This window comes from Streptomyces sp. YS415 (genome assembly GCF_023544665.1).
Taxonomy (GTDB): Bacteria; Actinomycetota; Actinomycetes; order Streptomycetales; family Streptomycetaceae; genus Streptomyces.
Genome location: NZ_JAMJFL010000008.1, coordinates 111348 through 281771 on the forward strand (window position 1 = coordinate 111348; position 170424 = coordinate 281771).

The following is a 170424-nucleotide window of genomic DNA, read 5'->3' on the forward strand; positions in this document are numbered from 1 at the left end:
CTCCCCCTTCACCGCTTTGGCGTCCAGGGGAATGCGATGGCGGCCGGCCTCCAGGACGCCGTCGAAGACCTCGTGGGCGTGGGTGCGGTAGAGGCGGTCCAGACGGTACGCGGTCAGCCGGACCCGGCACGGGGAGGTGACCTCCACGCCGGCCTCGCCGTCCACCGCGACCAGGCGGGTCAGCCGGCGCTGCTGCACCGGGCTGCGGTCCAGGGCGTGCTCTATCTGGGCGACCAGCAGCGGGACGATGGGGGCCAGGCCGTGGACGTAGGCCACCTCGACCCCGGCGCGGTCGAAGACCCGTCGTACGGCGGCACGTTCCTGCTCGGTGACCGCGCGGCCGAAGGCGACGGCGCCGTAGCCGCGCAGTTCGTCGGCGGGCACGCCGTCGGCGTCGCGGGTGATGTCGGCGCCGATGCCGATGGTGCGCAGGGCGGCGGCGAGCTTGGCCAGCACCGCGACCCGGGCGCCGATCAGCAGGACGCGGCGGCGGGAGCCCCCGGGGGCCGCCTCCAGGAGGGAGGCCAGGGCGGTCCGGTACTCGGCGCCCCGGAAGCGGAAGGGCCCTATGCCGTGGTAGCCGTTGCGCTCCAGGTCGGCGCGCTCGTCGGTCTGCCAGGCGAAGTCCCGCCAGACGAAGTCGTCGCCGGCCCGGTCGATGGCGGCGGTGACCGCGCCGCACCCCAGGCTCTCGCACTCGGGGCAGCCGTAGATGACGTACCGGCCGTCCGGCAGCGGTGGGTCCGCCTCCAGCAGCAGGCCCCGGACCTGTGCGGTGAAGATCGCGGGCGGTACGTCGGAGGCGAGCGGGGAGACGGCGTCGAGGTCGGATAGCTGGAACAGCAGCGGCCGGCCCTCGACGATGAAGTCCACGAAGTCCCGGTGGACTTGGTAGTCACCGTTGGCGAGGACTCCACCGGCACGCATCGCCGGTGCCAGGCCGAAGGTCGCGTACTCGGCAGACATGCTGTGAGTATCCCCAGCGCGGAGGTGATGTGAGCACGGCATGGCACATTCCGCTACCGTCCCCGGGTGGAGAAGCGGCGGAGCGACGAAGTCATCGTGGTCGGTGGCGGGGTCATCGGCCTGACCACGGCCGTGGTCCTGGCCGGGGGCGGGCGCCGGGTACGGCTGTGGACGCGGGACCCCGTCGAGCGGACCACCTCGGCGGTCGCGGGCGCGCTGTGGTGGCCGTACAGGATCGAACCGCTGGCCCTGGCGCGGCAGTGGGCGCTGCGCTCCTTCGACGTGTACGAGGAGCTGGCCCGGCGCCCCGGGGCCACCGGCGTACGCATGGTCGAAGGGGTACTGGGCGAAGGGGAGCTGGACGGGGCGGACGCCTGGGCGGCCCGGCGGGTGCCGGGGCTGCGGGCCGCTCCGGACGGGGCGGGGCTGTCGGCCCGGTTGCCGCTCATCGACATGTCGACCCATCTGCCGTGGCTGCGGGAACGGTTCCTCGGCGCGGGCGGGGAGATCGAGGCGCGGGAGGTGTCCGCGCTCGCGGAGGCGCCGGCGCCGGTCGTGGTCAACTGCACGGGGCTCGGCGCGCGGGAGTTGGTGCCGGATCCGTCCGTGCGCCCGGTGCGCGGGCAGCTGGTGGTCGTGGAGAACCCCGGCATCGACACCTGGCGCACCTCCACCGACGCCTCCGGCAACATGGCGTACTTCTTTCCGCAGCCCGGACGGCTGCTGCTGGGCGGTACGGCGGAGGAGGGCGCCTGGTCGCTGGAGCCGGACCCGAAGGTGGCCGAGGCGATCGTGGCGCGGTGTGCCGCACTCAGGCCGGAGATCGCCGGGGCACGGGTCCTGAACCACCGGGTGGGACTGCGGCCGGTGCGGGACGCGGTCCGGCTGGAGCGCGAACTCCTGCCGGACGGACGGCTCCTGGTGCACAACTACGGCCATGGCGGCGCCGGAGTGACGGTGGCCTGGGGCTGCGCGGAGGAGGCGGCCGCCCTCGCCTCCCGCTGAGCGCGCTCAGGCGTGGTCGTGGCCCAGCGGGTCGCCCCCCGTCTCGGTGCCGGGGCCCGGGCCGACCTTGATCTCGAAGTCGCCGTCGTACCTGCGGTGTCCGGCGATCACGGCCAGTTCGACGGCCTCGCTGCCCATCTCGCCGCGCACGATGACGGGGTCCCGGCGCAGATCGCGCAGCAGGGCGACGCACATGCCGATCATCACCAGGACGAAGGGCGCGGCGGCCAGGATGGTGAGGTTCTGCAGGCCGGTGAGCGCGTCGCCCTGACTGCTGCCGACGAGCAGCATGATGGCGGCGACGGCCCCGGTCACCACGCCCCAGAACACCACGACGAGACGGCCGGGTTCGAGCGCGCCCTTCTGGGAGAGCGTGCCCATCACGATGGACGCGGCGTCGGCGCCCGAGACGAAGAAGATGCCGACCAGGATCATCACCAGCAGGCTGGTGGCCGTGGCGATGGGGAACTCCTGGAGTACACCGAAGAGTTGGCCCTCGGGGGTCTCCTCGCCGCCGAGCGCGCCGCCCTCCTTCAGTTTCATCGCCGTACCGCCGAAGACCGCGAACCAGACGAGGCTGACGGTGCTGGGCACCAGGATGACCCCGCCGACGAACTGCCGGATGGTGCGGCCCCGGCTGATCCGGGCGATGAACATGCCGACGAAGGGCGTCCAGGAGATCCACCAGGCCCAGTAGAAGACGGTCCAGCTGCCGAGCCAGTCCGCGACGCCCTCGCCGCCGCTGGCCTCGGTGCGCCCGGCGAGCTGGGGCAGGTCGCCGAGGTAGGCGAAGATCGAGGTGGGCAGCAGGTCGAGCACGATGATCGTGGGGCCGGCGAAGAAGACGAACAGCGAGAGGATCAGGGCGAGCACCATGTTGGTGTTGGACAGCCACTGGATGCCCCGCTCGACACCGGAGACGGCCGAGGCGACGAAGGCCAGGGTCAGTACGGCGATGATGGCGACGAGCAGGCCGTCGCTGACCTCGTCCAGCCAGTCCAGCTCCTGGAAGCCGGAGCCGATCTGGAGCGCGCCGAGGCCCAGGGAGGCCGCGGAGCCGAAGACGGTGGCGATGATCGCGAGGATGTCGATGACCCGGCCGGCGGTGCCGTTCGCGTGCCGCTGCCCGATGAGCGGGGTGAAGACGGCGCTGATGGTCTGGCGGCGGCGCTTGCGGAAGGTGCTGTAGGCGATGGCGAGGCCGACCACCGCGTAGATCGCCCAGGGGTGCAGCGTCCAGTGGAAGAGGGTGGTGGCCATCGCCGTCTCCATGCGTTCGCCGGAGTTGGCGGGGTCCGTGCCCGGGGGTGGCGTCGTGTAGTGCGAGAGCGGCTCGCTCACGCCGTAGAACATCAGGCCGATGCCCATGCCCGCGCTGAACATCATCGCGACCCAGGACACGGTCCGGAACTCGGGTGCCTCGCCCTCGGCGCCGAGGTGGATGCGGCCGTAGCGGCTGATCGCGAGCCACAGGGCGAAGACGACGAAGCAGGAGGCGGCGAGCATGAAGGCCCAGCCGCCGTTGTGGATCAGGCCGTTGAGCATCTTCGTGGAGACGCTCTGCAGCGAGTCGGTGGCCGTCGAGCCCCAGATCACGAAGGCCACGGTGATGACGGCGGTGACCCCGAACACCACGCGGTCGGTGTGGTGGGGGCCGGGAGGCTCCGAAGGGCCTTCCCGGCCACCCCTTTTCTTCAGGTCTTCCGTCATCTGCGGCACCTTTCAATGGAAACCGTGGGTATGCCCTATGTGCGCATCTCCTACGGCCTACCACAGGTGCCGTCCGTCAGGACCGTTTCAGCAGTCGGTGTCGGGCTCCGCCACCGTGAGGCGATACGGGGCGCGGGCGTCCAGGAGCAGCGGGACCAGGGCGCGCAGGGACTGGCGGAGCGGGACGTAGGTGCCGTGGGTGCGCACCCCGTGCAGCGCCAGTTCGTCCTTCAGCTGCGCGTACTGATTGTCCGTCAGCCGGTAGCCGCAGGGCGGGTCCTGGATGATCTCGGCGGGCTCGGCGGGATCGTTGTCCGCGCCGCCGACGTAGACCGGTCCGGTGTCGCGCCATCCGGCGAGGCGGGCGGCGGTGGTCGCCGCGTCGACCTGGCGGCCCCGCTCCCCCGCGAAGGAGAACAGGCCCTCCAGCGCGGAGAGTTGCGAGTCGACCCGGCGCAGGTTGTTCACCGGCTCCGGCACCTCGGTGAGGGGTTCCACCCGGCTCTCGATGAGCAGGCCGACGGTGTGCTTGATTCCGGACATGTTGCGCAGGATGCGCTCCTGGCCGTCCCCGGCGACCTGCCGGACGGGTTCACCGGTGACGGGGTCGGTCCATATGCCGTAGGTACCGGTCGTGTAGCCGTCGGCCCGGGCCGCGGGCCGTACGTGGTCCAGCGACAGGTTCTGCGCCTCCTCGTGCACGGCGTCGGCGGTGTTGAGGTTGCGGGGCCACAGGTCGAACAGGTCCTTGTCGTAGTACGGGGGTGTGCCGCCGTACTCGTGCAGGTCGTAGACCACGTCCGGCCTGCGGTCCCGGATCACCGCGGCCAGGGCCCGGCCCTCGGCGGTCCCCAGGGCGATGTGGTCGCGGTTGATGTCGACGCCGTCGCTGTTGCCGCGGGTGTTCGCGGCCCGGCCGTCGGGGTTGGCGGTGGGCATGACGAGCACGGTGGTGCTCCGCAGCAGGCGCCGGGTGCGCTCGTCGTCGCCGTACGCCAGGTCGCGGACGGTGGTCAGGCACGCCTCGCGGCCCGAGGGCTCGTCGCCGTGCTGGCTGCACACCAGCAGGACGGTGCGGGTGGTCGGGCGGGTGCCGATGCGCACGAGCTGGAGCGGGCGGTCCTGCTTCGTGGTGCCGATCCGGCTGATCGACACCCGCGCGCTCGCCTCGTCCACGGCGGCGAGGAATGCCTGCTCCTCGGGCTGGCTGGTCCAGCGGGCGCCGCCCGACTCCTCGAAGCCGGTACGGGGAGGGGTGTCCGCCGCGCGCGCCGGGATCGACAGCAGGGGTGCGGCGAGGACGGCCGCGATCACCGCGGCTATACGGGACTTCACGAGGCCTCCGGGATGCGCTGGGCGGTGCGCGGCTCGCGTACGCCGTCGAGGACGGCCCCGCTCGGGGCGGCGGTCGCGCCGGAGACGGCCTTGCGGAAGGCGCCGGCTCCGCCGACCAACGGCACCCGGGCCGAGGTGCGGGACAGGTCGAGCGTCAGCGTCGGTGTCGTGGACGGCGGTTCGATGAGGTCCCGGTCGGTGCCCGCGACGATCAGGGCGAGCCGGTGGCCGGCCGGGACGACATGGTCGGTGGCCGCCAGATCGAGGGTCACGGTGTACGGCGTGCCGAGTTTCAGGGGCGCTCCCCCGTACGAGGCGAGGTCGGCCCAGCCGCGGCTGAGGATCGTGTAGTCGACGTCCACCGCCTTGGTCGCGGTCTCCTTGAAGCAGGCGCTGTCACCGGTGCTGCTCGCGCCCCAGCAGGTCCGCTCGGTGAGGGGGGTGATGCCCTCGCCCGCGCCGGCGTAGTCGCGGATGGTGTCGGGGCCGAGGTCCACGAGGACGGCCGACAGATGGGCCGTGGAGGTGGTCGGGGTCGCGGTGACGGTGACCTTGGAGGAGCCGGACAGCCGCAGGTCGCGGGTGAGCGGTCCGGTGACGAAGCCCGCCTTGTCGGGGGTGGGCCGGTCGATGTGCGCGGCCCAGTCGGTCTCGTCGCGCTCCGGGTCGTCGGTGAAGGTCTCGGTGCCGGTGCCGCGGGTCAGGCCGAGGGTGCCGACGCCTTCCTGGGCTCCTTCGGCGGGCCGCAGGGTGGTCTTCTCGGTGCCGCGGGGGGGCCAGACGGCCGAGGTGACCCACTGGTCGGGCCGGCGTTCGATGTCGGCCATCGGTTCGTCGTCGATGCCGTTGTCGTAGCCGAGGAGTTCGTGGTCGAACCAGCGGTGCAGGGTGTCCACCCACTCGGCGCGGCGGAAGTCGAACGGGTCGACGTGTCCGACCTGCGAGAGCCAGATCTTGCGCTCGACGCCGTTCCTGGCGAGCGCGTCCCACCACTGGCCGAAGTGCTTGGCGCGGACGTTGAGGTCCTGCATGCCGTGGATGACGAAGACGCTGGCCTCGACCCGGTCGGCGTCCGGCACGTAGTTCCGCTCGCTCCACAGCGGGGTCCACTCGCCGGTACGCGGGGCGCCGGCGACGATCCTCTGCTGCACGGCGGCACAGCGGGCGCGGGCTTCGGGGCTCTCGACGTAGTTCGACAGCCAGTCGGGGCCCGAGCCGAACAGGGGGGCGCCCTGGGCGAAGTAGTAGTCGTACCAGGAGGAGATGGCACCGATGGGCACGATCGTCTCCAGGCCCTCGACGCCCGTCGCGGCGACACCGTTGGCGATGGTGCCGTCGTAACTCTTGCCGATCATGCCGGTCTTGCCGTTGGTCCAGCTCGTGGCCTTGGCGCGGGTGCTGCCGGTGCGGGTGGTGTACGCCTTGGCGCGGCCGTTCAGCCAGTCGACGACGGCCTTGGCGGACTGGACGTCGGAGCGGCCGCCGACGTCGACGCAGCCGTCGGAGCGGTTGGTGCCGGCGAGGTCGACGCCGACGAAGGCGTAGCCGCGGGGCACGAAGTAGTTGTCGTAGAACAGCGGCATCTGGACGACGTCGCCGTCCGCGTCGTACGTCTTGCGCTGGCTCTCGTTGCCCCGTCCGCAGCAGGAGTAGTAAGGGCTGGCGTCCATGATGACGGGGATCTTGCGGCCCTGCCGGGCGGGTTCGCTGGGGCGGACGATGTCGACGGCGACGCGGTCGGTGCGTCCGTCGGCGTCGCCGTCGAGTCCGGTGTCCACCCAGACGGCCTCGCGGATGGCGTTGTCGTAGGAGTGGACGGGTTCGCTCGTGCGCGGGGCTGCCCCGGCCGTCGCGGGTGAGAGGAGGGTGGCCATCAGGGCGGCCGTGGCCGCCGTCGCGAGCGGTCTCCAGATCGTGAAGCGCGTGCGTATCGGCATGCGCCGGACGGTACCCCGGTCAACTCCCGCGCAGAAGAGGGCAACCGGACGCCCGGAGGGACCCCGGGGGCCGGGGGCCTGTGTCGGCCGAATGGCGATCGTGTGACAGCCGGGCCGGTGGACACGGGCGGGGCACAGGTGGTGAATAGGGTTCGAACAGCCTTCGGTCCCCAACGACTTGGAGCTTTTCGTGCACCGCAGATTCTTCGCCCCGGGCGCACTCGCGGCGGCCTCCGTACTGCTGGCGATCCCGGCATCGGCCGCGAGTTCCGCCCCCGGCGCCCCGGGCATCGGCGACCCCTACTACCCGGCCTACGGCAACGGCGGATACGACGTCTCGCACTACGACCTGCGCCTGAAGTACGAGCCCGCGACCGACCGCCTGGAGGGCACCGCGACCCTGCTGGCCCGCACCACGCAGGACCTGTCGCGGTTCAACCTGGACTTCCTGCTGGACGTCGGCGAGGTGCGGGTCAATGGCGCGAAGGCGTCGTTCACCACCTCCGGCGAGCACGAGCTGGAGATCACCCCGAAGAACCCGCTGGCCAAGGGCTCCGCGCTCACCGTCGTGGTCCGCTACAGCGGGGTGCCGTCCGGCGAGCAGGCGTACGGCTTCACCAGCTGGCACCGCACCGCGGACGGCGGGGTCGCCGCCAACGAGCCCGAGGCTGCCTGGTGGTGGTTCCCGAGCAACGACCATCCGCTCGACAAGGCCACCTACGACGTCTCGGTGCAGGTCCCGGACGGTACCCAGGCCATCTCCAACGGCACGCTCCAGTCGACGAGTTCCCGCCTCGGCTGGACCCGCTGGAACTGGCGTTCCAACAAGCCGCAGGCGACCTACCTCGCCACGCTCGCGGTCGGCAGGTTCGACCTCACCACCGGGACGACCGAGAGCGGAATCCCGGTCGTCAACGCCTACAGCAAGGACCTGGGCGACAACTACAACGCGGCGCGCGCGAGCATCGAGCGGTCCGGGGAGATCGCCGACTGGCTGAGCGAGTACTTCGGGCCGTATCCCTACAACGCGCTCGGCGGGTACGTGCCCAACACCACCACCCGGTACGCGCTGGAGACGCAGACCCGGCCCTTCTACAGCCCGTCCCGGTTCGCGAACGGGACCAACACCTACCTGGTCGTGCACGAGCTCGCGCACCAGTGGTACGGCAACTCCGTGTCGGTGGCCGGGTGGAAGGACATCTGGATCAACGAGGGCTTCGCGCGCTACTCCGAGTGGCTGTGGTCCGAGCACGAGGGCGAGGGCACGGCGCAGGAGATCGCCGACTACGTGTACGCCACGCGCGCGGCCGACGATCCGTTCTGGACCGTGCGGCCGGGCGACCCGGGCCCGGACAACCAGTTCCACATCGCCGTCTACGACCGGGGCGCGCTGACGCTCCAGGCGTTGCGCAACGAGATCGGGGACGACGACTTCTTCGCGATCCTGAAGGGCTGGACGGCGAAGTACGCCCACGGGAACGCGTCCGTGGCCGATTTCCGGGCGTACGCCGAGCAGGTGTCCGGGCAGCCGCTGGCGGAGTTCTTCGACACCTGGCTCTTCCAGCCGTCGAAGCCGGCCGCGCCCGCGGCGCGTGAGGCGTCCATCGCGCGGGAGACGTCCGCGCCGGCGCAGCCGAAGTCCTGGAAGAAGATCGCGGCGACGGGCGACGTGCACGAGCACTAGCCCGGCGCCGGGCCGCTCGGGCGCCGTTCAGCCCTCGACGCCGGTCGAGGTGTGGGCGGCGCCCACCGGCTTGGACTCCGGGGAGCCGCGTTCGCGCAGGTAGGTGGCGAGGATCGCCATGGACGCCACCGCCAGCAGCTCGGACTGCCAGTTCTGCAGGGTGCGGCTCCAGAAGTCCGCCGAGCCGATGTAGTCGCCCCAGCCGACGGGAGCCTGCAGCTGGCGCAGTCGCTGTTCGTCGTAGGCGGCCACACCGGCGAAGGACTGGGCGAGCCAGGAGAGGGCGAAGAGCGTGCCCATCACCAGGCCCAGGGAGTGGGAGTAGAGGAAGCGGCGGAAACCGCCCACGGCCGCCCACCGCGGTGAGTCGGCGCGCGCGTGCTGTCCCACCCTCTGGGCCCTGTCCGACTCGACGCCCGCCTTGTGCATCTCCTTCGACTCGGGCGAGCCCCGTTGCAGCAGCCAGACGGTCGCCGTGATGTAGAGGAAGAACTGGAGGTATTCCGACTGCCAGTTCTCCGTCACGTCCACGGCGAAGTCGGAGGAGAGCAGGTACTCGCCGAAGCTCATCCTCGGCAGTCCGTCGGTGACGAGTTGGTTGTTGAACTCCGCGTGCCCGGCGACGGCCTGTCCGGCGAGGGCCAGCAGGAATCCGAGGCCGAACGCCAGACTCAGGCCGTTGTCCCGCAGGAATCGGCGCGCCCGTGCGGTCATCGGTGCGTGCCCTGTGGTCATCGGTGCATCAACCCCACTGCGCTGAAGTAGACGAGGCCGCTCACCACCACGACCAGGCAGAGGATGAACATGGTCCGCATCCGCCGTCAGCCTCCCTCGACCACGCAGTCGTAGGGCCGCTCCGGCCGGGGTGTGCAGCCGGCGGCCACGACCTTCCAGCCGTCGGGGAACCGCGACAGGAACAGCGTGTCGCCCTCCAGCACGACCCGGGCCTGCCGGCCGTAGACCTCCGCGGAGCGCACGTCGCCGCCCTCGGGGAGGTCCTGGGCCGTGATCGCCTCCGCGCACTCCTTCTGCTCGGACTGCTCCACTTCGCTGCGCGTTTCCGGCGCGAGGGCGGCGCACAGCCCGGTTCCGTCCTCGGACCTCAGCAGCTCTTCGAACGCGGTGGCCGCGGCGGACGCGCCTGCGGCGCGCTCTCCCTCACCCAGGCAGCCGGTGAGGGCCAGTCCGAGGGCGCACAGCACGGTCAACGGGGTGATGCGGCGCATGGTCTCTCACGCAGCCTCCCTGTGTGGGCGGGGGGACCCGGCCCGTCGTGCGCCGCCGAGTACCCCACTTCTCCCGCGCGTATCCGGGCCCACCGCTCAGCGTCGGCCGTCCCCGTGGTCGTAGACGGTGACGGGTATCCCCCGGCGCACCAGCCGCTCGGTGATCAGGGGTTCGACGCGGGACCACTCGCCGCCGGCGAGACCGCACCCGATGCGGGGCATGTGCACGGACGCGCCGGCGCCCAGTCCTCTTTCGTTCGCTGCGTTCGCGGTTCCGGGTGCTGTACGTCAGCGGCCCCCTTTCCCGCACCGTCGGGACGGGGGCGTCACCCCGGACATACGTGATCTCCGACATGACGCCACCGTGGGTATGTACCGCCGGGCTACTTCGTGAGCTCGGACAGTTCCTGTTCCTGGGTCTTCGCGACGCGGCGCCGGACGCCGTACCAGCCGGCCACCAGCATCGCGGCGATCACCGGGACGAGCAGCAGGGTCTTGCGGCCGACCTCGGGGTCGTTCCACATCAGGCCGAGCACGGCGAGCAGGAAGGCGATCGTGACGATCTCCGTGACCGGGCTGCCGGGCAGCCGGAAGGAGGGGCGGGCGAGCAGGCCGGCCTTGGCGCGGCGGACGAACACCAGGTGGCAGATCATGATGATCACCCAGGTGCTGATGATGCCGAGGGAGGCGACGTTCAGCACGATCTCGAAGGCCTGGCTCGGCATGAGGAAGTTCAGGCCGACACCGAGCACACACACCGCGCAGGTCAGCAGGATGCCGCCGTAGGGCACCTGGCTGCGGTTCATGCGGGCGGTGAACTGCGGCGCGGAGCCCGCCATGGCCATGGAGCGCAGGATGCGGCCGGTGGAGTACAGGCCGGAGTTGAGCGAGGACATCGCGGCGGTGAGGACCACCAGGTTCATCACGTCTCCGGCGCCCTCGACGCCGATCTTCGACAGCACGGTGACGAAGGGGCTCTCGTCGGCGGAGTACACCGAGCCGGGGAGCAGCAGGGCGAGCAGGACGACCGAGCCGACGTAGAACAGGCCCACCCGCCACATGATCGAGTTCACCGCGCGCGGGACGATCTTCTCCGGCTCGGCGGTCTCGCCGGCGGCGACGCCGACCAGCTCCAGGGCGGCGTAGGCGAAGATCACGCCCTGCATGACCAGGACGACCGGCATCAGGCCGTGCGGGAGGACGCCGCCGTGGTCGGTGATCACGCTCAGGCCGGGGGTGGTGCCGCCCACTTCGTGCTGAGTGGCCAGCAGGAAGATGCCGACGAACATGAAGGCCACCAGCGTGGCGACCTTGATGATCGCGAACCAGAACTCCATCTCGCCGAAGATCTTCACCGAGATCAGGTTCACCGCCAGCACCACCGCGAGGGCGATCAGGGCGAGCACCCACTGCGGGATGTCGGTGAAGGCGCTCCAGTAGTGCGTGTAGAGAGCGATGGCGGTGATGTCGGCGATCCCGGTCGTGGACCAGTTCAGGAAGTACATCCAGCCCGCGACGTAGGCGCCCTTCTCGCCGAGGAACTCGCGCGCGTACGACACGAAGGATCCGGAGGAGGGCCGGTACAGGACCAGCTCACCGAGGGCCCGTACGACGAAGAAGGCGAAGATCCCGCAGACCAGGTAGGCGATGGCCAGCGCCGGTCCGGCGTTGTGGAGGCGTCCTCCGGCGCCCAGGAAGAGTCCGGTGCCGATCGCTCCGCCGATGGCGATCATGTTGACGTGGCGGGCCTTGAGGTCCTTGCTGTAACCGGCGTCGCCCGCGTCCGCGGGCGTCTGGGCCGCCAGGGTGGGGGGTGCGGCCTGTGCCGTGTCCACGGCGTCCTTGCTCACGGGGGTACCACTCTCTGGTGCGCCCGAGCGGATCGCGCTCGGGTGTGCCGGACGTACGTATGGTCCGTGCCCCGGTAGGAGCACAGACCAAGGCGCCACCTTCCCCCATGGGCGGCGGCTCACGCGGTGGTGGAGTTCACAGAGCGGAACATCTCACATGATCCGCACCTGACGTCCGGAGGAACTCCTCGTGATCGGCTCCGGGCGCCCGGGGAGGTGTCACAGCAGTGGTGAGACAGCGATACTGCTGCACATGAAGACCGACGCCGAGGACCCCACCCTCACCATCGACGAGCTGGCCGCGCGGGCGGGCGTCACGGTGCGTACCGTGCGGTTCTACGGCACCAAGGGGCTGCTTCCGCCGCCGGTGATCGGTCCGCGCCGGGTGGGGCACTACGGTCCGGATCATGTGGCGCGGCTGGCCCTGATCGAGGAGTTGCAGCAGCAGGGGATGACGCTGGCGGCGATCGAGCGGTACATGCAGCGTCTGCCGCCCGGGCTGAGCCCCGGCGATCTCGCCATCCACCGGGCCGTGGTGGCCTCCTGGGCCCCGGATGCCGTGGAGACGGTGACGCGCGCGGAGCTGGAGCGGCGGGCGGGGCGGGAGCTGGCCGACGAGGACGTGCGGCGGCTGGCAGCGATGGGCGTGGTCGGGGCCGACGGCGAGGGGTTCCGGGTGGACGTCGGGCTGCTGCGGCTCGGGGTGCGGCTGCTCGACATGCCGCTGTCGCAGGACGCGATCCTGGCCGCGCGGAGGGTGCTGATCGACCACTCGCGGGCCGCCGCGCACGAGTTGTCGCAACTGTTCCGCGGCGAGGTCTCCGAGCGTGCGGCCCAGGACGTGAAGTCGCTCTCGTCCGACATGCAACCGCTGGTCGTGCAGGCGCTGCTGACGTCGTTCCAGCGGTCGCTGAAGGAGGAGCTGCGGGAGTGGGTCAAGGCGGCGGACCCGTCCGAGGTGGACGGATCCGCCTGAGACGCGGGGCGCGTCACGCGTCCGTGAACCGCTCCCCCTTCTCCGCCTTCTCCACCAGCAGCGCCGGCGGCAGGAAACGGTCGCCGTAGCGGTCCGCCAGCTCACGCGCGCGTGCCACGAAGCCGGGCAGGCCGCCCTCGTAGCCGTTGATGTACTGCAGCACGCCGCCCGTCCAGCCGGGGAAGCCGATGCCGAAGATCGAGCCGATGTTGGCGTCCGCCACCGACGTCAGGACGCCCTCCTCCAGCAGCCGGACGGTGTCCAGGGCCTCCGAGAAGAGCATGCGTTCCTGCATGTCCTTGAAGGGGATCTGTGCGCCCTCGCGGGTGAAGTGCTCGCGCAGGCCCGGCCAGAGGCCCACCCGCCTGCCGCTCTCGTCGTAGTCGTAGAAGCCCGCTCCGCCGCTGCGGCCCGGCCGTGCGAACTCGTCGACCATCCGGTCGATCACGGCCTCCGCGGGGTGCGTCGGCCAGGTGCCGCCCGCATCCTCGACGGCCCGCCTGGACTCGTTGCGGATCTTGCGCGGGAGCGTGAGCGTCAGTTCGTCCATCAGGGAGAGGACCTTGGCCGGGTAGCCCGCCTGGGCCGCCGCCTGTTCGACTGAGGCCGGCTCGATGCCCTCGCCCACCATGGCCACGCCCTCGTTGATGAAGTGGCCGATCACCCGGGAGGTGAAGAAGCCGCGCGAGTCGTTGACCACGATCGGGGTCTTCTTGATCTGGCGCACCAGGTCGAAGGCCCTGGCCAGCGCCTCCTCGCCGGTCCGCTCACCCTTGATGATCTCGACCAGCGGCATCTTGTCGACCGGCGAGAAGAAGTGCAGGCCGATGAAGTCCGACTGCCGCTCCACACCTTCGGCGAGGGCGGTGATGGGGAGCGTGGAGGTGTTGGAGCACAGCAGCGCGTCCGGCTCGACGAGGTGCTGGATCTCCTGGAAGACCTTGTGCTTCAGCTCCGGGTTCTCGAAGACCGCCTCGATCACCGCGTCGCAGCCCGCCACGTCCTGCGGGTCGGCCGTCGGCGTGATGCGGGCCAGCAGCGCGTCCGCCTTCTCCTGGGTCGTACGGCCCCTGCTCACGGCCTTCGCGCAGAGCTGCTCGGAGTAGCCCTTGCCCTTGACCGCGGCTTCCAGGGCGACGTCCTTCAGGACGACGTCGATGCCCGCGCGGGCGCAGGAGTACGCGATGCCCGCGCCCATCATCCCGGCACCGAGAACGGCGACCTTGCGGACCTGGCGCGCCTCGACGCCCTTGGGGCGGTTCGCGCCGGAGTTGACGGCCTGGAGGTCGAAGAAGAACGCCTGGATCATGTTCTTCGAGGTCTGTCCCGCGGCCAGCTCGACGAAGTAGCGCGCCTCGATGACCTGCGCGGTCTCGAAGTCGACCTGGGCGCCCTCCACCGCCGCAGCGAGGATGTTGCGCGGGGCAGGGTAGGGGGCGCCGCCCGTCTGCTTGCGCAGACTGGCCGGGAAGGCGGGCAGGTTGGCGGCGAACTTGGGGTTGGCGGGCGTGCCGCCGGGGATGCGGTAGCCGGGCCGGTCCCAGGGCTGCCGGGACTCGGGGTTGGCCTCGATGAACGCGCGGGCCCTGGCGAGCATGTCCTCGTGGGTGGTGGCCACGTCGTCGACCAGGCCGTTCTCGAGGGCGCGCCGCGGGTCGTACTGCGTGCCCTGGAGGAGGACCTTCAGCAGGGCGTCGGCGATGCCCATCAGGCGGACGGTGCGGACCACGCCGCCGCCGCCCGGGAGCAGGCCGAGGGTGACCTCGGGGCAGCCGATCTTCGAGCCGGGCGCGTCAAGGGCGATGCGGTGGTGACAGGCCAGGGCGATCTCGTAACCGCCGCCGAGAGCGGCGCCGTTGAGGGCGGCGACGACCGGCTTGCCGAGGGTCTCGATGCGGCGCAGGTTCCGCTTGATCGCCATGCCGCCCTCGAACAGCTCCTGGGCCGTCTCGGGGGTGACCCGGATCAGGTCGCGCAGGTCGCCGCCGGCGAAGAACGTCTTCTTGGCTGAGGTGATGATGACGCCGCGGACGGTGTCCTGCTCCGCCTCCAGCCGGTCGGTGACCTGGGCGAGGGAGTCGCGGAAGGCGCGGTTCATGGTGTTGGCGGACTGGTCGGGGTCGTCGATGACGAGGGTGACGACCCCGGTGCGGTCCTGTTCCCAGCGGATGGTGGTGGTCATGAGGGGGTCTCCGTAGAAGTCTCGTGGGGCCGCTGGGGAGTTCAGATGCGTTCGACGATGGTGGCGATGCCCATGCCGCCGCCGACGCAGAGGGTGGCGAGTCCGTAGCGCTTGTCCTGGCGCTCCAGTTCGTCGACGAGCGTGCCGAGGATCATCGCGCCGGTGGCGCCGAGCGGGTGGCCGAGGGCGATGGCGCCGCCGTTGACGTTGACCTTGTCCAGGGACAGGCCCATGTCCTTGACGAAGCGCAGGACGACCGCCGCGAACGCCTCGTTGATCTCGACGAGGTCGATGTCGTCGATGGTCAGTCCGGCCTTGGCCAGGGCCTTGCGGGTGGCCGGGGCCGGGCCGGTGAGCATGATCGTGGGCTCGGAGCCGGAGACGGCCGCGGAGACGATCCGCGCGCGGGGAGTGAGTCCGTGGCGCTCGCCGACCTCCCGGGAGCCGATGGCGACGAGGGCGGCGCCGTCGACGATGCCGGAGGAGTTGCCCGCGTGGTGGACGTGGTCGATCCTCTCGACCCAGTGGTACTTCTGCAGCGCCACGGCGTCGAAGCCGCCCAGCTCGCCGATGTCCGCGAAGGACGGCTTCAGCTTGGCCAGGGAGTCGGCGGTGGTGCCGGGGCGCAGGTGCTCGTCGTGGTCGAGGACGACCAGCCCGCTGCGGTCCTTCACCGGGACGACGGACCGCTCGAAGCGGGACTCCTTCCAGGCGGTGGCCGCCCGCTCCTGGGAGAGGGCCGCGTACTCGTCGACGTCCCGCCGGGAGAATCCCTCGATGGTGGCGATCAGGTCGGCGCCGATGCCCTGCGGCACGAAGTTGACGGCCAGGTTGGTCATCGGGTCGTTGAACCAGGCGCCGCCGTCGGAGGCCATCGGCACCCGGGACATGGACTCCACGCCGCCCGCGAGGACCAGGTCCTCCCAGCCCGAGCGGACCTTCATGGCGGCCATGTTGACCGCCTCCAGGCCCGACGCACAGAAGCGGTTCTCCTGGACGCCGGCCACCGTGTCCGGCAGGCCCGCGGCGACGGCGGCGATCCGGGCGATGTCGGAGCCCTGGTCGCCGACCGGGCCGACCACGCCCAGCACGATGTCGTCGATCGCGGCCGGGTCCAGGCCGGGGAAGCGGTCGCGGATCTCGTGGATGAGTCCGACGACCAGGTCGATGGGCTTGGTGCCGTGCAGGGCGCCGTTCGCCTTGCCGCGGCCGCGCGGGGTGCGGATCGCGTCGTACACGTACGCTTCGGTGCTCACGAGGAAGCCTTTCGGTGAGGGTCGGCCGGGAGACTGTGCGTCAGCCGAGCAGGGAACGGCCGATGATCTCCTTCATGATCTCGGTCGTCCCGCCGTAGATGGTCTGGATGCGTCCGTCGGTGAAGGCCCGGGCCACGGGGTATTCGCTCATGTAGCCGTATCCGCCGTGCAGTTGCAGGCAGCGGTCGGCGACGCGCTTTTGCAGTTCGGTGGCCCACCACTTGGCCATGGAGGCGTCGACGGCGCTCAGTCCGCCGTCCGTGTGCTCCTCCACGCAGCGGTCGAGGAAGGCGCGGGTGACGGCGCACTCGGTGGCCATCTCCGCGATCTCGAACCGGATGTGCTGCTTGGTGGCCAGCGGCCGGCCGAAGGCCTCGCGCTCCTTGACGTACCGGGTGGTGATCTCCAGCAGGTGCTCCGCGCCCGCGATGGCCGCGACCGCGATGCTCAGCCGCTCCTGGGCGAGGTTGGTCATCAGATGGACGAAGGCGCCGTGGAGCTCGCCGAGGAGGTTCTCCTTGGGCACGCGCACGTCGTGGAAGAACAACTCGGCCGTGTCCTGCGCCTTCTGGCCGATCTTGTCGAGGTTGCGGCCGCGCTCGAAGCCCTCCGTGCCGCGTTCGACGACCAGCAGGGACAGCCCGTGCGCGCCGCCCTCGGGGGTGGTCCTCGCCACCACGATCACCAGGTCGGCGAGGATGCCGTTGGAGATGAACGTCTTGGAGCCGTTGAGCAGCCAGTGGTCGCCACGGTCCTCGGCGTGCGTCCGGATGCCCTGGAGGTCGGAGCCCGCGCCCGGCTCGGTCATGGCGATGGCCGTGATCAGCGAGCCGTCGCAGAAGCCGGGCAGCCAGCGGCGCTTCTGCTCCTCGGTGGCGAGCCCCGTCAGATACGGACCGATGATGTCGTTGTGCAGCCCGAGCGCGAGCCCGGGAGTGCCCGCGCGGGTGAACTCCTCGGCCATGACGGCGCTGTAGCGGAAGTCGGCGGTGCCGCCGCCCCCGTACTCCTCGGGCACGGCGAGGCCGAGCAGGCCCTGCTTCCCGGCCGCGCGCCAGGCGTCGCGGGAGGCGATGCCGTCCTTCTCCCACTGGTCGTAGAACGGCAGCACTTCCTTGGCGAGGAAGCTGCGCACGGTCTCGCGGAACGCGTCGTGCTCGTCGGAGAAGATCCGCCGCTTCATTCCAGGCCCTTCATCAGGTCGGGTACGTCCCAGTCGCGCGCCACGTCCGCGGTGTCGGCGCCCGGCCGCGCGGGCCCGGTGCGCACGGCGGTGGGGGTCGCCGAGAAGCGGGGCGCGGGCGCGGGCTGGGTGATGCCGCCGTGGTCGGTGAAGGTGCCGCGGGCGGCCAGATGCGGGTCGTGCGGGGCCTCGGTCAGCGACAGGACGGGCGCCACGCAGGCGTCCGAGCCGGCGAAGACGGCCGTCCACTCGGCCCGGGTCCGGGTCCTGAAGCGGGCGGTGACCGCCGCGCGCAGGTCGCCCCAGCGGGTCCAGTCCCGGCGGGCGTCCGCGTATCCCTCCAGGCCGAGCAGGTCCAGGAAGGCGTCGTAGAACTGCGGCTCCAGGGCGCCGACCGCCATGTACCCGCCGTCGGCCGTCTCGTAGGTGCCGTAGTACGGGCAGCCGCCGTCGAGGAGGTTGGCGGCGCGGCGGTCCTGCCAGCCGCCGGCGGCGAGCATGCCGTGGATCATCGCGGAGAGGTGGGCGGTGCCGTCCACGATCGCGGCGTCCACGACCTGGCCGGCGCCGGTCGCGCGGGCGTGGTGCAGGGCGGCGAGGACGCCGACGACGAGGTACAGGGAGCCGCCCGCGTAGTCGCCGAGGAGGTTGGCCGGAGCGGGCGGGGGCTCGTCGGGGGCGCCGATCATGCCGAGGGTGCCGGTGAGGGCGATGTAGGCGATGTCGTGCCCGGCGCGCTGGGCGAGGGGGCCGTCCTGGCCCCAGCCGGTCATCCGGCCGTAGACGAGCCGTGGATTGCGGGACCGGCAGGTGTCGGGGCCGACGCCGAGCCGTTCGGCGACTCCGGGCCGGTAACCCTCGATGAGGATGTCCGCGCGGGCGGCGAGATCGAGCACGCGCGCGGGGCCGTCGGGGGCCTTCAGGTCGACGATCACCGAGCGCTTGTTGCGGTTGGTGACGTCGTACGCGGGATCGATCGCGAGTCCGGGGCCGCCGGGCCGGTCCACGCGCACGACGTCGGCGCCCAGGTCGGCGAGGAGCATCGCGGCGAACGGGCCCGGCCCGATACCGGCCAGCTCCACGACGCGTACGCCGGTGAGCGGGCCGTGTCCTGGCGTCTTTGCCATCCGGTCCCCAGGGTAGGTGTGACACTAATGATGTAACACCAAGGATGTTAGGAACTCGCCGCAGTGAGCACAAGAGGTGGGCGAGCAAGCGCTTAGTGAAAAGTATCCGGTGGCGGCGGCGGTGTCGTCACCGCCCGTCGAGCTCCGCCGTGAGCCGCTTCGGCGCGATGGTGCGGTAGCTCTCCTCCACCCAGTCGCACAGCAGCTCGGCGGCCGGCGCGCCCTTGGGTTCCAGCGGGATGCTCACCCAGCCCGATTTCCCGAGGCCGTAACCTGCGGGCTCGGCGCCGGGGCAGGTCAGCGCGTGGGCGTGGGCCGCCTCGTCCGTGAGCTTCACGGTCACGCCCAGGGGATGGCTGCCGTCGTCGGAGCCGAGGAAGACGAACACCTTCTTGTTGACCTTGGCGACGGTCTCGCCCCAGGGGAACTCCTCGGCGGCGCCGGGCATGCCGAGGGCGAACTGACGCACTTTCTCCCACTTCTTCAGGGCGTTCCGGTCCACGGCCATCCGCTGCCTCCCGGGCTCCTCGTCGGGCTCCGCACACCTCACGCTAGCCTCGGCCACCGACAACGGCGCGTGATGAGGGACCGAGAGGTGTCATGAGCAGGCTGAATGAGGCGGACCGTCCCTACGACATCGTGCTCTTCGGGGCGACCGGCTTCGCCGGAGCGCTCACCGCGGAGTACCTGGCGGCGCACGCGCCCGAGGGGCTGCGCTGGGCGGTGGCGGGCCGCGATGCGACGAAGCTGGAGCGACTGCGGGAACGGCTGCCCGGCGGCGAGCGCGTCGGCGTCCTGCGCGCGGACGTGGCGGATCCCGGGTCGGTGCGTGAACTCGCCCGGCACGCGCGTGTGGTGGCCACGACGGTGGGCCCCTATGTGCGCTACGGCGAGGAGCTCGTCGCCGCCTGCGCGGACAGCGGCACGGACTACCTCGACCTGTGCGGGGAGCCGGAGTTCGTGGACCTGATGTACGTGCGTCACGACGCACGCGCGCGGGAGACGGGCGCCCGGCTCGTGCACGCGGCCGGGTTCGACTCCGTGCCGCACGATCTGGGCGCCTGGTTCACGGTCCGGCAGCTGCCGGAGGGTGTGCCGCTGACGGTGGACGGGTTCGTCACCGCGGACGCCATGTTCTCGGGCGGGACGTTCGCCTCGGCGCTGGGCCAGTTCGCGCGCGGGCGCCAGATGATCGCCGCCGCGCGGGACCGGCACCGGCACGAGCCGCGCCTGGTGGGCCGCCGGGTCGACGCCCCCACGGGCGTGCCCCGGTTCGCCGGGGAGGTGGGCGCCTGGGCGGTGCCGCTGCCGACCATCGACCCGCAGATCGTGCGCCGCTCCGCGAAGGCCCTGGACCGCTACGGCCCCGACTTCCGCTACCGGCACTACGCGGCGGTACGGCATCTGCCCGTTGCCGTGGCCGGTCTGGTGGGCGTGGGCGGACTGGCCGCCGCCGCCCAGCTGCCGCCCGCGCGCCGGTGGCTGTCGGACCGGCTGAAGCCGGGGGACGGGCCGAGCGCGGAGAAGCGGGCGAAGAGCTGGTTCTCGGTGCGGTTCGTCGGCCAGGGCGGTGGCCGCCGGGTCTTCACCGAGGTCTCGGGCGGGGACCCCGGCTACGACGAGACGGCGAAGATGCTCGCCGAGTCGGCCCTCTGCCTCGCCTTCGACGACCTCCCTCCGACGGCCGGCCAGGTCACCACGGCCACGGCCATGGGTGACGCCCTGACCGAACGGCTCCAGCGCGCGGGGATCGTCTTCCGGGTGGCCGCGAGCCGCTAGCCCCCTACAAGGGCCACTGGGCCACGGTGTAGACCATCCCGCAGATCCACCCGAGCCCCGCCAACACGGCGACCACGAGCGCGGCCGTGACGACCCGCTCGACGGGCCGCTCCGGGTCGGCGAGGGGCTTCGGCGAACGCTGGTTCGCCATGCGCCGGGAGGTCATGCGGTGGGAAGCCACGCGGTGCGAAGTCATGCGCCCAGCCTGCCGAACGGGCGGGGCGCGGACATCCGTACGAGTACTCAGGCGACGTACTCAGTCGACGTACTCAGCGGCCGGGTGCCCGGACGACGTCCTCCGACGGGAGCCGGTCCCCCAGCGCGGCTTCCAGGCGGGCCCGGAGAGCGGGGTCGGGGGACGCCGTCGCGATCCGGCAGGCGAGCGGGCCGATGTCCCAGCCCGCGTGATGGTCGAAGTACGGCGGAGAACCTGCCGTGTTGTGGGCGACCTTGGCCACCAGCTCCGCGATCCGGAAGACCGACTGGTCCTCCGCCCCGACCCCGGCTGCCCGCACCCGGTCGAAGAGTTCGCGGCCCCGGGTCCACTCGTCCCGGTCGGCCGCCATGGCCAGAACGGCAGCGAGTTCCGGTCCCCGGTCCGCCTCCGGGACGGCCGCTGCGAGCACCCGGGCCGCCCAGGCCACCGGGTTGCGCTGGGACTCGAAGAGGGTGCGCCCCCAGGAACGGTGCTTGTCCGCACGCGCGCGTGCGGCGAGTTCTTCGTTCGGTGCCGTCGCCTCGTGCAAGGTGTGGCGGCACAGGGCGTCCGCCTTGCGGGTTGTTTCCGGGAGGCGGTAGGCCGGAGTGAGGGCGAGGGTGTGGGCGCAGGCCGTGGTGAGGGTGACGCGGTGGCCGGTGGAGACGAAGACCGGTTTGACGGAGTCCCGGGTGCGCAGGGCCCGGCCGACCTCGTCCGTGCCCGCGAGCAGGGGGGACGAGGAGCCTCGGGCCGCCTCCGGCTCGTCGTAGGAGAAGGTGAAGGGGTTCTTGGCGACGCCGATGGTGGGCAGGCCGGTGAGGACGCCGAGGTGGCTGGCGAGGCCGAAGCGGCGGGGGTGGGCGAGGCCGTAGCCGTCGCAGACCACCAGGCCGGGGTCGCAGGACAGCGCGTCGAGGGCGGCCAGGACCGTGGGGATCTCCCGGAAGGCCAGCAGGCCGGGCACGTACGGGAAGGAGATCCGGCCGACGGCCGTCGCCTCCGCGACGACCTCCAGGGTCGCCGCGTCCAGCACGACGGCCGCCGCCGCCACGACGTCCCGCTCGTCGTCGTAGGCCACGTCGACGCCGGTGACGTGCCCGGCGCCGGGCGGCGGACCCGGCTCGTCCAGCACCACGCGTGCGCGCAGCTCGTCCTGGACGGCACGGGCCTCTTCCTCGGTGGCGGGCCAGCCCGCCGGGATGCGTACGGTCGTCATGATGCCGACGAGCCTACGGCCCCCTCGGCCGACTCCGGTCGCCCAGGGCGCGCTCGGGCCGGCTCTGGTTCATGCCCCGAAGGGCCTTGCACGTCACGGCGCTTGGCCTCCGCGTGCCCACCTGCCGGATCACCTCTCCAGACGGGCCGCTCGCCCCTTCTCGCCCGCCGCCCAGCAGCCGAAGTCGGGCGTGCAGTCCACGGTGTCGTACGAGCCGCTGTCGACGGTCCGCCAGGTGCGGCCCCCGTCCGTGGTCAGGTCGGTGCCCGTGGGGCCGACCGCGAGGGCCGCGGTGCGGCTGTGCGGGAGCCAGGCGACGCCCGAGCGGTAGGCGCTCACCGGGGCCGCGGCGGGCCGCCAGGTGGTGCCGCCGTCCCGGGTGCGGGCCGCCGCGCTCGGGGAGTCCTGGTCGGGGCGGTAGTCGCCGCCGACGGCCAGACCGTGGGCGCGGTCGCGGAAGGCGAGGGCGAAGACGCCCCGCGCGGGATCCCCGGCCGGGATCGGCGTGTCGGCGGCCGTCCAGGTCCGTCCGCGGTCGGCGGAGTGCAGCACACGCGCGCGTGCGCCGCCGCCGGTGGCCAGCCAGACGTCCTTGGACCCGGCCGTCACCAGGCACTGCCCACTGGCCGCGAACCCTGCCTCGCCGGCCAGCGCGTCGGGCATCCCGTCCTGGGGCAGGACCGTCCAGGACCGGCCGCCGTCGGCCGTGGACAGGATGCGGAACCTGCCGTCCACGGGGTCGCTCATCGCGAGGCCGTGGCGGCGGTCGAAGAAGGCCATGCAGTCGTAGAAGGCGCGCGGGTCGGTGTTGCGGAACGCCTCGGCCCAGGTCGCGCCGCCGTCCTCGGTGCGGTACACCCGGGACGCCTCGCCCTCGCCGATGGCGAGCACCACGGCCCGGCGCGCGTCGAACGCCTCGACGTCCCGGAACTGCAGCTCCCCGGCCCCCGGCGGCGAGACGTTCCGCCAGCTCGCCCCGCCGTCCGTGGTGCGCAGGACCGTGCCGGCGCTCCCGGCCAGCCAGGCGGTGTCCCGGTCGACGGCCGCCAGCCCACGGAAGCGCACGGCAGGGCTGCCGGTGTCCTTCAGCTCCCAGTGCGCGGAACGCTGCGGCTCAGGCTCCTGCGCCTGCGCCGGTACGGCCGTCACCGCGGCCAGCGCTCCCGCGCACACCACCCCCGCGGCCGTCGTGCGAACCATGCCTGCCCAGCGTCGCGTGTTCCCCAAGGCCCTCATGGCGGGCGAAGCTAGCCCACACCCACGGCGCCGTCCAGACCGCCTCAGCAGCCTCACACGGCCTTTACGGAACCAGCAGACGAATCACGTCACTCCTGTGCATGAAAGGCGGTGACCGAGGTCACTCGACGGCGGTGTGCACGGATTCATCGATTCCGACGTCTTCTAGAGTGCCCGGCCTCATCCGCCCGGAGCCCGTCCAGCCGTCGCAAGGGAGCAAGGCGTTGTCCTACGTCATCGAGCAGCTCGTAGAGGCCCGTCTCGTCGCCGCCGCGCCGCGGGTGTCCAGCATCCCCGCCACGCTGCACTACGACCGGCGCGACCCGTTCGCCGTCCGCATGACCTTCCCGGCCCCCGCCACCCTGGAGGGCGTCGAGGTCTGCTGGACCTTCAGCCGGGAGCTCCTGACCGACGGGATGCGGGAGAGCGTGGGCCACGGCGACGTCCGCGTCCGACCCTACGGCTACGACCGCACGGTGCTGGAGTTCCACGCCCCCGAGGGCACGGCCGTCGTCCACGTCCGCAGCGGTGAGATCCGCCGGTTCCTGGACGCCACCGGCGAGCTGGTCCCGGTCGGCCTGGAGCACCTCCAGCTCGACCTGGACCACGACCTGGCCGAACTGATGCGGGACGCCTGCTAGCGGGCGCCGCCCAGCAGGGAGTTGAGCTCCCCGTAGTCGGCCCCGTCCGCGAGCGTCCCGTACGTCCCCGCACCGAGCAGCTCCCGCGCGGCGCGCCGGACGAGGGCGTGGGCGGCCTGGGCGATTGCGGAGCCGACGCTGACGCGCGCCACGCCGAGCGAGGCCAGCTCGGACACGGTCGGCGCGCCGGGGCCCGCCATCACGTTCACGGGCGCGTCGATCCCGTCGACGAGCAGCTTCACGGTTCCCGGGTCGACGGCCCCGGGAACGAAGATCCCGTCGGCGCCCGCGGCGAGGAAGGCGGCGGCCCGCTCCAGCGTGGCCTCCACTCCCCCGGCGCCCCGCAGAAACGTGTCGATGCGCGCGTTGACGAACAGCGGCACCTCCGCGGCATCGGCGGCCGCCCGGGCGGCGGCGATCCTCTCCGCCTGCTCGGGAACGGGGCGCAGCGGCCCCGCGCCGGGCTCGTACAGGGCGTCCTCGATGTTCACACCCACCGCGCCGAGCGCGAGCACCGCCCGGATCGTCTCGGCCACGCCCGCCGGATCATCGGCGTAGCCGCTCTCGATGTCCGCGCTCACGGGCACCGCCACGGCGGCCACGATGCGAGCGACGGCCGCCAGGGCTCGGTCGCGGTCCAGCCGGCCGCCGTCAGCGGCACCGAGGTCCCAGGCGAGCCCGGCGCTCGTGGTGGCCAGCGCGGGGGCACCGGCGTCCTCGACGACGCGGGCACTGGAGGTGTCCCAGGCGTTCGGCAGCACCAGCGGGGTGCCCGGGACGTGCAGGGAGCGGAAGTCGAGTGCGCGCTCGCGGAGGGCGGAGTCCTTCGTCATGCGTCGACTCAACCAGCTTGTCCGGGCTGGGTCTGGCAGGAATCCGACAGGAACGTACGGCCACGGATCAGGGACGTACGACCTCGTGTGCGGGCCCTGAGGGTTTCACATTCGCGCGCCCTGCGTTTCGGGCGGGACCTCACGGATCAGGCTCGTCAAAGGGCCGCGGGTGCGCCAGCCCAGGGAGGCGTACAGCGCGCGCCCTTCGGCCGTCGCGGCCAGCACGGCGCCCGAGGAGCCCGCGGCAACGGCGGCGTTCCCCAGCGTCCGCATGACCAGACTGCCGAGTCCCCTGCGGCGGTGGGCCGCGGAGGTCTCGACCTGGTCGACCACGGCCGCGCGCCCGGGGCCGGGCACGGCGACCTGGCCGCGGGCCGCGAACGCGCCGTCCCGCGTCAGGACGAGAACGCGTGTGACGCCGTCCCTGGTCCAGGCACGCGTCCGGTATCCCGCGGGCACCTCGGCAGCGGCGGGATGCAGCCGGGCGGACATCAGGAAGCCGTCGTCCCCGAAGCGCCAGCCGGGCGCCACCCAGGGGGCGACCGTCTGCCGCGGCAGGAAGACCTTGAGCCAGATGCCCGGTGCCGTGGCCGTCTCCGTCAGTTTGCCGACCAGCGCCTCGTCGGCATCGGTCAGGACGTGCCGGGTGACATGGCCGGCCAGCCCCACGTCGACGGTGAGGCCCCATGGCTCGGCGACCGGCGGCGCGGCTCCGCGGGAGACGACCCAGCCCTCCACCCACGCGCGTACGAGTTCGGCGTCCACACCGACCCTTTCGTAATAGGCAAAGAAGGTGTGCACATATTACGCGGCGGGCTTCCGCCACCCCCGGGGCGGCCCTCGTAATTCCGTTGACAGCCCTCCCGCCCCCTCCTACGGTGTGGAGCGGTCCTGTTGCCGTCGATTGGAGAAGGACGTTGCTCGTCTGAGGTCCTGAGACACCCGCCGTCACACCCCTGAGGTGTGGCTGCCGTGTGCGACCTCGGCGTCCGAGCCGTCCTCCGGAACAGGGCTTTTCCGCTGCCCGCCCCGAGGCCTCCCCGCGGGTCGCAGGTGTCTCGATACGCGTTTGCCCTTGTCGCATCGAGCAACCGCGGAGGCCCGCATGTCACCTTCCATCACCTGCACGTCCCTCGCCTTCACCTGGCCCGACGGCACCCCCGTCTTCGAGTGCCTCGACACCGCCTTCGGCCCCGGCCGCACCGGGCTCGTCGGAGTGAACGGCTCGGGGAAATCAACCCTGTTGAAGCTCATCGCCGGCGAGCTCACGCCCGCCGACGGCACCGTCCGCGTCGCCGGCGAGGTCGGCTACCTTCCGCAGAACATCACCCTCGACACCGGCCTCAGGGTCGACGAGGTCCTCGGCATCGCCGACCGGCGCGCCGCCCTGCACGCCATCGAGGCGGGCGACGCGTCCGAGGAGCACTTCGAGACCGTCGGCGACGACTGGGACGTGGAGGAGCGGGCCCTCGCCACCCTCGGCGAACTCGGCCTCGGCCACGTCCGGTTGGACCGCACGGTCGGCGAGGTGTCCGGCGGCGAATCGGTGCTGCTGCGGCTCGCCGCACTGCTGCTGCGCCGCCCGGACGTCCTGCTCCTGGACGAGCCGACCAACAACCTCGACCTGTACGCGCGCCGGAGGCTGTACGCCGCCGTCTCCTCCTGGCCGGGCGTCCTGGTCGTGGTCAGCCACGACCGTGAACTCCTCGACCTCGTCGACCAGATCGCCGATCTGCGCTCCGGGGAGATCAGCTGGTACGGCGGCAACTACTCGGCATACGAGGAGGCGCTCGCGGTGGAACAGGAGGCGGCCGAGCGGATGGTGCGGGTCGCCGAGGCCGATCTGAAGAAGCAGAAGCGCGAACTGACCGACGCCCAGGTCAAACTGGCCCGCCGCAAGCGGTACGGCCAGAAGATGTGGGACCAGAAGCGCGAGCCGAAGATCGTCATGGGGGCGCGCAAGCGGGCGGCACAGGAGTCCGCGGGCAAGCACCGGATCATGCACGAGGAGAAGCTCGCCGAGGCGAAGGAACGGCTCGACGAGGCGGTGGAGGCCGTACGGGACGACGACGAGATCCGCATCGACCTGCCGTACACGGCCGTACCGCCGGGCCGTGAGGTCCTCCTGCTCCAGGATCTGGAACTGGCTTACGGCGCGCGCGTGGCCGGCGGTTTCGACCTGCGCGGCCCTGAGCGGATCGCGCTGATCGGACGCAACGGCGCGGGCAAGACCACGCTGCTGCGCACGATCGCCGGGGAGCTGCAGCCGGTGTCGGGCGAGGCGCGGACCCATGTGCCGATGCGGTTCCTGCCGCAGCGGCTCGACGTCCTGGACGGCGAGCGGACCGTCGCCGAGAACGTGGCCCGGTTCGCGCCGGCCGCCACCAACAACCGGATCCGGGCGCGGCTCGCCCGCTTCCTGTTCCGGGGCGCCCGCGCCGACCAGAAGGCGGCGACGCTCTCCGGCGGCGAACGCTTCCGGGCGGCACTGGCGGCGCTGATGCTGGCCGAGCCCGCACCGCAGCTGCTGATGCTGGACGAGCCGACGAACAACCTGGACATGGCGAGCGTGAAGCAGCTCACCACGGCCCTGGAGTCGTACGAGGGAGCGCTGATCGTGGCCAGCCACGACCTGCCGTTCCTGGAGTCCATCGGCATCACCCGCTGGCTGCTGCTCGACGGAGAACTGAAGGAAATCACGCCAGAAGCTGTCGGGTATCCCGCCTAGCGTCGAGGGCATGAGCGATTTCATCACCATCACCGGAGCCAGGGAGAACAACCTCAAGGACGTCACGCTCCGCATCCCGAAGGGCCGGCTGACCGTGTTCACCGGCGTTTCGGGATCGGGAAAGTCCTCGGTCGTCTTCGACACGATCGCGGTGGAGTCGCAGCGCCAGCTGAACGAGACGTTCACCTGGTTCGTGCGCAACCGGCTGCCCAAGTACGAGCGGCCGCACGCGGAGACGCTGGAGGACCTCTCCCCCGCCATCGTCGTCGACCAGCGCCCGATCGGCGGCCACTCGCGCTCCACGGTCGGCACCATGACGGACGTCTACTCGGTCATCCGGGTGCTGTTCTCCCGGCACGGCACGCCCAGCGCCGGTCCCGCCACCGCGTACTCCTTCAACGACCCCTCGGGCATGTGCCCGCAGTGCGACGGTCTCGGGCGAGCCGTGGGGCCGGACTGGGACCGCATCCTGGACGAGGAGCGCTCCCTCGCCGACGGCGCGGTCCGCTTCCCGCCGTTCACCGCGGGCACCTGGCAGGGACAGACGTACACGAACTCCGACGAGCTGGACCCGCACAAGCCGGTGCGGCGGTTCACCGCCGCGGAGCGGGAGTTCCTGCTGCGCGGCCGGCCGGGCAGCAAGGTCACCATCAGCGGCTCGGGCGGCACCTGGATCACCGACTACGAAGGGCTCGCCGACCGTTTCGAACGGCTGTACCTGAAGCGGGACCTGTCGTCGATGAGCCAGAAGACCCGTGATCTGATCGGGCAGTTCATGGTGGACGGCGTCTGCCCGGCCTGCCGCGGCGCCCGGCTCAACGCGGCGGCGCTCGCCACCCGGATCAACGGCCGGACCATCGCCGACTGCACCCGGATGCAGGTCAGCGACCTCATCACCGTACTGAAGGAGATCGACGACCCGGTCGCGCGGCCGATCGCCGGGGCCGCGGTGGCCGCGCTGGAACGCATCGACGCGATCGGGCTCGGCTACCTCAGCCTGGACCGGGAGACCGCCACGCTCTCCGGCGGCGAGGGGCAGCGGCTCAAGACGGTGCGGCACCTCGGGTCCAGCCTGACCGGGATGACGTACATCTTCGACGAGCCGAGCGTCGGGCTGCACCCGCGGGACGTGGGGCGGCTGGGGGATCTGCTGCTGCGGCTGCGCGACAAGGGCAACACCGTCCTCGTCGTCGAGCACGACCGGGACGTCATCGCCCTCGCGGACCATGTGGTCGACATGGGTCCGCGGGCCGGCGCCGACGGCGGGCGGGTGGTGTTCGAGGGCACGCCGGACTCTCTGGCCGCCTCCGGGACGCTGACCGGGCGGTGCCTGGGCCGTCGTACCGCCGTGAAGGAGACCGTGCGGGAGGCGACCGGCGGGCTGTGGGTGAAGGGCGCGGACCGGCACAACCTGCGGGACGTGACGGTGGAGTTCCCGACCGGGGTGCTGACCGTGGTGACGGGGGTGGCCGGGTCGGGCAAGAGCACCCTGGCCGCCGAGCTGACCCGGGCGCACCCGGAGGCGGTGGTCGTGGACCAGTCGTCGATCGGCATCTCCGGACGGTCGACCCCGGCCACCTATGTCGGGATCATGGACACGGTCCGCAAGATCTTCGCCCGGGAGACCGGCGCCGAGGCGGGCCTGTTCAGCTTCAACTCCTCCGGCGCCTGCCCCACCTGCGAGGGCCGCGGGATCATCTCCACCGACCTCGCCTTCATGGACCCGGTGACGATGACCTGCCACGACTGCGAGGGGCGGCGCTTCAAGGACGAGGTGCTGCACCTGACCGTCGACGGCCGCTCCATCGCGGACGTCCTGGAGATGACGGCGGGGCAGGCGCTCGACTTCTTCGACGACACCGGCGTACGGCGCCGGCTGCGCGCCCTGCGTGACGTCGGCCTCACCTACCTCACCCTCGGCCAGCCGCTGTCCACGCTCTCCGGCGGGGAGCGCCAGCGCATCAAGCTGGCGACCCGGCTGCATCTGACCGAGGTCCTGTACGTCCTGGACGAGCCGACGACCGGCCTGCACCTGTCCGACGTGGACGCGCTGCTCGCCCTGCTGGACCGGCTGGTCGACGCGGGTAACACCGTCGTGGTGGTCGAGCACCACCTGGACGTGGTGGCCCACGCCGACTGGGTCGTCGACCTCGGTCCGGACGGCGGGCGCGACGGCGGGGAGGTGATCTTCACCGGTACCCCGCGCCGGCTCCTCGACGTCCCCGGATCCTTCACCGCGGAGCATCTCAGGAGGGCCACAGCCTGGTGAGACGGGTTTTGCCCGGGCGGAGCGGCCCTGCATGATGGCGGACCGGCGCCGGATGACGGGCGCCGGAACCTGTCGCCGATTCGGAGAAACTCGTGCCCAGCAAGAAGGCCCTCGTCCGCCGCCCCGGCCCGCGCCTCGCCGAGGGGCTGGTGACGCACATCGAGCGGGAGCAGGTCGACGTCGGCCGTGCGACGGAGCAGTGGGAGGCGTACACGGAGGCGCTGCGCGCCCACGGCTGGGAGACCGTCGAGGTGGATCCGGCCGACGACTGCCCGGACGCGGTGTTCGTCGAGGACACGGTCGTCATGTACAGGAACGTCGCGCTGATCACCCGCCCCGGCGCCGAGGCGCGGCGCGCGGAGACCGTCGGCGTCGAGGAGGCCGTCGCCTCCCTCGGCTGCTCGGTGAACTGGATCTGGGAGCCCGGCACCCTGGACGGCGGCGATGTGCTGAAGGTCGGCGACACGATCTACGTCGGCCGCGGCGGGCGCACCAACGCGGCCGGGGTGCAGCAGGTGCGGGCCGCCTTCGAGCCGCTCGGGGCGCGGGTCGTCGCCGTACCGGTGAGCAAGGTGCTGCACCTGAAGTCCGCGGTCACGGCGCTGCCCGACGGGACGGTGATCGGGCACATCCCCCAGGTCGACCGGCCGGCGCTCTTCCCGCGCTTCCTGTCGGTGCCCGAGGAGGCCGGGGGCCATGTCGTGCTGCTCGGCGGCCACAAGCTGCTGATCTCCGCGAGCGCGCCGAAGACGGCCGAGCTGCTCGCCGACCTCGGTCACGAGCCGGTCGTGGTGGACATCAGCGAGTTCGAGAAGCTCGAAGGCTGTGTGACATGTCTCTCGGTACGGATGCGGGAGCTGTACGCCTGACCTGGTGACACCTCATCCTCTCAGCCCCGGGACCTGCCGATTCCCGGGGCCCTTCGGCATGCCCGCCGCATCCCTGGGAACCCGGCTGATCAGCGGTCTTTACAGCACTCTTAACCTACGGCTTCGTAACCTACGGTCTCGTAGCCTACGATTGCGTAGGTTCCACCGACCGCACGCCGGTCCGCTTCCGCTCGTGTTACGTCCCCCTGGAGATCCCGTGACGATCACTTCCCCGCATCTCGGCAGCCCGTCCTCGGCCTGGACCGACGCCAGGCTGCTCTACGCGCTCGAGGAAGTGGTCGAAACAGAACTGAACCGCCATCTCTCCGTCGCCAAGGACTGGATGCCGCACGAATACGTGCCCTGGTCCGACGGCCGCAACTTCCCCGGCTTCTTCGAGGACGGCGAGGCCTGGGACAAGGAGCAGTCCAAGGTCACCGAGATCGGCCGGATCGCGCTGGTCGTGAACCTGCTGACCGAGGACAACCTGCCCAGCTACCACCACGAGATCGCCTCGCTCTTCGGCCGGGACGGCGCCTGGGGCACCTGGGTGCACCGCTGGACCGCCGAGGAGGGCCGGCACGGCATCGTGATGCGCGACTACCTGCTCGCCTCGCGCGCCGTCGACCCGGACAAGCTGGAAGCCTTCCGCATGGCCCACATGAGCGAGGGCTTCGAGTCGGACAACCGGCACTCGATGCTGCACTCGGTGGCCTACGTCGCCTTCCAGGAGCTCGCGACGCGCATCTCGCACCGCAACACCGGCCACCAGTCCGGCGACCCGGTCTGCGACCGCATGCTCGCGCGCATCGCGACCGACGAGAACCTGCACATGGTCTTCTACCGGAACCTGCTGAAGGCGGCCTTCGAGCTCGCCCCCGACCTGACCATGCAGGCGGTCCGGGACGTCGTCGTGAACTTCCGGATGCCCGGTCACGGCATGCCCGGCTTCGAGCGGTTCGCCGCGCAGATGGCGATCGGCGAGGTCTACAACATGCGGATCCACCACGACGACGTGCTCCAGCCGGTGCTGCGGCACCTGAAGGTCCTGGAGATCGACGGCCTCGGGCCGGAGGGCCTCAAGGCCCAGGAGGAGCTGGGCCTGTTCATGGGCGGCCTGGACGCCGAGGCCTCGAAGTTCGACGAGAAGCTGGCCGCGCGCAAGGCGCGCATGGCGGCGCGCGCCGCGGGCTGACGCCCTCCCGGTATTTCCCTGGGGCAGATCGCGGGCCTGCGGCATCATGCAGGCCATGCGTGAGAACAGCAGGTCGCAGCAGGCGGTCGGATTCCTGCTCGGCCTGGTCGACGAAGAGACCGCCGCCCGGGTCCGCGCGCGGACCGGTCTGCCCGGACCCGAGGCCCCCGACGCGAGCGTACGGCGCCTCCAGCGCGCGTGGACGTGGTCACGGCTGCTGCCGGCCTCCGTCGCGCTGTGGATCCTGGAGAACGACGACCCGACGCTCAACGCCGTGGTGTGGCGGCACCTGGAGACGGACGCGGGGCTGCGCCGCGCCGTCGTCCGCGGCATCCCGTTCGGTCCCGGCCGCACCGAACCGGTCCGGGTGGACCCCCTGCTCATCGGCCAGGAGCCGGAAGTGCCCGCGCGCTACGTCCGCGAGGGCCTCGTCGGCTGTCTGCGCGCGGTCACCTCGATGAGCGAGGGCCGCGCCGCCGCCTCGATGGTCCTCACGCGCGCCGACTGGGACACGGTCGCCGCGGCGGACGACGAGGCTCCGCTGCCCGGTTACGCCCGCTGGGCGCTGTCCGTACGCCCCGACTGCCCGCCCGCCGTGCGCGCCGGCTTCGGCTCCCACGCCAAGTTCACCCACCGGATCCGCCAGGCGGGCGTGCTGGCGGGGCCGGCCCCGTTCGCGCTGTCCTACGACCCGGCGGTCGGCGTTCTCGAGGTGTTGGCGATGGGCCACGTGCTGTTCCCCCGGCGCATGCCGGAGGCCGAGGACGCGCTGCGCCCGCTGGTGCGGGAGCACCTGGGCGAGAGCGAGGAGGCGTGGGCAGTGCTGGCGCAGCTGATGGAGACGTTCCACGGAACCGCACCCGAGCTGATCGTCACCGCGGGCGCCATCGCCTGAGCGCTGCCGGAAAAAAAAGGGGGGCGGGGCGGCCGGATTCGAACCGGCGTGTTCTGGTTTTGGAGACCGGTGCGCCTGCCTCTGCGCTACGGCCCCGCCCTTGGGGGCGAAGCGTAATGCCTTGGCCGGTTGTCGGTGGGGCCTGGTACCAATGATCCACGGGGGAACATCCGGTACGGGGGGCGGCACATGGCGTACGGGGAGCGGGAGCGGCGCGTCCCGGTGGTCGATCTCGCGGACCGCAGGGCGCTGGAGCGGTACCGCCCGGCGGACACCGGGGTGATCGAGGAGGCGCGGCGGCTGAAGGAGGCCGCGCTGCTGGACTTCGGGCTGACCGAGTCGGCCGTGGCGTCCTGGCTGTACGCGAAGTGCCGGCACCAGATCCCGACCACGGCGGTGGCCACAGCAGCGGTGGTGGCCTGTGGCGACGGCTCCTGCCTGCTGCTGTACAACCCGGACTTCTTCGTCGGACTCGGCCTGGACGGCGTGAAGTTCGTGCTGTTCCACGAGGCCCGGCACCTGGTGCACCGGCATCTGTTCGCCGATCCCTCCCTGCGCGCCGACCCGGTCTTCGAACTGGCCGCCGAGGTGTCCATCAACCATGTGGCGATGGTCCGGCTCGGCCGGCCGGTGCTGCCCCTGCTCGACGGCAGGCCGACGGGGGTGGATCCGCGGGAGGTGCACGAGCTGTACCGCACGGACCTCACGGCACACGGCCTGGAACCGCTGGCGTACGAGCGGTTCACGGAGACCGACATGCGGATCTACGGCGAGCTCAAGCGCATGCGCCACCCTCCGGTGCCCGCACCGCGGTTGTGCGTGCACCTGATGGCGGGCGCGGTCCCGGCCGACCAGGAGACCGTCGACCTGGTCGCCTCCTCCGCGCTGCTCAACTCCCTGCTGGCGGCCCGGCGCGGGCACCCGGGCGCGGAGGCGGAACTGCTGGACCTGATGGGCCGCACCGAGGACGGCAACGCCCGCGCGGCCCGGCTCTGGGGCCGCCTCGGCGCGGGCATCCTGCGCGGGGAGACCACGCGCACGCGCACCGTCGACTGGTGGCAGCGCTGGCTGATCGACGTGCTCGCCTCGAAGCTGCGCGAGGGCGAGCGGCTGGTGTACCCGAAGAAGCGCGGGGCGCTGCTCGCCGCGCTCGGCCAGGATCCCCTCCTCTCGCGCCGCGGCCCGGTCCGGGAGAAGGTCCTCGTCATCGCCTACGACACCTCGGGCTCGATGCCGCACCACGTGATCACCTGGCTCACCGGACTCGTCGGCCGCATCGACGGCGTTCAGGCGCACTGGCTGTCCTTCGACGCCGTGGTGATGCCCTTCGTGCCGGGCGAGAGGGTGTACGGCGGGGGCGGCACCAGCTTTCAGGCGGTCGCGGACCACGTGGAGGGACGCACAGAGGTGAACGGGCGCCGCTTCGAGGAGATTCCCGACGCCGTCGTGGTGCTCACCGACGGATACGCGCCGCCGATCACACCCGCCGAGCCGGAGAAATGGATCTGGCTGATCACCGAGGGCGGCGACGAATGGCCCGACCGGCACACCCCCGCGGTGGACTGCCATCGCGTCACCACAGGATCAGGCAGATGACCACGGAAGTGCAGCAGACGGCCCTGTCCCGCCTGGAGTCCTTCATCGACGCGATGATCGACCTCGGGCAGACGGGGCAGATCTTCGGCGAGCACGGCATCGGCAAGACGGCGACGTTCTTCTCGCACCTCGCCCGGAGCCGTCCCGACACGGCACTGGTGTACGTCCCGGCGGCGAACCTGACGCCGGACGACCTGCTCGTCAACGCCCCGGTGCGCGATCCGCGCACCGGTGAACTCGCGCTGCGCCAGCTGGTGATGAGCCAGCTCAAGCCGGGCCGGCCCTTCGTGCTGCTCATCGACGACTCGCTGCAGGCGGGCGGGACCATCCAGTCGCAGCTGATGCAGATCGCCTGCAACTGGACGCTGGGCGAGCACGATCTGCGCGCGCTCGGCTGCGTGGGCGTCTTCCTCACCGACAACGAGTCGCTGACCGAGACCTCGGCCCGGCGCGGCGATCTCGCGCTGCTGGACCGGATGGTGACGATGCGGATCACCGCGAACGACACCTCCTGGCGGCGGCATCTGGCGGCCAAGTACCGCCCGTGGGACCTGCGTCCGGTGTTCTCGTTGTGGGCCTCGCTGCCACCGGCCGTGCGCGAGCTGCTGTCACCGCGCACGCTCGACCATGTCCTGGCCAACGCCCGCGAGGGCTTCCCGCTGCGCTGGGGCCTGCCCCTGATCGACGGCGAGCGGCTGCGTCTCGCGGAGCCCGGTGCCGACGGCAGACCCGGGCAGAACCGAACGGCCGAGATCCTGGACCGGATCGCCGAGGCGGTGGGCGTATCCAATCCGTCCACGGTCCCGGACCCGGTGCGCCAGGTGGTGCGGGCCGCCCTGCGCAACCGCTGGACGGTCCTGCTCCAGGGGCCGCCGGGCTGCGGGAAGACCGAGTTGGTGCGGCAGACGCTGCGTGAGGGGCTGGGCCGGGAGGCGCTGTACTTCTCGCTGCCGGTGACGAACGTCGAGGACCTGTGCGCGCCGGTCCCGTCCGCCGACGGGACCCTGGACACGCTGCTGGCCGCGAAGTTCACCGGCCCCGAGCCCAAGGCGATCGTGTGGGACGAGTACAACCGGCCCAAGGACAAGTCCGCGTTCGCCAAGCTCATGGAGGTCACCCAGGAGTGGTCGCTGGCGGGCCGCCCGATCGACAACCTGCGCGCACAGATAGCGGTCCAGAACCCGCCGTACCACCTGGGCCGCAAGCTGCTGGTCGCGCGGAACAACATCGCGCAGGCGACCCGGTTCACCGCCTCGCTCCAGGTGGCGCCGGAGGACATCCCGGCCAACGAGTGGCTGCTCGCACGGTACGGCTCCGACGCCGAGACGGTGCTGGAGTGGTGGAAGCACGACATCGACGACGAGGGCCGGGCCTGGATCACCAAGCGCACCCTGGAGCGGTTGATCAAGCTGCACCGGCGGGGGCTGCCGCTGGAGATGGCGACGGTCTACCTCGGCGACGGCGAGTACGCGCCCGTGCCGCTCACCGCCCTGATGGACCGGCTCGGCGGCCGTCAGGTCACCGGCCTGCGCGAACTGGCCCGGGACGCGGACGTGTGGGAGGCGCGGCTGCGGCGGGCGGCGGAGGCCGGCGACGAGGGCGGGGACGACAGCGACGTGGTGCACCAGATCCTGGCCAACGCGGAGTTGTCCCAGCTGAAGAAGCACCAGGCGGTGGTGGTCCGGATGGTCGCCCTGCTGCCGGCGAAGCTGCGGGCGACGTACCTGGTGGGGGCGTCGCGGCAGCAGCAGCGCTTCTGGACGGAGGTGTTCATGGGACTCCGGCGCTGAGACGGACCGGCCGCCGGGCGGTTCCGGCACCGCCCGGTCGTGCCGTCGCTCACCACTGCGCCGCCCGGTAGTCCTTCAGGAACACCCCGGACACCGGATCGCCCGCCTCGCCGCGCACGATCGGGTCGTACACGCGGGCCGCCCCGTCCACGATGTCCAGCGGCGTGCGGAACCCCGCGCCGGCCATGCGGGCCTTCTTGGGCGCCGGGTTCTCGTCGGTGATCCAGCCGGTGTCGACGGCGCACATGTGGACGCCCTGGGCCGCGAGTTCGGCGGCGCTGGTGCGCGTGAGCATGTTGAGGGCGGCCTTGGCCATGTTGGTGTGCGGGTGGCCGGCCGTCTTGTTGCGGACGGCGAACCGGCCTTCCACGGCGGTGACGTTGACGACGTACCGGCGCGGGTGCGGGGAGGCGAGCAGCAGGGGCAGCAGCCGGTCGCACAGCAGTGCCGGGGCGAGGGCGTTGACGAGCTGGGTCTCCAGGACCTCGGCGGGGTCGAGCGCGCCGAGCCGCGCCGACCAGGAGTTCTCCGGGGAGGGGTCGGGCAGCAGCCCCGCCTCGTCGGCCTCGCGCAGCGCGACGGGCAGCGCCGCGGCGCCGCTCTCCAGCCTCCGCATCGGTGTGAAGCCGGGTGCCTGCCGGGCCCCCGCGGGGAGCGCGTCGTACTCCCCGGCGGCCAGCAGCGCGTACGACTCGGGCGGACGCCGTACGGTCTGGGCGGCGTTGTTGACGAGGATGTCCAGGGGCTCGCCCTCGGCCCGCAGTTCCTCGCACAGGCCGAGCACCTGGCGGGGGTCGCGCAGATCCACGGCGAGGACGGTCAGCCGGTCGAGCCACTTGCCGCTGCCCGGCTCGGCCCGGAAGCGGCGCACGGTGTCGTGCGGGAAGCGGCTGGTCACCAGCAGTTCGGCGCCGTCCCGCAGCATCATCAGCGCCAGCTGGAAGCCGATCTTCACCCGGCCGCCGGTGAGCAGCGCCCGGCGCCCGCTCAGATCGGTGCTCAGGGCGCGGCGGGAGCGGTTGTCGGCGGCGCAGCCGGGACAGAGCCGGTGGTAGAAGGCGTCGACCTGTCGATAGGGGGACTTGCAGACATAGCAACTGCGCGGTTTGCGGAAGGCGCCCGGCGCCCCGGGATCGGCCAGCGGCGCGTCCTCGCGCCGGTCCACCGCCCCGGTTGCCGTCGCCGCCATCGCCGCCGCGTCGGCCGCCGACGCCTCGGCCCCGCGAGTCCTGCGCCGCCGCAGCCGCCCGTCCCGGGCGAAGGAGGCCGCGACCTGCTCGGCCTTCAGCCGCACCGGGTCGTCGACGGGCAGGGCCCGCAGCTTGCCGACCGTACGGTGGAAGGCGGCCAGCTCCTCCTCGTCGATGCCCTCGCCCATGTCCCCGCCCCGTGTGTGCCCGTGTGCGTGGTGGCCCCGGCCGGATTCGAACCGGCGTATCCGCCCTGAGAAGGCGGTGAGTCTGCCTCTGCTCTACAGGGCCCCCGGCGCGGACCCGGGAATCGGATTCGAACCGATGTCTTCCGCCTGGGCAAGGCGGGTGCGCCTGCCTCTGCGCTACGCCCGGGTGCGCCCCCGGATCCTAACCGCACCGCGCACGGCCGGTCGCCCCGGTTTCCCGCCGCGCACGGGGGACGGCATCACGTCAGTGGGCGGTGCGCCGCAGCGCCAGGCGTTCCTTCTCCGACAGGCCGCCCCAGACGCCGAAGCGCTCGTCGTTGTCGAGGGCGTACTCCAGGCAGGCGGAGCGGATCGGGCACAGGCCGCAGATCCGCTTGGCTTCCCGTACGGAGCTGCCCGGCTCGGGGAAGAAGAAGTCCGCCCCGGTCTGCGCGCACAACGCCTCCTGCTGCCAGGTGAGATCGGGCGTGGTGACTGTGTCGATGAACATGGACCGTAGCGTGCCCGGCGGCGAAAAACGTTCGATCAACGCCGGATCAACGCCTCGGGGCGCGGCCCCGGGCGACCGCACGATGATGCCCCCGCCGTGCCCGGGAAAGCACGGCGGCGCGCGGCGCCTCCGACGTGATCCGTGTGCCGGTCCGTGTGCCGATCCGTGGCCCGGTCAGCCCTCCTGCGGGGCGGCGCTCTTGATCACCGCGAAGCGTGCGCCGTAGGGGTCCTCCAGCTTGGCCATACGGCCGACACCCTCCACGTCGACGGCGGGCATCCGGACCGTGCCGCCCTGCTCCAGCGCCTTGCTGACGACGACATCGGTGTCCCCGACCTCGAAGTACGGCAGCCAGTACGGCTCCGTCTCGGTACCGGTGGGGTCGTCGGCGACGGTGACCAGGCCGCCGAACATGGCGTCCTCGCCGGCGCCCGCGGGATTGATGCAGGTGTAGACGCCGCCGGGGAACGCCATGGCCGAGGTCTCCCAGCCGAAGACGGTGTCGAAGAAGGCGGCTTCCCGGGCCAGGTCCTGGGTGTACAGCTCCACCCAGCACAGCGAGCCGGGGTCGCCCGCGACCTCGAGGCCTTTGAGGGCGGCGGGCTGCCAGATGCCGAACGGCACACCGGCGTGGTCGGCGAGGATGGCCATGCGGCCCTGGCCCATGACGTCGTCGGGCGGCACGAGCACCTGGCCTCCTGCCCGCTCCACCGCCTTCGCCGTGGCGTCCGCGTCCGGGCTCTGGAAGTAGACCGTCCAGGCGGGTGGGCCCTGATCGGACGTGGTCTGCATGCCACCGGCGGCGGTCCTGCCGCCGAGCTGGAAGAAGCCGTAACCGCCGGACTCGGGGCCCGCCGACCGGAACTCCCAGCCGAACAGGGCGTGGTAGAAGGCGGTGGCGCCGTCGATGTCGGTGGTGCCGACGTCGACCCAGTTGGGAGCGCCGTGGACAAAACGGGTGGTGAGCATGTGCCCTCCTCCGAGGGGTCCCGTTGCGTGCTCTGCCGAGTCTTCCACCGCCCACCGACAATCGCCGTCGGAGCGCGTCCCATCCGTGGTCCACGGCGGAGATCACCGAGGGGCGCGACCGGGCGGCACACCAACGCACCGAGCAGATGTTCGCCTCAACCGGTCACCGGCCCTGCCCGCCTGCTGGTCGCCTTCGGTACGGCGCCGGAGAGCCGCACGACGCGGGCTCGGGGCGGAGGGGTCCCGAGGAGGCCGTGAGCCGCAGGGCCATCCGGGTGACGCCGGACGGCTCACCGCGCAGGACCGACCGCCGCCGCCCCTCGCCGGGACTGCTGCCCCTCACCAGGACTGCTGCAACCTAGCTCCAGCAAGCCCTGGACGCCCCGCACCGCCCGTTCGCCTAGGCCGAGCCCCGCCGCACCAGCGTCGTCGGCAGGACCACGCTCGCCGGCTCCGCGGCTGGGCCCCGCAGCAGCAGCCGGGCCATCAACCGGCCCATCTCCTCAATGTCCTGACGGACCGTCGTGAGCGGTGGATCCGTCTGCTCGGCCACCGGCAGCATGTCGTCGAACCCGATGACGGCCACGTCCTGCGGCACCCGCCGCCCCCGCTCCCGCAGCACTCGGAGGGCGCCCGCCGCCGTCAGGTCGTTCGCGGCGAAGACGGCGTCCACGTCCGGGCACCGATCGAGGAGTGCGCGCATCGCCCACTCCCCGCCGCCCGGCGTGAAGTCGCCCTCGGCGATCCACCGCGGATCCGCGTCCCCCGTGACGTCCCGGTACCCGTCCAGCCGGTCCACCGCCGAGGTCTGGTCCAGCGCCCCGGTGATGTGCGCGACCCGGCTCCGGCCGAGCCCCACGAGATGCCGTACGGCCTCCCGCGCCCCGCCCCGGTTGTCGCTGTCGACGTACACCACGTCGCCGCGGCCCCCGCGCCAGCCGGGCCGCCCTCCGAACACCGTGGGGATCCGGGCCTGCTGGATCAGTCCGGGCAGCGGATCGTCGAGGTGCAGGGAGAACACCAGCGCACCGTCGACATGTCCGCCGGACAGGTAGCGGGCGACCCGGGCATGGTCGTCCCGGCCCTCGGTGAGCAACAGGACGAGCTGGTTGTCGTGGGCAGCCAACTCCTTGCTGATGCCCCGCAGCTGAAGGGCGAAGAAGGGGTCGGCGAAGACCCGGCTCTCCGGTTCCGCGACGACGACGGCCACCGCGTCGTGGCGCCGGGTGACCAGACTGCGGGCCGCCTGATTGGGCACGTATCCGAGCTCCTCCACCGCTCGCCGCACCCGCGCGGCGAGGGGTTCCCGCACCCCGTCCCCGCCGTTGACCACCCGGGACACGGTGGCCCGTGAGACCCCGGCGCGTGCGGCCACGGCCTCCAGCGTGGGACGCGGGGCGGCGCCGGTCACTGCGGGCTCCTCATCGGCCCAGGATAGCTCCGGCCTCCCACGCCGTGAGAGCGCTCCAGTCCTGCCTCAGTGCTCGTGCTCGTGAGGCTCGTGCTCGTGGGGTTCGTACCCCGGGATCGTCCCGTCCGTCTTCTTCACCAGGAACAGCCCCACCATCCCCATGTCGGAGTGGCTCTGCACATGGCAGTGGTACATCCAGGCACCCGCGCCGACCCCCTCTCCCGCGATCACCTGGAAGCCGAACGAGTCCGCCGGACCCACGATCTTGTTGTCGATGACCTGACTGGGATCGTCGGGCCCGGTGAGCATGCCCGTGCGGTTGTCCGCCCAGCGATGACCGTGCATGTGGAAGGTGTGGTAGAACTCGCCGTGCGTGATCATCACGAACTCGACCCGATCACCCACGGTGGCCTCGAAGTTGGGCCCGGAGTGCGCCGGCTTGTTGTTGATCAGCATGTCGTTGAAGACGATCGTGTACGTCATGTCCGGCAGCACATCGCCCGCGCGCCGGACGATCACCGGGCCGTAGAGGCCCTTCCTGATGCCGCCCGTTCCGTGTTCCGTCCCGACCACGTGGTCGTGGTAGTGCCAGTAGCCCGCGCTGCCCGCCCGCCAGGTGCCGTCCTTGCGGCGGCCGGGGGCGTGGGTGCGCCAGGTGTAGGTGCGGGTGCCGCCGGGTTCGACATGGCTCTTGTTCAGCCTGGTGCCGTCGCTGGTGATCTCGTAGTCCAGGCCGTGCACATGAAGGCTCGCCGCCACGTCCATGGTGTTCTCGAACTCGATGTGCACGGTGTCGCCCTCGGTGACCTCGATCAGCGGTCCCGGGACGGTCGCCTTGCCCTTCTCGAAGCCGTAGCCCATCTGACCGTCGGCGAGCTTCTCGGCGTACAGCTTGAGGTGTCTGACCTCGCCTCCGGCGGCGGCCGTACGTGCCGCGCGGTCGGCACCGGTCGCCTTGGGCACCATCGACAACGATGTCGTGAGCGCCGCGCCGCCCAGCAGTACCCGACGGTTGAAGCCGCGTCTGTCCATGCCGAACTCCCCTGTTCCGGTACGGAGTTGGAGACAGTAGCGGGACCGGAGCGGTTTATCCACACTCAGGACAAAGTTCGGCCCATTGTGGTCATAGGTATTGGCGAGTGAAGCAAAGGGGTCTAGCTTCCATGGCGCTGTTGCTGTGACCGAGGAGGTGCCCATGCGCTTACGAGGGTTGAGCAGAACAAGACGCGGCTGGGCGGCGGCCGTTGCGGCCGGGGCCGTCGCCGCAGGACTGCTGTCGGGCCCGGCCGCGAGTGCGCGCCCGGCCCCCGACCCGAGCCTGACAACGATGTCCGTCAAGTCGCCCCCGGGCGGCGCGAACGTACGCGTGCTGATCTTCTACGGCTCCGCCGCCGGCGGCGACGAGTCGCCCCTGGTGAACGCCGGTATCGAGGCGATCGAGAAGATCGGTCTCTCCGGCCCGCTGAACCAGCGCTTCAAGGTCGAGGCGACGGACGACGCCTCGGTGTTCACCGACGAGACCCAGCTGGGCCGCTACAACGCCATCGTGTTCCCGACCGGCGGCGGCGACGTCCTCGACCCCGAGCAGGAAGCGGGACTCGAGGCCTACATGGAGGCGGGCGGCGGCTTCGTCGGCCTGCACGACGCGGCGCGCGCGGAGCCGTACTCGGAGTGGTTCACCGGACTGATCGGTGCCCGGCCGGCGGCCGGCAGCCCGGCCGGCGCGCAGCGGGCGACCGTGGAGGTCGGCGACCGTTCGCATCCGGCGACCAAGGACCTGCCGGTGCAGTGGAAGCGTCCGGACCGCTGGCTGAACTGGACGAAGAACCCCACCGGCAGCGTGCACACCGTCGCCCGGGTGCGCGAGTCGACCTACCAGCCGGGCGCGGGCGCCAACGGCTGGGACCACCCGGTGAGCTGGTGCCGTGACTACGACGGCGGCCGGTCCTTCTACACCGGCATGGGCGGCACGGTCTCCTCCTACGACGAGACGGACTTCCGCGCCCATCTGCGCGGCGCCCTGCTGTGGACGACCCGGCTGGTGCGGGCGGACTGCAAGGCCACCATCACCGGCCACTACACGGCCAAGCGGCTCACCCGGCCCAACCAGCCGGGCCAGAACGACCAGATCGGCGAACCGCACGGCCTGGTCACCGCCCCCGACGGGCGGGTGCTCTACATCGGGCGCGGCGGCGCCGACTCCTCCCAGCCGGTGATCACCGACTGGAACAACCCGGACATCGGCAAGGGCCAGGGCGAGATCCACGTCTACGACCCGAAGACCGAGCAGGTCACCCGGGCGGGCGCGCTCACCGTCTTCGGCAACAAGGGCGGCGGCGACGAACTGGTCAAGGTCGAGGAGGGGTTGCTCGGCATCGAGCTGGACCCGCGGTTCCAGGAGAACGGGTGGGTGTACCTGCACTGGACCCCGCACGCACAGATCAACCGGGACACGCGCATGGCCGAGCGGCGGGTCTCCCGCTTCACGCTCGACCTCGCGACGAACAAGCTCGACCTGAGCAGCGAGAAGGTGCTGCTCAAGTGGCCGGTGCAGATCCACAGTTGCTGCCACGCGGGCGGCGGGATGGCCTGGGACTCCCGGGGCAACCTGTACATCGCGACCGGTGACAACAACTCCAGCCGCTTCAGCGACGGTTACTCGGGCAACAACCCGCAGCCGAACTTCAAGGGCGTCTCCTTCGCCGACGCGCGTCGCACCGCCGGCAACACCAACAACCTCAACGGCAAGATCCTGCGCATCCATCCGGAGCCGGACGGGACGTACACCCTGCCCGAGGGGAACCTGTTCACCGGCCGGGAGACGGACGAGGGCGGCGGCAAGACGCGCGGCGAGATCTATGTGATGGGGGTCAGGAACCCGGCCCGTATCTTCGTCGACAAGTCGACCGACATTCTCTACGCGGGCTGGGTCGGCCCGGACGCCGGCGCACCGTCGCCGACCTGGGGCCCGGCCAAGTACGACACGTTCGCCGTCATCACCAAGGCGGGCAACCGGGGCTGGCCGTACTGCATGGGCAACAAGCAGCCCTACCGGGACCGCAATCTGCCGGATCCCACCAAGCCGCTCGGCTGGTACGACTGCGACCGCCCGAAGAACGAGTCGCCGAACAACGACGGCCTGGTCAATCTGCCGCCGGTGACCGGCAACAACATCTGGTACTCGCCCCAGGGCGGCGCCCCGGACTTCCCGCGTGACGCGAACGGCGTCCCGTCCTACCAGCAGGCGGAGTCGACGTATCTGCTGCCGTGGCTCAAGGGCGGCGGACAGGCCGCGATGAACGGCCCCGTCTACCGCTACGACCCGGCGAGCACCAGCACCACCAAGTGGCCCGCCTACTGGGACGGGAAGTGGTTCGTCGGCGACTTCTACGACGCCGACCAGCCGCGCAACGCGGTCATCACCGACCCGAGGACGCACGGCGAGGGCGGACTGCCGGTGCACTCGGAGTCGCTGAAGAAGATCGTGCCGGTCGGCAATGACGGCATCAAGAACCTCATGGACTGGAGGTTCGGTCCGGACGGCGCGCTCTACGTCCTCGATTACGGCCGCGGCTTCTTCACCTCGGACGCCAAGTCCGCGCTGTGGCGGATCACCTACACCGGGGGCGGCCCGACGCCGGCCGCCGGTCAGCTGGCGAGGGGAGCACAGTGATGCGGCAGCGAAGACTCCTGACGGCCCTGCTGGCCGCCGTACTGGTCCTGCTGGGGCTGCAGGCGGCGCCGTCCACCGCACGGCCCGAACAGGCGGCGGCCGCCGCGCAGGTGCTCACCTGGACGGCGGGCGACGACATCACCAAGTACACCTCGGCCCCCGCCACGGCCGTGGCGGGCCCGACGACGATCGTCTTCGAGAACAGCGCGGCGACCGGCAACACCACCGGCATGCCGCACACGCTGACGTTCGCCACCAGCGACCCCGAGTTCAACAGCGACGTCCAGCTCAACATCCTGGCGACCCCGGGCGACGACATGGGCGGCCGCCACACCGCCGAGGTCACGCTCACCCCGGGCCGCTACTTCTACTCCTGCACGATTCCCGGCCACGGCCAGATGCAGGGCATCCTCGTCGTCACCGAGGGCACGGGCGAGGACTCCACCGCGCCCGCAACCTCGGCGCACGTCACTGGCACGCAGAACTCCCAGGGCCAGTACGTCGGTTCGGCGAGCGTGATGATCCACGCCACCGACGAGGGCGGCTCCGGGGTGGACCGCGTCGAGTACGCGATCGGCGCCACGGGCGCCTGGCAGCCGTACACCACGCCGGTCGTGGTGGACCACGTCGGTGATCACACGGTGCGCTACCGGGCCGTGGACAAGGCGGGGAACGTCTCCGCCGAGAAGAGCGCCGCGTTCACGGTCGTGGCGCCGCCCACGGACGACACGACCCCGCCGGAGACCTCGGCGACGGTGAGCGGTGAGCGCAATCCCGACGGCAGTTACGTCGACATGGCGACGGTGACCGTCTCCGCCTCCGACACCGGTTCGGGCGTCAACACCATCGAGTACGCCGTCGGAACGGGCGCCTGGCAGCCGTACACCATGCCCGTGATGGTGCATCAGGCGGGCACGCACACGGTTCGGTTCCGCGCCACCGACAAGGCGGGGAACGTTTCGGCCGACAAGAGCGTCCAGTTCACGGTGGTGGCGGCGCCGCCGCAGGACACCACTCCGCCGGTGACGGGCGTGACCGTGGAGGGCACGCGCAACTCCGACGGCGCGTACGTGGCGAGCGCCAAGGTGACGGTCAGCGCGACCGACGCGGGCGGGGTCGCGGGCATCGAGTACTCGCTCGACGGCGGGCCCTATCTGGCGTACTCCGCGCCCGTGATCGTCGACCGCGCGGGCGCCCACACGCTCGCGTACCGGGCGACCGACACCGCGGGCAACACCTCCGCGGCCCGGACGGTGAGCTTCACGGTGGTCGCGGGCGGGGTGCCCGCGCCGCCCTGCCCGGAGTACGACGAGCGGCTGACGGTCATCGTCGGCACGGTCGACTCCGGGGTGCCGAACCGGCTCACCGCCAACCGATGCCGGATCAACGAGCTGATCGAGGACGAGAAGGAGTGGACGTCCCAGGCGCTGTTCCTCAAGCATGTGAAGACGGTCCTCGACCGGCTGCTGAAGGCGGGCGTCGTCGACCAGCGCGAGTACAACCTCATCACCAGGGCCGCCCGCCAGTCCGGTATCGGCACGCCGGGCCAGACCGAGGGCTACCGCACTCTCTTCGACGGCAGCGCCGGCTCCTTCGCCAAGTGGCAGCACGTGGGCGGCGGTTCGTTCGGCCTGAACGCCGACGGGTCGATGACCAGCGGCACCACCCGGGCCGGGCTCGGCATGCTGTGGTTCCCCGAGCGCAAGTACGGCGACTTCTCGCTGCGCCTGCAGTGGCGTGACGACGCTCCGGGCACCGGGAACGCCAACTCCGGTGTCTTCGTGCGCTTCCCGTGGGTCCACGGCCACCCCGAGGAGACCCGTCCCGAGTGGGTCGCCATCAAGTACGGCCACGAGGTGCAGGTGCTCGACCGGCCCGACGGCGACATGTACAAGACGGGCTCGATATACGGCTTCGACCGGGTCGGCCTGGCCGGCGCGGGCGTGACCGAGAAGGGCACCTGGAACGACTACGAGATCCGGGTGGTGGACCAGCACTACTCCGTCTACCGCAACGGCGTGCTGATCAACGAGTTCGACAACCTGGGCGGCCAGGACTTCTCCCCGCCCCGCTCGGACGACCCCGGCACGGACGGACGCCGGTTCGCCTCCGGGTACCTGGGCCTCCAGGTGCACGGCACGACGGACGTGGTGTCGTACCGGGACATCCGGATCAAGGAGCTGTAGGCCCCTCCTTGCGGGCCTTGCTCGGCTGTACCCGCTTGGGTTCTCCCGGCATCTTCGGATACTCGGGCGGGTACGGCAGATCCCCCAGCCCGTGGTCGCGCTCGTCCCGCGCGGCCAGCTCCAGCAGTGCCTCCAGCGAGAAGCGGTGCTCGTCCATGTCGGCGTGCACATCGCCGAGTTCGGCGAAGCGGACCGGCATGGTCGCCAGGTCGAAGTCGCGGGGGTGGGCGGTGCCGACCTCCTCCCAGCGCAGGGGTGCGGAGACGGGGGCGTGCGGGCGGGGGCGCACCGAGTAGGCGGAGGCGATGGTGCGGTCGCGGGCGGTCTGGTTGTAGTCGATGAAGATCCGCTCGCCCCGCTCCTCCTTCCACCACTTGATCGTCACCTGCTCGGGCATCCGGCGCTCCATCTCCCGGCCGACGGCGATGGCGGCGCGGCGGACCTGGGTGAACGTCCAGCGCGGTTCGATCGGCACGAAGACGTGCAGACCCCGTCCGCCGGAGGTCTTGGGCCAGCCCTTCAGTCCCCCGAACTCGTCGAGCACGGCGCGCAGTTCGTGCGCGGCGCGGACCGCGTCGTCGTAGTCAGTGCCGGGCTGCGGGTCGAGGTCGATCCGGAGTTCGTCGGGGCTGTCGACGTCGTCGCGGCGCACCGGCCAGGGGTGGAAGGTGAGCGTGCCGTACTGGGCGGCCCAGAGCACGGCCGCCTCCTCGGTCGGGCACATCTCGTCGGCGCTGCGGCCGCTGGGGAAGGTGATGTGGGCGGTGGGGATCCAGTCGGGCATGTTCTTGGGGGCCCGCTTCTGGAAGAAGTTCTCGCCGTTCACCCCGTCCGGGTAGCGCTCCAGCGTGGTGGGCCGGTTCCGCAGGGCGCGCAGGATGCCGGGGGCGACGGCCTGGTAGTACCGGGCGAGGTCCAGCTTGGTGAAACCGCGCTCGGGAAAGAAGATCTTGTCCGGGCTGGACAGCCGTACCGTGCGTCCGCCCGCCTCCAGCTCCACCGCTTCGCCCATGCGAGCCACGGTAGGCGCACCTCCCACAGCTCGCATACCGGGCGAATCGTGAGGGATCCGCGCAAAATCGGACCATGGACCTCCCCGTGATGCCGCCCGTCAAGCCCATGCTCGCCAAGTCCGTCGCCACGATCCCGGCGGGCATGCACTACGAGGCGAAGTGGGACGGGTTCCGGGCCATCGTGTTCCGCGACGGCGACGAACTGGAGCTGGGCAGCCGTACCACCAAGCCTTTGACCAGGTATTTTCCCGAGCTGGTGGCGGCGCTCAAGGAGCGGGTGCCGGAGCGGTGCGTGCTGGACGGGGAGATCGTGATCGCCCGCGAGGGGCATCTGGACTTCGACGCGCTCACCGAGCGGATCCATCCGGCCGCCTCCCGGGTGCGGACGCTCGCCGAGCGGACCCCGGCCTCCTTCGTCGCCTTCGACCTGCTGGCCCTGGCGGACGAGTCGCTGCTCGACGTACCGCTGACCGACCGGCGCGCGCTGCTGACCAGGGCGCTGGCCGGGGCGACGCCGCCGGTGCACGTGGCGCCCGCGACCACCGACATCGAGGTGGCCGAGCGGTGGTTCCAGGAGTACGAGGGGGCCGGTCTCGACGGGGTGATCGCCAAGCCGCCGGCCTCCCGGTACCGCCAGGACGAGCGGACCATGTTCAAGATCAAGCACGAGCGGACGGCCGATGTGGTGGTGGCCGGGTACCGGCTGCACAAGAGCGGGCCCGTCGTCGGCTCGCTGCTGCTCGGGCTCTACGACGACCGGGGCGCCCTCCAGCACGTCGGGGTGTCCGCCGCGTTCTCCATGAAGGTGCGCGCGGCCCTGGTCGAGGAGCTGGAGCCGCTGCGCATGGACGAGGTCGCCGGGCACCCCTGGGCGGCCTGGGCCGAGGAGGCGGCGCACGAGACGGCCCGGCTGCCGGGGGCGCCGAGCCGCTGGTCGGGCAAGAAGGACCTGTCCTGGGTGCCGCTCAGACCGGAGCGGGTGTGCGAGGTGGCGTACGACCACATGGAGCAGGGGGCACGCTTCCGGCACACCGCCCGGTTCCGCCGCTGGCGTCCGGACCGGACCCCGGAGAGCTGCACGTACGCACAACTGGAGGAGCCGGTCCGGTACGACCTGGAGGAGATCCTCGGCGGCTGATCAGGGCTGCATCAGCACCTTGACCGCGCCGTCCTGCTTGCGCTGGAACATCTCGTACGCGTGCGGCGCGTCGGTCAGCGGCACCCGGTGGGTGGCGAAGTCGTCGACGCCGAGCGGGTCCTCGTCCGTCAGGTACGGCATGATCTCGTCGGCCCAGCGGCGGACGTTGGCCTGGCCCATCCGGATCTGGATCTGCTTGTCGAACAGGGTGAGCAGCGGAAGCGGGTCGGCGGTGCCGCCGTAGACACCGACCAGCGAGAGGGTGCCGCCGCGGCGGACCAGGTCGATGGCGGTGTAGAGGGCGGCGAGCCGGTCGATGCTGAAGCGTTCCGCGAGCTTCCCGCTCAGCGCCCTCGGGAGCAGCCCGGTGGCCTGCTGGGCGAGGCGGGCGGCGGCGCTGCCGTGGGCCTCGGTGCCGACCGCGTCGATCACGGCGTCGGGGCCGCGGCCGTCGGTGCGGTCGCGGATGGCCGCGACGAGTTCCTTCTCGCTGTCGAAGTCCCGCAGGTCGAACGTCTCCACGCCCCGCTCCCGGGCCCGGTGCAGCCGTTCGGTGACCAGGTCCACGCCGAACACGGTCCCGGCGCCGCGCGCCCGGGCGATCCGGCAGGCCATGTCGCCGATCGGCCCGAGTCCGAGCACCGCGACGCTGCCGCCCGGCGGGACCGCGGCGTACTCGACCGCCTGCCAGGCGGTGGGCAGCACGTCGGAGAGGTAGACGAACCGGTCGTCGGGCGGACCCTCGGGCACCTTGATCGGGCCGTACTGGGCCTGCGGGACCCGCAGGTACTCGGCCTGCGCGCCCGGCACCGAGCCGTACAGCCGGGTGTAGCCGAAGAGGGCGGCGCCCATGCCCTCGCCGGTGCACTGGGTGGTCTCGCACTGGGTGGGCAGCCCGTTCAGGCACATCCAGCAGTCGCCGCAGGCGATCTGGAACGGCACCACGACCCGGTCGCCCGCGCTGAGGTCCATGACCCCCGCGCCGACCTCCTCGACGATGCCCATGGGTTCGTGGCCGAGGATGTCGCCCGGTGTCATGAACGGGGTGAGCACCTCGTACAGATGCAGGTCGGAGCCGCACAGCCCGCTGGAGGTGATGCGGATGATCGCGTCCGTGGGCTCCTGGATGGTCGGATCGGGCACGTTCTCCACTCGGACGTCCCGCTTTCCCTGCCATGTCACAGCTTTCACGCCACTGGCTCCCTCCATCGGATCCGCGCCCCGGGTACCCGGGGCGCTCACCGCGAACCACGCGTGCGCCGATCGGTGCAATAGCAGCGGTCGATCGGATTCCAGCGGGTATGGCCATCAATGAAGTCATAAGCGCACAATCATGACAACAGAACGGGGTGGCGTCGGTGGGCATCAGACGCAGGGCGCGTACGAGACGCGCAGCGACGACCGCGGCACTGCTGGCCACGGCGGTGACGATCTCCCTGGCGGCGGGCTGCACCTCGCCGGACGAGGGGCGGAACGACGGACGCTCACCCGACCGGACCTCGGAGGCGGCCGGCCCGGCCCCGGTACTCGCCGTGAAGATCGACAACGTCCGCCGGGCCAAGCCCCAGACCGGCCTCGACGCCGCGGACATCGTCTACGTCGAACAGGTCGAGGGCGGACTGAGCCGCCTGATGGCGGTGTACGCGACGCGGCTGCCCGAGACCGTCGGCCCGGTGCGCAGCGCCCGCGAGTCCGACCTGGAACTGCTGCGCCAGTTCGACCGGCCGACGCTCGCGTTCTCCGGAGCCCAGCGCAAGCTGCTCCCGCTGATCGACAAAGCCCCCGTCAACGCCCAGCCGCCGGGCGCGACCGACGGCGCCTACTACCGCGGCGCCGACCGGCCCTCCCCGCACAACCTGTATCTGCGCCCGGCCCGTCTGATGCCCTCGGTGCCCGGCGCCGACGCGCTGACCACCGGCTTCCGCTACGGCGCCGCCCCCGCGGGCGGCCGGGCGGACACCTCGGAGACGGTCCGCTACCCGGCCGCCGAGTTCACCTTCTCCTGGTCCGCGGAGCAGGGGCGCTGGCTGGTCTCGCAGGACGGCGCGCCGACCGTGCAGACGGACGGCAGACGCGTGGCTCCGGCGACCGTCGTCGTGCAGTACGTCACGGTCCGCACATCCCCGTACCACGACTCGCTCGGCAACTACACGCCCTACACCGAGACGGTGGGCTCGGGGAAGGCGAAGGTGCTGCGCGACGGGCGGGCCTGGGACGCCGACTGGAAGCGCGCGACCCCCGCGGACGGCACCGCGTTCACGGCCCCGGACGGCAGCCCGGTGACCTTCGCCGAGGGCCAGGTGTGGGTGGTGTACGCGCGGGCGACCTGACATCCGGGCGGCTTGCTCAGCGCGGCGCCCCCAGGGGTTCCGCGGGGTTGCGGAGCCCTTCGGCCGCGTCCGCGACCCGCCGGATGAGGTCGAAGAAGACGGTCTGCTCCTGCGCGGAGAGCGGGGCGAGAAACACCTGGTTCATCCGGGCCGTGCGCACGGTGAGCTTGCGGTGGGTGCGCACCCCCTCGTCCGTCAGGCGCAGCAGGAAGCGGCGGCCGTCGGCCGGGTCACGGACCTTGTCCAGCAGTCCGCGCCGGCCGAGCCGGCTGATGACCTCCGCGATCGTGGACCGGTCGAGCCCGACCCGCTCCCCCACCGTCCGCTGGTCGAGCCCGGGCTCGGCGACGAGCGCGTTCAGGACGGCGAACTGCGGTGAGGTGATCTCCTCCGAGACCATCGTGTTCCACAGCAGGTAGTGCGCCTGCTGCAGCCGCCGGGCCAGGTGCCCGGGGTGGCCGGCCAGATCCACCGCGGCCATGTGCGCTCCCGTCCTCGAATTCGTTGGTGCACGGAACGATACCGGTCTTCACGCTCCCCGTCTGCACCGACTACCTGCTGTTTCTCCGAGGCCTTGACGCTTCGGCCCGCCAGTGGCAGCGTGAGGGACACCTCGCTGAAATACTCAGTGCCCTGACTAATTACAGGCCGGGCGCTCGGACGAGATGGGGCTTCACGGATGGACAAGGTGGTCGCCACGGCCGTCGAGGCGGTGGCAGACGTGCCGGACGGCGCGTCGTTGGCGGTGGGCGGTTTCGGGCTGAGCGGTGTGCCCAACGTGCTCATCGAGGCGCTGTACGAGCAGGGCACCGGCGGGTTGTCGGTCGTGTCCAACAACTGCGGGGCGATGGAGTCCGGGCTCGCGGTCCTGCTCGCGGCCGGGCGGATCGCACGGGTGACCGGCTCCTACATCGGCGCGAACAAGGAGTTCGCCCGCCAGTACCTCGCCGGGGAGCTGGAGGTGGAGATGATCCCCCAGGGCACCCTCGCCGAGCGGCTGCGCGCGGGCGGGGCCGGGATCCCCGCCTTCTACACGCCGGCCGGGGTGGGCACGCAGGTCGCCGAGGGCGGACTGCCGTGGCGCTACGACGGCTCCGGCGGCGTCGCCCTCGCCTCGCCCGCGAAGGAGGTCCGCGAGTTCGACGGCACCGAGTACGTGCTCGAGCACGGGATCCGCACCGACTTCGCGCTGGTGCGGGCGGCGAAGGGCGACCGGCACGGGAACCTGGTGTTCAGCAAGTCCTCGCGGAACTTCAATCCGCTGGCCGCGATGGCCGGGCGGATCACGATCGCCGAGGTGGAGGAGCTGGTGGAGCCCGGCGCGATCGACCCGGACGCGGTCCATCTGCCGGGGATCTTCGTGCAGCGGGTCCTCGCCCTCACCCCCGAGCAGGCGGGCGACAAGAAGATCGAACGGCGCACGGTCTCCGCGCCCGCGGCACGAGGGACGGTGAACGGCTGATGGCCTGGACACGCGAGGAGATGGCCGCGCGGGCGGCGCGTGAGCTGGCGGACGGCCAGTACGTCAACCTCGGCATCGGGCTGCCCACCCTCATCCCCAACTACCTCCCCGAGGGCGTGGAGGTGATCCTGGAGTCGGAGAACGGCATCCTCGGCACCGGCCCGTACCCCACCGAGGACCAGGTGGACCCGGATCTGATCAACGCCGGGAAGGAGACCGTGACGGTCCTGCCCGGCGCCTCCTTCTTCGACTCGGCGCTGTCCTTCTCGATGATCAGGGGCGGCCACATCGATGTCGCCGTGCTGGGGGCGATGCAGGTCTCGGCGGGCGGCGATCTGGCCAACTGGGCGATCCCGGGCAAGCTGATCACCGGGATCGGCGGGGCCATGGACCTGGTGCACGGCGCCCGCACCGTGATCGTGGTGATGACGCACACCGCCAAGGACGGCTCCCCCAAGATCCTCGAGGAGTGCGAGCTGCCGCTCACCGGCAAGGCGTGCGTGAACCGGGTCATCACCGACCTCGGCGTGCTCGACGTGACCCCTGAGGGTCTGCTGCTCGTCGAGACGGCGCCCGGCGTGGGCGTCGCCGAGATCGTCGCGAAGACCGACGCCGAACTGACCGTTGCGGAGGATCTGCTGTGAAGCCGGTGTACATCGTGGACGCGGTCCGTACCCCGATCGGCCGCTACAACGGGGGCCTCGCCGCCGTACGCCCGGACGACCTGGCCGCCCACGCCGTCCGGGAGCTGATCGCCCGCACCCCGCGGCTGGACCCCGCCCGCATCGAGGACGTCTACTTCGGCAACGCCAACGGCGCCGGCGAGGAGAACCGCAACGTCGGCAGGATGGCGGCGCTGCTCGCCGGGCTGCCGACCTCGGTCCCCGGCGTGACCGTGAACCGCCTGTGTGCCTCGGGTCTGGAGGCGGTCGTCCAGGCGGCCCGCGCCATCGCCGCGGGCGACGCCTCCGTCGCCGTGGCGGGCGGCGTGGAGTCCATGACCCGCGCCCCCTACGTGCTGCCCAAGAACGACAAGCCGTTCCCCGCGGCCCACACCGAGCTGTACTCCACCACGCTCGGCTGGCGCATGGTCAATCCGCGGATGGAACCGCAGTGGACGATCCCGCTCGGCGAGTCGGCCGAGCTGATCGCCGACAAGCACGGGATCACCCGGGAGCAGCAGGACGAGTTCGCCCTGCACAGCCACCGGAAGGCGGCCAGGGCGCAGGCCGAGGGGCTGTTCGACGCCGAACTCGCCCCCGTGCCGGTCCCGCAGCGCAAGGGCGACCCGGTCGTCGTCGGCGCCGACGAGTGCGTACGGCCGGACGCGTCACCGGAGGCGATGGCGAAGCTGAAGCCGTCGTTCCGCACGGACGGCGGCACGGTCACCGCGGGCAACGCGTCACCGCTGAACGACGGTGCCGCCGCGCTCCTGCTGGTCGACGAGGAGGGCCTGAAGGCCACCGGCCGCGAACCCCTCGCCCGGATCTCCGCCACCGGCGTGCACGCCCTGGACCCGCAATACTTCGGCCTCGCCCCCGTCGAGGCCGTCCACCGCGCCCTCGCCAAGGCGGGCCGGACCTTCGCCGACCTGGACGTCCTCGAACTCAACGAGGCCTTCGCCGCCCAGGTCCTCGGCTGCCTCGCCGAATGGCCCGGCCTCGACCCGGCGATCCTCAACCCGCAGGGCGGCGCCATCGCCCTCGGCCACCCCCTCGGCGCCTCCGGCGCCCGTCTCGCCGGCACCGTCGCCCACCAGCTGGCCCGCAAGGGCTCCGGCGTCGGCGTCGCCACCCTGTGCATCGGCGTGGGCCAGGGCCTCGCCCTCGTCCTCGAACGCTGAGAACCCCCGAGGAAACCTCATGACTCTCACCCAGCACGACATCGACCAGGAGATCGCGGCCGAGCGCGCCGCCTACGAGAAGCGGATCGCCGGCGGCGCCCCGGTCGAGCACCACCCGCGGCGCGACTACACGCCGTACCGCTCCTCCGTCCTGCGCCACCCCAAGCAGCCGCCGGTCGCGATCGACGTCAGCAAGGACCCGGAGCTGGTGGAGCTGTCCTCCCCCGCCTTCGGGGAGCGGGACATCACCGAGATCGACAACGACCTGACCCGGCAGCACCATGGCGAGCCGATCGGTGAGCGCATCACCGTCTCCGGGCGGCTCCTCGACCGGGACGGGCGCCCGGTCCGCGGCCAGCTCGTCGAGATCTGGCAGGCCAACTCGGCGGGCCGCTACGCCCATCAGCGCGAGCAGCACGACGCCCCGCTGGACCCGAACTTCACCGGCGTCGGCCGCACCCTGACCGACGACAGCGGCCGCTACACCTTCACCACCATCCAGCCGGGCCCCTATCCCTGGCGTCAGCACCTCAACGCCTGGCGGCCGGCGCACATCCACTTCTCGGTCTTCGGCTCCGCGTTCACCCAGCGGCTGGTGACGCAGATGTACTTCCCCAGCGACCCGCTGTTCCCCTACGACCCGATCATCCAGTCCGTCACCGACGACGCGGCCCGGCAGAGGCTGATCGCGACCTACGACCACAGCCTGTCGGTGCCGGAGTTCTCCCTGGGCTACCACTGGGACATCGTGCTCGACGGCCCGCACGCCACCTGGCTCGAAGAAGGGCGCTGAGCTGCCATGACGAAGATCGACACCAGTCGCCCCGAGACGGTCCTGCCGACCCCGTCCCACACGGTCGGTCCCTTCTACGGCCACGCCCTGCCCTTCCCCGGCGGCGGCGACATCGCCCCGCTGGGCCACCCGGACACGATCGCCCTTCAGGGGTACGTCCGCGACGGGGCGGGCGATCCGCTGCCGGACGCGTTCCTGGAGCTGTGGGGCCCCGACCCGGACGGCCGGGTGCCGGCGGTCGACGGTTCCATGCGGCGCGACCCCGCGAGCGGCGGCTTCCTCGGCCGCAACGGCGTGGAGTTCACCGGCTGGGGGCGGGTGCAGACCGACGCCAACGGCCACTGGAGCGCGCGGACGCTACGGCCCGGCGCGCGCGGGCTCAGCGCGCCGTACCTCAGCGTCTGCCTGTTCGCGCGCGGCCTGCTCGTGCACCTGTACACCCGGATCTACCTGCCGGGCGACGACGCGGCGCTCGCCGGGGACCCCTTGCTGTCCCGGGTGGATCCGGAGCGACGCGCCACGCTGATCGCCGCCGAGGGACCGCACGGCACCTACCGTTTCGACATCCGCCTTCAGGGCGAGGGCGAAACGGTCTTCCTGGAGTTCCAGTGAGTTCTGCCGATGACGACGCGCTGCTCGGTCCGGGCTGGGCGGACTGCGCCGCCGCGTCCGCGACGGGCGACACCGCCTACCTCCAGGCCCTCCTGGACGCCGAGGCCGCGCTGACCCGCGCCCAGGGCCCGGCCGCGGCGGGCGAGGCGGTGACCGAGGCGGCCGACGCCGCCCGGTTCGACGTGGCGTCGATCGCGCGGCGCGCCCGCGCCGGCGGCAACCCGGTCATCCCCCTCGTCGCCGACCTGACGAAGGCGGTGGGCGAGGAGTACGGGCCCTTCGTGCACCGGGGCGCGACCAGCCAGGACATCATGGACACCGCGACCATGCTGGTCGCCCACCGCGCCCTGGACCCGCTCCTCGCCGACCTGGCCCGCACCGAGGCGGCGCTGGCGCGGCTGGCCGCCGGGCACCGGGACACCGCCCTGCCCGGCCGCACCCTGACCCAGCACGCCGTACCGACGACGTTCGGACTGAAGGCGGCGGGCTGGCGCTCACTGGTGCTGGACGCCCGGGACCGAGTCATCGCCGTACGGGAGTCGCTGCCCGTCCAACTCGGCGGCGCCGCCGGGACGTTGGCCGCCTTCACCGCGTACGGCACCGAGGACGCGACCGCGCTGGTGGCGGCCTACGCCCGGGAGACCGGGCTCGCGGCGCCCACCCTGCCCTGGCACACCCTGCGCACGCCGGTCGCCGACCTGGCTGGCTGCCTGGCGTTCACGGCCGGGGCGCTGGGCAAGATCGCGGCGGATGTGCTGACGCTGTCCCGTACCGAGATCGCGGAACTCGCCGAGGGCAGCGGCGGCGGTTCGTCGGCCATGCCGCACAAGGCCAATCCCGTGCGCTCCACGCTGATCGCGGCCGCGGCCCGGCGGGCGCCGCAGCTCGCGGCCGTCCTGTACGGATCGCTGGCCGCCGAGGACGAGCGGCCGGCCGGTGCCTGGCACGCCGAGTGGGAGCCGCTGCGCGAGCTGCTCCGACTGGCGGGCGGCGCCGCCCGGGACGCGGCCGAGCTCACCCAGGGGCTGCGGGTCAACGCGGATGCGATGCGCGCCCACCTGGACCTCACCCACGGGCTGATCGTCTCGGAGCGGCTGTCCGCCGCACTCACCCCGCTGCTCGGCCGCGCCCGCGCCAAGGAACTGCTCACGGAACTGGCCCGGCGCACCCACACCGAGGACCGAAGCCTCGCCGAACTCCTCGTGCAGGAACCGGAGTTGACGGGCATCGACCTCGACGACCTCACCGACCCCGTCCGCTACACCGGCAGCGCCGCTGCCCTCACCGACCGCGCCCTGGAGCGACGTTGACCGACCTTCTCCTCAACCACCGCGCCGAGGGCCCCGCTTCCGCTCCCCCGCTGCTGCTCGGCCCGTCGCTGGGCACCTCGTACGCCCTGTGGGACGCGGTCGCGCCCGAGCTGTCCGTCCGGCACCGGGTGGTCCGCTGGGACCTGCCCGGGCACGGCGGCTCGGCGGCGGAGCTGATCGGACCCGGCGCCACCGTCGGCGACCTCGCCGATCTGGTGCTGCGCCTGGCCGACTCGCTCGGCGTCGAGCGGTTCGCGTACGCCGGGGTGTCCCTGGGCGGCGCCGTGGGGCTGCAGCTGGCCGTGCACCGGCCCGACCGGGTGTCCTCGCTCGCCGTGATCTGCTCCTCGGCCCACTTCAACGGGGCCAAGCCGTGGCAGGAGCGGGCCGCGCGGGTGCGCGCACAGGGGCTCGCCGAGCTGGCCGGGGCGGCGGACTCGCGCTGGTTCACACCCGGGTTCACCGTGCCGCGGCTCGTCCAGGACCACCGCGACGCCGACCCGGAGGCGTACGCCGCCTGCTGTGACGCCCTGGCCGCTTTCGACCTGCGCGAGCGGCTCGCGGAGATCTCCGTGCCGACCCTGCTGATCGCCGGGCGGGAGGATCCGGCGACCCCGCCGGCCCACCTCCGGGAGATCGCCGACGCGGTGCCCGGCGCCACCCTCGTGGAGCTCCCCGGTGCCTCCCATCTGGCGCCCGCGCAGTGCCCGGAGGCCGTCCTGACGGCTCTGCGCGCCCACTTCGACGGGAGCGCCGCCCGCGGCATGGAGGTGCGCCGGGAGGTGCTCGGCGACGCGCACGTGGACCGGGCCCAGGCCCGGCAGACCCCCTTCACCGCGCGGTTCCAGGACTTCATCTCCCGCTACGCGTGGGGCGAGATCTGGACCGACCCGACGCTCAGCCGCCGCGAGCGCAGCATGATCACCCTGACGGCGCTGGTCGCCCACGGCCACTACGACGAGCTGGCCATGCACGTGCGGGCGGCGCGGCGCAACGGCCTGACCCCGGAGGAGATCGGCGCGGTGCTGCTCCAGACGGCCGTCTACTGCGGCGTACCGGCGGCGAACTCGGCGTTCGCGGCGGCACAGCGCGTCCTCGCGGAGGAGGACCAGGGGTAAGACCTGCCGAGCGGCGCCGGGTCCCGGCTAGGCGGGTCCGGTCTCCTTCGCCAGCACGGTCTCCGCCAAGGTCACCAGGCCGTCGGCGCCGCACTGGCGGGCCAGGGCCAGGCCCCGGTTGAGTTCGGTGGTGGAGCGGGCCGCGATGCCGTACTCGATGCGGGCGGCCGCGTGTTCGTACTGGCAGGGCGAGGCCTCCAGGAAGGTGACCGCCTGCGCGGCGAGGCGTACCGCGCGCTGGCCGGTCTCCAGGGCGGCGGCGCAGCGCAGGGCCTCGCCGATGGCCGTGTCGGTGCCGAAGCGTTCGGCGTGCCGGCGCACGTCGGAGGCGAGCCGGGCGGCCCGCGCCGGGTCCTCGGTGGCGAGGGCACGGGCGAGGTCGACGGCCCAGGGCACGAGGACGGGGTTGTGGTGACCGCGGGCGGCCGCCGCCTTCTCGGCCTGCTCCAGTTCGTTGATGCCGTCCTCGGTCCGGCCGACGGCGAGCAGCAGCCTGCCGCGCACCGAGCGCGGGTCGGGCAGCACGATGGTGGACGGGTAGGGCGGTGCGAAGCCGTACTGCTCGGCGACCTCCCAGGCCTCCTCGGCGTGGCCGCGGGCGAGCAGGGTGTCGACGAGGTTGCAGGTGGCGGACCAGTACAGCGGCAGCCCGCGGCCGACGCGCTCGGCGAGCCGCAGCGATTCGCGCAGCGACTTCTCCGCCTCGCGCAGCCGTCCCCGCCTGCGGTGTCCCACGCCGATGTAGGCGTGGGCCAGGGAGAGGTGGCCGCCGCTCCAGCCGGCCGACTCGTAGGCGCGCAGGGCCTCGTTGTAGAGGGCTTCGGCGCGGTCGAGCCGGTCGGCGAAGGCGTACGCGCTGGCAAGCATCATCAGCAGCTCGATGCCCCACTCGGGGTCGGTCCAGCCGAGCCCCGGTGCCAGGCGGCCGTTGACGAGGGCGCGGTCGCACAGCTCGACGACCTCTTCCGCGTTCTCGCCGTGCGCCATGGCGTCGAAGCCGCGCAGGATGAGCACGGCGCGCTCGGAGTTGTCCCGGCCGGAGCAGGTGCGGGCGAGTTCCGCGAGCCGCTCGGACCTCCCGGGCGAGCTGGCCTCGCCCGCGTGGATGCCCTCCCACATGTACTGCACGGCCTGCAGCCGGAGTTTGGCGGGCCCGGATTCGTGCCGGGCGGCCTCCGCCTCGACGGTACGGACGGCCTCCTCGATCTGGTTGTTGTGGAGGAACGCCTGGGAGAGCCGGTAGACGGCGTCCACGCGCGCCGCGCCGTCGAGCCCGGGCATGGCGAGCGCGCTGCGGAGGTGGTTGATGGTGGTGGCCGGTGCGGTCAGCAGGGCGGCGCAGCCCAGTTCGTACAGGACGTGCGGATGGACCTCGGGCAGGGGCGGTTCGCGCAGCGCGCGTTCCAGGCAGCGGCGGGCGGCGTCCGGGGCGCCGACGGCGAGGTGTTCGGCGGCGGCTTCGCGCAACTGGGCGACGAGTTCGGCGTCGTCGTCGGGGTGGACCTCCAGCAGATGGCGGGAGGCGGCCGCGGCACCGCGCCCGGAGTCGGTGACCACACGGGCGGCGATGCCGTGCATGGCGGTGCACAGGGCGGGCGGGATGGAGTTGTAGACGGCGGTGGCGATCAGCGGGTGGACGAACTCCAGGTCGCCCTCCTCCACCGGGGCCGAGGCCGGGTCGGGGGTGGTGAGGATACGGGCGTTGAGCAGGAGGTCGGCGCAGCGGACGGCGTCGTCGTGGCTCATGGTGGCGAGCTCGGCGACCTGGCCGACGGTGATGCCGGCGCCGAGGATCGCGGCCGCCCAGGCGAACCGGGTGGCCTCGATGCCGAGTCCCTCCAGGCGGGCGACGAGGCCGCCGCCGCGGGCCGCGCGGTTCAGGGCGCGCAGTTCGGCCGCGGAGGACTCGACCGGCTCCATCTCGCTGTCCTGCACCTTGGCGAGGAGTTCGACGGTCTCGTAGGGGTTTCCGGCGGTGACCGCCCAGACCTCGCGGCAGAACGCGGCGTCGGCGTGCCCGCCCACGGTGGCCCGGGTCAGGCCCGCGGTGGCGTCCGGGGTCAGGGCGCTCAGGTTGGTGACGGGGCTGCCGGCGGAGGCGGCCACCGCTTCGAGGTGCCGGGCGCTCTCGCCCCGGATGTCCCCGGGCCTGCGGGCCACCACGACCAGCACGGACAGATCGTCGAGACGTTCGGCGAAGGCGGCGAGCCAGCGCAGGGTCTCCTGGTCGGCCCAGTGCGCGTCGTCGATGAGCAGCACCAGCGGCCAGTCGCGCCGCGCGAGCCGCCGTACGGCGGCGACCAGACCGTCGCACACGCCCTGCGGGTCGGGCCGCCGCTCGCCGGGCTCCGCTATGCCGAGCGCGGGGCCCGCGATGTCGTACCAGTCGCCGAGGTACTCGCGGGCCTCTTCCGGCAGCAGTGACACCAGGGCGGGCTGGAGCAACTGCCGTACCACGTTGAAGGGGACGGACCTGAGGGTCTCGCCGCCGCGGGCCGACCAGACCTGGCAGCCGCGGGCCTCGGCGATGCGCCGGGTCTCGGCCAGCAGGGCGGTCTTGCCGAAGCCCGCCTCGCCGCGGATCATCAACAGGCTGCCCGCGGAGGAGCGGTCGGCGCACAGGGTGTCCACCGCCCGTACCACGGCGGCGACTTCGTCCTCGCGCTCCCACAGGGCGGCCGAGGCGGCCACCGGCGGCCGTACCTCCGTCATCCCGCTACCTCCCCAAGTCGCCCGAACGACGTACAGCACTTGAGCGTAGTCCCCCGGCCGTCCGCTTGGAGGGCGGTCCGGGCAGCTGTTGCCGTCACGGGTGACGGATCGTTCGGGACGATGACGGGACGGGCGCCGCGAAGGCGGTCCGGATCCCTCTCATCCGGCTTTCACCGTCGCCTCATACGGTGGGGGCATGACGCAGGTGACTCCTCCCGGGTGGTATCCCGACCCAGGGCAGACAAGTGACGGTCCCGCCACCGAGCGCTGGTGGGACGGCAGGGCATGGACGGACCAGACCCGCCCCGTGGGCTCGGCCGCCGTATGGGGTCCGCCGACCGCCGGAACGCAGCCGATCCAACCGGCTTATCCGGCTTATTCGACCTATCCCACCTATCCCGCCCATCCCGCGCCACCGCCCGGCCGGCGGCGCGGGGTGCGGACGGGCATAGCCGTGGCGGTGGCCGCCGCGGTCCTCGCGGCCATCGGCGTGGGCGTGTACGCCCTGGCCGGGGACGGGGGCTCGGACGGCGGCACCGCCAACTCCTCGCCCGGTCCCGGCGGCCCGGGCGGTCCCGGCGGCGAGGACGACCCCTTCGACGACCCCGGCGGGCCCGAGAGGCCCTCCCCCTCCCCGTCGCCCGAGGAGTCCGAGGCGCCGCGGATCGAGAGCGGTGCGGTGACCGACCCGATCAGCGGCATCAGCCTGCCGGTGCCGGACGGCTGGTACGGCCAGGAGATCACCGTGGGCGCCTCGGTGACCTCGGAGGAGTCGTACAAGTGCCCCGGCGACACCTCCCAGACCTGCACCAAGGGCGGCGCCTACTCGGCCCCCGCGGAGGCGCTCGGCACCAAGGGCGGCACCGCCGAGGCGGTCGCGAAGGCGGACATCGGGGAGAACGCCGAGCAGTCCTACGGCGAGGGGTACGGCAAGATCACCTCGCACGAGGTGCTGGCCTCCGAGGCGGTGACGGTGGCCGGGCAGAAGGGCTACCGGGTGCGCTGGAAGGCGGTCACCAGCAAGGGCGCCGACGGCTATGTCGAGTCGCTGGCCTTCCCCTCCCCCGCGGACTCCGGGCGGATCGTCGTGGTCCGCTTCGGGATCGACGTCGGTGAGAAGCAGTCCGTCATCGACGAGATAACCGAGGGCATCGAGCCCGCGTCCGGCGGCGGCAACGGCCAGGACGTCTGATCCGCCGGTGGAACGGACGGCCGGGTGGGGCACCTCTCCGCTCAAGAGGTGCCCCACCCGGCCGGGGGGTGCGCGCCGCCCCCGTCCCCACGGTGCGGCGCGGTCAGGCCGCCGTCCAGTCATCCCGTGGACGGCGGCCTGAGCTCTAGGTGAGGCCCAGGGCGGGCAGTACGGCGGCCTCCACGAACCTCACCAGGTAGTCGGGGTCGGCGAACTCGCCCTCCAGCACCGGCCGGGCGCGCAGCACGCCGAAGATCTGCGCGGCGACGTACGGCAGCGCGGGATGGTCGGCGGCGACCTCGCCGCGCTCGACGCCGCGCTGGATGATCCTGCCGAGCGCGGCGAGCTCGGGTTCGATGAGGGTCTCGCGCAGCGCCTGCTGGAGCTCGCGGTCCTGGGTGACCGCGTGGCCGAAGGCCTGCAGCAGGACGCTGGTGTCGCCGGACCAGTCGCCCACCGCCCGGCCCGCCTCGCGCAGATCGCCCGCGAGCGTTCCGGTGTCGATGCCGGCGAACCGCGGGGAGCGGCTGGCGCGCAGGGCCGCCGCAACGAACTGGGGCTTGGTCTTCCACTGCCGGTAGAGCGTGGACTTGCTGCACCGGGTGCTCGCGGCCACGCCGTCCATGGTGACGGCCTCGTAGCCGCACGCACGGATCTGGTCGAGGACGGCGTCGAAGAACTCCTTCTCACGCTCCGGCGTGATCTTGGAGCGGCGCGAGGCGGTGACCGTGTCCGGTCCGTCCGCGGCCTGCGACGTCATCGGCTCTTCTCCTCGCTCGGGTGCTTCCAGTGTGTCCTAAGTCTATCGGTACGAGAGTGTACCGGTACCCGTTCGTATCGGTACACTGGCGTTTCGGTACAGTGTCGTTTCGGTACTTACCCGTACCGATGAGTTCGGCGCGTTCGCGGAGTCCACCAGACCTGCGGGCCGCCGCCCGCACCACCCACGCACCACCGTCAGCGAAAGGGCCGGGGGAATGAATGCCCGCACCGAGCCTGTGGCAGCCGAGCCGGACACGGCCGTTCGTCCGCCGCTCGTCCGTGAGCTCCTGCTCGTCGTAGGGCTCTTCCTGCTCTACAAGTTCGGCCGGCAGCTGGCCACCGGCCACACCGGCGAGGCCTTCCGCAACGCGGACCGGGTGTGGGATCTGGAGCGGGCCCTGCGACTGCCCGGCGAGGGCGCGGTGCAGTCGGTGCTGCTGCACGGCGACACCCTGGTCCACCTCGCGAACACCTACTACGCGGCCGTGCACTTTCCGGCCACCGTGGCCTTCCTCGTCTGGCTGTACCTGCGCCGCCCCGGGCACTACGTGTGGGCCCGCCGGGTCCTGGCCACCGTCACCGCCGTCGCGCTGGCGGGCCACCTGCTCTTCCCGCTGGCCCCGCCGCGCATGCTCGCCGGGACCGGCCTGCTCGACACCGCGCGGGTGTACGGGCCCTCCGTGTACGGCCCGCCCGCCGGCGACCAGCTGTCCAACCAGTTCGCGGCGATGCCCTCGCTGCACTTCGGCTGGGCCCTGATGATCGCTGTCGGACTGGTCGTCGCCACCCGGTCCCGCCTGCGCTGGCTGTGGCTGCTGCACCCGGCGCTGACCCTGCTGGTGATCGTGGGGACGGCCAACCACTACTGGCTCGACGCGATCGTGGCGGCCGCCCTGCTCGGGCCGGCCCTCGCGGTCATCCATCCGCCGCACCGCACCGCGACGACCGCGGGGCGCGGCACCAAGCAGCTGGTACCGGCCGAGGACCAGCCCGTACTCGTGGGAGCGGGACGATGAACGCGACCCTGATCGCCGTGATCCTGTCCTTGTTCTCGGCCGTCGCCTACGCGGCCGCCGCGGTCGCCCAGGAGCGGCTCGCCTCCCGTAGCGCCGGGAGCGGGGTGCTGCGGCTGCTCGGCTCCAGCGCCTGGTGGTCGACCGTCGGACTGAACGCCACCGGCGCGCTGCTGCACGTGGTGGCCCTGAAGTACGGCCCGCTGACCGTGGTCCAGCCGCTCGGCGCGCTCACCCTAATCGCGGCCGTCCCCCTGGGCGCGCGGGTCGCGGGGCGCCGGGTCAGTGCCGTCGAGTGGCGGGGCACCGCCCTCACCCTCCTGGGCCTGGCGGCGATCCTCGCCACGGCGTCCGGGTCGGCGCCCGACGACGTGCTGAGCCCGTCGGAGGCGGTGGCGGTGGCCGGGGTGACCGCGGTGCTGATCGGTGTGCTGGGCCGGCCGGGCAAGCGGCGCGGGCTGCGGCACGCCACCGCGTCCGGGGTCGCCTCCGGGGTCGCCTCGGCGCTCACCCAGACCGTGACGGTGGCCGCGACGGACCGCTCGGGGAGCCTGCTGAGCATGCAGGTGATCGGGGTGGCCCTGGTCGTGGCGGCCTTCGCGGCGGGCGGGCTGCTGCTGTCGCAGTCGGCCTACCGGGACGGCCTGGACGCCCCGCTCGCCCTGGTCACCCTCTCCAACCCGGTGGCCGCCGCGCTGATCGGGCTCGCCCTGCTGGGCGAGCGCCTCCAGGGCGGCGCGACCGGCGCCCTCCTCGCCCTGGCGGGCGCGGGCCTGGCGGGCCGGGGCGTCATCCTCCTGACCCGGGCAACCCCGGCTGCGGACCCGGTTCCGGCCACCTGCGAGGCGGAGGCGACGCCCGCACCGGCGGCTGTCACGACCGGCGCCCTGCCGACCGGCTCGGCACCCGCCGTCGACGACGATCACCCCGTGGCCGCCGTCCTGGCTCTGGCGCCCGGTACGGCCGCCGCGGAGCCGGCGCTGGTGCCCCGGCAGCTGACGCCGGGGCACCTCACGCCCCTGTGATCCGCGCTACTCGGTGATCATCGCCGGGTCGCTCACACCCGGACGCCCGTTCTCGACATGACCGGCGAACCTCCGCAGGAACGCCGGGTCGCCGTCGGAGGTGACGGTCAGGTCGTACCAGCGCCGGCTCGCCGTGAGGTCGGCGGTGTGCCGCACGGTGGCGCCGGGGCGCACGGTGAAGGTCCGGGCCGGACCGCCGTAGCCGCTGGTGACCTTCAGCCGGACCGTGCCGGCGCCCTTGTTGGTGAAGGTCAGCCGGACGTCATCACCGGTGTGGCGCGCGGTGACCTCGGGCCCGGCGGCCTTGTTCGGGCCCCTGAAGACGCGCAGGAAGCCGTTCGGGCCGTGCACGGTCAGGTCGTACGAGCCCTTCGAGTACGCCGAGTTCCAGGTGTCCGCGATGCTCTTGCCGGCCTCGGTGGTGTACGTCCACGGCCCGTCGGTGCGGTTGCCGGACGTCACCAGGAAGGCGGCGCCCGCCTTGGCACCGGAGGCGAAGGTCAGCGTGAACCTGCCGCCCGCCGCGTCCACCGAACCGTCCACGGCGGGGGCGTACTTCAGCGGGCGGGCGGGGCGCAGACCGCGCTCCTGGCGGGGCATGTCCGGGTCGGCCGGCGGCGCCGGCCGGTAGTCGGGGTGCCGGTCGCGGTCCTGCGGCTCGTACGCGTCCGTCCCCGGCAGCGCGGCCGGCCGGCTGTCCTTGCGGGAGAAGTCGAACGCCGAGGTCAGATCGCCGCACACGGTCCGGCGCCACGGGGAGATGTTGGTCTCCCGCACACCGAAGCGGCGCTCCATGAACTGCAGGATCGAGGTGTGGTCGAGGGTCTCGGAGCAGACGTAACCGCCCTTGCTCCACGGCGAGACGACCAGCATCGGCACCCGCGGGCCGAGGCCGTAGGGGCCGGCCGGGCGCCTGCTGTCGCCCGGGTAGAGGTCGAGCGACACATCGACGGTGGACTTGCCCCGGGAGGCGTCCTTCGGCGGGAGCGGCGGCACGAGGTGGTCGAAGAAGCCGTCGTTCTCGTCGTACGTGATGAACAGGGCCGTCTTCGACCACACCTCCGGGTTGGCGGTGAGGGCGTCCAGGACCTGGGCGATGTACCAGGCGCCGTAGTTCGAGGGCCAGTTGGAGTGCTCGGTGAAGGCCTCCGGGGCGGCGATCCAGGAGATCTGCGGCAGCGTCCCGGCCTTGACGTCGGCCTTCAGCCGGTCGAAGTAGCCGTCGCCGTTCTTGACGTCGGTGCCGGTGCGGGCCTTGTCGTACCAGGGCTCGCCGGGCTGGGCCGCGCGGTACTTGTCGAAGTACAGCAGGGAGTTGTCGCCGTAGTTGCCGCGGTAGGGGTCGCTGATCCAGCCCCAGGAGCCTGCCGCGTCCAGGCCGTCCCCGATGTCCTGGTAGATCTTCCAGGAGACGCCCGCCTGCTCCAGGCGCTCGGGGTAGGTCGTCCAGCCGTAGCCGAGTTCGTCGTTGCCGAGGACCGGGCCGCCGCCCGTGCCGTCGTTGCCGGTGAACCCTGACCACATGTAGTAGCGGTTGGGGTCGGTGGAGCCGATGAACGAGCAGTGGTAGGCGTCGCACACGGTGAAGGCGTCGGCGAGGGCGTAGTGGAACGGGATATCCTCGCGGGTCAGGTACGCCATCGTCGTGGTGCCCTTGGCGGGCACCCACTTGTCGTACTTGCCCTGGTTGTAGGCGGCCTGGCCGTCGGTCCAGCCGTGCGGCAGACCCTCCAGGAACTGCATGCCGAGGTCGTCGGCGGTGGGGTGGAAGGGCAGCAGGTCCTTGGTGCCGTCGGACTGGTGCCACACCGACTTGCCGCTGTCCAGCGTCACCGGGTGCGGGTCGCCGAAGCCGCGCACGCCCCTCAGCTTGCCGAAATAGTGGTCGAAGGAACGGTTCTCCTGCATCAGGACGACGATGTGCTCGACGTCCTCGATCGACCCGGTGCGGTGGTTCGCCGGGATGGCGGCGGCGCGCTGGATGCTGCTCGAGAGTGCGGTGAACGCCGACGTGGCGCCCGCGAGTTGGAGGAATCGGCGCCGGTTGACTTCGGGCATGAGTGAGGGACCTCTCCCCTTGGGGGTGTTCGACCGGTCGGAACCGTGTGACGGAAGGTGCGCGGAAGGAGTGTTCCAAGAGCACCGAACGACAGGGAAGGGTCCGGTGGCGCCCGTGTGAAAGTCGCCGGTACGGGCGGTGCCGGAGTGCGCCGGACCCGCCGCCGTGCCCGTCGGTGTCCGTTTCGGTACGAGGTGCCTCGGGCACTCGGCGCGCATGAATCGGCGTCACACCCCCCTCATGGACAGTTCCCTGGCCCTCCTCGCCAAGGGTTACTCCTATCTCCCGGACCGCCGCCGCCGCGACTCCGGCCCCGTGGTGCGCGCCCGCCTCATGGGACAGCACGCCGTCGCCCTGCAAGGGCCCGAGGCGGTGCGGTTCTTCTACGACGAGCGGCACGTGGAGCGCCGGACGGCGCTGCCCGGTCCGGTGCTGAGCACGCTGTTCGGCCATGGAGCCGTGCACACCCTGGACGGGCCGGCCCACCGGGTGCGCAAGGGGATGTTCCTGTCCCTGCTCACCGGCCGGGAGGCCGTCGGTGAGCTGGTCGGATGCGTCGCCGCGGCCTGGGACGAGGCCGTCACCTCCTGGTCCGGGCGCCCGTCGGTGGTCCTGTTCGACGAGGCGAGCCGCGTGCTCACCCGGGGCGTCTGCCGCTGGGCGGGCGTCCCGCTGGAGGACGCCGACGCGGTGGCCCGGGACCTGGTCGCCATGGTCGACGGCTTCGCCTCGCTCGGGCCGCGCCACTGGCGGGCCCGCCAGGCGCGCGACCGCGAGGAAGCACGGCTGGCCCGCCTGGTCGAGGACGTACGGGCCGGTGCCGCCACCGCGCCGGCCGGGTCGGCGCTGGACACGGTCGTCCGCCACCGGGACGCCGACGGCCGGCCCCTCGACCCCCGCACCGCCGCCGTCGAACTGCTCAATGTCATCCGTCCGACCGTCGCGGTGTGCTGGTTCGTCGCGTATGCCGGTCACGCGCTGCACCACCGGCCCGAGATCAGGGAACAGCTGGCCGAGGGCGACCCGGCGTACGCCGTGGCGTTCGCCCACGAGCTGCGGCGCTTCTACCCCTTCGCCCCCTTCCTCGGCGGCCGGGCCGTCACCGACCTGGAGTGGCAGGGCGAGCCGATCCCGTCCGGCGCGCTGGTCCTGCTGGACCTGTACGGGCAGAACCACGATCCCGCCCTGTGGGGAGACCCGTACACCTTCGATCCGCGGCGCTTCCTGGAGCGGCCGCCCGGGCGCGACGAACTCGTCCCGCAGGGCGGGGGCGACCGCGCCACCGGGCATCGCTGCCCCGGCGAGGACGTCACCGTCGCCCTGCTGCAGGCCCTCGGGCCGCGGCTGGCCCGGCTGGAGTACGAGGTGCCCGAGCAGGACCTGCGGATCCCGCTGAACCGCATCCCCGCCCGGGTGCGCAGCGGGCTGGTCATGGCGGGCGTCCGGGTGCCCGTGCCGGTGGCGGGCTGACGCCGGTCTGGCCGCCGAGCCGTCCGCCCCAGGGGCTTCCCCTGGGGCGGACGCGTGTCAGGCTCGGGCAACGCGTGCGTACGGGCGCTTCAGGCGTACGCGCGTGACGCGGTTCAGGCGTGCGAGGGGCCGCGGACCAGGCGGCGCCCCGCGGTCACGGCCGCTCCGGCCAGCGCGGCGGTGACGGCCGTCCTGCGCATCGCCGTCCGCCGCCGCCCGTGCCAGCCGCCGTGCACGGCTCCCGGGCCGGGCGCCGGCACGTGCAGCGCTCCCTGGGTGGCCGGGGCCTCCTCGCGGGACAGATGGCTCTTGTCCGTCTGCCGTGCCATGGCCCGTTCCGCGAGTCCCGGGGCCAGCCGGGCCTGGCGCACCAGGGCGCGGCCCGCCGGTCCCACGACGACTTCGCGACGGGGATGGCCGACGAGGGCGACGACCGCCCGGGCGACCCGCTCGGGCGAGTAGACGGGCGGCATGGCGACCACCTTGCGCCCGGTGTAGTTGGCCGCCTGCTCGAAGTGCGGGGTGTCGATGGTCGCGGGCAGCACGGTGCACACCTGTATGCCCTTGACGCCTTCGACCCGCAGCTGCTGCCGCAGGCTCGTGCCGAGCCCCCGTACGGCGTGCTTGGACATGCTGTACGGATGGCTGTACGGCTGGGCGACGGCCCCCACGATGGACGAGATGTTGATCAGGGTGCCGGTTCCCTGCTCGCGCATCACCGGCAGGGCCGCCCGGGCCCCGTACACACAGCCCATCACATTGACGTCCAGGACCTTGCGGAAGTCCTCCAGCGGGACGTCCTCGAATCGGCCGAAGGCGTTGACGGCCGCGTTGTTGACCCAGACGTCGATCCGGCCGAACTCCAGCACCGCGCGCCGCGCCAGCGCCTCCACGGCCCCGGCGTCCGTCACGTCGGTCGGCACCACCAGCGCCCGCGCCCCGCGATGCTTCCGGCACTTTTCGGCGGTGGCCTCCAGGGCCTCCTCGCGGCGCGCGGCCAGCACCACGGCGCACCCCTTGCGGGCGAACGCCTCCGCCGTGGCCCGTCCGATCCCGCTGGACGCCCCGGTCACCACCACCACGTGATCGCGCAGTCCCATGCCGTTACCTCCCTCGTTCGGCCCGGGGCGGACACCTGCCGTCCGCCTCCGCCGCGGGCCGGGTACCCGCGCCGCCCGGTCCGACCCGGCCCGCCTCCGCCGTCACTCTGCTGCGGAATGAGCACATCCGGTGCGGGGTACTCGGCGAGCCCCGCGCACCGGCGCGGCGGGCTGCCGCACGGCATCCCGGAACCGAAACGGCTTTTGTCACGAGGGAGGCGCCCGATGAGTGAGCAGACCCCGTCCCAGGCGGAGGGTGACCGGCAGCCGGACACCGCCGACGACGAACGCCCCGAGACGCCCCGGACGACGCCGTCCCAGGCGGAGGGCGAGGCCCCGGAGGACACGGACGACACGGGCACGAGCGAGCAGTAGGACCACGGCAGGCCGTCATGGGACGCAGCAAGCAGTACGCCGTCGCCGCGTCGGGGCAGTGGACCGACGAGGAGGAGGGGCGGCGCCGACTGCCCGCCGGGGAGGTCCACGCCTGGGAGCCGGGACGCAACGAGACGGTCTGCGGGCTGTCTCTGGCTCGCTCCTGGCTGACGCGCTTCCCGCACGTCGGCTGGCCGGACACGCTCCCCGAGTCCGGGGGCGCGGCGGACCGGGTGCAGCGGGTGTGCCCGCGCTGCGCCTCGGTGGCCGGACGCCGGGGCGCCGACGCCCGGCCCCGGTGGCAGCGCACCCGTCCCCGTCCGTGACCGCCGGCGCCCCGCACCGGTAGCGCTTCCGCCTGACGGAAGCCGCCTTGCCCCGCCACCCTGAGCCGCACGACCCTGGTTCCCACCACGGCACGCGGGGCGACGGCGCCCCGCTCTCAGGGACGGGAATGCCATGCCACACACCACCGCCTTCGCCAGGAACCAGTGGTACGTCACCGCCTACAGCCATGAGGTCGGGCGGGAGTTGCTCGGCCGGACGGTCCTCGGGGAGACGCTCGTTCTCTACCGCAGCGAGCAGGACGGCACCCCCGTCGTGCTGCACGACCGATGTGTGCACCGCAGGTACCCGCTGTCGGAGGCGCCGACGCGGCTCGACGGGGACCGGATCGTCTGCGGGTACCACGGGTTCACCTACGACACGACCGGGGCCTGCGTGTACGTGCCGGGGCAGAAGCGCGTGCCGCGCACCGCCCGCGTCGCCTCCTACCCCGTGATCGAGCAGGACTCGCTGGTGTGGGTGTGGATCGGCGACCCGGCGCTCGCCGATCCGCAGGCGGTGCCGCGCGCCGCGCACCTCGACGCGCCCGGCTGGACCACCGTCCGCGGCATGGAACCCATCGACTGCGACTACGGCCTCCTGGTCGACAACCTCCTCGACCTCTCCCACGAGACCTATCTGCACGGCGGTTACATCGGCACTCCCGAGGTGGCCGAGACGCCGATCACCACGGAGGTCGACGAGGGCGCGGGGATCGTCCGGGTGAGCCGGCACATGGACGACGCCGAATGCCCGCCGTTCTACGCCGAGTCGACCGGCATCAGCGGCCGCATCATGCGCCGGCAGGACATCGAGTACCACGCGCCCTGTCTCTACCTCCTGCACAGCAGGGTCGCTCCGGTCGGCGTGCTGCCCGTGGCCGACGGCAGCGACCCGGGCGGCTTCCACACCGAGATCACGTACGCCATCACCCCCTCCGCCGAGGGCAGGGTGTACGACTTCTGGGCCGTTTCGCGCGACTGGGCCACGGACGACGCCGGGGTCACCGAGTTCCTGCGGAGCAACAACCACACGGTGGTCATGCAGGACGTCACCGCGCTCAACCTGCTCCAGCGCTCGCTCCGCACCGAACCCGACGGCTACCAGGAACTCAGCATCAACATCGACACCGGCGGTCTGGCCGCCCGCCGCATCCTCGCCCGGCTGGCCGAGGAGGGCGACAAGCCCGTGGAGAAGGTGCTGTGACCGCTCCGACCGGCGAGGTCTACCGGATCGACTGGCTGCCGGGCACCGACGTGTCGCGCGGCACCTGTCACTGCGGCGCCCAGCACACCGCCGAGGACCCCGTCGAGATGTGGGAGTGGATGCTCGGCCACCCCGAGGGACACGCTTCATGACCGAACTCGTCGTCCGCAAGAAGGAGTTGCTCGCGGAAGGGGTGCTCGGACTCACCTTCGCCCACCCCCTCGGCCGGCCGCTCCCCGCGTGGGAGCCCGGGGCCCACGTCGATCTGCTCCTCGGTCCCGGCATGGAGCGGCAGTACTCCCTGTGCGGCGACCCCGCCGACCGCGCCGCCTGGCGGATCGCCGTGCTGCGGGAGCCGGACGGGAGGGGCGGATCGGCCTGCGTGCACGAGCGGTTGCGGCCCGGCGACACCGTCCGGGTGCGCGGGCCGCGCCAGAACTTCGCCCTCCGCCCGGCCGCCCGCTACCGCTTCGTCGCGGGTGGCATCGGGATCACCCCGATCCTCCCCATGCTCACCGCGGCCGACGCGGCGGGCGCCGAGTGGACGCTCCTGTACGGCGGCCGCACCCGCGCCTCCATGGCCTTCACCGAGGAACTACGGCGCTACGGCGACCGCGTGACGCTCGCCCCTCAGGACGAGACCGGACTGCTGGACCTGGGCGGTGCCCTCGACGGCCTCCCCGACGGCACCCTCGTCTACTGCTGCGGCCCGGGCCCCCTCCTGGACGCGGTGCAGGAACGGTGCCCGGCCGGAGTCCTCCACGTCGAGCGGTTCCGCCCGAAGGAGCAACCGGCCGCAGAGGACGCCGAGTTCGACGTCGTCCTCGCCCGGAGCGGCCGGACCGTCACCGTCCCGCCCGGGGTCTCCGTGCTGGACTCGGTGCGCGCCGCCGGGGTCGAGGTGCTGTACTCCTGCACCGAGGGCACCTGCGGAACCTGCGAGACGGATGTCGTCGAGGGCACCCCCGACCACCGGGACTCGGTGCTGAGCGACGCCGAGCGCGCGGCCGGGGAGACCATGCTCATCTGCGTGTCCCGGTGCCGGGGGATGCGGCTCGTGCTGGACCTGTGATCAGCAGTGCGTGGGCGGGCTGCTCGCGCCGGCCGGCGGCGAAGTGCTGCTGGGAGGCGGAAGGTGACCGGCCCCCTGCCGGCATGGCGTTCGTGTTCCAGGAGTAAGAGGAGTTCGACGTTCAAACGGGGCGTGCCGGTCAGCAGGTCGGACGTGCCTCCGCCTCACTGAGCGGGACGCGCCGCCTCCCGCGCGGCCCACAGTCCGCGCACATGGCCGAGGTGCCGGGTCATGACCTGCCGCACGGCGTGCTCGTCCCGGGCCAGCAGGGCGTCGAGGAGTTCCAGGTGCTCCTCCGCGGAGGCCAGCAGACGGCCCGCCTTCACCAGCGCGGTGAGCCCGTAGAGACGGGAGCGGGAGCGCAGGTCCCCGACGACCTCGACGAGGTGGGCGTTGCCGGCCAGGGCGAGCAGGCCGAGATGGAAGCGGGTGTCGGCCTCGACGTACGCGATCAGGTCACCGGCGGCCGCCGCCTGCACGATCTCCCGGGCCGCCGGGCGCAGCGCCTCCAGCGAGACCGGGTCGGCGGTCCTGGCCAGCTCGACCACCGTGGGGATCTCGATGAGCGCGCGGATGTGCGTGTACTCGTCGAGCTGCCGGTCGGAGACCGCGGTGACCCGGAAGCCCTTGTTGGGGACGGTGTCCACCAGGCCCTCCTTGGCGAGGTCCAGCATCGCCTCGCGCACCGGCGTCGCCGAGACGCCGAAGCGGGCGGCCAGGGTCGGCGCCGAGTACACCTCGCCGGGCAGCAGCTCACCGGCGATCAGCGCGGCCCGCAGGGCGTCCGCGACCCCCTCGCGGTAGCTGCGCTTCTTGCCGCCCAGCGTGGGCAGGGAGGGGGCGCCGACGGGCTGGGCGGCCATAGAGCTGTCTCCTAGGAATGCAATGTCACGCGTCACCGGCCATTATCCCTGCCCGGTCTACAGCACGAACCCGGCCGGGAACGGGTCGCTCGGGTCGAGGAGATACTGGGCGGTTCCGGTGATCCAGGCGCGGCCGGTGAAGCTCGGCAGGACGGCGGGGCGCCCCGCGACCTCGGTGGTGCCGAGGAGCCGGCCGGTGAACGTCGTGCCGATGAAGGACTCGTTGACGAACTCGGTGTGCAGCGGGAGTTCGCCGCGGGCGTGCAACTGCGCCATGCGGGCGCTGGTGCCGGTGCCGCAGGGCGAGCGGTCGAACCAGCCGGGGTGGATCACCATCGCGTGCCGCGAGTGCCGGGCGGTGGCGTCCGGCGCGTACAGGTGGACGTGGTGGCAGCCGCGGATGGAGGGGTCCTCGGGGTGGACGGGCTCCGCCTCGGCGTTGATCGCCTCCATGAGGGACAGGCCCGCCCGCAGGATGTCGTCCTTGCGGGTGCGGTCGAAGGGCAGCCCGAACTCCGTCAGCGGGAGGATGGCGTAGAAGTTGCCGCCGTAGGCCAGGTCGTATGTCACCGTGCGTCCGTCGGGGAGTGTGATCCTGCGGTCGAGGGCGACGGAGAAGGACGGCACGTTCCGCAGGGTGACCGCCTTCGCGGCCCCGCCCTCCACCGCGACCTCGGCGACGACCGGGCCCGCCGGGGTGTCGAGCCGGATGGTGGTGACCGGCTCGACGACCTCGACCATGCCGGTCTCCACCAGGACGGTCGCCACGCCGATCGTGCCGTGCCCGCACATCGGCAGGTAGCCGGAGACCTCGATGTAGAGGACGCCCCAGTCGCAGTCCGGGCGGGTGGGCGGCTGGAGGATCGCGCCGCTCATCGCCGAGTGGCCGCGCGGCTCGTTCATCAGGAGCCGCTTGATGTGGTCGCGGTGCTCGCGGAAGTACAGCCGCCGCTCGTTCATGGTGGCGCCCGGGACGGTGCCGATGCCGCCGGTGACGACCCGGGTGGGCATGCCCTCGGTGTGCGAGTCGACGGCGTGCAGGACGAGTTCGCTGCGCATGATCCCTAGTCCCGTCCGGCCGCGAGGGCCTTTTCCGTGGCCGCGCGGACGACGGCCTCCTGCTCGGGCAGCAACGGCACGCGCGGCGGGCGCACGGGACCGCCGTACCTCCCGGCGACGTCCATGGACAACTTGATGGCCTGCACGAACTCCACCCGAGAGTCCCAGCGCAGCAGCGGGTGCAGCTGCGCGTACAGCTCCTTCGCGGTGTCCAGGTCCCCCGCGACGGCCGCGCGGTACAACCGCACCGTCGCCGCGGGCAGCGCGTTCGGGTAGCCCGCCACCCAGCCCTTGGCGCCGGCCAGCGCCAGTTCAAGCAGGACGTCGTCGGCGCCGATCAACAGGTCAAGGTCCGGGGCGAGTTCGGCGATGCGGTAGGCGCGGCGGACATCACCGGAGAACTCCTTGACCGCGTGGATGTGACCCTCGGCGTGCAGGTGGGCCAGCAGCTCCGGCACCAGGTCGACCTTGGTGTCGATGGGGTTGTTGTACGCGACCACCGGCAGGCCCGCCTTCGCGACCTCGGCGTAGTGCGCCCGCACCGACCGCTCGTCGGCGCGGTAGGCGTTCGGCGGCAGCAGCATCACGGACGCGCACCCGGCGTCCCGGGCCTGCTCGGCCCAGCGGCGGGCCTCGGCCGAGCCGTACGCGGCGACGCCCGGCATGACCCGCTCGCCGCCGACGGCGGCCACGGCGGTCTCGACGACCCGGGCACGCTCCTCGGGGGTGAGGACCTGGTACTCGCCGAGCGAGCCGTTCGGCACGACGCCGTCGCAGCCGTTCGCCACCAGCCAGGCGCAGTGCTCGGCGTAGCGGCCGTGGTCGACGGAGAGGTCGTCGCGGAGCGGGAGGGCGGTGGCGACGAGGACTCCGTGCCAGGGGCGGTGGTCGGTGGTGGTCATACGGGCCTTCCCTCGGTGAAGTGTGACATTTCACTGTCCTGCGTCCTGCGTCCTGCGGGGTGATCAATCGCCGTCCGTCTCCCCGGCCCGTGCCAGCACCCCGAGCGGCACGGGCCGGGCGAACGGTCCGCGCGACGGTGTGAGTGCGCACCCCGCCAGTCCCGCGACCGCCGGCCCGCACATCCGTCCCTGGCACCAGCCCATCCCGGCCCGGGTCAGCAGCTTCACGGTCCGCGCGTCCCCGGCCCCGAGACCGGCGACGGACTCGCGGATCGCGCCGCCGGTGACCTCCTCGCACCGGCACACCACGGTGTCGTCGGTGATCAGGTCGGCCCAGTGGGCGGGCGGGGCGTACACCGTGTCCAGCGCGGCGAAGAAGGCGCGCAGCCGGGTACGGGTCCGGGTGGCCGCCGCCCACGCGCGCGGGTCGGGTGCGGTGCCGTGCAGCCGGGCGGCGGCGGAGCGGCCCGCGATGTGGCCCTCGGCGAGCGAGAGGGCCGAGCCGCCGATGCCGGTGGTCTCGCCCGCCGCCCAGACGCCGGGGACGTCGGTGCGCTGCTCGTCGTCGACGTGCACGGCGAGTCCGTCGAGCCGGCAGCCCAGGGTCTCGGCGAGGTCGGTACCCGGGAGCATCCCGTGCCCCACGGCGAGGGTGGCGCAAGGGATACGGCGGGCGGTGCCGGGCCTGACCCGCCCCACGCGGTCGAGCGCGGCCACGGTGACCGCCTCCAGCCGTGCGGTGCCGTGCGCCTCGACCACGGTGTGCCCGGTGAGCGTGCGCACCCGGTGCCGCAGCAGCCGTGCCGTGTACCCGGCGCCTTCGATGACCTTGGCGGGTTCGGCGAGCAGCGCCCGGGACCGGCGTACGAAGGCCGCCGGTCCGGCCGAGTCCACGAGCGCGGCCACGCGGACGCCCGCCGCCGCGAGCCCGGTCGCCACCGGCAGCAGCAGCGGCCCGGTCCCGGCGACCACGGCGGTACGGCCGGACACCGCAAGGCCGCCCTTGAGCATGGCCTGCGCTCCGCCCGCGGTGACGACCCCGGGCAGGGTCCAGCCGGGGAAGGGCAGCACCTTCTCGTAGCCGCCGGTGGCCAGCAGGACGGCGTCGGCGCGCACCTCCGCCGGGTCCCGCTGTTCGGGTCCGACGAGGGCGTGCACGGTGAATCCGTGACGGCGCCGCTCGACCAGCCAGACATGATGATCCGTCAACTGCCTGACTCTTTCAGCCTTTACATGGGTGTGCAGCCCGTCCCGGAGCCGTTCCCAGGTGCGCCACTGGTGGTGCAGGGCCTCGGGGTGGCGGGCGCGCAGGGCGGCCGGGGGGTGGCGGTAGAACTGGCCGCCCGCCTCCGGCGCCGCGTCGATCAGGGTGACCCGCAGGCCGTGGGCGGCGGCCGCGACGGTCGCGGCGAGGCCCGCCGGGCCGGCACCGATCACCGCGAGGTGGGGTCGGTCAGTCATCGTGGCCGGTCCCCTCCTGGGTGCGGATCGCGTCGCCGGGGTGCAGGGGGACCAGGCAGGCGCGTTGGTTGGGGCGGTCGTTGACGGTGACCAGGCAGTCGAAGCAGACGCCGATGCCGCAGAAGACGCCGCGCGGGCGGCCCTCGCCGCGGGTGGTGCGCCAGGAGGTGACGCCGGCCGTCCAGAGCGCGGCGGCCACGGTCTGTCCGGGCAGGGCCTCGATCGCCCGGCCGTCGAGCGTGACGGTGAAGGCGGGGCCGGGGCGGGCTCCGGCCAGGTCCAGGGGCGTTCTCACGCGGCCTCCGCGGGCTCGGGGAAGCGGTCGGGTCGGAACGGCGTCAGGTCGAGGTCGGGGGTCTTCCCGGCGAGCGCCTGGGCGATGAGGTGCCCGGTGCCGGTGGCGAGGCCGATGCCGGCGCCCTCGTGTCCGCAGGCGTGGTGCAGGCCGGGGACCCGGGGGTCGGGGCCGATGGCGGGCAGGTGGTCGGGCAGGTACGGGCGGAAGCCGAGGTAGGAGCGCAGGGCGCGGACGTCCGCCAGGGCGGGGAAGAGCCGGGTCGCGCCGGCCGCCAGCTCCCGGACGACCGGCAGCGAGAAGGTCCGGTCGAAGCCGACGCGCTCCCGGCTGGCGCCGATCAGCACCGGGCCCGCGGCCGTGCCCTCCACCACGGGTGAGGTCTGCAGCGCGGCCGAGTCGCTGGCGACGTCGGCCACGTAGTCGGCGGCGTACACCTTGTGCCGGATCAGGCGCGGCAGGGGTTCGGTGACGAGGACGAAGCCGCGGCGCGGGAGGACGGGCAGGTGGGTGCCGGCGAGGGCGGCCAGTTCGCCGCCCCAGGTGCCGGCGGCGTTGACGACCGCCGGGGCGTGGATGTCGCCGTGGTCGGTGCGGACGCCGCGGACCGCGCCGGCCGGGGTGCGGGGGACGGCCGTGACGGTACGGCCGGTGAGGAGCCGGGCGCCGGAGGCGCGCAGCAGGTGGGCGGCGGCCAGGGCGGGCATCACCTGGGCGTCCTGCGGGTAGTGCATGCCGCCCGGCAGGCCGGGGGCTAGGTGAGGCTCCAGGTCGTACAGGGCGGTGCCGGTGACGGGCCGGGCGAGGACTCCGGCGGCGCGCTGCTCGTCGGCGAGGCGCTGGAGGGCGGTGAGCCCTGCGGGGGACGAGGCCACGACGAGGCCGCCCTTGGCCTCGTACTCCACCAGCTCGCCGTATTGCCGGGCGAGTTCGGCCCACAGCCGGACCGACAGGAGCGCGAGGCCGAGTTCGGGGCCGGGCTCCTTGTCGGAGACGAGGAGGTTGCCCTCCCCCGCTCCGGTCGTGCCGCCGGCCACATGGCCGCGGTCGACCACGATGACGTCGAGTCCGGCCCGGGCGGCGTACAGCGCGCAGGCGGCGCCCACCATCCCGGCCCCGACGACCACGACGTCGCAGGTCAGTCGCATGCTCACGGCAGTACTATGTCACATGGTTCTGTTGCTGGGAATGCCACGACGCGGGCCTTCACGAAGGGTTTCCGCCGGGGCGGTCGGACCGGGAGCCGGGGCGGCCGGGCCGGGAGCCGGGGCGGCCGGGCCGGGAGCCGGGGCGACAGGGCCGGGAGCCGGGGCGACAGGGGTCCTGACGAGGCGCCGTCGGCGACCTGAACGCCGACGGTGCCTGTCAGACCTCGGGGGCGGCCACCACGCTCAGGTGGGCCGCCGTGCGCCGCGGGCGTCCCGCTCTGCGGGAAGGGCGGGCGGGGCGAGGCGCCTCGCGCAGCACCAGGGTGATCCGCGTGTAGCCCAGGTCCTTGAGGACGCCCGGTGTCTCGTCGACGATCCGGCAGTCGGTGGCGCCCCAGCGGGGGTCCGGGTGCAGCAGCGGTCGTACGGCCCCGTCGTGCGCGAGGGCCTGCTCGCCGACCGTGCGGATCCAGTGCGGCAGGCCGTGCCGGTAGGCGGCCTCCATGATGGGGTCCTGGGCGATGTCCCGGCGGATGGCCTGGAGGCCGTGGTCGTGCCCCTGGCGCTCCACGGCGGCGGCGAAGTTGGCGAGCATCGGCAGGCACCAGCGGGACTCGTGCTCCCCGAGCACCGTGCTCGCGTCGGGGTGGAAGAGCACGAACCGGAGGAAGTTGTCACCCGGCATGGCCGTCGGATGCGGGCCCACGCCCCGGAAGAGTGACGCGAATGCGGCGTTGGCCAGGACGACGTCCCAGCGGTGGTCCAGCACGACGGAGGGGAAGGACACGGCCTCCAGGAGCGTCGCGCAGTCCTGGAGATAGGCCTGGACCTCCGGATCCCCGGGAACGGGCCGCGGTGCCGATCGCTGCCCTGCCTGAAATGCCATCGGGAGGTCACCCCTCTTGCCTGTGCGGCCTTGACGCGGCGCCCCGATCCTGCTGCCCCGATGCGAGCGGTGTCAACTATCGTGGCATTCCATGCCGGTTGACGGCTGAAATTGGCCACAGTTGTGGCGAGACCTGGATGTGAGTTCGAACCACCCGCTACTCTCCGGGAAGTTCACACGCGACCGCTGGTGAGAACACGGTGAGAGACGTAGGAGTTCTGTCGGTGACGGGTGGCTTCGAGGGACCGGGCGCCACGGGGACGGCGGCACTGCCGGCCGTCGTCGCTCGCGTGACCGCGCTCGCCGACCGGCTGGGCGTGCCGCACACCGACGTCTTCGACACCGGCCGGCTGTCCGTCGCCTCCGGTGTTTCCGAGCCCGTGGTCAAGGCGCTGCTGCGCGGCCGGCCCGCGGGCGAACCCGACGTCCAGGCCCGCTTCCTCCAGCGGCTGGACCTGCTGCGGCGCACCCGGCTGAAGCCCAACGGCCGCAAGTACACCCAGCAGGAGATCGCCGACGGCGCGGGCATGTCGCGGCAGCAGGCGGGCGCCCTGATCAACGGCGACCGGCGCCCCACGATGGAGCACTGCGACGCCATCCAGCGCTTCTTCCGGGTGCACGCCGGATTCCTCACCGCGGAGGACCCCGAGGCGCTCGCCGGCGCCCTCCAGCGCACCGAGCAGGAGCTCCTCCAGCAGCTCGCCGAGCGGGAGGCGGCCGTCGCGGCCGAGGACCCGCTGGAGCGGCTGCTGCAGGACCATGGCGTGCGCGGGATCGCCTGGCGTGCCGCGCAACTGCCCACCGACCAGCATCGCGACAAGGTCGCCGAGTGGCTGGACATGCTCCTGGAGAGCGTCAAGCGGCCCGAGTCGTGACCCGGGGGAGAACTGTGGGCATCCGTAGGGACATGCACCGCCTGTGCGGCGAACTGGTCGGAGAACTGGAGCTCCCCGCTCCGGCGCACCCGGCGGACCTGTACGGCGCCCTGTGCGCGGCGATGGCCAGACGCCGCGGCCGCCCCGTCCGCTTCCGCACGGCCGCCTTCCCGGCCGGCACCGCGAGCGGGCTGTGGCTCGACATGGCCGACCAGGACCTCGTCGTGATCGAGGAACGCACCGCCCCGGACCATCAGTTGGTGATCCTCGGTCACGAGTTGTGGCACATGAAGGCCGGGCACAGCGCCCACCACGTCGACGGCGCGGCAGTGGCCGCGCGGCTGCTCCAGGACGACGCCCAGCTGGAGGCGACGGTACGGCAGGTGGCGGCGCGCAGCCGCTTCGACCTCACCGACGAGCAGGAGGCCGAGAGCTTCGGGCTGCTGCTCGCCAGCAAGTGCCGTACCTGGCTCGCGGGTTCGACGCTGCGGGGACCGGTGCGCCAGGACCGGCTGGCGGGCCGTATCGAGGCGTCGCTCGGGTACCGGGGCCCGCAGGGCTGAGCGCCCTTGTCGGCAGGCGGGGACGGACAGGGCAGGCCAGGGGCGCATCACGTCACCGCTGAGTGGGCGAACCGGCGAGTGGTCCCGGCCCGATTGTCAGTGGTGGACGGCAAGCTGGTGGTGCGCCCCTCATCCGCGGGGCGGGACAGACGACGCCGACTTGGGGAGAGCCGACCGATGCCCACCGCTGTACTGACGGACCGCGAACGCATCGCCGTGCAGGCGTATCTACGGCTGCTGCACACCGTGCGGGCCGCCTTCGACGCCGCCGGAGGCCCGCCCGGCGATCCCCGGCCACCCGTGGTGCCGCCGAGCGTGCTCGCGGAGGCGGAGCGCGCCCTGGCGGACGCCGGCCTGACCGGCAACGAGGAGGAGTTCTTCCGGCTGCTGCAGAGCTGGTGCCCGGAGCCGTGAGGCGGTTCAGCCGTGCGGCACCGTGACGGCCGTGGCGACCAGGCCGTGCTCGACGGTCCAGCGGCCCTCGAAGACGCCGACGCGCCGGGCGCCGACCTGCGGGCCCGGGACGAGCAGCGCGGCGCTGAAGCCGCCGCCGGATCGTCCGGGCGCGTCGAGGTAGAGGTCGATGTCGGCCTCGGTGAAGTCCAGCCACTTGCCGGTGAGCGGGAACCACGCCTTGTAGACGGACTCCTTGGCGCTGAACAGCAGCCGGTCCCAGCGGATGTCGGGCCGCTCCTGGGAGAGCCTGCTCACCCGCTGGGCCTCGCCGGGCAGCGACACGGCGGCCATGACCCCGTCCGGGAGCGGCGCGTTGGGTTCGGCGTCGATGCCGAGGGAGGCCAGGTCGGCGGCGCGGACCAGGGCGGCGGCGCAGTAGCCGTCGCAGTGGGTCATGCTGCCGGCCAGGCCCTCGGGCCAGCGCGGGGCGCCCCGCTCCCCCGGCACGAGGGGCTGTGCCGCCACGCCGAGCTTCTCCATGGCCCGGCGAGCGCAGAGGCGTACGGCGGCGAACTCACGGCGTCGCTTGTCCACGGCCCGCGCGACGACGGCCGCTTCCTCGGGGTACAGGGCGGCCTCGGCGTCCTCCTCGCCGTACGCCTCCACGGTCACCACCGCGTCCGGCAGCAGTTCCTCGATCACGGGGCCCCGACCTCCCTGGGCAGTATGCGGCGCAGCCGTCCCGGCGGTTCCGGGCGCTTGCGCCACTCGCGCGGGTAGCCCACCGACACCTCCTCGAAGCGGACGCCGTCGTGCCAGGTGGTCCGCGGGATGTGCAGATGGCCGTAGACCATGGTCTCCACCCGGAACCTGCGGTGCCAGTCCGCGGTCAGCTCGGTGCCGCACCACATGGCGAACTCGGGGTGCCAGAGGATCTCCATGGGGTGCCGGTCGAGCGGGTAGTGGTTGACCAGGACCGTGGGCAGGTCGCCGGGGAGCGCGTCGAGGCGGCGTTCGGTCTCGGCGATCCGGGCCCGGCACCAGGCCTCGCGGGAGGGGTAGGGGTCGGGGTGCAGCAGGTACTCGTCGTTGCAGACGATGCCGGTGCCCTGCGCGTACTGGAGCCCCTGTTCCTTGGTCGCGCAGCCGGCCGGCAGGAAGGAGTAGTCGTACAGCAGGAACAGCGGGGCGACGGCCACGGGGCCGCCGACGCCCTCCCAGACGACGTAGGGGTCCTCGGGGGTGACCACGCCGAGTTCCCGGCACATGGCGACCAGGTAGTCGTAGCGGGCGACGCCGCGCAGGGTGACGGGGTCCCTGGGGTGGGTCCACAACTCATGGTTGCCGGGGGCCCAGATGACCTTGCTGAAGCGTCCGGAGAGCGTGTGCAGGGCCCATCGGATGTCGGCCACCGTCTCCGCGACGTCACCGGCGACCACCAGCCAGTCGTCATCGGTCTCCGGGCGCATCTTCTCGACTAACGCGCGGTTCTCCTCGTAGCCGATGTGCAGGTCACTGATGGCCAGCAGCTGTCCGGCACCGCCGACCGTCGACGCCACCTCTCGTCCCCCTCCGCACGTGGAAAGCACCACGAGAACACATTCGCGAGTCCGGTACAAGACGGGTTCCCGCCCACGGCGGGTGTGTCGGGGCGCGACCACGGTGTCCCATGATCCGTCCGCTCATGATCGGAAAATCCGTAACACGCATGTTGCACGCGAGGCCTTCGCGGGGCCGTATGATCGCCCTATACACCACCGCCGTAAAACATCCCTTCGCAGGGGGCGGTTTGGTGTACCTCCAAACTCCCTGGCCGGGCCCGGCCTGCTTCGCCGTGCCCGCAAACCGTGAAAGGTGGCCTGCATGGTCTCTCGCGTACGCGTCTGGCTCAACCGCACGTACGCGGAGAACGTGTTCTTCATGGATCAGCTCCGCCGAAATCCCGGCGACCGGGCCGTCGAGATCCATGCCACGCACGGTGACGCCGACTCCCCCGTGCTGGCCGCCGCCGACACCGCCGAGCTGGAGCCGGAGGGCCTGTCCCCGGCCGGGTACGTCGAGTACGCCCTCGATCAGTGCCAGCGCCGCGGCATCGACGTGTTCGTGCCGCGGCTGCACCAGGCGGCGGTGGTGGCGCACCGCGCGGAGTTCGAGGCGGTCGGCACGGCCCTGCTGGCGCCGCCGCCGGAGGCGGTGGCCGTCTTCCACGACAAGGTGATCGCGTACGAGGCGGTCCAGGCGATCGGGGTGCCGGTGCCGCCGTGGTGGCGGGTGCGCGACGCCGAGGAGCTGGTCGCCGCGGTCGAGGAGCTGGAGGCCGCCGGGCACAAGGCCTGTTTCAAGCCGGCGTCCGGGGCCGGCGGGGTGGGTTTCCGCGTGATCACCCGCTCCCCCTTCTCCATGGCGCAGCTCAACGGCTTCCCGAGCCCGTACGTGCCGCTGGATCTGGTGCTGGACGCCCTCGCGCAGGCCGAGGAAGAGGTCGACTGGCTGGTCATGCCGCGCCTGGAGCAGCCGGAGGTGTCGGTGGACTGTCTCACCGGCCCCGACAACCGGATCCGGATGGCGGTGGGCCGCACGAAGAACGGCCGCCGGCGCGGGTTCACGCTCCATGAGCAGTGGCTGGAGCCTGCCCGGGCGATCGCGGAGGGGTTCGGACTGCACTACCTGTCCAACATCCAGTTCCGGATGTTCGGCGACCGGCCGGTGCTGATGGACGTCAACACGCGCCCCGCGGGCGGACTGCACCAGCTGTCGCTGTGCGGGATCAACGCGCCCTGGGCGGCTGTGCGGCTCGCTCTCGGCGAGGACCCGGGAGAGGTGGCACCGCCGTTCCTCGGACAGGACTACACAGTGGTCTCGGGGCTCCGGCCGCTGCGGTCGGGGGCGGTGCCTCAGCAGCTCCTGGAGGAGCCCCAGCAGGCCAGGCCGACCGTGCCTGCCCCGATCAACTCCGTTGAGGTGAGGGCGGGTCAGGCCCTGCCGCTCTAGCCCGTTCCGCCGAACCGCCCTGGTGGCCCTAGACGTCGTACCCCCACGCCGTCGCGATCTCCCGCAGACGCGGCGGCAGTTCGGCGGTCGGGTCGGCCGTGCGGGCGGGCTGGATGCGGCCGGACTTGATGGTGCTGCTCCAGTCGCCGAGCTGCGGCCGGAACCTGCCGTGGTCCTTGCTGCCGTAGTCGAGCATGCCGCTCTCCCACTCGACGCCCAGGTACCCGCGGATGGCCCGGGTGGCCTGCTCCGGCTGCGCGGTGAGGTCCTCGTACGTCACCACATGGGCGTCCAGGGTCCGGCGCGCCGCCTCCAGCTTCTCGGAGTAGTTCAGCACCTCCGCCAGGATCTCCTCGTGGTCGGGGTCCTTGCGGCGCTCGGTGAGGGACGCGATGATCGCGCCCGGGTGGCGCAGCAGGAGGATGGAGCGGGCGTTCGGCCAACATCGGTGCAGCCGGGGCCAGATGAGGGTGTTCGGCGGCGTCTTGTCGACGATGACGTCCTTGCACCTGCGGGTGAGTTCGAGGTGCATCACCCGGTCCCAGAGCAGGTGTTCCAGCTCGGTCCTGTCCAGCTCCAGCGCCTTCATGGCGTCCGCGGTGAAGCCCCGGGTCAGCTGGACGTGGACGGTGCGCAGATGCATCTCGTGCGGGGCGCGGATGCGGCTGTGGCTGTGGCTGTTCAGCAGCACCCGCAGCAGGGTCGAGCCCGAGCGGACGGAGGACAGTACGAAGACCGGGGAGTCCACCAGGCGCGGGGCGCGCGGGGCCTCGTAGGCCGACTGGTGGGGCTGCGTTTCCGCGCGGGGCGTGGGAATCGCGTCGAGGGTGCGGCGGGGCGGGCTCACCGCCTGGATCATCAGCCGCCCCCGACGCCTGAGCCCCCTGCCGATCACGGACTTGTCCCCGGCGGACCGCGATCGCCTACGCGAGGTAGGCGAGGCCGGGATGGACCGAGGTGTAGCCCTCGACCAGCCTCCGGGCGACGTTCACCGAGTCGACCAGCGGGTGCAGGGCGAAGGCCTTGACGGCGGTCGCACGGGAGCCGGACTCCGCGGCGGCCAGCACTTCCCGCTCCACCGCCTTGACCGAGCAGACGAGCCCGGTGGCGTGGTCGGGCAGCGGATCGACGGCGACGGGGTGGGCGCCGTTGGCGTCGACGAGGCAGGGGACCTCGATGACGGCGTCGCGGTCGAGGGCGGAGAGCGTGTGCCCGTTGCGGACGTTCAGGATCAAGGTGGTGCGCTCGTCGCGGGCGATGGCCCGCATCAGCGCGAGGGCGACCTTCTCGTAGCCGCCGGACAGGTCGTCGGCGTCACGCTCGCCGGCGCCCGCGGTCTCCCGGTTCTCCGCCATGTACGTGGCCTCGCGCTCGGCGCGGGTACGGTCCCAGGAGGCCAGCGCCTCGGCGTCCGGGTCGGCCGTCTCGTCGTAGAAGCGGGCCTGCTGGTCGCGCAGGAAGGCGCCGCGGGTCTGCTCGGCCTGCTGGTAGGCGTGTACGGCCTCGCGGTTGAAGTAGTAGTAGTGCAGGTATTCGTTGGGGATCGCGCCGAGGGACTGGAGCCAGTCGGCGCCGAAGAGCTTGCCCTCCTCGAAGGAGCCGAGCAGGGCGGGATCGGCGAGCAGACGCGGGAGTTCGTCCCGGCCGGCGACGCGCAGACCGCGGACCCAGCCGAGGTGGTTGAGGCCGACGTAGTCGATCCACGCCTCCGCCGGATTCCGCACGCCGAGCACGCGGGCGATACGGCGGCCGAGGCCGACCGGGGAGTCGCAGATGCCGATGACGCGGTCGCCGAGGTGGCGGGACATGGCCTCGGTGACCAGACCCGCGGGGTTGGTGAAGTTGATGACCCAGGCATCCGGCGCGAGCCGGGCCACGCGCCGGGCGATGTCCGCGGCCACCGGCACGGTCCGCAGGCCGTATGCGATACCACCGGCGCCCACGGTCTCCTGTCCGAGGACACCCTCGGCGAGGGCGACGCGCTCGTCGTTCGCCCGGCCCTCCAGACCGCCCACGCGGATCGCGGAGAAGACGAAGTCGGAGCCGCGCAGGGCCTCGTCGAGATCGGTCGTGGCGGTGACCTCGGGCGCGTCGGACACCTGGGCGGCCTGTTCGGCCAGGACCCGGGTGATGGCGGAGAGCCGCCGCGGATCCAGGTCGTGCAGCACGACCCGCGTCACCCGCCCGGCGCCCCGGTCCCCCAGCAGCGCCCCGTACACGAGCGGCACGCGGAATCCGCCGCCACCCAGAATCGTCAGCTTCACGTCTGCACCTGCTGTCGTCGTTCTGCCAGCACTGCGTAGACAGTACGCGTCGTCCCACGCGTTCCTGCGCTCGCTTCCGTACGCGCCGGTCGAGGTCGGCGACGCGCCCGCGTTTTCCGGCGAACGGGCCGCACCACTGGGCCGCCATCGAGTCAACGCCGGGTCTTCAGGGCGGCTTAATCCGGAGGTCCTGGGACCACGGAAGTCTCCGACGGGTGACAGACGGCAGACCCGCCGGGCGCTGCGGCGCCGGGCCGGACGAGGACGGTGTCGCCACGTCCGGTCATCAGCGGGCATACGGCGGCGACTTCGGCGAGACGGTTCAGGACGGCGCGCTGATCGCGGGCTCCGGCGTCGACGGGACCGCCCTCCCCGACCGCACGCCCGAGCCGGTGGTGCACGGGCACCGTGACGTCGCGGCGCCGGTGCTGTTGCACTCCTTCCGGCACGAGGGCCTGGTGGTGCGGAATCACCAGTGCTTCCGTGGCCTGAGCCATCTCGCCGGGCAGTGGGAGCTGGCCCTCCCCGACGGCCGCACCCTGACCGCTCCCGCCGCGCTGCCCGATCTCCGGCCGGGTGAGACGGCGGCCGTGCCGCTGCCGTTCGAACTGCCCGGGGATGGTGGCGAGGTCTGGGTGGCCCTGCGGGTGACCACGAAGGACGACGAACCGTGCGGCCCGCGCGGCACCGAGGTGTGCGCGCCCCGGTTGCGGCTGAGGGCGGCGTCCATCAAGCCTGCCCCGGCCGACGCGGACCGGGCCGTCGAGCCTGCCCCGCCCGTCCAGGGCCCGCCCGTCGAGGGCCCGCCCGTCGAGGTCGGCGCCGGGGGTCGGCCGGTCCGTCCGCTGCCGGGCGTCGCCCCCTCCCTTCCCCGTGACCGACCAACAACAGCCGCCCGCCTGGTGCCTCCCCCGCCTCGCTCGACCCGCAGGGTGTCTCCCGGCGGGCCGATCGTCCATGAGCCCGGCAACGGTGACCCGTGGGCCGATACGTGGTTCCATTCGAACCCTGCCTTCGTCGACGTGAAGGGTGCCTGATGAGACGTCAATTGGTATGCGCCGTAGCTTTGTTGGGGTCGCTCGTGCTCGGCGCGGGGACCGCCACGGCGGCCGGTGACCCGCGCTGGGAGGAGACCGGCACGGCGTACACCGACACACTGGGCGGCGGGCAGGGGCTCGCCAGCCGTGCCGACGGCTCGCTGCTGTACCGGGGTCTGGCGGACATACCGCTGTCGCTGCGCATCAAGGGCTGGAACCACATCGGTGACCCGGACATCGCCCAGGGGCACACCTTCGACGCCTACCAGGGCCCCGACACGGCCACCTCCAAGATGTTCGCGGTGACCACCCCGGCCGGGCAGCGCTACGAGTACGTGCACCGGCTCAGCCCGGGCGAGAAGCTGAACAACTCCTTCGCGACCGTCTCCCCGGACGGGCAGTGGATGGTGTCGGGCGAGTGGGGCGACCAGAACCGCCTCCAGGTCTTCCCCACCCCGCTGCTCAACCCGGCCACCCCGCCGGCCGGGGGCGACCTGAAGGAGGCCTGGCAGATCACCCTGGACAAGCCGGTACGGGACATCCAGGGCTGCGACTTCGTCTCCGACACGCGTCTGGTGTGCGCCTCGAACGACGCCACCGGCGCCCTCTTCCCGGAGATCCGCCCGCTCCTCCAGGTCGACCTGCCCCGCAAGCTCGACGGCCAGCCGATCACCGGGGCGGTGCGGGCCCTGTTCGCCCTGCCGCAACGCAGCCTGTGCACGGGCACGTTCGAGACGGAAGGCGTGGACTACGACGCGCGCAGCGGCACCCTGCGCGCCGAGGTGATCCAGCCCGGTGTGTGCGCCGTGTCGACGAGCGTCTTCTCGTACCGGCAGGTCACGGACTGATCGCACGGGCTACGGTGGGCGCGCTGCACACACTGGCGAGCGATTTCGCCGCCCCCGCGATCCGGCCCACCCGGGAGACGCCCGGCCATGACCCCTCGTTCCGCGCCCGACCGGCTGCTGTCCGTGCTCGCCGCCTTCGACCACGAGCATCCGGCGCTGAGCCTGACGGACATCAGCCGGCGGGCGGGGCTGAGCCTGACCACCGCGCACCGTCTGGTGGGCGCCCTCACCGAGTGGGGTGCCCTGGAGCGGGACCCGGGCGGCGTCTACCACGTGGGACTGAGGCTGTGGGAGATCGCGGCACTGGCCCCTCGCGGCCTCGCCCTGCGGCAGGTCGCCCTGCCCCATCTGGAGGACCTGTACGAAGCGACGCACGAGAACGTGCAGTTGGCGGTGCGGGACGGCCCGGAGGTCGTCTACATCGAGTGGCTCTCGGGCCGCTCCGCGGTCGGCGTCCACATCCGCGTCGGCGCCCGCTGGCCCCTGCACGCCACCGGGGTCGGCCTGGCCCTGCTGGCCCATGACGACCCGGCCCGCCAGGAGGAGTACTGCTCCGGGCCGCTGGCGTCCTTCACCCCGTACACGATCACCGACCCCGCCCGGCTGCGCCGCGAGCTCGCCGAAGTGCGCCGTACCGAAGTCGCGGTGAGCAGTCGTCAGGTGACCGACGACGCCGTGTCGGTGGCCGCGCCGATACGGGGAACCGGCGGCGCGGTGGTCGCGGCGGTGTCGGTGGTGGTGCCCGAGGCCGACGCCCAGGTACCGGTGCTGGCCCCGGCGGTGCGGATCGCGGCGCGCGGGATCTCGCGCGCCCTGGGATGGCTGCCGGAGGGGCGCTGAGCGTTCGCCCCGGCACGGTGCGGGCCAAGGAGGCGCTGAGCGTTCAGCCCAGCACGGTCAACCAGCACCGTTCAGCCCAGCACCGTGCGGACCAGGTACGTCACGTCCTCCCCCGCGTGCCGCGCCGTGGCCCGGCAGGCGAGGGTCGTGTCGGAGGTGACCCGGGCCGGGGTGACCCGCCAGCGGACCGTCAGTTCGTCGCCCGACCGGGCGTGGCGGTGCCCGATGTAGCCGTGGAACTCCTCGAAGCCGCGGGAGTTGGGGTGGCTGGGCTGGTCCGGCCGCTCGGGTCCCAATCCCCATTTGCCGAAGATGCCGGTGCGGTAGCCGCGCGAGCCGAGCGCCTCGGCGAAGGTGAAGTCCCGCTCGGTGAGCGCTCCTTGGCCGCCGGGGCCCCAGGGGTTCTCGCGGACGGTGGCGTGTCCGGCGTGCAGTCCGGTGAGCACCGAGCAGCGCGACGGCGCGCAGACGGGGGCGGTGGCGTAGGCGTCGGTGAAGCGCAGGCCCTCGGCGGCCAGGGCGTCCAGGCGGGGTGCGGATGAGTTTCTGGCCGTAGGAGCCGAGTTCGCCGTGGCCGAGGTCGTCGGCGAGGATCACCACGAAGCTGAGCCGGTCCGTGCCGGACTGCGCGGCCGGCACGGCGGAGGCCTGCTTGCCGTCCGCCGACGGCTCCGGCGACTCGGCCCCGTCGCACCCGGCGACCGCCCCGGCCACGACCGGCACGGTGGCGGCCGTGGTGAGGAATCGGCGGCGGCTCGGCATACGCGACTCCTGGGGGTGGCGTGGCGGGCAGCGGGTCCGCGGACGATGGTGGTCGCAGCCGTCGGTCCATGACCATGCACACGCTGTGAACGCTTCGTTTCGACTTTTGAGAGGGAAAGTCCTGACTCCTGGTTCCTTCTCCGCGGCATCGGAAGGATCACAAAACGGACGGACGATATCCCTCTCACCGGTGAGGACGCCGCCGCATCCGGCCTCCGATACTGGAACGGCCTCTTGCCCCGAGGAGCCGCCCATGTCCCCGCCGACCTGGCTCGCCCCCGCCGCCGCCCGGCTGCGCACGGCGAACCCGCACGTCGTCGACGCCGCGCTCGCCGCTCTGGTGCTGTTCGCCGCCTCCCTCCAGTGGATCTTCCCGGACGAGGGGGACGACAGGCTGACCTGGCAGGGCTGGCTGCTGGCCGCGGCCACCGCGCTGCCGCTGATGTGGCGCCGCCGGGCGCCGTTCGCCACCGCGTGCGCGGTGTCGATCGCCACCCCGGCGATGGCCTGGTACCACGCGCCCCCGCCGGACGTGATGTACGCCGGTCTGATCGTCCTCTACACGATGGCCGCCCAGGGCCGGGCCTGGCAGCGCCGGTTCATGCTGACGGGCTGGATCCTCGGGGTCGTGCTGACCATGCAGCACAAGGAGGAGCCGCTGCCCTTCGAGTACGCCTTCCAGCTGCTGAGCGTCGTCGGGGCGTACGGCTTGGGCATGCTCGCCCGGGTGCAGCGTGCCTACACCGCCGCCCTGGTGGACCGGGCCCGGCGGCTGGAGCGGGAGCGGGCCGCGGACACGGCTCGGGCGACGGCCCAGGAACGGGCCCGGATCGCCCGGGACATGCACGACATCCTGGCCCACGCGGTGAGCCTGATGGTGGTGCAGGCCGAGGCGGGGCCGGTGGTGGTGCGCAGCGATCCGGCGCGTGCGGAGGCGGCGTTCGACGCCATCGCGGCGACCGGCCGGGACGCGATGCAGCAGTTGCGGCGGATCCTCGGCGTGCTGAAGGAGGAGGAGCGGGAGGGCGGGGCGCGGCGGCTGCCGCAGCCGGGGGTGGCGGCGCTGCCCGGCCTGGTCCGGCAGGTCACCGAGTCCACCGGGCTGCGGGTCGACCTGCGCATCGCGGGGCAGCCGCGCCCGCTGCCGCCGGACACCGAGGTGGCCGCCTTCCGGATCGTGCAAGAAGCACTGACCAATACCGTGAAGCACGCCTTCGCCTCCTCCGCTACCGTCGCTCTGGACTGGGCGGAGGACGCGTTGACAGTGTCGGTGACGGACGACGGCCGCGGCCCCTCGGGGCCGGGCGGCGGACACGGGCTGATCGGCATCCGTGAGCGCGCCGCGGCCTGCGGGGGCAGCGCCCGCGCCGGGCGCGGCGAGGACGGTGGTTTCCGGGTGGTCGTGACGCTTCCGGCCGGGGACCGGCAGGCGGCGCTGGGGTGAGCATCCGGGTGGTCGTCGCCGACGACCAGGAACTGGTCCGCAGCGGTTTCAGCATGATCCTGGAGGCGCAGCCCGACATCGAGGTGGTCGCCGAGGCCGGGGACGGCGCCGAGGCGGTCGCCGCGGTGCGGCGCCACGCGCCCGACGTGCTGCTCCTCGACATCCGGATGCCCGTCATGGACGGCCTGGAGGCGGCCCGGCGGGTGTGCGGGCAGTCCGGCTGCAAGGTGGTCATGCTGACCACGTTCGACCTGGACGAGTACGTGTACGAGGCGCTGTACGCGGGGGCCAGCGGCTTCCTGCTGAAGGACGTCCGCCGTGACGACCTCGTGCACGCGGTCCGGGTGGTCGCGGCCGGCGACTCCCTGCTCGCCCCGACGGTGACCCGCCGGCTCGTCGCCGACCTGGTGCGCCGCCGGAGGCAGGAGGCGGCCGCCGAGGTCACGCCGGAGCGCCTCGACGTCCTCACCGCCCGCGAGGTGGAGACGCTGCGGATGCTGGCCCGGGGGCTGTCCAACGCGGAGATCGCCTCGGCCCTGTTCGTGAGCGAGCACACGGTGAAGACGCATGTCAGCAATGTGCTGAGCAAGCTGGGGCTGCGGGACCGTGTGCAGGCGGTGATCTGCGCCTACGAGACCGGTCTGGTGGCCCCCGGGGAGGCTCCGTCCTGATCCTCCCCCAGCTCGGTGAAGAGCGTGAGCTGCAACGCCCCCGGCGCCTCCAGCCGGGAGTTGAGCGAGTTCCAGGGCGTGCGCGTCGGCTCGGCGACGACCTCCGCCCCGGCCTCGGCCAGCGTCCGCGTCACCGCCGCCGAGTCGTCCACCTGGAACGCCACCCGGATGTGCCCGGCGACCCGGCGGCCCACCTCGACGTCGTCGATGAACTCCGCATGGTTCGGATCGGTCAGCTCCAGCGTCGCCCGCCCCGCCTCCAGGATGCTCACCCGGCCGTCCGGCGAGGAGAACGCGGCCCTCTCGGGCAGGCCCAGGACGTCCCGGTAGAAGTGAAGTGCGGCGTCGTAGTCGGCCGCGGTGACCACCAGGCGCAGCTCGCGCACTCCCGGTTCCTCGGACATCGGCACTCCTTCGTGATCAGCGGCTCCTGACCGGACAACTCCCGGGCCGCCCCGGATGATTCCCGGCGCCCCCTCCCTCGTAGGAGTGAGTCCGCCCGGCTTCTCCCCCGTACGACGGAGCCGGGCAAACCGCTCGCTCCGGCGATCCGGCGACCCCCGGCCCGGGACCAGCCTGAGGGCACGTGTCCACCGTCCAACGGCCCGGAGGCCCCCGTGCTCTCCACGCTCACCCGTGCGGCCACCCGCCGCCCGCTCACCGTCATCCTGCTCTGGCTGCTCTTCCTGCTGCTCGGCTTCGGCCTCGGCACGGGCGTCTTCGGGCGGCTCTCCGACGATGTGCCGGACGTCCCCGGCACCGAGTCGGAGCTGGCCGACCAATACCTGTCCCGCACGGACCCGGCCGGGGAGACCGTCACCGCGGTCGTCGCGGGCGAGTCGGTCTCGGACGCCGCCGTGCGCGCCCAGGTCGAACGGGCCGTCGCCGAGGTCCGGAAGATCGCCGGAGTGGCCGCCGTACCCGATCCGTACGCCACGCCCGGGCTCACCGCCCGGGACGGACAGGCCCTGATCATCCCGGTCACCTTCGAGGGCGGCCTCGACGACGATGCCGAGGCGGACGCGACGGACGCCGCCGCCGAGCGCATCCGGCAGATCGAGGCGCCGGAGGTCCATGTCAGCGGCGGCGATCTGCTCGGCAGGCAGCTCGGCGAGCGGGCCCAGGAGGACGTCAAGAACGCCGAGTTGATCTCCCTGCCCGTCGTCCTCGCCCTGCTGCTCGTCGTGTTCGGCGGTCTGCGGGCCGCCGCCCTGCCGCTGGTGATCGCGGTCAGCGGGATCGCGGGCGCGTTCCTCGCGCTGTTCGCGTTCAGCGAGGTCACCGACATCTCGGTCTACGCCATCCAGGTCACCACCATGCTCGGCCTCGGACTCGCCGTGGACTACGCCCTGTTGATGCTGGTGCGGTTCCGGGAGGAGCGCCGGCACACCGACGACGTCGTGGAGGCCGTGCACCGCACGGTCGCAGCGGCCGGGCGGACCGTGCTGTTCTCCGGGCTCACCGTGGCCGTCAGCCTGACCGGGCTGCTGGTCTTCCCGAGCGTGTTCCTGCGCAGCATGGGTCTGGCGGTGGCCGCCGTGGTGGTCGTCGACATGCTCGCCGCGGTCACCCTGCTGCCCGCGCTGCTGACGAAGTTCGGCGGGAAGATCCCGCCCGCGCGGGTCCGGCCGGACGCCGAGGAGGGCCGGCTCTTCGCCCGCCTGGCCCGGTTCGCCGCGCGCCGCCGGATCGCCGTGGTGGCCACCGTCGTACCGGTCCTGCTGGTCCTGGCGCTGCCGGTGGCCGGGCTGACGATCAACCTCGGCGACGCCCGGCAGCTGCCCGCGAGCACCGAGGCACGGCAGCTGTACGACACCGTCGAGGCCCACTTCCCGCCCGGTACCGGCGTCTCCCCGGTCACCGTCGTCGTCCGGCCCGGCACCGATCCGGTGACCGCCGAGCGGATCGGCGCGCTGTCCGGCGCCGAGTCCCGTCAACTGCCGGGCGGCAGCACGGTCGTGGAGGTCCGGCCGCCGGGCAGCGTCGACGGCGAGGCGGCGACCGGGCTCGTGGAGCGGATCCGGGAGCTGCGCGGTGACGAGCCGGTCGAGGTGACCGGATCGGCGGCCCGGCTGGTGGACTTCCGGGAGATGCTCGCCGCACGCGCCCCCTGGGCCGCCGCGACCGTCCTGGCGGGCATCTTCGTGCTGCTGTTCGCCTTCACCGGGTCGGTGCTGATCCCGCTGCGCACCATCGCCACCACCCTGCTCAGCCTCGGCGCCGCGCTCGGTGCGGTGGTGTGGGTGTTCCAGGACGGGCATCTGGCCGGGCTGCTGGGCGCGGAGGGCCTGGGCGCGCTGAGCCTCACCGCGCCGCCGCTCATCATCGCCATCGCCTTCGGGCTCGCCATGGACTACGAGCTGTTCATCCTGGCCCGGATGCGCGAGGCCAGGGAGCGGGGCGAGGACGAGCGGGAGGCCGTGGTGACCGGACTGCGCCGGTCCGGGCGCGTGGTGACCTGTGCCGCGCTGCTGCTCGCGATCGTCTTCGGCGCCTTCATGACGGGCGGCTTCTCGCCCATCCTCCAGATCGGTCTCGGGCTCACCCTGGCGGTGCTGATCGACGCCACCGTCGTACGGATGCTGCTGGTCCCGGCGACGATGGCGCTGCTCGGCCGCCGCGCCTGGTGGGCGCCCGCCCCGCTGCGGCGGATCCATGACCGGTTCGGGCTGCGGGAGGCGGCGGCCCCGGCTCCCGGGCCGCCCGTGGCGACGAAGGTCTGAGCCGTGCCGGACGTCTCGTCCGGCGCCCCGCCGGTGCACAGGAGCGTCCCGGGCCGGCCGCGCGCTGCAACGCCATCACGGGTTGAACTTGCTTGAAGGGCACGGGATTTATCCGCTTCACCTCTTGACGACCGCAGTGCCGGGGAGCACATTGGCGGCACTTTGAGAGCGCTCTCAAACCGCGTTCAGAGGCTCCCCGCACCCCACATCCCGTACCCGAGAGGCAGCACCCCCCATGAGTGAAACCTCCGGCTCACCCCGCAGACGAGTGCGCCCCCTGCGGCGCGCACTCGTCGCCCTGTTCAGCGCCATGGGCCTGGCGGCGGCCGCCGTCGCGTCCGCGGACGCCGCCGCTCCCCCACCCCCATCGGGCTGGACCCAGGTCTTCGTGGACGACTTCAACGGCGCAGCGGGCACCGGCGTCAACACCGCCAACTGGCAGTACGCCACCGGCCACGGCTACCCCGGCGGACCCGCCAACTGGGGCACCGGCGAGATCGAGAACATGACGTCCAGCACCAGCAACGTGGCCCTGGACGGCAACGGCAACCTCCGCATCACCCCCCGCCGCGACGCCTCCGGCAACTGGACGTCCGGCCGGATCGAGACCAACCGCGGCGACTTCCAGCCCCCGGCGGGCGGCAAGCTGCGGGTGCAGTCCCGGATCCAGATGCCGAACGTCACCGGCGCGGCCGCCCGCGGCTACTGGCCGGCGTTCTGGATGCTGGGCACGCCCTACCGCGGCAACTACTGGAACTGGCCGAGCGTCGGCGAACTGGACATCATGGAGAACGTCCAGGGCCTCAACACCGTGTGGTCGACGATCCACTGCGGCACGAGCCCCGGCGGGCCGTGCAACGAGACGACCGGCATCGGCGGCTCCCGCGCCTGTCCCGGCGCCACCTGCCAGGCGGGCTTCCACACCTACGCGCTGGAGTGGGACCGCTCGACCAGTCCGGAGCAGATCCGGTTCTACGTCGACGACATCAACTACCACACGGTACGGGCCGATCAGGTCGACGCCACGACCTGGCGGAACGCCACCGACCACGGCTTCTTCATCATCCTGAACGTGGCGATGGGCGGCGGTTTCGTCGACGCGTTCGGCGGCGGCCCCGACGCGGCGACCGTGCCCGGCCACCCGATGGTCGTCGACTACGTCCAGGTGCTCTCCAGCGGGAGCGGCACCACGCCTCCGCCGACCGGCAACCGCGACGCCTACAGCACCATCCAGGCCGAGTCCCGCGACAGCCAGTCCGGCACGATCACCGAGGCGACCTCGGACACCGGCGGCGGCCAGAACATCGGCGCGATCGCCAACGGTGACTGGGCACTGTTCCGGGGCGTCAACTTCGGCTCCACGGCGGCCACCCAGTTCGCCGCCCGGGTCGCGAGCGGGGCCGGGGCCGGGGTGAGCGGACTGGTCGAGGTGCGCCTGGACAGCCGTAGCAACGCGCCCATCGGCAGCTTTGCGCTGGCCAACACCGGCGGCTGGCAGAGCTGGCGCACGGTCCCGGCCAACATCAGTGCGGTGACGGGCACGCACGATGTGTACCTGACCTTCACCAGCGGGCAGCCCGCCGACTTCGTGAACGTCAACTGGTTCAACTTCCGCCGCTGAGCGGCTCATCCACAGTGGCGGCACTCGACGTGGTCCGTCCGGCGTCGACCGCACGGACCACGCCTCGGTTCACGTCAGCGGACGCTGCGCAGTTCGTTGTCGAAGACGTAGTTGCCGACGTCCTTGCCCAGTTCGATTCCGTCGGTGGCGTCCCAGGGGAAGTGCACGCCGAGCCAGACGCGGCTGTTGGCGTTCTCGGTCGCCGCCTGGCTGAAGCTGGTGAAGGTGCGCTGCCGGACGGGGGACTGCCGGTCCTCCGTGGTCATCGTGAACGTGATGTTGTCGGTGCCGAAGTACCGCGCCATCACCGTGGCCCACGCCGAGCCGAACGTGGCATGGCCGGAAGCCCACGCGGGGAAGCAGGGACTGACGTTCACACCGTCCAGGTTCTTCAGCAGCGGCTTCCAGTCGGGGTCGATGCCCGACTCACGGATGGCGGAGACGGGGCGCCACAGATCGATGGAGGTCTGGTACTTCACGTCCCGCACCGCGATCCCGGCATCGGCGAGGGCGAGCGAGACGAGGGTGAACAGCCGGGCGTTCTGGTACGTGCTGAGCCTGCGGGCCTCCGCGACATGCCGGGTGGCCTGGATCAGCTGACCCGGCGGCTTGTACGTGCCGTCCAGGTCGTTGGCCCAGAACCAGGCGGCGGCTTCCTGCTCGGTGGTGCGGGTGATCTGCTCCTCGGGAGTCCTGGCAGTGGGGCCGTCCGCGCCGAGGGTGCGTACGGCTTCGACCTGCTTCTTGTACTCGTCACTGGCCAGCAGCTTCTCGTACGTGCCGTACGTTCCCGGAGTGGTCGGCCGGAACTGGGATCCCGAGGTCAGCGTGAACGGCGTGACCAGCCCCCAGTTGGGGTCGACGGCCTCGCTGTCCTCGTCGCACTTGGCGTCGGGCATGTCCGGGTAGCTGGTGTGGCGCCAAGCGCCGGGCTTGTTGTCGGCGGTGTAGGCGCGCTCGTTGTCGGATCGGTCGCCTGTGCGTGCGGTGAGCATCCGGTTCACCACATGGCTGACGATGCTGTGGTCGAGGATGTCCTCGCCCGTCGGCTCCGAACCGAACCGGTCCCGGAACTTGTTGTCGAGGTACAGCGGCAGGTCCGGCTGCTGCGGATCCCGGCCGAAGATCTCGAGCAGCACGTTGTACGCCGTGCGGCCGATCACCCGCTCCTCCTCGTCCGGCCCCTCGCTGATGGCCCAGTACCTGTCGGCCTGGAGGTACGGCGCGTAGTCGTAACCGCCCTTCCACCGCAGCCGGTACGAGCTCTCCGCGTCGTACATGGCGGCATTCAGCATCGCGGCCGCTCTGGCCATCCGGCCCGGCGAGGATCTGTCCTCACGGCGGATGAGTTCGAGCAGGACGTCGTTCCAGTAGATCACCGGGTCGGCGATCGTCTGCGGTGGCAGTGCGGCCACCGCGGGCTGCGGGGACGCGCCGAGAACGGTGCCCGTGGCCGCGAGGACGATCACCGAGGCCATCAGGCGCGTGCGCAGCCCGCGCGCTCCGCGGCGACGACGTCTCCCGTCCGCTTCCGGTCCATGTTCCGAACTGGTCATGCCCACCCCTCCCGAACTGGGACCGCCTGGTACGGCCGAGGCGGCCCACGGGTCACCGGCGTCGGCACCGGCTCCGCATCTGATCGTTCCGGTCAGCGAGTTGAGAGGTCTTGGAAGAATCCGCCCACTGGCCATCCGTATGCTTCACGGCCCTCGCCCCCATGCCACTGTCCGGTCACGCGGACACGGCGAGGTGCGCCATGGGGGCGCTGGTGATCTCACCGGCGAAGCGGTCGGCCATCGGGAGGCCGGTGACCGGGGACTGGCGGGCGGCGAGAAACGCGCGCGGCTTCGAGCCGGTCATCGTCCGGAAGTCGAGGTTGAGGTGGGGCTGGTCGTAGTAGCCGCAGACCGCTGCCACGTGCGCCGGTGGATACCCGTCGGTGAGGAGACGCAGCGCCCGGCCGAGGCGAGCGACGCGGGCCACCGCCTTCGGAGTGAGCCCGATCTGTTCCTGGAACCGCTTCTCCAACTGGCGGGTGCTCCAACCGACTTCGGCCGCCAGCCGGGGTATCGACACCGCTCCCGCATTCCGTGCGATGCGCCGCCAGGCCCACTCGACACGCGGCGCATGCGGCCGTGCACCTGCGAGCGCGTCGACCAGAGCGGCGTCGAGGAGCGCGAAGCGCCGGCGCCAGGACGGCAACGCCGTCAGCGCCTCGCCCAGCCGGTGGGCCCGGGCCCCCACCACGTCGTCGAGCCGGAGATGCCGCCCGGCGAGTTCGCCCATCGGGACACCCAGCAGACGGAACGCCGTCCAGGGCGCCAACACCACTTCCAGAGTGGCGAGATGACCGTCATGCTCACCGACTGCCGCTCGGGTCTGCAGCCCGGACACGAGGGAGGTGAGGGCGATCGGTGGCCCGGTGTGCCCGACGGGAGTGAGCCGTACGGCTTCGGAGAAGCCCAGCATCACCGTCACCCAGGCGCCCGGGACTTCCAGCCGGCGCCGGGGCAGCCCGTTCTCGAGCCGTGTACCCCGGTACGAACGCACCCCTGGCCGCAGTCGTCGGTGCGGTAACGCCTCGACGACCTCCCACGCACCGTCCGGATCCGCGAGACGACGCACCACTCCCACCACCATGGCCCTCCCCCACCGTCACCCTCGACGTAGCGTTCCCGGACCGGTGTGTCGAAATCAAGGCGGAGACCGGTGTGTCGAAATGAAGGCCGAGGGCGGGGGTACGTCCAGGCCATGGCCGCACGCTCCTGCCTCCCTCGCCCCCTACCGCAGCTCCGCCCGGAACACCGCCGGAGTCATGTCCGTGTGCTGGTGGAAGAACTTGGAGAAGTTCGCCGCGTCCGGGAAGCCCACCGCCACCCCGACCCGCCCGATCGGCAGGTCCGTGTGCGCCAGCAGCCGCTTGGCCTCCAGGACCACCCGCTTGTCGATGAAGCCCTTCGGCGTCTCGCCCGTCGCTGCCCGTACCGCCCGCACCAGAGTGCGCCGCGAGTAGCCGAGCTGATCGGCGTACGCGCTCACGCTGTGGTTCGTGGCGAAGCCGCGTTCCACCGCGTCCCGGAAGAGGGTGAAGGCCGAGCCGGCGTCGCGGCGGGCCGCGTCCTGGGAGCTGGCCGCGAGGTGCGCCAGGCGCAGCAGGAACGCCGAGAGGGAGTGGCGCAGGACCGCCGTGTGCAGGCTGAGGGGCAGCGTCGCCGTGTCCTTGTACTCGCGGCGCAGCTGGTCGAGCGCCGCCTGGAGGGCGCTGCGCTGCGGCTCGTCGGGGTGGAGCAGGGGCGGCAGGTCGTAGCGGTAGAGGCCGGTCGCCTCCACCGTCGCCCGGGGCAGAAAGCCGGGTTGCATGGTGAGGACGGTTCCCCGGTACTCGCTCGTCGGCGAGAAGCGGTGGATCTGCCCCGGGCGGATCCAGAGCAGATCGCCGGGGCCCGCCTCGTACTCGGTGAAGTCGACCATGTGCCGGACGGGTCCCGCACCGAAGAGCATCACGACATGGAAGTCGATGCGGTGCACCCGTTCCAGCGGCACATCGGCGTGCCAGCTGCGGTCGGGGCGCATCGGGCCGACCTGCATGCCGACGCCGAGCACACTCCGGTCGACCGGGAAGGGGAAGGTTCTGATCCCGTCCTCGACGCCGCCTTGCACCGTTTCGTCCGCCATATCCTGCTCGTACCGCCTCGATCAAGCGCCCGGTGTCCCACTTTCACCACAGGCTGACACACGGCGACCTTCCCTGGAAAAAGTCAGACTTTTACTTTTGAACGCGTCAGAGCAGAAACCCCCCTCCCTGCGAGGAGTTCTTGAAGATGAGCACGCAGACACCGGACCGCTTCGAATGGACCGAACTCGACCGGCGTGCCGTCGACACCGCGCGCCTGCTGGCGGCGGACGCCGTGCAGAAGGTCGGCAACGGCCACCCCGGCACCGCGATGAGCCTCGCGCCCGCCGCGTACACGATCTTTCAGAAGGTGATGCGGCATGACCCCGCCGATCCCGAGTGGACCGGCCGGGACCGCTTCGTCCTCTCCCCCGGCCACACCTCGCTGACCCTCTACACGCAGCTCTTCCTCGCCGGGTACGAACTGGAGCTGGACGACCTCAAGGCCTTCCGCACCCAGGGTTCGAAGACCCCGGGTCACCCGGAGTACGGCCACACCGCGGGCGTGGAGACCACCACGGGACCGCTCGGCCAGGGCCTCGCGAACGCCGTCGGGATGGCGATGGCCGCCCGCTACGAGCGCGGCCTGTTCGATCCCGAGGCCCCCGCGGGCGAGTCGCCGTTCGACCACACCATCTGGGCGATCGTCTCCGACGGCGACCTCGAGGAGGGCGTCTCCGCCGAGGCCTCCTCGCTGGCCGGCCACCAGAGGCTCGGCAACCTGGTCCTCGTCTACGACGACAACCACATCTCCATCGAGGGCGACACCGCCACCGCGTTCTCCGAGGACGTGCTGAAGCGGTACGAGGCCTACGGCTGGCACACCCAGCGCATCGCGCCCACCGAGGACGGCGACGTCGACGTGCACGCCCTGTACGCGGCGCTGCAGGCCGCCCGGGCCGAGACGGGGCGCCCCTCGATCATCGCCATGCGCACGATCATCGCCTGGCCCGCCCCGAACGCCCGCGACACCGAGGCCTCCCACGGCTCCGCGCTCGGCGAGGACGAGATCGCCGCCACCAAGCGGCTGCTCGGCTTCGACCCCGCCCGCACCTTCGAGGTCGCCGACGAGGTGCTGGCGCACAGCCGCCGCGCCCTGGACCGGGGCGCCGAGGCGCACGCCGCCTGGGACAAGCGGATCGACAAGTGGCGCGGCGCCCAGCCCGAGCGCGCGCAGCTCTTCGACCGGGTCGTCGCCGGTCAGCTCCCCGAGGGCTGGGAGGCCTCCGTCCCGGTGTTCGAGCCCGGGAAGTCCGTCGCCACCCGGGCCGCCTCCGGCAAGGTCCTCCAGGCGCTCGGCGCGGTCCTCCCCGAGCTGTGGGGCGGCTCCGCCGACCTGGCCGGCTCCAACAACACCACCATCGACAAGGGCAGCTCCTTCCTGCCCGAGGGCAACCCGCTGCCGGAGGCCGACCCCTACGGCCGTACCGTCCACTTCGGCATCCGCGAGTTCTCCATGGCCGCGGAGATGAACGGCATCGCCCTGCACGGCAACACCCGCATCTACGGCGGCACCTTCCTGGTGTTCTCCGACTACATGCGCAACGCCGTCCGGATGTCCGCGCTGATGCAGCTCCCGGTCACCTATGTGTGGACGCACGACTCCATCGGCCTCGGCGAGGACGGCCCCACCCACCAGCCGGTCGAGCACCTGGCCTCGCTGCGCGCCATCCCGGGCCTGAACCTCGTGCGGCCCGCCGACGCCAACGAGACCGCCGTCGCCTGGGCGGAGATCCTGCGCCGGCACGCCACCGACCCGGCCCCGCACGGACTCGCGCTGACCCGCCAGGGCGTGCCGACCTACGAGCGCAACGAGGACGCGGCCAAGGGCGGTTACGTCCTGCGCGAGTCCTCGACCGGGACGCCGGACGTCGTCCTGATCGCCACCGGCTCCGAGGTGCAGCTCGCCGTCGCCGCGCGCGAGCAGCTGGAGGCCGAGGGGATCGGCACCCGCGTGGTGTCGATGCCGTCCGTGGAGTGGTTCGAGCAGCAGCCGCGCGCGTACCGCGAGGCCGTCGTTCCCCCGTCCGTGCGAGCGCGTGTCGCCGTCGAGGCGGGGATCGGTCTGACGTGGTACCGGTTCGTGGGTGACGCAGGACGCATTGTCTCCCTCGAACACTTCGGCGCCTCCGCCGACGCCCGGACCCTGTTCGCCGAGTACGGCTTCACCGCCGAGAACGTCGCCGCCGCAGCCAGGGAATCCCTCGCCGCCGCGCGTGGTTGATCCGACCGCCAGAAAGAAGATGATCACAGTGACCGCAGCACTCAAGCGCCTCTCCGACGAGGGCGTCTCCATCTGGTTGGACGACCTGTCCCGCAAGCGGATCGCCTCCGGCAACCTCGCCGAACTCGTCGCCACGAAGCACGTGGTGGGCGTCACCACCAACCCGTCCATCTTCCAGGCGGCCATCGGCTCGGGCGAGGGATATGAGGAGCAGCTCGCCGACCTCGCCGTCCGCGGGGTCACGGTCGACGAGGCCGTACGGATGATGACGACCGCCGATGTGCGCGCCGCCGCCGACGTCCTGCGCCCGGTGCACGACGGGACCGGCGGCCGGGACGGCTGGGTCTCCATCGAGGTCGACCCCCGCTTCGCCCACGACACGGCGGCCACCGTCGCCGAGGCCAGACAGCTCGCCTGGCTGGTCGACCGCCCCAACGTCATGATCAAGATCCCGGCGACCAGGGCGGGACTGCCGGCCATCGCCGCGGTCCTCGCCGAGGGCATCAGCGTCAACGTCACGCTGATCTTCTCGCTGGAGCGCTACCGCGAGGTCATGGACGCCTACCTGCTGGGCCTGGAGAAGGCCGCCGAGCGGGGCCTGGACCTGTCGGCCATCCACTCCGTCGCCTCCTTCTTCGTCTCCCGGGTCGACGGTGAGATCGACAAGCGGCTGACCGTCCTCGGCACCGACGAGGCGCTCGCCCTGAAGGGCAGGGCGGCCCTCGCCAACGCCCGCCTCGCCTACCAGGCCTACGAGGAGGTCTTCTCCTCCGACCGCTGGGCGAAGTCGGAGCGTGCACGGGCCAACCGGCAGCGCCCGCTGTGGGCGTCGACCGGCGTGAAGGACCCGGCGTACAAGGACACCCTCTACGTCGACGAGCTCGTCGCGCCCGGCACGGTCAACACCATGCCGGAGGGCACCCTGAACGCCACCGCCGACCACGGCGACATCACCGGCGACACCGTCACCGGCGGCTATGCCCGGGCGCGTGCCGACCTGGCGGCCGTGGAACGCCTCGGCATCTCCTACGACGAGGTCGTCACCAAGCTGGAGGACGAGGGCGTCGCCAAGTTCGAGGCCGCCTGGCAGGAACTGCTGGACGCGGTCGCCAAGTCCCTGGACAGCAAGGGAGTGGACGCGGAATGACCACCGACTGGACCAACCCGCTGCGCGACGCCGACGACCGGCGCCTCCCGCGGATCGCCGGCCCCTCCGGCCTCGTCATCTTCGGCGTGACCGGTGACCTGTCCCGCAAGAAGCTGATGCCCGCCGTCTACGACCTCGCCAACCGCGGTCTGCTGCCGCCCGGCTTCTCCCTCGTCGGGTTCGCCCGCCGGGACTGGGAGAACCAGGACTTCGCGCAGGTCGTGCACGACGCCGTCCGCGAGCACTCCCGCACCCCCTTCCGCGAGGAGGTCTGGCAGCAGCTCGCCGAGGGCATGCGGTTCATCCCGGGCGACTTCGACGACGACCAGGCGTTCAAGCAACTGCGCTCCGCCGTCGACGAGTTGGACGCCTCCCGGGGCACCAGCGGCAACTATGCCTTCTACCTCTCGGTGCCGCCGAAGTTCTTCCCCAAGGTCGTCCAGCAGCTGAAGAAGCACGGCCTCGCCGACGCGCCGGAGGGCTCGTGGCGCCGGGCGGTCATCGAGAAGCCGTTCGGCCACGACCTGGGCAGCGCCCGTGAGCTGAACGCGATCGTGCACGACGTGTTCGACCCGGAGCAGGTCTTCCGGATCGACCACTACCTGGGCAAGGAGACCGTCCAGAACATCCTGGCGCTGCGCTTCGCCAACCAGATGTTCGAGCCGATCTGGAACCGGTCCTTCGTGGACCATGTGCAGATCACGATGGCCGAGGACATCGGCATCGGCGGCCGGGCGGGCTACTACGACGGCATCGGCGCCGCCCGTGACGTCATCCAGAACCACCTGCTCCAGCTGATGGCGCTCACCGCGATGGAGGAGCCCGCCGCCTTCGACGCCGATGCGCTGCTGACGGAGAAGCTGAAGGTCCTCAGGGCCGTGAAGCTGCCGGAGGACCTGGGCCGGCACACCGTGCGCGCGCAGTACGCGCCCGCCTGGCAGGGCGGTGAGAAGGTCCGCGGCTACCTCCAGGAGGACGGCATCGACCCGGCCTCCACGACGGACACGTACGCCGCGATCAAACTCCAGGTCGACAACCGCCGCTGGGCGGGCGTCCCCTTCTACCTGCGCACCGGAAAGCGCCTCGGCCGCCGGGTCACCGAGATCGCGGTGGTCTTCCAGCAGGCGCCGCACTCCCCCTTCGACCGCACCGCCACCGAGGAACTGGGCAAGAACGCGATCGTGATCCGCGTCCAGCCCGACGAGGGGATCACCGTCCGCTTCGGCTCCAAGGTGCCCGGCACCTCCATGGAGATCCGGGACGTGACGATGGACTTCGCCTACGGCGAGTCGTTCACCGAGTCCAGCCCGGAGGCGTACGAGCGCCTCATCCTGGACGTCCTGCTCGGCGACGCCAATTTGTTCCCCCGGCACCAGGAAGTGGAAGAGTCCTGGAAGATCCTCGACCCCATCGAGGAGTACTGGGCGCGGCACGGCAAGCCGGCGCAGTACGCCTCGGGCAGCTGGGGACCCAAGGAAGCCGACGAGATGCTCGCACGAGACGGACGGAGCTGGCGCAGGCCATGAAGATCGACCTGACCGACACCACGGCAAGCAAGATCAACAAGGCCCTTGTGAAGGGCCGCCGCGCCATCGGCACCCCCGCCGTGGGCATGGTCCTGACGATGGTGATCGTCACGGACGAGGAGAACGCCTACGACGCGATCAAGGCGGCCGAGGAGGCCTCGCACGAGCACCCCTCGCGCACCCTGGTCGTCATCAAGCGGCACGCCCGCACCCCGCGCGACCGCACCGCCTCCCGGCTCGACGCCGAGGTCCGGGTGGGCGCCGACGCGGGTACCGGCGAGACCGTGATCCTGCGCACCTACGGCGAGGTGTCCGAGCACGCCGACTCGGTCGTGCTGCCGCTGCTGCTGCCGGACGCCCCGGTGGTCGTGTGGTGGCCGGTGGAGGCGCCGGACAACCCCGCCAAGGACCCGCTGGGCGCACTGGCCCAGCGCCGGATCACCGACCTGTACGCGGTGGAGAACCCCTTCGAGGTCCTGGAGACCCGGATGCGCTCCTACGCGCCCGGCGACACCGACCTCGCCTGGACCCGGCTCACCCCGTGGCGCTCGATGCTGGCCGCGGCCCTGGACCAGGCCCGGGTGCCGATCCTCTCGGGGGCCGTGGAGGCCGAGGCCGACAACCCGGCCGCGGAACTCCTCGCGCGCTGGCTCGAGGCGCGGCTGCAGGTGACGATCGACCGGGTCGTCACCGCGGGGCCCGTGGTCACCGCCGTACGCCTCGGCACCGCGAACGGCGACATCGTCATCGACCGCCCCGAGGGCCCGCTGGCCACGCTCACCCTGCCCGGCCAGCCCTCGCGCACCCTCGCGCTGAAGGTCCGCACCACCTCCGAACTCATCGCCGAGGAGCTCAGGCGCCTCGACGCCGACGAGATGTACGCCGTCGCCCTGCGGGGCGAGGCGGGCAAGGAGACCCCCTCCCATGTCTGACTCCCCGAGGCTCACCCGGCGGCCCCAGTGGACCGCCCTGGAGGACCACCGCGCCGAGTGGCACGCCCATCTGCGGGACCTGTTCGCCGCGGACCCCGAGCGCGCGGACCGCTACGTGGTCCGGGTGGGCGATCTGCGCATCGACTACTCCAAGCACCTGATCACCGACGAGACGCTCGCCCTGCTCCAGGAACTGGCCGTCGCCACCGATGTGTTCGGGCTGCGCGACGCCATGTTCCGCGGTGAGAAGATCAACGTCACCGAGGACCGGGCGGTGCTGCACACCGCGCTGCGCGCCCCCCGGGACGCGGTGATCGAGGTCGACGGGGAGAACGTCGTCCCGGGCGTGCACGCCGTCCTGGACCGGATGAGCGACTTCGCCGACCGCGTCCGCTCCGGCGCCTGGACCGGACACACCGGCAAGCGCATCCGCAACGTCGTCAACATCGGCATCGGCGGCTCCGACCTCGGCCCGGCGATGGCGTACGAGGTGCTGCGGCCGTTCACGGAACGGGAGTTGACCTTCCGTTTCGTCTCCAACGTCGACGGCGCCGACCTGCACGAGGCCGTGCGCGACCTGGACCCGGCGGAGACGCTGTTCATCGTCGCCTCGAAGACCTTCACCACCATCGAGACGATCACCAACGCCACCTCGGCCCGCTCCTGGCTGCTGGCCGGGCTCGGCGGCGAGGAGAAGGCCGTCGCCCGGCACTTCGTCGCCCTGTCGACGAACGCGGAGAAGGTCACCGGGTTCGGTATCGACCCGGACAACATGTTCGAGTTCTGGGACTGGGTCGGCGGACGCTACTCGTTCGACTCCGCGATCGGCCTGTCCCTGATGATCGCCATCGGCCCCGGCAACTTCCGGGAGCTGCTGGACGGCTTCCGCATCGTCGACGACCACTTCCGCACCGCCCCCGCCGAGGCCAACGCCCCGCTGCTCCTCGGTCTGCTGGGCATCTGGTACGGCAACTTCTTCGGCGCCCAGTCGCACGCGGTGCTGCCCTACAGCCACTACCTGTCCCGGTTCACCGCCTACCTCCAGCAGCTCGACATGGAGTCCAACGGCAAGTCGGTGGACCGCGACGGGAACCCCGTGGACTGGCAGACCGGGCCCGTGGTGTGGGGCACTCCCGGCACCAACGGACAGCACGCCTACTACCAGCTGATCCACCAGGGCACCAAGATCGTCCCCGCCGACTTCATCGGCTTCGCCCGTCCGGTCGGCGAACTGAGCGACGAACTCAAGGCGCAGCACGACCTGTTGATGGCCAACCTGTTCGCGCAGGGGCAGGCGCTCGCCTTCGGCAAGACCGCCGAGGAGGTCCGCGCGGAGGGCACGGCCGAGGAGCAGGTGCCGCACCGCACCTTCCGCGGCAACCACCCGACGACCACGATCCTCGCCCGTGAGCTGACCCCGTCGGTGCTCGGCCAGCTGATCGCCCTCTACGAGCACAAGGTGTTCGTCCAGGGCGCCGTGTGGAACATCGACTCCTTCGACCAGTGGGGCGTCGAACTCGGCAAGGTCCTCGCCAAGCGCGTCGAACCCGCCCTCACCGAAGGCGCCGACGTCCCCGGCCTCGACTCCTCCACCGCTGCCCTCGTGGCCGCCTACCGTGAACTGAAGGAAGTGCACTGACATGACCTCGATGCAGCTCGGTCTCATCGGCCTCGGCAAGATGGGCGGCAACATGCGCGAGCGGATCCGCCGCGCCGGCCACACCGTCATCGGCTACGACCGCAACCCGGACCTCACCGACGTCGGCTCCCTCGCCGAACTGGTCGACAGTCTCGAAGGACCGCGCGTGGTCTGGGTGATGGTCCCGGCCGGGCCCGTCACCCAGGCCGTCGTGGACGAACTGGGGCAGCTCCTGTCCCCCGGCGACATCGTGGTGGACGGCGGCAACTCCCGCTGGACGGACGACGAGAAGCACGCCCGTGAACTCGGCGAGAAGGGCATCGGCTTCGTCGACGCCGGTGTCTCCGGCGGTGTCTGGGGCCTGGAGAACGGCTACGCCCTGATGGTCGGCGGCGACGCCGAGCACGTGGCGAAGGTCCAGCCGGTCTTCGACGCGCTGAAGCCGGACGGACCGTACGGCTACGTCCACGCGGGCAAGGTCGGTGCCGGGCACTTCGCGAAGATGGTCCACAACGGCATCGAGTACGCGATGATGCAGGCCTACGCCGAGGGCTGGGAGCTGCTGGAGAGCGTCGACTCCGTCACCGATGTGCGGGAGGTCTTCCGCTCCTGGCAGGAGGGCACCGTCATCCGCTCCTGGCTGCTGGACCTCGCGGTCAACGCCCTCGACGAGGACGAGCACCTGGAGAAGCTGCGCGGCTACGCACAGGACTCCGGCGAGGGCCGCTGGACCGTCGAGGCGGCCATCGACAACGCCGTGCCGCTGCCCGCGATCACCGCGTCCCTGTTCGCCCGGTTCGCCTCCCGCCAGGAGGACTCCCCGCAGATGAAGATGATCGCGGCGCTGCGCAACCAGTTCGGCGGCCACGCCGTCGAGTCCGCGAAGTAGGCCCGGCCGTGGGGGATCTGCTGCTGGTCCGGCACGGCGAGACGGAGTGGAGCGTGTCGGGACAGCACACCAGCTGGACCGACCTGCCCCTCACCGAGCACGGCGAGGAACAGGCCAAGTCGCTCGCTCCGCTCCTGTCGTCGCGGACCTTCTCGCTCGCGCTGACCAGCCCCCTGGGCCGGGCCCGGCGCACCGCCGAACTCGGGGGCGTCCTGGGGGCATTGCCCTGCGACGACCTGCACGAGTGGGACTACGGCGGCTACGAGGGCGTGACGACGGCCGACATCCACCGCACGCGTCCGGACTGGTACCTGTGGACGGACGGCGTCCCGCCCGGCCCTCCCGGACACCCCGGCGAGTCCCCGGCGGAGGTGGGGCGGCGGGCCGACCGGGTGCTGGCCCGCGTGGCCGAGGCGCTCCCGGACGGGGACGTGGTGCTCGTCGCCCACGCCCACTTCCTGCGCGTGCTGACGGCACGGCGACTGGGTCTCCCGCCCGCGGAGGGACGGCTGTTCCAGTTGGCCACCGGCACGATGAGCCGGCTGTCCACGGAGCACGGGCGGCCGGTCATCGCGGAATGGAACGTACGGGCATAGGGGTTTGACACCGCCCAGGAGGCCCGCCAGAGTCGCGGCTGATGGAGATCAACGATCTGACACCGGCCGAACAGCGCGTCTGGCGGGCCTTCGCCACGGGCACGGAAGTCGACTTCCGCACGGACGGCGACGAGCGGGGCCCCGAACGCACGGTCCGGGCGCGGGTGTTGCGGGCGCTGCTGCTCAACGGGCCGCGCGAGCCCGGCGAGATCGCCGCGGTCAAGGTCGCGGGCGCGCACGTCACGGGCGTACTGGACCTGCGGTACGCGACCGTCGACAGCGTCGTCCGGCTGAGCCACTGCCACTTCGACAGCGCCCCCGATCTGTCCGGCGCCCAACTGGGCTATCTCAACCTCAGCGAATCCGTGCTGCCCGGTCTGTCGGGGGCCCGCGTCCGGGTGGACGGCAGCCTGCGGCTCACCGGCTGCCGGTTCGGCGGCCCGGTCCACCTGGGCGGCGCGCAGATCGCCGGAGCACTGTTCCTTGAGCGCGCGGAACTCACGGCCGCCGACCCTGAGCGGCCCGTCCTGCGGCTCAACCAGATCACCGTCGAGGACGAGCTGTGCGCGCCGGGACTGCGCACCGAGGGCGCGATCCGGCTCAGCGGCGCCCGGGTCGCCGGTTCGGTCAACCTGGAGGACGCCCGGCTGAGCCACCCCGGCGGCACCGCGCTGGACGCCGAGTCGCTGGACGTCGGCGCCAACGTGCTCGGGCGGCGGCTGCGCGCCGAGGGGCGGATCGATCTGCGCGGCGCCCGCATACCCGGGCGCCTCGATCTGCTGCGGACGACCCTGTCCAACCCGGGCAACACCGCACTGCGCGCCAGCAGCGTCGTCATCGGCGAACTCTGGCTGCGCGAGGGCCCGCAGATCGTGGGACGGCTCAATCTGCGCCGCGCCCAGATCGAACAGCTCGACCTGGAGCCGGAGATGCTGCCGGACGAGGTACGGATCCTGGACCTCACCTACACCTTCCTCACCCCGCACGAGCCCGTGCGGCGGCGGCTGCCGATGCTGGCCCGCGACGGCAGCACCTACGACCCGCACGGCTACGAGCAGTTGACCGCCGCCTACCGGCGCAGCGGCGACGACCACGCCGCCCGGCTCGTCCAGCTCGCCAAGCAGCGCCGCCACCGCACGACCCTGCCCTGGTACGGCCGGCTGTGGGGCCACGTCCAGGACATGGCCGTCGGCTACGGCTTCCGCCCGCTGCGCGCCTTCGGCTGGCTGCTGTCCCTGCTCGCCGTCGGCTCGGTCGCCTTCGCCCTGCACCGGCCGCCCGCCCTCAAACCGGCCGAGGCGCCCGACTTCAACCCGGTGTTCTTCGCCCTGGACCTGCTGGTCCCGGTCATCTCCTTCGGCCAGGAGGCGGCCTACGCGCCGCAGGGCTGGTCCCAGTGGCTGTCCTACGTCCTGGTCCTGGCGGGCTGGGTCCTCGCCACGACGATCCTGGCCGGCGTCACCCGCACCGTCAGCCGCCAGTGACCGCCCGGACGGCGTGCTGCGCGGCCAGCCGCACCGGCGCGTTCTGGGCGCCGTAGCCCCGGTAGCCGGGATCCCGCTGCACGAGTTCGAAGAAGACGCGGCCCACGGTCTGCGTGTAGCAGTGCCGGAAGACGCCGCCGGCGTCGCGGTCGTAGAGGATGCCCAGGTCGCGGCAGGTCTCCAGCTCGCCCTCGGCGAGGTCGAAACGGGCCGCCAGGTCGTCGTGGTAGTTCGCGGGGACCGGCAGCAGCCGCCCGCCCGCCGCGCGGAAGCGGCGCGCCGCCGCGACGACGTCGTCCGTGGCCAGCGCGATGTGCTGGGCGTGCACCGTGTCGTCGCCCGGCGCCGCGCCCACGGTCAGCGCGATCCGCACACTGCCGTCGGTGGTGGTGACGGCGCGGCTGCGCAGCAGTCCGTAGGGGTCGGCGACGTCCACGCTGGGCTGGGCGTGCAGGCCGAGGACGGCGCGGTGGAAGAGGACCGCCTCGTCGAAGTGGTGCCAGGGCTGGGTGAGCGCGAGGTGGTCGACGCCGGTCACGGCGGTGGCCGCGGGGGTGTGCGGCACGTCCTCGAAGTCGCCCCGCCAGCCGGACCGCGGGCCGCAGAAGAACAGCTCGGTGCCGTCGGGGGCCGCCACCGCGTCCAGGACCGCGTCCTCGGGGGCGCGGCGGCGGGGCAGGACCGGGGCGAGCAGGGCCTCGGCGCGGCGGGCGGCGCCCGCGGGATCGGGGGACCGCAGGCCGACGGCGGCGAGGCGGACGCTCTCCCGGCGGGCGGCGCCGCCGGTGTTGACCAGGATCCGCGCCTCGCCCTGCTGCCAGAGGTCGACCGGCTTGCTGCGGTGACGTGCGCTGCGGGCGAAGCCCAGGGCGGCCAGGACGGCGGAGACCGGTTCGGCGTCGGGGGTGTGGAGTTCGGCGAAGGCGATCCCGGAGGGGACGACGGGTGCGGGTGGGGCGGCCACGCCCACCGACTCCTGGAGGAGGAGCAGGGAGCGCCGGCCGTCCACGGCGGTGGGGCCCGCCTCGGCCTGCCGGAAGACGTCGTTGAAGACCTCCAGCGAGAGCGGTCCGTCGTACCCGGTGCGCAGCACGTGCCGGACGAGCCCGGTGACGTCGAAGCCGCCCTGGCCGGGGAAGCAGCGGTGGTGGCGGCTCCACTGCAGGACGTCCATGCCGAGCAACGGGGCGTCGGCCAGTTGCAGGAAGAAGATCTTCTCGCCGGGGATGTCCTCGATGCCCTTCGGGTCGGAGCCCCGGGAGAGGATGTGGAAGCTGTCCAGGCAGGTCCCCAGCGCCGGGTGCCCGGCCTGCTCGACGATGTGCCAGGCGTGGTCGTAGGTACTGACGTGACGGCCCCAGGCCAGCGCCTCGTAGGCGACCCGGATGCCGAACCCTTCGGCCAGGTCGGCCAGGCGGCTCAGCTGCGCCGCGGCGAGCGCGTCGTCGTCGACCGCGTCCGGGGCGACGCTGGAGCAGACCAACACCGTGTCGGCGCCGAGCCGGCGCATCAGCTCGAACTTGTGCCGGGCCCGGCGCAGATTGCGGGCGAAGACGTCCTCGGGCACGGCCTCGATGTCCCGCATCGGCTGGTACAGGTCGATGGTCAGACCCAGGTCCGCGCAGCGGGCGCGGATCTCCTCGGGGGTCAGGGCGCTGGCCAGCAGATCGTTCTCGAAGATCTCGACGCCGTCGAAGCCGGCCCGGGCCGCGGCCGTGAGCTTCTCGGTGAGGGATCCGCTCAGGGAGACGGTGGCGATGGACGTACGCACGTCGGTACCTCTCTTCACGCGGGACTCGGGGGCCTGTCGGGGGGCCGGCCTACTGGGGGGCGGTCACGGCGTCGGTCAGCTCGGCGAACTCGGCGAGCATGCGGCCGCTGTCGGGCTCCCGCCCGGTGAACAGGCGGAACGCGTCCACGGCCTGGAAGACGGCCATGCCGCCGCCGTCGAGGGTGGCGCAGCCCAGCGCCCGGGCGGCGCGCAGCAGTTCGGTCTCCAGCGGGCGGTAGACCACTTCGGCGACCCACAGCCCGGGGTGCAGCAGGTCGGCGGGGAAGGGCAGCCCGGGGTGGGCGGCCATGCCGGTGGGCGTGGCGTGCACGATGCCGTCGGCCGCGCCGAGGAGCCCGGCGAGCCGGTCGGGCGTCGCGCTGCCGGCGCGGCCCTCGCCGAAGTGCCGGTTCAGGGCGCCGGCGAGATCGGCCGCCCGCTCGGGCAGCGCGTCCACGACGGTCACGCGCTCGGCGCCGAGGGTGAGGGTGGCATGCGCCACGGCCGCTCCCGCGCCGCCCGCGCCGAGCTGGACGACCCGCTCCAGCGGGGCGTCGGGCAGTCCGCGCGCGAAGGACGCGGCGAAGCCGGTGACGTCGGTGTTGTGGCCGACGGCCCGGCCGCCCTCGAAGACCACCGTGTTGACCGCGCCGAGCGCCTGGGCCTGCGGGGACAGCGCGTCGAGGTGCTCGATGACGAGCTGCTTGCACGGGTGGGTGATGTTGAGCCCGTCGTAGCCGAGTTCGCGGGCGGCCCGTACCAGGTCGCCGACCCGCTCGGGCGGTGCGCCGAGGACGTCGAGGTCGATCAGCCGGTACAGATACCGCAGGCCCTGCCGGTCGGCCTCGCGCTCGTGGAGGGCGGGGCTGAGGGAGGGCCCGATACCGGAACCGATCAGTCCGACGAGATACGAGTCCTTGGGCACCGCGGACCTCCAGGCAACTAATGTACGAACTAGTACGTTAGTCATAGCACTCCTCCCCCGGTCGGAGGAAGTGGTCCGGGCCGAGCTCTTACAATCGCGACACCTGTCCCTCGCCCGAAGGAACCCGATGACCAGCGTCGACGAAGAGGCACGGCGCGGCGGACGCATCCGTGACGCCGCCCGCACCCAGGCCGAGATCCTCGACGTGGCGACCCAGGAGTTCGCGCGCGCCGGCTACGACGGCGCCCGCGTCGACGAGATCGCCGCCCGCACGCGGACCACGAAGCGGATGATCTACTACTACTTCGGCGGCAAGGACCAGCTGTTCACAGCCGTGCTGGAGCGGGCGTACGGCGTGATCCGGGAGGCCGAGCAGCAGCTCGACGTCGAGCATCTGGACCCGGTGGCGGCGATCCGGCGGCTGGCGGAGGTGACCTTCGACCACCACGAGGCGCATCCCGACTTCATCCGCCTGGTCAGCATCGAGAACATCCACGGCGCCGAGCACATCGCCGGCTCCGAGAAGCTGGGCCGGATCGGCTCACCGGCACTGGACGTGATCCGCCGCATCCTCGCGGCGGGCCAGGAGTCCGGCCTGTTCACGGCCGACGTCGACGCCGTGGACCTGCACGCGATGATCAGCTCCTTCTGCTTCTTCCGGGTCGCCAACCGGCACACCTTCGGCGCCCTGTTCGGCCGCGACCTGGTGGACCCGGCCCAGCGCGAGCACTACCGGACCATGCTCGGCGACATGGTGATCGCGTACCTCACGGCGGAGCGCGCCGCGGGCTGAGCGCGGACCGGGCGCGGCGCAAGCACCTACGGCACGACCCCTTGACAGGCGGGACACGCGGGCGCAACATCCCTTCCCACCGGGACTAACTATCCAGTGGGTTAATTAGCCGTAGATCCGGCCCCTCTCTCCCCGCCGCTCACTCCCCTTACGTTGGAGTTTCCTCAAAGGAGCCGCCGTGTCCGTCCCCACCCCCGCCGCCCCGCCCGGGCAGCCGAAGAAAGCCGCGACCGCCGCATGGATAGGCAGCGCGCTGGAGTACTACGACTTCTTCATCTACGGCAGCGCGGCCGCACTGATCTTCCCCGAGGTCTTCTTCGACGAGTCCGACCCGGCCACCGCGACCCTGCTGTCGCTGGCCACCTTCGGTGTCGCGTACGCCGCCCGCCCGGTCGGCGCGCTCTTCCTCGGCCACTACGGCGACCGCCTCGGCCGTAAGAAGATCATGGTCTTCACACTGATCCTCATGGGGGTGTCGACCTTCCTGATCGGCTGTCTGCCCACCCGGGACCAGGTCGGCACGCTCGCCCCGGTGCTGCTGGTGCTGTGCCGGGTCCTCCAGGGCATCTCCGCGGCCGGCGAGCAGGCCAGCGCGAACTCGATGACGCTGGAACACGCGCCACCCAACCGGCGCGGCTTCTTCACCAGCTTCACCCTCAGCGGCACCCAGGGCGGCCAGCTGCTCGCCACCCTCGTCTTCATCCCGATCGCCGCGCTCCCCGAGGAGCACCTGCTGTCGTGGGGCTGGCGGGTGCCGTTCTGGATGAGCATCGCGGTCGCCGTGGTCGGCTATGTCATCCGCCGCAAGCTGGACGAGACACCGGCCTTCGCCCAGCAGGCGGCGACGGACGGCGTGGTCAAGCTGCCGCTGCTGGTGCTGATGCGCGAGCACTGGGCGGATGTGCTGCGGGTGGTGGCCGGCGCGCTGGTCGCCTCGGTGAGCACGATCTTCACGGTGTGGGCGCTGGCGTACGCGACGAGCGACTCGGTCGGCATGAGCCGCTCCTCGATGCTGTGGGTGGGCGCGCTGGCGAACCTCGTCGCGCTCGCCGCGATCCCCCTGTGGGCCACGCTCTCGGACCGCATCGGCCGCCGCCCGGTGTTCCTGACCGGCGCGGCCGGCAGCGCGGTGATGATGTTCCTCTACCTGTGGACGATCTCGACGGGCAACTACCCGCTGACCCTGCTCCTCGGCATCGTGACCTTCGGTGTCGTCTACAGCGCCGCGAACGGTGTCTGGCCGTCCTTCTACGGCGAGATGTTCACGACCCGGGTCCGGCTGTCCGGCATGGCCATCGGCACCCAGATCGGCTTCGCGGTCGCCGGTTTCGCGGTGACCTTCGCCGCGCAGATCGCGGGCCCGGACGGCGACGACTGGTCGGCGGTCGGCCTGTTCACGGCGGCCCTGTGCCTCCCGCCGGTCATCGCCGCACTCACGGCGCGCGAGACCCACAAGGTCCCGACGGAGCGGCTCGGCGAGCGGGCACCCGAGAAGGCGGCCGAACGGGAGACCGTGACCGCCTGAGCCGACGTCCCCCGAACCCCGGCCGCCCTCGCGGCTCCGGGGTTCGGGGGTCATGCGTTGGACCAGCCGCGCTCGCAGAGGACGAGCCGGTAGCCGTCCGGGTCCTCGACCGTGACACCCCACCGGTTCCAGTACGGATTCGGCGAGGGGACCCGCTTGCCGCCGCACTCCTCCAGCCGCGCGACGAGATCCTCGGGGACCGGTCCGTCGAGGTAGATCACCAGCAGGTCCTCCTCGGTGGGTCTGGGCTCGACGGGCCGGGCGGGCTCGTGGACGAGTTCGAGGTGCCAGTCGGCGTCGGGCCGACCGAGCATCAGCAGATCGTGCTCGCCGGGTCCGGACCCGGCCTCCGCCCGCCAGACGACGCCCAGCCCCAGCCCGTCGGCCCAGAAGCGCTCGGCGGCGGCCAAGTCACGGGAAGGGCGGGCGATACGGATGTGACTGCGGCCGTCGACGGGCATGGGTCCTCTTCTCCTGGCTGCCTGATCCCTCCGGCAGCCTAGGCAGCCCGCTCCCGGCAGGACCATCGGCCGTCCGCCCTGCACCCAGCGGCCCAGGTCCCTCCCGGGAAGCGCCCGGCGGCCCTTGAACCTGACACCGGTGTCAGGCCCGACCCTCCCACCATGACCACCGCCCAGGAACTCCGCCCGCCCGCCGCCCTTCCCCTTCCGGCCCTGCTCGCCCTGGCCACCGCCGTCTTCGTCACCAGCCTCACCGAGACCCTCCCGGCGGGGCTGCTGCCCGCGATGAGCGCGGATCTCGCGGTGAGCGAGTCCGCGGCGGGCCAGGCCGTGACCGTCTACGCCATCGGTACCGCCCTGACCGCGATCCCCCTGTCCGCGGCCACCGCGCACTGGCGGCGCAAGCGGCTGCTCCTGGCGGCGATGGCGGGGTTCGCCCTGGCCAACACCGTCACGGCCGTCTCGGCGAACTACCCGCTGACCATGGCGGCCCGTTTCGTCGCGGGCGTGGCGGCGGGCCTGGCCTGGGCGCTGCTGGCCGGATACGCCCGGCGGCTGGTGCCGCCGGCCGTGCAGGGCAGGGCGGTCGCCGTCGTCATGGCGGGCGTTCCGCTCGCGCTCTCGGCCGGGGTGCCCGCGGGCACGTACCTCGGCAACGCGTTCGGCTGGCGTACGGCGTTCGCGCTGATGACCGCCGTCACCGTCGCACTGCTCGGCTGGATCGCCCTGCTGGTCCCGGACCGGCCCGGTCAGGACCGCGGCGCCCGAGTCCCCGTGCGCGCGGCGCTCGCCCTCCCCGGTGTCGTCCCCGTCCTCTTCGTCACCTCGGTGTTCGTGCTCGCGCACACCGTCCTGTACGCCTACATCGCCACCTTCCTGGACCGGTACGGCATGGGCGGATCGACCGACCTGGTGCTGCTGGTGTTCGGCGGCACCTCGCTGCTGGGCATCTGGATCGTCGGCGCCCGCATCGACCGGCGGCTGCGCGCGCTGACCCTGGCGAGCGTCGTCCTGGTCGGGGCGGCCGCCGCCGTGCTGGCGGGGTTCGCGGACCAGCCGCTCCTGGTGTACGCCGCCGCGGCGCTGTGGGGTCTGGGCTGGGGCGGAGCTCCCACGCTGCTCCAGACCGCCGTGGCCGACGCGGGCGGCGCACAGGCGGACGCGGCGCAGGCGATGCTGGTCACCCTGTGGAACGCGGCGATGGCCGGGGGCGGGGTGGTCGGCGGGGTGCTGCTCGGTCTGTTCGGGGCGGCCGCGTTCCCGTGGAGCGTGCTGGCGCTGCTGGTGCCCGTGCTCGCGGTGGTGTGGAGCGCGCGCGAGCACGGGTTCCGCGGGTAGCCGGGCTCAGCCGCGCTTCGGGATTCCGTAGACCCGGTCCACCCTCAGCCGCAGCACGAGCCGGCGGTCCCGGACCATCGCGGCGCGGAAGTCGTCCCAGTCGGGGTGTTCGCCCTGCACGTCCCGGTACAGCCGGACGAGTTCCTCGACCGTCTCGTCGTACGGGTCCTCGGCGACGGGGGTGAGGTCGGCGGTGCCCTCGGCGACGGTGTACGCCCAGCGGTCGGGGCTGGTCACGTGGTACGACGCCCGTGGATCCCGGCGCAGATTACGGGTCTTGGCGCGGTCGTCCGTGAGCGAGACCCGGATGACCCGCTCGTCCGGGTCGTAGGCGTGGACGACGTTCGACAGCTGGGGGCGGCCGTCGCGCTTGAGGGTCACCAGCACACCGCCGTCCCCCTCGGAGAGCAAGGGCAGCAAGGCCTCTTCGGTCCGGTCAGAAGTCATGACCGGGTAACCGGGCGGGCAGCGCCGGACATTCCCGCACCCGGAGTAGACAGTGTCTACGGATGGCTGATACAACCCGGCACATGAAGGAATCCGAGGCAGGGCTGCGGGACCGACTGGTCGACGTCGGCGTGGAGTTGGTCGCCGAAGAGGGAGTTCAGGCGCTCACCCTGCGGGAGATCGCCCGCCGGGCGGGCGTTTCGCACGGCGCCCCACGCCGTCACTTCCCCACCCATCTGGAGCTGCTGTCGGCCATCGCGCGCCGCGGCTTCGCCGACCTGGCGGACCGGGCGGCGGGGGCCGTCGACGAGCACCCCGGCGGTCCGCGGGACCGGTTGGCCGCGCTGGCGGACGCCTATCTCCGGTTCGCGGTGGACAACCCCGGCATGTACGAGCTGATGTTCCGCCACGACCTGTTGAACAGCGGCTACTTGGGGCTGCGCGATCACAGTCTTCCGTTGTTCGGACGGCTGGTGGAACTGGTCGGCCGGGTCCGGCCCGATGTCGACGCCCGGATCGTCGGCGGCGCCCTGTGGGCGAACCTGCACGGCGTGGGCCAGCTGTGGGGCTGGGGGAGTCTGCAACTCGCCGTCGGCACCGATGACTTCGGCCGCATGGTGGACTCGGTGCTGGAGGTCTACCTCGGTCCGGCCGGAGAGTGAACCCGCGTCTCACCCTCGCCGCGAGCGTGGCCGGCGCAGTGATCGTCGCCCTGGACGGCACCGTCCTCACCCTCGCGCAGCCCGCTCTCCAGCACGACCTGGGCGCGTCCCACGCGCAGGTCCAGTGGACCAGCACCGGCTATCTCGTGGTCGTGGCGAGCCTGTTGGTGCTCGGCGGACGGCTCGGCGACCGGTTCGGGCACCGACGGCTGTTCGCCGTGGGCATGCTCGGATTCGGTGCCGCGTCCGCGGGCATCGCTCTCGCGCCCGGCATCGGCTGGGTGATCGGTCTCAGGATCGTGCAGGGCGTCTTCGGCGCGCTGCTGCAACCGGCCACGCTCGGCATGCTGCGCGCCGCCTACCCGCCGGACCGGCTGCGGACGCCGATCGCCGTACGCACCGCGGCGATCGGCGTGGCGGCCGCCGCCGGTCCGCTCGTGGGCGGGGCGCTGGTGGCCGGGCCCGGCTGGCGGGCGGTGTTCCTGCTGAACGTGCTGCCGACCCTGGTGTTCGGAGCACTCGCCCTCGCCGCACGCCTCCCGCAGCCCACCGCTCCGGTCCCCCTCGACCTGCCCGGCGCCCTCCTCCTCGCCGTGACGCTGGCCGGTCTGGTGCACGCCATGGTCGCGCTGCCGCACCAGACGCCCGCCCTCCTGGCGGCGGCGATCACCGGAGCCCTCTTCGTGCGCCACGAGCGTCGTACCCCGAGCCCGCTGCTGCCACCGGACGTCGTCGGCACCCGAGCCGTCGGTGCCGCGCTCGCCGTCCTGGTGGCCGCCTCGGCCGCCCTGTCCGGCACCCTGTTCGTCGGCACCTACCTCCTCCAGGACACCCTCGGCCTCGACCCGATGCAGAGCGCGCTGCGCTGTCTGCCGCTCGCGGTGCTGATGGTGGCCGCCGCCCCTTGTTGCGCGGTGCTGCTGCGCCGGGCCGGAGCCCGCCGTACCACCGTGGCCGCGCTCGCCGTACTCGCCTCGGGGATCCTGCTGGTGGCCCGTGCCCCGGACACGCTGGGCCTGTGCGCTGGTTTCGCCCTGCTCGGGGCCGGGTTCGGCACGGTGATGGTGGCCGCCACGCATGTCGTCGTACGGGCGGCGCCCCTCCGGTCCGCCGGGGTGGCGGGAGGGCTGCAGCAGACCGCGATGAACGTCGGGCCGGTACTGGGAGTGGCCCTGGCCGCCGTACTCATGGAAGACGACGCGCACCGGGCGCTGACCGTCCTCGCCGCGGTCGCGGCGGCCGGGATCGTGGCGGGCTGTGCGCTGCCAGGACGTTTGACCTCGGCCGATGGCGAGCACAGCGATCCACAGGACCGCACACCTGTTCCTGCGCGACGATGAGATCGCGGGCCGCTGCGGCTGGGTATGCCGGAGCACTCGACGCCCGCATTCGTGAGGAGAACGATGGCACTGCTGCGACAAGAGGTCGAACCGGCCGAGGCCGGTCTGGATCCGAAGGCACTGGACCGCCTCGACCAGCACTTCGCCCATTACGTCGACGAAGGGCGGCTGCCCGGCTTCCTGGTCGCCGTCTCCCGTGGTGGACGCGTCGCCCACCTGACCACGCACGGCCACCGGGACCTGGCCGCGGGACGGCCCGTCGCGCCGGACACCCTGTGGCGGATCTACTCCATGACCAAACCGGTCACCGCGGTGGCGGCGCTGCTGCTGGTGGAGGAGGGGAAGCTGGCGCTCGACGACCCGGTGGGCCGCCATCTGCCGGCCTTCGCCGAGCCGCGGGTGTACGTCGAGGGCTCCGGTACCGACGTCCGCACCCGCCCGGCCGCCGGTCCGCTGCTGATCCGCCATCTGATGACCCACACCGCGGGCCTGACCTTCGCCTTCTACCACTGCCACCCCGTGGACGCCCTGTACCGCGAGGCCAATCTGGAGTCGGCGGTGCTGCCCGGCTCGGACCTGGCCCGGACGGTCGACGTGTACGCGAGCCTGCCGCTCCAGTTCGACCCGGGCACGCAGTGGAACTACTCGGTCGCCAGCAATGTCCTCGGCCGGGTCATCGAGGTGGTCTCCGGCCGGCCGCTGGACGAGTTCCTCGCCGAGCGCGTCTTCGGCCCGCTCGGCATGACCGACGCCGGCTTCCGGGTGACCGACGCGCAGGCGGACCGGCTCGCCGAGTTGTACGGCGAGACCGACGACGGCGGGATCACGCCGATCCCCGGGCTTCCGCTGCGCAACGGCCGCCCCCGGTTCCTGTCCGGCAGCGGCGGCCTGGCCGCCTCCGCCCATGACATCCACCGCTTCATGGAGCTGCTGCGCCGCCGCGGCGAACTCGACGGCACCCGCCTGCTCGCCCCCGAGACGGTCGACCTGATGACCTCCAACCACCTCCCCGACGGCGCCGACCTGCGCTCCTTCGGCAGCCGTCCCGCCCACGACGAACCCAGCAACGACGGCGTCGGCTTCGGCCTCGGCGTCTCCGTCGTCATCGACCCGTCCCGCACCCGGGCCCCGGCCGGGCTCGGCACCTACGGCTGGAGCGGCGTGGCGACCACGACCTTCTGGATCGACCCGACACGCGACCTCACCGTGCAGTTCATGACCCAGGTACGGCCGAAGACGTCCCACACGATGTTCACGGACCTCAAGCGGCTCGTGCACGAGGCCGTCACCGACTGACCCGCAGAGTGAACTCCACCCCCTCCAGGGCCAGTTCGCGAAGCCACTCGTCCGACAGTGCCGCCGTCTCGGCGGCACGGCTCAGGCCCGGCGGCAGGGAGCCGTCCAGGATGCGGCGGACGCCGAGCGCGAGGGGCCGGGAGACACAGCGGGCCATCGCGCTCTCCTCCTCGTCACCGACCAGGTCGAGCAGGTAACCGCCGCTCCAGGTCGCTCCGTTCGCGCCGCGCACGTCGAGGGAGACGGCGAGGACGACCCGGTCGCGGTCGGCGTCCGTGGTGGGGTGGCGGTCCGCCAGCTCCTGGGCGAGGGCGGCGATGCGCTCGTCGTCGCCGCGCCCGAGCTCCTCGAAGACGGGCTCCCAGGCGCGCAGCCAGCCCTCCAGCCGCAGGGTGCCGCGGACGAAGGTGCGCGGCTTCCACTCCGCGGGCAGCGCGTACTGGGCGACGAAGGGGACGCTGTCGCGGTTGGGGTAGACCTCGAACACCTCCCCCTCCACCAGGTGCCGCCGGGTCGCCTCCCAGGGCCGGTCGACGGTGGTCTCAGCGCCGTCCTCCAGGTAACGGGCGGGCGAGCGCAGGGCGTTCAGGACGCCCGCGGGCGCCCAGCTGAAGCGGTACTTGAAGTCGTTCGGCTCGGCGGGAACTCCGCCGCAGTACGAGGTCAGGCTGTACGAGGCGGCCGTACCGGCGCCGATCGCCTCCCGGGCGCGGGAGACCAGGCAGTGGGCGAAGAGATGGTCGATGCCCGGGTCGAGGCCCGCCTCGGTGAGGACGACCAGACCGGCCCCGGTGGCCGCGGGCACCCGCTCCAGCACGGCGTCCGACACATAGCTGGAGCACGCGAAGTGGGCCCGGCGGGCCACGCAGGCGGCCAGCAGGCCGGCGTGCTCGGGCGCGGGCAGCATCGACACGACGACATCGCCCGGCGCGAGGTCGGCCGCCAGCGCGGCGGGCGTGTACGCGCGCGGCTCGGCGCGTCCGGTCAGGCCGCGCCGGGCCAGGGCCTCGGCGGCGCGGTCCTCGGTGCGGTGCCACAGCCGTACCCGCTCGGCCGTCTCGCACAGCCGGGCCAGACCGCTGCCGGTGGACAGGCCGGCGCCGACCCAGTGGACGGTGCCGCTCGCGGGAACCGGGTCAGACATGGCGGACCTCCCCTTCCCCGGCTCCGGCTTCCCGGCAGGCCCGGTGGAACCGGTCCAGACTGCGCACCCACGCCCCGCCGGTCCCGAACTCCAACAGCTGGGGCAGCAGCGCTGCCGAGAAGTCGGTGCTGGCCTCCCTCGGCAGCAGGGACGGCAGATTGTCGATGGCGATCAGATCCAGGGGCGGTCGCTCGCGCAGCCGGCGCGCCGGGGCCGTCCAGTCGGTGGTGCGGTCGTAGACCGGCAGGACGTTCAGGGGCGAGCCGACGTCACAGGTGACATCGCAGAGGGTGCGCAGCCGGCGGGCGGGGTCGTCGAGGTCGGCGTCCCGCAGGAAGGGCGGGACGGGGCTGGTGGCGAGGACGGCGTTGACCATGACGTCGTGGGCGAGCAGGGCGGGCCGGTCCAGTGCGCGGGTCTCGGCGAGGTCCCAGCGGGTCGGCTCGATCCCGGCCGCCCGGAAGGCCTCGCAGGCACCCCGCCCGCTGCGGCCCAGGGCGCCGACGACCAGCGCGGTGAACTCCTCGCCTCCCCGCAGGAGGGCGTCCAGCTCCTCCTTGGCGGTCGGCACCAGCGGCGCGGCGAGCCGCCCTCGGTGCTGGAGCACGGCCAGGGCGGCGCCGAGGTATCCGGCCCAGAACCCGAAGGCGGCGAGCCGCCGCCCGTCGTCGTCCACCAGGTACTCGATGTCGTACAGCGCCCCGCCCCCGGCGGTGAACCGGCCGAGGAGCGCGGCGGCGCCGGGCTGCCGCTTGTAAGCGTGCCCGAAGAATACATGTCGGTGCGTCAACAGCTGTGGCGCGTCCGGGAGTTCCTTCAGTCCTACGACGACGGCGTCGCCCGGCGCCGATTCCCAGGAGCCCGCCGGTGCGATGCGGCAGCCGGCGCGCTCGTACTCCTCGGCCGGGAAGATCCGCTGCGGGGACTCCTCGACGGTCACCGTGATGCCGCTCTCGACGAGCCGTCGCGCGTCGGCCGGCACGATCGGGGTGCGCCGCTCGGTGGAGCGGACCTCGTGTCGCAGCCACAGATGGAGTTCGGTCATACGCGGTTGGCCTCCGGGCGCAGGGCGTCGGCCGCGAACCGGTCGGCGCTCAAGGGGCTGACGTCCACGAAGGGTACGCGGCCGAGGTACAGGTCGCGCAGGACCTCGCCCACGGCGGGTCCCTGGAGGAAGCCGTGGCCGGAGAAGCCCGTCGCGTAGAGGAAACGGGAGACGGAAGTCGCCTCGCCGATCAGGGCGTTGTGGTCGGGGGTCTGCTCGTACAGGCCCGCCCAGCCGCCGGTGCGGCGCAGGTCGAGCAGGCCGGGGGCGCGGCGCTCCATGGCGGCGCAGAGCCGGGGGATCCAGCGGTCGTGGGTGCCGGTGTCGAAGCCGGGCCGCTCGTCGGGGTCGGACATGCCGACGAGGAGGCCGGGGCCCTCGGCGTGGAAGTAGAAGCTCGTGGTGAAGTCGATGGTCATGGGCAGGCCGGGCGGCAGGGCCGGGAGCGGTTCGGTGACCGCGATCTGGCGGCGCAGCGGCTCCACCGGCAGGTCGACCCCGGCCATCGCGCCGACGGCGCGGGACCAGGCGCCGGCCGCGCAGATCACGGTGCCGGTGGCGATCCGGCCCCGGCTGGTCCGCACGCCGGTGACGGTGTTGCCGCGCAGGTCGATGCCGGTGACCTCGGTGTGCCGCAGGACGGTCGCGCCGTGCCGGCGGGCGGTGGCCGCGTAGCCCTGGACGACGGACTCGGGGGTGCAGTGCCCGTCGTCGGGCGAGTAGGCGGCGGCCAGCAGTCCGTCCGTGACGATCAGCGGGGAGAGCCGGCGGGCCTCGGCCGGGTCGATCATGCGGCTGGGCACGCCGAGGGAGTTCTGCAGCCGTACGCCCGCCTCGAAGGAGGCGACCTCCTCGGGCGTGGACAGCAGGAAGAGGTAGCCGACCTTGTGCAGCCCGATGTCCTGCCCCGTGTCGGTCTCGAACCGGTCGAAGGCCTCCAGGCTGCGGGCGCCGAGCCGGATGTTGAGCTCGTCGGAGAACTGCGCCCGCACACCACCGGCCGCCTTGGAGGTGGAGCCCGCGGCGAGTTCGTCCCGCTCGACGAGCACGACGTCCCGCACCCCGGCCCGGGCCAGGGCACAGGCGATGCTCGTCCCCATCACCCCACCACCGACAACCACCACGTCCGCCTTCACCGGCCCGCCTCCTTCGTAGGGGCGGCGTCTTGGACGTTGTGCGGATCCGGGATGTCCCCGGGCACACCACGGCCGACACGGGCGCCGCCGACCACCGCGCCCGGCCTCACCGCCCCTCCCCCCGCGCCGCGTCCACCACGGCCCAGGCCGCGGCGGCGTCCTGGATGCCGAGGCCGACGCTGTTGTAGTAGACGATGTCTGCGGGGGCGGCGCGGCCGGTGCGGGTGCCGGTGAGAACCCCGCCCAGGGGGATCAGGTCCTGCGCGGTGAGCGCTCCCGCGGCCAGCGCGTCCATGACGGGTCCGGCGTGGTGGGCGGCGGTCTCCGGGTCGTCGACGACCACGGCCGCCGACCGCCGTACGGCCTCCGCGTCGACCTCGCGACGGGTCGGTTCGAAGGAGCCGACGCTCACCACGGTGCAGCCCGGGGCCAGCCACTCCCCGCGCACCACCGGAGTGGCGCTCAACGTGCACGCGGCGACGAGGCCGGCCCCGGTGACGGCCTCCTCGGCGGTGCCGACCGGCTCGACCGCGATGCCCAGCTCGGCCGTCAGGGTCTCGGCGGCCCGGGCCCGGTTGCGCGCGGTCGGGCTCCACAGCCGTACGGACTTCAGCTCCCGCACCCGGGCGAGGGCCCGGACGTGGGCGAGGGCCTGGGTGCCGGAGCCGAGGACGGCGAGACCCGTGCTGCCGGGAGTGGCCAGCGCGTCGACGGCGACGGCGCTGCCCGCCGCCGTGCGCAGGGTGGTGAGGGCGGTGCCGTCCATGACCGCGACCGGGCGGCCGGTCACCGGGTCGAGTGCGGTGACGAGGGCGTGCACGGCGGGCAGCCCGGCGGCCGCGTTGCCGGGATTCACACTGCCGATCTTCGCGACCGCCCCGGTGTCCGCGGACAGCCGGGAGAGGTACGCGAACACGACACTGTCGTCGAAGCGGCTCGGGTGCATGATCTTGCCGGGCAGATCGGCGCCGGTGGAGCCGAGGGCGACGAAGGCGGCGCGCTGCGAGGCGATGGCGGCGTCCCAGGAGAGCAGCCGCGTCACCCGGTCGCCGGAGAGGAAGAGGAGGTCGTCGGTCATGCCCTCTTCCTGTCCGGGCGGCCCTCGCGGGAATCAGGACCAGTGCGCCACGGCGTCCAGATGGGGCAGGTGGTGGTCCAGCCGTTCCCGCTTGGTGCGCAGGTAGGTGATGTTGTTCTCGCACGGCGGGATGAGCAGCGGGACCTGCTCGGCGACCGTGATGCCGTGCTCCAGCAACGCCTCCCGCTTGCGGGGGTTGTTGGACAGCAGGCGGACGCTGCGCACCCCGAGGTCGTCCAGGATGCGGGCGGCGACGCCGTAGTCGCGGGCGTCGACGGGCAGCCCCAGGGCGAGGTTGGCCTCCACGGTGTCCAGGCCCTCCGCCTGGAGCGCCATCGCCCGCAGCTTGGCGAGCAGTCCGATGCCCCGGCCCTCGTGCCCTCTCAAGTAGACGACCACGCCCCGGCCTTCGGCGGCGACCGCGCGCAGTGCGGAGGCCAGCTGGTCACCGCACTCGCAGTGCTGGGAGCCGAACGCGTCCCCGGTCAGGCACTCCGAATGCAGCCGGGTGAGCACGTCCTCGGTGCCGATGTCGCCGTAGACCAGGGCCACTTGCTCGTCACCGCGATCGTGGTCCATGTAGCCGACCGCATTGAATTGTCCGTACACCGTGGGCAACGGCGCATTCACCACGCGTTCCACGCCGGTGCGCTGCTGTGACTTCTTTCCGAGTACACCGACTTTTTCTGTCATGATCTGGTTCATGATCTGGTTCCTAAGCAGAGACGAAAGGGCGTGAAAAGATGAGTGGTTCGGAAATACGGTCGGCACACGGTCTGGTCCCGGCGGACACCACGGAGGACGTACGGGCGCGCGGGGCGGGCGTCTCACGGCAGGTGGCCGTTCTTCCCGTCGGCAGCTTCGAACAGCACGGCCCTTTCCTGCCGTTGGCCACGGACACGCTCGTCGCCTGCGCGGTGGCACGGGAGATCGCCGCCGCGTACCCGGTGCACCTCCTCCCTCCGGTGACGATCTCCTGCTCGCACGAGCACGCGGCGTGGCCGGGGACCGTCAGCATCTCCTCGGTGACCCTTCATGCGGTGATACGGGACATAGCGGAATCGCTGCGCCGCTCGGGCGTGGAAGCCCTGGTGGTGGTCAACGGACACGGCGGGAACTACGTGCTGGGCAACCTCGTCCAGGAATCCTCCGCGCGCGGTGAGCGCATCGCGCTGTTCCCGGCCACTGAGGACTGGGAAACGGCGCGGGAACGGGCCCGGGTCGACACCTCGCTGCTGACCGACATGCACGCGGGGGAAATTGAGACCTCCATCCTTCTGCACACGCATCCGGAAATGCTGCGGCCCGGATACGAGACCTCCGATTTCGTCGCGGACGACCGGCGTCATCTGCTCTCCCTCGGTATGTCCGCCTATACCGATTCGGGTGTCATCGGCCGTCCGTCGCTGGGTTCGGCGGAAAAGGGCAAGGAACTGCTGGCGAGCCTTTCGGATTCCTTCGCGGCGTGTTTGTCCGTGCTGGGCGCAGAGTAGGGCGCCCAGCGGCGCGCGACCAGCACCAGCGCACCGGGCAGGCTCGCGGCCAGACACAGCACGCCGTACACCACGGCGACCGCGAGTCCGCTGCCCGCGCCGAGCCCGGCGGCGCCGAACGCCCAGGCGGTGACGCCCTCCCGGGGGCCCCAGCCGCCGACGTTCAGCGGCAGGCTCATCGCCAGCAGGGCGAGCACGGCCAGCGGCATGAGGACGGCGACGGAGGCGGTGGCGCCGGCGACGCGGGCCGCGAGGACGAACGTGGCGAGGTGTCCGGCCAGGACGACGGCCGATGAGGCGGCGATGCCGGGCCAGTTGCGGGTCGACAGCAGCCCTTCGAGGGAGTCGCGCAGGACGCGTCGGCGCCGGGAGGGCGGCCGGCTCAGGCGCAGGGCGAGGAGCACCGCCAGCGTGCCGAGGGCGGCGAGCGCGAGCAGCGGCGCGAGGTGGCGGGCCTCGTCCCGCACGGGGGACGGCATGGTCAGCAGGACGACGGCTCCGACGAGAACCAACGCGAGCTGGCCCGCGGCCCGTTCGAGCACGACCGAGCGCACGCCGCGGCCGAGGTCCCCGGTGCTGCGCCCGTGCCGGACCGCGCGGTGCACATCGCCCAGGACGCCGCCGGGGAGGGCCGCGTTCAGGAACAGGGCGCGGTAGTAGTCGGCGACGGCCGCGCCGAGCGGCAGCCGGATCCGCAGCCCCCGCGCCACCAACTGCCAGCGCCAGGCGCTGAACACGGTGGTCACGGCCCCGATCCCGACGGCCGCGAGCACGGCCGGCGCGTCGATGCGGCGCAGCCCGTCGAGGAAGGCTCCGGTGCCCAGGCGCCACAGGAGGACGGCGAGGATGGCGAGGCCCGCCGCCGTGCCGAGGTGGGCGCGGAGGTTGCTCCTGCGCGGCCGGGAGCGGGAGGCCTCGGCGGGCGAGGCGGTGGCGGCCACCGGGACCGACAGGGACGTGGGCCGTGTCGCCGTGCGCACCTGCACGGCGAGCGCCCCCACCGCCTCCGCGCTCACGACGTCGCCCCGTCCGTGGTGCGGGGCTGCACGGGGAGGTCACTGTCGCCATCCCCGTCCGAGGTGCGGGGCAGCGCCTGAAGGTCGCTGTCGCTGACCTCGTCCGGGGTGCGGTCCAGCGCCGGCAGCTCGCTGTCACGGACCCCGTCCGTCGTATGAGGCAGCGCCAGCAGGTCGCTCTCGTGCACCCCATCCGTCGTACGAGGCAGCGCCAGTACGTCGCTGTGGTGGACCACGACCCGCAACTCGCCCGCCGCGCACGCCGCCAGGCGCTCGCGGAGATAGCGTTCGGCCGGGCCGCGCAGTTCCGGTCGCTGTTCCACGGCCGCGCCGACCCAGCCGCGCAGCCACTGCGCCGTGAGCGCGGACTCGTCGGCGCCGAGCCGCCAGGGGCTCGGGTGGACGCGGACCGTGCCGCCGCGTGCGGAGAACGCCTCGCACGCCACCGTGATCGCGTCCGGACCGAGCAGGTCGCCGCGCTTCTGGTGGGCGTTGAACGCCTCGGCGATCTCGCCGTCCAGCGGGTCGGAGGGACTGAGTTCCACGCGTCCCGCGACCGACAGGGTGAGCAGCGCCGGGCTGCCGGCGCCGGTGCAGGCGGCGACGAGGGTCTCGACCTCCTCCCGGGTGAGGACGTCGAGCAGCGCGGACGCCGTCACCAGCGAGGCACCGGTGAAACTCTCCGGGGTGAGCCGGGCGACGTCGCCGCGGCGGGTCTCGACGGTGACCCTGCTGCCGTCGGCGGCGGCGCGCGGGGAGGCAGCGGCGGCGAAGTGCAGCAGGTAGGGGTCGCGGTCGTGCAGGATCCAGTGCTGGGCACCGGCGAGGCGGGGCGCGAGCCAGCGGCCCATCGAGCCGGTGCCGCAGCCCAGGTCGTGGATGACCGAACCGTCGGTTCCGCCCGGCAGTTCGGCGAGCCGGACCCGCAGCGGATCGAGCAGTACGTCCGCCCGCGCGGCCCCGTCGGGCCCTTCGCGCAGTTCCAGCCACTCGGGGGCGTAGCGCGAGGGTTCCTCCGGGCCGGAGTCCCGCAGCCTGAGGGTGGGGCGTTCGCCGGGACCCGCCCCGGGAATCACCAGCCCCACGGGATCCGCGGTGCGGCAGCCGTCCGCGGAGGCCGCGTCCAGGCCGGCCGGGTCTTCCCGGTCCGTGGCCGTGCCGATGCCGAGTCCCGGCCGTTGTGTCGGTGCCGTGTCCCTCATGCCGCCCTCCTGGGTTCGTTCGACAGCCGGCCCAGTACCGCGGCCAGGCTGCGGGCCGTGGTCGCCCAGCCGTCGAGGGCGGCCCGGCGGCCCCGGGCGGCCGCCTTCAGGCGTCGTCGTACGTCCGCCTCGCCGAACCAGCCGCGCAGTTCGGCGGCGAGGGCGGCGGGGTCCTCCGGCGGGACGAGGATGCCAGGCACCCCGCCGTCGGGTGCGCGCCCGACGGCCTCGGGCAGCCCGCCGACGTCCGTCGCCAGGACCGGGATGCCGCGCGCCAGCGCCTCGGTCACCGCCATGCCGTAGGTCTCGGCGTAGGACATGAGGACCATCAGGTCGGCGGCGGCGTAGCTGGCGTCGAGTTCGGCGCCGGCCTGCGGTCCCGCCAGCACCAGCCGGTCCTCCAGGCCGTGCTCGCGGATCAGGGCCCGCAGTCCGGCCACGTACTCCGGGTCCTGGCCGAGGCCGCCCACGCAGACGCAGGTCCAGGGCAGGTCGGTCACCGCCGCCAGCGCCTCGACCAGCCGGTGCTGTCCCTTGCGGGGGGTCACCGCGGCCACGCACAGCAGCCGGGAGACGCCGTCGGTGCCGGAGGCCAGGGGGGCGATGTCGGCGCCGGGGGTGGCGACATGGACCCGTTCGGGGGCGAGTCCGTGGTGGGAGACGAGGCGCCGGACCGCCCAGTCGGAGGTGGCGACGACGGCCGGCACCGCCCGCAGCACCGTGCGCTCCCGGGCGTCCAGCTCGGCGGCGGTCCCGGCCGCAAGACCCGTCTCGTCGCCCAGCGGAAGGTGCACCAGCACCGCGATCCGCAGCCGCTCCGCCTCGGGTACGACGACCTCGGGCACCCCGCACGCGACGAGCCCGTCGAGCAGCACCACCGTGCCGTCCGGCAACTCGCGCAGCGTACGCGCCAGTTCCGCACGTGCCGCCGCACCGGGCCGGGGCCACTCGCCCGCCACGGCGTGCTGATGGACCTGCCAGCCGAAGCCGGGCAGGTCCAGACTCACCCGGCGGTCGTAGGCGTTGCCGCCGCTCGGCGCGGCCGGGTCGTCGACGCCGCCCGGCAGGACGAAGTGCACGGAGCGCAGGGACATGGGGACGATCTCGGCGTTCTTCAGGGCGGGGTTCTGCACGGGCACATAGGCGAGCCGGGCCCGGTCCACCGTCAGGTCGGTCACAGGGCACGCTCGTAACTCGCCCAGGCGACATGCGACTCGTGCAGGGTGACGGTGAGTCCGGCCAGGCCCTTGGCGCCCTCGCCGAGCGCTCCCTTGTGCACCCGCTCGGCGAGCCGGTCGGCGATGACCTTGGCCAGGAACTCCGTGGAGGTGTTGATCCCGGCGAAGTCGGGTTCGTTGTCGAGGTTGCGGTAGTTCAAGTCGGCGACGACGGCGCCCAGTTCCTGGGTGGCGAGCCCGATGTCGACGACGATGTTGTCCTCGTCCAGCTGCTCGCGCCGGAACGTGGCGTCCACCAGGAATGTCGCTCCGTGGAGGCGCTGCGCGGGTCCGAAGACCTCGCCGCGGAAGCTGTGGGCGATCATGATGTGATCGCGAACGGTGATGCTGAACAACGGACGACCCTCCAGGTGCGGCGCGTCTGATCCCCGGCTGATCGTTGCCGGGGATGTGGAGTAGTACGGCTCTTCGCTTCCCGTTGTTCAGCCGACTCTCACTCTTTTCTCAGGTCAGGCGCTCGTCCCGTACCGCACGCGGTGACACAGTGCCGGGATCTCCCCGGACGCGAGCCTCGGCAGCACCTCAGGCAACTCCTCGAACGCGCTCTCCCCGGTGACGAGAGCGTCGAGCGCCGGGTCGGCCAGGAGTTCGAGGGCGAGGGCGAGCCGGTCGGCGTAGGTGCGGCCGGGGCGGGCCGGGGAGACGGTGCCGACCTGGCTGCTGCGGATGACGAGCCGCCGGGAGTGGAAAGCCTCGCCGAGCGGCAGGGTGACGGGCCGGTCGCCGTACCAGCTCAGTTCGAGGACCGTGCCTTCGGCGGACAGCAGTTCGAGGGAGCGGGCGAGGCCCTGCTCGGTGGCGCTGGCGTGCACGACGAGGTCGCACTCCCCGCGCGCGTCCCGCGGCAGCGCGAAGTCCACGCCGAGCGCCTCGGCGGTCTTCGCGCGCGCCGGATCGGCGTCCACCAGTTGCACCCGTACGCCGGGGAAGCGGGCCAGCAGCGCGGCCACCGAGCAGCCGACCATGCCGCCGCCGACCACCGCGATCCGGTCGCCGATCAGCGGCGCCGCGTCCCAGAGCGCGTTGACGGCGGTCTCCACGGTGCCGGCGAGGACGGCCCGTCCGGCGGGCACGCCGTCGGGCACCCGCGTGACGGCGGTGACCGGGACGACGTACCGCGTCTGGTGCGGGTAGAGGCAGAAGACGGTGGCGCCGACGAAGTCCGCGGGGCCCTCCTCGACCTCACCCACGCTGAGGTAGCCGTACTTGACCGGCGCCGGGAAGTCGCCCTCCTGGAACGGCGCCCGCATGGCCGCGTGCTGGCTCTCGGGGACGCCGCCGCGGAAGACCAGGGTCTCGGTGCCGCGGCTCACCCCGGAGTACAGGGCGCGCACCAGTACCTCCCCCTCGGCCGGGGCCGGAAGGGTGACCTCCCGGATCTCCCCTTCACCCGGACTGCTGAGCCAGAACGCGCGTGCGGGTGGCGTCATCCGCATCCTCCTGAACGATCGGGAAGTACTTCACGTACCGAGGTGTGCACAGGCCGCGCACAGTACGCGGCGTTGATCGACTCTGTCACACGGCCGGAGGATGTTCGGTGGCCCTGAACAACACGTATGACGCGAGGCTGGTCCAGCAGGAGACGGCGCTCGGAGCGGGCGTGCAGATCCTGGTGCTGGCGCTGCTCGGCACGGCGATCGGCATGGGGCCGGCGGGCTGGCTGACCGGACTCGCGTTCGCCGTCGCCACCTGGGCGGTGCTCTCCCGGGCCCTGCACCGCTCCCGGCTGCGCTCCTTCGGCCCCGCCAACCGGGTCACCCTCGGCCGCTCCATCCTGGTCGGCGGGGTCACGGCCCTGGTCGCGGACTCCTTCCAGAGCCCGCCGCCGCTCACCCTCCTGGTCGGCCTGACGGCCGTGGCCCTCATCCTGGACGGCGTCGACGGCAAGGTCGCCCGCCGCACCGGCACCTCGACCGCTCTGGGCGCCCGCTTCGACATGGAGGTCGACGCGTTCCTGATCCTGGTGCTGAGCGTCTACGTCTCGATGGCGCACGGCCCGTGGGTGCTGCTGATCGGCGGCATGCGCTACGGCTTCGTCGCCGCCGCCCGCTTCTGGCCGTGGCTGAACGCCGCGCTGCCGCCGAGCACCGCCCGCAAGACGATGGCCGCGCTCCAGGGCGTGTTCCTGCTGCTGGCCGCCTCGGGCCTGCTGCCGCACCTCGTCGAACTCGGTGTCGTCGCCACGGCTCTGGCGGCGCTGGTCTGGTCGTTCGGACGCGATGTGCTGTGGCTGCGGCGGACCTCCCGGCTGCAGCCGGGCGTGGAGGCGCGGGAACTGGTCGCGGCCTGACGCGACGACAGCACCACCGCCGCCTGCACCCCGCCGGGAGCGGGCCGGCACGATGAACCCGGCCGCGTCCCGTGCCGGATGTGGCCCAGATCACCCGACCCGAGTGCAGCGTCCCGGGGGCCCCAGGGCCTTCTCACAGGTGTAGGTGACCGGCGACAGCAGGGACGTGCGGATGCAACGGGCGCGAGAGGGTGAGTTCGACGCTTTCGTGGCGGCCCGGTGGTCGGGGCTGCTCCATCTCGCGCGCCTGCTGACCGCGGGGGACCGGCACCGGGCCGAGGATCTGCTGCAGGAGTCCCTGGTCAAGCTGTGGTCCGTCTGGGCGAGGGTCGGCGAGGAGGCCCCCGAGGCCTACGTCCGCAAGGTCATGGCACGCGCCGCCGCACGGTCGGCACGGCGGCGCTGGTGGGGCGAGCGGCCCGTCGAGCAGCTGCCCGAGACCGCGGTGCCGGGCGATGTGTCCGCCACCGTCGCCGAGCGGTCCCGGCTCGAGGCCGCGCTCGCGCAGTTGCCCCCCAAGCAGCGCACCGCCGTGGTGCTGCGCTACTACCAGGACCTGCCCGACCGGCAGGTCGCCGACGTGCTGGGCTGCCCGGTGGGCACCGCCCGCTCGCACGCCTCCCGCGGAGTCGCCCGGCTGCGGCACCTCCTGTCCGACGTCATCGAAACGGTCGGGTGAAGGAGGAGTCATGGACCACTTCGAAGAGCAACTCGCCCACCTGATGCGCTCCTCCGCGGAGTACAGCCCCCTGGAGGCCCGGCAGCGGGAACGGCTCCACGAGGCGGTACGGACCCGGCGCCGGCTGCGGGCGGCCCGCAACGCCGCCGGATCGGTGCTCGCGGTGGCCGCGCTCGCGCTCGCCCTGCTGCTGCGGCCCGGCGGAGCCCAGCACGTCGAGCCCAGTTCACCGCGTCCGGCGCCCACCATCAGCCCGAGCACATCGGCTCCGGACCACTCCCCCTCCTCGACGTCCGGGCCGCCGAGCACCTCACCGGTGTCCACGCCGACGGACACCGCCACGTCCACGCCGACGACGCAGCCGCCCTCGGCCACCACCGCGGACGCCGCCACCTCCACCCCCACCTCGTCGGAGCCGCCGACGTCCACGCCCGACACCTCCGAGCTGACCTCGCCTCCGGCCTCCACCACCGAACCGGCCTCGGACCCGCCGCCGGAGACCTCCGCCACCCCCTGACCGCGCCCCGCCCCTTCTCGAACGCCCCGCCCGCACCTGCGGAACACCCCGCCCCGGCTGCCTTCGGCATGCCCTGCGGCACAGCACAGACAAGGACAGACAGTGACGAAGCAGCGGGAGCAGCTGATGACCCGGCGACCCATCGATGTCGACCCCCTCGCCCCCGTTCTCGATCTCGTCGTCCCCGTCTTCAACGAGGAGGCGGGTCTGGAGCAGAGCGTGCGGCGGCTCCATGCCCATCTGCGCGCCGGCTTCCCGTACCCCTTCCGGATCACCGTCGCCGACAACGCCAGCACGGACGCCACCCCCCGCATCGCCGCCCGGCTCGCCCGTGAACTGCCGGAGGCGCAGTGGCTGCGCCTGGAGGAGAAGGGGCGCGGACGGGCGTTGCGGGCGGCCTGGTCACGGTCGCCGGCACCGGTCCTGGCGTACGTCGATGTCGATCTGTCGACCGAGCTGGCCGCGTTGCTGCCGCTCGTCGCCCCGCTGATCTCCGGGCACTCGGACCTCGCCATCGGGACCAGACTGGCGCCCGGATCGCGCGTGGTGCGGGGCCCCAAACGGGAGTTCCTCTCCCGCGGCTACAACACCCTGCTCCGCTCCACCCTGGCCGTCGGCTTCTCCGACGCGCAGTGCGGGTTCAAGGCGGTACGGCGCGATGTCGCCGAGCGGCTGGTGCCGTTGGTGCGGGACGAGGAGTGGTTCTTCGACACCGAGCTGCTGGTGATCGCCGAACGGGCCGGACTGCGCATCCACGAGGTGCCGGTCGACTGGGTGGACGATCCAGACAGCCGTGTCGACCTCCTCCCCACCGCCCTCGCCGACCTGCGCGGCATCGTCCGGATCGGCACGGCCCTGGCCCGCGGCAGACTGCCCCGCGACACCTCACCCCCGGGCCTGTTCCCCCAGCTCCTGCGCTTCGCCCTGGTCGGCGCCCTCAGCACCCTCGCCCACCTGCTGCTCTACGCCGCCCTGCGCCCGGCGACCGGAGCACAGGCCGCCAACGCGCTGGCGCTCCTGGTGTGCGCGGTGGCGAACACGGCCGCGAACCGGCGGTTCGCCTTCGGCGTGCGCGGCAGGGGCGGGGCACTCCGGCACCAGGCGCGCGGACTGCTGGTCTTCGTCCTGGGCCTGACGCTCACCTCCGGAGCGCTCGCCGCCCTGCACCTCGCGGCACCGGACGCCGCGCCGCGCACGGAACTCGCCGTGCTCGTCGCCGCCAACCTCACCGCGACCCTGCTGCGGTTCCTGCTCTTCCGCGCCTGGGTGTTCGGCAAGGGGACCCGATGAACGCCACCACCGACACCCGGCCGGCCTGGAACGCCCGGCTCACCGAGGCGGTCCCGCCACGGCACCCGCTGCGCGAGGCCGCCGCCCGCTACGGCCCCGTCCTCGCCCTCTACGGCACCCTGAAGCTGATCGGCTTCACCGTCTTCCTGACCCTGCTGCACACCGCGGGCGACTTCCGCGAGAAGAACCACCGCTTCGGCGGGGGCGCGCACCCCTGGGACGTGCTCGCCACCTGGGACGGCTGGTGGTACCGGCAGATCGCCGAGCACGGCTACGACCCCGCCCTCGTCCCGGTCCCCGGCGCCACCGGAATGATCACCCTCGAGGGCAACTCGGCCGCCTTCTTCCCCCTCTATCCGGCCCTGATGCGCCTGGTCTCCGAGACCACCGGCCTGGGGTCCTACGGCGCGGGCCTGCTCGTCTCCGTCCTCGCGTCCTTCGCGGCGGCCCTCGGCATCTACACGGTCGCCGAGCACCTCGGCGGACGCCGGGCGGGCCTGGCCGCCGCCGGACTGTGGGCGGTGTGGCCCGGCTCCGGCGTGGAGTGGGCGGTCTACTCCGACTCCCTCTACGTCGCCCTCGCCGCCTGGTCCTGCCACGCCATGCTGAGCCGCGCCTGGCTCACCGCGGGCCTGCTCACCTTCCTCGCGGGCCTCAACCGCCCCACCGCCGGCGCCCTCATCGCGGCCCTCGGCGTCGCCGTCGCCCTCGCCCTGCACCGCCACCGCCAGGACGAGGGCGTCGTACGACCGCTGCTCGCCCTGGCCGTGGCACCGCTCGGGCTGTTCGGCTATCTGGCCTGGGTCGGACACCGCATGGGCGACTACGGCGGCTACTTCAAGCTCCAGGACGGCGCCTGGGCGCACACCTTCGACTACGGCGAGCAGACCCTGGACGTCCTCACGTCCCTCCCGGTGGGTCACTTCGACTACCTCTTCGCCTACCCCTTCGCGGACGTCGTCGGCGTGGGCACGGTCCTGCTCGCCCTCACGATGCTCGGCCTGCTGCTGCGCCACCGCCCGCCGGCGCCGCTGGTGGTGTACACCGTGCTCACGCTGGCGCTGATTCTCGGCAGCCAGCAGATCTTCGCCAACGTCTCCCGCTACCTGCTGCCGGCGTTCCCCCTCTACCTCCCCCTCGCCTTCGCCCTGCGCCGGCTCAGCCCCCTGATGATGTTGGCCCCTCGGCGTCGCGGCGGTGGCGTCCGGGTCGTACGCGGGATACGTGCTGTTCGAGCTCGGGGTGCCGTAGCCCGCCGGCCGGGGTGCCGGTGCGAAAACAGCTTGTGCGGGCCGAGAAGATCTCGACCCGCACAAGCTGGGATGTGTCCGAGGGGGGACTTGAACCCCCACGCCCGATAAAGGGCACTAGCACCTCAAGCTAGCGCGTCTGCCATTCCGCCACCCGGACCAGGTGTCTGCCGCCTTGCCGGGGGTGTTCCCCGCGGCGACAGGGACAACAATACCAAGGTTTCGGAGTGGCCCTCACGTGCATATCCGGCGGACGGAGGCCCGGGCGGAGCCTCCGGCGGAAGGTTTCACCAGGAGCGATGCCCTGCTCACCCTGGGGTGTCCGTGGCGTGGTCCTCCCAGGTCAGCAGGTGCAGCGCGCGCAGCAGCGTGGCGGCGGTCCGCTCGTCCAGGGGGGCCAGGAAGCTGCGCTCGGCCGAGCGGCGGGCCTGCTCGGCCTGCCGGTAGCACTCCTCCCCCTCGGCCGTCAGCTCGACGATGTTCTTGCGCCGGTCCCGGGTGCTGCGCCGCCGGGCGACCAGGCCGTGATCCTCCAGGCCGTCGATCAGCGCCACCATGGTGGTGCGGTCGACGCCCAGCCGGCCCGCCACCTCCACCTGAGACAGCGGACGCGCGCCGGACAGCACCGCGAGCACCGCCAGCTCGTGCCGGTCCACGCCGTACGGAGCCAGCGCCTGAGCGGAGGTCCGGGCCAGCTTGGTCTGCGCGAGCCGGAGGAGGTGACCGAGACGGGTGTCCTGGCGAGCGTCGGGCCGCGGCTCGGGAGACGCGGGAGGTTCGTCACGGACCATGCGCAGACTGTAGCGATCAGCTTCCGCCCCTACCCGGTCATCCCCCGCCCCGATCTCCTGGCATGCCCCCGCATCTCCTGTCATACCGACGCTCAGGACTGCCCGTCCCGCATGCCGACCGCATCCCCTCCCTCCCGGCCTCACGGCATGAGGTGGTACTCCGGGAAGTTCCCCGGCAGGCGCTCCCCCGGCGGCCCGTGCGTCACCGCGCGCACCAGCAGCTCGCCGCCGACGAAGGCGCCCCGCCAGGACGCCCCGAACCCGCCGAACAGCTCGTCGCGGTCGCCGCGCGAGCGGGGTGTGCCATGGCCGACCTTGAAGGCCCGGATCTGCGGGGCGAGACGCTCGAACGCCGACCGGTCGTCCGTGGACAGGGTGGCGACCAGGGCGCCGTTGGAGGCGTTCATGGCGGCCAGCAGCTCGGCCTCGGTGTCGACCAGGACGATGGTGTCGACCGGCCCGAACGGCTCCGCGTGGTGCAGGGGCGAGGAGGGCGGCGGGTTGAGCAGCGTGACGGGCTGGACGTACGCCGAGGTGTCCTGGCCGGGCAGGAAGCGCGCGTCGGCCGCACTGCCGCGGTGCAGTGGCACGGCGCCCCGGTCGACGGCCTCGGCGACCTGGTCGTGCAGCTCCTTGGCCTTGGCCGCGTTGATCAGGGGGCCGAAGTCCAGGGCCGGGTACGGGTCGTCGGGGTGCTCGACGGCCAGCGGATGGCCGACCCTGAGCGTGCGCACCGCCGGGAGGTACGCCGCCAGGAACTCGTCGAACAGCGTGCGTTGGACGACGAAGCGCGGGTACGCCGTGCAGCGCTGTTTGCCGTAGTCGAAGAGCTTGGGCACGACCTTGGTGAGCGCGTCCCAGTCCGTGTGGTTCCAGATGCCCCAGGTGTTGAGTCCCTCCTGTTCGAGTACATGTCGTTTGCCGAGGTCGGCGACGGCCGTGGCCACCGCGGCGCCGGTGTCGCGGCCCCCGACGAAGGAGACGCAGCCGATCTCGGGCGCCCGCACGAGCGCCTGGGACAGCTCGCCCCCGCTGCCGCTGACGAGGGTGACGGGTATCCCCTCGCGGGCGGCGAGCGCCGAGGCCAGGGTGAGGCAGGCGACGCCGCCGTCGGTCGGGGTCTTGGCGATGACCGCGTTGCCTGCCAGTGCCTGTACCAGTACTGCGTGAACGAGCACGCTCATCGGGTAGTTCCAGCTCGCGATGTTGGACACCGGGCCGTCCAGCGGGGCCCGGCCGGCGAGCATCGGCTCGATGCCGTCGACGTACCAGCGCACCCCCTCGATGGCCCGGTCGACGTCGGCCTGCGCGAGCCGCCAGGGCTTGCCGATCTCCCACACCAGGAGCAGGGCGAGGAGTTCGCGGTGCTGGGTGAGGGAGTCGAGGGTGGCGGCGACGCGGGCGCGGCGTTCGGCGAGGGGGAGGTGCCGCCAGGCGCGGTGCTGGTCCAGCGCGGCACGTACGGCCTGGTGGGCGGTGGCCCGGTCCAGGCGGGGCGGGCCCGCGACGGGGCTCCCGTCGACGGGGCTGGTGGCGGGCAGGGCCCGGCCGTCGGCCTGCCAGGTGCCGGCCCAGAGGTTGAGGACCCGGTCGTCCCGGAAGGCCTCGGGGGCGACGGCGAGACAGCGCTGCCAGGCCTCGGACCAGGAGGCGCCGGATTTGAGGGTGAGGGTGGTTGCCATGGGGTTGCTCCGCTCTCGGTGCACGGTCGGGGGCGGGGGGCGAAGGTCTGGTGCGCCTGGGCCACAGGTGCTCGTCAAGCGCCTGAGCTGGACCGGTGATGCTCGTCAAGACGCCCGATCTGGACCGGTGATGCTCGTCGGCGCCTGAGTCGGACTGCGGACGCTCGTCGAGACACCCGAGGCGCCTGCGCCGGACTACCGCTGTTCGTCGAGCCGCGCGAGCACGAGCCTCGCGGTCTCCGTCGGGGTGTTGCCCACCCGCACTCCGGCGGCCTCCAGGGCCTGCTTCTTCGCCGCCGCCGTACCGGAGGAGCCGGAGACGATGGCGCCGGCGTGGCCCATGGTCCTGCCTTCGGGGGCGGTGAATCCGGCGATGTAGCCGACGACGGGCTTGGTGACGTGGTCACGGATGTACGCGGCCGCGCGTTCCTCCGCGTCGCCGCCGATCTCCCCGATGAGGACGACGATGTCGGTGTCGGGATCTTCCTGGAACGCGGCGAGGCAGTCGATGTGGGTCGTCCCGATCACCGGGTCGCCGCCGATGCCCACGCAGGTCGAGAAGCCGATGTCGCGCAGCTCGAACATGAGTTGGTAGGTGAGGGTGCCGGACTTGGAGACCAGGCCGATGCGGCCCTGCTTGGTGATGTCGGCGGGGATGATGCCGGCGTTGGACTGGCCGGGGGTGATCAGCCCCGGGCAGTTGGGGCCGATGACCCGGGTGCCCTCGCGTCGTGCGTACGTGGTGAAGGCGACGGTGTCGTGCACCGGGATGCCCTCGGTGATGACGACCGCGAGGCCGATTCCGGCGTCGGCGGCCTCGGTGACGGCCGTCTTGACGAAGGCGGGCGGCACGAAGACGACGCTGACGTCCGCGCCGGTCTCCGCCATGCCTTCGGCGACCGAGCCGAAGACGGGGACGGCACGGTCGTCGAAGTCGACGGTGCGGCCCGCCTTGCGGGGGTTGACGCCGCCGACGACGTCGGTGCCGGCCGCGAGCATGCGCCGGGTGTGCTTCATGCCCTCGCCGCCGGTCATGCCCTGGACGAGGACCTTGCTGTCCTGGGTGAGGTAGATCGCCATGGTGTCCCGTCTCCTTAGGCCGAGGTGGCGAGTCGGGCGGCCCGGGCGGCGGCGCCGTCCATGGTGGCGGCCTGCTCGACCAGCGGATGGGCGTGCTCGTCGAGGATGGCGCGGCCACGTGCCGCGTTGTTGCCGTCGAGGCGTACGACGAGCGGCTTGGTCAGCCGCACCTCGTCCAGGGCCTTGACGATGCCGTCGGCGACCGCGTCGCAGGCGGTGATGCCGCCGAAGACGTTGACGAGGACCGACTTCACGGCCGGGTCGGAGAGGATCACCGAGAGCCCGTCGGCCATGATCCGGGCCGAGGCGCCGCCGCCGATGTCGAGGAAGTTGGCGGGGCGGGCACCGCAGCCGGCGACCACGTCGAGCGTGGACATCACCAGGCCGGCGCCGTTGCCGATGATGCCGACCTCGCCGTCGAGCTTGACGTAGTTGAGGCCCTTGGCGGCGGCGGCCGCCTCCAGCGGATCGTCGTGCGCCTCGGCTTCGGCGCCCCACCGTGCCTGCCGGAAACCGGCGTTGTCGTCGAGGGTCACCTTGCCGTCTAGGGCCAGGATGCGGCCCTGTCTCGTGCGGACGAGGGGGTTCACCTCGACGAGCACGGCGTCCTCGCGGACCAGTACCTCCCACAACCGCAGGAGGACGTCGACGGTCTGCGCGGGGAGTCCGGCCGCCGCGGCGATCTCGCCGGCCTTCGCCGAGGTGACGCCCTCGGCCGGGTCGACGGGGACGCGGGCCACCGCCTCCGGCCTGGTGGCGGCGACCTCCTCGATATCCATTCCACCCTCGGCGGAGGCGATGGCGAGGAAGCGGCCGGCCGCACGGTCGAGGACAAAGGAGACGTAGAACTCCGCCTCGATGTCCACGGGTTGGGCCAGCATCACCGTGCCGACGCGGTGGCCATTGATGTCCATGCCCAGGATCTGGCGGGCCGTCAGTTCCGCGGCGGCCGGGTCCGCGGCGAGCTTCACTCCGCCCGCCTTGCCACGCCCGCCCGTCTTCACCTGCGCCTTGACGACGACACGGCCGCCGAGCCGACGGGCGATCTCGCGCGCCTGCTTCGCACAGTCCGTGACCTCGGCCCTGGGCACCAAGATGCCGTGTTCTTCGAAGAGTTCCCTTGCCTGGTGCTCGTACAGGTCCATACCGGCTCCTGACTCAAAGTGCCGCACGCCCCCTGGACACCACCCACCGGATGCGGGATAACAAGCTTCATACAGTATTCGTCGACTGTATGCAATGTACCGCGAGAGCGTTCCAACCCCCTACGAAGGGACAGGACTTCGCCATGCCCGACGACACCCAGGACGTCATTTCCGGTGGTCATCTTGTAGCCAAGGCCCTCAAGGCCGAGGGCGTCGAGCGCATCTACACCCTGTGCGGCGGCCACATCATCGACATCTACGACGGCTGCGTCGACGAGGGCATCGAGGTCGTCGACGTACGCCACGAGCAGGTCGCCGCGCACGCCGCCGACGGCTACGCCCGCATCACCGGCAAGCCCGGCTGCGCCGTCGTCACCGCGGGGCCCGGTACGACCGACGCCGTCACCGGCGTCGCCAACGCCTTCCGCGCCGAGTCCCCGATGCTGCTGATCGGCGGCCAAGGAGCGCTCACCCAGCACAAGATGGGGTCCCTCCAGGACCTCCCGCACGTCGACATGATGACCCCGATCACCAAGTTCGCGGCGGCCGTACCGGACACGGCACGCGCGGCGGACATGGTGTCCATGGCGTTCCGTGAGTGCTACCACGGCGCGCCCGGGCCCTCCTTCCTGGAGATCCCGCGGGACGTCCTCGACGCCAAGGTGCCGGCCGCCAAGGCCCGGGTGCCCCGGCCCGGCGCCTACCGCGCCTCGACCCGCTCCGCCGGTGACCCCGAGGCGATCGAGAAGCTCGCCGACCTTCTCGTGCACGCCGAGAAGCCGGCGATCCTGCTGGGCAGCCAGGTGTGGACCACCCGCGGCACCGAGTCGGCCATCGAGCTGGTCCGCACCCTCAACATCCCCGCCTACATGAACGGCGCCGGCCGCGGCACCCTGCCGCCGGGCGACCCGCACCACTTCCAGCTCTCGCGCCGGTACGCCTTCTCGGGCGCCGACGTCATCGTCATCGTGGGTACGCCCTTCGACTTCCGCATGGGCTACGGCAAGCGGCTGTCGCCGGACGCGACCGTCGTGCAGATCGACCTCGATTACCGGACCGTCGGCAAGAACCGCGACATCGACCTCGGCATCGTCGGCGACGCCGGGCTGGTGCTCAAGGCGGTCACCGAGGCCGCCTCCGGGCGCCTGAACGGCGGTGCCGCCAAGCGCAAGGAGTGGCTGGACGAACTGCGCTCGGCCGAACGGACCGCGCTCGACAAGCGGCTGCCGCACCTGCGCTCGGACGCCTCCCCCATCCACCCCTACCGGCTGGTGAGCGAGATCAACGACTTCCTCACCGAGGACTCCATCTACATCGGCGACGGCGGCGACATCGTCACCTTCTCCGGTCAGGTCGTGCAGCCCAAGTCGCCCGGCCACTGGATGGACCCGGGGCCGCTCGGCACCCTCGGCGTCGGCGTGCCCTTCGTCCTCGCGGCCAAGCAGGCCCGTCCCGACAAGGAGGTGGTCGCCCTCTTCGGCGACGGCGCCTTCTCCCTCACCGGCTGGGACTTCGAGACCCTCGTCCGCTACGACCTCCCCTTCGTCGGCATCGTCGGCAACAACTCCTCCATGAACCAGATCCGCTACGGCCAGAAGGCCAAGTACGGCGAGGCCCGCGAACGTGTCGGCAACACCCTCGGCGACGTCCACTACGACAAGTTCGCGCAGATGCTGGGCGGTTACGGCGAGGAGGTCCGCGACCCCGCCGACATCGGCCCCGCGCTCCGGCGCGCCCGCGAGTCCGGGAAGCCCTCGCTGATCAACGTCTGGGTCGACCCGGACGCGTACGCCCCCGGAACCATGAACCAGACGATGTACAAGTGAGGTGGCTCCCATGACAGGAACGCCGAGCAAGGCACTCGAAGGCATCCGCGTCCTGGACATGACGCACGTCCAGTCCGGGCCCTCCGCGACCCAGCTGCTCGCCTGGCTCGGCGCGGACGTCGTCAAGCTGGAGGCGCCGACCGGTGACATCACGCGCAAGCAGCTGCGCGACCTTCCCGACGTCGACTCGCTCTACTTCACGATGCTCAACTGCAACAAGCGGAGCATCACCCTCAACACCAAGACCGAGCGCGGCAAGGAACTCCTCACCGAACTGATCCGGCGCTCCGACGTCATGGTCGAGAACTTCGGTCCGGGCGCGGTCGACCGGATGGGGTTCACCTGGGACCGCATCCAGGAGATCAATCCACGGATCGTCTATGCCTCCATCAAGGGGTTCGGCGAGGGCCCGTACACCAACTTCAAGGCGTACGAGGTCGTCGCGCAGGCCATGGGCGGGTCGATGTCGACCACCGGCTTCGAGGACGGGCCGCCGCTGGCGACGGGGGCCCAGATCGGGGACTCGGGCACGGGCGTCCACGCGGTGGCCGGGATCCTCGCGGCGCTGTTCCAGCGCGAGACGACCGGGCGTGGTCAGCGGGTGAACGTGGCCATGCAGCACGCGGTGCTCAACCTCTGCCGGGTGAAGCTGCGCGACCAGCAGCGCCTGGCCCATGGCCCACTCGCTGAATATCCCAACGACGACTTCGGCACGGAGGTTCCCCGTTCCGGCAACGCCTCCGGCGGCGGCCAGCCGGGCTGGGCGGTCAAGTGCGCGCCGGGCGGCCCGAACGACTACGTGTACGTCATCGTGCAGCCCGTCGGCTGGCAGCCGATCAGCGAACTCATCGGCCGGCCCGAACTCGCGGAGGACCCCGAGTGGGCGACGCCGGAATCCCGGCTGCCCAAGCTGAACAAGATGTTCCAGCTGATCGAGGAGTGGTCCTCGACCCTGCCCAAGTGGGAGGTGCTGGAGCGGCTGAACGCGCACAACATCCCGTGCGGTCCGATCCTGTCCACCAAGGAGATCATCGAGGACGCCTCGCTGGTCGACAACGAGATGGTCGTCACCGTGCCGCACCCCGAGCGCGGCGAGTTCGTGACCGTCGGCAGCCCGCTGAAGCTGTCCGACTCCCCGGTGGAGGTGACCGGTTCACCGCTGCTCGGCCAGCACAACGAAGAGGTCTTCATCGGCGAGCTCGGCCTCGGCGACGAGGAGCTGCGCCTGCTCAAGTCGAACGGAGTGATCTGACGTGATGGCCGACGACCGGGCCCTGAGGGTGCGCACGCTCCTCGACTCCGTGCGGGCCGAGGGACGCACCGCGCTGACCGCTCCCGAGGGCAAGGTGATCGCCGACGCGTACGGGATCGCCGTACCCGGGGAGGAGCTCGCCACCGACGTCGAGGAGGCGGTGGCGTTCGCGGCGCGCTTCGCCGGACCGGTGGTGATGAAGATCGTCTCCCCGGACATCCTGCACAAGACCGACGCCGGCGGAGTGATCGTCGGCGTCGAGGGCGCCGCCGCCGTACGGGCGGCGTTCCGCACCATCGTCGACAACGCGCGCGCGTACGACGCGTCCGCGCGCATCGCGGGCGTCCAGATACAGGAACTCCTCCCCAAGGGACTGGAGGTCATCGTCGGCGCGGTGACGGATCCGACGTTCGGGAAGGTCGTCGCCTTCGGGCTCGGCGGGGTGCTGGTCGAGGTCCTCAAGGACGTCACCTTCCGGCTCGCGCCCCTCGACGCGGACGAGGCGCTGTCGATGCTGGACTCGATCCGGGCGGCGGAAATCCTGCGCGGGGTGCGCGGCCAGGCGGCCGTGGACCGGTGGGCGCTGGCGGAGCAGATCCGCCGGGTGTCCCAACTGGTCGCCGACTTCCCCGAGATCGCCGAGGTGGACCTCAACCCGGTGATCGCCACCCCGGACAGCGCGGTCGCCGCCGACATCCGGGTGATCCTCGCGGAGAACCAGCCGCCGCCGCGCCGCACGTACACGCGCGAGGAGATCCTCACCTCGATGCGGAGGCTGATGCAGCCCTCCTCGGTCGCCGTGATCGGCGCCTCCAACGAACCGGGCAAGATCGGCAACTCGGTGATGCGCAACCTCGTCGACGGCGGCTTCGCCGGGGAGATCCATCCGGTGAACCCCAAGGCCGATGACATTCTGGGCCGCAAGGCGTACAAGAGTGTCACGGACGTTGTCGGTGAGGTGGATGTGGCGGTCTTCGCGATCCCCGCCAAGTTCGTGGCCTCGGCCCTGGAGGAGGTGGGACGCAAGAAGATCCCCAACGCCGTGCTGATCCCCTCCGGGTTCGCCGAGACCGGGGAACACGAGCTCCAGGCCGAGATCGTGGCCATCGCCGAACGGCACGGCATCCGGCTGCTCGGACCGAACATCTACGGCTACTACTCGACGTGGCACGACCTGTGCGCCACCTTCTGCACGCCCTACGACGTCAAGGGCGGGGTGGCGCTGACGTCCCAGTCCGGCGGCATCGGCATGGCCATCCTGGGCTTCGCCCGCACCACGAAGACGGGCGTGTCGGCGATCGTCGGTCTCGGCAACAAGTCCGACCTGGACGAGGACGACCTGCTGACCTGGTTCGGGGAGGACCCGCACACCGAGTGCATCGCCATGCACCTGGAGGACCTCAAGGACGGCCGGGCCTTCGTGGAGGCCGCTCGGGCGACCGTGCCGAAGAAGCCTGTCGTGGTGCTCAAGGCCGGCCGGACCGCCGCCGGAGCCAGGGCGGCCGGGTCGCACACCGGGGCGCTCGCGGGCGACGACGCCGTCTACGACGACATCCTGCGGCAGGCCGGGGTCATCCGGGCGCCCGGTCTGAACGACATGCTGGAGTACGCGCGCGCGTTGCCGGTGCTGCCCGCCCCCCAGGGCGACAACATCGTGATCATCACCGGGGCCGGCGGCAGCGGGGTGCTGCTGTCCGACGCGGTCACCGACAACGGCCTGACCCTGATGGACATCCCGCCCGACCTGGACGAGGCGTTCCGGACGTTCATCCCGCCCTTCGGGGCCGCGGGCAACCCGGTCGACATCACCGGGGGCGAGCCGCCGTCGACGTACGAGGCGACGATCCGGCTCGGTCTGGAGGATCCGCGCATCCACGCGCTGGTCCTCGGCTACTGGCACACCATCGTCACGCCCCCCATGGTCTTCGCCGAGCTCACCGCGCGCGTGGTGGCCGAGTTCCGCGCGCGCGGGATCGAGAAGCCGGTGGTGGCGTCGCTCGCGGGGGACGTCGAGGTCGAGGAGGCCTGCCAGTACCTGTACGAGCGAGGGGTCGTGGCGTACCCGTACACCACCGAGCAGCCGGTGGCCGTGCTCGGCGCGAAGTACCGGTGGGCGCGGGCGGCGGGGCTCCTGGGAGGCGGCTCATGAGGTGAGGGGGCACGGGGCCGGCCGACGGTGCGCGTCGGCCGGCTCCAGGACCCGTGCGCGCACGAAAGGCATTGGACAGGGGGCGCTGGCCAGAACTTTCGACGCAAGGGGTGCAACGAGCCGTGACAACCACCGACGTTCCTCAGGTCGCCGCGTACCGGGAGGTGACCGACAAGAACGGACGCGTCTACCGGGTGGGCGAGTCCGACATCGACATCATGGGGCGCAAGCGCAAGTGGATGGTGATCCTGCCGTGGATCGGCATGATGGGCATCTCCTCCGCGGAGTACGCGTTCGCGTCCGCCGAGGACACACTGCACACCGCGCACCAGTGGAACAGCATGCACATCTTCTGGATGATGACCGTCTGGGTCTTCTTCCAGGCCGCGGTGGCCTTCCCCGCGGGCAAGCTGCGTGAGAGCGGCAGACTCCCGGCCCGCTGGGCGATGCTGCTCGGCGCGACGGGCACCCTGCTGGGCTATCTGTCGCTGGCCTTCGCGCCGCATGTCGTCTTCGCGTACATCGGCTTCAGCATGTTCAGCGGCATGGGCGCGGGCATGGTGTACGCCACCTGCGTCAACATGGTCGGCAAGTGGTATCCGGAGCGCAAGGGCGGCAAGACCGGCTTCGTCAACGGCGGTTTCGCCTACGGCTCGGTGCCCTTCGTCTTCCTCTTCAACGGTTACATGGACCTGACCAACTTCCGCTGGGTCCTGGTCTCGGTGGGTCTCCTCCTGGCCGGAATGGTCGGGGTCGCCGGGTACTTCTTCAAGGACCCGCCGAAGAACTGGTGGCCCGCCGCCATCGACCCGCTCAACCCGCCGAAGGACCCCCGCGCGGCCCGCTCGATGCGCATGAACCCGCCGGCGGTGCACCAGTACACACCCCGGGAGGCATGGAAGACCGGCCGGGTGGCCCTGATGTGGATCTGCCTGGCCTGCACGTCCGGCGTGAACATCTTCGGCATCGCCTTCCAGGTGGACATCGGCGAGGAGGCGGGGTTCGCGGGCGGCATCGTGGCCACGGCCATGTCCCTGAAGGCGATCGTCAACGGCACCGGCCGCGGCGTCATCGGCTGGCTCTCCGACCTCTACGGCCGCAAGCGCTGCCTGCTGGTGGTCTGCGTGATCCTGGGACTGTCCCAGTACGGCATCCTCTGGTCGGCCGAGATGAAGAACCTTCCGCTGTTCCTGATCTTCTCGTCCATCTCCGGGTTCGGCGGCGGCGCCATCTTCCCGATGTTCGCCGCGCTCACCGCCGACTACTTCGGCGAGAACAACAACGCGTCCAACTACGGCATGGTCTACAGCGCCAAGCTCGTCTCCGGCCTGGGAGCGGGCATGGGTGCCGTGGTCGTCGGCGCCTGGGGGCACTCCGGTGCCTTCGTCCTGGCCGGTTCCATCTCGTTGTTCGCCGGCTTCATGGCCCTGTTCCTGTCACCGCCGGGCCGCGAAAAGGACAAGCGCATCGTGCCCAATCCACAGCCGCTCGGCGACGAGACGGCGTGACATGACGGCAGGTCCTCCTGAGGAGGCCCTCCCCGCGACGGGGAGGGCCTCCTCACGTGCGGGTACGGCCGTCAGCAGTCCTCGCGCAGCGAGTGCAGATGCTCGCTGGACCGCTGGGCGAAGGTGAAGGACTCGGCCGGGTTGTCGTGCTCGGCCTGCCAGTGGTGGGCGAGCCGCTCGCCGCGCAGCCGGGTCACCCCGGAGATGAACCGCTGGTAGTCGATGTCTCCGTCGCCGACGTCGACCATGCGGTAGCCGTAGGTGTTCGCCGGGTCGCTGACACCGTCCTTCACATGGAACAGCGGGTAGCGGTGCGGCTGCCTGAGGACGTAGTCGAGCGGGTCGAAGGGCGCGGGCGTGCCGTCGGGCCGCTTGGAGAAGCGGAACTGGCCCGAGTAGGCCCAGTAGATGTCCATCTCCAGGTACACGAGATCCGGGTCGGTCTCGGCGAGCAGCACGTCGTAGAGGCGGACCTTGGGGTTGTCGGTGGCGAAGGAGAACTCCTCGGAGTGGTTGTGCTGGTAGAACTTCATGCCGCGCGCCCTGGCCGCCGCGCCGTAGGTGTTGAACTCGTCGGCGGCGCGCTTCCAGGCGTCGACGGTCGAGCCGTAGCGGAACGGGTTCGAGGCGGTGCCGATGTGCTTGAGGCCGAGGGCCTGGGCATCGTCGAGGACCTTGGTGAGGTTCTGGGCGAAGGTGTAGGCGTTCGGGTCGTCGGAGTAGTAGCCGACGTGGCTGCCGATCGGCTTCAGGCCGTGGTTCCTGGCCAGGCGCTTGAGCTGGGCGAGGGTGATCGGGCCCGCCGAGCCCTGGCCGTAGCCGGCGAACTCGACCTCGTCGTAGCCGTACTTCTCCAGTTCGGCGAAGACGGGGGCGAAGCCGAGGGTGGAGACCTTGTCGCGCAGGCTGTAGAGCTGGATGCCGAGCCGTCCGGGCGGCAGAACGGGACGGCCTCGGCCCGCCGCGGAGGGAGCGGCGCCGGGGGCGGCGGCCGTGGCGGGGGTCGCCGCGGCGCCCAGCAGGGCGGCTGCGCCCGCGCCCGCGGCGACGCCGAGCATGCCGCGTCTGCTGAGGCGGTGGGTGAGTTCGGGATCGGTCCGGTAGGTGCGGCTCATGCGGGAACTCCTTGTGATCACAGGCCGTTGTCAGTGGTGAGTGCTTCACTTGGGACCAGTCGGACCTCAGGGGTTCATCCCTCAGGACAGATCGGCGAGTTGGAGCAGCAGTGACTTCACATCGGTGGCCGCGAGGCGGTCGCCGACAGCTCGGGGGGTGGAGCAGATGAGGAGCGGACCGTCGTCGTCGCTCGCCGGAAGGCGGCCGTGGCTGCCGCGAATAGGTGAGGGATCCAGCGGCACGACCGCCATGCGGTAGCGCATGCCGAGTTTCTTGCGTGCCAGCGCGGTCGCCGCCTTGACCTTGACGTAGGGGTCGAGCGGGTCCATGAACAGTTCGACCGGGTCGTAGCCGGGTTTGCGGTGGATCTCGACCAGTCGCGCGAAGTCGGGCGCGCGGGCGTCGTCGAGCCAGTAGTAGTACGTGAACCAGGCGTCCGGCTCCGCGACGGCGACGAGTTCGCCGGAGCGCGGATGGTCGAGATGGTGCGCCTTCTTGCCCTCGTCGTCGAGGAGTTGACCGAGTCCGGGCAGTCCGTCCAGCGCTGCACGGGTCGCGTCGATGTCTTCCGGGCGGCGCACGTAGACGTGGGCGATCTGGTGGTCGGCGACGGCGAAGGCGCGGGAGGCCATCGGGTCGAGGTACTCCATGCCGTCCTGGGTGTGGACTTCGAGGAGTCCGGCCCGGCGCAGGGCGCGGTTGATGTCGACGGGGCGGCTGACGCGGGTGATGCCGTACTCGGACAGGGCGACGACGGTACGGCCCTCCGCGCGGGCGTCGTCCAGGAGCGGGGCCAGGGCGGTGTCCAGGTCGGTGGCCGCTTGCAGGGAGCGCGGGTCGTCGGGGCCGAAGCGCTGCAGGTCGTAATCGAGATGAGGGAGGTAGCAGAGCGTCAGGTCCGGGTGCCGGGTGCGGATGATGTGGCGGGTGGCGTCGATGATCCACTGGCTGGACACGAGGTCGGCGCCGGGCCCCCAGAAGTGGAAGAGCGGGAAGGTGCCGAGTGCGTCGGTGAGTTCGTCGTGCAGGGCGGCCGGGCGGGTGTAGCAGTCGGGTTCCTTGCGGCCGTCGGCGTAGTAGACCGGGCGGGGGGTGACGGTGAAGTCGGTGTCGGCGCCCATCGCGTACCACCAGCAGATGTTGGCGACGGTGTAGCCGGGGTGGGCGCGGCGGGCGGCGTCCCAGAGTTTGTCGCCGGCGACCAGGCCGTTGTGCTGGCGCCACAGCAGGACGTCGCCGAGTTCGCGGAAGTACCAGCCGTTGCCGACGATCCCGTGCTCGGAAGGGTGGGCGCCGGTGAGGAAGGTGGACTGGGCGGCGCAGGTGACGGCCGGCAGGACTGTGCCGAGCGCGGCGCGGGAGCCGGACCGGGCGAGTCGCTTGAGGTGGGGCATGTGGTCGAGGAGACGGGGGGTGAGGCCGACGACGTCGAGGACGAGGAGCGGGGTGGGGCCGGTGCCCGGCGCGGTCCGTGGGGTGCTCGTGCTCACGGGAGCTCCTTCAGGCCGAGGTCGGTGAGCAGGTCGCGGGCCAGGGTGAGTTCGGCGGCGATGCCGTCGGCGAGCTGGGCCCGGGTGGCGGGGCGCAGGGCGGGCGGGAGTGCCTGCCAGGTATAGGTCTCGACCTCCAGATGGCGGGCGAGCGGGTGCGGGCCGCCGACCAGCCGGGCGAGGGCGGCCTTCAGGACGGGGAGCGTGGAGGTGAGGGGCGCGGCGGGGGCCGCGTGCAGCGGAACGTGGAAGTGGGCACGCCAGGGCGCCCCGTAGGGGATCGCCCGGCCGCCGAGGGCCTCGCCGAGGTCGTCGGTGCCGCGCAGGCCGGCGGCGGTGCGGGTGCGGGTCTGGTGCAGGAAGCGCGGCTCGTCGAAGGCGGCGAGGGCGTCGCGCACTTCGGGGAGGTGGGGGTGCTCGGCGTGCAGGGCTGCGGAGAGCTGGGATTTCACGACAGGGACCCCGGACGCGACGAGGGCGTCCAGGGCGGTGTGCGGATCTTCGAAGGAGGTGGCGAGGTGGCAGGTGTCGACGCAGATGCCGATACGGGGGTGGCCGATCGCGGTGAGCGGGGCGATCGCGTCGCCGGTGGTCTCGATGACGCAGCCGGGCTCCGGTTCCAGGCCGATGCGGAGGGAACGGCCGGTGAGTTCCTCCAGCGCGTCGAGCCGTTCGCCGAGCCTGCGCAGCGCGGTGGGGGCCGGGCCGGTGGACCGGGTGCGCCAGGCGAGCGGGAGGGTGGAGATGCTGCCCTCGTCGACGTCGTCGGGGAGCAGCCGGGCCAGGACGCGGGCGAGGGCGGTGGTGTGGTCGAGGCGCTCGGGCTCGGTCCAGTCCGGCCGGTAGACGCGGTACTTGACCTCTCCGGCGCCGAAGCCCTCATAGGGGAAGCCGTTGAGGGTGACGACCTCAAGGCCGCGGCGGTCCAGCTCGCAGCGCAGGCCGCGCAGCGCGGACGGGTCGGTGACCAGGGCGTGGGCGGCGTCGCGGGCGAGCCACAGGCCGATGCCGAGGCGGTCGCGGCCGAGCCGGCGGCGGACGGGTTCGCAGTGATCGCGGAGCTGGGCGAGGACGCCGTCGAGGGTCTCGGCGGGGTGGACGTTGGTGCAGTAGGCGAGGTGGACGGTGGAGCCGTCGGGGTGGCGGAAGCGCATCGCTCACTCCCCGCCGCGCAGGATGGAGTTGCCCTCGTGGCCCGCGGTGTGCATGGCCTCGTAGTCGTAGGTGGTCCTGGACGTCATATGGATGTGGGGGCCGAAGATGCGCATCAGGACTCCTTGCCGTGGGGGTGGGCCGAGCCGTGCGGTGAGGGGGTGGAGTCGGACTCGGTCAGGGCCAGGACGCGGGTGCTCCCTTCGGGGGTGGCGGAGGGATCGCCGGGGTGGGGGGACTCGGTGGGTGCCGGGGCGGCGTGGGGGAGGAACGGAAGGGAGACATCGGTGCCGTGGGGTGGGCGGGCGTGGGAGTGGCAGGGGGGTGTTCCATGACGGTCAGGCGCTGGTGACCGGGGTCGATGAGCTCCGCAGGGACGGCCGGGAAGTCACCCCCTCCCGTCCACCGTCCTCAGTCGCCTCCTCCGGGTCACCGCCCTCAGTCGCCCCCAGCCGCGCCGCGAACCGGACCAGCTCCGCGTACTGGTCCGCCAGTGCTGCCGGGCCCTCCCCCAGCGGGTCCTTGAAGAAGAAGCCGAGTTCGGCGAGCGGGCCGGACAGGCCCCTCTCGTGGGCGCGGGTGACCAGGCGGGCCAGGTCCAGGACCAGGGGAGCGGCCAGCGCGGAGTCGCAGCCCTGCCAGATGGTCTGGAGGATCATCCGGGTGCCGAGGAAGCCGTCGAAGGCCACGTGGTCCCAGGCGGTCTTCCAGTCACCGAGGGCGGGGACGTCGTCGATATGGACCTCCCCCTCGGGAGGGGTGGCGAGGGTGTCGGCCAGGACGCGTTCCTTGCCGGCGTTCTTCGCCGCGGCCGCCGCCGGGTCGGCCAGCGCCGCCCCGTCGCCGCCGCCGAGGAGGTTGGTGCCGGACCAGGCGCGCACGGCGAGGGCGCGTTGGGTGAACATCGGGGCCAGTGCGGCCCGGAGCAGGGTCTGGCCGGTCTTGCCGTCCCGCCCCGCGTAGGGGAGCCCGGACTCGGCGGCGCTGGTGGCGAGTGCGGGGTGGTGCAGGCCGGTGGACGGGGTGAAGTTGACGTACGGGCAGCCCGCGCGCAGGGCCGCCGCCGCGTACAGGCTGCTGGGCGGGAGGGCCCGGCCGGTGGGTGCGGGTTCGGTCGAGGCCAGGTTCACCACGACCGCCCGGGTGAGGCCGAGTCGTCGTACGAAGTCCTGGATGTCGGCGGCGAAGGCGGTGATCAGCGCTTCGGGGTCCCGGGTGTCGCCGGGGAGGGGGCCGCCGGGTCTGATCTCCCGTTCGGCGGCGGCCAGTTCGGACGCCACGGTGGCCGGGAGGCCGTGCGGCAGCACGCCGCCCGCCGCCAGTTCCTCGGCACGCTTGGGGAGCGGGCTGTCCACGGTGTCGTGGCCGCCGAAGACGAGGGAGGGCAGCGGGGGCAGCCCCGCGGAGGCGAAGGGCGGGGTTGCCGTGACCATGCCCGTCGGCGGACGCAGCCCCGCGCAGACCGCGGCGCAGCCCGCTACGACCGTGGTGGCGACGGAGCCGCGCGCCCCGATCAGCCACACTCCGACTCGGGATCCGGAACGGGACACGGACATGGGCAGCCTCCTTGTCGTGTGCGTAACCCCGGTGCTCCCCCGGAGGGGGTCAAGACGGCGGGCGGGGGTCCGGCGTCCCCCGCCCGCCGTCGCTCAGTCGCCCTGGACGGGCAGCTTCTTGATCCGGACAGGCAGTTCCTTGAGCCGGGCGGGCAGTTCCTTGATTCGGACGTTCCGGAAGGACACCTGGTCGCCGGATCCGTGGTTCTGGATGCCGATGTGCCCGTCCCGCAGGCTCCGGGCCGGGTCGGCGTTGGTGAAGTCGTAGCGGCGGAGGTTGTCGTGCGTGAACGCGGCGGCGTCCTCGGTGGCGTCGACGGTGAGGCCGGCCGTGGCGCCGAGTTCCTTGACGGCCGCCACGCCCACGGGGATGGAGCCGTGCCGGAAGCCGGCCGTCTTGGAGAAGACCAGGACCCGCTCGCCGGAGGACTCCCCCGAGGACGGCGCCGGTCCCGACACGCAGCCGGAGAGCAGGCTCGTCCCCGCGACGACCGTCGCCAGGCGGACCGTTGACCGCATCGCGTGCTCCCCCTCTCAGCCGGTGGTGGCGGTGGCGTCGGCGTCAGTTGCCGAAGGCGGCGTCGAAGGAGGCCGACGGGGCCTCGAAGTCGTACGCCTTCAAGCCGGCCAGCGCCTCAGGGGCGCCCTGGAGGCGGTCCATGCCGGCGTCCTCCCACTCCACCGAGATCGGGCCCTGGTAGCCGATGGAGCGCAGCATCCGGAACACGTCCTCCCACGGCACATCACCGTGGCCCGCGGAGACGAAGTCCCAGCCGCGGCGCGGGTCGCCCCAGGGCAGGTGGGAGCCCAGACGCCCGTTGCGGCCGTCCAGGCGCTTGCGGGCCTCCTTGCAGTCCACGTGGTAGATCCGGTCCCGGAAGTCGTAGAGGAAACCGACCGGGTCCAGGTCCTGCCACACGAAGTGCGAGGGGTCGAAGTTCAGGCCGAAGGCCGGGCGGTGACCGACCGCCTCCAGAGCGCGCCGGGTGGTCCAGTAGTCGTAGGCGATCTCGCCGGGGTGGACCTCGTGGGCGAAACGGACGCCCTCGGCGTCGAAGACGTCCAGGATCGGGTTCCAGCGCTGCGCGAAGTCCTCGTAACCGCGCTCGATCATCGCCTCGGAGGCGGGCGGGAACATCGCCACCAGATGCCAGATCGCCGACCCGGTGAAGCCGATGACGGTTTCCACACCGAACGCCGCCGCGGCCCGGGCGGTGTCCTTCATCCGCTCCGCCGCCCGCTGCCGCACCCCTTCCGGAACACCGTCGCCCCACACCGCGCCGGGCAGGATCGCCTGGTGACGCTCGTCGATGATGGCGTCGCACACCGCCTGCCCGGTCAGGTGATTGGAGATCGCCCAGCACTTCAGGCCGTACTTCTCCAGCAGCTGATGCCGCGAGTCCAGGTACCCGGGGTCGGACAGGGCCTTGTCGACCTCGAAGTGATCGCCCCAGCAGGCGAGTTCCAGACCGTCGTAGCCGAAGTCGCGGGCCAGACGGCAGACCTCCTCCAGCGGCAGATCTGCCCACTGACCGGTGAAGAGCGTGAAGGTGCGCGGCATGGCCGGGGGCCTCCTCAGACCGCTATGGGGGTGTAGACGGAGTTCTTCTCGGCGCTCTCCTCCACCGCCGCGAGGACGCGCTGCACCTGGAGCCCGTCGGCGAAGGACGGGTCGGGCTGCCGGCCCTCGGCGATGGCGTGGACGAGGTCGCGGGCCTGGTGGACGAAGGTGTGCTCGTAGCCGAGGCCGTGGCCCGGCGGCCACCAGGCGTCGAGGTAGGGGTGCTCGGGCTCGGTGACGAGGATGCGGCGGAAGCCGCCCTGAGCCGCGGGCTCCGTACCGTCATGGAAGGACAGTTCGTTGAGCCGCTCCAGGTCGAAGGCCAACGAGCCCTTGGAGCCGTTGAGTTCGAGGCGCAGGGCGTTCTTGCGGCCGGTGGCGTAGCGGGTCGCCTCGAAGGAGGCGACGGCGCCGGAGGTGAAGCGGGCGGTGAACAGGGCCGCGTCGTCCACGGTGACCTGGCCGGTGCTCCCGTCGGCCGAGACGGCGGACAGCCCCTGCACGGCACCGCCCGGCAGCGGCCGTTCGCGGACGAAGGTCTCGGTGAGGGCGGAGACGCCGGCCAGCTTCTCCCCCGCCACGTACTGCGCGAGGTCCACGATGTGCGAACCGAGGTCGCCGAGCGAGCCGGAACCGGCGTGCTCCCTGCGCAGCCGCCAGGTCAGCGGGAACCCGGCGTCCACCAGCCAGTCCTGGAGGTACGTCACCCGCACGTGCCGCAGCCTGCCGATCCGCCCCTCGGCGACCATCCGCCGGGCGAGAGCGGTCGCGGGCACCCGGCGGTAGTTGAAGCCGACCATCGACAACTGACCCCGCCTGTATGCCTCTTCGGCCGCGCGGGCCATCATCACGGCCTCCTCCACCGTGTTGGCCAGAGGCTTCTCGCACAGGACGTGCTTTCCGGCGGCGAGGGCGGCGACGGCGATCTCGGCGTGGCTGTCGCCGGGGGTGCAGATGTCGACGAGGTCGACGTCGTCCCGGGCGATCAGCGCACGCCAGTCGGTCTCGGCCGCCGCCCATCCGTGCCGGTCGGCCGCCGTGCGCACCGCGGCCGCGTCCCGTCCGCAGATCGCGGCCAGCACGGGCCGCCGGGGCAGGTCGAAGACGCGCCCCGCGGTGCGCCACCCCTGGGAGTGGGCGGCGCCCATGAACGCGTAGCCGACCATGCCGATCCGAAGCGGCGGCTTCCCCACCCCAGGAACCACCCCAGGCACCACCTCAGGATCCACCCCGGCATCAACCCCGGCATCCACCCCAGGATCCACCTCAGGCCCTTCTGACATGCGCGTGTCCTCCTCGAACTCGTGGGAGCGGCGGCCGGCGGACGGCGGCCTACTTGAAGCCGGTGGGCATGTACTGGTCGACGTTGTCCTTGTCGACGACGGCCGAGTACAGGGTCAGCGACGCCGGGATCTCGAACTCGGCGAGGCCGCCGACCCCCTTGCCCTGGCCGAGCGCACGGGCGAGGTCGATCGCGGAGGCCGCCATGGTGGGCGGGTAGAGCACGGTCGCCTTGAGGACGCCGTCGTCCTGCTTGATGGCCTGGAAGGCGGAGAGCGCGCCCGCGCCGCCGACCATCAGGAAGTCGTCGCGTCCGGCCTGCTCGATGGCGCGCAGCGCGCCCACGCCCTGGTCGTCGTCGTGGTTCCACAGGGCGTCGAACTTCGACTGGGCCTGCAGCAGCTGGGCCATCTTGGCCTGCCCGGACTCGACCGTGAACTCGGCGGCCTGGCGGGCCACCTTCTTGATGTTGGGGTAGTTCTTCAGGGCGTCGTCGAAGCCCTGGGTGCGCTGCTGGGTGAGCTCCAGGTTGTCCAGGCCCGCCAGTTCGATCACCCGCGCCCCGGACTTCCCCTTGAGCTTCTCGCCGATGTAGTGGCCGGCGTTCAGGCCCATGCCGTAGTTGTCGCCGCCGATCCAGCAGCGGTACGCCTGCGGGGAGTTGAAGATGCGGTCCAGGTTGACGACCGGGATGCCCGCCCGCATCGCCTTCAGGCCGACCTGGGTGAGCGCCTTGCCGTCGGCCGGCAGGATCACCAGGACGTCGACCTTCTTGTTGATCAGTGTCTCGATCTGGCCGATCTGCTGGGCGGTGTCGTTGGAGCCCTCGGTGATCTCCAGGGTGACGTCGGAGTACTTCTTCGCCCGGTTCTTGGCGTTGTCGTTGATGGCGTTGAGCCAGCCGTGGTCGGCCTGAGGGCCGGCGAAGCCGATGGTGACGGGCTTGCCGGGCTTGTCGTCGGCGGCCGGCTGGTCGTTGGCGGCCGGTTCGTCGTCGGACTCGTTGCTGGTGCAGCCCGCGAGGAGGGCACCCGCTCCCACGGCGGCGGTGCCGAAGAGCAGTCCTCTGCGACTGGTGAACTCTGGCATGGCGGTGAACCCTTTCCTCAGGTCGTGCTCGCGGTACGGCGCTGGACCAGCACGGCGGCGACGATGATCGCGCCCTTGGCGATCTGCTGGACGTCGCTCTGCAGGTTGTTCAGGGCGAAGATGTTGGTGATCGTGGTGAAGATGAGGACGCCGAGCACGGCGCCGGTGATGGTGCCGCGGCCGCCGCTGAGCAGCGTGCCGCCGATGATCGCGGCGGCGATGGCGTCGAGTTCGTAGAGGTTGCCGTTGGTGTTCTGACCGGATCCGGACAGGATGATCAGCAGGAAGGCGGCGATGCCGCAGCACAGTCCGGACAGCAGGTAGAGGTAGAGGCGCTGGCGGCGGACGTCGATGCCGGCCAGCCGGGCGGCCTCGGCGTTGCCGCCGACGGCGACCGTGCGGCGGCCGAACGTGGTGCGGTTCAGGATCAGCCAGCCGATGACGGTGACGACGGCGAAGACCATGACGAGCGGCGGGATGCCGAACACGTAGGCGTCGCGTTCACCGAGGTCGAGGATGCTCGGGATGGTGACGATCTGGGTCTTGCCGTCAGTGATCTGGAGGGCGAGACCGCGCGCCGAGGCGAACATGGCGAGCGTCGCGATGAACGGCACCATCCCGCCGTACGCGATGAGCAGGCCGTTGACCAGGCCGCAGCCGACGCCGACCAGGACCGAGGTGAACAGGACGCCGCCGAAGCCGTAGTCCTGGGTCGCCACCGTGGTCGCCCATACCGAGGCCAGGGCGACGATCGCGCCGACCGACAGGTCGATGCCGCCGGAGGTGATCACGAAGGTCATGCCGACGGTGACGACACCGATGACGGAGGCCTGGGTGAGGACGAGTTGGAGGTTGCGGGTGTCGAGGAACTCGTCCGGCTTGGTGATGCCGCCGATGACGACGAGCACGGCGAGCACCCCGAGCAGGGAGAGGGTGCGGACGTCGGCGCGGGCCATCATGCCCCGCCAGGCGGGGGGTTGGGCCATGGGTGCGGTCTTGCCGGTGCCGTCCCTCGGTGGGGACGCGTGCTGCGTCATGACGCCGGGCTTCCTTCCATGACGAGGTCGAGGACACGGTGTTCGTCGAGGTCGCGGGCGGACGCGGTGTGCACGACCCGCCCTTCGCGCAGGACCAGGACACGGTCGGCGAGGCCCAGCACCTCGGGCACCTCGCTGGAGACGAGCAGCACGGCGAGTCCTTCGTCGGCGAGGCGCCGGACCACCGCGTAGAGCTCGGCGCGGGCGCCGACGTCGACGCCGCGGGTGGGTTCGTCCAGGAGCAGTACCCGGCAGCCGCGCAGCAGCCAGCGCGCCAGGACGGCCTTTTGCTGATTGCCGCCGGACAGGGTGCGCACCGGCACCGCGGGGTTGTCGGGCCGCAGGGACAGCTCGCGCGTCGCGGCCCGCGCGGCGCCCAGTTCGGCCCCCCGGTCGATCCAGCCGGCGTGCGCGAAGCGGGACATGGAGGAGACCGAGACATTGCGGGTGACGGACTCCAGCATCAGCAGGGCCTGCGCCTTGCGTTCCTCGGGGGCGAGGCCGAGTCCGGCCCGGACGGCGGCACGCACGCTGCCCGGCCCCAACGCCCGTCCGTCGACGAGGACCTGGCCTGCCGAGGGCTTGCGCGCCCCGTAGATCGTCTCCAGGATCTCGGACCGGCCGGAGCCGACCAGTCCGGCGAGCCCGACGATCTCCCCGGGCCGCACCTCCAGGTCCAGCGGCTCGAACTCGCCCTCGCGGGCCAGCCCCTGGACCTGCAGCACGGGTGTGCCGCCCGCCACGCCCACGGGCCGGTCGGGGAAGACGTACTCGACGTTGCGGCCCGTCATCAGCGCCACGACGTCCCGGGTGGGCGTCGACTTCGCCGGCAGTCCCACCGCCACGGCCCGGCCGTCCTTGAGCACGGTCACCCGGTCGCCGATGCGCCGGATCTCCTCCAGCCGGTGGGAGATGTAGACGACGGCGACCCCGTCGGCGGTCAGGTCGCCGACGATCCGGAAGAGGTTGTCGACCTCGTCGGGGTCCAGGGCGGCGGACGGCTCGTCCATCACGATCAGCCGTACGTCGTGGGAGAGCGCCCGCGCCATGGAGACGATCTGCTGCTGGGCCGCCGACAACTCCCCCACCAGCCGCCCCGGTTCGATCTCCGGGTGCCCGAGCCGCTGGAGCATCTGCGCGGTCCGCGTGCGGGCGGTCCTGCGGCGTACGACGAAACCGGCGGCCGTCGGTTCGTGACCGAGGTAGACGTTCTCGGCCACCGACAGGTGCTCGACCAGGTCGAGTTCCTGGTAGATGGTGGCGATGCCCAGGCGCATGGCGGCGATCGGGGAGCGCAGGGTGACGTCCTCGCCGCGCCAGCGGATGGTGCCGGTGTCGGGCTGGTGGGCGCCGGCCAGGACCTTGATCAGGGTGGACTTCCCGGCCCCGTTCTGGCCGAGCAGACAGTGCACCTCGCCGGCCTGGACATCGAGGTCGACTCCGTCGAGGGCCCGGACCCCGGGGAACGACTTGGTGATTCCGGACATGCTGAGCAGCGGTGGTTCTGGTGCCATGAGCTCCCCTAGGCGGGCGTGCGGGCCGGTTCAGGGCAGGGCGGAGCTGAGGGTCGTACGGGAAGGGCTCGTACCGAGGTCGGTTACGCGGGTGAGAAGAGGTGGTCGCTGATGAGCCGGGCCGCGCCGATGACTCCGGCGGTGGGGCCCAGTTCCCCCAGCACGATGGGCAGGTTGCCGGTCGCCAGCGGCAGCGACTGGCGGTAGACCTGGGTGCGGATCGCGGCGAGCAGGGTGTGGCCGAGGCCGGTCACCCCGCCGCCGATCACCACCAGGCCCGGGTTGAAGAAGCTGACCAGACCGGCGATGACCTGGCCGGTGCGGTCGCCGCCCTCGCGGATCAGATCGAGGGCGGTGGCGTCCCCCGCGGCGGCAGCGGCGGCGACATCGACGGCGCTGAGTCCGCCGTTCGCCTCCAGCCGTGTGGCGAGTTCGGCCGACCGCCCCTGCTGGGCCGCCTCCACGGCGTCCCGGGCGAGGGCGGCCCCGCTGAAGTGGGCCTCCAGGCAGCCCCGGTTGCCGCAGGCGCAGGGCCTGCCGTCGGGTACTGCCTGGATGTGCCCGATGTCGCCGGCGCTGCCCGTCGCACCGCGGTGGACACCGCCGCCGACGACGATGCCGCAGCCGATACCGGTGCCGATCTTGACGCAGAGGAAGTCGTTCACGGAGCGTGCGACGCCCGCGTGCTGCTCCCCCATCGCCATCAGGTTCACGTCGTTGTCGACCATGACCGGGCAGCCGAGATCCTGGCTGAGGGCCTCCCGTACGGGGAAGCCGTCCCAGCCCGGCATGATCGGCGGCGCGACCGGCACGCCCTCGGGGAAGCGGACCGGGCCCGGGACGCCGATGCCGGCGCCGTCGTACCCTTCCGCCAGCCCGGTCGCGCGCAGCTTGGCGGCCATGGCGAGGACCTGCTCGAAGACCGCGACCGGGCCCTCGCGCACGTCCATCGGGTGGTTGAGGTGTCCGAGGATCTCCAGTTCGGCGTTGGTGACGGCGACGTCGACCGAGGTCGCGCCGATGTCGACGCCGAGGAAGCGGAGCCCCGGGTTGAGCCGGATGTTGTGGGAGCGCCGGCCGCCGCGCGAGGCGGCGAGTCCGTCGGCCACGACCAGGCCCGTCTCCAGCAGCCGGTCCACCTCCACGGCCAGCTTGGACCGTGACAGGTCGACCTGATCGCCCAGCTGCGCACGGGAGTTGGGCCCCCCGTCGCGCAACAGCTTGAGCAGCCGGGCCTGATGGGCGTTCGCGGGTCGCGCCGTCATACGTCTCACGTGCCCCTCCCCGCCTGTTTCGGCCACCAGTTGCCGGGCTTTGGAGGGGAACGTAGCAGTGGCCGCCGTGGCTGGGAAGAATCTGTGCACGAATTGGCGTCGACTTCCGCCACTGAGAGGACAAAGCCGGGTGCTGTCCGCCCCGGCCCCGCAGGATGGGCGCGCCGTCGAGGACCGGGCGCGGGAGCACGCCCACGCCTTGTGACCGTCAGGACTGCTGGCGGGCGTGGTACGAGGTCCTGGTGTGCTCGGTGTGTTCGCGCATGAGCGCGGTGGCGCGCTGCTGGTCGCGCTCGGAGATCGCCGCGATCAGCCCCCGGTGCTCGATCCAGGACTGCCGGCCGCGCTGCCGGGCCACCGGTGTGTAGTACCACCGCACCCGGCGGTCCACCTGGGCGGCGAGTTCGGCGAGGACGGCGTTGCCCGCGAGTTCCATGACCTTGGCGTGGAAGCGGGCGTTGATCGCGACGGCGCCGTCCACGTCGTCCGCCTCCACCGCGCGCTCGCCCTCGGCGCACAGTTCCTCCAGGGCGGCGATCCCGGCGGCTCCGGCGTTGGCGGCGGCGAGCCGGGCGGCCTCGGCCTCCAGCAGGGTGCGCACGGTGAGGAGCTGGTCGGCCTCCTCCTCGGTGGGCTCGTGCACGAAGGCGCCCTGGGCGGGCCGCAGATCGACCCAGCCCTCGGTGTTCAGGCGTTGCAGCGCCTCGCGCACCGGCTGCCGGGACACCCCGAGGTGGCCCGCGAGTTCGCTCTCGACCAGATGCTGGCCGGGGCGCAGGGCGCGGGTGGTGATGAGTTCGAGCAGGGCCTCGTAGACACGGTCCCGCAGCGGCCCGGGCCGTTCGAGCTTGGGCACCGCCCCCTGCGGAAGTCCTGTCGACAACATCGCGGTCCCCCTCCAGAGCCGTCGGACAGCACAGTATGAATTGTCTTTCGTCTACAGTCTACGGCGCTCCGGGGCCAGGGAGAGGGGGAGTTGGCCTCGTCACACCGGCGGAAGCGGCCTGGTCGCAACGGCGGGAGTGGGCCGGGTCACACCGGTGTCAGGGGCAGCGGACGACCTGCCCGGCGTACGAGAGGTTCCCGCCGAAGCCGAACAGCAGCACCGGGTCGCCGGTGGTGATCTCACCGCGCTCGACCAGCTTGGAGAAGGCCAGCGGGATGCTCGCGGCGGAGGTGTTGCCGGACTCGGACACGTCCTTCGCCACCACCGCGTTGACCGCGCCGATCTTCTGCGCGAGGGGTTCGATGATCCGCAGGTTGGCCTGGTGCAGCACGACCGCGGCGAGGTCGGCGGGGGCGAGCCCGGACCGCTCGCAGGCCTGCCGGGCGACGGAGGGCAGCTGGGTGGTGGCCCAGCGGTAGACGCTCTGCCCCTCCTGCGCGAACCGCGACGGCGTCCCCTCGATCCGCACGGCGTGCCCCATCTCGGGCACCGATCCCCACCTCACCGGTCCGATGCCGGGCTCCTCCGACGCCTCCACGACGGCGGCCCCCGCCCCGTCGCCGACGAGCACACAGGTCGTGCGGTCGGTCCAGTCGGCCACGTCGGACATCTTGTCGGCGCCGATCACCAGGGCGCGGGTGGCGCCGCCCGCGCGGACGGTGTGGTCGGCGGTGGCCAGGGCGTGGGTGAAACCGGCGCAGACGACGTTGACGTCCATCGCGGCGGGCGAGGGGATGCCGAGCCGGGCGGCGACGCGCGCGGCCATGTTCGGGGAGCGGTCGACGGCGGTGGAGGTGGCCACCAGCACCAGGTCGATGTCGGACGGGGCGAGGCCCGCCGCCGCGAGGGCCTTGGCGGCGGCGTGCGCGGCCAGCTCGTCCACGGGTTCGTCGGGCCCGGCGATGTGGCGGGTGCGGATGCCCACCCGGGACGTGATCCACTCGTCGCTGGTGTCGACCAGGCCGGCCAGGTCCTCGTTGGTGAGTACCCTGGCCGGCTGGTAATGGCCGAGCGCGGCGATGCGCGAGCCGTTCATCGGATGGTCCCCCTTGTTGCTCGGGTAGCGGGATCCACCAGTCTGATCAGTGACTCACCGGTACGGCGGCAGGTGAAGTCACAGGAATAGGGCGCCCGGGTTGTCGGCTTCGGTCAGCCCCTCGGGCGCTGTGACTCCTGTCCGGTGAGCAGGCGCCAGGCGCCGCGGCTCCTGTCCGGCGAGCAGGCGCCCCGGTGCCCGTCCGGCGAGCGGGTGCCCCGACCGTCTATCCGGTGAACAGCTGTGTCGCCTTCCGGACGAGTTCGTAGAGCCCGTAGCAGAGCGGTGCCCCCACCCACAGCCAGGCGAAGGCGATCAGTCCGCGCCGGTCAGGCCGACTTCGGCTGCTGTCGTGCGGCATCGGCGGCCTCCTGCCGGGGTGCGGGGACGTGGTGGCGGGGGTGGACGGGCCGGACCAGTTCGTTGGCGACGAGGCCGACGACCAGCAGGCCGATCATGATGGCGAAGGACAGGCCGTACAGGGAGGCTCCGGTGCGGCCCGCCTCCTCCTGCCGGTCGGCGATCCAGTTCACGATCAGCGGTCCGAGGACGCCGGCGGTGGACCAGGCGGTGAGCAGCCGGCCGTGGATCGCGCCGACCTGGTGGGTGCCGAAGAGGTCCTTCAGATAGGCGGGGATCGTCGCGAAGCCGCCGCCGTAGAAGGAGAGGATCACCAGGGCGCACAGGATGAACAGCGGCTTGGAGGAGTCGCCGAACAGGGCGATGGCGGCGTACATCAGCGCGCCGACGCCCAGGTAGAGGCGGTAGATGTTCTTCCGCCCGATCAGGTCGGAGGTGGACGACCAGCCGATGCGGCCGGCCATGTTGGCGGCCGACAGCAGGGCGACGAAGCCGGCCGCGGCGGTCGCCGACACCGTTGTCGAGGTGTCCGCGAAGAAGTCCGTGATCATCGGCGCGGCCTTCTCCAGGATGCCGATGCCCGCGGTCACGTTCATGCAGAGCACGACCCACAGACACCAGAACTGGGGGGTGCGGATGGCTTGTCGCGCGGTCACCCGTGGGCCGGTGGGGGCGGCCGTCCCGGTGTCCCGCCTCGCGGGTTCGGTGCGCGGCACCCTGACCAGGAGGACACCCAGCGACATGAACACCGCGTACGACAGGCCGTGCACCAGAAAGGCGAGCGCGATGCCGGAGGAGTCGTCGCCGAAGGACTCCAGCATCTGCGCGGACCACGGCGAGGCGATCAGCGCGCCGCCGCCGAATCCCATGATGGCGATGCCGGTGGCCATGCCGGGCCGGTCCGGGAACCACTTGATCAGCGTGGAGACGGGCGAGATGTAGCCGATGCCGAGGCCGATCCCGCCGACGAAGCCGTAGCCGAGGACGATCAGCCAGTACTGCTCGGTGGCCGCGCCGAGCGCGGAGATCAGGAAGCCGGAGGAGAAGCAGCACAGGGCGACGGTCATCGCCCAGCGCGGGCCGTTGCGTTCGACGAGCGTGCCGCCGAACGCGGCGGACAGGCCCAGCATGACGATGCCCAGCTGGAAGGGCAGGGCGCTCTGGGTGCCGCTGAGGCCGAGCGCGGATTCCAGGGGCGGTTTGAACACGGACCAGGCGTAGGCCTGGCCGATGGAGAGGTGGACCGAGAGAGCGGCAGGGGGAACCAGCCAGCGGCTCCAGCCCGGCGGCGCGACGGGGGGACTCATGATCCCGAACGCTAGGAACCGGGGCGGGAGTTGAGAAGCGACGCGTCGACCGTATGCGGTGAGCGGTATTCCGAGCGCGACGAACGGTCGGACCGACCGGTCTCCGGCAGCCGGTGAGCCCTCTTCCGAACCCGCGCCCGAACCCTTGCCGCCCCAGCCCATGCTGCCCCAGCCCTTGCCGCCCCAACGAGCATACTGTAGACAATATTTCGTCGACAGGATGTCGGCCGCCCCATCTCCGCGGTATCCCTCGAACCGAACGGAGCTCCCCCGTATGAAAGTCGCAGTCCTCGGCGCCGGTGCGATCGGCGCCTATGTCGGCGCCGCGCTCCACCGCGCGGGCGCCGATGTGCATCTCGTCGCCCGTGGACCGCATCTCGCGGCCATGAGGCAGCACGGCGTGCGGGTGCTCAGCCCGCGCGGCGATTTCACCGCCCGCGCCCGGGCCACCGACGACCCCGCCGAGATCGGCCCGGTCGACTACGTGTTCCTGGGCCTGAAGGCCAACTCGTACGCGGCGTGCGGGCCGCTGATCGAGCCCCTGCTGCACGACGCGACGGCGGTGATCGCCGCCCAGAACGGCATCCCCTGGTGGTACTTCCACCGGCACGGCGGCCCCCACGACGGCCATCGCGTGGAGAGCGTCGACCCGGGCGGCGCGGTCAGTGCGGTGCTCCCGCCCGAACGGGCCGTCGGCTGTGTCGTCTACGCCGCCACCGAACTCGAAGGACCGGGCGTCGTACGGCACTTGGAAGGCACCCGGTTCTCCATCGGCGAACCCGACCGGAGCATCTCGCCGCGCTGTCTGGCGTTCGGCGAGGCCATGCGGGCCGGCGGGCTGAAGTGCCCGGTCGAACCCGATCTGCGCAACGACATCTGGCTCAAGCTGCTCGGCAACATCTCCTTCAACCCGATCAGCGCGCTGGCCCGCGCCACCATGCGGCAGATGTGCCTGCACGGCGGCACCCGCCAGGTGATCGAGACCATGATGGCCGAGACGCTCGCCGTCGCCGAGGCCCTCGGCTGCGAGGTCGGCGTCTCCATCGAACGCCGGATGGCCGGCGCCGAGAAGGTCGGCGACCACCGCACCTCCACGCTCCAGGACCTGGAGCGCGGCAAGCCGCTCGAACTCGACGTCCTCCTCGCGGCGGTCGTCGAGCTGGCGGAGATCACCGGCGTCCCGGTGCCCACCCTGCGCACCGTGCACGCCATCTCGGACCTGCTCGCGCTGAGGAGCGCCGCATGAGGAAACGGCAACCGAAGACCTACACCCGGCTCACCCACCCGCTCGTCCGGGACTCCCGCGACGAGCCCTTCCGCCGGGCGAGCTGGGAGGAGGCCCTGGAGCGTGCGGCCCGGGGCATCGGGCGCCACCGCGGCGCGTTCGGCCTGTTCTCCTGCGCCCGCGCCACCAACGAGATGAACTACGTGGCCCAGAAGTTCGCGCGGGTCGTCATGGGCACCAACAACGTCGACTCCTGCAACCGCACCTGTCACGCCCCGAGCGTGGCGGGCCTGTCGGCGGCCTTCGGCTCCGGCGGCGGGACCTCCTCGTACGAGGAGATCGAGCACACCGACGTCATCGTGATGTGGGGCTCCAACGCCCGCTTCGCGCACCCGATCTTCTTCCAGCACGTGCTGAAGGGGATCAGGAACGGCGCCCGGATGTACGCCGTCGACCCGCGCCGCACCTCCACCGCCGAGTGGGCGGAGAGCTGGCTGGGGCTGAACGTCGGCACCGACATCCCGATGGCCCACGCGATGGGCCGCGAGATCATCCGCGCGGGCCTCGCCAACGAGGCGTTCATCGAGCGGGCGACCAGCGGCTTCGACGAGTACCGGGCCCTCGTCGAGCCCTGGACGCTCTCGCTCGCCGAGAAGGTGACGGGCGTACCGGCCCAGGCCATCAGGGAGTTGGCGCACGCCTACGCCCGCGCCGAGCGCGCCCAGCTGTGCTGGACGCTCGGCATCACCGAGCACCACAACGGCACCGACAACGTCCGCGCACTGATCAACCTGTCCCTGCTGACCGGCCACGTGGGCCGCTACGGCAGCGGGCTGCAGCCGTTGCGCGGCCAGAACAACGTCCAGGGCGGCGGCGACATGGGGGCCATCCCCAACCGGCTGCCCGGCTTCCAGGACATCCTCGACCCCGCCTCCCGACTGAGGTTCGAGTCGGCGTGGGACACCGTCATCCAGCCGCACCACGGACTGAACCTCACCGAGATGTTCGAGGCGATGGAGGAGGGCACCCTCAAGGCCGTCTACTGCATCGGCGAGAACCCGGCGCAGTCGGAGGCCGACAGCGAGCAGGCCGTACGGCGCCTGCGGCAGCTGGACTTCCTGGTGGTCCAGGACATCTTCCTGACGAAGACGGCCGAGCTCGCCGACGTCGTGCTGCCCGCGACCGCCGGATGGGCCGAGACCGACGGCACCACCACCAACAGCGAGCGGCGGGTCCAGCGGGTGCGGCGGGCGGTCACCCCGCCCGGCGAGGCCCGCGAGGACATCGACATCATCTGCGAACTGGCCGCACGGCTCGGCCACGAGTGGAAGTACGCCGACGCCGAGGCGGTCTGGAACGAGCTCAGGTCCCTCTCCCCGGACCACCACGGCATGACGTACGCACGCCTGGCGGAGCAGCAGGGCATCCAGTGGCCGTGCCCCAGCCCCGACGAGCTCGGACCCCCGTATCTGCACAGCCGGTTGTGGGACACGGACCCCGCGCGCAGGGGCCGCCCGGCACCCTTCGGGCTGGTCCGGCACGATCCGCCGGTCGACCTCACCGACGAGCAGTACCCGATCCGGCTCACCACCGGACGGCGCCTGGACTCCTACAACACCGGTGTGCAGAGCGGCAGTTACGCCTCCCCGCTGCGGCGCGGCGAGTACATAGAACTGTGCCCGGAGGACGCCGAGCGCTACGGGGTCGTGGTGGGCGAGGAGGTCCGGGTGACCTCGCGCCGGGGAGCCGTCGTCGCGCCGGTGTGGATCGACACCGCGCTGCGGCCCGGGCTCGCCTTCATGACCATGCACTTCCCCGACGAGGTGGACACCAACCAGCTGACGATCGAGGCCAACTGCCCGATCGCGGGGACGGCGGAGTTCAAGGCGTCGGCGATCCGGATCGACAAGCTGCCCGTCGCGACCATCGTGAGGTGACGCAAGTGGACCTGCACTTCGGCGACAGCAAGCCGACGGACGACGAACGGGCCGCCGTGGACGCCCTGCTGGGCCCGCCCGAGTCCTCCTGGGAGGGCGCCGACCGCTCCGCCGCCGACCTCAGGTGGGCACGCGGCGGACGCGCGGCCCGCGACCGACGGGACCTGCTGCTGCCGGGGCTGCACGCCCTCAACGACCGGATCGGCTGGATCAGCGACGGCGCCCTCGACTACCTGTGCCGCCGCCTGACGGTGCCGCCCGCCGAGGCCTACGGCGTCGCCACGTTCTACGCCATGTTCTCCGTCAGGCCCCGCCCGGCGACCGTCCTGCACGTCTGCACGGACCTGGCCTGCGCGGCGGCGGGCGCGGCCGGCCTGTGCGCCGGCCTCGAGAGCGGCCCGGTCCCCGGCGTGCACGTCGAGCGCAGCCCCTGCCTGGGCCTGTGCGAGCGCGCTCCGGCGGCCCTGGCGATCAAGGCGGGGGACCCGGTACGTACGGCCGTGTCGGCGCCGGCCACCGTGCGCGACGCCGTCCTGGCCGCGACCGCGCCCGACTCGGCCTCCGAGGAGCCGCCGGCGGCGCTGGCGGTCCCCCAGGCCGGGCACCCGGGGCTGATCCTGCTCGGCAGGATCGGCGTCGTGGACCCGGCGAGCCTGGACGACTACCGCGCCCACGGCGGCTGCACCGCCCTGCGCCGGGCCTTCGAGCTGGGGCCCGCCGGTGTCATCCGCGAGGTGACCGACTCGGGCCTGGTCGGGCGGGGCGGCGCCGCCTTCCCCACCGGGCGCAAATGGCAGGCCACGGCGGCCCAGCCCGACCGCCCGCACTACCTCGTCTGCAACGCCGACGAATCCGAGCCCGGCACCTTCAAGGACCGGGTGATCATGGAGGGTGACCCGTACGCCCTGGTCGAGGCGATGACCATCGCCGCCTACGCGACCGGCGCGCACCGGGGCTACCTGTATCTGCGCGGCGAGTACCCGCGCTCCCTGGCCCGCATGGAGCACGCCCTCGCCCAGGCGCGAACCCGCGGACTGCTCGGCGAGGACGTCCTCGGGCAGGGCTGGTCCTTCGACATCGAGATCCGCAGGGGCGCGGGCGCCTACATCTGCGGTGAGGAGACGGCCCTGTTCAACTCCATCGAGGGCTACCGGGGCGAGCCGCGCGCCAAGCCGCCGTTCCCCGTCGAGAAGGGCCTGTTCGGCAAACCGACGGTCGAGAACAACGTGGAGACGCTGGTCAACGTCCTGCCGATCCTCACCATGGGCGCACCGGCCTACGCGGCGATCGGCACCGCAAAGTCCACCGGGCCGAAACTGTTCTGCGTGTCCGGGAGCGTGGCGCGGCCCGGGATCTACGAGCTGCCCTTCGGGGCCACGCTGGGCGAACTGCTGGACCTGGCCGGGGTGCGCGACGGGCTGCGGGCGGTGCTGCTGGGCGGCGCCGCGGGCGGCTTCGTACGGCCCGACGAGCGGGACATCCCGCTCACCTTCGAAGGCACCCGCCAGGCGGGCACCACCCTCGGCTCGGGTGTGGTGATGGCCTTCGACGACACCGTGCCCCTGCCCCGGCTGCTGCTGCGGATCGCCGAGTTCTTCCGCGCCGAGTCCTGCGGGCAGTGCGTGCCGTGCCGGGTCGGGACCGTGCGCCAGGAGGAGGCGCTGCACCGGATCGCCGAGCGCACGGGCGCGGCGGCCGCCGGGGACATCGCCCTGCTCAGGGAGGTCGGCCGCGCGATGCGGGACGCCTCGATCTGCGGTCTGGGACAGACCGCGTGGAACGCCGTGGAATCCGCCATCGACCGCCTGGGGGCGTACGAATGACCGTGACACCGCTGGGGATCCCCCGCCGCCTGCTGGAGTTCACTCTCGACGGGGAGCCCGTGCGGGCGCCCGAGGGGTCGACGATCCTGGACGCCTGCCGGGCCGTCGGTAAGGACGTCCCGACCCTGTGCGAGGGCGACACCCTGCGCCCCAAGAACGCCTGCCGGGTCTGTGTCGTCGAGGTCGAGGGAGCCCGCACCCTGGTCCCGGCCTGCTCACGGAAGGCCGAGCCGGGCATGGAGGTCCGCACCGGCACCGAGCGGGCGCGGCACAGCCGCAAGGTGGTGCTCGAACTGCTCGCCTCCTCGGTCGACCTGTCGACGACCCCGCGGGCCGCGGAGTGGATCAAGGAGTACGGGGCCGAACCGGACCGCTTCGGCCCGGACGCGGCCCGGCTGGGCGAGGAGCCGAGGATCGACAACGATCTGTACGTGCGCGACTACGACAAGTGCATCCTCTGCTACAAGTGCGTCGACGCCTGCGGCGACCAGTGGCAGAACACCTTCGCGATCTCGGTGGCCGGACGGGGCTTCGACGCGCGGATCGCGGTGGAGCACGACGCCCCGCTGACCGACTCGGCCTGCGTGTACTGCGGGAACTGCATCGAGGTGTGCCCGACCGGGGCGCTGTCCTTCAAGTCCGAGTTCGACATGCGGGCCGCGGGTACGTGGGACGAGGCCCGGCAGACCGGGACGACCACGGTGTGCGCGTACTGCGGAGTGGGCTGCAACCTCACCCTGCACGTGCAGGACAATGAGATCGTGAAGGTCACCTCGCCGCACGACAACCCGGTGACCCACGGCAATCTGTGCATCAAGGGCCGCTTCGGCTACCAGCACGTCCAGAACCGGAACTGATCGGGGCTGATGGGGACATGGGACGAGTCACGGAACGACGCAAGGTGGTCCGGATCCGGGACGGGGCGGTCACCACCCGCCCGGACACGCTCGTCGCCGAGGAACCCCTGGAGATCCGGCTCAACGGCAAACCGCTCGCGATCACCATGCGCACCCCCGGCGACGACTTCGCGCTCGCCGCCGGGTTCCTGGTCAGCGAGGGGGTGCTCGCGGAGCAGGCCGATCTGCAGAACATCGTGTACTGCGCGGGCGCCACGGCCGACGGCTCGAACACGTACAACGTGGTCGACGTGAAGACGGCGCCGCAGGTGGTGATCCCGGACATCACGCTGGAGCGCAACGTCTACACGACGTCCTCCTGCGGCCTGTGCGGCAAGGCGAGCCTCGACGCCGTACGGACCACCACCCGCTGGCCCATCGCCGACACACCCCCGCTCCGCGTCGAGCCCGAGCTGCTGGCCGCCCTGCCCGACCGGCTGCGCGCCGCCCAGCGCGTCTTCGACCGGACCGGAGGGCTGCACGCGGCGGCCCTGTTCGACGAGGACGGGGACCTGCTCGACGTACGGGAGGACGTGGGGCGGCACAACGCGGTCGACAAACTGGTCGGACGCGCGCTCCAGAACGGCGACCTGCCCCTGTCCCGCACCATCCTGCTGGTCTCCGGGCGGGCCTCCTTCGAGCTGGCACAGAAGGCGGTGATGGCCGGGATCCCGGTGCTGGCGGCGGTGTCGGCGCCCTCCTCGCTGGCGGTGGACCTCGCCACGGAGACCGGGCTGACCCTCGTGGGCTTCCTGCGGGGCACCTCCATGAACGTGTACGCGGGCGAGAACCGCGTCGCCCTGGGGGCCGCGGCCACCCGGGGCTGAACGGTTCCCCGCTGCACGGCGGCGGGACCCCGAGCGGCGGGGAGCGCCCCCTGCGCCGCCCGGGGTCTTGCTGGCATATGGGTCGGTCGCCTTCGGGGCGCCTGTGCCGGTGTCGAGCCGCCGATCGTC

General features: G+C 72.2%; 144 protein-coding genes, 4 tRNA genes and 6 pseudogenes (1 of these 154 cut by a window edge). 72 read left to right on the forward strand and 82 right to left on the reverse strand.

What is annotated here, in order from left to right; translation table 11 throughout:
• On the reverse strand, positions 1-966 hold the 5' portion of the coding sequence (locus tag M8H82_RS12575) for an oxidoreductase (RefSeq protein WP_250073212.1). Its footprint begins 57 nt before the window's first position; only the first 966 of its 1023 coding nucleotides appear in the window; its start codon is at positions 964-966; its stop codon lies off the left edge, out of view.
• Between the two features lie 66 nt (positions 967-1032).
• On the opposite strand from M8H82_RS12575, the gene M8H82_RS12580 reads away from it, so the two are divergent.
• Complete coding sequence (locus tag M8H82_RS12580) at positions 1033-1971, forward strand: FAD-dependent oxidoreductase (protein WP_250073214.1); 939 nt, start codon at positions 1033-1035, stop codon at positions 1969-1971.
• A 6-nt stretch (positions 1972-1977) separates the two neighbouring features.
• Here M8H82_RS12580 and M8H82_RS12585 read toward each other — a convergent pair whose 3' ends face one another.
• The 3 genes from M8H82_RS12585 to M8H82_RS12595 form a co-directional block, all read right to left on the reverse strand.
• A complete protein-coding gene (locus M8H82_RS12585) occupies positions 1978-3681 on the reverse strand; it encodes a BCCT family transporter (RefSeq protein ID WP_250073216.1) in 1704 nt (567 codons plus the stop codon).
• Between the two features lie 87 nt (positions 3682-3768).
• Positions 3769-5016: a M14 family metallocarboxypeptidase gene (locus tag M8H82_RS12590; RefSeq protein ID WP_250073217.1), complete on the reverse strand. Its 1248-nt coding sequence runs from the start codon at positions 5014-5016 to the stop codon at positions 3769-3771.
• Entirely contained in the window at positions 5013-6953 is a 1941-nt protein-coding gene (locus M8H82_RS12595; protein ID WP_250073219.1) for a Xaa-Pro dipeptidyl-peptidase, read from the reverse strand. Before M8H82_RS12595 ends, M8H82_RS12590 begins: the two co-directional genes overlap by 4 nt.
• A 190-nt stretch (positions 6954-7143) precedes the next feature.
• On the opposite strand from M8H82_RS12595, the gene M8H82_RS12600 reads away from it, so the two are divergent.
• Positions 7144-8637 (forward strand): M1 family metallopeptidase, encoded by a 1494-nt coding sequence (locus tag M8H82_RS12600; protein WP_250073221.1) that lies wholly within the window; start codon positions 7144-7146, stop codon positions 8635-8637.
• 27 nt (positions 8638-8664) lie between these two features.
• Here the strand turns inward: M8H82_RS12600 and M8H82_RS12605 are convergent, their stop codons facing one another.
• The 4 genes and pseudogenes from M8H82_RS12605 to M8H82_RS12620 all read right to left on the reverse strand — a co-directional run bounded on the left by M8H82_RS12605 (position 8665) and on the right by M8H82_RS12620 (position 11713).
• On the reverse strand, positions 8665-9372 hold the full coding sequence (locus tag M8H82_RS12605) for a DUF6766 family protein (RefSeq protein ID WP_250073222.1): 708 nt from the start codon (positions 9370-9372) through the stop codon (positions 8665-8667).
• Between the two features lie 86 nt (positions 9373-9458).
• The gene (locus M8H82_RS12610) at positions 9459-9863 is read right to left on the reverse strand and encodes a hypothetical protein (protein WP_250073223.1); all 405 of its coding nucleotides are present in this window, start codon (positions 9861-9863) and stop codon (positions 9459-9461) included.
• A 96-nt stretch (positions 9864-9959) separates the two neighbouring features.
• Positions 9960-10100: pseudogene (locus tag M8H82_RS12615) on the reverse strand (Appr-1-p processing protein); the annotation flags it as partial.
• A 146-nt stretch (positions 10101-10246) separates the two neighbouring features.
• Positions 10247-11713 carry an amino acid permease gene (locus M8H82_RS12620; RefSeq protein WP_250073224.1) on the reverse strand — a complete coding sequence of 489 codons (1467 nt, stop codon included), beginning with the start codon at positions 11711-11713 and terminating at the stop codon, positions 10247-10249.
• Between the two features lie 253 nt (positions 11714-11966).
• Between M8H82_RS12620 and M8H82_RS12625 the strand changes: the two genes are divergently transcribed.
• Positions 11967-12689 carry a MerR family transcriptional regulator gene (locus M8H82_RS12625; protein WP_250073225.1) on the forward strand — a complete coding sequence of 241 codons (723 nt, stop codon included), beginning with the start codon at positions 11967-11969 and terminating at the stop codon, positions 12687-12689.
• Positions 12690-12702: 13 nt separating this feature from the next.
• Here the strand turns inward: M8H82_RS12625 and M8H82_RS12630 are convergent, their stop codons facing one another.
• From M8H82_RS12630 to M8H82_RS12650, 5 genes are all read right to left on the reverse strand, one after another.
• On the reverse strand, positions 12703-14871 hold the full coding sequence (locus M8H82_RS12630; protein ID WP_250073226.1) for a 3-hydroxyacyl-CoA dehydrogenase NAD-binding domain-containing protein: 2169 nt from the start codon (positions 14869-14871) through the stop codon (positions 12703-12705).
• A gap of 41 nt (positions 14872-14912) precedes the next feature.
• Entirely contained in the window at positions 14913-16127 is a 1215-nt protein-coding gene (locus tag M8H82_RS12635) for an acetyl-CoA C-acetyltransferase (RefSeq protein WP_250073227.1), read from the reverse strand.
• A gap of 40 nt (positions 16128-16167) precedes the next feature.
• Positions 16168-17310, reverse strand: a complete 1143-nt coding sequence (locus M8H82_RS12640) for an acyl-CoA dehydrogenase family protein (RefSeq protein WP_250073228.1) — start codon at positions 17308-17310, stop codon at positions 16168-16170.
• Positions 17307-18437: a CaiB/BaiF CoA-transferase family protein gene (locus tag M8H82_RS12645; RefSeq protein WP_250073231.1), complete on the reverse strand. Its 1131-nt coding sequence runs from the start codon at positions 18435-18437 to the stop codon at positions 17307-17309. Before M8H82_RS12645 ends, M8H82_RS12640 begins: the two co-directional genes overlap by 4 nt.
• Before the next feature lie 127 nt (positions 18438-18564).
• Entirely contained in the window at positions 18565-18945 is a 381-nt protein-coding gene (locus M8H82_RS12650; RefSeq protein WP_250073232.1) for an MmcQ/YjbR family DNA-binding protein, read from the reverse strand.
• 92 nt (positions 18946-19037) lie between these two features.
• On the opposite strand from M8H82_RS12650, the gene M8H82_RS12655 reads away from it, so the two are divergent.
• Positions 19038-20216, forward strand: a complete 1179-nt coding sequence (locus M8H82_RS12655; protein WP_250073234.1) for a trans-acting enoyl reductase family protein — start codon at positions 19038-19040, stop codon at positions 20214-20216.
• Between the two features lie 4 nt (positions 20217-20220).
• Here M8H82_RS12655 and mmpA read toward each other — a convergent pair whose 3' ends face one another.
• The 3 genes and pseudogenes from mmpA to M8H82_RS12670 all read right to left on the reverse strand — a co-directional run bounded on the left by mmpA (position 20221) and on the right by M8H82_RS12670 (position 22831).
• On the reverse strand, positions 20221-20367 hold the full coding sequence (gene mmpA, locus M8H82_RS12660) for a morphogenic membrane protein MmpA (RefSeq protein ID WP_374211656.1): 147 nt from the start codon (positions 20365-20367) through the stop codon (positions 20221-20223).
• A gap of 580 nt (positions 20368-20947) precedes the next feature.
• Positions 20948-21631: pseudogene (locus M8H82_RS12665) on the reverse strand (endonuclease V); the annotation flags it as partial.
• Between the two features lie 129 nt (positions 21632-21760).
• Complete coding sequence (locus M8H82_RS12670; protein WP_250073235.1) at positions 21761-22831, reverse strand: oxidoreductase; 1071 nt, start codon at positions 22829-22831, stop codon at positions 21761-21763.
• A gap of 260 nt (positions 22832-23091) precedes the next feature.
• On the opposite strand from M8H82_RS12670, the gene M8H82_RS12675 reads away from it, so the two are divergent.
• Positions 23092-23508, forward strand: a complete 417-nt coding sequence (locus M8H82_RS12675; protein ID WP_250073237.1) for an SsgA family sporulation/cell division regulator — start codon at positions 23092-23094, stop codon at positions 23506-23508.
• Here the strand turns inward: M8H82_RS12675 and M8H82_RS12680 are convergent.
• Together M8H82_RS12680 and M8H82_RS12685 are read right to left on the reverse strand one after the other, a co-directional pair.
• Positions 23505-24341, reverse strand: a complete 837-nt coding sequence (locus tag M8H82_RS12680) for an isocitrate lyase/phosphoenolpyruvate mutase family protein (RefSeq protein ID WP_250073239.1) — start codon at positions 24339-24341, stop codon at positions 23505-23507. The genes M8H82_RS12675 and M8H82_RS12680 overlap by 4 nt on opposite strands.
• A 105-nt stretch (positions 24342-24446) precedes the next feature.
• Complete coding sequence (locus M8H82_RS12685; protein ID WP_250073241.1) at positions 24447-25106, reverse strand: GNAT family N-acetyltransferase; 660 nt, start codon at positions 25104-25106, stop codon at positions 24447-24449.
• Positions 25107-25446: 340 nt separating this feature from the next.
• On the opposite strand from M8H82_RS12685, the gene M8H82_RS12690 reads away from it, so the two are divergent.
• The 5 genes from M8H82_RS12690 (at position 25447) to M8H82_RS12710 (ending at position 32297) form a co-directional block, all read left to right on the forward strand.
• Positions 25447-27069 carry an ABC-F family ATP-binding cassette domain-containing protein gene (locus M8H82_RS12690; RefSeq protein ID WP_250073242.1) on the forward strand — a complete coding sequence of 541 codons (1623 nt, stop codon included), beginning with the start codon at positions 25447-25449 and terminating at the stop codon, positions 27067-27069.
• Between the two features lie 10 nt (positions 27070-27079).
• Positions 27080-29338: an excinuclease ABC subunit UvrA gene (locus M8H82_RS12695; RefSeq protein WP_250073244.1), complete on the forward strand. Its 2259-nt coding sequence runs from the start codon at positions 27080-27082 to the stop codon at positions 29336-29338.
• 92 nt (positions 29339-29430) lie between these two features.
• Positions 29431-30207, forward strand: a complete 777-nt coding sequence (gene ddaH / locus M8H82_RS12700) for a dimethylargininase (RefSeq protein WP_250073246.1) — start codon at positions 29431-29433, stop codon at positions 30205-30207.
• Positions 30208-30424: 217 nt separating this feature from the next.
• Positions 30425-31402 (forward strand): acyl-ACP desaturase, encoded by a 978-nt coding sequence (locus M8H82_RS12705; RefSeq protein ID WP_250073248.1) that lies wholly within the window; start codon positions 30425-30427, stop codon positions 31400-31402.
• Between the two features lie 55 nt (positions 31403-31457).
• The gene (locus M8H82_RS12710) at positions 31458-32297 is read left to right on the forward strand and encodes a hypothetical protein (protein WP_250073250.1); all 840 of its coding nucleotides are present in this window, start codon (positions 31458-31460) and stop codon (positions 32295-32297) included.
• Between the two features lie 22 nt (positions 32298-32319).
• Here the strand turns inward: M8H82_RS12710 and M8H82_RS12715 are convergent.
• Positions 32320-32395, reverse strand: a tRNA-Trp gene (locus M8H82_RS12715).
• A gap of 91 nt (positions 32396-32486) precedes the next feature.
• Here M8H82_RS12715 and M8H82_RS12720 point away from each other — a divergent pair.
• Positions 32487-33893, forward strand: coding sequence for a hypothetical protein (locus M8H82_RS12720; protein WP_250073251.1), 1407 nt, complete (start codon positions 32487-32489; stop codon positions 33891-33893).
• Complete coding sequence (locus M8H82_RS12725) at positions 33890-35683, forward strand: AAA family ATPase (RefSeq protein ID WP_250073252.1); 1794 nt, start codon at positions 33890-33892, stop codon at positions 35681-35683. The genes M8H82_RS12720 and M8H82_RS12725 overlap by 4 nt, the downstream gene beginning before the upstream one ends.
• 49 nt (positions 35684-35732) lie before the next feature.
• Here the strand turns inward: M8H82_RS12725 and M8H82_RS12730 are convergent, their stop codons facing one another.
• The 7 genes from M8H82_RS12730 to M8H82_RS12760 all read right to left on the reverse strand — a co-directional run bounded on the left by M8H82_RS12730 (position 35733) and on the right by M8H82_RS12760 (position 40984).
• Complete coding sequence (locus M8H82_RS12730; RefSeq protein WP_250073253.1) at positions 35733-37061, reverse strand: SDR family NAD(P)-dependent oxidoreductase; 1329 nt, start codon at positions 37059-37061, stop codon at positions 35733-35735.
• Positions 37062-37089: 28 nt separating this feature from the next.
• A tRNA-Glu gene (locus tag M8H82_RS12735) sits at positions 37090-37164 on the reverse strand.
• 10 nt (positions 37165-37174) lie between these two features.
• Positions 37175-37249 (reverse strand) — tRNA-Gly (locus tag M8H82_RS12740).
• A 77-nt stretch (positions 37250-37326) separates the two neighbouring features.
• Positions 37327-37572 carry a WhiB family transcriptional regulator gene (locus M8H82_RS12745; RefSeq protein WP_250073254.1) on the reverse strand — a complete coding sequence of 82 codons (246 nt, stop codon included), beginning with the start codon at positions 37570-37572 and terminating at the stop codon, positions 37327-37329.
• Positions 37573-37746: 174 nt separating this feature from the next.
• Positions 37747-38541: a VOC family protein gene (locus M8H82_RS12750; RefSeq protein WP_250073255.1), complete on the reverse strand. Its 795-nt coding sequence runs from the start codon at positions 38539-38541 to the stop codon at positions 37747-37749.
• A 400-nt stretch (positions 38542-38941) separates the two neighbouring features.
• A complete protein-coding gene (locus M8H82_RS12755; protein ID WP_250073256.1) occupies positions 38942-39952 on the reverse strand; it encodes a LacI family DNA-binding transcriptional regulator in 1011 nt (336 codons plus the stop codon).
• 66 nt (positions 39953-40018) lie between these two features.
• On the reverse strand, positions 40019-40984 hold the full coding sequence (locus tag M8H82_RS12760; RefSeq protein ID WP_250073257.1) for a multicopper oxidase domain-containing protein: 966 nt from the start codon (positions 40982-40984) through the stop codon (positions 40019-40021).
• 163 nt (positions 40985-41147) lie between these two features.
• On the opposite strand from M8H82_RS12760, the gene M8H82_RS12765 reads away from it, so the two are divergent.
• Together M8H82_RS12765 and M8H82_RS12770 are read left to right on the forward strand one after the other, a co-directional pair.
• Positions 41148-43625, forward strand: a complete 2478-nt coding sequence (locus M8H82_RS12765) for a ThuA domain-containing protein (RefSeq protein WP_250073413.1) — start codon at positions 41148-41150, stop codon at positions 43623-43625.
• Entirely contained in the window at positions 43625-45811 is a 2187-nt protein-coding gene (locus M8H82_RS12770; RefSeq protein ID WP_250073259.1) for an OmpL47-type beta-barrel domain-containing protein, read from the forward strand. The genes M8H82_RS12765 and M8H82_RS12770 overlap by 1 nt, the downstream gene beginning before the upstream one ends.
• On the opposite strand, the gene ligD is transcribed toward M8H82_RS12770, so the two are convergent.
• Complete coding sequence (gene ligD, locus M8H82_RS12775; protein ID WP_250073262.1) at positions 45798-46823, reverse strand: non-homologous end-joining DNA ligase; 1026 nt, start codon at positions 46821-46823, stop codon at positions 45798-45800. The genes M8H82_RS12770 and ligD overlap by 14 nt on opposite strands.
• Positions 46824-46897: 74 nt before the next feature.
• On the opposite strand from ligD, the gene M8H82_RS12780 reads away from it, so the two are divergent.
• Positions 46898-47962, forward strand: a complete 1065-nt coding sequence (locus M8H82_RS12780; RefSeq protein ID WP_250073264.1) for an ATP-dependent DNA ligase — start codon at positions 46898-46900, stop codon at positions 47960-47962.
• Here M8H82_RS12780 and M8H82_RS12785 read toward each other — a convergent pair whose 3' ends face one another.
• Positions 47963-49153, reverse strand: coding sequence for a zinc-dependent alcohol dehydrogenase (locus tag M8H82_RS12785; RefSeq protein ID WP_250073266.1), 1191 nt, complete (start codon positions 49151-49153; stop codon positions 47963-47965).
• A gap of 173 nt (positions 49154-49326) precedes the next feature.
• Between M8H82_RS12785 and M8H82_RS12790 the strand changes: the two genes are divergently transcribed.
• Positions 49327-50292 (forward strand): DUF3048 domain-containing protein, encoded by a 966-nt coding sequence (locus M8H82_RS12790; RefSeq protein ID WP_250073414.1) that lies wholly within the window; start codon positions 49327-49329, stop codon positions 50290-50292.
• A gap of 16 nt (positions 50293-50308) precedes the next feature.
• Here M8H82_RS12790 and M8H82_RS12795 read toward each other — a convergent pair whose 3' ends face one another.
• Complete coding sequence (locus tag M8H82_RS12795; RefSeq protein WP_250073268.1) at positions 50309-50773, reverse strand: MarR family winged helix-turn-helix transcriptional regulator; 465 nt, start codon at positions 50771-50773, stop codon at positions 50309-50311.
• A 198-nt stretch (positions 50774-50971) separates the two neighbouring features.
• Between M8H82_RS12795 and M8H82_RS12800 the strand changes: the two genes are divergently transcribed.
• Genes M8H82_RS12800 through pcaD form a run of 7 tightly spaced genes read left to right on the forward strand, consistent with a single transcriptional unit; the run spans position 50972 to position 57430 of the window.
• The gene (locus tag M8H82_RS12800) at positions 50972-51754 is read left to right on the forward strand and encodes a CoA transferase subunit A (protein ID WP_250073270.1); all 783 of its coding nucleotides are present in this window, start codon (positions 50972-50974) and stop codon (positions 51752-51754) included.
• Positions 51754-52398 (forward strand): CoA transferase subunit B, encoded by a 645-nt coding sequence (locus M8H82_RS12805; protein ID WP_250073276.1) that lies wholly within the window; start codon positions 51754-51756, stop codon positions 52396-52398. The genes M8H82_RS12800 and M8H82_RS12805 overlap by 1 nt, the downstream gene beginning before the upstream one ends.
• A complete protein-coding gene (locus tag M8H82_RS12810) occupies positions 52395-53597 on the forward strand; it encodes a thiolase family protein (RefSeq protein WP_250073278.1) in 1203 nt (400 codons plus the stop codon). The genes M8H82_RS12805 and M8H82_RS12810 overlap by 4 nt, the downstream gene beginning before the upstream one ends.
• 19 nt (positions 53598-53616) lie before the next feature.
• Entirely contained in the window at positions 53617-54390 is a 774-nt protein-coding gene (gene pcaH / locus M8H82_RS12815; protein ID WP_250073280.1) for a protocatechuate 3,4-dioxygenase subunit beta, read from the forward strand.
• A 6-nt stretch (positions 54391-54396) separates the two neighbouring features.
• Positions 54397-55002: a protocatechuate 3,4-dioxygenase subunit alpha gene (pcaG, locus tag M8H82_RS12820; protein ID WP_250073281.1), complete on the forward strand. Its 606-nt coding sequence runs from the start codon at positions 54397-54399 to the stop codon at positions 55000-55002.
• The gene (pcaB, locus tag M8H82_RS12825; protein ID WP_250073282.1) at positions 54999-56312 is read left to right on the forward strand and encodes a 3-carboxy-cis,cis-muconate cycloisomerase; all 1314 of its coding nucleotides are present in this window, start codon (positions 54999-55001) and stop codon (positions 56310-56312) included. The genes pcaG and pcaB overlap by 4 nt, the downstream gene beginning before the upstream one ends.
• Positions 56309-57430 carry a 3-oxoadipate enol-lactonase gene (gene pcaD / locus M8H82_RS12830; RefSeq protein ID WP_250073283.1) on the forward strand — a complete coding sequence of 374 codons (1122 nt, stop codon included), beginning with the start codon at positions 56309-56311 and terminating at the stop codon, positions 57428-57430. The genes pcaB and pcaD overlap by 4 nt, the downstream gene beginning before the upstream one ends.
• A gap of 27 nt (positions 57431-57457) precedes the next feature.
• Here the strand turns inward: pcaD and M8H82_RS12835 are convergent, their stop codons facing one another.
• Positions 57458-60142 (reverse strand): AAA family ATPase, encoded by a 2685-nt coding sequence (locus M8H82_RS12835; protein ID WP_250073284.1) that lies wholly within the window; start codon positions 60140-60142, stop codon positions 57458-57460.
• Positions 60143-60338: 196 nt separating this feature from the next.
• Here M8H82_RS12835 and M8H82_RS12840 point away from each other — a divergent pair, with 196 nt between their 5' ends.
• A complete protein-coding gene (locus M8H82_RS12840) occupies positions 60339-61334 on the forward strand; it encodes a DUF2510 domain-containing protein (protein ID WP_250073285.1) in 996 nt (331 codons plus the stop codon).
• Between the two features lie 145 nt (positions 61335-61479).
• Here the strand turns inward: M8H82_RS12840 and M8H82_RS12845 are convergent, their stop codons facing one another.
• Entirely contained in the window at positions 61480-62094 is a 615-nt protein-coding gene (locus M8H82_RS12845; protein ID WP_250073286.1) for a TetR/AcrR family transcriptional regulator, read from the reverse strand.
• 217 nt (positions 62095-62311) lie between these two features.
• Between M8H82_RS12845 and M8H82_RS12850 the strand changes: the two genes are divergently transcribed.
• Positions 62312-63112, forward strand: a complete 801-nt coding sequence (locus tag M8H82_RS12850; protein WP_250073287.1) for a phosphatase PAP2 family protein — start codon at positions 62312-62314, stop codon at positions 63110-63112.
• Complete coding sequence (locus tag M8H82_RS12855; protein ID WP_250073289.1) at positions 63109-64134, forward strand: hypothetical protein; 1026 nt, start codon at positions 63109-63111, stop codon at positions 64132-64134. The genes M8H82_RS12850 and M8H82_RS12855 overlap by 4 nt, the downstream gene beginning before the upstream one ends.
• Positions 64135-64140: 6 nt before the next feature.
• On the opposite strand, the gene M8H82_RS12860 is transcribed toward M8H82_RS12855, so the two are convergent.
• Entirely contained in the window at positions 64141-66192 is a 2052-nt protein-coding gene (locus M8H82_RS12860) for a phosphocholine-specific phospholipase C (protein WP_250073290.1), read from the reverse strand.
• Positions 66193-66433: 241 nt separating this feature from the next.
• Here M8H82_RS12860 and M8H82_RS12865 point away from each other — a divergent pair, with 241 nt between their 5' ends.
• Positions 66434-67663 carry a cytochrome P450 gene (locus M8H82_RS12865; protein ID WP_250073291.1) on the forward strand — a complete coding sequence of 410 codons (1230 nt, stop codon included), beginning with the start codon at positions 66434-66436 and terminating at the stop codon, positions 67661-67663.
• Positions 67664-67776: 113 nt separating this feature from the next.
• Here M8H82_RS12865 and M8H82_RS12870 read toward each other — a convergent pair whose 3' ends face one another.
• The gene (locus tag M8H82_RS12870) at positions 67777-68763 is read right to left on the reverse strand and encodes an SDR family oxidoreductase (RefSeq protein ID WP_250073293.1); all 987 of its coding nucleotides are present in this window, start codon (positions 68761-68763) and stop codon (positions 67777-67779) included.
• A 225-nt stretch (positions 68764-68988) separates the two neighbouring features.
• Between M8H82_RS12870 and M8H82_RS12875 the strand changes: the two genes are divergently transcribed.
• The 5 genes from M8H82_RS12875 (at position 68989) to M8H82_RS12895 (ending at position 71740) form a co-directional block, all read left to right on the forward strand.
• Positions 68989-69138, forward strand: a complete 150-nt coding sequence (locus tag M8H82_RS12875; RefSeq protein ID WP_250073294.1) for a hypothetical protein — start codon at positions 68989-68991, stop codon at positions 69136-69138.
• Between the two features lie 17 nt (positions 69139-69155).
• Positions 69156-69464, forward strand: a complete 309-nt coding sequence (locus M8H82_RS12880; protein WP_250073296.1) for a hypothetical protein — start codon at positions 69156-69158, stop codon at positions 69462-69464.
• A gap of 133 nt (positions 69465-69597) precedes the next feature.
• Positions 69598-70668 (forward strand): aromatic ring-hydroxylating dioxygenase subunit alpha, encoded by a 1071-nt coding sequence (locus tag M8H82_RS12885; RefSeq protein WP_250073297.1) that lies wholly within the window; start codon positions 69598-69600, stop codon positions 70666-70668.
• On the forward strand, positions 70665-70820 hold the full coding sequence (locus tag M8H82_RS12890) for a hypothetical protein (RefSeq protein WP_250073298.1): 156 nt from the start codon (positions 70665-70667) through the stop codon (positions 70818-70820). The genes M8H82_RS12885 and M8H82_RS12890 overlap by 4 nt, the downstream gene beginning before the upstream one ends.
• The gene (locus tag M8H82_RS12895) at positions 70817-71740 is read left to right on the forward strand and encodes a PDR/VanB family oxidoreductase (protein ID WP_250073299.1); all 924 of its coding nucleotides are present in this window, start codon (positions 70817-70819) and stop codon (positions 71738-71740) included. The genes M8H82_RS12890 and M8H82_RS12895 overlap by 4 nt, the downstream gene beginning before the upstream one ends.
• Before the next feature lie 164 nt (positions 71741-71904).
• Here the strand turns inward: M8H82_RS12895 and M8H82_RS12900 are convergent, their stop codons facing one another.
• The 7 genes from M8H82_RS12900 to M8H82_RS12930 form a co-directional block, all read right to left on the reverse strand.
• Positions 71905-72603, reverse strand: coding sequence for a GntR family transcriptional regulator (locus M8H82_RS12900; protein WP_250073300.1), 699 nt, complete (start codon positions 72601-72603; stop codon positions 71905-71907).
• Between the two features lie 57 nt (positions 72604-72660).
• Complete coding sequence (locus M8H82_RS12905) at positions 72661-73662, reverse strand: proline racemase family protein (protein WP_250073301.1); 1002 nt, start codon at positions 73660-73662, stop codon at positions 72661-72663.
• A gap of 5 nt (positions 73663-73667) precedes the next feature.
• On the reverse strand, positions 73668-74564 hold the full coding sequence (locus M8H82_RS12910; protein ID WP_250073302.1) for a dihydrodipicolinate synthase family protein: 897 nt from the start codon (positions 74562-74564) through the stop codon (positions 73668-73670).
• A gap of 63 nt (positions 74565-74627) precedes the next feature.
• A complete protein-coding gene (locus M8H82_RS12915) occupies positions 74628-76025 on the reverse strand; it encodes an FAD-dependent oxidoreductase (RefSeq protein ID WP_250073303.1) in 1398 nt (465 codons plus the stop codon).
• Positions 76018-76320, reverse strand: a complete 303-nt coding sequence (locus M8H82_RS12920; RefSeq protein WP_250073304.1) for a (2Fe-2S)-binding protein — start codon at positions 76318-76320, stop codon at positions 76018-76020. The genes M8H82_RS12915 and M8H82_RS12920 overlap by 8 nt, the downstream gene beginning before the upstream one ends.
• Positions 76317-77474, reverse strand: a complete 1158-nt coding sequence (locus M8H82_RS12925; protein WP_250073306.1) for an FAD-binding oxidoreductase — start codon at positions 77472-77474, stop codon at positions 76317-76319. The genes M8H82_RS12920 and M8H82_RS12925 overlap by 4 nt, the downstream gene beginning before the upstream one ends.
• A 211-nt stretch (positions 77475-77685) precedes the next feature.
• Positions 77686-78354, reverse strand: a complete 669-nt coding sequence (locus tag M8H82_RS12930; RefSeq protein WP_250073308.1) for a hypothetical protein — start codon at positions 78352-78354, stop codon at positions 77686-77688.
• 224 nt (positions 78355-78578) lie between these two features.
• Between M8H82_RS12930 and M8H82_RS12935 the strand changes: the two genes are divergently transcribed.
• The 3 genes from M8H82_RS12935 (at position 78579) to M8H82_RS12945 (ending at position 80206) form a co-directional block, all read left to right on the forward strand.
• On the forward strand, positions 78579-79229 hold the full coding sequence (locus M8H82_RS12935; protein WP_250073310.1) for a helix-turn-helix transcriptional regulator: 651 nt from the start codon (positions 78579-78581) through the stop codon (positions 79227-79229).
• 32 nt (positions 79230-79261) lie between these two features.
• Positions 79262-79792: a toxin-antitoxin system, toxin component gene (locus M8H82_RS12940; RefSeq protein WP_250073415.1), complete on the forward strand. Its 531-nt coding sequence runs from the start codon at positions 79262-79264 to the stop codon at positions 79790-79792.
• Between the two features lie 177 nt (positions 79793-79969).
• On the forward strand, positions 79970-80206 hold the full coding sequence (locus M8H82_RS12945) for a hypothetical protein (protein WP_250073312.1): 237 nt from the start codon (positions 79970-79972) through the stop codon (positions 80204-80206).
• A 6-nt stretch (positions 80207-80212) separates the two neighbouring features.
• On the opposite strand, the gene M8H82_RS12950 is transcribed toward M8H82_RS12945, so the two are convergent.
• On the reverse strand, positions 80213-80890 hold the full coding sequence (locus M8H82_RS12950; protein ID WP_250073315.1) for a 4'-phosphopantetheinyl transferase superfamily protein: 678 nt from the start codon (positions 80888-80890) through the stop codon (positions 80213-80215).
• Positions 80887-81747 (reverse strand): metallophosphoesterase, encoded by an 861-nt coding sequence (locus M8H82_RS12955; protein WP_250073316.1) that lies wholly within the window; start codon positions 81745-81747, stop codon positions 80887-80889. Before M8H82_RS12955 ends, M8H82_RS12950 begins: the two co-directional genes overlap by 4 nt.
• Positions 81748-82051: 304 nt before the next feature.
• Between M8H82_RS12955 and M8H82_RS12960 the strand changes: the two genes are divergently transcribed.
• Positions 82052-83179: an ATP-grasp domain-containing protein gene (locus tag M8H82_RS12960; protein WP_250073318.1), complete on the forward strand. Its 1128-nt coding sequence runs from the start codon at positions 82052-82054 to the stop codon at positions 83177-83179.
• Between the two features lie 28 nt (positions 83180-83207).
• Here the strand turns inward: M8H82_RS12960 and M8H82_RS12965 are convergent, their stop codons facing one another.
• Positions 83208-84038 (reverse strand): sulfotransferase, encoded by an 831-nt coding sequence (locus M8H82_RS12965; RefSeq protein ID WP_250073320.1) that lies wholly within the window; start codon positions 84036-84038, stop codon positions 83208-83210.
• A 64-nt stretch (positions 84039-84102) separates the two neighbouring features.
• Positions 84103-85443 carry a 6-phospho-beta-glucosidase gene (locus tag M8H82_RS12970; protein WP_250073322.1) on the reverse strand — a complete coding sequence of 447 codons (1341 nt, stop codon included), beginning with the start codon at positions 85441-85443 and terminating at the stop codon, positions 84103-84105.
• 134 nt (positions 85444-85577) lie between these two features.
• On the opposite strand from M8H82_RS12970, the pseudogene M8H82_RS12975 reads away from it, so the two are divergent.
• The 3 genes and pseudogenes from M8H82_RS12975 to M8H82_RS12985 form a co-directional block, all read left to right on the forward strand.
• Positions 85578-86333, forward strand: a pseudogene (locus tag M8H82_RS12975) (beta-galactosidase domain 4-containing protein); the annotation flags it as partial.
• 146 nt (positions 86334-86479) lie between these two features.
• Complete coding sequence (locus tag M8H82_RS12980; protein WP_250073324.1) at positions 86480-87328, forward strand: hypothetical protein; 849 nt, start codon at positions 86480-86482, stop codon at positions 87326-87328.
• Positions 87329-87415: 87 nt separating this feature from the next.
• Positions 87416-88168 (forward strand): IclR family transcriptional regulator, encoded by a 753-nt coding sequence (locus tag M8H82_RS12985; protein ID WP_250073326.1) that lies wholly within the window; start codon positions 87416-87418, stop codon positions 88166-88168.
• A 71-nt stretch (positions 88169-88239) separates the two neighbouring features.
• On the opposite strand, the gene M8H82_RS12990 is transcribed toward M8H82_RS12985, so the two are convergent.
• Complete coding sequence (locus M8H82_RS12990) at positions 88240-88695, reverse strand: sulfatase-like hydrolase/transferase (RefSeq protein ID WP_308293254.1); 456 nt, start codon at positions 88693-88695, stop codon at positions 88240-88242.
• A 488-nt stretch (positions 88696-89183) separates the two neighbouring features.
• On the opposite strand from M8H82_RS12990, the gene M8H82_RS12995 reads away from it, so the two are divergent.
• Positions 89184-90374, forward strand: coding sequence for a sensor histidine kinase (locus M8H82_RS12995; protein WP_250073328.1), 1191 nt, complete (start codon positions 89184-89186; stop codon positions 90372-90374).
• Entirely contained in the window at positions 90371-91045 is a 675-nt protein-coding gene (locus M8H82_RS13000; protein ID WP_308293251.1) for a response regulator transcription factor, read from the forward strand. Before M8H82_RS12995 ends, M8H82_RS13000 begins: the two co-directional genes overlap by 4 nt.
• Here M8H82_RS13000 and M8H82_RS13005 read toward each other — a convergent pair.
• Positions 91003-91449: a VOC family protein gene (locus M8H82_RS13005; RefSeq protein ID WP_250073329.1), complete on the reverse strand. Its 447-nt coding sequence runs from the start codon at positions 91447-91449 to the stop codon at positions 91003-91005. The genes M8H82_RS13000 and M8H82_RS13005 overlap by 43 nt on opposite strands.
• A 213-nt stretch (positions 91450-91662) precedes the next feature.
• On the opposite strand from M8H82_RS13005, the gene M8H82_RS13010 reads away from it, so the two are divergent.
• Both M8H82_RS13010 and M8H82_RS13015 read left to right on the forward strand, forming a co-directional pair.
• Positions 91663-93768, forward strand: a complete 2106-nt coding sequence (locus M8H82_RS13010; protein WP_250073330.1) for an MMPL family transporter — start codon at positions 91663-91665, stop codon at positions 93766-93768.
• Positions 93769-94003: 235 nt separating this feature from the next.
• Entirely contained in the window at positions 94004-95389 is a 1386-nt protein-coding gene (locus tag M8H82_RS13015) for a glycoside hydrolase family 16 protein (protein WP_250073331.1), read from the forward strand.
• Between the two features lie 74 nt (positions 95390-95463).
• Here M8H82_RS13015 and M8H82_RS13020 read toward each other — a convergent pair whose 3' ends face one another.
• From M8H82_RS13020 to M8H82_RS13030, 3 genes are all read right to left on the reverse strand, one after another.
• The gene (locus M8H82_RS13020; RefSeq protein ID WP_250073332.1) at positions 95464-96945 is read right to left on the reverse strand and encodes a vanadium-dependent haloperoxidase; all 1482 of its coding nucleotides are present in this window, start codon (positions 96943-96945) and stop codon (positions 95464-95466) included.
• 175 nt (positions 96946-97120) lie between these two features.
• Positions 97121-98029 carry an AraC family transcriptional regulator gene (locus M8H82_RS13025; RefSeq protein WP_250073333.1) on the reverse strand — a complete coding sequence of 303 codons (909 nt, stop codon included), beginning with the start codon at positions 98027-98029 and terminating at the stop codon, positions 97121-97123.
• A gap of 141 nt (positions 98030-98170) precedes the next feature.
• On the reverse strand, positions 98171-99064 hold the full coding sequence (locus M8H82_RS13030; RefSeq protein ID WP_250073334.1) for an AraC family transcriptional regulator: 894 nt from the start codon (positions 99062-99064) through the stop codon (positions 98171-98173).
• Between the two features lie 146 nt (positions 99065-99210).
• On the opposite strand from M8H82_RS13030, the gene tkt reads away from it, so the two are divergent.
• From tkt to M8H82_RS13070, 8 genes are read left to right on the forward strand one after another with little or no spacing between them, the layout of a single operon-like run.
• A complete protein-coding gene (gene tkt, locus M8H82_RS13035; protein ID WP_250073336.1) occupies positions 99211-101286 on the forward strand; it encodes a transketolase in 2076 nt (691 codons plus the stop codon).
• Positions 101287-101305: 19 nt separating this feature from the next.
• Complete coding sequence (gene tal, locus M8H82_RS13040; protein WP_250073337.1) at positions 101306-102433, forward strand: transaldolase; 1128 nt, start codon at positions 101306-101308, stop codon at positions 102431-102433.
• Positions 102430-103959, forward strand: coding sequence for a glucose-6-phosphate dehydrogenase (gene zwf, locus M8H82_RS13045; RefSeq protein WP_250073338.1), 1530 nt, complete (start codon positions 102430-102432; stop codon positions 103957-103959). The genes tal and zwf overlap by 4 nt, the downstream gene beginning before the upstream one ends.
• A complete protein-coding gene (gene opcA, locus M8H82_RS13050) occupies positions 103956-104891 on the forward strand; it encodes a glucose-6-phosphate dehydrogenase assembly protein OpcA (RefSeq protein WP_250073339.1) in 936 nt (311 codons plus the stop codon). The genes zwf and opcA overlap by 4 nt, the downstream gene beginning before the upstream one ends.
• The gene (gene pgi / locus M8H82_RS13055; RefSeq protein WP_250073340.1) at positions 104884-106530 is read left to right on the forward strand and encodes a glucose-6-phosphate isomerase; all 1647 of its coding nucleotides are present in this window, start codon (positions 104884-104886) and stop codon (positions 106528-106530) included. The genes opcA and pgi overlap by 8 nt, the downstream gene beginning before the upstream one ends.
• Before the next feature lie 10 nt (positions 106531-106540).
• Positions 106541-107419 (forward strand): phosphogluconate dehydrogenase (NAD(+)-dependent, decarboxylating), encoded by an 879-nt coding sequence (gnd, locus tag M8H82_RS13060; protein WP_250073419.1) that lies wholly within the window; start codon positions 106541-106543, stop codon positions 107417-107419.
• An 8-nt stretch (positions 107420-107427) separates the two neighbouring features.
• Positions 107428-108015: a histidine phosphatase family protein gene (locus tag M8H82_RS13065; RefSeq protein ID WP_250073341.1), complete on the forward strand. Its 588-nt coding sequence runs from the start codon at positions 107428-107430 to the stop codon at positions 108013-108015.
• 41 nt (positions 108016-108056) lie between these two features.
• Positions 108057-109499: a membrane-associated oxidoreductase gene (locus M8H82_RS13070; RefSeq protein WP_250073343.1), complete on the forward strand. Its 1443-nt coding sequence runs from the start codon at positions 108057-108059 to the stop codon at positions 109497-109499.
• On the opposite strand, the gene M8H82_RS13075 is transcribed toward M8H82_RS13070, so the two are convergent.
• Positions 109486-111270: a sugar phosphate isomerase/epimerase and 4-hydroxyphenylpyruvate domain-containing protein gene (locus M8H82_RS13075; RefSeq protein ID WP_250073344.1), complete on the reverse strand. Its 1785-nt coding sequence runs from the start codon at positions 111268-111270 to the stop codon at positions 109486-109488. The two genes, M8H82_RS13070 and M8H82_RS13075, sit on opposite strands and share 14 nt — an antisense overlap.
• Positions 111271-111319: 49 nt before the next feature.
• Positions 111320-112195, reverse strand: coding sequence for a shikimate dehydrogenase (locus tag M8H82_RS13080; RefSeq protein WP_250073346.1), 876 nt, complete (start codon positions 112193-112195; stop codon positions 111320-111322).
• A gap of 127 nt (positions 112196-112322) precedes the next feature.
• Here M8H82_RS13080 and M8H82_RS13085 point away from each other — a divergent pair, with 127 nt between their 5' ends.
• Together M8H82_RS13085 and M8H82_RS13090 are read left to right on the forward strand one after the other, a co-directional pair.
• Positions 112323-112988 carry a TetR/AcrR family transcriptional regulator gene (locus M8H82_RS13085; protein WP_250073348.1) on the forward strand — a complete coding sequence of 222 codons (666 nt, stop codon included), beginning with the start codon at positions 112323-112325 and terminating at the stop codon, positions 112986-112988.
• A gap of 178 nt (positions 112989-113166) precedes the next feature.
• Positions 113167-114513 carry an MFS transporter gene (locus M8H82_RS13090; protein ID WP_250073349.1) on the forward strand — a complete coding sequence of 449 codons (1347 nt, stop codon included), beginning with the start codon at positions 113167-113169 and terminating at the stop codon, positions 114511-114513.
• A gap of 50 nt (positions 114514-114563) precedes the next feature.
• On the opposite strand, the gene M8H82_RS13095 is transcribed toward M8H82_RS13090, so the two are convergent.
• Positions 114564-114974 carry a VOC family protein gene (locus tag M8H82_RS13095; protein ID WP_250073350.1) on the reverse strand — a complete coding sequence of 137 codons (411 nt, stop codon included), beginning with the start codon at positions 114972-114974 and terminating at the stop codon, positions 114564-114566.
• A 162-nt stretch (positions 114975-115136) separates the two neighbouring features.
• Between M8H82_RS13095 and M8H82_RS13100 the strand changes: the two genes are divergently transcribed.
• Positions 115137-116312, forward strand: coding sequence for an MFS transporter (locus M8H82_RS13100; RefSeq protein WP_250073351.1), 1176 nt, complete (start codon positions 115137-115139; stop codon positions 116310-116312).
• Positions 116313-116318: 6 nt separating this feature from the next.
• Here the strand turns inward: M8H82_RS13100 and M8H82_RS13105 are convergent, their stop codons facing one another.
• On the reverse strand, positions 116319-116759 hold the full coding sequence (locus tag M8H82_RS13105) for a TIGR03618 family F420-dependent PPOX class oxidoreductase (protein ID WP_250073352.1): 441 nt from the start codon (positions 116757-116759) through the stop codon (positions 116319-116321).
• 83 nt (positions 116760-116842) lie between these two features.
• On the opposite strand from M8H82_RS13105, the gene M8H82_RS13110 reads away from it, so the two are divergent.
• The 3 genes from M8H82_RS13110 to M8H82_RS13120 all read left to right on the forward strand — a co-directional run bounded on the left by M8H82_RS13110 (position 116843) and on the right by M8H82_RS13120 (position 120057).
• Positions 116843-117421 carry a TetR/AcrR family transcriptional regulator gene (locus tag M8H82_RS13110; protein WP_250073353.1) on the forward strand — a complete coding sequence of 193 codons (579 nt, stop codon included), beginning with the start codon at positions 116843-116845 and terminating at the stop codon, positions 117419-117421.
• A complete protein-coding gene (locus M8H82_RS13115) occupies positions 117418-118761 on the forward strand; it encodes an MFS transporter (RefSeq protein ID WP_250073354.1) in 1344 nt (447 codons plus the stop codon). The genes M8H82_RS13110 and M8H82_RS13115 overlap by 4 nt, the downstream gene beginning before the upstream one ends.
• 63 nt (positions 118762-118824) lie before the next feature.
• Positions 118825-120057 carry a serine hydrolase gene (locus M8H82_RS13120; protein WP_250073355.1) on the forward strand — a complete coding sequence of 411 codons (1233 nt, stop codon included), beginning with the start codon at positions 118825-118827 and terminating at the stop codon, positions 120055-120057.
• Here the strand turns inward: M8H82_RS13120 and M8H82_RS13125 are convergent.
• The 5 genes from M8H82_RS13125 to ribA form a co-directional block, all read right to left on the reverse strand.
• Positions 120047-121201: a saccharopine dehydrogenase family protein gene (locus M8H82_RS13125; protein ID WP_250073357.1), complete on the reverse strand. Its 1155-nt coding sequence runs from the start codon at positions 121199-121201 to the stop codon at positions 120047-120049. The genes M8H82_RS13120 and M8H82_RS13125 overlap by 11 nt on opposite strands.
• Positions 121194-122246 carry a saccharopine dehydrogenase gene (locus M8H82_RS13130; protein ID WP_250073358.1) on the reverse strand — a complete coding sequence of 351 codons (1053 nt, stop codon included), beginning with the start codon at positions 122244-122246 and terminating at the stop codon, positions 121194-121196. The genes M8H82_RS13125 and M8H82_RS13130 overlap by 8 nt, the downstream gene beginning before the upstream one ends.
• Positions 122243-123382, reverse strand: a complete 1140-nt coding sequence (locus M8H82_RS13135) for an FAD-binding oxidoreductase (RefSeq protein WP_308293252.1) — start codon at positions 123380-123382, stop codon at positions 122243-122245. Before M8H82_RS13135 ends, M8H82_RS13130 begins: the two co-directional genes overlap by 4 nt.
• A 106-nt stretch (positions 123383-123488) precedes the next feature.
• Positions 123489-124460: an ornithine cyclodeaminase family protein gene (locus M8H82_RS13140; RefSeq protein ID WP_250073360.1), complete on the reverse strand. Its 972-nt coding sequence runs from the start codon at positions 124458-124460 to the stop codon at positions 123489-123491.
• Between the two features lie 33 nt (positions 124461-124493).
• Positions 124494-125153: a GTP cyclohydrolase II gene (ribA, locus tag M8H82_RS13145; protein WP_250073420.1), complete on the reverse strand. Its 660-nt coding sequence runs from the start codon at positions 125151-125153 to the stop codon at positions 124494-124496.
• A 50-nt stretch (positions 125154-125203) separates the two neighbouring features.
• Between ribA and M8H82_RS13150 the strand changes: the two genes are divergently transcribed.
• Positions 125204-125953 (forward strand): creatininase family protein, encoded by a 750-nt coding sequence (locus M8H82_RS13150; RefSeq protein WP_308293253.1) that lies wholly within the window; start codon positions 125204-125206, stop codon positions 125951-125953.
• A gap of 62 nt (positions 125954-126015) precedes the next feature.
• On the opposite strand, the pseudogene M8H82_RS13155 reads toward M8H82_RS13150, so the two are convergent.
• The 5 genes and pseudogenes from M8H82_RS13155 to M8H82_RS13175 form a co-directional block, all read right to left on the reverse strand.
• A pseudogene (locus tag M8H82_RS13155) lies at positions 126016-126969 on the reverse strand (lysylphosphatidylglycerol synthase transmembrane domain-containing protein); the annotation flags it as partial.
• 188 nt (positions 126970-127157) lie between these two features.
• A pseudogene (locus tag M8H82_RS13160) lies at positions 127158-128171 on the reverse strand (methyltransferase domain-containing protein); the annotation flags it as partial.
• The gene (locus tag M8H82_RS13165; RefSeq protein ID WP_250073362.1) at positions 128168-129349 is read right to left on the reverse strand and encodes a glycosyltransferase family 4 protein; all 1182 of its coding nucleotides are present in this window, start codon (positions 129347-129349) and stop codon (positions 128168-128170) included. The pseudogene M8H82_RS13160 and the gene M8H82_RS13165, both read right to left, overlap by 4 nt.
• Complete coding sequence (locus M8H82_RS13170) at positions 129346-129744, reverse strand: 6-carboxytetrahydropterin synthase (protein WP_250073364.1); 399 nt, start codon at positions 129742-129744, stop codon at positions 129346-129348. The genes M8H82_RS13165 and M8H82_RS13170 overlap by 4 nt, the downstream gene beginning before the upstream one ends.
• Positions 129745-129858: 114 nt before the next feature.
• The gene (locus M8H82_RS13175; protein ID WP_250073365.1) at positions 129859-130839 is read right to left on the reverse strand and encodes a dehydrogenase; all 981 of its coding nucleotides are present in this window, start codon (positions 130837-130839) and stop codon (positions 129859-129861) included.
• 107 nt (positions 130840-130946) lie between these two features.
• Here M8H82_RS13175 and M8H82_RS13180 point away from each other — a divergent pair, with 107 nt between their 5' ends.
• The 5 genes and pseudogenes from M8H82_RS13180 (at position 130947) to M8H82_RS13200 (ending at position 135436) form a co-directional block, all read left to right on the forward strand.
• Positions 130947-131699 carry a CDP-alcohol phosphatidyltransferase family protein gene (locus M8H82_RS13180; RefSeq protein WP_250073367.1) on the forward strand — a complete coding sequence of 251 codons (753 nt, stop codon included), beginning with the start codon at positions 130947-130949 and terminating at the stop codon, positions 131697-131699.
• Between the two features lie 172 nt (positions 131700-131871).
• The gene (locus tag M8H82_RS13185) at positions 131872-132378 is read left to right on the forward strand and encodes a SigE family RNA polymerase sigma factor (RefSeq protein ID WP_250073368.1); all 507 of its coding nucleotides are present in this window, start codon (positions 131872-131874) and stop codon (positions 132376-132378) included.
• Positions 132379-132388: 10 nt separating this feature from the next.
• Positions 132389-132895 (forward strand): hypothetical protein, encoded by a 507-nt coding sequence (locus M8H82_RS13190; RefSeq protein ID WP_250073369.1) that lies wholly within the window; start codon positions 132389-132391, stop codon positions 132893-132895.
• 126 nt (positions 132896-133021) lie between these two features.
• Entirely contained in the window at positions 133022-134185 is a 1164-nt protein-coding gene (locus M8H82_RS13195; protein ID WP_250073422.1) for a dolichyl-phosphate beta-glucosyltransferase, read from the forward strand.
• Positions 134182-135436, forward strand: a pseudogene (locus M8H82_RS13200) (hypothetical protein). The gene M8H82_RS13195 and the pseudogene M8H82_RS13200 overlap by 4 nt, the downstream one beginning before the upstream one ends.
• A 74-nt stretch (positions 135437-135510) precedes the next feature.
• Here M8H82_RS13200 and M8H82_RS13205 read toward each other — a convergent pair.
• The 5 genes from M8H82_RS13205 to sucC form a co-directional block, all read right to left on the reverse strand.
• Positions 135511-135595: transfer RNA gene (locus tag M8H82_RS13205), tRNA-Leu, on the reverse strand.
• 148 nt (positions 135596-135743) lie between these two features.
• The gene (locus M8H82_RS13210) at positions 135744-136226 is read right to left on the reverse strand and encodes a MarR family winged helix-turn-helix transcriptional regulator (protein ID WP_250073371.1); all 483 of its coding nucleotides are present in this window, start codon (positions 136224-136226) and stop codon (positions 135744-135746) included.
• Between the two features lie 140 nt (positions 136227-136366).
• Complete coding sequence (locus tag M8H82_RS13215) at positions 136367-137908, reverse strand: aldehyde dehydrogenase family protein (protein ID WP_250073372.1); 1542 nt, start codon at positions 137906-137908, stop codon at positions 136367-136369.
• Positions 137909-138103: 195 nt separating this feature from the next.
• Entirely contained in the window at positions 138104-138988 is an 885-nt protein-coding gene (sucD, locus tag M8H82_RS13220; RefSeq protein ID WP_250073373.1) for a succinate--CoA ligase subunit alpha, read from the reverse strand.
• A 14-nt stretch (positions 138989-139002) separates the two neighbouring features.
• The gene (gene sucC, locus M8H82_RS13225; protein ID WP_250073374.1) at positions 139003-140133 is read right to left on the reverse strand and encodes an ADP-forming succinate--CoA ligase subunit beta; all 1131 of its coding nucleotides are present in this window, start codon (positions 140131-140133) and stop codon (positions 139003-139005) included.
• Positions 140134-140276: 143 nt separating this feature from the next.
• Between sucC and M8H82_RS13230 the strand changes: the two genes are divergently transcribed.
• From M8H82_RS13230 to M8H82_RS13245, 4 genes are all read left to right on the forward strand, one after another.
• Positions 140277-141959 (forward strand): thiamine pyrophosphate-binding protein, encoded by a 1683-nt coding sequence (locus M8H82_RS13230; RefSeq protein WP_250073376.1) that lies wholly within the window; start codon positions 140277-140279, stop codon positions 141957-141959.
• Positions 141960-141969: 10 nt separating this feature from the next.
• Positions 141970-143211 carry a formyl-CoA transferase gene (frc, locus tag M8H82_RS13235; RefSeq protein WP_250073377.1) on the forward strand — a complete coding sequence of 414 codons (1242 nt, stop codon included), beginning with the start codon at positions 141970-141972 and terminating at the stop codon, positions 143209-143211.
• Positions 143212-143215: 4 nt separating this feature from the next.
• Complete coding sequence (locus tag M8H82_RS13240) at positions 143216-145360, forward strand: acetate--CoA ligase family protein (protein WP_250073380.1); 2145 nt, start codon at positions 143216-143218, stop codon at positions 145358-145360.
• 122 nt (positions 145361-145482) lie between these two features.
• Positions 145483-146868: an OFA family MFS transporter gene (locus tag M8H82_RS13245; protein ID WP_250073381.1), complete on the forward strand. Its 1386-nt coding sequence runs from the start codon at positions 145483-145485 to the stop codon at positions 146866-146868.
• A gap of 71 nt (positions 146869-146939) precedes the next feature.
• On the opposite strand, the gene M8H82_RS13250 is transcribed toward M8H82_RS13245, so the two are convergent.
• The 14 genes from M8H82_RS13250 to M8H82_RS13315 form a co-directional block, all read right to left on the reverse strand.
• Entirely contained in the window at positions 146940-147983 is a 1044-nt protein-coding gene (locus M8H82_RS13250; protein ID WP_250073382.1) for a sugar phosphate isomerase/epimerase, read from the reverse strand.
• 81 nt (positions 147984-148064) lie between these two features.
• Positions 148065-149474 carry a nucleotide pyrophosphatase/phosphodiesterase family protein gene (locus M8H82_RS13255; RefSeq protein WP_250073383.1) on the reverse strand — a complete coding sequence of 470 codons (1410 nt, stop codon included), beginning with the start codon at positions 149472-149474 and terminating at the stop codon, positions 148065-148067.
• The gene (eboE, locus tag M8H82_RS13260) at positions 149471-150628 is read right to left on the reverse strand and encodes a metabolite traffic protein EboE (RefSeq protein WP_250073384.1); all 1158 of its coding nucleotides are present in this window, start codon (positions 150626-150628) and stop codon (positions 149471-149473) included. Before eboE ends, M8H82_RS13255 begins: the two co-directional genes overlap by 4 nt.
• Before the next feature lie 336 nt (positions 150629-150964).
• Positions 150965-152182 (reverse strand): inositol-3-phosphate synthase, encoded by a 1218-nt coding sequence (locus tag M8H82_RS13265; RefSeq protein ID WP_250073385.1) that lies wholly within the window; start codon positions 152180-152182, stop codon positions 150965-150967.
• A 93-nt stretch (positions 152183-152275) separates the two neighbouring features.
• Positions 152276-152701: a ThuA domain-containing protein gene (locus M8H82_RS36765; protein WP_374211654.1), complete on the reverse strand. Its 426-nt coding sequence runs from the start codon at positions 152699-152701 to the stop codon at positions 152276-152278.
• Between the two features lie 43 nt (positions 152702-152744).
• Complete coding sequence (locus tag M8H82_RS13275; RefSeq protein ID WP_250073386.1) at positions 152745-153743, reverse strand: sugar phosphate isomerase/epimerase; 999 nt, start codon at positions 153741-153743, stop codon at positions 152745-152747.
• 14 nt (positions 153744-153757) lie between these two features.
• Positions 153758-155026: a Gfo/Idh/MocA family protein gene (locus M8H82_RS13280; protein WP_374211655.1), complete on the reverse strand. Its 1269-nt coding sequence runs from the start codon at positions 155024-155026 to the stop codon at positions 153758-153760.
• 49 nt (positions 155027-155075) lie between these two features.
• A complete protein-coding gene (locus tag M8H82_RS13285) occupies positions 155076-156113 on the reverse strand; it encodes a substrate-binding domain-containing protein (protein WP_250073387.1) in 1038 nt (345 codons plus the stop codon).
• A 17-nt stretch (positions 156114-156130) separates the two neighbouring features.
• On the reverse strand, positions 156131-157150 hold the full coding sequence (locus M8H82_RS13290; protein ID WP_250073389.1) for an ABC transporter permease: 1020 nt from the start codon (positions 157148-157150) through the stop codon (positions 156131-156133).
• The gene (locus M8H82_RS13295; protein WP_250073391.1) at positions 157147-158664 is read right to left on the reverse strand and encodes a sugar ABC transporter ATP-binding protein; all 1518 of its coding nucleotides are present in this window, start codon (positions 158662-158664) and stop codon (positions 157147-157149) included. Before M8H82_RS13295 ends, M8H82_RS13290 begins: the two co-directional genes overlap by 4 nt.
• Before the next feature lie 83 nt (positions 158665-158747).
• Positions 158748-159929: an ROK family transcriptional regulator gene (locus tag M8H82_RS13300; RefSeq protein WP_250073392.1), complete on the reverse strand. Its 1182-nt coding sequence runs from the start codon at positions 159927-159929 to the stop codon at positions 158748-158750.
• Between the two features lie 217 nt (positions 159930-160146).
• Positions 160147-160824 carry a GntR family transcriptional regulator gene (locus M8H82_RS13305; protein WP_250073394.1) on the reverse strand — a complete coding sequence of 226 codons (678 nt, stop codon included), beginning with the start codon at positions 160822-160824 and terminating at the stop codon, positions 160147-160149.
• A gap of 157 nt (positions 160825-160981) precedes the next feature.
• Entirely contained in the window at positions 160982-161920 is a 939-nt protein-coding gene (locus M8H82_RS13310) for a beta-ketoacyl-ACP synthase III (protein WP_250073395.1), read from the reverse strand.
• A gap of 329 nt (positions 161921-162249) precedes the next feature.
• Positions 162250-163587 (reverse strand): OFA family MFS transporter, encoded by a 1338-nt coding sequence (locus tag M8H82_RS13315; protein ID WP_250073396.1) that lies wholly within the window; start codon positions 163585-163587, stop codon positions 162250-162252.
• 274 nt (positions 163588-163861) lie between these two features.
• Between M8H82_RS13315 and M8H82_RS13320 the strand changes: the two genes are divergently transcribed.
• The 5 genes from M8H82_RS13320 to fdhD are packed head-to-tail and all read left to right on the forward strand — an operon-like array spanning position 163862 to position 170295.
• A complete protein-coding gene (locus M8H82_RS13320) occupies positions 163862-164833 on the forward strand; it encodes a 2-dehydropantoate 2-reductase (protein ID WP_250073397.1) in 972 nt (323 codons plus the stop codon).
• Positions 164830-166749: a molybdopterin oxidoreductase family protein gene (locus M8H82_RS13325; RefSeq protein WP_250073398.1), complete on the forward strand. Its 1920-nt coding sequence runs from the start codon at positions 164830-164832 to the stop codon at positions 166747-166749. The genes M8H82_RS13320 and M8H82_RS13325 overlap by 4 nt, the downstream gene beginning before the upstream one ends.
• A gap of 5 nt (positions 166750-166754) precedes the next feature.
• Positions 166755-168572, forward strand: coding sequence for an NADH-ubiquinone oxidoreductase-F iron-sulfur binding region domain-containing protein (locus M8H82_RS13330; RefSeq protein WP_250073424.1), 1818 nt, complete (start codon positions 166755-166757; stop codon positions 168570-168572).
• Positions 168569-169429 (forward strand): 2Fe-2S iron-sulfur cluster-binding protein, encoded by an 861-nt coding sequence (locus tag M8H82_RS13335; RefSeq protein ID WP_250073399.1) that lies wholly within the window; start codon positions 168569-168571, stop codon positions 169427-169429. Before M8H82_RS13330 ends, M8H82_RS13335 begins: the two co-directional genes overlap by 4 nt.
• Before the next feature lie 17 nt (positions 169430-169446).
• Positions 169447-170295 (forward strand): formate dehydrogenase accessory sulfurtransferase FdhD, encoded by an 849-nt coding sequence (fdhD, locus tag M8H82_RS13340; protein ID WP_250073400.1) that lies wholly within the window; start codon positions 169447-169449, stop codon positions 170293-170295.
• Positions 170296-170424 lie beyond the last annotated feature (129 nt).

What these genes read in the sequence shown, in the direction of transcription:
- M8H82_RS13215 (WP_250073372.1), bottom strand. Translation starts at nt 137,908, where the DNA reads ATGGCAACCACCCTCACCCTCAAATCCGGCGCCTCCTGGTCCGAGGCC.
- M8H82_RS12860 (WP_250073290.1), bottom strand. Translation starts at nt 66,192, where the DNA reads ATGCCCGAAGTCAACCGGCGCCGATTCCTCCAACTCGCGGGCGCCACG.
- M8H82_RS12930 (WP_250073308.1), bottom strand. Translation starts at nt 78,354, where the DNA reads ATGGCATTTCAGGCAGGGCAGCGATCGGCACCGCGGCCCGTTCCCGGG.
- M8H82_RS13290 (WP_250073389.1), bottom strand. Translation starts at nt 157,150, where the DNA reads ATGACGCAGCACGCGTCCCCACCGAGGGACGGCACCGGCAAGACCGCA.
- M8H82_RS12725 (WP_250073252.1), top strand. Translation starts at nt 33,890, where the DNA reads ATGACCACGGAAGTGCAGCAGACGGCCCTGTCCCGCCTGGAGTCCTTC.
- M8H82_RS36765 (WP_374211654.1), bottom strand. Translation starts at nt 152,701, where the DNA reads ATGCGGTCAACGGTCCGCCTGGCGACGGTCGTCGCGGGGACGAGCCTG.
- M8H82_RS12780 (WP_250073264.1), top strand. Translation starts at nt 46,898, where the DNA reads ATGGACCTCCCCGTGATGCCGCCCGTCAAGCCCATGCTCGCCAAGTCC.
- M8H82_RS13275 (WP_250073386.1), bottom strand. Translation starts at nt 153,743, where the DNA reads ATGCCGCGCACCTTCACGCTCTTCACCGGTCAGTGGGCAGATCTGCCG.
- M8H82_RS12895 (WP_250073299.1), top strand. Translation starts at nt 70,817, where the DNA reads ATGACCGAACTCGTCGTCCGCAAGAAGGAGTTGCTCGCGGAAGGGGTG.
- M8H82_RS13020 (WP_250073332.1), bottom strand. Translation starts at nt 96,945, where the DNA reads ATGACCAGTTCGGAACATGGACCGGAAGCGGACGGGAGACGTCGTCGC.
- M8H82_RS12695 (WP_250073244.1), top strand. Translation starts at nt 27,080, where the DNA reads ATGAGCGATTTCATCACCATCACCGGAGCCAGGGAGAACAACCTCAAG.
- M8H82_RS12760 (WP_250073257.1), bottom strand. Translation starts at nt 40,984, where the DNA reads ATGGACAGACGCGGCTTCAACCGTCGGGTACTGCTGGGCGGCGCGGCG.
- M8H82_RS12945 (WP_250073312.1), top strand. Translation starts at nt 79,970, where the DNA reads ATGCCCACCGCTGTACTGACGGACCGCGAACGCATCGCCGTGCAGGCG.
- M8H82_RS13130 (WP_250073358.1), bottom strand. Translation starts at nt 122,246, where the DNA reads ATGACCGAACTCCATCTGTGGCTGCGACACGAGGTCCGCTCCACCGAG.
- M8H82_RS13095 (WP_250073350.1), bottom strand. Translation starts at nt 114,974, where the DNA reads ATGCCCGTCGACGGCCGCAGTCACATCCGTATCGCCCGCCCTTCCCGT.
- M8H82_RS13335 (WP_250073399.1), top strand. Translation starts at nt 168,569, where the DNA reads ATGACCGTGACACCGCTGGGGATCCCCCGCCGCCTGCTGGAGTTCACT.
- M8H82_RS13175 (WP_250073365.1), bottom strand. Translation starts at nt 130,839, where the DNA reads ATGACGCCACCCGCACGCGCGTTCTGGCTCAGCAGTCCGGGTGAAGGG.
- M8H82_RS12655 (WP_250073234.1), top strand. Translation starts at nt 19,038, where the DNA reads ATGAGCAGGCTGAATGAGGCGGACCGTCCCTACGACATCGTGCTCTTC.
- pcaH (WP_250073280.1), top strand. Translation starts at nt 53,617, where the DNA reads ATGACTCTCACCCAGCACGACATCGACCAGGAGATCGCGGCCGAGCGC.
- M8H82_RS13025 (WP_250073333.1), bottom strand. Translation starts at nt 98,029, where the DNA reads ATGGTGGTGGGAGTGGTGCGTCGTCTCGCGGATCCGGACGGTGCGTGG.
- M8H82_RS13100 (WP_250073351.1), top strand. Translation starts at nt 115,137, where the DNA reads ATGACCACCGCCCAGGAACTCCGCCCGCCCGCCGCCCTTCCCCTTCCG.
- M8H82_RS12850 (WP_250073287.1), top strand. Translation starts at nt 62,312, where the DNA reads ATGAATGCCCGCACCGAGCCTGTGGCAGCCGAGCCGGACACGGCCGTT.
- M8H82_RS12630 (WP_250073226.1), bottom strand. Translation starts at nt 14,871, where the DNA reads ATGACCACCACCATCCGCTGGGAACAGGACCGCACCGGGGTCGTCACC.
- M8H82_RS13310 (WP_250073395.1), bottom strand. Translation starts at nt 161,920, where the DNA reads ATGAACGGCTCGCGCATCGCCGCGCTCGGCCATTACCAGCCGGCCAGG.
- M8H82_RS12595 (WP_250073219.1), bottom strand. Translation starts at nt 6,953, where the DNA reads ATGCCGATACGCACGCGCTTCACGATCTGGAGACCGCTCGCGACGGCG.
- sucD (WP_250073373.1), bottom strand. Translation starts at nt 138,988, where the DNA reads ATGGCGATCTACCTCACCCAGGACAGCAAGGTCCTCGTCCAGGGCATG.
- M8H82_RS12670 (WP_250073235.1), bottom strand. Translation starts at nt 22,831, where the DNA reads ATGGTTCGCACGACGGCCGCGGGGGTGGTGTGCGCGGGAGCGCTGGCC.
- M8H82_RS12910 (WP_250073302.1), bottom strand. Translation starts at nt 74,564, where the DNA reads ATGACCACCACCGACCACCGCCCCTGGCACGGAGTCCTCGTCGCCACC.
- M8H82_RS12800 (WP_250073270.1), top strand. Translation starts at nt 50,972, where the DNA reads ATGGACAAGGTGGTCGCCACGGCCGTCGAGGCGGTGGCAGACGTGCCG.
- M8H82_RS12765 (WP_250073413.1), top strand. Translation starts at nt 41,148, where the DNA reads ATGCGCTTACGAGGGTTGAGCAGAACAAGACGCGGCTGGGCGGCGGCC.
- M8H82_RS13005 (WP_250073329.1), bottom strand. Translation starts at nt 91,449, where the DNA reads ATGTCCGAGGAACCGGGAGTGCGCGAGCTGCGCCTGGTGGTCACCGCG.
- sucC (WP_250073374.1), bottom strand. Translation starts at nt 140,133, where the DNA reads ATGGACCTGTACGAGCACCAGGCAAGGGAACTCTTCGAAGAACACGGC.
- M8H82_RS13120 (WP_250073355.1), top strand. Translation starts at nt 118,825, where the DNA reads ATGGCACTGCTGCGACAAGAGGTCGAACCGGCCGAGGCCGGTCTGGAT.
- M8H82_RS13125 (WP_250073357.1), bottom strand. Translation starts at nt 121,201, where the DNA reads ATGTCTGACCCGGTTCCCGCGAGCGGCACCGTCCACTGGGTCGGCGCC.
- M8H82_RS12980 (WP_250073324.1), top strand. Translation starts at nt 86,480, where the DNA reads ATGAGACGTCAATTGGTATGCGCCGTAGCTTTGTTGGGGTCGCTCGTG.
- M8H82_RS12905 (WP_250073301.1), bottom strand. Translation starts at nt 73,662, where the DNA reads ATGCGCAGCGAACTCGTCCTGCACGCCGTCGACTCGCACACCGAGGGC.
- pcaG (WP_250073281.1), top strand. Translation starts at nt 54,397, where the DNA reads ATGACGAAGATCGACACCAGTCGCCCCGAGACGGTCCTGCCGACCCCG.
- M8H82_RS12745 (WP_250073254.1), bottom strand. Translation starts at nt 37,572, where the DNA reads ATGTTCATCGACACAGTCACCACGCCCGATCTCACCTGGCAGCAGGAG.
- M8H82_RS13210 (WP_250073371.1), bottom strand. Translation starts at nt 136,226, where the DNA reads ATGGTCCGTGACGAACCTCCCGCGTCTCCCGAGCCGCGGCCCGACGCT.
- M8H82_RS12885 (WP_250073297.1), top strand. Translation starts at nt 69,598, where the DNA reads ATGCCACACACCACCGCCTTCGCCAGGAACCAGTGGTACGTCACCGCC.
- M8H82_RS13070 (WP_250073343.1), top strand. Translation starts at nt 108,057, where the DNA reads ATGGAGATCAACGATCTGACACCGGCCGAACAGCGCGTCTGGCGGGCC.
- M8H82_RS12640 (WP_250073228.1), bottom strand. Translation starts at nt 17,310, where the DNA reads ATGAAGCGGCGGATCTTCTCCGACGAGCACGACGCGTTCCGCGAGACC.
- gnd (WP_250073419.1), top strand. Translation starts at nt 106,541, where the DNA reads ATGCAGCTCGGTCTCATCGGCCTCGGCAAGATGGGCGGCAACATGCGC.
- ribA (WP_250073420.1), bottom strand. Translation starts at nt 125,153, where the DNA reads ATGACAGAAAAAGTCGGTGTACTCGGAAAGAAGTCACAGCAGCGCACC.
- M8H82_RS13085 (WP_250073348.1), top strand. Translation starts at nt 112,323, where the DNA reads ATGACCAGCGTCGACGAAGAGGCACGGCGCGGCGGACGCATCCGTGAC.
- M8H82_RS12900 (WP_250073300.1), bottom strand. Translation starts at nt 72,603, where the DNA reads ATGGCCGCCCAGCCCGTCGGCGCCCCCTCCCTGCCCACGCTGGGCGGC.
- M8H82_RS12720 (WP_250073251.1), top strand. Translation starts at nt 32,487, where the DNA reads ATGGCGTACGGGGAGCGGGAGCGGCGCGTCCCGGTGGTCGATCTCGCG.
- M8H82_RS12845 (WP_250073286.1), bottom strand. Translation starts at nt 62,094, where the DNA reads ATGACGTCGCAGGCCGCGGACGGACCGGACACGGTCACCGCCTCGCGC.
- M8H82_RS13015 (WP_250073331.1), top strand. Translation starts at nt 94,004, where the DNA reads ATGAGTGAAACCTCCGGCTCACCCCGCAGACGAGTGCGCCCCCTGCGG.
- M8H82_RS12940 (WP_250073415.1), top strand. Translation starts at nt 79,262, where the DNA reads ATGCACCGCCTGTGCGGCGAACTGGTCGGAGAACTGGAGCTCCCCGCT.
- M8H82_RS12865 (WP_250073291.1), top strand. Translation starts at nt 66,434, where the DNA reads ATGGACAGTTCCCTGGCCCTCCTCGCCAAGGGTTACTCCTATCTCCCG.
- M8H82_RS12650 (WP_250073232.1), bottom strand. Translation starts at nt 18,945, where the DNA reads ATGGCCGTGGACCGGAACGCCCTGAAGAAGTGGGAGAAAGTGCGTCAG.
- M8H82_RS12960 (WP_250073318.1), top strand. Translation starts at nt 82,052, where the DNA reads ATGGTCTCTCGCGTACGCGTCTGGCTCAACCGCACGTACGCGGAGAAC.
- M8H82_RS13190 (WP_250073369.1), top strand. Translation starts at nt 132,389, where the DNA reads ATGGACCACTTCGAAGAGCAACTCGCCCACCTGATGCGCTCCTCCGCG.
- M8H82_RS13195 (WP_250073422.1), top strand. Translation starts at nt 133,022, where the DNA reads ATGACCCGGCGACCCATCGATGTCGACCCCCTCGCCCCCGTTCTCGAT.
- M8H82_RS12875 (WP_250073294.1), top strand. Translation starts at nt 68,989, where the DNA reads ATGAGTGAGCAGACCCCGTCCCAGGCGGAGGGTGACCGGCAGCCGGAC.
- M8H82_RS12985 (WP_250073326.1), top strand. Translation starts at nt 87,416, where the DNA reads ATGACCCCTCGTTCCGCGCCCGACCGGCTGCTGTCCGTGCTCGCCGCC.
- M8H82_RS12605 (WP_250073222.1), bottom strand. Translation starts at nt 9,372, where the DNA reads ATGACCACAGGGCACGCACCGATGACCGCACGGGCGCGCCGATTCCTG.
- M8H82_RS13030 (WP_250073334.1), bottom strand. Translation starts at nt 99,064, where the DNA reads ATGGCGGACGAAACGGTGCAAGGCGGCGTCGAGGACGGGATCAGAACC.
- M8H82_RS13325 (WP_250073398.1), top strand. Translation starts at nt 164,830, where the DNA reads ATGAGGAAACGGCAACCGAAGACCTACACCCGGCTCACCCACCCGCTC.
- M8H82_RS12730 (WP_250073253.1), bottom strand. Translation starts at nt 37,061, where the DNA reads ATGGGCGAGGGCATCGACGAGGAGGAGCTGGCCGCCTTCCACCGTACG.
- M8H82_RS12645 (WP_250073231.1), bottom strand. Translation starts at nt 18,437, where the DNA reads ATGGCAAAGACGCCAGGACACGGCCCGCTCACCGGCGTACGCGTCGTG.
- M8H82_RS13110 (WP_250073353.1), top strand. Translation starts at nt 116,843, where the DNA reads ATGAAGGAATCCGAGGCAGGGCTGCGGGACCGACTGGTCGACGTCGGC.
- M8H82_RS12870 (WP_250073293.1), bottom strand. Translation starts at nt 68,763, where the DNA reads ATGGGACTGCGCGATCACGTGGTGGTGGTGACCGGGGCGTCCAGCGGG.
- frc (WP_250073377.1), top strand. Translation starts at nt 141,970, where the DNA reads ATGACAGGAACGCCGAGCAAGGCACTCGAAGGCATCCGCGTCCTGGAC.
- M8H82_RS13300 (WP_250073392.1), bottom strand. Translation starts at nt 159,929, where the DNA reads ATGACGGCGCGACCCGCGAACGCCCATCAGGCCCGGCTGCTCAAGCTG.
- pgi (WP_250073340.1), top strand. Translation starts at nt 104,884, where the DNA reads ATGTCTGACTCCCCGAGGCTCACCCGGCGGCCCCAGTGGACCGCCCTG.
- M8H82_RS13315 (WP_250073396.1), bottom strand. Translation starts at nt 163,587, where the DNA reads ATGAGTCCCCCCGTCGCGCCGCCGGGCTGGAGCCGCTGGCTGGTTCCC.
- M8H82_RS12915 (WP_250073303.1), bottom strand. Translation starts at nt 76,025, where the DNA reads ATGACTGACCGACCCCACCTCGCGGTGATCGGTGCCGGCCCGGCGGGC.
- M8H82_RS13240 (WP_250073380.1), top strand. Translation starts at nt 143,216, where the DNA reads ATGGCCGACGACCGGGCCCTGAGGGTGCGCACGCTCCTCGACTCCGTG.
- M8H82_RS12795 (WP_250073268.1), bottom strand. Translation starts at nt 50,773, where the DNA reads ATGGCCGCGGTGGATCTGGCCGGCCACCCCGGGCACCTGGCCCGGCGG.
- M8H82_RS12625 (WP_250073225.1), top strand. Translation starts at nt 11,967, where the DNA reads ATGAAGACCGACGCCGAGGACCCCACCCTCACCATCGACGAGCTGGCC.
- M8H82_RS13305 (WP_250073394.1), bottom strand. Translation starts at nt 160,824, where the DNA reads ATGTTGTCGACAGGACTTCCGCAGGGGGCGGTGCCCAAGCTCGAACGG.
- M8H82_RS13230 (WP_250073376.1), top strand. Translation starts at nt 140,277, where the DNA reads ATGCCCGACGACACCCAGGACGTCATTTCCGGTGGTCATCTTGTAGCC.
- tal (WP_250073337.1), top strand. Translation starts at nt 101,306, where the DNA reads ATGATCACAGTGACCGCAGCACTCAAGCGCCTCTCCGACGAGGGCGTC.
- M8H82_RS12835 (WP_250073284.1), bottom strand. Translation starts at nt 60,142, where the DNA reads ATGACGGAGGTACGGCCGCCGGTGGCCGCCTCGGCCGCCCTGTGGGAG.
- M8H82_RS13185 (WP_250073368.1), top strand. Translation starts at nt 131,872, where the DNA reads ATGCAACGGGCGCGAGAGGGTGAGTTCGACGCTTTCGTGGCGGCCCGG.
- M8H82_RS13150 (WP_308293253.1), top strand. Translation starts at nt 125,204, where the DNA reads ATGAGTGGTTCGGAAATACGGTCGGCACACGGTCTGGTCCCGGCGGAC.
- M8H82_RS12750 (WP_250073255.1), bottom strand. Translation starts at nt 38,541, where the DNA reads ATGCTCACCACCCGTTTTGTCCACGGCGCTCCCAACTGGGTCGACGTC.
- M8H82_RS13105 (WP_250073352.1), bottom strand. Translation starts at nt 116,759, where the DNA reads ATGACTTCTGACCGGACCGAAGAGGCCTTGCTGCCCTTGCTCTCCGAG.
- M8H82_RS13320 (WP_250073397.1), top strand. Translation starts at nt 163,862, where the DNA reads ATGAAAGTCGCAGTCCTCGGCGCCGGTGCGATCGGCGCCTATGTCGGC.
- fdhD (WP_250073400.1), top strand. Translation starts at nt 169,447, where the DNA reads ATGGGACGAGTCACGGAACGACGCAAGGTGGTCCGGATCCGGGACGGG.
- M8H82_RS12690 (WP_250073242.1), top strand. Translation starts at nt 25,447, where the DNA reads ATGTCACCTTCCATCACCTGCACGTCCCTCGCCTTCACCTGGCCCGAC.
- M8H82_RS12610 (WP_250073223.1), bottom strand. Translation starts at nt 9,863, where the DNA reads ATGCGCCGCATCACCCCGTTGACCGTGCTGTGCGCCCTCGGACTGGCC.
- tkt (WP_250073336.1), top strand. Translation starts at nt 99,211, where the DNA reads ATGAGCACGCAGACACCGGACCGCTTCGAATGGACCGAACTCGACCGG.
- M8H82_RS13250 (WP_250073382.1), bottom strand. Translation starts at nt 147,983, where the DNA reads ATGAGCCGCACCTACCGGACCGATCCCGAACTCACCCACCGCCTCAGC.
- opcA (WP_250073339.1), top strand. Translation starts at nt 103,956, where the DNA reads ATGAAGATCGACCTGACCGACACCACGGCAAGCAAGATCAACAAGGCC.
- M8H82_RS13140 (WP_250073360.1), bottom strand. Translation starts at nt 124,460, where the DNA reads ATGACCGACGACCTCCTCTTCCTCTCCGGCGACCGGGTGACGCGGCTG.
- M8H82_RS13295 (WP_250073391.1), bottom strand. Translation starts at nt 158,664, where the DNA reads ATGGCACCAGAACCACCGCTGCTCAGCATGTCCGGAATCACCAAGTCG.
- M8H82_RS13280 (WP_374211655.1), bottom strand. Translation starts at nt 155,026, where the DNA reads ATGTCAGAAGGGCCTGAGGTGGATCCTGGGGTGGATGCCGGGGTTGAT.
- M8H82_RS12965 (WP_250073320.1), bottom strand. Translation starts at nt 84,038, where the DNA reads ATGATCCAGGCGGTGAGCCCGCCCCGCCGCACCCTCGACGCGATTCCC.
- M8H82_RS13285 (WP_250073387.1), bottom strand. Translation starts at nt 156,113, where the DNA reads ATGCCAGAGTTCACCAGTCGCAGAGGACTGCTCTTCGGCACCGCCGCC.
- M8H82_RS13265 (WP_250073385.1), bottom strand. Translation starts at nt 152,182, where the DNA reads ATGTCCGTGTCCCGTTCCGGATCCCGAGTCGGAGTGTGGCTGATCGGG.
- M8H82_RS12880 (WP_250073296.1), top strand. Translation starts at nt 69,156, where the DNA reads ATGGGACGCAGCAAGCAGTACGCCGTCGCCGCGTCGGGGCAGTGGACC.
- M8H82_RS12710 (WP_250073250.1), top strand. Translation starts at nt 31,458, where the DNA reads ATGCGTGAGAACAGCAGGTCGCAGCAGGCGGTCGGATTCCTGCTCGGC.
- M8H82_RS12855 (WP_250073289.1), top strand. Translation starts at nt 63,109, where the DNA reads ATGAACGCGACCCTGATCGCCGTGATCCTGTCCTTGTTCTCGGCCGTC.
- mmpA (WP_374211656.1), bottom strand. Translation starts at nt 20,367, where the DNA reads ATGGCGAACCAGCGTTCGCCGAAGCCCCTCGCCGACCCGGAGCGGCCC.
- eboE (WP_250073384.1), bottom strand. Translation starts at nt 150,628, where the DNA reads ATGCGCTTCCGCCACCCCGACGGCTCCACCGTCCACCTCGCCTACTGC.
- M8H82_RS12585 (WP_250073216.1), bottom strand. Translation starts at nt 3,681, where the DNA reads ATGACGGAAGACCTGAAGAAAAGGGGTGGCCGGGAAGGCCCTTCGGAG.
- M8H82_RS12995 (WP_250073328.1), top strand. Translation starts at nt 89,184, where the DNA reads ATGTCCCCGCCGACCTGGCTCGCCCCCGCCGCCGCCCGGCTGCGCACG.
- M8H82_RS12805 (WP_250073276.1), top strand. Translation starts at nt 51,754, where the DNA reads ATGGCCTGGACACGCGAGGAGATGGCCGCGCGGGCGGCGCGTGAGCTG.
- M8H82_RS12770 (WP_250073259.1), top strand. Translation starts at nt 43,625, where the DNA reads ATGCGGCAGCGAAGACTCCTGACGGCCCTGCTGGCCGCCGTACTGGTC.
- ligD (WP_250073262.1), bottom strand. Translation starts at nt 46,823, where the DNA reads ATGGGCGAAGCGGTGGAGCTGGAGGCGGGCGGACGCACGGTACGGCTG.
- zwf (WP_250073338.1), top strand. Translation starts at nt 102,430, where the DNA reads ATGACCACCGACTGGACCAACCCGCTGCGCGACGCCGACGACCGGCGC.
- M8H82_RS12680 (WP_250073239.1), bottom strand. Translation starts at nt 24,341, where the DNA reads ATGACGAAGGACTCCGCCCTCCGCGAGCGCGCACTCGACTTCCGCTCC.
- M8H82_RS12840 (WP_250073285.1), top strand. Translation starts at nt 60,339, where the DNA reads ATGACGCAGGTGACTCCTCCCGGGTGGTATCCCGACCCAGGGCAGACA.